The sequence below is a fragment of the Crocosphaera sp. XPORK-15E genome, from assembly GCF_034931425.1.
Classification (GTDB): Bacteria; Cyanobacteriota; Cyanobacteriia; order Cyanobacteriales; family Microcystaceae; genus UHCC-0190.
The window spans coordinates 1-230,686 of the sequence record NZ_JAYGHQ010000001.1 but is presented as its reverse complement, the minus strand read 5'-3'; the positions used below and the strand labels follow the sequence as shown (position 1 = coordinate 230,686).

217 protein-coding genes and 6 pseudogenes are annotated in these 230,686 nt (G+C 38.4%); 97 read left to right on the top strand and 126 right to left on the bottom strand.

The window, feature by feature from the left end; translation table 11 throughout:
* Positions 1–105: 105 nt before the first annotated feature.
* Positions 106–1,104, bottom strand: a complete 999-nt coding sequence (locus tag VB691_RS01120) for a phosphoribulokinase (RefSeq protein ID WP_323289613.1) — start codon at positions 1,102–1,104, stop codon at positions 106–108.
* A 793-nt stretch (positions 1,105–1,897) separates the two neighbouring features.
* On the opposite strand from VB691_RS01120, the gene petH reads away from it, so the two are divergent.
* A complete protein-coding gene (gene petH, locus VB691_RS01115; RefSeq protein WP_323289612.1) occupies positions 1,898–3,118 on the top strand; it encodes a ferredoxin--NADP reductase in 1,221 nt (406 codons plus the stop codon).
* A 98-nt stretch (positions 3,119–3,216) separates the two neighbouring features.
* Positions 3,217–4,596 carry a carotenoid oxygenase family protein gene (locus tag VB691_RS01110; protein WP_323289611.1) on the top strand — a complete coding sequence of 460 codons (1,380 nt, stop codon included), beginning with the start codon at positions 3,217–3,219 and terminating at the stop codon, positions 4,594–4,596.
* Between the two features lie 174 nt (positions 4,597–4,770).
* Here VB691_RS01110 and dapB read toward each other — a convergent pair whose 3' ends face one another.
* Positions 4,771–5,604, bottom strand: a complete 834-nt coding sequence (gene dapB, locus VB691_RS01105) for a 4-hydroxy-tetrahydrodipicolinate reductase (protein WP_323289610.1) — start codon at positions 5,602–5,604, stop codon at positions 4,771–4,773.
* Between the two features lie 110 nt (positions 5,605–5,714).
* Here dapB and VB691_RS01100 point away from each other — a divergent pair, with 110 nt between their 5' ends.
* Positions 5,715–6,101 carry a hypothetical protein gene (locus tag VB691_RS01100; protein WP_323289609.1) on the top strand — a complete coding sequence of 129 codons (387 nt, stop codon included), beginning with the start codon at positions 5,715–5,717 and terminating at the stop codon, positions 6,099–6,101.
* A gap of 36 nt (positions 6,102–6,137) precedes the next feature.
* Here the strand turns inward: VB691_RS01100 and pckA are convergent, their stop codons facing one another.
* A complete protein-coding gene (gene pckA / locus VB691_RS01095) occupies positions 6,138–7,853 on the bottom strand; it encodes a phosphoenolpyruvate carboxykinase (ATP) (RefSeq protein WP_323289608.1) in 1,716 nt (571 codons plus the stop codon).
* Positions 7,854–8,317: 464 nt separating this feature from the next.
* Between pckA and VB691_RS01090 the strand changes: the two genes are divergently transcribed.
* Positions 8,318–8,779 (top strand): SRPBCC family protein, encoded by a 462-nt coding sequence (locus VB691_RS01090; protein ID WP_323289607.1) that lies wholly within the window; start codon positions 8,318–8,320, stop codon positions 8,777–8,779.
* On the opposite strand, the gene VB691_RS01085 is transcribed toward VB691_RS01090, so the two are convergent.
* The 7 genes from VB691_RS01085 to VB691_RS01055 form a co-directional block, all read right to left on the bottom strand.
* The gene (locus tag VB691_RS01085) at positions 8,776–11,517 is read right to left on the bottom strand and encodes a hybrid sensor histidine kinase/response regulator (RefSeq protein ID WP_323289606.1); all 2,742 of its coding nucleotides are present in this window, start codon (positions 11,515–11,517) and stop codon (positions 8,776–8,778) included. The two genes, VB691_RS01090 and VB691_RS01085, sit on opposite strands and share 4 nt — an antisense overlap.
* 41 nt (positions 11,518–11,558) lie before the next feature.
* Positions 11,559–14,123, bottom strand: coding sequence for a methyl-accepting chemotaxis protein (locus VB691_RS01080; protein WP_323289605.1), 2,565 nt, complete (start codon positions 14,121–14,123; stop codon positions 11,559–11,561).
* 77 nt (positions 14,124–14,200) lie between these two features.
* Positions 14,201–14,668: a chemotaxis protein CheW gene (locus VB691_RS01075; protein WP_323289604.1), complete on the bottom strand. Its 468-nt coding sequence runs from the start codon at positions 14,666–14,668 to the stop codon at positions 14,201–14,203.
* A gap of 8 nt (positions 14,669–14,676) precedes the next feature.
* Positions 14,677–15,045, bottom strand: coding sequence for a response regulator (locus VB691_RS01070; protein ID WP_323289603.1), 369 nt, complete (start codon positions 15,043–15,045; stop codon positions 14,677–14,679).
* A 54-nt stretch (positions 15,046–15,099) separates the two neighbouring features.
* The gene (locus VB691_RS01065) at positions 15,100–16,314 is read right to left on the bottom strand and encodes a response regulator (protein WP_323289602.1); all 1,215 of its coding nucleotides are present in this window, start codon (positions 16,312–16,314) and stop codon (positions 15,100–15,102) included.
* Positions 16,315–16,592: 278 nt separating this feature from the next.
* A complete protein-coding gene (gene hppD, locus VB691_RS01060) occupies positions 16,593–17,693 on the bottom strand; it encodes a 4-hydroxyphenylpyruvate dioxygenase (RefSeq protein WP_323289601.1) in 1,101 nt (366 codons plus the stop codon).
* A 111-nt stretch (positions 17,694–17,804) separates the two neighbouring features.
* On the bottom strand, positions 17,805–18,941 hold the full coding sequence (locus tag VB691_RS01055; RefSeq protein ID WP_323289600.1) for a peptidylprolyl isomerase: 1,137 nt from the start codon (positions 18,939–18,941) through the stop codon (positions 17,805–17,807).
* Between the two features lie 387 nt (positions 18,942–19,328).
* Between VB691_RS01055 and psaA the strand changes: the two genes are divergently transcribed.
* Together psaA and psaB are read left to right on the top strand one after the other, a co-directional pair.
* The gene (psaA, locus tag VB691_RS01050) at positions 19,329–21,575 is read left to right on the top strand and encodes a photosystem I core protein PsaA (RefSeq protein WP_323289599.1); all 2,247 of its coding nucleotides are present in this window, start codon (positions 19,329–19,331) and stop codon (positions 21,573–21,575) included.
* A gap of 180 nt (positions 21,576–21,755) precedes the next feature.
* Positions 21,756–23,969, top strand: coding sequence for a photosystem I core protein PsaB (gene psaB, locus VB691_RS01045; RefSeq protein ID WP_323289598.1), 2,214 nt, complete (start codon positions 21,756–21,758; stop codon positions 23,967–23,969).
* A 101-nt stretch (positions 23,970–24,070) separates the two neighbouring features.
* Here the strand turns inward: psaB and VB691_RS01040 are convergent, their stop codons facing one another.
* From VB691_RS01040 to VB691_RS00985, 12 genes are all read right to left on the bottom strand, one after another.
* Positions 24,071–26,053 carry a hypothetical protein gene (locus VB691_RS01040; RefSeq protein ID WP_323289597.1) on the bottom strand — a complete coding sequence of 661 codons (1,983 nt, stop codon included), beginning with the start codon at positions 26,051–26,053 and terminating at the stop codon, positions 24,071–24,073.
* 176 nt (positions 26,054–26,229) lie between these two features.
* Complete coding sequence (locus VB691_RS01035) at positions 26,230–27,573, bottom strand: DUF1254 domain-containing protein (protein WP_323289596.1); 1,344 nt, start codon at positions 27,571–27,573, stop codon at positions 26,230–26,232.
* Positions 27,574–27,814: 241 nt separating this feature from the next.
* Positions 27,815–28,336 (bottom strand): type IV pilin-like G/H family protein, encoded by a 522-nt coding sequence (locus VB691_RS01030; protein WP_323289595.1) that lies wholly within the window; start codon positions 28,334–28,336, stop codon positions 27,815–27,817.
* Between the two features lie 44 nt (positions 28,337–28,380).
* Positions 28,381–28,800, bottom strand: coding sequence for a YidH family protein (locus VB691_RS01025; RefSeq protein WP_323289594.1), 420 nt, complete (start codon positions 28,798–28,800; stop codon positions 28,381–28,383).
* Positions 28,801–29,226: 426 nt separating this feature from the next.
* A complete protein-coding gene (locus VB691_RS01020) occupies positions 29,227–29,463 on the bottom strand; it encodes a DUF433 domain-containing protein (protein ID WP_002788903.1) in 237 nt (78 codons plus the stop codon).
* Complete coding sequence (locus VB691_RS01015) at positions 29,460–29,594, bottom strand: hypothetical protein (protein WP_323289593.1); 135 nt, start codon at positions 29,592–29,594, stop codon at positions 29,460–29,462. Before VB691_RS01015 ends, VB691_RS01020 begins: the two co-directional genes overlap by 4 nt.
* Positions 29,595–29,689: 95 nt before the next feature.
* Entirely contained in the window at positions 29,690–30,244 is a 555-nt protein-coding gene (locus VB691_RS01010) for a DUF2808 domain-containing protein (RefSeq protein ID WP_323289592.1), read from the bottom strand.
* Between the two features lie 57 nt (positions 30,245–30,301).
* A complete protein-coding gene (locus VB691_RS01005) occupies positions 30,302–31,153 on the bottom strand; it encodes a sodium dependent transporter (protein ID WP_323289591.1) in 852 nt (283 codons plus the stop codon).
* A 155-nt stretch (positions 31,154–31,308) separates the two neighbouring features.
* A complete protein-coding gene (locus VB691_RS01000; RefSeq protein ID WP_323289590.1) occupies positions 31,309–32,799 on the bottom strand; it encodes an arylsulfatase in 1,491 nt (496 codons plus the stop codon).
* Positions 32,756–32,908 carry a hypothetical protein gene (locus VB691_RS00995; RefSeq protein ID WP_323289589.1) on the bottom strand — a complete coding sequence of 51 codons (153 nt, stop codon included), beginning with the start codon at positions 32,906–32,908 and terminating at the stop codon, positions 32,756–32,758. Before VB691_RS00995 ends, VB691_RS01000 begins: the two co-directional genes overlap by 44 nt.
* A 33-nt stretch (positions 32,909–32,941) precedes the next feature.
* Positions 32,942–33,217 (bottom strand): hypothetical protein, encoded by a 276-nt coding sequence (locus VB691_RS00990; protein ID WP_323289588.1) that lies wholly within the window; start codon positions 33,215–33,217, stop codon positions 32,942–32,944.
* Positions 33,207–33,482 (bottom strand): BrnT family toxin, encoded by a 276-nt coding sequence (locus VB691_RS00985; protein ID WP_323289587.1) that lies wholly within the window; start codon positions 33,480–33,482, stop codon positions 33,207–33,209. Before VB691_RS00985 ends, VB691_RS00990 begins: the two co-directional genes overlap by 11 nt.
* 349 nt (positions 33,483–33,831) lie before the next feature.
* On the opposite strand from VB691_RS00985, the gene VB691_RS00980 reads away from it, so the two are divergent.
* Both VB691_RS00980 and VB691_RS00975 read left to right on the top strand, forming a co-directional pair.
* Positions 33,832–34,068: a BrnT family toxin gene (locus VB691_RS00980; RefSeq protein ID WP_416244529.1), complete on the top strand. Its 237-nt coding sequence runs from the start codon at positions 33,832–33,834 to the stop codon at positions 34,066–34,068.
* Positions 34,049–34,333 carry a BrnA antitoxin family protein gene (locus VB691_RS00975; protein ID WP_323289585.1) on the top strand — a complete coding sequence of 95 codons (285 nt, stop codon included), beginning with the start codon at positions 34,049–34,051 and terminating at the stop codon, positions 34,331–34,333. Before VB691_RS00980 ends, VB691_RS00975 begins: the two co-directional genes overlap by 20 nt.
* 112 nt (positions 34,334–34,445) lie before the next feature.
* Here VB691_RS00975 and VB691_RS00970 read toward each other — a convergent pair whose 3' ends face one another.
* The 15 genes from VB691_RS00970 to VB691_RS00900 all read right to left on the bottom strand — a co-directional run bounded on the left by VB691_RS00970 (position 34,446) and on the right by VB691_RS00900 (position 46,966).
* Positions 34,446–34,676: a DUF4926 domain-containing protein gene (locus VB691_RS00970; protein ID WP_323289584.1), complete on the bottom strand. Its 231-nt coding sequence runs from the start codon at positions 34,674–34,676 to the stop codon at positions 34,446–34,448.
* 46 nt (positions 34,677–34,722) lie between these two features.
* Positions 34,723–35,058: a DUF6883 domain-containing protein gene (locus tag VB691_RS00965; RefSeq protein ID WP_323289583.1), complete on the bottom strand. Its 336-nt coding sequence runs from the start codon at positions 35,056–35,058 to the stop codon at positions 34,723–34,725.
* A 496-nt stretch (positions 35,059–35,554) separates the two neighbouring features.
* A complete protein-coding gene (locus tag VB691_RS00960; RefSeq protein ID WP_323289582.1) occupies positions 35,555–37,909 on the bottom strand; it encodes an arylsulfatase in 2,355 nt (784 codons plus the stop codon).
* A gap of 280 nt (positions 37,910–38,189) precedes the next feature.
* The gene (locus tag VB691_RS00955) at positions 38,190–38,516 is read right to left on the bottom strand and encodes a nucleotidyltransferase domain-containing protein (protein ID WP_323289581.1); all 327 of its coding nucleotides are present in this window, start codon (positions 38,514–38,516) and stop codon (positions 38,190–38,192) included.
* A gap of 56 nt (positions 38,517–38,572) precedes the next feature.
* On the bottom strand, positions 38,573–39,121 hold the full coding sequence (locus VB691_RS00950; RefSeq protein ID WP_323289580.1) for a Uma2 family endonuclease: 549 nt from the start codon (positions 39,119–39,121) through the stop codon (positions 38,573–38,575).
* Positions 39,122–39,213: 92 nt separating this feature from the next.
* Positions 39,214–39,867 (bottom strand): Uma2 family endonuclease, encoded by a 654-nt coding sequence (locus tag VB691_RS00945; RefSeq protein WP_323289579.1) that lies wholly within the window; start codon positions 39,865–39,867, stop codon positions 39,214–39,216.
* Between the two features lie 212 nt (positions 39,868–40,079).
* Positions 40,080–42,977: a calcium-binding protein gene (locus VB691_RS00940; RefSeq protein WP_323289578.1), complete on the bottom strand. Its 2,898-nt coding sequence runs from the start codon at positions 42,975–42,977 to the stop codon at positions 40,080–40,082.
* A 95-nt stretch (positions 42,978–43,072) separates the two neighbouring features.
* On the bottom strand, positions 43,073–43,726 hold the full coding sequence (locus VB691_RS00935) for a Uma2 family endonuclease (protein ID WP_323289577.1): 654 nt from the start codon (positions 43,724–43,726) through the stop codon (positions 43,073–43,075).
* A 49-nt stretch (positions 43,727–43,775) separates the two neighbouring features.
* Positions 43,776–44,378, bottom strand: coding sequence for a hypothetical protein (locus VB691_RS00930; RefSeq protein WP_323289576.1), 603 nt, complete (start codon positions 44,376–44,378; stop codon positions 43,776–43,778).
* A 12-nt stretch (positions 44,379–44,390) separates the two neighbouring features.
* Positions 44,391–44,918 carry a hypothetical protein gene (locus tag VB691_RS00925; protein ID WP_323289575.1) on the bottom strand — a complete coding sequence of 176 codons (528 nt, stop codon included), beginning with the start codon at positions 44,916–44,918 and terminating at the stop codon, positions 44,391–44,393.
* A gap of 13 nt (positions 44,919–44,931) precedes the next feature.
* Positions 44,932–45,159, bottom strand: a complete 228-nt coding sequence (locus tag VB691_RS00920; RefSeq protein WP_323289574.1) for a hypothetical protein — start codon at positions 45,157–45,159, stop codon at positions 44,932–44,934.
* A 162-nt stretch (positions 45,160–45,321) separates the two neighbouring features.
* A complete protein-coding gene (locus tag VB691_RS00915) occupies positions 45,322–45,543 on the bottom strand; it encodes a YidH family protein (protein ID WP_416244525.1) in 222 nt (73 codons plus the stop codon).
* Between the two features lie 158 nt (positions 45,544–45,701).
* On the bottom strand, positions 45,702–45,899 hold the full coding sequence (locus VB691_RS00910) for a hypothetical protein (protein ID WP_323289573.1): 198 nt from the start codon (positions 45,897–45,899) through the stop codon (positions 45,702–45,704).
* On the bottom strand, positions 45,871–46,269 hold the full coding sequence (locus tag VB691_RS00905; RefSeq protein ID WP_323289572.1) for a hypothetical protein: 399 nt from the start codon (positions 46,267–46,269) through the stop codon (positions 45,871–45,873). Before VB691_RS00905 ends, VB691_RS00910 begins: the two co-directional genes overlap by 29 nt.
* Before the next feature lie 211 nt (positions 46,270–46,480).
* On the bottom strand, positions 46,481–46,966 hold the full coding sequence (locus tag VB691_RS00900; RefSeq protein WP_323289571.1) for a glycine zipper family protein: 486 nt from the start codon (positions 46,964–46,966) through the stop codon (positions 46,481–46,483).
* 388 nt (positions 46,967–47,354) lie between these two features.
* Here VB691_RS00900 and clcA point away from each other — a divergent pair, with 388 nt between their 5' ends.
* Complete coding sequence (clcA, locus tag VB691_RS00895) at positions 47,355–48,740, top strand: H(+)/Cl(-) exchange transporter ClcA (RefSeq protein WP_323289570.1); 1,386 nt, start codon at positions 47,355–47,357, stop codon at positions 48,738–48,740.
* 21 nt (positions 48,741–48,761) lie between these two features.
* On the opposite strand, the gene VB691_RS00890 is transcribed toward clcA, so the two are convergent.
* From VB691_RS00890 to VB691_RS00865, 6 genes are all read right to left on the bottom strand, one after another.
* Positions 48,762–49,433, bottom strand: a complete 672-nt coding sequence (locus VB691_RS00890) for a potassium channel family protein (RefSeq protein ID WP_323289569.1) — start codon at positions 49,431–49,433, stop codon at positions 48,762–48,764.
* Positions 49,434–49,587: 154 nt separating this feature from the next.
* Positions 49,588–51,204, bottom strand: coding sequence for an alpha/beta hydrolase (locus VB691_RS00885; protein ID WP_323289568.1), 1,617 nt, complete (start codon positions 51,202–51,204; stop codon positions 49,588–49,590).
* An 81-nt stretch (positions 51,205–51,285) separates the two neighbouring features.
* Positions 51,286–51,762, bottom strand: a complete 477-nt coding sequence (locus tag VB691_RS00880; RefSeq protein ID WP_323289567.1) for a single-stranded DNA-binding protein — start codon at positions 51,760–51,762, stop codon at positions 51,286–51,288.
* 69 nt (positions 51,763–51,831) lie between these two features.
* Entirely contained in the window at positions 51,832–54,357 is a 2,526-nt protein-coding gene (locus VB691_RS00875) for a mannose-1-phosphate guanyltransferase (RefSeq protein WP_323289566.1), read from the bottom strand.
* Between the two features lie 537 nt (positions 54,358–54,894).
* The gene (locus VB691_RS00870; protein ID WP_323289565.1) at positions 54,895–56,421 is read right to left on the bottom strand and encodes a GAF domain-containing sensor histidine kinase; all 1,527 of its coding nucleotides are present in this window, start codon (positions 56,419–56,421) and stop codon (positions 54,895–54,897) included.
* 378 nt (positions 56,422–56,799) lie between these two features.
* Positions 56,800–57,726 (bottom strand): DUF1517 domain-containing protein, encoded by a 927-nt coding sequence (locus VB691_RS00865; RefSeq protein ID WP_323289564.1) that lies wholly within the window; start codon positions 57,724–57,726, stop codon positions 56,800–56,802.
* 136 nt (positions 57,727–57,862) lie between these two features.
* Here VB691_RS00865 and VB691_RS00860 point away from each other — a divergent pair, with 136 nt between their 5' ends.
* Entirely contained in the window at positions 57,863–58,678 is an 816-nt protein-coding gene (locus VB691_RS00860; RefSeq protein ID WP_323289563.1) for a Cof-type HAD-IIB family hydrolase, read from the top strand.
* Positions 58,679–59,089: 411 nt separating this feature from the next.
* Here the strand turns inward: VB691_RS00860 and VB691_RS00855 are convergent, their stop codons facing one another.
* Positions 59,090–60,235 carry an AAA family ATPase gene (locus VB691_RS00855; protein ID WP_323289562.1) on the bottom strand — a complete coding sequence of 382 codons (1,146 nt, stop codon included), beginning with the start codon at positions 60,233–60,235 and terminating at the stop codon, positions 59,090–59,092.
* A gap of 90 nt (positions 60,236–60,325) precedes the next feature.
* On the opposite strand from VB691_RS00855, the pseudogene VB691_RS00850 reads away from it, so the two are divergent.
* The 3 genes and pseudogenes from VB691_RS00850 to VB691_RS00840 all read left to right on the top strand — a co-directional run.
* Positions 60,326–60,406 (top strand): annotated as a pseudogene (locus VB691_RS00850) (DUF433 domain-containing protein); the annotation flags it as partial.
* Between the two features lie 71 nt (positions 60,407–60,477).
* Complete coding sequence (locus VB691_RS00845) at positions 60,478–60,741, top strand: type II toxin-antitoxin system HicB family antitoxin (RefSeq protein ID WP_323289561.1); 264 nt, start codon at positions 60,478–60,480, stop codon at positions 60,739–60,741.
* Positions 60,734–60,970: pseudogene (locus VB691_RS00840) on the top strand (type II toxin-antitoxin system HicA family toxin); the annotation flags it as partial. The gene VB691_RS00845 and the pseudogene VB691_RS00840, both read left to right, overlap by 8 nt.
* A 21-nt stretch (positions 60,971–60,991) precedes the next feature.
* On the opposite strand, the gene panB reads toward VB691_RS00840, so the two are convergent.
* Complete coding sequence (gene panB / locus VB691_RS00835; RefSeq protein ID WP_323289560.1) at positions 60,992–61,771, bottom strand: 3-methyl-2-oxobutanoate hydroxymethyltransferase; 780 nt, start codon at positions 61,769–61,771, stop codon at positions 60,992–60,994.
* 68 nt (positions 61,772–61,839) lie between these two features.
* Positions 61,840–62,529 carry a magnesium protoporphyrin IX methyltransferase gene (bchM, locus tag VB691_RS00830; protein WP_323289559.1) on the bottom strand — a complete coding sequence of 230 codons (690 nt, stop codon included), beginning with the start codon at positions 62,527–62,529 and terminating at the stop codon, positions 61,840–61,842.
* Positions 62,530–62,668: 139 nt separating this feature from the next.
* Here bchM and hslO point away from each other — a divergent pair, with 139 nt between their 5' ends.
* Positions 62,669–63,568, top strand: a complete 900-nt coding sequence (hslO, locus tag VB691_RS00825; RefSeq protein WP_323289558.1) for an Hsp33 family molecular chaperone HslO — start codon at positions 62,669–62,671, stop codon at positions 63,566–63,568.
* 181 nt (positions 63,569–63,749) lie between these two features.
* On the opposite strand, the gene VB691_RS00820 is transcribed toward hslO, so the two are convergent.
* Positions 63,750–65,387: a DUF655 domain-containing protein gene (locus tag VB691_RS00820; protein ID WP_323289557.1), complete on the bottom strand. Its 1,638-nt coding sequence runs from the start codon at positions 65,385–65,387 to the stop codon at positions 63,750–63,752.
* A 276-nt stretch (positions 65,388–65,663) separates the two neighbouring features.
* Between VB691_RS00820 and VB691_RS00815 the strand changes: the two genes are divergently transcribed.
* Positions 65,664–66,533, top strand: coding sequence for an energy-coupling factor transporter transmembrane component T family protein (locus VB691_RS00815; protein ID WP_323289556.1), 870 nt, complete (start codon positions 65,664–65,666; stop codon positions 66,531–66,533).
* Positions 66,534–66,573: 40 nt separating this feature from the next.
* Here the strand turns inward: VB691_RS00815 and VB691_RS00810 are convergent, their stop codons facing one another.
* The gene (locus VB691_RS00810; RefSeq protein ID WP_323289555.1) at positions 66,574–67,509 is read right to left on the bottom strand and encodes a cation diffusion facilitator family transporter; all 936 of its coding nucleotides are present in this window, start codon (positions 67,507–67,509) and stop codon (positions 66,574–66,576) included.
* Positions 67,510–67,659: 150 nt separating this feature from the next.
* Between VB691_RS00810 and VB691_RS00805 the strand changes: the two genes are divergently transcribed.
* Complete coding sequence (locus VB691_RS00805; protein WP_323289554.1) at positions 67,660–69,048, top strand: anthranilate synthase component I; 1,389 nt, start codon at positions 67,660–67,662, stop codon at positions 69,046–69,048.
* Positions 69,049–69,087: 39 nt separating this feature from the next.
* Positions 69,088–70,068, top strand: coding sequence for a DNA cytosine methyltransferase (locus VB691_RS00800; protein ID WP_323289553.1), 981 nt, complete (start codon positions 69,088–69,090; stop codon positions 70,066–70,068).
* Here VB691_RS00800 and VB691_RS00795 read toward each other — a convergent pair.
* From VB691_RS00795 to VB691_RS00780, 4 genes are all read right to left on the bottom strand, one after another.
* Positions 70,065–70,580: a GNAT family N-acetyltransferase gene (locus VB691_RS00795; protein ID WP_323289552.1), complete on the bottom strand. Its 516-nt coding sequence runs from the start codon at positions 70,578–70,580 to the stop codon at positions 70,065–70,067. The two genes, VB691_RS00800 and VB691_RS00795, sit on opposite strands and share 4 nt — an antisense overlap.
* An 11-nt stretch (positions 70,581–70,591) precedes the next feature.
* Positions 70,592–71,197: a DUF3611 family protein gene (locus VB691_RS00790; protein WP_323289551.1), complete on the bottom strand. Its 606-nt coding sequence runs from the start codon at positions 71,195–71,197 to the stop codon at positions 70,592–70,594.
* A 194-nt stretch (positions 71,198–71,391) separates the two neighbouring features.
* Entirely contained in the window at positions 71,392–72,177 is a 786-nt protein-coding gene (locus tag VB691_RS00785) for an endonuclease I family protein (protein WP_323289550.1), read from the bottom strand.
* Positions 72,178–72,387: 210 nt separating this feature from the next.
* Positions 72,388–73,350 (bottom strand): undecaprenyl-diphosphate phosphatase, encoded by a 963-nt coding sequence (locus tag VB691_RS00780; RefSeq protein WP_323289549.1) that lies wholly within the window; start codon positions 73,348–73,350, stop codon positions 72,388–72,390.
* A 274-nt stretch (positions 73,351–73,624) separates the two neighbouring features.
* Between VB691_RS00780 and VB691_RS00775 the strand changes: the two genes are divergently transcribed.
* On the top strand, positions 73,625–74,749 hold the full coding sequence (locus VB691_RS00775; protein WP_323289548.1) for an SUMF1/EgtB/PvdO family nonheme iron enzyme: 1,125 nt from the start codon (positions 73,625–73,627) through the stop codon (positions 74,747–74,749).
* A 298-nt stretch (positions 74,750–75,047) separates the two neighbouring features.
* Here VB691_RS00775 and VB691_RS00770 read toward each other — a convergent pair whose 3' ends face one another.
* On the bottom strand, positions 75,048–75,413 hold the full coding sequence (locus VB691_RS00770) for a hypothetical protein (protein WP_323289547.1): 366 nt from the start codon (positions 75,411–75,413) through the stop codon (positions 75,048–75,050).
* Between the two features lie 36 nt (positions 75,414–75,449).
* Positions 75,450–75,590: a hypothetical protein gene (locus VB691_RS00765; RefSeq protein ID WP_323289546.1), complete on the bottom strand. Its 141-nt coding sequence runs from the start codon at positions 75,588–75,590 to the stop codon at positions 75,450–75,452.
* Positions 75,591–75,598: 8 nt separating this feature from the next.
* On the opposite strand from VB691_RS00765, the gene VB691_RS00760 reads away from it, so the two are divergent.
* Complete coding sequence (locus VB691_RS00760; protein WP_323289653.1) at positions 75,599–75,751, top strand: CopG family antitoxin; 153 nt, start codon at positions 75,599–75,601, stop codon at positions 75,749–75,751.
* Positions 75,752–75,823: 72 nt separating this feature from the next.
* On the opposite strand, the gene VB691_RS00755 is transcribed toward VB691_RS00760, so the two are convergent.
* The gene (locus VB691_RS00755; protein WP_323289545.1) at positions 75,824–77,797 is read right to left on the bottom strand and encodes a hypothetical protein; all 1,974 of its coding nucleotides are present in this window, start codon (positions 77,795–77,797) and stop codon (positions 75,824–75,826) included.
* Positions 77,798–77,806: 9 nt separating this feature from the next.
* The gene (locus VB691_RS00750; RefSeq protein ID WP_323289544.1) at positions 77,807–79,249 is read right to left on the bottom strand and encodes an ABC transporter substrate-binding protein; all 1,443 of its coding nucleotides are present in this window, start codon (positions 79,247–79,249) and stop codon (positions 77,807–77,809) included.
* 240 nt (positions 79,250–79,489) lie between these two features.
* On the opposite strand from VB691_RS00750, the gene VB691_RS00745 reads away from it, so the two are divergent.
* Positions 79,490–80,629, top strand: a complete 1,140-nt coding sequence (locus tag VB691_RS00745; protein ID WP_323289543.1) for a DUF3747 domain-containing protein — start codon at positions 79,490–79,492, stop codon at positions 80,627–80,629.
* A 21-nt stretch (positions 80,630–80,650) separates the two neighbouring features.
* Here the strand turns inward: VB691_RS00745 and VB691_RS00740 are convergent, their stop codons facing one another.
* Positions 80,651–81,127 (bottom strand): hypothetical protein, encoded by a 477-nt coding sequence (locus VB691_RS00740; protein ID WP_323289542.1) that lies wholly within the window; start codon positions 81,125–81,127, stop codon positions 80,651–80,653.
* On the bottom strand, positions 81,114–81,746 hold the full coding sequence (locus VB691_RS00735; RefSeq protein ID WP_323289541.1) for a GNAT family N-acetyltransferase: 633 nt from the start codon (positions 81,744–81,746) through the stop codon (positions 81,114–81,116). The genes VB691_RS00740 and VB691_RS00735 overlap by 14 nt, the downstream gene beginning before the upstream one ends.
* Before the next feature lie 273 nt (positions 81,747–82,019).
* Between VB691_RS00735 and grxC the strand changes: the two genes are divergently transcribed.
* Positions 82,020–82,334: a glutaredoxin 3 gene (grxC, locus tag VB691_RS00730; RefSeq protein WP_323289540.1), complete on the top strand. Its 315-nt coding sequence runs from the start codon at positions 82,020–82,022 to the stop codon at positions 82,332–82,334.
* On the opposite strand, the gene VB691_RS00725 is transcribed toward grxC, so the two are convergent.
* Entirely contained in the window at positions 82,327–82,866 is a 540-nt protein-coding gene (locus tag VB691_RS00725; RefSeq protein WP_323289539.1) for a DNA-binding protein, read from the bottom strand. The genes grxC and VB691_RS00725 overlap by 8 nt on opposite strands.
* A 120-nt stretch (positions 82,867–82,986) precedes the next feature.
* The gene (locus VB691_RS00720; protein WP_323289652.1) at positions 82,987–85,221 is read right to left on the bottom strand and encodes a putative PEP-binding protein; all 2,235 of its coding nucleotides are present in this window, start codon (positions 85,219–85,221) and stop codon (positions 82,987–82,989) included.
* Positions 85,222–85,439: 218 nt separating this feature from the next.
* Here VB691_RS00720 and VB691_RS00715 point away from each other — a divergent pair, with 218 nt between their 5' ends.
* The 3 genes from VB691_RS00715 (at position 85,440) to VB691_RS00705 (ending at position 86,528) form a co-directional block, all read left to right on the top strand.
* Positions 85,440–85,817: a DUF952 domain-containing protein gene (locus VB691_RS00715; protein ID WP_323289538.1), complete on the top strand. Its 378-nt coding sequence runs from the start codon at positions 85,440–85,442 to the stop codon at positions 85,815–85,817.
* Positions 85,818–85,897: 80 nt separating this feature from the next.
* Complete coding sequence (locus VB691_RS00710) at positions 85,898–86,005, top strand: nucleoside transporter C-terminal domain-containing protein (RefSeq protein WP_323289651.1); 108 nt, start codon at positions 85,898–85,900, stop codon at positions 86,003–86,005.
* 103 nt (positions 86,006–86,108) lie between these two features.
* A complete protein-coding gene (locus VB691_RS00705; RefSeq protein ID WP_323289537.1) occupies positions 86,109–86,528 on the top strand; it encodes a phosphomannose isomerase type II C-terminal cupin domain in 420 nt (139 codons plus the stop codon).
* 161 nt (positions 86,529–86,689) lie between these two features.
* On the opposite strand, the gene VB691_RS00700 is transcribed toward VB691_RS00705, so the two are convergent.
* On the bottom strand, positions 86,690–88,270 hold the full coding sequence (locus tag VB691_RS00700; protein ID WP_323289536.1) for a glucose-6-phosphate isomerase: 1,581 nt from the start codon (positions 88,268–88,270) through the stop codon (positions 86,690–86,692).
* Positions 88,271–88,491: 221 nt separating this feature from the next.
* On the bottom strand, positions 88,492–89,940 hold the full coding sequence (cysS, locus tag VB691_RS00695; protein ID WP_323289535.1) for a cysteine--tRNA ligase: 1,449 nt from the start codon (positions 89,938–89,940) through the stop codon (positions 88,492–88,494).
* 77 nt (positions 89,941–90,017) lie between these two features.
* Between cysS and VB691_RS00690 the strand changes: the two genes are divergently transcribed.
* On the top strand, positions 90,018–90,476 hold the full coding sequence (locus VB691_RS00690) for a DUF29 domain-containing protein (protein WP_323289534.1): 459 nt from the start codon (positions 90,018–90,020) through the stop codon (positions 90,474–90,476).
* A 327-nt stretch (positions 90,477–90,803) separates the two neighbouring features.
* Here VB691_RS00690 and VB691_RS00685 read toward each other — a convergent pair whose 3' ends face one another.
* The 5 genes from VB691_RS00685 to VB691_RS00665 form a co-directional block, all read right to left on the bottom strand.
* A complete protein-coding gene (locus tag VB691_RS00685; RefSeq protein ID WP_323289533.1) occupies positions 90,804–91,064 on the bottom strand; it encodes an antitoxin in 261 nt (86 codons plus the stop codon).
* Complete coding sequence (locus VB691_RS00680) at positions 91,051–91,344, bottom strand: BrnT family toxin (protein WP_323289532.1); 294 nt, start codon at positions 91,342–91,344, stop codon at positions 91,051–91,053. The genes VB691_RS00685 and VB691_RS00680 overlap by 14 nt, the downstream gene beginning before the upstream one ends.
* Positions 91,345–91,379: 35 nt before the next feature.
* A complete protein-coding gene (wecB, locus tag VB691_RS00675; RefSeq protein WP_323289531.1) occupies positions 91,380–92,492 on the bottom strand; it encodes a non-hydrolyzing UDP-N-acetylglucosamine 2-epimerase in 1,113 nt (370 codons plus the stop codon).
* Positions 92,493–92,582: 90 nt separating this feature from the next.
* Positions 92,583–92,984, bottom strand: coding sequence for a helix-turn-helix domain-containing protein (locus VB691_RS00670; RefSeq protein ID WP_323289530.1), 402 nt, complete (start codon positions 92,982–92,984; stop codon positions 92,583–92,585).
* Between the two features lie 63 nt (positions 92,985–93,047).
* The gene (locus tag VB691_RS00665) at positions 93,048–93,206 is read right to left on the bottom strand and encodes a hypothetical protein (protein WP_323289529.1); all 159 of its coding nucleotides are present in this window, start codon (positions 93,204–93,206) and stop codon (positions 93,048–93,050) included.
* Positions 93,207–93,470: 264 nt separating this feature from the next.
* On the opposite strand from VB691_RS00665, the gene VB691_RS00660 reads away from it, so the two are divergent.
* Positions 93,471–94,370: a lipid kinase gene (locus VB691_RS00660; protein ID WP_323289528.1), complete on the top strand. Its 900-nt coding sequence runs from the start codon at positions 93,471–93,473 to the stop codon at positions 94,368–94,370.
* A 302-nt stretch (positions 94,371–94,672) separates the two neighbouring features.
* Here VB691_RS00660 and VB691_RS00655 read toward each other — a convergent pair whose 3' ends face one another.
* The 6 genes from VB691_RS00655 to priA all read right to left on the bottom strand — a co-directional run bounded on the left by VB691_RS00655 (position 94,673) and on the right by priA (position 102,159).
* On the bottom strand, positions 94,673–94,972 hold the full coding sequence (locus tag VB691_RS00655) for a DUF3240 family protein (protein WP_323289527.1): 300 nt from the start codon (positions 94,970–94,972) through the stop codon (positions 94,673–94,675).
* A gap of 172 nt (positions 94,973–95,144) precedes the next feature.
* Positions 95,145–95,444, bottom strand: coding sequence for a photosystem II assembly protein Psb34 (psb34, locus tag VB691_RS00650; RefSeq protein WP_323289526.1), 300 nt, complete (start codon positions 95,442–95,444; stop codon positions 95,145–95,147).
* 85 nt (positions 95,445–95,529) lie between these two features.
* Positions 95,530–95,757 (bottom strand): hypothetical protein, encoded by a 228-nt coding sequence (locus tag VB691_RS00645; protein ID WP_323289525.1) that lies wholly within the window; start codon positions 95,755–95,757, stop codon positions 95,530–95,532.
* A 312-nt stretch (positions 95,758–96,069) separates the two neighbouring features.
* On the bottom strand, positions 96,070–98,691 hold the full coding sequence (locus VB691_RS00640; protein WP_323289524.1) for a DNA polymerase III subunit alpha: 2,622 nt from the start codon (positions 98,689–98,691) through the stop codon (positions 96,070–96,072).
* A 16-nt stretch (positions 98,692–98,707) separates the two neighbouring features.
* A complete protein-coding gene (locus VB691_RS00635) occupies positions 98,708–99,553 on the bottom strand; it encodes an amino acid ABC transporter substrate-binding protein (RefSeq protein ID WP_323289523.1) in 846 nt (281 codons plus the stop codon).
* A 107-nt stretch (positions 99,554–99,660) separates the two neighbouring features.
* Positions 99,661–102,159 carry a primosomal protein N' gene (gene priA, locus VB691_RS00630; RefSeq protein WP_323289522.1) on the bottom strand — a complete coding sequence of 833 codons (2,499 nt, stop codon included), beginning with the start codon at positions 102,157–102,159 and terminating at the stop codon, positions 99,661–99,663.
* An 85-nt stretch (positions 102,160–102,244) separates the two neighbouring features.
* Between priA and VB691_RS00625 the strand changes: the two genes are divergently transcribed.
* The 5 genes from VB691_RS00625 to VB691_RS00605 all read left to right on the top strand — a co-directional run bounded on the left by VB691_RS00625 (position 102,245) and on the right by VB691_RS00605 (position 106,967).
* Positions 102,245–103,000: a Uma2 family endonuclease gene (locus VB691_RS00625; protein WP_323289521.1), complete on the top strand. Its 756-nt coding sequence runs from the start codon at positions 102,245–102,247 to the stop codon at positions 102,998–103,000.
* Between the two features lie 751 nt (positions 103,001–103,751).
* Entirely contained in the window at positions 103,752–104,879 is a 1,128-nt protein-coding gene (locus VB691_RS00620) for an RNA polymerase sigma factor, RpoD/SigA family (RefSeq protein WP_323289520.1), read from the top strand.
* A 125-nt stretch (positions 104,880–105,004) separates the two neighbouring features.
* Complete coding sequence (locus VB691_RS00615) at positions 105,005–105,508, top strand: GNAT family N-acetyltransferase (protein WP_323289519.1); 504 nt, start codon at positions 105,005–105,007, stop codon at positions 105,506–105,508.
* 19 nt (positions 105,509–105,527) lie between these two features.
* Entirely contained in the window at positions 105,528–106,361 is an 834-nt protein-coding gene (menB, locus tag VB691_RS00610) for a 1,4-dihydroxy-2-naphthoyl-CoA synthase (RefSeq protein WP_323289518.1), read from the top strand.
* A gap of 63 nt (positions 106,362–106,424) precedes the next feature.
* Positions 106,425–106,967 carry a peroxiredoxin gene (locus VB691_RS00605; protein ID WP_323289517.1) on the top strand — a complete coding sequence of 181 codons (543 nt, stop codon included), beginning with the start codon at positions 106,425–106,427 and terminating at the stop codon, positions 106,965–106,967.
* A 45-nt stretch (positions 106,968–107,012) separates the two neighbouring features.
* Here the strand turns inward: VB691_RS00605 and VB691_RS00600 are convergent, their stop codons facing one another.
* The 3 genes from VB691_RS00600 to VB691_RS00590 form a co-directional block, all read right to left on the bottom strand.
* On the bottom strand, positions 107,013–107,762 hold the full coding sequence (locus VB691_RS00600) for a HEPN domain-containing protein (protein WP_323289516.1): 750 nt from the start codon (positions 107,760–107,762) through the stop codon (positions 107,013–107,015).
* A complete protein-coding gene (locus VB691_RS00595) occupies positions 107,746–108,807 on the bottom strand; it encodes a ParA family protein (protein ID WP_323289515.1) in 1,062 nt (353 codons plus the stop codon). The genes VB691_RS00600 and VB691_RS00595 overlap by 17 nt, the downstream gene beginning before the upstream one ends.
* Before the next feature lie 109 nt (positions 108,808–108,916).
* A complete protein-coding gene (locus VB691_RS00590; RefSeq protein ID WP_323289514.1) occupies positions 108,917–110,254 on the bottom strand; it encodes a transposase in 1,338 nt (445 codons plus the stop codon).
* A 273-nt stretch (positions 110,255–110,527) separates the two neighbouring features.
* Between VB691_RS00590 and VB691_RS00585 the strand changes: the two genes are divergently transcribed.
* Positions 110,528–112,300 carry a S8 family peptidase gene (locus VB691_RS00585; RefSeq protein ID WP_323289513.1) on the top strand — a complete coding sequence of 591 codons (1,773 nt, stop codon included), beginning with the start codon at positions 110,528–110,530 and terminating at the stop codon, positions 112,298–112,300.
* A gap of 284 nt (positions 112,301–112,584) precedes the next feature.
* Here VB691_RS00585 and VB691_RS00580 read toward each other — a convergent pair whose 3' ends face one another.
* Positions 112,585–112,941: a hypothetical protein gene (locus VB691_RS00580; protein WP_323289512.1), complete on the bottom strand. Its 357-nt coding sequence runs from the start codon at positions 112,939–112,941 to the stop codon at positions 112,585–112,587.
* A gap of 256 nt (positions 112,942–113,197) precedes the next feature.
* Between VB691_RS00580 and VB691_RS00575 the strand changes: the two genes are divergently transcribed.
* Genes VB691_RS00575 through VB691_RS00565 form a run of 3 tightly spaced genes read left to right on the top strand, consistent with a single transcriptional unit; the run spans position 113,198 to position 115,511 of the window.
* The gene (locus tag VB691_RS00575) at positions 113,198–114,217 is read left to right on the top strand and encodes an ABC transporter ATP-binding protein (protein WP_323289511.1); all 1,020 of its coding nucleotides are present in this window, start codon (positions 113,198–113,200) and stop codon (positions 114,215–114,217) included.
* An 18-nt stretch (positions 114,218–114,235) separates the two neighbouring features.
* The gene (locus tag VB691_RS00570; RefSeq protein ID WP_323289510.1) at positions 114,236–115,126 is read left to right on the top strand and encodes an ABC transporter permease; all 891 of its coding nucleotides are present in this window, start codon (positions 114,236–114,238) and stop codon (positions 115,124–115,126) included.
* A 40-nt stretch (positions 115,127–115,166) separates the two neighbouring features.
* Entirely contained in the window at positions 115,167–115,511 is a 345-nt protein-coding gene (locus tag VB691_RS00565; RefSeq protein ID WP_323289509.1) for a hypothetical protein, read from the top strand.
* A gap of 208 nt (positions 115,512–115,719) precedes the next feature.
* Here VB691_RS00565 and VB691_RS00560 read toward each other — a convergent pair whose 3' ends face one another.
* Together VB691_RS00560 and VB691_RS00555 are read right to left on the bottom strand one after the other, a co-directional pair.
* Positions 115,720–115,944 carry a DUF2283 domain-containing protein gene (locus VB691_RS00560; RefSeq protein WP_323289508.1) on the bottom strand — a complete coding sequence of 75 codons (225 nt, stop codon included), beginning with the start codon at positions 115,942–115,944 and terminating at the stop codon, positions 115,720–115,722.
* On the bottom strand, positions 115,941–116,159 hold the full coding sequence (locus tag VB691_RS00555) for a hypothetical protein (protein WP_323289507.1): 219 nt from the start codon (positions 116,157–116,159) through the stop codon (positions 115,941–115,943). Before VB691_RS00555 ends, VB691_RS00560 begins: the two co-directional genes overlap by 4 nt.
* Before the next feature lie 201 nt (positions 116,160–116,360).
* Between VB691_RS00555 and VB691_RS00550 the strand changes: the two genes are divergently transcribed.
* Entirely contained in the window at positions 116,361–117,557 is a 1,197-nt protein-coding gene (locus tag VB691_RS00550; RefSeq protein WP_323289506.1) for a DNA double-strand break repair nuclease NurA, read from the top strand.
* Between the two features lie 339 nt (positions 117,558–117,896).
* Here VB691_RS00550 and VB691_RS00545 read toward each other — a convergent pair whose 3' ends face one another.
* Both VB691_RS00545 and VB691_RS00540 read right to left on the bottom strand, forming a co-directional pair.
* Entirely contained in the window at positions 117,897–119,621 is a 1,725-nt protein-coding gene (locus VB691_RS00545) for a hypothetical protein (RefSeq protein ID WP_323289505.1), read from the bottom strand.
* Positions 119,622–119,663: 42 nt separating this feature from the next.
* Entirely contained in the window at positions 119,664–120,614 is a 951-nt protein-coding gene (locus tag VB691_RS00540) for an ABC transporter ATP-binding protein (RefSeq protein WP_323289504.1), read from the bottom strand.
* Positions 120,615–120,699: 85 nt separating this feature from the next.
* Here VB691_RS00540 and VB691_RS00535 point away from each other — a divergent pair, with 85 nt between their 5' ends.
* Both VB691_RS00535 and VB691_RS00530 read left to right on the top strand, forming a co-directional pair.
* Positions 120,700–121,872, top strand: a complete 1,173-nt coding sequence (locus VB691_RS00535) for an acyltransferase (RefSeq protein ID WP_323289503.1) — start codon at positions 120,700–120,702, stop codon at positions 121,870–121,872.
* Between the two features lie 107 nt (positions 121,873–121,979).
* Positions 121,980–123,998, top strand: coding sequence for a zinc metalloprotease HtpX (locus tag VB691_RS00530; RefSeq protein ID WP_323289502.1), 2,019 nt, complete (start codon positions 121,980–121,982; stop codon positions 123,996–123,998).
* A 41-nt stretch (positions 123,999–124,039) separates the two neighbouring features.
* On the opposite strand, the gene VB691_RS00525 is transcribed toward VB691_RS00530, so the two are convergent.
* From VB691_RS00525 to VB691_RS00515, 3 genes are all read right to left on the bottom strand, one after another.
* Positions 124,040–126,481, bottom strand: coding sequence for an NACHT domain-containing protein (locus VB691_RS00525; RefSeq protein WP_323289501.1), 2,442 nt, complete (start codon positions 126,479–126,481; stop codon positions 124,040–124,042).
* 82 nt (positions 126,482–126,563) lie between these two features.
* Positions 126,564–127,265, bottom strand: coding sequence for a hypothetical protein (locus tag VB691_RS00520; RefSeq protein WP_323289500.1), 702 nt, complete (start codon positions 127,263–127,265; stop codon positions 126,564–126,566).
* An 81-nt stretch (positions 127,266–127,346) separates the two neighbouring features.
* The gene (locus VB691_RS00515) at positions 127,347–128,525 is read right to left on the bottom strand and encodes a histidine kinase (protein ID WP_323289499.1); all 1,179 of its coding nucleotides are present in this window, start codon (positions 128,523–128,525) and stop codon (positions 127,347–127,349) included.
* A 241-nt stretch (positions 128,526–128,766) separates the two neighbouring features.
* Here VB691_RS00515 and VB691_RS00510 point away from each other — a divergent pair, with 241 nt between their 5' ends.
* Positions 128,767–130,356 carry a glycoside hydrolase family 57 protein gene (locus VB691_RS00510; RefSeq protein WP_323289498.1) on the top strand — a complete coding sequence of 530 codons (1,590 nt, stop codon included), beginning with the start codon at positions 128,767–128,769 and terminating at the stop codon, positions 130,354–130,356.
* 209 nt (positions 130,357–130,565) lie between these two features.
* On the opposite strand, the gene VB691_RS00505 is transcribed toward VB691_RS00510, so the two are convergent.
* On the bottom strand, positions 130,566–130,877 hold the full coding sequence (locus tag VB691_RS00505) for a 30S ribosomal protein PSRP-3 (protein WP_323289497.1): 312 nt from the start codon (positions 130,875–130,877) through the stop codon (positions 130,566–130,568).
* A gap of 59 nt (positions 130,878–130,936) precedes the next feature.
* The gene (pth, locus tag VB691_RS00500) at positions 130,937–131,551 is read right to left on the bottom strand and encodes an aminoacyl-tRNA hydrolase (protein WP_323289496.1); all 615 of its coding nucleotides are present in this window, start codon (positions 131,549–131,551) and stop codon (positions 130,937–130,939) included.
* Positions 131,552–131,886: 335 nt separating this feature from the next.
* Between pth and VB691_RS00495 the strand changes: the two genes are divergently transcribed.
* From VB691_RS00495 to VB691_RS00475, 5 genes are all read left to right on the top strand, one after another.
* Positions 131,887–132,585: a MotA/TolQ/ExbB proton channel family protein gene (locus VB691_RS00495; RefSeq protein ID WP_323289495.1), complete on the top strand. Its 699-nt coding sequence runs from the start codon at positions 131,887–131,889 to the stop codon at positions 132,583–132,585.
* Between the two features lie 9 nt (positions 132,586–132,594).
* Positions 132,595–133,017, top strand: coding sequence for a biopolymer transporter ExbD (locus tag VB691_RS00490; protein WP_323289494.1), 423 nt, complete (start codon positions 132,595–132,597; stop codon positions 133,015–133,017).
* An 8-nt stretch (positions 133,018–133,025) separates the two neighbouring features.
* Entirely contained in the window at positions 133,026–133,451 is a 426-nt protein-coding gene (locus tag VB691_RS00485; protein ID WP_323289493.1) for a biopolymer transporter ExbD, read from the top strand.
* Between the two features lie 159 nt (positions 133,452–133,610).
* Complete coding sequence (locus VB691_RS00480) at positions 133,611–133,922, top strand: BrnT family toxin (RefSeq protein WP_323289492.1); 312 nt, start codon at positions 133,611–133,613, stop codon at positions 133,920–133,922.
* Entirely contained in the window at positions 133,867–134,118 is a 252-nt protein-coding gene (locus VB691_RS00475; protein WP_323289491.1) for a BrnA antitoxin family protein, read from the top strand. The genes VB691_RS00480 and VB691_RS00475 overlap by 56 nt, the downstream gene beginning before the upstream one ends.
* Positions 134,119–134,233: 115 nt before the next feature.
* Here the strand turns inward: VB691_RS00475 and VB691_RS00470 are convergent, their stop codons facing one another.
* Positions 134,234–135,154 (bottom strand): hypothetical protein, encoded by a 921-nt coding sequence (locus VB691_RS00470; RefSeq protein ID WP_323289490.1) that lies wholly within the window; start codon positions 135,152–135,154, stop codon positions 134,234–134,236.
* 283 nt (positions 135,155–135,437) lie between these two features.
* On the opposite strand from VB691_RS00470, the gene VB691_RS00465 reads away from it, so the two are divergent.
* From VB691_RS00465 to pstB, 4 genes are read left to right on the top strand one after another with little or no spacing between them, the layout of a single operon-like run.
* Entirely contained in the window at positions 135,438–136,376 is a 939-nt protein-coding gene (locus tag VB691_RS00465; protein WP_323289489.1) for a PstS family phosphate ABC transporter substrate-binding protein, read from the top strand.
* A 3-nt stretch (positions 136,377–136,379) separates the two neighbouring features.
* Complete coding sequence (pstC, locus tag VB691_RS00460; RefSeq protein WP_323289488.1) at positions 136,380–137,309, top strand: phosphate ABC transporter permease subunit PstC; 930 nt, start codon at positions 136,380–136,382, stop codon at positions 137,307–137,309.
* A gap of 4 nt (positions 137,310–137,313) precedes the next feature.
* Positions 137,314–138,276 (top strand): phosphate ABC transporter permease PstA, encoded by a 963-nt coding sequence (gene pstA / locus VB691_RS00455; RefSeq protein WP_323289487.1) that lies wholly within the window; start codon positions 137,314–137,316, stop codon positions 138,274–138,276.
* Complete coding sequence (pstB, locus tag VB691_RS00450; RefSeq protein WP_323289486.1) at positions 138,270–139,067, top strand: phosphate ABC transporter ATP-binding protein PstB; 798 nt, start codon at positions 138,270–138,272, stop codon at positions 139,065–139,067. Before pstA ends, pstB begins: the two co-directional genes overlap by 7 nt.
* Before the next feature lie 58 nt (positions 139,068–139,125).
* Here the strand turns inward: pstB and VB691_RS00445 are convergent, their stop codons facing one another.
* Together VB691_RS00445 and VB691_RS00440 are read right to left on the bottom strand one after the other, a co-directional pair.
* On the bottom strand, positions 139,126–139,752 hold the full coding sequence (locus VB691_RS00445; protein ID WP_323289485.1) for a CBS domain-containing protein: 627 nt from the start codon (positions 139,750–139,752) through the stop codon (positions 139,126–139,128).
* A 112-nt stretch (positions 139,753–139,864) separates the two neighbouring features.
* Positions 139,865–140,005: a hypothetical protein gene (locus tag VB691_RS00440; protein ID WP_323289484.1), complete on the bottom strand. Its 141-nt coding sequence runs from the start codon at positions 140,003–140,005 to the stop codon at positions 139,865–139,867.
* Positions 140,006–140,159: 154 nt separating this feature from the next.
* Here VB691_RS00440 and VB691_RS00435 point away from each other — a divergent pair, with 154 nt between their 5' ends.
* Complete coding sequence (locus tag VB691_RS00435) at positions 140,160–140,636, top strand: hypothetical protein (RefSeq protein ID WP_323289483.1); 477 nt, start codon at positions 140,160–140,162, stop codon at positions 140,634–140,636.
* Positions 140,637–140,795: 159 nt separating this feature from the next.
* Here the strand turns inward: VB691_RS00435 and VB691_RS00430 are convergent, their stop codons facing one another.
* Together VB691_RS00430 and VB691_RS00425 are read right to left on the bottom strand one after the other, a co-directional pair.
* A complete protein-coding gene (locus tag VB691_RS00430) occupies positions 140,796–141,536 on the bottom strand; it encodes an SPOR domain-containing protein (protein ID WP_323289482.1) in 741 nt (246 codons plus the stop codon).
* A gap of 185 nt (positions 141,537–141,721) precedes the next feature.
* Positions 141,722–142,657: a tetratricopeptide repeat protein gene (locus tag VB691_RS00425; RefSeq protein WP_323289481.1), complete on the bottom strand. Its 936-nt coding sequence runs from the start codon at positions 142,655–142,657 to the stop codon at positions 141,722–141,724.
* Between the two features lie 367 nt (positions 142,658–143,024).
* Between VB691_RS00425 and VB691_RS00420 the strand changes: the two genes are divergently transcribed.
* The 7 genes from VB691_RS00420 (at position 143,025) to VB691_RS00390 (ending at position 148,928) form a co-directional block, all read left to right on the top strand.
* Positions 143,025–144,737 (top strand): hypothetical protein, encoded by a 1,713-nt coding sequence (locus VB691_RS00420; RefSeq protein WP_323289480.1) that lies wholly within the window; start codon positions 143,025–143,027, stop codon positions 144,735–144,737.
* Between the two features lie 138 nt (positions 144,738–144,875).
* Entirely contained in the window at positions 144,876–145,577 is a 702-nt protein-coding gene (locus tag VB691_RS00415; protein WP_323289479.1) for an SDR family oxidoreductase, read from the top strand.
* 31 nt (positions 145,578–145,608) lie between these two features.
* Positions 145,609–146,694 carry a glycosyltransferase family 4 protein gene (locus VB691_RS00410; protein WP_416244507.1) on the top strand — a complete coding sequence of 362 codons (1,086 nt, stop codon included), beginning with the start codon at positions 145,609–145,611 and terminating at the stop codon, positions 146,692–146,694.
* Between the two features lie 285 nt (positions 146,695–146,979).
* Positions 146,980–147,189 carry a hypothetical protein gene (locus VB691_RS00405; protein WP_323289478.1) on the top strand — a complete coding sequence of 70 codons (210 nt, stop codon included), beginning with the start codon at positions 146,980–146,982 and terminating at the stop codon, positions 147,187–147,189.
* A gap of 80 nt (positions 147,190–147,269) precedes the next feature.
* Positions 147,270–148,184: an alpha/beta fold hydrolase gene (locus VB691_RS00400; protein ID WP_323289477.1), complete on the top strand. Its 915-nt coding sequence runs from the start codon at positions 147,270–147,272 to the stop codon at positions 148,182–148,184.
* A gap of 112 nt (positions 148,185–148,296) precedes the next feature.
* The gene (locus tag VB691_RS00395; protein ID WP_323289476.1) at positions 148,297–148,590 is read left to right on the top strand and encodes a nucleotidyltransferase family protein; all 294 of its coding nucleotides are present in this window, start codon (positions 148,297–148,299) and stop codon (positions 148,588–148,590) included.
* Positions 148,587–148,928, top strand: coding sequence for a DUF86 domain-containing protein (locus VB691_RS00390; protein WP_323289475.1), 342 nt, complete (start codon positions 148,587–148,589; stop codon positions 148,926–148,928). The genes VB691_RS00395 and VB691_RS00390 overlap by 4 nt, the downstream gene beginning before the upstream one ends.
* Positions 148,929–148,960: 32 nt before the next feature.
* Here the strand turns inward: VB691_RS00390 and VB691_RS00385 are convergent, their stop codons facing one another.
* Positions 148,961–149,914, bottom strand: coding sequence for a LysR family transcriptional regulator (locus tag VB691_RS00385; RefSeq protein WP_323289474.1), 954 nt, complete (start codon positions 149,912–149,914; stop codon positions 148,961–148,963).
* A 134-nt stretch (positions 149,915–150,048) separates the two neighbouring features.
* A complete protein-coding gene (locus tag VB691_RS00380; RefSeq protein ID WP_323289473.1) occupies positions 150,049–150,777 on the bottom strand; it encodes a Bax inhibitor-1 family protein in 729 nt (242 codons plus the stop codon).
* Between the two features lie 328 nt (positions 150,778–151,105).
* Here VB691_RS00380 and VB691_RS00375 point away from each other — a divergent pair, with 328 nt between their 5' ends.
* Entirely contained in the window at positions 151,106–151,891 is a 786-nt protein-coding gene (locus VB691_RS00375; protein WP_323289472.1) for an RNA polymerase sigma factor SigF, read from the top strand.
* 1 nt (position 151,892) lies between these two features.
* Here VB691_RS00375 and VB691_RS00370 read toward each other — a convergent pair whose 3' ends face one another.
* The 3 genes from VB691_RS00370 to petN all read right to left on the bottom strand — a co-directional run bounded on the left by VB691_RS00370 (position 151,893) and on the right by petN (position 153,147).
* On the bottom strand, positions 151,893–152,846 hold the full coding sequence (locus VB691_RS00370; RefSeq protein WP_323289471.1) for a DUF362 domain-containing protein: 954 nt from the start codon (positions 152,844–152,846) through the stop codon (positions 151,893–151,895).
* A 63-nt stretch (positions 152,847–152,909) separates the two neighbouring features.
* Positions 152,910–153,053 carry a hypothetical protein gene (locus tag VB691_RS00365; protein ID WP_323289470.1) on the bottom strand — a complete coding sequence of 48 codons (144 nt, stop codon included), beginning with the start codon at positions 153,051–153,053 and terminating at the stop codon, positions 152,910–152,912.
* Between the two features lie 4 nt (positions 153,054–153,057).
* Complete coding sequence (gene petN / locus VB691_RS00360) at positions 153,058–153,147, bottom strand: cytochrome b6-f complex subunit PetN (RefSeq protein ID WP_323289469.1); 90 nt, start codon at positions 153,145–153,147, stop codon at positions 153,058–153,060.
* A gap of 95 nt (positions 153,148–153,242) precedes the next feature.
* Between petN and VB691_RS00355 the strand changes: the two genes are divergently transcribed.
* From VB691_RS00355 to mscL, 3 genes are all read left to right on the top strand, one after another.
* Positions 153,243–153,656, top strand: a complete 414-nt coding sequence (locus VB691_RS00355; RefSeq protein WP_323289468.1) for a hypothetical protein — start codon at positions 153,243–153,245, stop codon at positions 153,654–153,656.
* Between the two features lie 16 nt (positions 153,657–153,672).
* Entirely contained in the window at positions 153,673–154,500 is an 828-nt protein-coding gene (locus VB691_RS00350) for an alpha/beta hydrolase (protein WP_323289467.1), read from the top strand.
* Positions 154,501–154,630: 130 nt separating this feature from the next.
* Positions 154,631–155,056, top strand: a complete 426-nt coding sequence (gene mscL, locus VB691_RS00345; protein WP_323289466.1) for a large conductance mechanosensitive channel protein MscL — start codon at positions 154,631–154,633, stop codon at positions 155,054–155,056.
* Positions 155,057–155,081: 25 nt separating this feature from the next.
* Here the strand turns inward: mscL and VB691_RS25785 are convergent.
* The 5 genes and pseudogenes from VB691_RS25785 to VB691_RS00315 all read right to left on the bottom strand — a co-directional run bounded on the left by VB691_RS25785 (position 155,082) and on the right by VB691_RS00315 (position 161,160).
* Positions 155,082–155,682: pseudogene (locus VB691_RS25785) on the bottom strand (DUF29 domain-containing protein).
* A 125-nt stretch (positions 155,683–155,807) separates the two neighbouring features.
* Positions 155,808–156,203, bottom strand: coding sequence for a DNA sulfur modification protein DndE (gene dndE, locus VB691_RS00330; protein WP_323289464.1), 396 nt, complete (start codon positions 156,201–156,203; stop codon positions 155,808–155,810).
* 212 nt (positions 156,204–156,415) lie between these two features.
* Complete coding sequence (gene dndD / locus VB691_RS00325) at positions 156,416–158,401, bottom strand: DNA sulfur modification protein DndD (protein ID WP_323289463.1); 1,986 nt, start codon at positions 158,399–158,401, stop codon at positions 156,416–156,418.
* A 180-nt stretch (positions 158,402–158,581) separates the two neighbouring features.
* On the bottom strand, positions 158,582–160,180 hold the full coding sequence (dndC, locus tag VB691_RS00320) for a DNA phosphorothioation system sulfurtransferase DndC (RefSeq protein WP_323289462.1): 1,599 nt from the start codon (positions 160,178–160,180) through the stop codon (positions 158,582–158,584).
* A 32-nt stretch (positions 160,181–160,212) separates the two neighbouring features.
* Positions 160,213–161,160 carry an HNH endonuclease gene (locus VB691_RS00315; protein WP_323289461.1) on the bottom strand — a complete coding sequence of 316 codons (948 nt, stop codon included), beginning with the start codon at positions 161,158–161,160 and terminating at the stop codon, positions 160,213–160,215.
* A 180-nt stretch (positions 161,161–161,340) separates the two neighbouring features.
* Between VB691_RS00315 and VB691_RS00310 the strand changes: the two genes are divergently transcribed.
* On the top strand, positions 161,341–162,549 hold the full coding sequence (locus tag VB691_RS00310; protein WP_323289460.1) for a DNA sulfur modification protein DndB: 1,209 nt from the start codon (positions 161,341–161,343) through the stop codon (positions 162,547–162,549).
* Between the two features lie 71 nt (positions 162,550–162,620).
* Here the strand turns inward: VB691_RS00310 and VB691_RS00305 are convergent, their stop codons facing one another.
* A complete protein-coding gene (locus VB691_RS00305) occupies positions 162,621–163,553 on the bottom strand; it encodes a DNA sulfur modification protein DndB (RefSeq protein ID WP_323289459.1) in 933 nt (310 codons plus the stop codon).
* Positions 163,554–163,756: 203 nt separating this feature from the next.
* On the opposite strand from VB691_RS00305, the gene VB691_RS00300 reads away from it, so the two are divergent.
* Positions 163,757–164,863, top strand: coding sequence for a SpoIID/LytB domain-containing protein (locus VB691_RS00300; protein WP_323289458.1), 1,107 nt, complete (start codon positions 163,757–163,759; stop codon positions 164,861–164,863).
* 73 nt (positions 164,864–164,936) lie between these two features.
* Here the strand turns inward: VB691_RS00300 and VB691_RS00295 are convergent, their stop codons facing one another.
* Positions 164,937–165,617 carry an SAM-dependent methyltransferase gene (locus VB691_RS00295; protein WP_323289457.1) on the bottom strand — a complete coding sequence of 227 codons (681 nt, stop codon included), beginning with the start codon at positions 165,615–165,617 and terminating at the stop codon, positions 164,937–164,939.
* A gap of 193 nt (positions 165,618–165,810) precedes the next feature.
* On the opposite strand from VB691_RS00295, the gene minC reads away from it, so the two are divergent.
* From minC to minE, 3 genes are read left to right on the top strand one after another with little or no spacing between them, the layout of a single operon-like run.
* Positions 165,811–166,629 (top strand): septum site-determining protein MinC, encoded by an 819-nt coding sequence (gene minC / locus VB691_RS00290; protein ID WP_323289456.1) that lies wholly within the window; start codon positions 165,811–165,813, stop codon positions 166,627–166,629.
* A 35-nt stretch (positions 166,630–166,664) separates the two neighbouring features.
* Positions 166,665–167,465, top strand: coding sequence for a septum site-determining protein MinD (gene minD, locus VB691_RS00285; RefSeq protein WP_323289455.1), 801 nt, complete (start codon positions 166,665–166,667; stop codon positions 167,463–167,465).
* A gap of 26 nt (positions 167,466–167,491) precedes the next feature.
* Complete coding sequence (gene minE / locus VB691_RS00280; protein WP_323289454.1) at positions 167,492–167,782, top strand: cell division topological specificity factor MinE; 291 nt, start codon at positions 167,492–167,494, stop codon at positions 167,780–167,782.
* 6 nt (positions 167,783–167,788) lie between these two features.
* On the opposite strand, the gene VB691_RS00275 is transcribed toward minE, so the two are convergent.
* Entirely contained in the window at positions 167,789–168,208 is a 420-nt protein-coding gene (locus tag VB691_RS00275) for an acyl-CoA thioesterase (protein ID WP_323289453.1), read from the bottom strand.
* Between the two features lie 64 nt (positions 168,209–168,272).
* On the bottom strand, positions 168,273–169,277 hold the full coding sequence (locus tag VB691_RS00270) for a sulfite exporter TauE/SafE family protein (RefSeq protein WP_323289452.1): 1,005 nt from the start codon (positions 169,275–169,277) through the stop codon (positions 168,273–168,275).
* 58 nt (positions 169,278–169,335) lie between these two features.
* Here VB691_RS00270 and VB691_RS00265 point away from each other — a divergent pair, with 58 nt between their 5' ends.
* A complete protein-coding gene (locus VB691_RS00265; protein WP_323289451.1) occupies positions 169,336–169,728 on the top strand; it encodes a hypothetical protein in 393 nt (130 codons plus the stop codon).
* Positions 169,729–169,743: 15 nt separating this feature from the next.
* On the opposite strand, the gene VB691_RS00260 is transcribed toward VB691_RS00265, so the two are convergent.
* The 4 genes from VB691_RS00260 to VB691_RS00245 all read right to left on the bottom strand — a co-directional run bounded on the left by VB691_RS00260 (position 169,744) and on the right by VB691_RS00245 (position 177,857).
* On the bottom strand, positions 169,744–170,043 hold the full coding sequence (locus tag VB691_RS00260; RefSeq protein WP_323289450.1) for a nucleotidyltransferase family protein: 300 nt from the start codon (positions 170,041–170,043) through the stop codon (positions 169,744–169,746).
* A 163-nt stretch (positions 170,044–170,206) separates the two neighbouring features.
* On the bottom strand, positions 170,207–170,761 hold the full coding sequence (locus tag VB691_RS00255) for a hypothetical protein (RefSeq protein WP_323289449.1): 555 nt from the start codon (positions 170,759–170,761) through the stop codon (positions 170,207–170,209).
* Between the two features lie 95 nt (positions 170,762–170,856).
* On the bottom strand, positions 170,857–176,853 hold the full coding sequence (locus VB691_RS00250; RefSeq protein WP_323289448.1) for a type I polyketide synthase: 5,997 nt from the start codon (positions 176,851–176,853) through the stop codon (positions 170,857–170,859).
* Positions 176,854–176,897: 44 nt separating this feature from the next.
* Positions 176,898–177,857 (bottom strand): enediyne biosynthesis protein UnbU, encoded by a 960-nt coding sequence (locus VB691_RS00245; protein WP_323289447.1) that lies wholly within the window; start codon positions 177,855–177,857, stop codon positions 176,898–176,900.
* Between VB691_RS00245 and VB691_RS00240 the strand changes: the two genes are divergently transcribed.
* A complete protein-coding gene (locus VB691_RS00240) occupies positions 177,856–178,500 on the top strand; it encodes a Uma2 family endonuclease (protein WP_323289649.1) in 645 nt (214 codons plus the stop codon). The two genes, VB691_RS00245 and VB691_RS00240, sit on opposite strands and share 2 nt — an antisense overlap.
* 58 nt (positions 178,501–178,558) lie before the next feature.
* On the opposite strand, the gene VB691_RS00235 is transcribed toward VB691_RS00240, so the two are convergent.
* The 5 genes from VB691_RS00235 to VB691_RS00215 form a co-directional block, all read right to left on the bottom strand.
* Positions 178,559–179,569: a PEP-CTERM sorting domain-containing protein gene (locus tag VB691_RS00235; RefSeq protein WP_323289446.1), complete on the bottom strand. Its 1,011-nt coding sequence runs from the start codon at positions 179,567–179,569 to the stop codon at positions 178,559–178,561.
* Between the two features lie 135 nt (positions 179,570–179,704).
* Positions 179,705–180,442 (bottom strand): PEP-CTERM sorting domain-containing protein, encoded by a 738-nt coding sequence (locus tag VB691_RS00230; protein ID WP_323289445.1) that lies wholly within the window; start codon positions 180,440–180,442, stop codon positions 179,705–179,707.
* Positions 180,443–180,576: 134 nt separating this feature from the next.
* Positions 180,577–181,275 (bottom strand): PEP-CTERM sorting domain-containing protein, encoded by a 699-nt coding sequence (locus tag VB691_RS00225; RefSeq protein ID WP_323289444.1) that lies wholly within the window; start codon positions 181,273–181,275, stop codon positions 180,577–180,579.
* A gap of 74 nt (positions 181,276–181,349) precedes the next feature.
* Positions 181,350–183,317, bottom strand: coding sequence for a CRTAC1 family protein (locus tag VB691_RS00220; RefSeq protein ID WP_323289443.1), 1,968 nt, complete (start codon positions 183,315–183,317; stop codon positions 181,350–181,352).
* A gap of 15 nt (positions 183,318–183,332) precedes the next feature.
* Positions 183,333–184,379: a DUF1702 family protein gene (locus VB691_RS00215; protein WP_323289442.1), complete on the bottom strand. Its 1,047-nt coding sequence runs from the start codon at positions 184,377–184,379 to the stop codon at positions 183,333–183,335.
* A 746-nt stretch (positions 184,380–185,125) separates the two neighbouring features.
* Between VB691_RS00215 and VB691_RS00210 the strand changes: the two genes are divergently transcribed.
* Entirely contained in the window at positions 185,126–186,337 is a 1,212-nt protein-coding gene (locus VB691_RS00210; protein WP_323289441.1) for an ABC exporter membrane fusion protein, read from the top strand.
* 2 nt (positions 186,338–186,339) lie between these two features.
* The gene (gene devC / locus VB691_RS00205; protein ID WP_323289440.1) at positions 186,340–187,515 is read left to right on the top strand and encodes an ABC transporter permease DevC; all 1,176 of its coding nucleotides are present in this window, start codon (positions 186,340–186,342) and stop codon (positions 187,513–187,515) included.
* Positions 187,516–187,585: 70 nt separating this feature from the next.
* Here devC and secG read toward each other — a convergent pair whose 3' ends face one another.
* Together secG and gpmI are read right to left on the bottom strand one after the other, a co-directional pair.
* A complete protein-coding gene (gene secG / locus VB691_RS00200) occupies positions 187,586–187,825 on the bottom strand; it encodes a preprotein translocase subunit SecG (RefSeq protein WP_323289439.1) in 240 nt (79 codons plus the stop codon).
* 14 nt (positions 187,826–187,839) lie between these two features.
* Positions 187,840–189,438: a 2,3-bisphosphoglycerate-independent phosphoglycerate mutase gene (gene gpmI, locus VB691_RS00195; protein WP_323289438.1), complete on the bottom strand. Its 1,599-nt coding sequence runs from the start codon at positions 189,436–189,438 to the stop codon at positions 187,840–187,842.
* A 205-nt stretch (positions 189,439–189,643) separates the two neighbouring features.
* Here gpmI and recQ point away from each other — a divergent pair, with 205 nt between their 5' ends.
* The 7 genes from recQ to VB691_RS00160 all read left to right on the top strand — a co-directional run bounded on the left by recQ (position 189,644) and on the right by VB691_RS00160 (position 195,425).
* Positions 189,644–191,773 (top strand): DNA helicase RecQ, encoded by a 2,130-nt coding sequence (recQ, locus tag VB691_RS00190; RefSeq protein WP_323289437.1) that lies wholly within the window; start codon positions 189,644–189,646, stop codon positions 191,771–191,773.
* Between the two features lie 45 nt (positions 191,774–191,818).
* Positions 191,819–192,097, top strand: a complete 279-nt coding sequence (locus VB691_RS00185) for a hypothetical protein (protein ID WP_323289436.1) — start codon at positions 191,819–191,821, stop codon at positions 192,095–192,097.
* A gap of 29 nt (positions 192,098–192,126) precedes the next feature.
* The gene (locus VB691_RS00180; RefSeq protein ID WP_323289435.1) at positions 192,127–192,384 is read left to right on the top strand and encodes a hypothetical protein; all 258 of its coding nucleotides are present in this window, start codon (positions 192,127–192,129) and stop codon (positions 192,382–192,384) included.
* 28 nt (positions 192,385–192,412) lie between these two features.
* The gene (locus VB691_RS00175) at positions 192,413–192,661 is read left to right on the top strand and encodes a hypothetical protein (RefSeq protein ID WP_323289434.1); all 249 of its coding nucleotides are present in this window, start codon (positions 192,413–192,415) and stop codon (positions 192,659–192,661) included.
* 136 nt (positions 192,662–192,797) lie between these two features.
* Complete coding sequence (aroA, locus tag VB691_RS00170) at positions 192,798–194,150, top strand: 3-phosphoshikimate 1-carboxyvinyltransferase (protein ID WP_323289433.1); 1,353 nt, start codon at positions 192,798–192,800, stop codon at positions 194,148–194,150.
* Between the two features lie 69 nt (positions 194,151–194,219).
* A complete protein-coding gene (gene coaD, locus VB691_RS00165; protein WP_323289648.1) occupies positions 194,220–194,693 on the top strand; it encodes a pantetheine-phosphate adenylyltransferase in 474 nt (157 codons plus the stop codon).
* Between the two features lie 42 nt (positions 194,694–194,735).
* Positions 194,736–195,425 carry an ATP synthase F0 subunit B gene (locus tag VB691_RS00160; protein ID WP_323289432.1) on the top strand — a complete coding sequence of 230 codons (690 nt, stop codon included), beginning with the start codon at positions 194,736–194,738 and terminating at the stop codon, positions 195,423–195,425.
* Between the two features lie 7 nt (positions 195,426–195,432).
* Here VB691_RS00160 and VB691_RS00155 read toward each other — a convergent pair whose 3' ends face one another.
* The 3 genes from VB691_RS00155 to VB691_RS00145 all read right to left on the bottom strand — a co-directional run bounded on the left by VB691_RS00155 (position 195,433) and on the right by VB691_RS00145 (position 198,715).
* Positions 195,433–196,989 (bottom strand): energy transducer TonB, encoded by a 1,557-nt coding sequence (locus tag VB691_RS00155; protein ID WP_323289431.1) that lies wholly within the window; start codon positions 196,987–196,989, stop codon positions 195,433–195,435.
* Positions 196,990–197,127: 138 nt separating this feature from the next.
* Positions 197,128–197,403, bottom strand: a complete 276-nt coding sequence (locus tag VB691_RS00150; protein WP_323289430.1) for a hypothetical protein — start codon at positions 197,401–197,403, stop codon at positions 197,128–197,130.
* Between the two features lie 484 nt (positions 197,404–197,887).
* Positions 197,888–198,715, bottom strand: coding sequence for a photosystem II manganese-stabilizing polypeptide (locus VB691_RS00145; RefSeq protein ID WP_323289429.1), 828 nt, complete (start codon positions 198,713–198,715; stop codon positions 197,888–197,890).
* A gap of 429 nt (positions 198,716–199,144) precedes the next feature.
* Between VB691_RS00145 and VB691_RS00140 the strand changes: the two genes are divergently transcribed.
* The 13 genes and pseudogenes from VB691_RS00140 (at position 199,145) to VB691_RS00080 (ending at position 206,787) form a co-directional block, all read left to right on the top strand.
* Positions 199,145–199,495 carry a hypothetical protein gene (locus VB691_RS00140; protein ID WP_416244499.1) on the top strand — a complete coding sequence of 117 codons (351 nt, stop codon included), beginning with the start codon at positions 199,145–199,147 and terminating at the stop codon, positions 199,493–199,495.
* Between the two features lie 68 nt (positions 199,496–199,563).
* On the top strand, positions 199,564–200,190 hold the full coding sequence (locus VB691_RS00135; RefSeq protein WP_323289428.1) for a Uma2 family endonuclease: 627 nt from the start codon (positions 199,564–199,566) through the stop codon (positions 200,188–200,190).
* A 149-nt stretch (positions 200,191–200,339) separates the two neighbouring features.
* Positions 200,340–200,812: pseudogene (locus tag VB691_RS00130) on the top strand (RNA-guided endonuclease InsQ/TnpB family protein); the annotation flags it as partial.
* Positions 200,813–200,840: 28 nt separating this feature from the next.
* A pseudogene (locus tag VB691_RS00125) lies at positions 200,841–200,987 on the top strand (BrnT family toxin); the annotation flags it as partial.
* Entirely contained in the window at positions 200,950–201,225 is a 276-nt protein-coding gene (locus VB691_RS00120) for a BrnA antitoxin family protein (protein ID WP_323289427.1), read from the top strand. The pseudogene VB691_RS00125 and the gene VB691_RS00120, both read left to right, overlap by 38 nt.
* Before the next feature lie 740 nt (positions 201,226–201,965).
* Positions 201,966–202,277, top strand: coding sequence for a hypothetical protein (locus VB691_RS00115; protein WP_323289426.1), 312 nt, complete (start codon positions 201,966–201,968; stop codon positions 202,275–202,277).
* Between the two features lie 8 nt (positions 202,278–202,285).
* Positions 202,286–202,621, top strand: coding sequence for a hypothetical protein (locus VB691_RS00110; protein ID WP_323289425.1), 336 nt, complete (start codon positions 202,286–202,288; stop codon positions 202,619–202,621).
* Between the two features lie 155 nt (positions 202,622–202,776).
* Positions 202,777–203,574, top strand: a complete 798-nt coding sequence (locus VB691_RS00105; protein WP_323289424.1) for an abortive infection family protein — start codon at positions 202,777–202,779, stop codon at positions 203,572–203,574.
* 238 nt (positions 203,575–203,812) lie between these two features.
* Entirely contained in the window at positions 203,813–204,004 is a 192-nt protein-coding gene (locus VB691_RS00100) for a hypothetical protein (RefSeq protein ID WP_323289423.1), read from the top strand.
* Positions 203,997–204,122 carry a hypothetical protein gene (locus tag VB691_RS00095; RefSeq protein ID WP_323289422.1) on the top strand — a complete coding sequence of 42 codons (126 nt, stop codon included), beginning with the start codon at positions 203,997–203,999 and terminating at the stop codon, positions 204,120–204,122. The genes VB691_RS00100 and VB691_RS00095 overlap by 8 nt, the downstream gene beginning before the upstream one ends.
* Positions 204,123–204,131: 9 nt before the next feature.
* Positions 204,132–204,422 (top strand): addiction module antidote protein, encoded by a 291-nt coding sequence (locus VB691_RS00090; protein WP_323289421.1) that lies wholly within the window; start codon positions 204,132–204,134, stop codon positions 204,420–204,422.
* Positions 204,423–204,746: 324 nt separating this feature from the next.
* Entirely contained in the window at positions 204,747–205,460 is a 714-nt protein-coding gene (gene ubiE, locus VB691_RS00085) for a bifunctional demethylmenaquinone methyltransferase/2-methoxy-6-polyprenyl-1,4-benzoquinol methylase UbiE (protein WP_323289420.1), read from the top strand.
* Positions 205,461–205,533: 73 nt separating this feature from the next.
* Entirely contained in the window at positions 205,534–206,787 is a 1,254-nt protein-coding gene (locus tag VB691_RS00080) for a DUF445 domain-containing protein (protein WP_323289419.1), read from the top strand.
* A gap of 109 nt (positions 206,788–206,896) precedes the next feature.
* Here the strand turns inward: VB691_RS00080 and VB691_RS00075 are convergent, their stop codons facing one another.
* Positions 206,897–207,244, bottom strand: a complete 348-nt coding sequence (locus VB691_RS00075) for a hypothetical protein (protein WP_323289418.1) — start codon at positions 207,242–207,244, stop codon at positions 206,897–206,899.
* A 290-nt stretch (positions 207,245–207,534) separates the two neighbouring features.
* On the opposite strand from VB691_RS00075, the gene VB691_RS00070 reads away from it, so the two are divergent.
* From VB691_RS00070 to VB691_RS00055, 4 genes are all read left to right on the top strand, one after another.
* Positions 207,535–209,010 (top strand): BCD family MFS transporter, encoded by a 1,476-nt coding sequence (locus VB691_RS00070; protein WP_323289417.1) that lies wholly within the window; start codon positions 207,535–207,537, stop codon positions 209,008–209,010.
* A 58-nt stretch (positions 209,011–209,068) separates the two neighbouring features.
* The gene (locus tag VB691_RS00065) at positions 209,069–209,242 is read left to right on the top strand and encodes a hypothetical protein (RefSeq protein WP_323289416.1); all 174 of its coding nucleotides are present in this window, start codon (positions 209,069–209,071) and stop codon (positions 209,240–209,242) included.
* A gap of 17 nt (positions 209,243–209,259) precedes the next feature.
* Positions 209,260–210,027: a glucosamine-6-phosphate deaminase gene (locus VB691_RS00060; RefSeq protein WP_323289415.1), complete on the top strand. Its 768-nt coding sequence runs from the start codon at positions 209,260–209,262 to the stop codon at positions 210,025–210,027.
* 187 nt (positions 210,028–210,214) lie between these two features.
* A complete protein-coding gene (locus VB691_RS00055) occupies positions 210,215–211,351 on the top strand; it encodes a fatty acid desaturase family protein (RefSeq protein ID WP_323289414.1) in 1,137 nt (378 codons plus the stop codon).
* 161 nt (positions 211,352–211,512) lie between these two features.
* Here VB691_RS00055 and VB691_RS00050 read toward each other — a convergent pair whose 3' ends face one another.
* From VB691_RS00050 to VB691_RS00030, 5 genes are all read right to left on the bottom strand, one after another.
* On the bottom strand, positions 211,513–217,455 hold the full coding sequence (locus tag VB691_RS00050) for a translocation/assembly module TamB domain-containing protein (protein WP_323289413.1): 5,943 nt from the start codon (positions 217,453–217,455) through the stop codon (positions 211,513–211,515).
* Between the two features lie 269 nt (positions 217,456–217,724).
* Positions 217,725–218,885 (bottom strand): hypothetical protein, encoded by a 1,161-nt coding sequence (locus tag VB691_RS00045; protein ID WP_323289412.1) that lies wholly within the window; start codon positions 218,883–218,885, stop codon positions 217,725–217,727.
* Positions 218,882–219,613 (bottom strand): sulfotransferase family 2 domain-containing protein, encoded by a 732-nt coding sequence (locus tag VB691_RS00040; protein ID WP_323289411.1) that lies wholly within the window; start codon positions 219,611–219,613, stop codon positions 218,882–218,884. Before VB691_RS00040 ends, VB691_RS00045 begins: the two co-directional genes overlap by 4 nt.
* A 29-nt stretch (positions 219,614–219,642) precedes the next feature.
* Positions 219,643–221,406 (bottom strand): hypothetical protein, encoded by a 1,764-nt coding sequence (locus VB691_RS00035; RefSeq protein WP_323289410.1) that lies wholly within the window; start codon positions 221,404–221,406, stop codon positions 219,643–219,645.
* 330 nt (positions 221,407–221,736) lie between these two features.
* Positions 221,737–222,732, bottom strand: coding sequence for a LamG-like jellyroll fold domain-containing protein (locus VB691_RS00030; protein ID WP_323289409.1), 996 nt, complete (start codon positions 222,730–222,732; stop codon positions 221,737–221,739).
* Between the two features lie 781 nt (positions 222,733–223,513).
* Between VB691_RS00030 and VB691_RS00025 the strand changes: the two genes are divergently transcribed.
* The 4 genes and pseudogenes from VB691_RS00025 to VB691_RS00010 all read left to right on the top strand — a co-directional run.
* Positions 223,514–224,980: a hypothetical protein gene (locus VB691_RS00025; RefSeq protein ID WP_323289408.1), complete on the top strand. Its 1,467-nt coding sequence runs from the start codon at positions 223,514–223,516 to the stop codon at positions 224,978–224,980.
* A gap of 115 nt (positions 224,981–225,095) precedes the next feature.
* Positions 225,096–226,925, top strand: a complete 1,830-nt coding sequence (locus tag VB691_RS00020; protein ID WP_323289407.1) for a hypothetical protein — start codon at positions 225,096–225,098, stop codon at positions 226,923–226,925.
* A gap of 75 nt (positions 226,926–227,000) precedes the next feature.
* Positions 227,001–227,924 (top strand): putative Ig domain-containing protein, encoded by a 924-nt coding sequence (locus tag VB691_RS00015; protein WP_323289406.1) that lies wholly within the window; start codon positions 227,001–227,003, stop codon positions 227,922–227,924.
* Between the two features lie 11 nt (positions 227,925–227,935).
* Positions 227,936–228,334, top strand: a pseudogene (locus VB691_RS00010) (hypothetical protein); the annotation flags it as partial.
* A 174-nt stretch (positions 228,335–228,508) separates the two neighbouring features.
* Here the strand turns inward: VB691_RS00010 and VB691_RS00005 are convergent.
* Positions 228,509–230,296, bottom strand: a complete 1,788-nt coding sequence (locus VB691_RS00005; RefSeq protein ID WP_323289405.1) for a lipoxygenase family protein — start codon at positions 230,294–230,296, stop codon at positions 228,509–228,511.
* Positions 230,297–230,686: the final 390 nt, after the last annotated feature.

Genomic DNA, 230,686 nt, shown 5'->3' with positions numbered 1-230,686 from the left:
CACCAATAACGACTAAATTATAACGCAATCATTTATTTTTTTGACAAAAAAATCGTGAGAAAAACATGATTTTCCCACGGTTTTTAGATGAGTTCAAGTTGAGAACTAAACTTGAGCCGGAATTTTCTCAGATGCGATTAACTTTTCATAGGTTTCTCTCATTTTGAGGCCGACCAAAACTTGGAATAAACCAGTTCCATTCTCAGAACCTGGATAATCTTTATGGTGAAGTAAAAGTTCAGTCATTTCACCATAATATTTAGTTCCAGTTTTACTTAGATGACTTTCGATATAGATCATTTCTTCAAGATTATCGAATTGGCCATCCACTTCCAACATAGAGACTTCATTACCCATAAAATTGTCAGGGCCGTAGTACATCTTAATACCAGGATAGGCACAAGTTAACTTACGACCACAAGGCCGCCAATCAATGGTAGACCCTTCATCAAAGAGATAAGCTGGTTCAAAGTTAAGCACACCTTCTTTTTGAACTAAACGCACTCGTAAAAGCTTGCTTTCGTGATCTTCTATGAGTTGAGTGGGTAAGACCTGAATTACCACATCAGCGTATTGTTTTTGAGGTTCAATGTAGGCGGTAAAATCAGGTTTTCTAGCATTAATAGAGGCTAACACATCTTCATAGGTGTGACCTCTTTCTGCCATATCCCGTTGAATTTTCCAGTTAATTTTAACTTCATCGCTGATGTCAAGATAGACACTGAAGTCAGCTAAGGCACGAACCCGTTCATCAAATAAAGGATGTAACCCTTCAATGACCACAACTTTATTGGGTTCAATGCGTTCAGGAGGATCAATTTCTCCTGTTTCATGATTATAAATGGGTTTATCAATGGCTTGACCTGATTTAAGGGCTTTAATTTGCTCATACATCAGATCAAAATTATTCGCTTGAGGATTCAAAGCAGTAACCCCTGCTTGCTTTCTTCCCTTGCGATCTAAACTATGATAGTCATCTAGACAGATGACCGTCATAAATTCTTCACCAAATAAATCGGTTAAACGACGTAAAAAAGTTGATTTACCGCAACCGGAGTCTCCGGCAACCGCAATAAGAACCACGCGGTCTGACTGAGTGGTCATAGCTTCCCTCTAAATGCAAAACTGAATTGGTGACATACCCGCCGATAAATCGGGGGCTTCCTCTTTCAACCGCCGAAGCCTCCACAAAACAAGTCTTGTCTTGGTCTTACTCAGCGTCCGCAGGTTTTACTCACCGAAATGGTACTAACTGGCGAAACAGTTCCCTGTCTCCGAGGCAGACTCCCTGTGTCCCAAGGAGTGTAATTACTATCAGTCCCACTTACCATATCTTATTAGTCCGAGATAGGGGGTTTGGGGCTTCCTGTGAATCTGGCGAGTACATACTTTATGCCACACCATATCCTTAAAGTCTCCCACAAGTGGAGCATTAATTATGAGCTTGCAGGTTACTCCGGCTCTCATAAAACCATCTCCCCCGTGGGAAAAGACGGATTATTAAGCCAGAAACCTTGGGACTGACAAGAACCTAGCAAGATCCAAGTTAAGTATTTGATACTAAATACTGACAATGGATTTTACCAGAATGATATTCCCCTTCACAAGACTTCACACTAAAGTTGCCGATCTAACTCTTTAATGATCCTACAGGTTTTTGGTCACAACTATCCTTTGATTGGTTGAGAAAATTGAGGGAGATTTTTCCGAAAAAAATCTAAAACTGACGCAAGGTTAACAGATTTTTTCCTGGAAATTCGTTAAGCTCTATTCACATCCTGGTCTGAATTATGGTTTCTCTGCTCTCCCTGATGACTGTGTATGGAAGATTACCACCCGATGGTAGGCTAAATAAGGCGGTCATTATATTTAATGAGAGTTAGGAGATATATAAATCATGTACAGTCCAGGCGTAGCGACAACTTCAGGCAACACAACAGCTTATGGAAACCGTTTGTTTGTCTATGAAGTGGTGGGGTTAAGTCAGAGTACGGATAACGACAGTCTCGATTATCCAATTCGTCGCAGTGGGAGTGTTTTGCTCACAGTCCCTTACCAGCGAATGAATCAAGAAATGCGTCGAATTACGCGCATGGGAGGTCGAATTGTCAGTATTAAGCCCCTAGATGCTGATACACCGTTAAAAGTTGCCCCCACCCGTCAAAGTCAAGTTGAAGTCGCTCAACCACCGCAAAGCAACCCAACAGAAGAAAAACGTAAACCTATGACTCAAACTAAGGTAGAAGTCCCTGTCAATATTTACCGTCCCAAAGACCCTTATATTGGTAAATGTTTAGAAAATTATCCCTTGGTAGCCGAGGGCGGAAGCGGTATTGTTCAACATTTAACCTTTGACCTTTCTCAAGGGGATTTACACTATGTTGAAGGACAAAGTATCGGTATTGTTCCCCCTGGAACCGATGAAAATGGCAAACCTCATAAATTGAGACTTTACTCCATCGCTTCTACCCGTCATGGTGATAAAGGCGATGATAAGACTGTTTCTTTGTGTGTTCGTCAGTTAGAATATGAGCATCCTGAAACAAAAGAAACGGTTTATGGGGTTTGTTCTACCCATCTCTGTCATCTTGAAGTTGGGGCAGATGTTGCCATTACTGGGCCAGTGGGTAAAGAAATGTTACTCCCTGATGAAGAAGATGCTAACATCGTCATGCTGGCCACTGGAACAGGAATTGCCCCTTTCCGTGCTTTCTTATGGCGGATGTTCTTTGAAAAGCATGAAGATTACAAGTTCAAAGGGAAGTCTTGGTTAATTTTTGGTGTTCCTTTCACTGCTAATATTCTCTACAAAGAAAAGTTAGAACAGATTCAAAGTGATTATCCTGATAACTTTGAGTTAACCTATGCTATTAGTCGGGAACAAAACAACGCTGAAGGTGGCCGGATGTATATTCAACATCGGGTGGCTGAACAAGCGGAGAAGTTATGGAACTTATTACAAGATCCTAAGACACACCTCTATATGTGTGGACTCAAAGGTATGGAAAGCGGTATTGAGGAGGGCTTAAGTCCTTTTGCTGCTAAACAGGGTGTAGAATGGTCTGACTTCGTTAAGCAACTGAAAAAAGAACATCGTTGGCACGTTGAAGTTTACTAAATTTCAGCGTTATACCAAACTTATAGGGTGGGCTTTGCTCACCCTATTCTTTTACAAACTTATATAATATAAAATAGACCTAGAATTAAAATTTGATTATGACTGCAACTGTCGAAACAAATCCCTATCTTTCAGGAAACTTTGCCCCTGTTACTAACGAAATTAATGCCTATAATTTAAAAGTAATTGGCGAAATTCCTGAAAATTTAACCGGAATTTTTTTGCGAAATGGCCCTAATCCTCAATTTAAACCCATCGGCAATTATCATTGGTTTGATGGAGATGGAATGTTGCATGGAGTTCAGATTAAAGAGGGAAAAGCATCCTATCTAAACCGCTATGTTCGTACTCGTGGGTTTCAGTTAGAAAATGAAGCTAAAAAAACCCTGTGGACAGGACTATTAGAACCCCCACAAATGGATAATCCTTATGGCCCCTCAAAAAACACTGCTAACACGGCTTTAGTTTACCATGCAGAGCAACTCCTGGCACTTTGGGAAGGGGGTGAACCCCACGCTTTAACTATTCCCACCTTAGAAACCATTGGCCCTTATAACTATGATAATAAGTTAATTTCTCCCTTTACGGCTCATCCTAAAGTTGATCCGATCACCGGAGAAATGATCTTTTTTGGTTATTCTATTGCGGAACCTCCCTACTTACAGTATGGGTTAATTTCTCCTCAAGGAAAGTTATTATGGACGGTTCCCATTGATTTACCAATAGGAGTAATGATGCACGATTTTGCTATTACTTCTAACTATACAATTTTCCTAGATCTTCCTCTAACTTTTCGACCTGAAAGACTACAAAAAGGTCAACCTGCGTTACAATTTGAACCTGAAATTTCTGCTCGTTTTGGCATTCTTCCCAGACAAGGAAATAATCAAAATATTCGTTGGTTTGAAACTTCCCCTTGTTATATTTTTCATACTTTAAATGCTTATGAAGAAGGAGAAGAAATTGTCTTAATTGCTTGTCGAATGAATTCTACAACAGTCTTAGGACAACCAACAAATAAGGAGATTGAATCGGACATTCCTCGTCTTTATGAGTGGCGTTTTCATCTAGGAACAGGTAAAGTAAAAGAACAACTTTTATGTGATGTTCCCTCAGAATTTCCTCGCGTCAATGAACAGTATTTAGGACGTAAAACCCGTTACGGTTATTCAGGAAAAATGGCAGATTCTCCTTATCCTCTGTTTGATGGTATTATTAAGCATGATTTTGACAAAGGTGACTGGCAAATTCATGATTTTGGAACTCAAAAATATGGAGGAGAAGCAGTTTTTGCCCCTAACCCCAATGGAACAAACTCTGATGCAGGATGGTTGCTTACTTTTCTTCATGATGAAAAGTCTAATAGTTCAGAATTAGTAATTATTGATGCTCAAGATTTTACCTCATCACCTGTGGCCAGAATACTGATTCCACAAAGGGTTCCCTATGGGTTTCATGGGATGTGGTTAGCTCAATAATGGGAGAAATTTAGTTGATAATCAAAAACCTTTGATTATCACAAATAAGTTAAATAAACCCGCCTGAATATGTTTCTCCGATAAAAAACTAGCCCTAAAATTTAGATCTTGCACCAACACCAAAAAGCTAAAAAAATCCGATTTTTGGATCAGGTGCAAGATCTGAGTAAAAGCTTAAAAAGCCATAATTTTTTCTAACCCATAAACCAAAGATTGTAATTGAGTGACTTTACGAATTGATAAAAGCACACCCGCCATATAACAAGAGCGATCGCTCGTATCATGACGTAGGGTATAAATTTCTCCTTGGGCCCCAAAAATCACTTCTTGATGGGCAATTAATCCTGGTAAACGCACACTATGAATCCTAATATTATCTGCGACTAAACCCCCTCTGGCCCCCGTCACGGTTTCTGTTTCTTTCACAGAAGCAGGGTTATAGGTTTTCCCTAAACCTGATAACATTTGGGCGGTTTTAATCGCGGTTCCACTCGGTGCATCTGCTTTTTGATTATGATGGAGTTCAATAATTTCTACATGATCAAAGTATTGGGACGCTTGTACGGCTGCTTGTTGTAACAAAACCATACCAATAGAAAAATTAGGAATAATTAAACATCCGGTACTGGCTTTTTCGGCAAATTCGGCTAATTCTTGTAATTGCTTATCGCTTAAACCTGTGGTTCCTACCACCGGACGCACCCCATAGGCGATCGCACTTCTGACGTTTTCATAAACGCCGTCAGGATGGGTAAAATCTACCATAACACCCTGTACCTTTTCTTGGGTAGCGATGACTAAAATACTCTGGAGATCATCGACAATTGGAATCTCTAAAGGGCCACATCCGGCAATTTCTCCCACATCTTGACCGCGATACTTGGGGTTACGATCTACTGCCCCCACTAACATCATATCTTCTGCTTGGGAGACGGCTTTAATGACTTCACGGCCCATTTTACCACCGGCCCCATTAACAACCACCGGAATTGGAGATTCAACTGTCATCTGTTTACTTAATCCTGATAATACGCCCAAAATTAATTATATCAATAAAAGCTATCATAGAAGTAGAAAGATAATGAGCCAATCTATATATTATTTTTCTGGAGGTTGCAATGGAATTAATAATTGAACGAGTTGTTGCTAGTTTCTTGGTTGTAGTCGGCCTCTCCTACGCCATACAAAATACGATTTGGAAAGATTTGATAAAAGAACTTCTCAAACAACCAATCTGGCTAATATTCTGGTCAATTTTGTTCTTGCCTTTGGGTTTAATTGTGATTATGGGACATAATCTTTGGGTTCCTAATTGGCAGGTAATTATTACTATTTTGGGCTGGTTAGTTACTTTAAAATGTGTTCTTTATTTACTGTTTCCCCAATGGGTTAACTTTGTCCTAACATGGTCTGATGAATTCTTAGAACGCTATATTAGGGTAAGTGGAATTGTTGTTACCCTAATTGGCTGTGTTCTTGCCTTTTTAGCCTTTAAAACCCTGTAGAGACGTTGCAGAAAACGTCTCTAACTTAAGGAAAAGTCAGGGAAGAATAGGAACCGGCCCTGCGGCAATAATTTCGGGAGGAACTTCCTTAAATTGTTGGAAATTCTGTTCAAATAAGTGGGCTAATTCTAGGGCTTGTTGTTGATAAGCTTCTTGATCAGGCCAAGTATTTTCAGGGTCAAGAATTTTATCAGGAACCCCAACAATATGTTCAGGAATTAAGACTTTAAAAATGGGATGAGAATGATAGTTAACTGTATTTAATTGTCCATTCAAAGCAGCAGCTACCATAGCCCTTGTATGCTTAATAGAAATACGATGTCCTACCCCATAAGGGCCTCCTGACCAACCCGTATTAATTAAGAAGACTTGTGTATCCTCCTGTTGTTCTAAACGTTCCCCTAACATCTTGGCATAAACTAGCGGTGACAAGGGGAAGAAACATTGACCAAAACAAGCGGAAAAAGTCGCTTGAGGTGCATGAATATCCCGTTCAGTTCCTGCTAATTTACTGGTATATCCTGCTAGGAAATGATACATTGCTTGGTCTTTAGTTAACTTAGCAATGGGAGGTAAAACCCCAAAAGCATCTGCTGTTAAGAAAAAGATAGTTTTGGGATGACTACCCACTCCCCAGGTTGAACAATTAGGAATATAAAGTAAGGGATAAGCGGCCCTGGTATTTTCTGTTAAACGACCATCATCATAGTCAGGAATTTGAGTTTCTGGCTCAAAAATAACGTTTTCTAGTAAAGTTCCAAAGCGAATAGCTGCCCAAATTTGAGGTTCATTTTCTTGGGATAAACGAATAGTTTTGGCGTAACATCCGCCTTCAAAATTAAAAATTCCGTTAGTTGACCAACCATGTTCATCATCCCCAATTAAACTACAATCAGGGTCAGCAGAGAGGGTAGTTTTTCCCGTACCAGATAAACCAAAAAATAGGGTAGTATGGGCGTGTTTATCAATATTAGCGGCGCAGTGCATGGGTAAAACATTGCGCTTTGTCATGAAATAATTCATCATTAAAAAGACAGATTTTTTGATTTCTCCCGCATAGCGAGAACCCCCAATAATCACTAATTTTTTTTGTAGATGAACCACAATAAAGGCTTCGCTATGAATGCCATCTATTTCAGGATTTCCGTGTAATCCTGGAACAGAAATAACGGTAAAATCTGCTTGATGATTGTTTAATTCTTGGGGGGAAGGTCGGATAAATAATTGATGAGCAAATAAGTTTTGTGATGCTAATTCATTAATTATACGAACCCCGCAACGATAATTATTATCGGCCCCAACATATCCATCAAAAATATAGATATCTTTACCTTGAAGGTAGGCAATTACTTTGAGATAAAGTTGGTTAAATTTATCTTCATAAATTGGAACATTGTGTTGATTCCAGTCAATTTCATCTTGACTACTTGACTCTCGAACAATAAAACGATCTTTGGGAGAACGTCCCGTATATTTTCCAGTTTCAACAATTAATGCCCCATTATCAGCAAGGGTTCCTTCTCCTCGCATAATAGCGTGTTCAACTAATTGAGCAACGGACAAATTTCTATAGACCCAACCTACATTATAAATTCCCAAGCTTTCTAAACCATAGGTCGGACGAATTAAGGCTTCTTCACTCTCATTTGTTGTTCGATAATTTTCGAGAGCTTCTGTGTTATGAGTAAGGGGATAAGAACTTAGTAAATTATGGGAAGAAAAAGCACTTTTCGGGGAGCCAAGATTAACCATTCCTAAGACCTCCACAGTGAGTCAGTCTCACCTTATTTTTTGATTATTAATTATCAACTAAAATTCATCATTAATCCAGTAATTGGCTTTTTAGTTATCATAACTTTATGCACAATAACGGCTGAGAATATACTCTAAAACTAATCAGAAAACCCGCGCTAATCAAAAACCAAGGGAAATAATTTCTTTCATTTTAGCTCGGTCATGAGTTTGAATAGCTTCTCATTCTTTCAACATAGTTAGAAATTTTTAGAGTGTCTCCTTAGATGATTCTTTGTCTCACTATCAGTTTATTTGATTCTTTCAATAATTGACTAAATTCTTTACAAAAATTAATGTTTTTAAAGATATTATAGGTGATTTTATTATAATTATTTTCAAAGAATTATTGAAGCAATTGACAGTTAATGTTAAGCTATTGTTAAATATGTCCCCCTTTGTGATTCTCAACGACGTTATCATTTATGTCATCTTCCCAAGTATTTGAACAAACAATTATTATTAATGCAAGTGCCACAATTGTTGAACGTTGTATCATCGATCTAGATTTAATGCACCGCTGGTTAAACCCTGTATTAAAATGTGAACCGATCAGAGAATGGAGTACAGAAATTGGGGGGAGAAGTCGTTTTATTATTAAAATTCCTCTAATTAATCCTACTCTAATTAGTAATGTTATTGAACGTGAACCAGGTTTAATTGTTTGGCAATTTAATGGGTTTTTTAAAGGACGCGATCGCTGGGAATGTCAACCGACATCCCAGGGAACAAAATTAATTAATCGATTTCAATTTGAAATTCCTAATCCCTTAATTAGTTGGGGATTTAATCAATTTGCAGCCCCTTGGACAAAAAGCGATATGAAAGCACAATTAAGACGATTAAAACAGGTAGCTGAAGAACTTTATCAGCTAGAATGTTCCTAGTTATCTGAGGATGAAAGATTGAGTAAGGGTTCAATCGTATTAAGCAAAACTTTAGGAAGAATTGGCTTTCCTAAATACGCATTTGCGCCTAATTCTTGTCCTTTTTGTCGATGATGTTGGCCAGTACGAGACGTGGCCATAACAACAGGAATGTTTGACCAACTTTCATGAGAGCGAATTTTTTCTAGTAATTCAAACCCATTAAGTCGAGGCATTTCAATATCAGAAATAATCAAATCTATTCTACCTTGATGAAGTTGCAATTTTTCTAATGCTTCTTGTCCATCTCGACAAACAATAATATTAAACCCTAATTGATCGAGAATTCTTTCTAATAAACGTCGGGTAGCTACTGAGTCTTCAGCGATTAAAATTGTTTGATAATTTTTGGAAATTACTGGGGAGTTATTCTGTATTTCTAAGGGGTTTTTTAGACGAGATGAAACAGTAAATGCTTGAGGTAAAATTACTGGAACAATTTCCCCACCACCTAAAATTGTACAACCGACTAAATAGCTAGGAATAGCAACAGTATCATCAAAAGGTTTAACAATTAATTGCTCCTCACTAATTAAGGTATCTACTGTCACCATTAAAGGACTGCTAGAACTTTCTAAAACAAGACCTATTTGAGATTTAATAGAGCATTCATTAGCTTTATAATCCGATAATAATTCAGACAAATGAATGACTGGAATCGATTGATTACGCCATTTTATCATGGGAGAATCTGTATCTAACCAAAGGAAATCAGATACAGGAATTGTTTCTAAAACACTAGAAGTTGGAATGGCTAAAAGACGATGTTGCCACTGCACTAAAAATAAGGAAATAAAGCTTAAATTCAGGGGTATTTTTAAGGTAAATGTTGTTCCCTGTCCTGGATTATTTGTAACATCAATCGTTCCCCTTAGTCTTTGAATTTTATTGCGAACAAGATCTAAACCAACCCCTCGGCCTGATAACTCGCTAACTGTTTCTACTGTTGAAAAATTAGGCTGAAAAATCAACTTTAGGATAGTTTCTGCATCGAGTTGATCGAAGGTCATTTTTGAAGAAACTAAACCTTTATTTTTAGCTCTTTGATAAACTTTATAGACATCAATTCCTTGTCCATCATCACTCAAATTGATTTCCAATTGATGATTATCTATACTGGCTTTGAGAACAATTTTAGCTGTTTCTGACTTATGGTGAGATAATCGTTCTGATACAGATTCTATGCCATGATCAAAAGCATTATTAATTAAATGAGTTAAGGGGTTTTGTAATTGTTCTAATAAAACTTGATCAATTAAGACATTTTCGCCTTGAATTGAGAAGTCAACTAATTTATTATATCGACGATTAAGGGATTGAATTTGGGGAATAAATCTTTTGGCTATCAGTCCAAAGGGAACCAGTCTGGACTCTGTAAGATTGGTATAAAGAGCATCAAGATTACTGTCAACTGTATCTAAATTATCAGAAAAATCTTGATTAATTAAATTCAGATCTGCATGATTTTCTTGAACTTGAAGCATTAATTCTTGAAAGCTTTGTAAGCTGCTATGAATTTCTGTATAACTATCTAATTCTAATGAATCAAAATTTTGATCGGAACTTAATGAAATAGCAACAGGAGTGATAGCTAATTGATTATAAAAAGTTTGTACTTGCTCTTGAATGGGTTCAAGTTGACGAGAAATTTGTCTGATTTTTCGAGTAACTTGAGCTAACTGTTGTTGTCGAAGACGTAGCCTTTCTCTGGTGACTAATAATTCTTCAACTTGATTCGTCATTGTCTCCAATTTTCCCAAAGGAATTCGTAATTGAGAAGCAGAAATTGATTCTTCTTCAATGACATTTGTGGGCGTATTTTGCAAGAAGTTTATTTCATCTTGCAAACTTAATTCTTCTGATTTTAAAATCATTGTTTCTTTGACAAGAATATCATCAATTTCCTGATTAAAGTCAGACAATAAAGATATATTTTCATTTTCTAAAGACATTTCATCAAGGGGAACAACTTCTGAAAATAAATTATGATAATCCATTCGGAATTCAATGATTATCTGTTTGACAATTTCTAAAATGTAAAGGGAGGAAACTTTATCTAAAATGTGTTCTAATGGTTCAATTGTTTCTAAAAGCCAAGGAAGATCTAAGGTTTCTCCTAAGAGCAAACATTCATTATAGAAATTAATTAAACTCTCCTTAATTTCTTCTGGTGAATCTTGAGGAGATAATTGCTCAATTCGAGAAAAACAAGCCTCTAGATCCTGTTCTAAAGCTAATTTAAGAAAAGAGCTTTTATCAACAATTTGTTGAATATCTTGTGTCCCATTTATTTGAGCAGGTAAAGTCAAAAAATCCCCTAATCTTTGTAATAATTGAGGGTCAGTAAAAACTTCTTGAACAGTGCGGGCTTTATTTAATAAAAATGCCACTTCATTAACGATCCATTCTAACAACATCCAGCCTTCTTCATTGTTATAATTGGGTTGTCTTTTAAGCACTTCAAGTAGATCTTCTAACTGATGAGCTAATTCTCTTAAAGTTGACAATTGAGCAATTCCTGCACCTCCTTTTAAAGAATGAGCGGCTCTTAATAATTGGTCAAAATCAGCATTTTTATTGCCCTTTTTGATCTCTTGTTCTAAAATGTATAAATATTCAGAAGACTCTTCATCTAAAAAGCACTGACGGGCTTCTTGAGTCATAGCTGCAAGGGTGATTTCATCTAACTCAAAATTCATATTTTTTACCTATTTTAATGGGAATAATAACCAAAAATTAATTAAGACTGCAAACGAAACTGAGCAACAGAAGCTTGTAGAACTGTAATTTTTTCTACTAAACTCTGAAGAGAAGTCACCATATTTTCAGCTTGGATAGAAGTCTGTTGAGAAATCATAGCAACTCCTTTAATTTTGTGATTAATTTGTTGAGAAGCATGGGTTTGAGCCGTAGTATTACTGGTAATATTCTGCAAATATTCATCAATATGTTCGCTAGTAATTGCTAAACTTTGAAGAATTTCTTGAGTTTGGCGAATCAATTGGGTTCCAGTGACTACTTCGGCGGTACTATTTTCCATATCTTCTAACACTTTCGATGTGTCTTCTTGAATGGTTTCAACCAGATGTTGAATATCTTGAGTTGCATCTGTTACTTTCACTGCTAAACGACTTACTTCTTCAGCAACTGCACGAAATCCATCTCCATGTTCTCCAGCACGGGCCGCTTCAATAGACGCATTAAAAGCTAAGACATTTGTCTTTTCAGAAATTGAAGAAATAATGGTGACAATTTGGGAAATTTCTTGAGAAGATTCTGCTAATTGTTTCAGTTTTTTAGCTGTTCCTGCCACCGATGAACGAATTTTTTGAATACTATTAACTGTATGGAGCATAGCAATATCACCTTCTTGTGCTTGTTGGCGCACAACTTGAGCAATTTTGGCGGCTTCTTGGGTAGAATTTGCCACATTTTGAATCGAAGTATTAATATCAGCAACATCTTGAAAAACCTGATTAATTTCTTGTGCTTGATTAATAGCTGCCTGAGAAAGATTCTGAATTTCTGTTTCTTCTTCTAAGACAAGATAATTCACTTGAGAAGACACCATTTGCACTTGAGAAACTAATTGACGAAGACTGCGAATTGTGGTGTTAAAAGCATCAGCAACGGAACCGACAACCCCCTCAGTTACTTTAGCTTCAACAGTTAAATTTCCTTTCTGTGCTTCTTCAATATCTAAGAGCATTTGGATAACTTCTTGTTGAAGATTTTCTCTCGCTTTCCGTTGTTTTTCTGCCTCAGCTTCTTGTTGTTGAGCATAGTTAGCTAATTCTGCTTCAGAAGTAACAATACTATCAGCCATAGTATTAAAAGTATTGGCTAATTCTCCCATTTCGTCATTGGCAAAGTTTTCTGCTCTTATCTGACGATTACCTGAAGAAAATTCTGCGGTTATTTGTCTTAATTTTTTCAGGGGATTAAGAACGGCTTTTCCTAATAATTTAGCTAAAATAATACTAACACATATTGCCAATAATGCACTGATAGTTTGAAGTCCTAAACTCTGCATAATTAAACTATTTAAAGCATAATGAGAAGTTCCTCTTAGTAATACTCCAATCGGTTCACCCACTGCATTAAATAATGCTTTAGCTGCGATTGTATATTGTTGATTATCAATACTAATATTACCAGTTATCACTTTTCCTTGAGCATCAATTGCTTTTTGAAGTAACTTATTATTGGGTAAGATGGGATTTTCTCTGAGCTTTCCTTGAGGGCTGATCAATTGAGATGTTGCTAAACTAAAATTACCATTTTCTTTGTATAAATAAACCCCACTATAACCACTATTAAAAGCAGTTACTGTATTGTTAACAATTGGCGGTTTAACAATATCTCCAGAGATTAAAGCTCCAACAATCTCCGCTTTTCCATTCCTAACTGGAGTGATTGTATAACGAATTAAAAAATTAGGTTTACTGCTAGGATCTAGACCAAGATCTTGGGCAAGCATTTTGGCAAAATAATCATTTTCTTTGGCTAATTCGTCATAAGAAATACTTTCTGTTATTTTACTTTGTCTTCCTGATTTTAAAGCTTGAGTTACTAATCCTTGGGGGTCAAATGAACGTTGATTAACCTTAATATTTCCTGTTGCAATTGTCATCCCTTGGCGATTAACTAAGGTAGAAAATTCTATTTTTTGCTTCCAAATTTCATTGGCTAAAATATTAAGAACTGTCCCATCAGCTTTTCCTTTTTCTGCTGCTTCTATAATGGCAACATTATTAGCTTGACCATTAAATGAAAGCTCCATCTGATCTAATTTTAAGTTATAATTGATTTCAGCAACTTTTAATTCAGATTTAGCTTGGTTTATCAGTTGAAATTGCCCATTAGTAACAATTAAAATACTGCCAACTCCAACTAATCCAACAATTGCTACGATTTCTGATGTCAATAAAACAGCTAACTGTTTTGTTTGAATTGGTAGGTCATAAAATCTCTTTAATAGGCGTTGATAAAATGGGATAGTCTTGATTGTTTTTAAGGAACTATTTTCAGTAATATGCTCTGTATCACTAACTAAGCTTTTGCTTTCCTTCAGGGTTTCTAATGCCTTTTCTGCTATAGCTTTATAAGTGCCATTTTTATCGGTTTTAATGACTTCTTGATAAAGAGATATTGCCCCAATAATATCTCCTGATTTTTCTAAATTACTGGCAGATAAAATTTTATTAAGGCAGTCATCAGTATTGGTAATCTTAGATGAATCTAAAGTGTCAGCATTGAGGGATTCTTTGGAAGAAGAAGACGAAAATTTGTGAAAATCTAGCATAATTGGTATCCATTTTTTGCGATATATGTTGCTAAGAATTTAAGAAAAATAGCAAGATTAAAGTTTAAAAATTGCCATTATTGATTAATGGGTGTTTGCAGCACTTGAAACATCATGTCAGGATCTACAATACCAATTGGGGTATGATTTTCAACAATTATCTTTTTGAAAAAAGATTGACATTGCCAAAGTAAATGATCAGATGATAATGACTCTGATTTCGTCTTTAAAGTTAAAACTCCTTGCAATTTTTTGACCACTAAAGCAACTTTTTTACGAGTTCCTGTAATAGAGGATTTTAAAATGATTGCTGTTAAGGATTTTTGGAAACTACAAAAGTCAGATTCTAGGTTTAAAAACCGATGAGTATCTAATATCCATAGCAATGATCCTTGATGATTAATAACCCCTAATAAACTAGGAGAAACCCCAGGAACAAAACAGATATTATCTGGGTTAATTCGTATCACTGTGCCAATATTTTCTAAAGGTAGTGCTAACTGTACAGACTGGGATAATTCAACTCCAAAATAATCTTGTTTCATGATGTTACTTAAGCCTGAACATAATGGGAAACAGTATTAATTAAATGCTGAGGAGCAAAAGGTTTAGTAATATAGTCATTACCCCCTTGGCGTAAAGCCCAAAACCGATCAAATTCTTCTGATTTTGAGCTACAAAATACAATAGGAATATTCTTCCAATTGGGATTATTACGAATTTTTCGACAAAGTTCTAAACCTGTTTCTTCAGGCATAATAATGTCTAACAAAATTAAATCAGGAAAAGCATTATTTTCTAGCCATTCCCAAGCATATTTTGCATTGGAAGCGACGGCTGTTGTGAATCCTGCATGGGTTAATAATGCAGAAATTAATTTTCTTTCGGAATGAACATCTTCAACGACTAAAATGGTTTTCATGAAATTACCTCTTTAACAAAAAAACTCAGTAAAATACTAACTATCTTGATTACTCTAATTCCTTATTAAAGTATATTTATTCATATTTTGCCTCGGTATATTGACTGATTTTTGAGGTGCTAAACTCTGAATAACTTCAATTAATTCTTTGGGGTCACAGGGTTTCGTTAAGTAGTGATCGACTCCAATTAATTTAGCTCTAACTCGATCAATAATTCCTTCTCTCCCTGTTAACATTATGATAGGAATTTCTCGTAATTTACTTGATTTTTGCAAAATTTGGCAGAGTTCATAGCCATTAATTTGAGGCATATTAATATCCATTAAAATTAAAACAGGTTGATAACGTCCTAATGTTGTTAAACACAAGGTTGGATCTGTTAAACTCAAGGTTTTATAACCAGCAAACTCAAGAGTTTTTTGAATATGTCGCTGTACAGTACGACTATCATCAATACAAGCAACAATAGGAGTAGATGATGATTTTTTTTTGGTTTGAATTGATGAGGGTTGACTTTGATGATTTAAAGAATCATTGTCATTGCTAGAAAAGGGTAAAATATCAATAATATTTTCTTGCAAAAGCTCATGAAAATCTTCCAAAAAAGTCAACGGTAAAATCCCTCTTTCCTTTGCTAATTCATAAATACACTTCTTTTGTGCAAAATTAAGCAACCAAAAAGAAATTCGGGGAATTTGATGCTGTTTTGATATCTTCTGCTGTCTCCAAAACTGATAAAATTTACAAGTTTTATCAGGATGAAGATAAAGTCGATTAAAGGGAGTAATGGAATTAATCGATAATTGTTGCCAAGCTTGACTTCTGATATTAGCACTTTCTAAAATTGTCTCCCAAGAAAAATTAATCATGGGAGAGAGAATTTGATGATCTGGTAAAAATTCAATGATCGGTTTCTCGATAGTTAAAACTTGAGCTAAAGCTTCCTCAGTAAATTGAAAAAGAAGATGTTTTAATTGAGAGAAAGGTAATTGTTTTGACTGCCACCAATGGGTTATTCTTTCATAGTCTGCTACCTCAAATAATGAGGTTGGAGGTGTAAAATCTCGAATATAATAATGCCAAAGACAAACTAATCTCTCTTTTTGGCCAATTCTACTGGTTGCATAGTGTAAAGTATTTCCCTTAAAATACAATTCCCAGGTGATAGAATGATCTTCGGGATGAGTAACTCTTAAACAACCTGAATGATTACCTGATTTTATAAGTCTTTGTAACCATTCGGTTTTAGAAGGCAGACTCTTTATCATAAAATTTGAAAGAAAAGAAGAGAACAACTTATGGGTTAGTTATACTCTACAAAAATTAAGCGATAAGTTACATCATTATATTTCTGTAAATTTATCTAAGTGTATTTATCCTTTTCCTTAAATTTTCTGATTGACTAAATAAGATATTTATGCTGATAATAATAGATACTGAAATAAGAAAATAATTTAACTTAAAATTAACCTTTATTTAACTTATATTTAACATTTTTGTGCATAAAAATGCTGTATCTATTCATTACTTGATCAGGTTATTTTGCTCAATAAATTTTAAAAGTTCCTCGTTTCATTTGTTCTCTTTCAATAGCTTCAAATAAAGCTCTAAAATTACCTTCACCAAATCCTTTAGCTTGTTTTCTTCGTTCAATTATTTCAAAAAAGAAGGTCGGTTTTTCAAAAATTGGTTTTGTAAAAATTTGGAGTAATAGAGGAATCTCTAAGTTATTATTGCTCAAGTTTTTCTCTTGATCTAACAAGATATTTTGTTTAATTATATTGTGCCATTCATCGATAGAAAAATTCAAAATTAATTGTTTATTAAATAAACTATCATAATAAGTCTTTGGCACATTTAAAAATTTGAGTCCTGCTAAACGTAATTGAGCAGTTACTTGAATAATTTTATTAGTTCTTAAGGCAATATGTTGAATACCTGCGCCATTATTAACCTCTAAAAACTCTTGAATTTGAGAATTATTAGATAAGGGTTCATTAATGGGTATCTTCAGATCACTCATGGGGTGAACCATGACTTGAGAATATAAACCAGACTGTGGGGTTTCAATGGTAAAGGTCTGCTTTTTTTCAAATCCTAATACATTTTCATACCAATTAGCGGTAGTTTGTAACTCTCCAGATGCTACATTTAAAACGACATGATCAATGGCTAAAAAATCATTTTGCTGAGGTAATATGTCACAATTTTCTTTGAGAGAATAATCAGGGAGAATGGGGGTTTTTCCCTGACGTTCAATCAAGGTATGAACTAACCCAGAATGACTAATAATCTGACTCCATTTTAAAGCTCCTTGGGGTAACTTTTGCTCTTGAATTGGTTGTTGAATAATGCCACTATGACCCTTTACTCGTTCCATAATAGCAGCTAAATTATTCACCCTGAGAGCGACATCAGCAACCCCAGAAGGATGTTTTTGTAAAAATTGAGCGACGGGACTACTCTTTAATAAAGCAGAAGAAAGGATAAAAATGATTGAATTAGCCTTGTTGCAACTGCCCACAATTTCTGTATGAGTGTGTTCATTTTGCCCTGTTGCAATGGACTGAAACCCCATTACATTGATAAACCAATTTTTCCATTGATTCCCATCTTTGACGTAAAAATGAACATGGTCGATACGCATATAAATTATAGATTTACAGATTTGTTAAAGTTAAGTGTGAGAGGAGGGAAGCCCCAACTATACTGCTTGCAGTTAGTTGGGTAGGATGTCACAATTTTTGCTACTAGATAGCTAGACTAAATTATCTAACCCATCTATCACTTTAGCGGAAATGATTTTATCCTTGTCTGTGATAGTTTCCAACACCTCTTTACCATCAACCACATAGCCAAAGACAGAATAACGACCATCCATTAAGTTAAAGCCAGGAGGCGTTAATTCATTATCAAACTTAAAGAAGAAAAATTGTGATGATCCGCCATTGGGATCTAAACTGGGACGGGCTAAAGCAACGGCCCCATAAGCATTAAATGGCAGGACTAAATCAGGTAAATAAATGCCCAAATCTTCAAGGGTTGTGCCATAAATTGGTTCTTGCTCCCCTCTTACTAAAATTTCTAAAGGAATTGCTCGATATTCTCCCGTTTTCGGGTCAATAAATCCGGCATCTTCTCCTGGGGGATCGCCCGCTTGTACGACAAAATCATCCCCTGAGCGAATAAAGGGTAAATCATCGTAGAAACCCCGTTGAACTAAGTCCACAAAGTTTCCCGCATTAATAGGCGCACTGTAACCATCTAGCACTAGGGTAAGATTACCTTTGGTGGTTTCAATTTCTACGGTAGCCCGTCCTTTTAACTGAGGTAAGTCAGCATATTCCCCAGGCACTTCAAAGGGGAACCCTTCTACCATCAAATCTTCAAGATCAGTAATTTGGTTGAGGATAACCCGTCGTTTTGACCCAACCGCTTCCCTCTCTTTATTATCTACCGCCTCTTGAAGTTCTGTAACACCTGTTTTAATGTTTTCCAGGAGAATTTTTGCTTGGGGTTGGCGATCGCTCGGAACGCTTTCCAGAATTTGCCCAGTCCGTAAGGTTAATAAAAACGAAGCCGTCTTTACATCTTTTTCAATGGGTGGCCAACGCTTACCCCGAAGATGATTAGAAATATCTTCGATCGCCGCTTGTACTTTACGAATAGGTTCGTTATCAATGGGTAAGGCATAGCGCAAAATAGCATTGGGGTCAGTGATGGCGTTTCCCTGAGCTAAAACGCTAATTAACATCGAATTTGCGTTTTGTTGGCTCCAGGTTGCCCCACACAAACTAATAGATAGGGTCATGACGATGAGCATGACCATACTTCTTTTCCACAAATATTCAACTTTTGTGGAGATTTGGGACCAAAAACTTTGTTTTAGTTTCATTTTTACTCGATAACACTTTAACTGTATTTAAGTCTATGACGCAATTTTACCAGTCCCACCGTTAAGCTGACACTCTTGGCTTGATTTGTAACATTACTTTTTGTAAAGAAACTAAAGATTTACTTGACTTTTGGGACGAATTTGGTTCCTTCATAAGCCATAGTCGGTCAAGAATTGGCCTAATTTTAATTATTGTTAAGCGTCCCTAACAGAAAAGAAGATAAAGACTTATCATCTACTATTGATGCTTTGGCTTGGAACCGAATAAAAACCGGCAAATCAAGTGCAATCAAAAGAGAAGCAAAAGCTCCTATTTTTGCCCATCTTCTATTACAATGTCCTCAATAGGAAAACCCTAAAGTTTATTGTCCAGAGAGGAGAACCCTCATGACAAAAGGTCCTGAGGCGAAAGCTAAGGTTATGGTAGATAGTGATCCCGTCCCAACTTCCTTTGAGAAGTGGGGGCAACCCGGACACTTCGACAGAACCCTCGCTAGAGGCCCAAAAACCACCACCTGGATTTGGAACCTTCACGCCGACGCACACGATTTTGATAGTCAAACCAGTGATTTAGAAGATGTCTCGCGGAAAATTTTCAGCGCGCACTTCGGTCATTTAGCCGTTATCTTTGTCTGGCTGAGCGGCATGTATTATCATGGCGCAAAGTTTTCTAATTACGAATCTTGGTTAGCGAACCCCACCGCCATCAAACCCAGCGCACAAGTGGTTTGGCCCATTGTTGGTCAAGGCATTTTAAATGGGGATATGGGAGGTGGCTTCCACGGAATTCAGATCACCTCTGGTCTGTTTTATCTGTGGAGAGCTTCAGGCTTTACCAATAGCTACCAGCTATACTGCACTGCCATTGGTGGGTTAGTGATGGCTGGCCTGATGCTGTTTGCTGGATGGTTCCATTACCACAAAAAAGCTCCCAAGCTGGAATGGTTCCAAAATGTAGAATCCATGATGAACCACCATTTATCCGTTCTTCTGGGCTGTGGCTCATTAGGATGGGCTGGTCATCAAATTCACGTTTCTATGCCCATCAATAAACTCTTAGATGCGGGGATCGCTCCGAAAGACATCCCTTTGCCCCATGAGTTTATTCTGGAACCCAGCAAAATGGCAGAACTGTACCCCAGTTTTGCTCAAGGGCTGACCCCCTTCTTTACCCTAAATTGGGCAGCTTATTCTGACTTCCTGACCTTTAAGGGTGGCTTAAACCCCGTTACAGGAGGTCTGTGGCTATCCGACCAAGCGCATCACCATTTGGCGATCGCAGTCTTGTTCATCATTGCTGGTCATATGTACCGCACCAACTGGGGCATTGGCCATAGCATGAAGGAAATTCTAGAGGCACATAAGGGCCCCTTCACTGGAGAAGGTCACAAAGGATTATATGAAATCCTGACCACCTCTTGGCACGCTCAGTTAGCGATTAACTTGGCAATGTTAGGGTCATTAAGCATCATTGTGGCGCACCATATGTATGCTATGCCTCCCTATCCTTACCAGGCGATCGACTACGGAACCCAGTTATCTCTGTTTACTCACCATGTTTGGATTGGTGGCTTCTTGATCGTCGGTGCGGGAGCGCACGGGGCAATCTTTATGGTTCGGGATTATGATCCCGCCAAGAACGTCAACAACCTGCTGGATCGGATGCTTCGTCATCGAGATGCTATTATTTCCCATCTCAACTGGGTCTGTATTTTCCTCGGCTTCCATAGCTTCGGACTATACGTCCACAATGACACGATGCGAGCCTTCGGTCGTCCCCAAGATATGTTCTCGGACACGGGGATTCAATTGCAGCCTATCTTTGCTCAGTGGGTACAGAATATTCACACCCTGGCTCCTGGTGGCACTGCGCCCCATGCTCTAGCAACGACTAGTTATGCCTTTGGTGGCGAAACCATTGCGATAGCTGGCAAAGTAGCGATGATGCCTATTAGCCTGGGTACGGCTGATTTCATGGTTCACCATATCCATGCTTTCACCATCCACGTAACCGTCCTAATTCTCCTGAAAGGGGTACTTTACGCCCGTAACTCTCGTCTCGTTCCTGACAAGAGTGAACTAGGCTTCCGCTTCCCCTGTGATGGCCCTGGACGGGGTGGTACCTGTCAAGTTTCTGGTTGGGATCATGTCTTCCTAGGCTTGTTCTGGATGTACAATTCCCTATCCATTGTGATTTTCCACTTCAGTTGGAAGATGCAGTCTGATGTTTGGGGAACCGTTGACCCTGATGGTACGGTTAGTCACGTAACCGGGGGTAACTTTGCTCAAAGTGCCATTACCATTAACGGTTGGTTACGGGACTTCCTCTGGGCGCAAGCAGCCAATGTGATTAACTCCTATGGCTCGGCTTTATCGGCTTATGGCATCATGTTCTTAGCCGGTCACTTCATCTTCGCCTTCAGTTTGATGTTCCTGTTCAGCGGTCGCGGCTACTGGCAAGAACTGATCGAGTCTATTGTTTGGGCTCATAACAAGTTGAACGTTGCACCTGCTATTCAACCTCGCGCTCTGAGTATTATTCAGGGTCGGGCTGTGGGTGTCACTCACTACCTGTTAGGAGGAATTGTTACCACTTGGGCCTTCTTCCTGGCACGAAGCCTATCGATTGGCTAATCTAGGGGAAAAGGACAAATTTTCTTTGTCCTTTATCCTCTAGCTTTAAAATAAAGACGGCATCTTAGCCGTTTTTCCCCTCCTGTAGTCTGTTGGCTACAAGGAATAATGACATCAGGAAATGAGCAGCAATTCTGCATGAGCCTCATTGTTTTAGAGAGGAGAATTTCCTAAAAAGCTATGGCAACTAAATTTCCCAAATTTAGCCAGGACCTCGCTCAAGATCCCACTACCCGTCGGATCTGGTACGGGATAGCTACGGCCCACGATTTTGAAACCCATGATGGAATGACTGAGGAGAATCTTTATCAAAAGATTTTTGCTTCTCATTTCGGTCACATCGCCATCATCTTTCTGTGGACCTCCGGCACCCTCTTCCACGTAGCCTGGCAAGGTAACTTCGAGCAGTGGATTAAAGATCCCCTCAACATCCGTCCTATCGCCCATGCGATCTGGGACCCTCAATTTGGTCAAGGCGCAATTGATGCCTTTACTCAAGCAGGTGCTTCCTATCCAGTTAACATCTCCTATTCTGGGGTTTACCACTGGTTCTATACCATCGGCATGACAACCAATGGAGAACTTTATCAAGGGTCTATTTTCCTCTTGATTCTTTCTTCCTTGTTCCTGTTCGCTGGCTGGTTACACTTACAACCTAAGTTCCGTCCTAATTTAGCTTGGTTCAAAAATGCTGAATCTCGCCTCAATCACCACTTAGCTGGTTTGTTTGGGGTTAGCTCCTTAGCTTGGACTGGTCACTTGGTTCACGTTGCCATCCCCGAATCTCGCGGACAGCACGTCGGTTGGGATAACTTCCTGTCTACTCCCCCTCATCCTGCTGGGTTATTACCCTTCTTTACCGGAAATTGGGGAGTTTACGCTCAAAATCCTGATACGGCTGGTCATGTATTTGGCACGTCTCAAGGAGCAGGAACCGCTATCTTAACCTTCTTAGGTGGCTTCCATCCTCAAACCGAGTCCTTGTGGCTGACGGATATTGCCCATCACCATTTGGCGATCGCGGTAATCTTCATCATTGCGGGCCATATGTACCGCACCAACTGGGGCATTGGTCACAGCATCAAGGAAATCTTGAATGCTCACAGACCTCCCAGTGGCAAATTGGGTGACGGTCATAAGAATATGTATGACACCGTTAACAACTCTCTCCACTTCCAACTCGGTTTAGCGTTGGCTTGTTTAGGGGTTGTGACTTCCTTGGTGGCACAACATATGTATTCTTTGCCCTCCTACGCCTTTATTGCGAAGGATTACACCACCCAAGCGGCTCTTTATACCCATCACCAGTACATTGCTGGATTCTTGATGGTAGGGGCATTTGCTCACGGCGCAATCTTCTTTGTTCGTGATTATGACCCCGAAGCTAACAAAAATAATGTGTTAGCCCGGATGTTGGAGCATAAAGAAGCAATTATCTCCCATTTAAGTTGGGTGTCTTTGTTCCTTGGTTTCCACACCCTAGGGTTATATGTCCACAATGATGTGGTTGTGGCTTTCGGTACTCCTGAGAAGCAAATCTTAATTGAGCCTGTGTTTGCTCAATGGATTCAAGCGGCTCATGGTAAAGCGTTATATGGATTTGACGTACTTTTGTCTAATCCTGACAGTATCGCTACTACTGCCTATCCCAACTATGCCAATGTTTGGTTACCTGGCTGGTTAGATGCCATTAACAGTGGTGCTAACTCCCTGTTCTTAACCATTGGCCCTGGTGACTTCTTAGTTCACCATGCGATCGCCCTTGGTTTACATACCACTACCTTAATCTTGGTTAAGGGTGCTTTAGATGCACGGGGATCTAAATTGATGCCCGATAAGAAAGACTTCGGTTATGCCTTCCCTTGTGATGGCCCTGGCCGCGGTGGTACTTGTGATATTTCCGCTTGGGATTCTTTCTACCTGGCTATGTTCTGGATGCTCAACACTTTAGGATGGTTAACATTCTACTGGCACTGGAAACATCTAGGAGTTTGGTCTGGTAACGTTGCTCAGTTCAACGAAAACTCGACCTACTTAATGGGTTGGTTCCGGGATTATCTCTGGGCAAACTCTGCTCAGTTAATTAACGGTTATAACCCCTACGGTACTAATAACTTATCAGTCTGGGCCTGGATGTTCCTGTTTGGACACCTGGTTTGGGCAACTGGGTTTATGTTCCTCATCTCTTGGCGTGGTTATTGGCAAGAGTTGATCGAAACCATTGTATGGGCCCACGAACGCACACCTCTAGCTAACTTAGTTCGCTGGAAAGACAAACCTGTTGCTCTTTCTATCGTTCAAGCTCGTGTGGTTGGTTTAGCTCACTTTACGGTGGGTTATATCCTGACTTATGCGGCGTTCCTTATTGCTTCAACTGCGGGCAAGTTTGGTTAACTCTAAACCCCTCATGTTAGGTTAATAAAATAAATAAATCCCCTATCTTCCGGTAGGGGATTTTTGTTTGTATAAAGCCTATTCAAGAATTATTTTCTGTCCTAGAAATGGAAAGTTGCTGATAGGAATGGGCCATTAAGATTCTCCTCAAACCCAAAGTCACCATTATCGCTACTATTCCTATAATCAATCTCATAGAAACGATAACCTAATTGTAATGAAATTTGTCGATGAACCCACCAATCAACCCCAAACAATAAATTCCAACTAATATCTGTTTCTCCTGCTAGTCCAAACCCTGACGCATCTCCTCTTAACCAAAAAGTAACAGGATCAGATATTTGTACCCCGAATTTTCCTCCTAGTAATGGTTCAAACCACGTTCTATCTCTTGTAAAATTTTGTTGAACAGTTCCCTGAATATTAACTAAGGAACTCGATAGCTGAAAATTCGTAATTGTTTCAATATCAATGCTAATATCATTGAGACGAACTCCGGCGATCGGTTGAAACCAAATCAGAGGAAAATTGCGATTAGAAGGTTGATCCGGTAATTCATGGGAAGGAAGATCTCCAATATGATAACTAAGAGCAAAATCATAGATCCCTTGATCAAATTGTAAACTTGCTCTAGTGTCTGCATTAAGTTGTTGGGGTTCTTGATTTGCTTGAAATTCCTCAAATTTCTGAATAGCTTGAATTTCTCTGTCTAGTAAAGCTTTTGCTTCCTCAATTTTTGCTTCGAGATTTTGTAATTGCTCTTTATCTTGTTGTAATTTTTCTCTGTCTTGTTGTAATCTTTCCTTATCTTGTTGTAATTGTTCCTTTTTATCTCGAAGTTCCCTCACTTGCTGACCAAATTGTTCTAAATTGTCTCGCGTCTGAGTTAATTTTTCTCGTAATCCTCTTAAATCTGTTAGTCTATTTAATTCTTTAATTTTAGTATTTAATTCTTCTAAATCATCAAGTATAGGTAAGTCTTTAATTCTGAGAGAAATAATTCTTTTTAATTCTTCATTGTTGAGATTTAATTCTTGTAACTCGTCAATCTTTAGACCTATATCTTGTAAATCCTCAACCTTAAGAGCGATTACTTCTAATCTTTGACCATCTTTAACAATAATTTCTTTAAACGCCTGAAGATTCGATTCTAATTCCCGTAATCTCTGAACGTCTTCGGTGACAATTCCTCTAAAATCTTGAAGTCTTTGGTCTAAATTTTGGAATGTTCCATTATCTCGTAATTCTTCAATGTTTCTTGCTGCTTGAACTTCTCGATCAAGCACATTAACTACTTCTTGAACTTTACTATTAACACTTCTATTTAACAAAAAATTCAACGTATTAATAGGATTAGGAGTTCTTGAACGTTCTATTGAAAGATTCCCAATGTCTTGTAAACTAGCAAAATAACCATCAACAATAAATCCCCAACGGCCTTTCCAACCTTCAAAACGACCACTTGCGGTCACTCGTAAAGTGTCTAATAATTCTCCTAAACTGAGATGATAACTAACGGTTTTTCCCCTAGCTGAAACTGTTCCATAGGTATTGATAGGAACGGTTGCATAAGGTTGTAGTTTAAAATGCCATTGATCATCATCAGCAACCGTTTTAATAGAGATATTTGGTGATAATTCAGGGACAGTTTCTTGAACAATTAATGATGTTTCTGGTTCCTTTTTAACTGATTCTTGAGTATTCGGTACTCCCATTAAATCAGCCGCACAAGAACTGGTTGGTTCTATTTTAATTTCTTTATTATCATCAGAGGATATATTGGGTTTAGTAGTATTGGTTAAAGGAGTAAAATCAGGACAAGAAAAATTTGCTTGAACTTGTTGTAATTCAACTGTTTTATTAACTAACTTTTCTCCTGATATAGAATCAGGACTATTTGGATCTAGTTGATCAGTCAAACTTGAATTATCTTGAGAGTTTAAAACTGGTAAATCTGATAATTTATCAATTTCGGTTCCAGAAGGATTAGCTAATGCGTTTGGAGATAAAAAAGAAGCCCATAACATAAATCCCTGAAATACAATAACTAGAGGGGTAATTTGTGGTAATCGGTATTGAAGCATAATTTTTATGATGGTTGATTTTGTAATAATTAGGATAACAAAAAAAATGTGTGAGTACGGAAAGGTGAAAGAAGCAAATGTTTGATTTTTACTTAACTTAACTTATTGAATTTTCTTATTGCAATTCACCAATAACGAATGGGTAGATTCGGCTACCCACGCGATTCATTTCCCACTTATTTGACTATTTCTATGCTCGGTGGTTTCCATGTCCCTTTTCCAACTGGCAGAATCGAAGGGGGTGTTTCCTTCGGCCAGTAGAGACGCATCACCAGATAGATCTGTCCGTCTGGAGCAGGTAGCCAGTTAGATTCCTTATCTGCACCTGGCGAATCCTTCTGAATATACAACGTCAGTGAACCGTCGGCATTCTTTTTCATATTCGGCAACATGGGAGAATTGATCAGATAACGATTAATCGGGTTCTCGATCAATAATTGTGTCTTGCCGTCATACATTGTCACTGACCAAAAAGCATTGACAGGTGGATACGTCCCAGCAGGAAAGGTTAGTGTGTATTTGTGCTTGCTACCGTCGAGGGGCTGACCGTCAGCAAGTGTCCTTGTAAGGGGATAGGTTGCTTCAGCCGCCTCATTGCCGTAGATACCGCCCTGGGCCCCAGCAGCCCGTTTCAACCAATCACCATTAAAAAACCCTCGGTTACCAAAAAGATTTAACATTCCCCATCCATTAACGACTTCTTGCCCGTCCTCAAGGTATTGTTTGATCTTGGCTTCCCCTTCTTTCATGCCAAGAACGATTTGGGCTTTATGCTCAGGGGAAAGCTCCTTAAATTCAAATGTCTTATCGGGTCCAACGCCGATTTTTGCTAACTTTGCTCTAATTTCCTTCTCTTCGGGCCCGGGTGGGGCGAACTTTAAGGCGAAGTCGAGATATTCAAAGAAATTAGTTTTAGCTAACTCTTTATCAATTTTGGGGAAGTCAATCGTCGGTGCTGAGGGGGGTAGCGGTTGTTTAAGATAGGCCGAAAGAGGCTGTACTTTATAACCAGACTGAATTTTGACCACATTGGGCATATCTTCAGGGTTAAAAAGCTGAGTGCGATAACCCGCCAAGGAGAACTGGGTTGTAGATCGAAATACCTTTTTAATGCCAGGTGGTTTCTCCCCCTTCCAGTCGGGGCCAACAACCATGTAATCCCCCGCCTCATTGCCCGTGGCGCGATTACTGATATAACCATAAATGAACGTATTACCGTCTTCGAGTTGCACTGAGTGGTAACGATCTTTCTCAAAGGCGGGAACAGATAATACAATTGGCTCTGCTCGTAGGTCGAGCCAAGCAAAGGAATAGGGCGTATCGCTGTTGGCGGTGATGACAGCGGTGTCTTTGTAGGTAAAGACCCTCGCTTCATTCTTAATCTGGTTGAAAGGAGCTTTAAATTGCCCAGAGTTTTTGTCTACAGCGTATTCATACATCACAGCGTAATTCATCACGATGGGCAAGCCGTAGATAAATCCGGCTTCAGCGATCGCCTTAGTTTCTTCAAGACTGGGCATTTTAATATTCTCCATTTTTCGGTAAGTTTGTGATACTACCGTCTCAACTGTGGGAACTACAGAAATTGTCTGTGCTAGTACCAAGGAGGTTTGTCCGATTAGAGTACAAGCTAGAAGATAGGCTGTAGGTTTGATAGGATAATTCATCTCTAAATTTTAAGAGAATTTGTCCAGAAATAAACCATCATTATTACTTAATGAGGTGCATATTCATAACTTTTTGTTTTGCCTCCTTCTGACATCAAAATGTCACTTTAGAGTCAGGTACTCGAACCGAAAAATCACCGCATTGTAAGGCTAATTTAGTAGGGTTAGCTAAATCCGTTCCTCTGACTAATTGGGGATCAGCCGGACGGATTTGTCCGGGTTTTGTGCTTTCACAGATAATAGTAGTAATTTTGGGAGTTTGATTCGGGGTGATAAAAGCTCCTCCTACATAGGCTTTAAGCTGACCAGAAACCTTCGATTGAGCCGGAATAACATAACTGTAGGCTGCTTCTGAAGTCGTCCGAACGGCATAATCAAACGTAGGCGGTAAGGTCAGATCAAAATCTTTTTTTAGATCGTTAATGGGAGCGCGAAAATTACCATTTTTTTGATAATAAGTGCGCTGTGCTTCTGTCATTTTTGCAACAACTTGTAAGGCAACATTTTGATATTGATCAACTTCATCTTCCGCTTGAGTTGTTAAACTAAACCCCACTATGCTAGTCCCTAATAACAGAGTATAAATTAGCCCTTTTGTCTTAAAAAATTGAGTCATGTTTTGAATTAGACCTAAATTAATCATACTTCCTCACAATTTGTTTAAAAATTCAGTGATTTAACTATCACTCCAATAAAACTAACTAACCCAATTACTAACAATGCTACCCCAACAATTTCCGCACTGTAAGAAGTTTCGTAGGTATAGCGATCGCTTTCAATTTGTTTGAGTAACTTACGGTGTTCTCTTAACCCTAAAACCATCCCCAGCATTCCTGTACCAATAAAGGATAGTCCCACAATAACAGAAAATCTGACTGGGTTAAGATTATGACTAAGATGAGTATTTTCAATTGTCCTAACAATAGTGGGGATACCAAAACCAAAACCAATTAATGATAGAGATGTGCGTATCCAAGCCATTAAGGTGCGATCTGCGGCTGCGCGACTGCGATATTTAGCTAGTTCAGTACGATCTGCCGCTAAGTCATTGTTAGAAGGCTGTTTGGGAGTTTGACTCATAATCCATTACTTTTCCTGGAATAATTTGGCTAATTTGTGCTTATTAGACACCTCCAAAAACCTAGATTTGACGTTATTATTCAACAACAAGTATATTAACATTCGTTTGAGATTGTAAACAATTTGTTGGGTTTCGTCACCTCAACCCAACCTACAAGATCAGTGTTGCCGAAGGCACTGCGGAGCAGACTGTATTAATAAAAATCCCAAAAATCAGATAATTACGGTGAATAACAATCAACTTGGTGCGTTAATGAAATGTAACGCACCCTACAAGAGTATAGAGAAAGTTTAGCAATTTCTTGTAATGAAGGCAAAGAAGATTGAGCAATATTTTCATTAATAGTATCAATATTTAGCATTTTGATTACCCCTAAAATCTTCATTTACGCATTGTACAACAAATCTCGAACAAATAAATTTTCATCAAACAGTAATTTCATTGGGAATAATCATCAGATGGCGATCGCGGTCAGCAGCAAAAGCGAAACAGGCTTGTATATCTTCTAAGGTTAGATCGGGAAAATCGTCTAAAACTTCCTCAATAGTCATCCCTCCACCCAAATAGTCTAAAACATCATTAACGGTGATCCGAGTATTAATAATACAGGGCTTTCCGCTACGAATGGAGGGGTTAATTGTAATCCGTTGACGATAATTCATCGTTTTTTCCTCAATAAATTAACATAAGAAACTAATTTGCGATCGGCGGCTGCCCGACTACGATATTTAGCTAGTTCAGTACGATCTGAGGCTAAGTCATTGGTAGAAGGCTGTTTGGGAGTTTGACTCATAATCCATTAGTTTTTCTGCAATAATTCGGCTAATTTGCGCTTATTAGACACCTCCCAAAACCTAGATTTGACGTTATTATTCAACAACAAGTATATTAACGGTCCTCATAAATTCGGAAAGTCCCAACACCAAGATCTATCCCAGTTGGGTTATTGCCGGACGGAAAAGCTTTAACCGTAAACAGATAAGTCCCTGCTATAGAAGGATTCTGTGCTGCTATTAAGCTTATAGTAAAGTTGGTTCCTGGGGGAATGGGTGGCTCGAAAACAACTGAAATTGCCTTGGTTTGAGAATCCTGAGTCACACTTTTTAAGGTTAAGGCTTTACCACGATTATTTTCTGTTCCCTGAAACCCTTTAGTTTGATCAAGTTGAAAGTCAATGGCTGCGGAACTCTCGTTTGGCTCAACGGTCACTTTCCCCAGGGATTCAACCGAGTTCTTAGGTAAATTTATAGTAAACAAATAGGGAACATCAGGAACATTAATGTTGGTAAAAACTGAAGAGGCACTCGTTAAACTTGGCGGTTGTCCCGTAAAAAAAGTGTTATTTTCTGACAAAGGAAGATCTTGAGCGTGAATATCGGTAGCTAGGGAAATAGTGGACGAACCGAGAATCAAAGTTAGGCCAATTAAGGGGAAAATACGCATGATGACAAACCATTCATTATATTAATTGAAAGTAGTTATGGGACTAGATTAGTTTTCCTAGGATAATTCGGCTAATTTGCGCTTATGGTAGATGGAGTAGAGAACACCAAAAACAGCCCCCACCATCAAATAAACCACTATTGTCGGCATTACCTGCTTTTCTAGACCATTTAAAATGGCGATAAACAAAGCTAAACCAACATTACGAGCAATACAGGAAATCGCTAGGATCGACCTTTGATCTTCATCTGGACCCCCTAAAGCGTGTCCAATACCCAGAGAGACAATCACCATAATAGCGATCACAACTAATGGTAATCCCCAAAGTTTAGACAACAAAGGAACTCCCACAATACAGGCTAAAATAATTAATACTAAAAACAGACTATTAGCAATAAAAGTTAAAGGTTGGGCGATCACTACTGCATATTTAGCCCCAAATTTTTGCAGTAAAAGACCCAGACTAACGGGTAAAAATTGCACGATAGTAACTTGTTTAGCCACATCTAACATGGTTACTTTGTCGGGAATACTTTGAAATAGGATAGCAAAAATAGCTAAGGTCAGAGGGGTAATAACAACCGCAAGTAAAGCCAGAGTTAGCTGAAGACTAGCAGAGTTACGAAATCTGGCTCCCGCCATTTGGGTTCTTTTTGTGGTCAGAGGCGCACCTGGAGAGGCTGCTAACAAGACTAATCCTATCGTTACTCCCAAAGGTAAGTTAAACAGTTTCAGCAGTGCCACAACCACTAGGGGAACCAGCACAACAACTGCTAGAAGCGCACGAAATAGTAAAGCAGGTTTGCGCCAAAGGGAGAGCATTTTTTCTAAAGACAAATTGATCCCCATAGCTAACATCAGGGAAAAAATTGTAACTTTAACGATTATTACCAATAAAGGATGGTTCATGAGTTAAATGCGAAGATTTGCTTCCAATCATTCTTCATGCTGATTACGAACCAGCCTTGTTTTTTTTGGCTCAGTATTTTGGAATTGAGAGGAAAAGATTTCTATCCTTGGCGAATAGTTCCCTTTTCCTTTATTCTCTCTAGAAAAGTTGACTTTTAACGGCTTCCTGCACCGCTTTGCAGTTTCTCTAATACTTGGTCAATAGTGAAACTCGCTGCTTTTTGACGAGGGGGAAACTCTACAAATGTCTGCAAGAAATCTCCTACAATTTTCTGGGCAGGTAAAAACAGATAAATATGATCGAGAACCCAATCCCAATAAGTATTAGAAGTTATATCTGCCCGTTCGTAGGGGTCAGTGCGGAGGTTAAACAATTTGGGAAAACGCAGAGTAACTAAGGGTTCTTGCCAGATGCGGAGGGTTCCTTGTACTCGTTGCTCCATAAAGATAAATTTCCAGTTATCATAGCGCATTGCCATGAGGTCGCCATCATCAGAAAAGTAGAAAAATTCGACACGGGGACTCTTTTCCACTTCTCCCTTAAAGTAGGGTAAAAGGTTATAACCATCGAGATGAACTTTAAAGTTTTTTTCTCCTGTTTGATATCCTTTAAGCAATTTTTCTTTGATGTCTGGTTCCCCTGCTGCTGCCAATAATGTCGGCAACCAGTCCAAATTACTAACAATTTCATTAGATACCGTACCTGGTTTAATTACCCCAGGCCAACGAACAAAACAGGGAACCCTGAATGCACCTTCCCAGTTAGAATCTTTTTCATTACGAAAGGGAGTCATACCACCATCAGGCCAAGAGTTCATGTGAGGGCCATTGTCAGTGCCATAAATGACAATAGTATTGTCCGCAATGCCCATATCATCCAGCTTTTGGAGCAAAGCCCCGACAAGTTTATCATGGTCGATCATGACATCATGATATTCTGATTGCCAACGTCCCGACTGCCCTAAACTCTCAGGTTTAGCATGGGTGCGGAAGTGCATATGAGAAGTGTTGAACCAGAGGAAAAAAGGATTATCTTCTGCTGCTTTGCGGTCTAACCATTCCGATGTTGCCTCAAAGACCTCATCATCGATGGTTTCCATGCGCTTTTTAGTCAGGGGGCCGGTGTCTTCAATACGACCATCAGAATATGAATGCAGTACGCCACGAGGGGCAAAGTGTTCTCGGAAATTGGGGAAATCTTTTTCAGGGGGATAATCCCGTAATTCCGGCTCTTCACAAGCGTTCAGGTGATACAAAAAGCCAAAAAATTCATCAAAACCATGTTGGGTAGGCAGAAATTTATCCTTATCCCCGAAATGGTTTTTACCAAATTGACCCGTAGCATAACCCAAGGGTTTTAATAATTCTGCTATGGTAGGATCTGCTGCCTGTAGTCCGATATCTGCCCCCGGCATTCCTACCTTGCTCAAACCTGTGCGAAAAACCGATTGCCCCGTCATAAAAGCAGATCGCCCGGCGGTGCAACTCTGCTCGCCGTAGTAGTCAGTAAATAGCATTCCTTCTTCGGCAATGCGATCAATATTCGGCGTGCGGTAGCCCATCATCCCCTTAGTAAAAATACTCAGGTTGGCAGTACCGATATCATCGCCCCAAATTACTACAATGTTGGGTTTTGTCGTGGTCATTTTTGAGTTCTCCTGATTTAAAGCTTAAATAATCTTGATCTGCCATAGCATAGCATTTAAGGGGATTATCGACAATACATAAAGGTGCGTAAGGTGCGTTACATTTCATTAATGCACCCTACAAGATCGGCGATCAAACTAGCTATTGTTGAGGAATTAATTTAATTAAACTTCTTAAAGTAGCATTAACAGATTCCGAATTAGGAAAATATTTTTTGACATCAGGATCAAGAATGATTACATCATTTTGCGATGGAAAATGTTCGATAGTTTTTGTGCCATCTTCATAATGGATAGTAACACTATGACCTTCTCGATACTGTTGATAATATTTGCCGCGAACAGGATTTTTAAGTTGACTTAAATCATATTCTTCTCGTAAATTATCTTCTAATTCATCTTGGATTTTATCGCTCATAATATCTCTTTTCTTTTGGTGTAACTAATCTTGCACTAATTAAACGAATTTTATTATTACGATCTGTATAAGAAACAAATAGAAATTTACCTTGATCTGATAAACCTATTATAAGATAGCGATTCTCCCCTGTAGAATGGTCAGGATCATCGAAATTTATAGATAAGGGATCATCAAATACTGTGGATGCTTCTTCAAAAGAAATACCATGTTTTGTTTGATTTGCTTTAGCTTTCTTCTCATCCCATTCAAACTCTAGTTTCAAGTCATTTTCACTTGGCGAGATTTAACCACCTTACATTGTAGCATAAAAAATTCCCTATAATGATTCTAAAGCTCAAAGTTTTTTTACTTATCAAAGAAACCCATGACTAAACTGTTACTTCTATTCTCTCCTTATCAAATCCGCATTTAATGTTTGTTCTGAGGTGGTTGGGTTTCGTTACCTCAACCCAACCTACAAGATCCGCGATCGCACTACACTCGTCAGCGATCGTACTGGATGGTGTTGACAAAAAGTAACGTAGTTATGATAATGTAGCTACACTGGGAGGGTAAAATTGAAGTGGACATGGGACGATAAAAAGAATCGGACAAACAAACGCGATCACGGCTTGAGCTTTGAAGCCGCTCAATATGTTTTTGCTGATCCTCTCGCTGTCAGCCGTCCCGATTCATACCCAGACGAAGAACGCTGGCAGACTATCGGACTGATCGGTCAACTGACCGTATTTGTTGTGCATACTTGGCCGGAGTCTGATTCAGTGACAGGAGAAGAAATGGGACGAATTATTAGCGCACGTAGGGCAACAACTCATGAAAGGAGGGCTTATGAAGAAGGAACATTCTAATCCAGTGCCACCAGAGATACAGGCTGAAATTGACGATCTCGCAGCCTCACAAGAGCCGATCCGCACAGACCTGATCCCAGAAGCTATGGGAGATTGGAGCAAGGCAAAGCGTGGGCTATTTTATCGCCCGATCAAAAAGCAGATCACTCTCCGTCTTGATGCCGACCTTATAGACTGGTTCAAAACCCACGCCAAACAAGGGGAAGGGTATCAGACTAGCATTAATCGCGCTCTGCGGGAATACGTGACACAGAAGAATAAATAAGGTGCGTTACATTTCATTAACGCACCCTACACTCGTCAGCGATCGCACTGCTACATAAAAATGATAAAATTTAGAATATTGTTTATACTTTTTTAATAAACTTAACCATATTTCAAACCTTAATTTGACTCTTTTCTTGGCTATAAGAAGTCACTAATGTGATCTGTTCTCTTTTCAAAGATTCTAAGGCAATCATTTCTCCATTTTCATTAGAAAACTCAACTAAAAATACTCCCGTTTCAGAAATATCTACTACTGTTCCTGTTTCTCCTTTATTCAATCCTAATTCTGGTAAATCTTGAGTCAAAGCAACAAGATCAATTTCGTTAATGGTGTTATTCATCAGATAATAGCCTCGATTTTATAAAACATAATTATAACATAGATTTTTATTCATCAATATAACAAGTGACTAAACGAGGAAAATTTTCATCATTTCTAATAATCCAAACGCTTTTAATATTCTCAGTGTTATTATTCCTAGTCATAGGAAATATAATAATGTATAAATCACCATTAGCTGTTGTTTTTTGAAATTGTGCGTCATAATTAATTAAAGCATGGAGTAGTGCCTTTCTTAATTCATCTGAATTTTCAGCCGTTAATCCTAAAGCAGCACGAAATACACGGGCTTTATGTTTACCATCTTTATGCTCTAAATTTAAACAATATCCTGATAATTTAGCTTCAGAAATAATTGCTTTTTCTAAATTAGGTAGTTTCATGATTTAACTTATAAAATATGCGATTAAATTATAATAAATTTTACCTATAAGTTCTCACATATTCTCTAAAAATGGGAAAAAATTTAAACATAATTGTCTCCCTTCATACTTCGGAGAACACCACCCTACAAAACTAAGCAAATTATCATAAATAAGGTGCGTTAACGAAGTGTAACGCACCCTATAAGATCGGCGAAAGATACTGGTAATAGTTAATGCAGATAAAAAAAATAGTGAAGATTTCATTGATTTTAAGCTATCAAAGATTTACACACACTTAGTGTTCCCATTTTTTCAAAAAAAACTAGCTTTCAAAAAATAATTTGACCCCTACCTAAAATTTTAATCCCGACAAAATTTTTCTGGTATGTTTGACGGGGGTTTTTACCCGTGTTAGTGCGATCGCCGCTTTTGTAGGTTGGGTTGAGGTAACGAAACCCAACATTATCCCACCCTACCATACACAAAAGGGGAAGGGTGGGAAAGGTTTTAATGCCTACTGTCGCGCCATAATCATACGCATCTCTGCATCTTTGTCGTGAATCAAATCCCCACTGATATCGACGATCACACTATGAATTTTACCCGTAAACTTGAAAGGGGGTTCATAATCAGGCGTTACAGGTGAACCGATCGCAATACCACAACTTAACCCACTACTAACCCCGATATTGAGAGGAATGGTTACAGGAACGTCTATTTGTCCCACCAATTTACCATCAATATACAATTGAGCGCGACCAGGCGCACCTTTTCCCGTTGCTAAATCAGGCTGTCCCGTCACTTCAAACTCAAACCGTAACTGATGACTACCTTCTGAAACTAATTCCATTGATTCAACATGATAAAGCGATCGCCCGACATAGTTATGAACCCAGTGCAACTTGCCCCCTTTAACATAAAAGGAATAACCCCCATCATTGCCCCCATGAGCCAGTAAAATGCCTTCTGCGCCACCTTGGGGAATCTCTACATCGGCCGTAATACTATGGGGACGATTTAAGACTCTGACGGCACTATTTCCAGGAACATCCTGAGTATTGGGGTAATAAGTATAACGAGTGCGAGCAAGGGCGATTTGAGGGCGTTCTTCTGCTAATCGTTGCACACCCCGTCCATCAATAGGTAACACTTTATATTTACCCGCTTCCACATACCAAGTAGCAATCATTTCAATGAGTTTAGGCCGATTATCTGCCGCAATATCATGATTTTCAGCAAAATCCTCATCTATATGATAAAGTTCCCAATGATGACTGTCCAATTCGGTTAGGGTATCCTTGGAGATAGGAACGCCAAAGGGTTTCCCCGCTTCGGTAAAGGAAGGTCCCGGCCAAGGACAAACCGCCCGCCAACCCTCAAAATATAGGGAACGATGCCCCATCATCTCAAAATATTGGGTTAAATGCTTTGTCGGTGCATTAGCATCATCAAAGGTATGGGCAAAGCTGACACCTTCAATGGGAGATTGTGTTACCCCTTTAATTGTTTCTGGGGGGTCAATTTCGAGTAATTCTAGCACTGTTGGCACAAGATCAATGGCGTGGGCGTATTGGGTGCGAATTTCGCCTTTTGCCTTAATCCCGTTCGGCCAATGAATAACCAAAGGATCACTAATACCCCCCCGATAGGTTTCTCTTTTCCAACGACGGAAAGGGGTATTTCCTGCCCAAGTCCAACCCCAAGCATAATGATTAAAGGTTTCGGGTCCCCCTAGTTTATCCAATGCTTTAAGGTTTTCTTCGAGGGATTCGGGTACATTATTAAAAAAGAGGGTTTCATTAACTGAACCTTGGGGCCCCCCTTCCGAACTTGCCCCATTATCGGAAATCACCATAATAATCGTATTCTCAAACTCCCCAATACTTTTAAGAAAATCCACTAAACGACCGATATGATGGTCTGTATGGGTGAAAAATCCGGCAAAAACTTCCATCATACGCACATATAACTTCCTTTCATCATCGGAAAGGGAATCCCAGTGCGGAACATCGGGATCATGACGGGATAGTTCAGCATCAGGAGGAACAATACCCATTTCCTTCTGACGGGCAAAGGTTTCCTCGCGGTATGCTTCCCAACCCTTGTCAAACTGTCCCGCGTAAGCATCGGCCCATTCTTTGGGGACATGATGGGGGGCGTGCATTGCACCAGGGCAAAAATACATAAAAAATGGCTTATCTGGGGCAACTTGCTTAGAATCTGCAATAAAACCAATGGCTTTGTCGGTTATGTCTGCAGTAAAATGATAGCCTTCTTCGGGTGTTTTTTCAGGGCTGACGGTATGGTTATCATAAACAAGGGCGGGATAATATTGACTGGTATCTCCCCCTAAAAAGCCGTAAAATCGCTCAAAACCACGACCTAGTGGCCAACGATCATAGGGGCCGGCAGCAGAAAGTTGTTCTGAGGGGGTTAAATGCCATTTGCCCAGAGCATAAGTATTATACCCTTTTTGCAGTAATATTTCGGAAAGAAAGCCATTTTCAAAGGGAATATTGCCATTACTCCCAGGATAGCCCGTTGAGCCTTCTGTAATGCAGGCCATGGCGTTAGAATGATGGTTGCGTCCCGTCATAATACAGGAACGGGTGGGGGAACATAACGCTGTCGTGTGCAGATTGTTGTAGCGTAGTCCATTGGCTGCTAATGCGTCGAGGTTGGGGGTTTTGATGGGACTGCCATAACAGCCAAATTGACCAAAACCTGTGTCATCAAGTACGATAAATAAGACATTGGGTGTGCCTTGTTTTGCCCGCAAAGGTTCTGGCCAAGCAGGACTAGATTTATCAATGGTTCGTCCTATTACCCCAGGGAAAGTGGTTCCGGGTTTGTATTCATGCAGTGACATAAATTTGGCTTTTTTTCTAAATAGCTTTTGGTTCTAATTCTAAATCATTGAGAGAACATTTAATTAGCCTAATTTTTTGTTTAATTCGGCTCTCCCGTACCTGTGGTGATAAGTAAAGCTTATAATTCGTAGGGTGGGTTAGACGCGGCAACGATTTTGAGGAAAAACTAATAAGTTTTAATCCGCGTCGTAACCCACCATCTTAAGTATTGTATCTGATTATATATTTTATACCAAGATGTCGGGAGAGCCGCTTGATTGATATAGGACGAAATTTGGATCATAGGACAATCCCTTCTCGGCGAATATTGTCCATTAATGGGGTTTGTCGATGAACAAAGTCTTCATCTGCGATGGGAATTAAAGAAATGAAGGTATTATGTTTAAGGTCTAGTTGAGTAGCGATGTCTGCCATCCGAATAACTTCATCTCCGGGCGAAATGGGACTTTTTAACACGACCATAATATCAATATCTGAGTCCTCATTGGCGTTACCCCTCGCTTGTGAACCAAAAAGAATGAGTTTAACTAATCGTTTTCCATAAAACTTTTCTAATTCTTGGCGAAATTCTTGTAGTATAGGCATTAGGGTTTGTAATTGAGCCATTGTTTTCTTACTTAGAGATTCTTTTTTGCAATAAATTGTATTATAGAGACTAAAACTTAAGCCAACAATTGATCTACCGCAACTTGAAAACCTGGAAGAACTAATTGGGTATTAATAATTTCTCCTGTGGTAAACATAGCCCTTTTTTCTTGAGTAATCACTAAAATCCACTTATTTTCAGGCAATACTAACCAAATTTCCTGACCACTTGAGGCAAGATATTCGTTAACTTTCTCAAAAACTCCTTCCATTTCATCTGTAGGGGAGATAATTTCAGCAATTAAGGGAAAACTTTGGGGTAATACCTTCTCATTACCATACTTAGCTACTAATTCTGGTGTTAGATAGGCAACATCAGGAATTCTTCCTTGCTTGTAGGTACGACAGGGTACTTCTGTGTAAACCTCTCCTCCTTGTTGGGTAGATTCCAAGTAATTATGCCAATAAGTCGCAAGTTTGGCTTGAATACGACTATGTTTGAGGGTCATATTATTTTTTTCTACTAATTCTCCATTAATCCATTCTGTATGTTCAGGCGGATTTTGAAGCCAATCTTCTAAGGAAAAGCTTGAATTTTGTGTTAATACTAGGGTAGCAGTAGTCATTTTCAGACAACTCTCCAGACTCATTTTGAGTTCATTGAGATTAACGTAAATACTAACATAATTTTGGCATAATTACCCTATTTCCAAGGAATTTAACTATCTTTCGTCAGGGAAATACGAAGTTCGCGCAGCATTTGACTCGTTCCTTGATCAAAGGCTTTTTGTACGAGTTTAGGGATGATTGGCACGACATTAATATCAGGAAAAATCAGGCTGTTTGCTGTTTCCACATAACCTTCTTGCTGCAAAAGATGAATTGTAAGCCGATTATTATCATAAATCCAAACTTCAGGTACTCCTATCACTTGATATGCGTCCATCGTCGTCTTTGAGGTAACATCAGATTCAATGGCTAAATCAGGTGGTGGATTGATCGCCATATCCATACGAAGAAGGCTACGAACTTGTGGGGCATTCTCAATATAAAAACAGGTATCGGGTTCTAGTCCTGCTTTTTTAGGTTTCTTAAAGGTAGTTGAACCAAAATCCTCCCAATTCCTATTTTGGGCATCTAAAATCGCTGTCACAATATAGGCGATGATACGATGCGGACGTTCATGAGCGGGTAAAGGGGACATGAGTTCTAGGGTTTCATGACAGTAATTAAGACGAGGAATACGGCGATCTTCTCCCAATTCCTCTAATAATGCCTCATAGTCGTCCCAACTAACCTGTTCAATAAGGACATGACTGCCAGGGGATAAATTTAGGCTTTTGAGGGAGAATGTTACAGGGGAAGCAACCATATTAGTGAGATAGAATTAGTATTATCAATATTCTAGGCAAATCTAGTCATCACCTTGCTGGGCCACCGTAACCACCCGTAAGCCCAACCCCGCGAGTACCTGCCCCTACGCTAGTTGAGTTCGTTTTCTTCCCTTTTTTGTAAATTCCAAAGTAAAAATTGATCGCTCTCTTCCTGTGAGATAAAAAAGCGATCGCTAAGGTTCAACCCTTGTTAAATCACAAAAATATCCTCATAGGTTGGGGCTAAACCGATACTCAAGGTTGCAATTTGTTTGGCAGTTCCTAGTCCGTTTCCATCCGCATCAAATAATAAGGCTCCGTTGGTGGAGTTATAAATAAAACGCTGACTCGCGCTGGTCGCACTGGAACCAAGAATAAATTGGGTTTCAGTAAGGGGATTACCTGTTATTAAACCACTGCCGAAGCCTTGAGCAGAGATAAAAATTGTATCTTCGTTGGGGGTAAAGTCTGTGATGGTATCTATTCCGAGGTTGGCATTCGCGAAGAAAAAGGTATCGCCTCCGCTTCCTCCTGTGAGGGTATCGTTTCCTGCTCCCCCCGTGAGGTAATCACTGTTACCTGCACCATTGAGAATATCGTTACCTGTTCCTCCTGTGAGGTAGTCGCTATAATTTTTCCCTAATAAAATGTTGTTACCATCGGTTCCTTGTTGGTTACGAGTGTTGTCATCGTTAATGATAGTAGCGGTTTGGGCTGCTATTGTGTTGATCGTATAGCCTGTACCACTTGCGAGTTGTAGTATGACAGTTTCGTTGGGTTCAAGGGTGGTGTCAGCCGTTGGGTCAAGGGTCAGTGTGGCGGTGGCTGAACCTACTGCAAACGTGATGGTTTTGCCTGTGCCTGTTGTTGCGCCTGTATAGTCGGTACTAAGGGCGGTTCCTGCAATGCTGTAGTTAACGGTTAGGGCGTTGGTTGTGGCTCCTGTGCGGGTGAAGGTATAGATGAAGTTACTGAGACTGTCTTCGCTGATGGCACTATAGTTTAATCCCAAGCTAATGATGGGGCCATCGTCATTAGTAATTCTTCCTGTGACGGCGGTGGTTGTTCCTACTGTGTAGCCTGTTCCTGTAGCGAGGGTTAAAGCTACGGTTTCATCACTTTCAATGGTGATATCGGCCGTGGGGTCAATGGTTAAAACGGCTGTGGCTGAATTAGCTGCAAAGGTAATGGTCTTGCCTGTACCAGGAGTTGCGCCTGTATAGTCGGTTGTGTCGGCGGTTCCTGTAATGCTGTAGTTAACGGTGAGGGCGTTGGTTGTGGAACCAGTACGAGTTAAGGTATAAACCAGATTTGGGGTTCGGTCTTCGAGAACACTGGCGGGAGAAAGGTCTAGGGTAATAGATGGTATCAACTGATTATAGACAAAGTAGTTACCTGTAAGGCTTAAGCCTGTCCGATTGCGGATGATACCGATGAGTTCGTCGGGTTCGGTGCTGGGTTTATCAATTAAAAGTTGAGTATCGGTTCCGACTACGTTCAAAAGATAGGTAATACCGCCTTTAAGTTGAATGATGTCTCCCTCAGTGGGGTTGAAGTCGGCAATATCGGCATAGTTATTTATACCCGCATTGGTTGTTAGTCCGTCGTCGTAGCCGCTCCAAGTGAAGTCACCTAAGATAAAGAGATCGCCGCCTGCTCCACCAGAAAAAATGTCCTTTTCACCGATGCCAGGGTTGAGACTATTGGGATTAACACCCGTCAGAAGATCGTTACCCGCCCCACCGTCAATCGTGTCATTACCTGCCCCACCATTAATGGTATCGTTACCATCACCAGTAATAATGGAGTCGGCCCTTGAAGTACCTGTAATTTGGAACTGCTCGATATTGCTAAAAGTAACTTTGTCAGTGCCACCAAAAGTATAGTTTGCGGAATAGTTGCCATTAAATCCCCCGGAGCCATTACTGGCGATAGAAGAGACTAGACCATCATAAATATTGAGAGTGTAGTCTAAAATCAATACGTCAATCCCAGTACCGCCATCAACCACATCATTACCAAAGCCAGGATTGACCGTATCGTTGCCCCCCCCAAGAGTGAGAGTATCATTGAAACGTCCCTGTAGCTTGATGATATCGTTGCCACTGCCTGTTATTAAATCGAAGGCTTCGATATTGGTATAACTACTGCCAGAAGGTGCAATAGAGATGCCTTGGGGAACATCTAGGGTTAAATTACTGGTGCTACTGCTGAAATTGTAGAAGATTTTATCCGTACCATTACCGCCATCAACGATATTATTGCCAGCCCCAGGGGTAATCCAGTCATCACCCTCCCCGCCATTAATGGTGTCGTTACCATCACCAGTAACAATGGTGTCGCTTTTTGAAGTGCCTGTCAGTTGGAACTGCTCGATATTACTAAAAGTAACTTTGTCAGTGCCACCAAAAGTATAGTTTGCGGAATAGTTGCCATTAAATCCCCCGGAGCCATTACTGGCAATAGAAGAGACTAGACCATCATAAATATTGAGAGTGTAGTCTAAAATCAATACGTCAATCCCAGCACCACCATCAACCAGATCTTGGCCTCGGAGGGGGCGAATTGTATCATTGCCACTCGTCCCCGTAATCACGTCATTACCATTTGTGCCAGTAAAATCTTGTTTTTCTACCTGAATCACTTGGCCATTAACCGTAATTGTCCCGTGATCATCCTCAGCTTTCAAAGCCTGTAATGTCCCAACATTCAGACTTTCGCCTTGTACTAAAGCTGCAAAAATCGCCCCCTCATCCCCCGCACTATCAGAGGTATTAATCTGAGCATCTACAAAATGCCCAAACTCCTCCAAAATCACATTTACCAAAGACTGCTGACTCGCCCTACTCACAAACTGATCCGACAAATAAATCCTATTCGTACTAATCGCATAAGCCCCATTCGCACTTCCCAAAACATCGCTACTGACGATTTCAATCTGGGGAAACAAACTAAAATTTCCACTTTGCCATTGAGAACGAAAACTTGCCGCCGTTGCAAAATCATAACTTGACCCAAACGCCGTATCAAACAGACTCCAAAAATTGCTGAGATTAGCAAAATTCGTCAGTTGGCCATAAACAGAGGAAAGAGAAGGAACACTATTCATGGTAGTTTACTCAATAGAGACATAAGAATGGAAAGTCTAAGAGTAACTATAAACTAAAAATAGATTTTATAATAAAATAGAACCCAAAGTTGATTTTAACTATCTTGAGTCAGTGAAAGACGAAGTTCTCGCAGCATTTGACTGGTTCCTTTTTCAAAGGCTTGTTGTACGAGTTTAGGGATGATTTGCACGACATTGATATCAGGAAAAATCAGGCTGTTTGCTGTTTCAACATAGCCTTCTTGCTGCAAAAGATGAATTGTAAGCCGATTATTATCATAAATCCAAACCTCCGGTACGCCAATCACTTCGTATGCGTCCATCGTCGTCTTTGAGGTAACATCAGATTCAATGGCTAAATCCGGCGGTGGATCGATCGCCATATCCATACGAAGAAGGCTACGAACTTGTGGGGCATTCTCAATATAAAAACAGGTATCGGGTTCTAGTCCTGCTTTTTTAGGTTTCTTAAAGGTAGTTGAACCAAAATCCTCCCAATTCCTATTTTGGGCATCTAAAATCGCCGTCACAATATAGGCGATGATACGATGGGGACGTTCATGGGCGGGTAAAGGGGACATGAGTTCTATTGTTCCCTGACAGTAATTAACACGAGGAATCCGGCGATCTTCTCCCAATTCCTCTAGCAAGGCTTCATAGTCGTCCCAACTAACCTGTTCAATGAGGACATGACTGCCAGGGGATAAATTTAGGCTTTTGAGGGAGAATGTTACAGAGGAAGCAACCATATTAGTGAGATAGAAGTAGTATTATCAACATTCTAGGCAAATCTAGTCATCACCTTGCTGGGCCACCATAACCCCCCGTAAGGCCAACCCCGCGAGTACCTGCCCCTACACCGTGAAAACCAGGGCCTACACCGCCACCTGCACCGATCCAATCAATAAATAATGCGGTTGCCCCACCGTTTTTGGGCATCTCTCCCTCGATCAGCTTGTATTTGTAAATTAAATCTTTGCCCTCAATGACGGGATTACTGATCTCAACTACGGCAAGGGTGTTCTCTTTATTTCCTCCCTCATAAACCGAAAGGGTGGCATTAGGGGGATCATTGGCGAAGTTGTCGGGGCCTGCACCTGCTTTCCATTCATCCATATAGGCTGGCATTGTGAGGTTTCCGGCGATTCGTTGTGGCCGATCTGAGAAATATAATGTCTGGGGGGTCACGTTCACCAGTCGCAAGGTTTTCTTCGCAGTGTCTGCTTTAAAATCTTCTGCTGTTTGCACGAACATCAATTGTATTTTCTGGGAGGAAGACGCATCCTGTGCTGAAGAAACACTGGCAAACCCCCATCCTGCAACGGTTAGCACTGCTGTGGCACAGAGAGATGTAACATAAGCATTGGTCTGATTTTTTATCGCTGTCTTGGTGTTTTTCATTGTGATTATCCTTTAATTTTTGTCATTAGGAATGGTTGAGTTTTTTGATTTGAGTTGAGGAACATCAAAGAAAAATTTGCTGAGATTTCCCTTGCCGAAATAGCTGTCTATTTCTCTAAAGATATTGTGCATTAAAAAGACAATTGAGATACATAAAATAACGGCCAGAAATTGATAGAAATTTTCTGACTCAATAAAACTTTTGAATGCAGGAGCGATCGCTTTAGTTTCGTGGTAAGCATGAAGCAGATGTTCAACTAGGCCAAGGATTACAACAGCTAAGGTATAAACAAAGGTTTTATACAGAATACTGAGGTAACGGGGAGCTTTTTCAAAACGATTTATCAAGGGAGTGACATCCATAATAGCCACTGCTTTAGCGGCTACCAATGCCCCGATTATCGCTTTTGAGAGTATATAACTGTCAATGGAATACTCTTTTAAAAAGAGCTTCATTATGAGAAGAATATAACCAAATCCAATGAGAAAAAAGAGGGCAAGAGAGCCAATTTTTTTGATTTCATGCTTCAATGCTTGCATTATTTTTTTTCCCTTACTCTTGAGGAGGAACTAAACCACACTCAAACAACTTGGTTAAAACTGGGGGACAAGAAGAATTATTAAACTTAACTATGGTTTTTTGAGCAATGGCATTGACGACTTCTGCTGGTAAGGGATCTTGGTTCTGTGCTTGAGTAATGGGGAGATTTATTCCGACTATTGTGGTTATAACTACAATAGCATAGAGGATATTCTTGACTTTTAGTATGGTTCGTTTCATCGACGCTTTTGATCCCCAAAATTAGAGTGCTTTACATACACTACAATATCACAAGGTACTTGCATTTTTGTTTTTTCTGAAAAGAAACTTATTAAAGCATTGCACTTCCCAAAAAAAGGACAAAACTAAAAATTAAGGGATCTAATAATCACCCCAATAAAACTAACTAATCAAATGACTAAGATGGGTATTTTCAATTGTCCTGACGATGGTAGGAATACCAAAACCAAAACCAATTAATGATAGAGAAGTGCGTATCCAAGCCATTAAGGTGCGATCGGCGGCTGCCCGACTACGATATTTAGCCAGTTCGGTACGATCTGCTGCTAATTCATTATTAGAAGGCTGTTTAGGGGTTTCTGAGTTGACGGGTTGCTGACTCATAGTGTTAACATAATTACAACGGACAAGTAATGAAGGAAATATTGTTTGTGTGGAAATATTGGGTTTCATGAACGTCAAACCAACCTACAAGATCGCACTTTGAAAAGCCAAAGCGATCGCATTTTTAAAGTTTAATCAATAAGATGACAGTAATCGCACTACAAGATCGGTGCTTGTATTGATATACGGCGAAACTCATTTAATTCTTGTTGAGATAAGGGGAGACAGTCCGAATCTGCTTCGGCTGCTTTGTCAATTTCTTCCTCAGTCATTGCTTCAACTTTTTCCCAATCTGTCTTGCCATGACTAGCATTTTTGGGATCAAGTTTAACTCTGGTAATATTGTCGTCGTTCATTAATAAGCTCTAGAGATTTAAACCCATTTAGTTGAGTTGGCAGATACAACGCCACAAAAAATGGCAGGTCAATTGTTCGACTTGAAATTGAAGAAATAACACTATAAGTAATGCGCTCCTTTTGTCTAGGTTTTAACAAAATAAATCCGTAGTCATTGTCGATAGTTACTCCTACATAATGGATCACTGAAAAGTGAGCGAATGTTGCTTCTAATTCAGTGATGTTTTCAACTTCAACCGTTATTTTGTAACTATCATCATCAAGCTTTCTCTGTTCAATTAATTGCAATCCGACATTTCGTTCAGGAAAGACAAGAACGTCACATTGATTGAACTTAATTATTCTACTAGGTGCGTCTTCTTGATTCAAAAAGCGAGAAGTGCGATCGCCCCCATTGTGAGCGATCCAGTGACAATTAAAATCGGTTTAATCAAAGAAGTTATCAACGGCTTACTTAGGTGGTACAAACTGCGGAATGTGGGTAATAATATCAGTTATCCCCATTGCTGCGACCACTTGTTAAAAGTTGCGTGGTGAGGAATCCCCGCCGTTTTACGGCGAGGGAGGATGTCAAAACCACCTACTTAACCGTATAACCTCGTCCCTCCATACAAGCTGTCCAGGCGCGATAATAGGTTTGTAGTTTTTGCTGCTCCTGGGCCGCCGCTTGGTTAGTGGCTTGAGTAGCCTGTTGTTGTTCTTCTCGTCTTTTGAACAACCCCGCTAATGCTCCAACACCAGCACCGATCGCGGCTCCTTCTCCTACATTACCGCCAATTGCACCGCCAACAACCCCTAAGAGAGAAGCTTTTCCTGTTGTCCTGAGAACTGTTCCCTGTTGGGAAGATTGGGCCGTGGTTTGGGCTGATAATTGACTGGGATCAACTCCTGTTTGCTCTTTTGCCCAGGAATAACAGGCATAGTGATCCTGTTCTTGTTGTTGGGGTGTTTGTTCTTTGGTGGGGTAAGCAAAGGGTTCGGGAGGGAGAGATTGAGCAATTGTTAAGTCAGTAAACAAAACAGAACTAACAAGAGTTAAACTAAGCCCTTTAATAATGCGTTTCATAAGCTCTTTTCTTGATGATTATTGTGGATAAAATGGTTTTTAAGAGAGAGAAAGAAATCTATTAAAAACAACAAATTATCTTTCCCTTAACTTAAAACAAGAAGTTTGCAGGTCTTAATGACTGACAATACCCGCTAAAAGTTTCTCGATCACTTGATCAACCATAAAAATATAGCCTTTCTCGGACTCTGATGTTATAGTTATTTATTCAACAAACCCTGCTAACAAACCCATCAAAGCACCCTGTTCGGGCGTAGCTGAAGGGCTAGCCTGAGAGTAAGACAGTGTCGAATTGATTATGTGCGAAACACCATATAGACTAAAATATCGATGATCACAAAAAACAGATCATTCGCCATAAAAGTTATATTTAATTGGTAATTTCTCCATGGATGAATCGAAGGATTCTGCTACTCCTCAGCCAGAGGAAACATCACGATCGAAGCTCATGCCCAAAGCTTTATTGGAAGCCAAACAAAAGCTTAAGACTAGACTTCTCTTGTGGGCAGCATTAGTGGGTATTTTAACCGGAGGAGTTGGCACTTTATTTCAAGTAGCAGTCGGGCAAGTCATACTCGGACGAGAACATTTAATTGAGTTGGTAAAAGACTATGCTGTCCTGAATTGGTTAGTGCCAACAGTTCTTTCGGCAGTAATGGTCTATTTAGCGTTTCTGTTAATGCGTAATGTTGCCCCCGAAACCGGAGGCAGTGGTATTCCCCAAATTGAGGGGTTTCTCAATGGACTCTTTCCGATACGATGGCAGATAGTTCTCCCAGTTAAGTTTTTGGGTGGTTTATTGGCCCTGGGTAGCGGGATGGTATTAGGACGAGAAGGCCCGACAATACAAATGGGCGGTAGTATCGGTAAGATGGTGGGCAGTTATTTTAGGGTTTCGGGAGAGCAAGTCAAAACCTTAGTGGCTGCAGGGGCTGGAGCCGGATTAGCCAGTGCTTTCAATGCGCCTCTGGCCGGCATCTTATTTGTGAGCGAGGAGATGCGTCCTAATTTTGAAGACCGAATTAGTTCCTATCGGGCTGTAACACTTGCCTCAGTTATGGCAACCATTGTAGTTGGAATTTTTCTCGGTCAAGGTGCCGACATTAAGATTACTAAGTTTGAGGTCCCACCATTGGAATCACTTTTAGGCTTTGCAATTTTAGGCATCTGTTTGGGAATAATTGGTTATTTTTTCAATCTCTGTCTTTTCCGTACCCTTGACTGGTTTTCCAACCTACGGGGCTTGCCCTATGTTCTCACAGGGTTGTATGTTGGGGCCGCTATTGGTTTCCTAAGTTGGCTCTATCCTCCCATTACTGGAGGGGGTGATGAGACTATTTTTTGGGCTTTTAAGAATGAAGCATCAAGCTATGTCCTCTTGTCGCTGTTTTTGTTTCGTTTCGCATTAACGATGTTTAGCTATGGTTGCGGGGCCCCTGGCGGCATTTTTGCCCCCATGCTGGCCTTAGCGACGACTTTTAGTATGGGTGCCACTCAGCAAGTCCATGATTGGTTTGAGCTTCCCTTTTTACTTCCCGAACCAAATGCCTTTGCTGTGGCCGGAATGGGTGCTTTGGTGGCTGCTACTGTACGCGCCCCTTTGACGGCAATTGTACTCACCATTGAGATGACAGACAACTATTTGCTAATTCTGCCCCTATTAGTAACCTGTTTAACTTCTACCATTACAGCCCATGCCCTAGGGGGAGAACCAATTTACAGTGTGCTTCTGAAGCGAAACTTGAGCCGCGCTCAGATTAAGCCCCCAAATTAATCCTGGAAAGGTAATAAATCTTCACTCCGGGGTACTATACAAAGAGACTAATCTGGCAACAATAACCGTCAAATAAATTGCCCCTGCCATTGCTTCAAAGTTAGCCAAAACCATAACCCATTTTCCAATGGGAAAAATATCGCCATAACCAACAGTTGTTAAGGTGATTAAGCTGAAATACATTGCTAAATTCCAAGGCTTGAGTTCATATTCTCTTGGGACATTAATGTGAAATGCCTGGGGATCAATTTGCCAAATGGTAAAATAGATAAATGAACAGATAATTCCGATAAAAAGATAAGCAGTGATGGCTAAAATAATGGTTTGATTAGTTACTTTTGACCTGTGTGACAGTAGTTTAACTGTGGTGAGCCAACCGTATCCAAAAACGCCAATTTTAATCAGTCCAGTATAAACTAAGAAGAAAGTTTTCAAATTGGGAACCCAATTAAAATATAAAAACACATCAGAAATAAAAGCCGTTGAAATCAAGAAAAATATAATTTTAAGACTTCGGTGAGAATAAATATGATTGTGCTTATAAACCCCTCTTAAGCTAATTAACGACATGGTGAGGAGGAAAAGAATATTGACGCATAATAATTGCACCGTATTTTCGCCAACAATGGCAATTATAATACTGACCACAGTCAGGAGAAGAATCAAATAAGAGTCAGTCAATCTGTCCAGCATAAAATACCCTCGTCAAGTAGTTATTTATCAGTTTTATCAAGCAATAGTATTCTCATGAAAACACTAAAATTATTCAATTTTTAGGTTCCCTAATACTCATAGTTAACTTTATTTATGACCACTTGTCTAGAGGCATTGATCGGACTAATAAAATTCAATTGATTGGTTTAATAGCTTCATTTAGTTGCTCCTGTGTTAAGGACTTTATTAAATGGAGAGGAAGGGGATTTTGTCCCATTTTCTGTACAGCAGCATCCGTTAAATAAGGCTCAAATTCCTGTTGTTGATTCAAGTAAAGATTAAAGAAAGCGAGACTAAGACTTTTGAGATAATCATAAGCAAAATTTTGCCCTTCTCCCACTATAAAATCAGGTAATTTACTCGTTCCTTCTAAGAAAGATAAATGAGTCCCATTTTTAACTAAAACCAAATATTTATCGTCTTTATCAACATCAGCAAAAGGAGTAATTTGTTCTGGTAAAGAAGGGGCAAAAATATCCGCACTTCCAGCAATAAACATCATTGGAACAGATATTTTATTAATACCTTGATTGCCAAAAGCAGGATTTGTGACAGGGTTAATAGCAATGACTGCTTTGATTCTAGGATCTTGAAGATCGGCCACAGGAGGAGCATTTGTTATTCCTTTACATTGCCAAAGAAAAGCAGGATTTAAGTTAATTTGATTGGGCTTATTCAACTTAGCACATTCTTTGACTAAATACTCCCATTGAACATTAGCACCCCCCGTTGCTGTTGCTGTGTATCCCCCTAAAGATTGACCCATTATTCCCACATTTTTAAGGTCTAATTTACCTCTAAAATTAGGATCTGATTGCATTTTTTGTTCTAGGGTATCTAAAGCTAAAGTAACATCTTTGGGCTGCTCCATCCAAGCATTAGGAGTAGGAAATGTATCTAAACCTTCTAAGGCATCTTTCATTCTTTCGGCATCACTTTCAGGAAAGTTAATTCCCACAGTAGCAAAGCCATGAGACGCTAAATGTTCGGCAGCATAACGCAACCCTTGAAAATCAGAATTTAAGCCGGGTGTAATAACAATTGTGGGAGCAGGTTTAGACAAATTTTGAGGTAAATAAACAAAGATAGTTAAAGGATCTTTATTAGGACGAGGAATGGTTAATGTTTCTGATGTCCAAGTGGTTTTTCCGGCTTTAGATAAGTCAGATAAATCAAGGGAAGTAGGGGTTAAAGCTTCGATAGCAGCTTGGTTATCTAACCACTTAAAAATGCGATCTGTTGACTGATATAATTGATCTGCTTCCTGAATAGTATTACGAATGGTTTCTAAATTAACAGATAAAGTTGGACTATCATAATTTTTGATGACATCAATTATTTTAAAGCCATTAGGGTTGGCTGCGGACAAAATTATAGCACCTTCTAAAAAGGGTTGACTTTGATCTGCTGGACTATTAATTGCTCGACTCAGTTGTTTGATAACCTCTTTACCAAAATTGTTATTAAAAAACTCAAATGCTTCTACCTCATTTAAAGGGAAAGATTTATTGAGTAAAGCCCGGAATTTTGTCAATTCTTCAGGACTAAAATGTTTAGCGTAAAAGGCAAAGTCAGAGGTTATTGTTCCATCTTTAGCAAAAACCACTAAACTGTCCACAGAAACATCAAATTCTCCTAATGGGGCAATAGAAAATGTGATTTTTTCTGCTGCGACAATAGGAAAAGATGGCAAGAGTGAAAGTATTCCTAGTCCTAAAGTCAGTCCCAATTTTTGAGTGAAATTAATCATAATTTTAGCTTTTTGTCAATTCCTTATTTATTAGTAGATAAAACCTGTAGAGTGGGCATTACCCACCCTACAATTAATTTTTTAAAAAGGAATCGGATCTGAACCTTCGTTGCTAGAATCAGAATCAATCAATGTTGAACTGGTTTCTAGGCCTTCTTCTTCCTCAAAGTCGCTGGTATAAAAACTATCAGTCTTAGCCGAAGATTTTGAGGTATCAAACGGTATCACATTATCAACAGGAGCAGTGACTGAATGACTATCCAGAGGATGAATATGGGAAACCACTAATTCGGCGCGTTTTTCTTTAAATCCTTCCTTGCGTTCAAAGCTATTTATGGATAAACGGCCCTCAATAACGATGCGATCGCCTTCATGACAAGTCTCTTTCATTTGGGTGGCTAAACTTCCCCATCCCACGACTTTAAGGATGGCATTGGGATCTTCACTCCGTCTTCCCTCAAACTCTACCAACATTTGAGCCACTTCCGTTTGACTATCTTGGGTATAACGTAATTCAGGATTACGAATCACCTTGGCCATTAATACACAACTATTCATCAATTCAACTCCCAATATTTCTAAAAAATGAACTTTTAACAGAGCTTTCCTCACCCTCAATACCCATTTTTACATACTAACCATGTCCCCTTGTTCTTGTTCAATAAACTTTTGTACTTTTTGACGATAAGCTTTGAGACTGCGATCAACCCATTCCCGATCATCACTGTTGGCCACAATATGAACCAAGGGTTCTCCCGCATCAGGTAAAATCAAGACCCAGTTATCATTTTGGGGATTAACAATTTTCACCCCATCAATTAACTCTAATTGTTCGGGACTATGGGTTTCCACCAAATAGCGCATTAAAGCCCCTTTAACCTTCCAGGGACAGCGTAGGGAATAGGATTTATGACAAACACGGGGTAATTCGGCTTGAATTTGTACCAGCGATCGCCCTTGAGAGGTGAGCATTTCCAACAATTTAGCAATACTAAACATTGCATCAAATCCGGGGTGTAGCTGCGGGAAAATAAACCCTATATCCCCACTACCCCCTAGGGAGACATTAGGATTCATTTGGGCCGCTTCCATCAAGGCCGTAGGATTAGCTTTGGTGCGGATCACCTGGCCATCATGACGACGGGCAATTTGTTCCACCGCGCTAGATGCTTCTACGGGAACAACTACGGTACTTCTGGGATAGGCCGTAAAAATTGTATTAACCATCAATGCGGTTAACCATTCTCCCCTGATTGACAATCCTGATTCATCCACCAAAATAAACTGTTCCCCGTTGGCGGAAACTTGCACCCCTAAATTAGCTTTCACTGCTTCAACCACCTGGCCTAGTTGACGTAACAAGGATTCTCGTTCTTCAGTGGATATGGTTGTTTGTCGTAAACTGGCATTAAGCACAATGGCATCACAACCAAATTTAGTCAGAAGTTGCGGTAAAATTGCACCAGACACCCCATAAACATAGTCAATGACAATTTTTGACTCGCTATTGTGAATCGCCTCCACATCTAATTGGGTTTCAAAAGTTTGACGATAGGTTTCGATAATTTGGGCCGGATAGGACATATTACCAATATCAGGAATGCCCACCCGTCGTAAATCTTCCTTAAAATAGGCCCCTTCGATTTTCTTCTCTTGAGATTTGGAGATATTAATCCCTTGTTCATCCAAAAATTCAATCAAAATGTGATCAGGGCGATCGGGATGGGCCCTTAAATGTACCCCACCGGAAACCCCTAATTTGGGGGTCATAGTGCGGGCGATGGGAATAGCGGTGGCTTCAAGATTTTGAATATTGACCCCCACAGACATCAATCCGGCAATCAAAGAACGGCTGATCATGCGAGAAAATCCCCGTTGATCCCGTGAGACAACGACTTGTGACCCTGCTTTTAAGGTTGAACCATAGGCCGCCCCTAATTTAACCGCAAATTCTGGGGTAATATCAATATTGGCCAGGCCTGTGACCCCCCGTTGACCAAACAAATTGCGATGGGCCGTATTTCCCCAAATCAAATTGATGTTCAAAATTGCCCCCGATTCAATGCGTTTGCTAGGCCAGACGCGGACATTAGGGCTAATTTGGGCTTCTTCTCCAACGGTAGATAAGGGGCCGATTACTGCCCCTTCTAGGACTTGGGCCCTGCGATCTACCCTAGTGCCTCTAGAAATGACACAGGCCGCTAGATAACACTCATCCCCAATGGTTGCCCCATTCCAAATAATGGGACGCTTTAAATCGGCACCAGTTCCAATGGTGACATTATCCCCGATCACTGTTCCTTTTTCGATGATTACGCCCGGGCCAATACGACAGTTATCCCCAATGAGGATCGGTGGTTCAATTTTTGCACTGGGATCAATATAGGTGTTTTGTCCTAACCACAGACCAGGGGATTTTTCTTCGTAGGCAAAGTCTAATTTAACTTTACCGTCTAATCCGTCATATTGGGCTTCTCGGTAAGCATCTAAGTGGCCGACATCACACCAGTAACCCTCGGCAATATAGCCGTACATGGGTTCTCCTTTGGCCAGGAGTAGGGGAAATAAATCTTTGGAAAAGTCGCTTTCTTCGTTTTCAGGGAGATATTGCAGAACTTCGGGTTCGAGAATGTAGGTTCCGGTGTTGACGGTATCGGAGAAAATTTCACTGGTGGAGGGTTTTTCTAAAAAACGGCTGATCCTTTGGTCTTTATCTGTAATAACGACCCCAAAATCTACCGGGTTGGGGACACGGTTAAGAACGAGGGTTGCTTTCGATTTTTTTTGTTTATGGAAGGCGATCGCTGCTTGTAAATCAAAGTCTGTAATACTATCCCCACTGATCACCACAAAAGTATCATCAAGGAGTTCTTCGATATTTTTAACACAACCTGCGGTTCCTAGGGGTTGTTCATCTTCGACAGCATAGGTCATTTCTACCCCAAAATCCCGCCCATCTTGGAAGTAGTCCCGCATAACATCGGGAAGATAGTATAATGTGGCAATAATTTCCGTAATATTATGTCGTTTGAGTAAATTTATGATATGTTCTGCAATGGGCCGATTTAATATGGGAACCATTGGCTTAGGTAAATCGCAGGTTAATGGGCGTAACCGAGTTCCAGATCCTCCAGCCATTAGCACTGCACGCATAAATCCTCCTTAATGCCTTTTTGTAATTATTTATTATTGATCTTAATTAAAGCATTGAATTGGTGATTTTTTTGATTTTTCTAGCCCTCTCATGAATCAAGCAACTAACCTATCTGTTGTTTAACTGAGATCTTCACCATGATTTGAAAATCACAAAAACCCAATTTTAAAAGACTGAAATCAAGCATTAATTCGTTACTATTTGACAAAAAATCGAGTTTTGCAAGCTAGGTGCAAGCTCTCAGTTTGACCCAAGTACGAAAGGCTTTCATTGTCTTGATTTAGTAGAAAGAGAAAAAGCACGTCCTTATATTTTAGATAAAATTCATCAGGGCGTTGAATTATGACTGATTTATCGATGGAATAGAGGCGGGTTTGTGAGAGAATTTTCTGAGGCCAACTAATAGATTCAATTAACCCGCCCTTCCTATTAGCAAAATCATAATAATTTGTTCGGCAAAATCACAAGCTAACCATGTTTTTTCCATAGATGCTCTCACAGTATTGCTCAGATTATTGAGATTATTTAATACCTGCTCAAATTTTTTCTTCTGTTGAAATTTTTGGCAACATTAAAACATAGCGATAGCCCGATTCAGGAGACCCTTGAACAATGATTTTACCGCCATGACTCTCGGTTAAGTAACAACTCAATAATAAACCGAGTAACTCTTGAGAATTCTTAGTAGGAAGTTGGTTAGCTTGTTCTCCATAAATCATTTTTTCGAGAGATGAGGCACTTAAAACATGGTCTCCTAAAGCGGTTGTCATCCTATCATCTTGATGCAAAGCAGCCAAAGAATTATGGAGTTGAGTTAATTGATGCTGGTTAGATGAAGGATATAAATTAACTTGGGGTAAACCATCACCCAACCAGGGATGAGACACCCAAACCGCAATATTAAGGGTTTTGCTGCGACGGGAAACATGAATGCGAATTTCTCCACCCACTTCCGAAGATTCTAAGACACTAATCATCAAATAATATAAGGCTTGTCGTAGTATTTCTTTATCTAACAACCAAATCCGCTTTCCTGGTTCTACAGATAAACGCAGGGTTTGCCTTTTTTGATTAGCCACTTCGCAAAGACCATTAATCGCTTGCTGAGAGAGCATTTCAATATTAACGGGATTGAGATGTAGTTGGGACAGGTTATCATTTGTCATCCCTAATTTGAGAATTTCCTTGACCAACGAATTCATCTGTTGACCACTATTATGAATAATCTCTAGGTATTCTTTTTGTTTGGAACTGACGACACCAAATACACCCCCCTGCAACACACTAGACATTCCAATCACAGAGGTTAAAGGGGTTCGCAGTTCTTGTATTAACTCCTGTAATAATTTTAGTTTAATACTACTAATAGAGGCTGCGGCCATTGATGATGACAGGGCCTCCTCGTCGGGAACTACTTTGAGGTTTGGTTGCGCTAAGGTTAGCCATTCATCGTCTTTGGGGGACTCATTTTTGAGAAGATGATTCCGCTCAAATTCCCGTAAACACCAACGGGCCGTTAAGGTTAAAAATTCTAAGTCTCTGGGGGTAAACTGACGAGGAACTAAATCCATCACTGCTAAAGCCCCTATACATTCCCCTTCTGCCGTGATTAAGGGAGTTCCTAAAAATGCCCGAATTCCATAATGTTGCACTAGGGTACTACGAGCAAAAACCGGGTCTTTTAGGGTATCGTTGATCACTAATGGCTGTTCACTGTCAACAATATAGGTACTAAAGGCTTCTTGACGGGGAATGCGTCGAGATGAAGCTAACTGATTCATCAAGCCTAATCTTGATAATCCGACGGCTGACTTGAGCCAGAGGTCATCCTTAACCATTGTCCCTAAAATACAGATGGGGGCTTCTATGAAGCGAGCAGCAGTTTGGGTGGCTTCATCAAATATGGGAATGGTTTCAGTGTCTAACAATCCTAACTGTTTTAAGATGTTGACTCGCTGTTGTTCTCGCACTGCTGGACTCAAGCCATCCAAACGACAAAAAAGACGATTGGTTGCGCTGAGCATACTGACATTTACCCCTAAATTTACTGCTTGCACTTGCATCACAAAATCCCACTTAATCGAGGTTTAGAGAAACTACTGAAATATAATCTGAACGGGAGGCAAATCATAATTTACCCCTTGCTCAGAGCAGATTGAGAGCGTTATCTTGTCTTTTTCTCTGCTAGTTTTAAAGTTCCCCAAAATCTTCCTTAACAAACATATTGGTGAAAAATTTCCCCAAATAATCCATAAATTCGTAAAAATACGGCGGGTTATTTCAGGGAAATAGATGATTTGATTCGCTTAACAGCTAGATTTACTTAAGTAATTTGCGGAGTTCACACAATCTTTAATAAGAATTGCGGATAATACCTTATTTCCTCCTCTCCACCAGTAATATAGAGGCAATTCATGAATTGCCTCTACAGTGTTTTGTCTCTAAACTAATCTCAAATTTGGATAATGGGCCAAAATATCATCCGTGGTTAAGGTGTCGCCCTCTGCTTGGGGAGTCCACAGAATTTCCATGGCTAATAGACTATCGCCTCCCATACCCGCAATTTTTTGCAGTGCTAAGCGTAAATCTTCCGCTTCATTAATGGTCGGAAGTTCTAATTTTCCGGTAACTCCCACAATTAAAGACACTACAATATATTCACGGGACTCCGCTAACATAGATGATTCTTCTTTCCCTTCTAATAGGTTACTTGCTACACTCTGTCTGATTTGGTTATTGACGTTAGATAGGGTTTCTGCGGTGAATTTGCTCCTTTCTGTCAAGGCCATTTGATTAAATTTGCTTTCTGCTGCATTCATGGAAGCTGCTTGAGCTTCGCTTAACCCATAAACCCAGTATTCGGGATGACGCAACAAGGCAAGACTTGCTTCTTGAAGTACCATAGCGCGTCCCGCTGCGGTATCGGTGTCCGCTGTTTCGGCCATTTCATTCAGTTCTTTTTGAAGATAACGCCCACTGGCTAATAATCCAACTTGAACTTTAGCCACAGAAACTTGAAGATAGTTATCATCGTTCCCGTTTCCTTGTCCACTGAAGTTGCCTACAGTTTTAATTAAAAAGTTAGCCAGAGCGATGAAAATGAGAATGGTGAATAAACTGCCAAAACCGCCAAACCCAAAGAAGGGGATTAAGAAGGGAAAGCCAAACCCTCCCCCATAACCATAACCGCCACCACGATAACCCCCACCAGGAGAGCTATAGCTACGACTAGGACTTCTAAACGACCCCCCGCCTATTCTTCCCCCGCTACGGGCGGCTAAGGCACTGCTAATGTCCCCTAGAGACAAGATTAGGACTAGGCTAAGAATGAGTAAGGATTTCAAAAAAGGCTTGAGTTTGTTAAACATACAACAATAGAGATGATTTCATTGGCAATGGGTTACAATTCCCATGAACCCTATTTATAGTGTAACGAGATTCTTAGGGTTAAGGGCCAAGCTGCCTAAACTGCAATTGTTCCATATTTACCTAAAAATGTGAAAGATGACGATTCGTTTATTAGTTCTTGATATTGATGGAACCATTGCTGGCAAATCTAACACTGTCAGTCAATCGGTTAAAGATGCGATTAAACTGGCTCAAACTCAAGGAATTCAAGTGGCTTTGGCAACGGGGAGAATGTATTATTCTGCTCTACGGTTTCATGGGTTAATTGCCTCTGGATTACCGATTATTGCTTATAATGGGGCCTGGATTCAGTGTCCTTTGACGGGTATTCGTCATCATCATTTTCCCGTTTCTCCTGATATTGCTTTACAGTTATTGGACTATTTTGAACAACCTCATTGGCTGAAAAAATTAGAGGTTCATTGTTATATTGATGACCGTTTATATGTTCGAGAGTTTACGGCGAGAACGGAAGTTTATCAGAAACGCTCAGGCATTGAGCCAATTGTAGTAGAAGATTTACGCTCCATTGTTGCTTTAGAAACCACAAAGGTTTTAGCTATTGGGAAGTCTCAATTAATGGGTAAATTATTATCTGATTTACGACAGCGTTATTCCCGTGATCAGCTTTATGTCACTCAATCAACCCCAATTTATTTTGAAGCGACTCATCCCAACGCAAATAAGGGGTTTGGTGTGAAGTTTTTGGCTGAAGAATTATTACAATTAACATCCGATCAAGTGATGGCGATCGGTGATAATTTTAATGATTTGGAAATGTTACAATATGTGGGGCTAGGTGTTGCTATGGGTGATGCACCGAAAGAGGTGAAACAGGTTGCTAAATGGGTTGCTCCTGATGTTGAATCCGATGGCGTGGCTAAGGCTATTCATAAATTTTTATTAAGTTGAAAAAAATCTTAAATTTTTCGTTTCAATGATCCACAGGGTTGCGGTTTGTGGTATTATGTTTCATAATGGGGAGTGTTTGCTTCTATCAGCATATCTAAATATTCCCATTGTGAAGCATTAAACTTAATTATCTCACACTTTTTTTGATAATGCAACCCCTTTTCAAGAATTTTGTTCAGATAAATTGTTTTTGATTGTTTGGCAGAATTCAATGAAATTCTGGAATGTTTGTAAATGGTTAGACTCATTTTCTATTCTTTTCAATAACTGCTCGAAATAATATTTTTCTTGTGTTTCACCTGGGAATTTTTTTGAATAACTTAGATTTTTTGCGAATATAATAGTTAAGCCATTTAGGATACAGTTTTTTTTCGGTACTTCTTCCTTCAACAAGAAAGTAAATATTATTCATTAATCCTCTAAATCTTCAGGATAATCTTCAAGCACATTAATTAAGTCAATAAAAGCTTTTTGTCTAGATGAAGATATATGAAAATCTTCCGCAGTTTTAACATTGACTATCCCACCTTTACGAGTTACTATTTTCCAATATTCAGGACTTATATTATTAATAATATAAGGATGATGGCTAGTAATGATAAATTGTAAGTGTTTGTTCTCACAAATTAAATCAGTAACGCTATCAATACAGTTAATCCCTAAACTATTTTCAAATTCATCTATAAGTATCACACTATCATCAGGTGCTAGATACAATTCGCTAATATACATTAATGTCTTTAGCATTCCTAAAGAAATATACTGTTGTCTAATCCAAGTATCTACATTTTTTTCTTTGATCTTAACTAGAATTGCTTCTTTGAAAACATCAGCTAAAGAAAGGGGTAATTCATCTTGGTTAAAAGGTTCAATTTTAACATCTTCAATAGTATTAAATATTTCTCTAAAAACACTCTTTATCTTATTAAAGACTTGAGTATCATACCGATAAACTAAAGCTAATTTAATTAAGATCGGTAATTCACTATTTTTGATTTCTAGTAAAGAACAATTTTCATATCTTTTTAAAATCTGAGCAGGTAGCCTTAGTATATCATCAAAAACTGTAGTATTTTCAATTTTAAAAATTTTATCAAATGCTTGTTGAACTGGACTTATATCTTCTTCTTGATTAAGCAATTCAACAATACTCTTAAAAGGAGATAATTTTGGTGTTTTATTTCCTTTAAAAAATATTCCTTCTTTTTCAGTTCGCTCAATAAGATTTTGATTATTTTTATCTAAATATTCATATAAAATTTTAAATTCATCTTCTTCCTCGGAATCACTGGCGATAAGTTTATTTGATAATTTTGTTTCAAATTGACCTCGCCAATTATATACTATATTATCTTTATTAGAAAAAGTTATATCCCAGCACACTCCATTCAAAGATCCTCCATTTGCCACTCTTTTAAGTGTATTAATTGAACGAAGTATTTGAGTTTTTCCTGCTCCAGAAATACCCACAAGTAAATTTATATTAGGTAAAAATTCAACAGTGTTAAGTTTCCATTGATACTCTCGATCTTCATACTTTAGTCGTTCTATTTTCATGATACTTATGACTATAATTATTAATATATTAGAAATATTATACCATTAAATGTGATTATGGCACATTTCTTCAAGAATTGCCTATAATATATAGAATCTGCAAAACGTAGCGGAAAACCTTGCATTAGAGGGATGAGAATTACCGTTTATGATGTTCTTTCCTATCTGGCATAAAGAAACCTTAAAGATTATTCAATCTTTAGAAAAATGATTAAATATTGAAAATTTAAAAGAAAAATAAAATGAACTTTTACACAGTAATTCTCAGAAAAAGCGCAGGGTATTGGGTTTCATTCTGTCTCGAAAATGGATTAGTAGGGCAAGGAGAAACCTCAGAACAAGCTATTGATAAACTTAAAGAAGCGATAGAATCTTTTTTAGAAATTTATCACAGCGAAGACAATGTTTATTCCAGTCCAATTCATATTGATGAACTTCATGAATTTTTGACCATCGAAGATCCTGAATCTTCTGAAACCTACGAACTCAGAAAAGTTTATGCCTAAAAATATTCCTTCTCTCAAACCTAAAGCACTAATTAAAATTCTAGAAAAAGGAGGCTGTAAATTTTATCGAGAAGGAAAAGGAGATCATCGTTTATATCTTCGAGAAGTTGATCAAAAGCGTCGAATTTTTACCATAGATATAGGTGCAAAAGAAATGTCTCCTGCTTATGTTTTGCGTATTTTTAGACAATTTGGTTTTACAGATGAAGAAATTGAAAATTTGTTAAAATCATTGATTTATAAACACTCTCTAAGACTCAGGAAATTGACCCTCTCGGACTTCTTTGGCAAATTCCCCAACCGCCTCAGTAATAATCTCTCTTAAATTAACATAAGACTTAGCAAAAGGAGGTTTTTTAGGGGACAATCCTAATAAATCTGCGGTAACTAATACTTGACCATCACAGTCGGGCCCGGCCCCAATCCCAATGGTAGGAATAGGAATTTTTGCGGTAATTGCTCTTGACAATTGAGACGGAATATGCTCCAATACTAAAGCAAAGGCTCCCGCTTCAGATAATGCGATCGCCTCTGAAAGAATGCGCTCGGCTTCTGCTTCAGTTTTGCCCTGTTGACGATAGCCCAAACGATGGACAGATTGAGGGGTTAAACCCACATGGGCCATGACAGGAATACCAATATCAGTTAATCGGGCCACGGTTTCCACGGCGGCAGGGTGTCCCCCTTCTAATTTAACCGCTTGTACCCCTGTTTCTTTCAAAACCCTTCCTGCGGCATGAATGGCTTGACTGACGCTTTCCTGATAGCTTAAAAAGGGTAAATCGCAGACAACTAAAGCCCGTTTGACCCCACGACGCACAGCCGCAGCATGGTGTAACATTTCATCAAGAGTAACGGGTAAAGTTGTGTCATGGCCGAGGGCAACCATGGCCAAAGAATCCCCTACTAAAATAATATCAACCCCTGCCATATCTAACAGTTGAGCAAAGGCATAATCCCAGGCCGTTAAAACTACCAGGGGACGGCTTTGCTGTTTCCATTCAATCAGTTGTTGCGTTGTAAGTGGCATGGAATTAAGTACCGTGACAACAATATTTTAACAGAAGGTTAGGGGTCAACGGCCGTTGACCCCTACATTTATTCTTTAACGGCTTCGAGAATTCGAGAATAATAAAAATTGGTGCTTGTCATACCTTCACGTTTAATTTTAAAGCCATTACTTTCTAAGATTGCAATGATATCTTTTTCTTTGTGTTGATAGGCGCGAGTGGTTTTACTAGGGCCAGGAAAAAATTCACCAATCTTTTTAAGAAGGGTTAAACAAAGGGTTTTGGGTGCAAAACTTAGGATTAAACGAGATTCAGCTAAAGAGGCTAAATGAGTGATCATTTTAGCTGCATCTTCTTGAGGATAATGAATTAAAACATCTAAACAAATAACGGTGTGATATTTACCTGTTAACCCTTCTAAATCCTGCACCGAAAAAGTTACATTATCCACATTTTCTAAGGTGCTTTTTGCTCTTTCTGTGGCCTCTTGTACCATTTTTTCGGAAATATCACTAGCAAAAATTTTCGCCCCAGATTTTGCTAGAGGAATACTTAAACTTCCTACCCCACATCCAGCATCACAAATCGATAAATCTGCCAAGTTTCCATCAGTTTCTAACCAGTCTATTACTGTATCAATGGTTTGTTGATGTCCTAGGCGAATATTTTTTTGAACTTTGTTAACTTCCCCATCTCCATAAATTCTGCGCCAACGGTCGAATCCTGTGGCGTTAAAGTAGTCTTTGACAATGGTTTTGTCGTCGGTGGTGGTATTCATAGATGTAAAAGTAGTTGAGATAATTTAGGACAACTTTCTATTGTATCGTTCCTTCGTCCTCACCTAAGTAATGGCACAAATTCGCGCCAAACTTTGTTATGTTAGATCAAAAAAGACATTAAGAAATGTAAGGATTTTCATGGCGGATCAACTGATACGAGCAATGGCAGCAGATGGCGGTATTCGGGCAGTCGGTATCATTTCTACCCGACTCACAGAAGACGCAAGACAACGACACAAGCTTTCCTATGTGGCGACGGCTGCTTTGGGACGGGCGATGACTGCGGGCCTCTTATTAGCGTCTAATATGAAACGAGAAGGCTCCCGTGTCAACCTCAGAATCAAAGGTAATGGCCCCTTGGGGGGTTTATTAGTTGATGCGGGGTTAGATGGGACGGTAAGGGGTTATGTAGCTCATCCTGATGTGGAATTACCTCCTAACCCTTTGGGTAAACTAGATGTGGGAGGGGCGATCGGCAACGAGGGTTTTCTTTATGTAGTGCGAGATATTGGTTATGGTTATCCCTATTCCAGTACAGTTGAATTAGTATCTGGGGAAGTGGGGGACGATGTGACTCATTATTTAGCGACTTCTGAGCAGACTCCTTCGGCCTTATTATTAGGGGTATTTGTGGGGTCAGAAGGGGTGACAGCAGCCGGGGGTTTACTATTACAAATTATGCCTAAAGCGGCTAGAGATGAAGAATTAGTTACTATCTTGGAGTCCCGTGTGGGAAAACTTTCAGGGTTTACACCACTGTTAAGAGCAGGGAAAACTTTACCGGATATTTTTGAGGAATTATTGGGGGATTTAGGGTTAGTTATTTTCCCAGAAGTTCAGATGTTGCGCTTTGATTGTCGTTGTTCTTTTAGTCGGGTTTTAGGGGCTTTAAAATTACTGGGAGAAGTGGAATTACAGGATATGATTGAAAAGGATGATGGGGCCGAGGCAACTTGTGAATTCTGTGGGGAAATTTATCAGGCTAATAGTCATCATTTAGCCCAATTAATTGAGGATTTACAGACGGAATCTGTTTGATTAATTAGGTTTTGCTGAACCTAGAATGTTAAACTATTGGCAATTATACACTTGAACCCTAAAGGGTTAAGCTATATAGACAAAGCCCGTCTGCACGGGCTTATAATTAGGCTGTTTACACAGCCTTTGTTCTTTCTTGTAGAATCAGCCTTGAGGCTGTATTGCAGTGTTAATTTTAGACTTACCAACTAACTTTTCCTTCTAGTTTTTTACTCTTGTTTTCACCAATTCCTTTGACTCTTTTTAAGTCTTCTAGAGAAGTAAATTTTTGAGTTTGACGGGCTTCAATAATTCTAATTGCTAATTGTTTTCCAACCCCTGGTAAGGTTTCTAATTCTGCTTGTGTGGCTGTGTTTAAATTGATAATTTTTGTTTCATTATCTTGTTTTTCTGTTTCTAATAGATTAGGGCAGTTTTGATCATCTTTTTTGATTTTATTATTGATGAATTCAGGAATTCCCAAGGTGGAATTATTATATAATCTTTCAAATTCTTGTAAATAATGAGCCGTGATGGTGGAGTTTTTAATTATTATTAATGTCTCATCATTTTGAAAGTTAGCTGAAGCTGACCAATTATGAGAACCTGTAATTATCAGATTATTATCAATAATACCAAATTTATGATGGAGTTTATCGCCTTTCGGAAGGTTAGAAATGCCAACGGTATTAATGTTTTGTGTCCAAGGTTTATTATCTTTTTCATATTGACAGTTATTACTGACAGCAACCCCTAACATATCTAACCCTTCGCTGTAACTCCGAAAGGCAAATTCTGGATCAATTAATGCTTTAATTTCTACAGCTTGATTATGTTTGTTTTCGAGAATATTAGCAAGTTGTTGTTCACTAAATACAAATAGGGCTAAATTAACTGAGTTTTGTGCCTTATTTAAGGTTTCGCCAATTAATCCATTGGTTGTAATTTCCCAATTGTCTTTTGATGAATTTGGGGAAAATTTAACCGTAACTTGTGATGTGCCAATGGTTAATTTTTTGGGTGATCGTGGGGGTTTATTGATGCCAAACTTACTATCTTTTTTTTCTCCCATTCCATCGCCCCACATCAGATTAAATTCTTCGGTAAAAATTTGAGCTAATTCTGAGGATTGAATCTTAAGTAAATTGTTAGCATTGCCTCTGGTTTCTGGGGCATCAAAATCACCATGAACCCCGCTTAAGGTAAAATTAGCAGAACTTACCATCACTATTTTTCCATCAATAATCATAAATTTATGGTGCATTAAACCAGTTCCTTTTGAACCATCTTCTGTATCATCAATAATTGGTATATTGCCTTGATTTAAAATAGTTAAGGCATCCCGTTTATTCAGTTCTTCATCAGTAATTATTTTGTTGTTATCAAGGTCAATAAATTCAAAATATTGGTCATATCTTTGTTTCTCCCTTGCTTCCATTTGAGCAACTATTTCTGGAGTAAACTGACTAATAGACTGGTTATAGCTATTTTCTAAAATAACACGAACTTTAACCCCTTTTTTAGCTTGTTTAACTAGGGCTTTTGCTAGGTTTGGCAACCGAAATTCTTGAACGGCCATATCAACGGTTGACTGGGCAGAATTCAGAGTATTAATGAGAATATCTTCTAAATTATCACCAGGACGGTTAATTTGACGATAGGGATCGGTATAATCAGCCCCTTTAGCTTGATTTTGGTTAAAATAAACTTGAATTAAGGAATCTTGGGGTAAAGGTTGAGGTCGCTCAATTTTAAGGGAAGGATTACACGCAATTAATCCCCAGAATCCCAAGATAAATGATAAGATAAATAGGACTGTTTTTTGATAAAATCGTTTCATTATCCCTTTCTTCCTGAGTAAATTAACTCATCTCATGAACTAAAAAAAGTAATAAATGCTAATCCCTTTACCTATTGTATCAATCATTGTGAGATAATGAGATTACTTAAGACTAAAAATAATTCTTAAGTTTCTAAGCCCAACTAATTGAAGATAAGGGCGGGTTAATTTGACTTATTTTGTAGAAATCATAGATTTTAACAAAAACCGCCCCCACCAACAAAACCCAGGTTTATCAATTTTCAATTGTCAGAAAAATCGACTCAATAAGTAATTATGGATTTACTGCGATCGCTTCCCATTGGACTGTATCTCGAAAAACCCCTAACTTGGTTACATAAACTCGATCCTAGGGTCAAATTAATTTGGTTAATGTCCTTTTTACTTGCCCCTATTTTATGCAATTCTGAGTGGCGATTAGTATTAGTAGGATTATTGATAATATTAACCTTAATGGCGCGAATTCCCTTAAGAGTTTGGCGACAACAAATGGGCTGGTTAATCATGTTATCTATCCTAGTTTTTCTGATTACAGCTTTAACCCCTGATGGCTTAGCTGTTACGTCTCAACCCAGACTTTTAGAGAGTGATTTATCTCTGCCTCAACCCACCTCATATAGTTATGTTTTATTAGATAAAAAACCCTTATTTATTACCCGCCATTCCCTCGATTTAGGCATTAGAATTAGCACCTTAATTTTTCTTCTAATTTATAGCACAAATCTTTATTTATTAACCACAGCACCGGAAGAAATTACCGCCGGATTAGAAGATTTACTCGAACCTTTGCGCCGTTTTAAAATTCCCATTACAGAAATTACATTAACCTTAACCCTTTCCTTGCGATTTATTCCCCTAGTCTTAGAAGAAGTGCAAAATCTCATTAGATCGATTCGTACTAGGGCAATTAATTGGCAAAAATTAGGCATAAAACGCAGTTTACAAGTTTGGTTAGTCGTCGTTGAAAAACTCTTAGAAAACTTATTAATGAGGGCCGAAGAAATTGCGATCGCCATGGAAGTTCGGGGGTTTACAAGTCCCAATGAACATCGAGTACAATGGCATCAATTAAGCTTAATTCAAGGAGATTGGATCGCATTAGGAATGTTAATTCCTTTTTGGTATGCGCGGTTTATTTTGGGATAAATGATTTATGAAGTTGTGTATTTTCCCCGAAATTAAGCAATCAAACTCGATGATCAGGGGCAAGAGTACAAGGATAATTAGGATCGCCTGTTTCAATTTGTAAGGTAGGATGTTCAATGCCGAACAAATCATGTAATTGATGACAAGTTTCGGTTAAAAAACCATCCCCAGGAACGCCATTAGGCATCACTAAATGAACCGTTAATGCTGTTTCACGGGTACTCATGGCCCAGATGTGAAGATCATGAATTTGAGTCACTCCAGGAAGTTCCATTAAATAAGTACGGACAGCTAGGGGTTCAATGGCCACAGGAACAGCATCTAAGGCTAAATTGACAGAATCTTTTAATAATTGCCAAGTTCCGATGACAATAACGGCAACAATAATCAAACTTACAACAGGATCAAACCATAGCCAACCCGTCAATAAGATCGCTAAACCCGTCAAAATAACTCCAAAGGAAACTACCGCATCTGCGGCCATGTGTAAAAATGCCCCACGAATGTTTAAATCTTGATGACGGCCTGACATAAATAACAAAGCGGTGATCGTGTTGATAACAACCCCAACCAAAGCGACAATCATGATAGTGATACCAGGAATTGGACTAGGATTAAATATTCGTTGCATGGCTTCCCAGGCAATACCTCCCATGACTAAAAGTAAGACTAAGGCGTTGAATAAGGCTGCTAAAATTGAAGAACGACGTAGGCCATAGGTATAGCGTTGGGTGGGGGGACGTTGGGACAAAAAGTTACCAATCCAAGCTAAAAGCAACCCGAATACGTCACTTAAATTATGACCAGCATCGGCCAATAGGGAAAGGGAATTAGTCCAAAACCCAAAGAAAAACTCGATCGCAACAAAACCGACATTTAAAAGGGTTCCGATGATAAATGCGCGAGTGTAGTTAGAAATGGGATGATGATGATGGTGGTGATCGTGATGATGGTCATGGGTGTGAGAATCAGGCATAATTATGATCTGGTTTGTGAAGTTCGTAGTGAGGGCTTTAGCCCTGAAAATAAGCCCTAAAGGACTTAATATTAACCTAAATACGAACGAAGACTACTTAATATCTTATGGATAAACCATCTTTAAAGGACAATTAATTTTTAGCTTAACATGAAGCAAATATTACCTTGGTACTGGCGATCGCTTCCTCTCAAACAGTTGACGGGTTCAGCCGTTTTTGAAAGGTTATTTGCTTCAACTGCAACGGTTGCGACTCTCTTAGAAAGTCCTTATCCAACTCCTACTGATTATCCTTTTCTTTCACGTTATTCTATTTGTGCCGGAGAACCCCGAATTATTCAAGGTAAACCGCAATTATGGACTCCTAAAGTTGGGGAAATTTTGCCTTTTTTACAGCAATTATTATCCCAGGATCATCTAAAAGGTCAACAACCGGATCATCTTCCCTTTATTGGGGGTTGGTTGGGATGGTTAGGTTATGATTTAGCTTGGGAAATTGAAAAATTACCTCAATATAATCAGGATAATCTTTCCTTTCCTGTTGCTTATTGGTATGAACCTGAATCTTTTGCTATTTTAGATCATTTAGAACAAACTTTGTGGTTAGCGAGTACCACCTTAAAGGAATTAGATAACTTACAATCTAAATTAGAAACAAAAACTTATTCACCCCCTCACCCCTTCACCTCCTCACCTCATAACCTGTCTTTTTATACCAGCAAACAAGAGTATGAAAATGCTGTCCGTCAGGCAAAAAAATATATTCAAGCGGGGGATATTTTTCAAGCTAATTTATCCTTAAGATTTCAGACTACAACTCAATTAGATAGTTGGACATTGTACCGAACGTTACAGAAAATTAATCCTTCTCCCTTTGCTAGTTATTGGCGATCACCTTGGGGAGATATTATTAGTTGTTCTCCTGAAAGATTAGTGAGTTTATCTAATAATATTGCTCAAACTCGTCCTATTGCTGGAACTCGTCCCCGTGGCCGTAATTTTCAACAAGAAACAGCGATGTTACAGGAACTTTCTTCTGATATTAAAGAAAGGGCAGAACATATTATGTTAGTTGATTTAGAGCGTAATGATTTAGGTAGAGTTTGTCAATGGGGAACGGTAGAAGTTGATGAATTGTTAACCATAGAAAGATATAGTCATGTCATACATTTGGTGAGTAATGTTAAAGGAAAATTGCGTCAAGATAAAACATCAATTGATCTGATTAAAGCCTTATTTCCTGGGGGAACTATTACCGGATGTCCTAAAGTGAGATGTCTGGAAATTATTGAAGAATTAGAACCTGTTAGACGGAGTTTATTTTATGGATCATGTGGTTATTTAGATCAGAGGGGAAATCTTGACTTAAATATATTAATTCGTACTTTATTATATACGCCTTTATCAGCTAATTTATCCAGTGTTTGGGGACAAGTTGGGGCAGGTATTGTGGCTGATAGTTATCCAGAAAAAGAGTGGTTTGAGTCGCTACAAAAAGCCAAAGCACAATTAACAGCTTTAAACTGTAATTTAGAATGATTTCATGTATAATTAAAACTGTAAAGGATAACTAAGCTTTTGAAATTTATTGAGTTATTTGCTGGTATTGGTGGATTTAGACTTGCTTTTGAGCCAGTGGGATATCAATGTGTTTATTCTTGTGAAATTAATGAAGCTTGTCAAAAAGTTTATTATCATAATTTTGGGGAATTGCCTGATAATGATATTACAAAAATTATTTCTAGTAATCTCCCAGATTTTGATGTTTTAACAGCAGGATTTCCTTGTCAACCTTTTAGTATATCTGGCAAAAAAGAAGGATTTAAAGACACTAGAGGAACTTTGTTTTTTTATATTTGTGAAATCATAGAAGTCAAAAAACCATCTGTAATTATCCTGGAAAATGTCAAGCATTTAATTCATCATCAAGAGGGAAAAACCTTAGAAACAATTATTTATGCTTTAGAAGATTTAGGTTATTTAGTGGATTATAAACTTTTGAATGCTAAAGATTTTGGACTTCCCCAACATAGAGAAAGAATTATTATTGTTGGTACTCGTCACAAAAAATTTAATTTTAACCTTCTCAAATCTCAAAAACCTGTTCCTAAGCTTAGAGATTTCTTATGTAAAACTGGCGAGTTTGAATATTTGAAACCTCAAGAATATACATTAATAGAAAATCCTAAAGAACAGTTATCAGGTTTGATTTTTGTAGGATATCGTAATAAAAATATTTGGAAAACAGGAATTAGACCAAATACCGAACATCTTTCTAGAGTCCATCGTCAACCTAATAGAATTTATTCAATTGATGGTGTTCATCCAACCATTCCCTCTCAGGAAACATCAGGTATATTTTTTATCTATATTCCTGAAGAAAATGCAGTCCGTAAACTGACCATTCAAGAATGTTACAGAATTATGGGATTTCCTCATAATTTTATCATTCATCAAAGTCTTTCAGAGGCTTATAAGCAAATCGGAAATTCTATTTGTATTCCCTTGTTTAAAGAATTAGCAATTCAAGTAAAAGAACAGATATTTGTTTATTATTAATCTGCGATCGCAGGTTCTAATCCCATAATCCAACATCTCCCATAAGTCGGACTATCAAATTGAAACATACAATTAAATCCTGCTTTTTGATAAGCTTTAATGGCAAAATGATTATTAACTGAGGTACTCATTATAATTACGGGAATAGTGAGATCTTTTAATAACTTATCGACTAAAATTTTTAACACAATTGGCCCAATTCCACACCCAAGATAATCAACTTCTCCGATAAAAATATCAATATCTACCGATCCATCAGGAATAGTTTTAATTCCTACTAAATTTAATTCTTCTTGATTCACTTTTTGCCAGCGAATATAACCAACAGAAACATCATCAGCGACAATAATTGCATGATTATCACTAGAAAGGTTTAACGCCTGTTGAAGATTATTTTCAGGATGAATCCACCATTGATAAACATGGGTACGATATAACCATTTTTCTAGAATTTCTCGATGCTTTTCTGGTAAAAAAGGAGTAAGATTAATAGTCTTAATTTGTTTGGACATACATAATACGATCAATCAACTGTGTTTCGATGTTGTCCGACTTGATAAAGTAGCAGTAAAGCGACAATAACGCCTACTAATCCAGCAGCAATCACATTGAGCATCGCTTGAATAGCAATCATATTTGATGGGGTAATTAATGCCCCTGGGGCTGCTAAAGTTGTGCCAATTTGATTAGGGGCAATCACTGTTGCACCTTGGGGCAAGGTTAACAATTTAAAGGTTAATTCACCAACCCGCAAGAGAGCAATTAGCACAGCGAAAACCATGATCCCAATATTAGCAAATAATCCTAACTGGAGATCTCGGATAATCTGAGATTTAGAGGGTCTTGTTTCTGAATTTTTGAGTTTTTTGGCGAGTTGAGTGTAACGAAAACACCAATAAATACTGAAAATAAGAATAATTAAACAGGCGATCGCCAGCCATAAACCCAAGGAAAATCCGCCCGTCTGTTTTTGTCCCGATTGGGATAAAACATAAGTAACCACAACGAGAAGGGGAATAAATCCTAGTAACACTTGTAAGATTAAACCAATTCGCCCCAACCAGAGAAGGGAACGGCCAATCTGTTGGGGAGTTGGACTACTTGTTTCAGACTTCAAGAAATTAAACATCGTGACTATTCATGCCTATATCAAACTTATTATATAAAACAATTAGACATTATCAGCTTAAATCCTTAAGGATTAAGCTATAAAGACAAAACCCGCCTACGCGGGTTAAATTTAGCTGCCGAAGGGCGGCTTTGTTTGTATAGTATCAGGCTTTAGTCTGTCATTAGGTATTGATTGAGCTAGTATTTTAACCTTTAAGGATTATTTGAACAATAGAGTCGCTCCGCCAAAGTTGCATCAACAATAAATGGGTTTTCATTGCCTTGAAATTCAGCAATTTTTTGACTTCTTTCAAGCTCTATTGTATCCACAGGATCAAGTTTATGCCATTGACATAAATCCTCTTGTTGTTCTCGAAAAAACTCAGGTGATTCTTGATTAGCTTGCTCACGATAAATGGTGTAAAAATAGAAAACAGCGCGAGCAATATCTCCTTTTTTTGCTTCCCTGGGTTCAAAGTTTTGTGAATTAGATTCACTGTACTCATCAATATCATTCCTTGGGATAAATTCTAGTCTTTCAGTGTTACGATACCAGTCGTTAGTTCTGGGATCAGGAATTTCTGCAAAGGCTTTATTTCCTCTGGCACTATTAACATTATCTCTGGCCGGAAGTAGATGATGTAAATCACTTCTTCCAGGTTCTTCTCTTGCTCCTCTTGACTGTGGCCAAATATGTTCTGCATTAATATTCTTAGAAAACGCATCAGAACTAGGATCTTTAGTAGGATCAAGAGTAATTTGATAATTGGTATAAACCCCAGTAACTACCCCATTATCATTGTCAATTTGACCATACATAATATCTCTGGCCCGATCATAACCAAGGGTTTTATCTGGGGTATAATCTTCAATGACTTGATTTAATAAAGTCTCTCCTGTTAGCTCAGGAAATATCATATTAGTTTGGGCAAAGCTATTCCTTTGAGGATAGTAAAATAAGCAGAGAACGGTGATTAAAAATACGATAATCTTGTTCATGGTTGTTGAGAAACCCCTTTAATTCTTTTCTTACTATCAACGACATTAGGGGAATTTCCTGATTTTTTTTGTAAAACTTTATATAATTTTACATGGATTAATTTAAAGGGTTTTAAATTAAGTTTTCTCTCAAATTGGGTTAAGTATTGATTAAGGATATTTTAAATTATATAATCAGTAAAATAAGGTGGGCAATGCCCACCTACGGTCTTATTTTGAGGAAAATAAAAGGGAACCCAAAATTAATACACCAAACCCCAAACGATACCAAACAAAAATCCAAGTATCCCGTTTTTGTAAATAACGAATTAACCAAGCGATCGCCAAATAAGAAAACACTGCCGAAGAAATTACCCCAACAATTACAGGAAAAATAATATCGCTAGAAAGTCCCATATCAGCAACATCTTTTAATTCTACAATACCCGCTAAAGTAATAGCTGGAATGCCCAATAAAAAAGAAAATCTCGCCGCAGTTGCTCGTTCTAAATTAATAAATAATCCCGATGTAATAGTTGAACCAGAACGAGATACCCCAGGAATTAAAGCTAAAGATTGAGCAAACCCCATCACCACTCCATCTCGCCAACCTAACTGATTAAAATTACGTTTATGAGTTCCTAATTTTTCCGATAATGCTAATAATAATGCCATCACAATAGACGCGATTGCAATCACATTAAGACTTCGCATGGGTGAATTATCTAAATCAGGAATTAACACTTTCATTAATAGTCCAAAAAACAGAATAGGTAAAGTTCCTAAAGCAATTCCTAACCCTAGCCGAAAGTCATGGGATTTATAATCAGATTGACGAATGGCTTTGATCATTCCTCTAATAATTTGACTTAAATCTGACCAAAAATACCACAAAACAGCAGCAATACTTCCCAATTGAATAACAGCAGTAAAAGCCACCCCTGGATCACCCCATCCTAAAGCTACCGGAACCACCTTTAAATGGGCTGTACTGCTAATAGGTAAGAATTCCGTTAACCCCTGTACCATCCCTAAAATAATCGCTTGAAACCAGTTAAATTTAGCAATGGTATGATCGGAAGTGGTTGGGGTTGCTGCTTGAGCAAACATTAAGGGGGACAAAGCAAAAATTAACCCGCTACTGAAAGCAAACAGACTAATTAAGCTTAGTTTTGGGTGTTTAAGTTGACTCATAGAGGTTGGAATATTTGGGTTAAAGTTTTCAGAATTTTATCCTAAAATTGGCCCTTTGACTGTAACTTGTGCTAAAAATGCTTAATTGACTCGGTTAAAACAGTCCAAAATCTTCGGAAAATCCACCAGTTTTCCTAAGACTGTTTCTGAGATATTTTACATAATAGCCTTGATTCTTGGCTAGGAAATAATTAAAAGTATTGTGAGGGATTTTATGCTACAATTCTTACCAATACTGATAACTGTTAACAACCGACTATTTGCATTCATCGTCATGAGTAATATTCAAGTTAGTGTGAGAATTCCGCCCCATTTGTATGAAAAATTATTAGCTCATACTAACAGCCTTGGTCTTTCTAAGTCTAAGGTGATAGCCCTTGCTTTATCGAACTATTTAGAGACGGATGAGCCTAAACCCTCATCCCTCGAAGATAGGATGATTCAACTGGAACAACGTCTTAACAGTCTAGAGTTTACCTCTCCAGAAACAGAACCCATTAAAAAAGTTGATGGGATCTCACCGCAACCCTTACCCTCATTTAAGATACCTCCCCTCCAACTATTAACCGTAGAAGTCCCAACAGTTAATGAAACAGGAGAAATTATTGAACAGGTTTCCCATCAAGTTAAATCCTTTAAAGAAGAATTAGGTGATGGGGTTACATTAGATATGATCTATATTCCTGGGGGAACCTTTTTGATGGGATCACCAGAAACAGAAAAAGGTTCTCAAGTCTGTGAACAACCTCAACATTCTGTTACCGTTGAAGGGTTCTTTTTGGGACAATTTCCTATTACCCAGGCTCAATGGCAAGTGGTGGCCCATTATCCTAAAGTTAAACGAGATCTTAACCTCGATCCCGCTTTTTTTAAAGGATGCGATCGCCCCGTAGAACGAATTTCTTGGGAAGATGCAATGGAATTCTGCGATCGCCTTTCTCAACATAGTCAACGCCCCTATCAACTGCCGAGTGAGGCAGAATGGGAATATGCTTGTCGTGGAGGCACAACCACAGCCTTTAGTTTTGGGGCCACCTTAACGGGAGATCTTGCTAATTATATGGCGAAGCGTCTTTATGGGGGGGAAGGGTTTGGGGTTTATCGTCAAGAAACAACAGAGGTTGGCACGTTTTATCCCAATGCCTTTGGATTATATGATCTTCATGGTAATGTCTGGGAATGGTGCGCTGATGCTTGGCACTCTAATTATGAAAATGCACCCAGAGCAGGGAAATCTTGGTTATCGTCTCAGACGGATACTCGTCGCGTGTTAAGAGGGGGTTCGTGGGATGAAGATGCTCATCGTTGTCGTTGTGCTTCCCGTTATGCTTATCATCCTCAAGCCGTTAGGGTTAATCAATTTGGGTTTCGGGTTATCTGTAATTTCTTAAAAATATAGGAAAGGGAACAAAAAACAGTGAAATTAATGATTTTGGAGACATTTACTAGAACTGAAAATAAAAGGTTTTTTCAGCAATATTTCTCTAGGGTTATTAATGCTGTGATCTGTATCGATTCTATTTACCTGAGATCTTGAACCTAGCTTGAAAAACCCGATTTTTTAGCAAATAGTAACGAAGTTATGCTTGATTTACTGTCTTTTAAAATCGGAGTTGTGTGATTTTTAAATCATGGTACAAGATCTCAGTTTACGATACCAAACAGCATAAAGTGGTTTTTAAATGGGAAAATTTGTATTAATCATCAGAACTGAATACGTCTTTAATTTCACGAAAAAATCCCGTAATATCTCCCCAAGAAATTTTAAGCAAAGATAAAATTCCCACCGTAATTAATAGTAGTCCTAACCAGAAATTATCTTCATAAAGCACTAAACCAACAACCACAATAAAATAAGGGGAAACAATACTACTTATTTTTTCAACAATATTAACCACTTCAGGATTATTTAATTCCCGTTGAGGTTGAAAATTAACTTGGATTTTACTTAATTCAGTATCTTCTTGAGCCGCATCTTCTATTTCTGATTCTGAAGGAAATATAATATCAGGAATTTCTGTGTTTTCTGTGGGTTTGTCGTCTTTGGGTTGTCTACCAAACATATTTAATCTCTCCATTTTCAACGAATAAATTCTTTTCTATGGTAGCCAAAAATTGGGCAAAAATTCATTAAAAAATGTACGGAAATTTTGATTGAGGAGTCTCCCAATCTGAATAGGGGGTTCATCGGGTTCCACAGGAATAATTGTAGCAGGTTTTCCTCCCAGTTGTTCAATCACTAAATTCGCTGGATCTTTCTGAATACCTGACCCCTGAAAACTTTAAGGTAAACTTCACGCCAGTACCCTTTGAGTTTACCCCTAAAGACAAAACGATAAGCAGACAACTCTCCCTTGAGTTGCTTGAAGCTGTAAAAGCAGCTTCAGCACACAAGCGATAATTAAAGCGGGACGAAGTTTTCCTGATTTCAAGTCTGCTTGAGGAAAACGAATTAGAACAATATCATCTGGTTTCATGGTTGATAAATTTCTAAAGTCGGCGATCGCCTTAGCCATCTATCATCATTAACTTGAGTCATAAACTCATATCCTCCTGCTTTGACTTTTAATTTTCCTTCTTTATATCCTAAAAAGATGGGTGATTTATCTTTTGTTTGACTATTATAAAGGGCAAAATTTTCTGACCATTGATGTAAGTCTCCATTGCGAATAATCATCGGTAAAAGATTGAGTGTATTATAAATTAATTGTAATGTTTGTTTGTTACTTCCTTGATAAGTAACAATTCCTTGGTTTAGTTTTTGTAAATTAAGCTGACTATTTTTTTTGACATTATTTTTAAATTTTTCATAACTACCATGAGATTCTTTTTCCCCAACTTCTAAAGCAAACCCATAAACATTCTTATCTTTCATTGCTGCGGTCAAAAATATTTCTTCTAAATACTTTTCTTTAGTTCTTTTATGATCATTAATTACTTCTTGATAGTTTTGTAAGTTAATAGGATGAACTGCTAACCAAGTTTTCTCCAACTTAAAAAACCAAATATCATCTTCTATTTCTGCTTGAGCAGTTTTCGGTATTTGAAAATTAAAAGGTGCTTGAGAGGGAGGCCGTAACCAAATTAAAAGATTGCGATATTGTCCAATTTCATCTCCTGGTTTTTTACCCGCATTTACTATTTTCCCCCCTGTATTAACCACAAAATAATCAACCCCTCTTTGAGTATTATAAGCCATTAATTTAAACGGTGCAACATCCCCATCTGCAAAAGTTCCTGCTAAACTTCCCATCTGATAACTATTGCCAATAAATTGAGTTTCCCAGTAACCAGGTTCAAGATCATTGCCAGGTTTCCAGTTTTCATATAAAGGTTTGCTGCTGAGAATTTCTACTGGTTTATTAAAGTTTTTATGTGCTAAATTCATTACTGCTAATGGGGGACGATAGGTACTGGTAACGAAAAATAAAGTATCTTCTTCCGGGTGATTATTTGGTAAGGGAGTATCCCCAAAATATAACCAAAAAGTTCGCGCAGAAGATGAGGCCATGGCAACATTTCCTCCTCCATAATCTCGTTTTACAGGGCCACCCCAACCTCCCCGATAATATTTAATCGCGGCAGCAGTAGATAACCAATCTAATGCCTCTTTTGCTAATAGTTTAACTTCGGGATCTTTGGCGAAATCATAGAGGTTTAAATAGGGTGCAAAGGTATGTCCATGATATATTTCTGAGTCCCATTCTCCCATACCAATATTATACAAGGCCGAGACATATCTTTGGATTTTTTCTTTATAAATTAGGCGTGTTTTTTCATTCCCTGTTTCTTCGGCCATTAAGTATACAGATGTCTCTCTCATTGCTCTTAAATTGTCTGTATTTCGTCCATCTACCCACCTCCCTCTGCGACTAATATCCCAGTCTCTTCCCTCATTATTTCCTAACCCATAAACAGGGTGGGGACGAGTTAAAGGATCTTCTGATGTCCATTTTTTTGCTCCCTCAAACATCCGTTTTTTATAAGCAGGATCAAGATATTTTCCGTATAGAAAATATTTGCGAATTTGTCCTTTTAATGTAAAACAATAATAGTAATCAATGCCTTCTGTATGTTGATGTTTGTTTGCTTCGGGATCTTCTTTTTCTAAAAAGGCGATCGCTTTCTGTTCATTTCCTGCTAAAAAATCAAACATTGCACGGGGATAAGAACGTTTTTCATTCTCTCCATAACCACTCCCATAACTCTCCCAATTAGCATAAAAATTGATGATTGTCTTTGCTCTTTCTTGAAAGCTTTTTTCTAATTCTTTTGTCCATTGATTACGAAATTTTGGCTCTACTTGAGGCAAATTAAGGGAAGATATATGACTAGGATAATTAGTTTCTTGTGCTATTATTAAGGGATTACTAGCAAGACAACTGATTAAGAAACTGCCAAATAGTAATAATAGAATTAATTGATAGTATGTTTTTTTGTTTTTCATTTTAATCACTTATTTGTTGATGATTTCAAAGGAATAGTTTGAGCCTTCAGGTGCATTTTTGCCGCCTTTAATTACTTTAACTAAAATTGGATCAGTGTTGCGATCGCCATTACTCAAAAATTGTAAGGTTTCTCCTGATGTTTCTGTGGATAATAAGTTAGTTTGCTTGAGTTTATTTAATACTGTGTTTCTAGTAGCATCGGTCGATAAAGCATTAATTAATGCTTGGGTGGCATCATAACTGCTTGCTGTACGCCAACTTACCCTTCCTCCCCATCTTTTTGCTGCTGTATTTGTATAGGAATAAGTGTCTTTAGCAAACCAGGGAACAGCTAATACTAAACCCTCTACTGCATCACCGCCAAAAGTTAAAGTGGCAGGGTTATATAAGGCATCACCTCCTAATAGTTTCATGGGGGTAGATAACTGATGATTTGTCTTGGCAACTTGCAAAGAAAGATTAGTTATTTCTTGCTCTGTATTAGGTAATAAAACAAAGGCATCAAATTGATTTTGTAACACTTCTACTGTACTTTTAGCATTAAAATTCGTTAAACTTAGATCAAAAATACTAACCTTGCCTAACTGCTCAAAATACTTAACAAAAGCATCTTTAAGACTCTGACTATAATTGCTGGCTGAAGTATAAAAAATAGCGACTTTATTGATATTATTATCAATCGCATATCTGGCTAAAATTTCTCCTCCTTTAGCATCAGAAGGAACAGTTCTAAAAAATACATTACTAAATAAACTGGTGCTGGTACTGGTAGGAGAAATCATGGCAATTCCTGCTTTTTCATATTCCTTTAATGCGCTGGCACTAGCACTACTAGAATTATGGCCAATCACTCCTAAAATGGCAGTATTATTCGCTATTTTTTTGGCTACTTGTTGGGCAATATTTGGTTCATTACTATCATTAACTATCATGATTTCTAGTAATCGATTATTTGAGCTTTGTTGATTAAATTTTGTCTGTGCATCAGCCACACCCCGTAACATTTCTTCTGCATTAGTTGCTTTTGTATCTACAGGGACGACGGTAGCTAAAATAAACGGATTTCCTTTTTTTCTTGCTTTTGAATTGTTTAAATATATTTCTATTTCTGGATCTCTTGGATCAGATGTTTTTCCTTCCATAAACAATTGTTTAGCTTCCTCATAATTTCCTGCTTTAAATGCTGCTATTCCTTGCTCAACCTGGGGGTTTGGTTTATTAATAAATAAACGGCGATCGCCACTACTAAATCTATCTTCTAGGGAGATGGTAGGATTAATAGGTGGTGATGTGGTAGGGGATTGAGTTATCGTAGGGGTAGGAATAGGATTATTATTTGAGTTGTCACGGATAAAAATGTGTTTAAAAATAACTTCCCAGAGGACAATAATAATAGTAACTGTTCCTATGGTACTGAGAATGGCAAAGATGATTTTTAATGTTTTGTTCATAAATAATCTTAACTAACTGTAAATCTAGTTGATTTTTTAGATCCTAATGATAGCTTAATTATTAAATAAGTATCTGTAAATTATTATCTCAGTAAAACCTGTTCCCTACAAACAGTAGACAGACAATACTCTGTCCCGAAGCAGCAACATTCTCACTATCAGCTACGTCAAGATCCCAGACATTAACGCGCTTTCCTCGCGCTAAACTTTTAATGTTTTTAAGTTGTCACCGTAGGGACTATGAAACTCACACTCATTGACAAATTAGCCACTGTCACCACTTTTGCACTCATTAATATTATTCCTCATTTGCCCGTTCTGGCATCCCCCTTTGAGCAACAAGAAGTAAAGCAAGATGAATTTATTGCCATCACTAGACCTTATGGGGAAAATAAATACGATCTACTGATTGTGCGACAAATTCCAGGACAACGAGACTGTTGGAGTGAAAGTGGTTCTAACCCTGTTACCATCGAGCCATTACTCCTCAACTTTAACTTTACCGGAAGTTGTGAACGCAGTACCGATAGCAACGGCTATTCAATCCGAGTCGATGGGGAAGATTACGGATTAGACTATCTTTTAAGAATTGTAGAACGTAACGGAGAATTAGTCTTAGTCGGAACTCATCGCACCAACTTGAGTCAACCCGAAATAGTGATTGGGAGAACCCACGGCATAGCATCAGGATTTCTGAAAATAGATCTTGATCCTAGCTGGAGATTTACCAAACGCGCTTATGGTGGTCAAGTCTTAGGTCATGTCTACCTAACTGGAGATAATGCCGCGCTTCAATCTCAACCCCCTTCAATCGCTAATAATAACCCCTCATCGACCATTACGGAAACGGAAACTGAATCCACTCAACCCATTCAAGAATTAACCTTTACCGCAGAAAACGACCCCCCCACCTCATCTTTGTCAACCCAACCCCTTCCCCCTGCCGTCCCCTCCCGTAATACCTTACCGCCTCCACCCAAACCCCAAGCTTCCAGTGAACCCCCTCCCTTACCCGCTTTCTCCGATCTTCCTCCCCTCGCTCCTCCTCCTGTCAAAAGTACCAGTGGGGTTGTGCCACCACCCCCAGCCAACGCCACAAATTCAGGACGCAATAACCTGTCTGATGTGGTGGGTTCCCTCTCTCGTCCTACCCCAACCGGAACCCCAAAAACTGTCACATCTCAAGGGTATCGGGTCATTGTTGCGGCCAAGAATAGCAGCGAGCAGTCTCGCGTGCGATCGCTTTATCCTGATTCTTTTGCCACCTCTTACAAGGGACGTTCAATGTTACAAGTTGGCCTGTTTAGTAGTCGAGATAATGCAGAAAAAGCCTATCAAAGTTTAGAAAATGTGGGATTAAACCCGATTATTATCCCTTAATCTTCAGAAAATCTGATATTTTCACAACAAATCGCTTTCACTGCGTACCTTTTTCATGGTTTGGGGAAGTACCCCCACCAATAACCCAAAGGCCCGATCTGGTAGTTGACTGGCCGTATCCGCATCAAACCAATGTTCAAATTGGTTGAGAATGACTTGCGCCCGTTGTTGCGGGATGGCATTGTCACTAATTTGCTTGGCTAATTTAATCCACTGTCGCCGAATTAAGTAACTATTGATCCGTTCTTGGGAAGTTTTGGCCATGATTAAAGAGAGTTTACCCACAGGCAGCACATCAATAACATCCCCATCAAATTCCGCGCCGATCGCTGCTCCTGGCCCAGCAAATTCAGCATGATAGGGTTTATAAAGAATCAAGCCATTTTTGCGACGGGGGTTAATCACCAATAACTCTTGATTATGCAGACGAGATAAGATCTCGTTCACCTGTTGTTCTCCTTTCTGTTGCGCTTCAAGCTTGATCTCATGGTCTGACATCGGAGGTTTCCTCCTCATGAATGGTTAGGGTTTTTTGCAATAATAACCGTCGCGGACTTTGAAAGAGCCAATTTTGCCAACTGAGTTCCTTTTCTAGCAATTGATAACCACTGCTGAGATAAAGTTGTTTGGCGGCATCGTTATTGTCTAAAACATGGAGATTTAGGGTTTTATATCCCCATTCCCAGGCAATTTGTTCACATTTGAACAGTAAATGACGGGCCACTCCCTGTCGTCGATGACTCTGAAGTATGGCTAAATTACTGATGTAAGGGTAATGGCCATTGAATCCTGTTCTTACGGTTAACTCTATGGTACCAATGACCTTTTCTGGTTCTCCTGTTGCTGTTGGCATAATGTAAATAGCCACTAAACAGCAATAATGAGGAGCAGCAGTGCGTAAGCGCGATCGCAGATCTTCAGAGACGCTTAATTGTAATAAGGGTTGTAACACAGACAACCACCCTGAATGGGGATGAAAACTTTGGGTTAACACCTCAGCAAGTTTTTTCACATCCTGTAATTGGGCTTTTCTGATAGTGGTTTGACACCCCTTGGGGGCGGTTTCCCCTAACTGAGAAGCATTAGACAAAAAAGATGATAACCCACACAAATTCACAAACTCTCCCCAAGGAATTTTAAAATATGCGATTCTGTTTTTATTATCGCTCAGGCCCATTAGAATCATTACCCAGTCAAAATAATTAAATTATATCAAGGATTAAAGGCCATTGGGACGGATGGGGAGATAAGCTAAGACGCATTTTAAATGCGTCTTAGTAAGTCATTCGTAATAAGGGTTTTCCTTATGTTAATAAATTTTTAAAAATAGTTAATAATTTTGTTATGTTATAATCAATTATAAAAAAACAGATAAATATGAGGTGAGATTATGTTGAATTTTCTGGATTCTCTGTTGGGTCGTCATCCCGAAAAGATTAAAGCTAAGGTAGAAATATATACTTGGCAAACCTGTCCTTTTTGTATTCGCGCTAAATTTTTACTCTGGTGGAAAGGGGTTAATTTTACTGAATATAAAATAGATGGGGATGAAGTTGCTAGGGAAAAAATGGCACAACGAGCTAAGGGAAAACGTACCGTTCCGCAAATTTTTATTAATGATCAACATATTGGAGGATGTGATGATATTTATCGTCTTAATGACGAGGCAAAGTTAGATTCTCTTTTCTTTCAATCATCTATTTAGGAACTGCCATGTCGCTTCTGACGATATCAACAGAAGACAGGGTTTCAATCCAAACCGTCGCGCCAAAACATTTAGGGGCATCGGGACGATAAGTAATGCGACAGGGGCCATTAATCGCTATTTCATGACCATACATATTTTGTTGACAATGCTTAACCGCAATCACGGGATACAGATCTGTTCTGTCTTTATCTTGTTTGAGCAGATCACCATTTTGTCTAATTAGATCGCGGTTGACATGGATAATGCTCTTAGCTGGAACTCGTTTGGTTTTCCATCGGGGTTTAGGGCCGCGAGCGCGTTTCGCAATGACAGGCACCGCATTATATAAGGGAATAATCCAAATTTTCCCTGATTTATAGGCTCCTTGGACTCGTCCTTCCTTGAGTAGTACCCGCAGTCTGGTACCAGAAATTCCCAGGCATTCCGCTGCTTCAGTTGTCCCAACAAACATAATGATAGCTTCTAACTCTTTACTATTGCGATAATTTAATATTAAGGTAATTATAATCGTTAAACCGAATTTAAGCACCTTTCCCCAGCTATGTAGTATAAGGGGTTGACACAATAATATAAGTTTAATTATTAATCGAAAACTTTATACAGTACCGAAAATTTATGTCCGACTACTTAAAGGTAAAGCCTTTCCGACCTAAGGCTTTTTCCGCAATGATCTCTCTCTGGCCCATTCTAAAATTAACCGATGTTCAGCACGGGCGATCGCCTGATAAGTAACAGCTACTGCTTCGGGTTCCACAGAAATTGTTGTAATTCCCCACTGTACCAACTGTTCAATAATTTGGGGAGATTGGACAATCAGTTGACCACAAATCGAACAAGGAATATTAAGGGCTTTTGCTTGCTGAATTAAGGCTTTTAGGGCCCCTAATATAGCCGATGAACAAGGAAAAGAAGTCTCATTAAACAGGGGATGATCTCGCTCAATGCCTAACAATAAAGGTACTAAATCATTAGTACCAATAGCCACCCCTTGCACCCCAGCTTGTACATAATCAGATAGTTGAAAAATGACCCCAGGAACTTCTGCCATAATCCACAGTTGAAAAGAATCTGAAGGAATTAAGTTAAATTCTTCAACAAGATGACGACAAAAACGAAATTCTTCAACGGTTCGCACAAAAGGCAAAATCAAATTAAGATTAGGAAATACTTGCTGATAAACTTCAGCTAAAGCCTGTAATTCTAAGCGAAATAGAGTTGAATCAAGCTGATAGCCTAAAGTACCTCGACGATCTTGATCCGTAGAAAATTTATCATCAAAGGTTCGATAAAAAATGGGATGAGGAGCAAAAAATTCAGCAAATTGGCTTATCCTTTGTTTGAGCTTTTCGACAATTTCTGATGGTTTAGAATCCTGTAGCCATTCTGTTAGGGAAGCGGGGGAACATAAATCCAACAGCATTAATTCTGAACGGACTAACCCTAGTCCATCAATGGGTAAATCAATCACTTTCAGCAAAGAACTAGGCTGACTCAAATTTACCATCAATTTTGTGCCAAGAGGATAATTATAGGTTATTTTTTCTGGTAACAATAAGGGCTTTTCCTGGCTCATATTTGACTCATCAATAGTATTCAAAGAAATACTTCCTTTGTTGCCATCAAGTAAAATTTCATCCCCTGTTTGTAACCAAGTGGTAACACCAGACACCCCCACCACTGCCGGAATACCTAATTCCCTGGCTAAAATCGCTGCATGGCTTGTCATTCCTCCATCTTCGGTAATAACCCCGGCAGCTTGCTTGAGCCAAGATAGTTGAAAAGGGTGAATTTTTTGAGTAACAATAATACTGCCAGTTAATTGAGTCGTCTCAGGGATACTCTCTTGGGTTAATAGATAGATTTTCCCATGAATGCGACCAGGAGCAGCCCCAATGCCCATTAATTGAGATTGAGAGGGGTTGATCGAACTGTGTTGGGTTATCAATGATGTCCTTTGAGTGGAGAGGGAGGGCAGTAATTGCGCGATCGCCCATGAAGATGATAAGCGATCGCCCGATTCCAGTTTGATCCATTCTAAAGACTCCCAATAAATTTGATGGTCTTGTAACCTCTTAATTAATTGCCATAACTCTGTCAGGGACTCTAGATCTAAACAGTATTGTCCTTGTTCTTCATTACTCAATAAATAGGGTTCTAAACAACTATCTGTACTGTCTGGATTTTCTGGAGAGACTTTTAGACGATAGGCGCGGATTTTATTGCCAATTTCTTGTTTAATAATTGCTCCGGTTAATGGCTCAATTTCCCAATGATCCGGTAAAATTTCCCCTTGTAATAAGCTATAACCTAACCCCCAATTCCCCTGAATTTCCCAATAATTTTCATAATTAGTCCCTGTCCCTGAGGCGATCGCCTGAACCATAGGCTGTACTAAAATGGCGAAGTTTAACTGGTCAATTCTAATCCCTAAACGTTGCCAATAAAATAAGCTTTTGGCACTTAATAATTGGGCCCACAGTTGTTTAATAGCCAATTCCAAATTTTGGGGAGAATTGTCACATAGTTGGGCCGGGGTTAACCCAGAAAAGTCTTGTTGAGGGGGAAATGGCCCACTCAAAGACGCTCGTAAAATTAAGGATGAGGCTTGGAGAGCGGCGGTTGCTTCTCCTAAACTCTCATGCCATTCCATCGGAAAAGCTGCACTTAAAATGGCTTGGCGACTCTGTTGGGCCACCAATTGCAAAGCGCGAGGATTATCAACATCTAAATACAGAGAAGATGTGGGAAAATCAGCTAGAAGTGAACTAACATCGTTTAAATTCTCAAGAAATTGCCGAAAAACTGTAGAACTAATCACAAAACCAGGAAACACAGGATGGCCACTCTGGGCGAGTTGGCTCAGCATCCACGCTTTTTCCCCCACAATGGTATGATCCTGGGATTCAATCTGAGAGAGCCAATAAAGCTTAATCACTGATGAAATAAAGTCTAAACCCTAACCCAATACCGAAAAACCCTTGACAGGGCTTTGTCTAAATTTTGGTAACTTTTGAAAAATCTGCCTCAATTGTTAAGATAACATAACAAAATTCAACACTAATGTCAATCTTTGCTAACCCCTTGTCATTGAGACGTTAAACTTTGTTTATTGTTCACGACGGATTAACCATGATTTATCATATTACAACCATAGGAGATTGGGAAAAAGCACAAAAATTAGGGGAATATCTAACCCCATCTTTAGAAAAAGAGGGATTTATTCATTGTTCAACTATTGATCAAGTCATGACTATTGCTAATAGTTTTTATCGGGATTATAATGAATTGATTATTTTAAAGATTAATCCCAATCAATTATCATCTACAATTCAATGGGAAGCCCCGATTCATCCTAATACTAATCTTGCTCATAATATTGATAATAATGAAAAATTTCCTCATGTATATGGAACAATTAATCTTGACGCAGTTGTCGAAATAATTACCTTAAATAAAAATCATAAAAATGTTTTTTTATGAGTTATTCAATAATTTATTTTAAAATTGAATTATTGGGGTGAAAACTTTCAAGAGCATTTTATCGCATTTAAAGTTCTGCCATTGCGACTTATGCCCTATGTGGCTTTTCCAATTTAGGATCAATTGGGATTTTAATTGGAGGCATGACAGCGATCGCTCCTAAATTTTCTGCAAAATTCAAGCCATGACTGACTCCAGATCACAGCCATTTCTGCTAATGTGTGCTATTCTATTCAAGAATCAAGTTAACTACTTAAAAATTTCGCTTTTACTCCTTTGAGGATTAATAATATGGTTCAAGCTAAAGAAAACACCAAAAATGATATTGTCTCCATTCCTTTTACCGTTTCTCATGGTGGAGTCTCTGCGACAGAAATCCGTCCTTGGGGGTCATTTACTACCCTAGAAGAAGGGCCCGGATATAAGATCAAACGTATTGAAGTAAATCCTGGCCATCGTCTCAGCTTACAAATGCACCATCACCGTAGTGAACATTGGATCGTGGTATCAGGAACGGCCAAAGTGACTTGTGGGGATACAGAAGAAATCCTCGGTGCTAATGAATCTACCTATGTCCCCCAGTGTACAAACCACCGTTTAGAAAATCCAGGGGTGATTAAGCTAATTTTGATTGAAGTACAAAATGGCGAATATTTAGGGGAAGATGATATTATTCGCTTCCAAGATGATTATTCCCGTCATCAAGCTTAAAAAGCAAAATTAACAACTATATACAGTCTAAAGCCTAATACTATACAACAAAGGTTGTCTGCACAGCCTAATGATAAGCCCGCGAAGGCGGGCTTTGTCTGTATAGCTTAACCCTTAAGGGTTTGAGTTCATAGTTAATAATTAACTATCCCCATCACTCATTAATTACCAGAAACTTTAAGACTAGAAAGGTGACTAAGATTTCCATGTAAAGTCACACCGCGCCCATTTGCGGCTAAATGACGGACAATTTTATACACAGCTTCAACAGCATCGGGCGATCCTGCTTTTTGGGCCAAACTCATCATATCTAAGGCTTCATTCGTTTCTTTAATCACCTTTTGCACTTGTGTTTGTAAGTCCAAAATAGAAGCGGCCATCTTCTTCCCTGCTTCTACTCCAGGTTGATGATAAGCATTAACATTAACTAAAGAGCCATAGAAACTGACTGTCCGTTCATACAGCGCAATTAAAGCCCCAACAATGCGAGGATTAACTTGAGGAATGGTAAGGGTAATAGAGTCGCGGTTATTCTCATATAATGCTTGTCTAGTTCCCTGAATAAACCCTGATAAATAGTCCCCCGAAGTCACACCAGGCTCTAATTCAAACGGAATTGCACGGCCATCTTCTAACACTTCAATAAAGGTAGCAAAAAAGTTAGGAACCCCTTCTCTTAATTGTTGAACATAAGCGTGTTGATCTGTCGATCCTTTATTACCATAAACCGCAATGCCTTGATAGACAGTATTGCCATCAAGATCTTTTTCTTTTCCTAATGATTCCATCACCAACTGTTGTAAATAACGACTAAACAACAGCAAACTATCTTTATAGGGAAGGATCACCATATCTTTTTCCCCTTTACCATTGCCTGAATAATACCAAGCGAGGGCTAATAAAGCTGAGGGGTTAGTTTTGAGATCTTTCACCCTGGTAGCTTGATCCATTTCCTTGGCCCCTGCTAACATGGCTTTAATATCAATACCTTGCAATGCAGCAGGTAATAAACCAACGGCCGAAAGTTCAGAAGTTCGTCCCCCTACCCAGTCTTGCATAGGAAACCTAGCTAACCAGTTTGTGGCTAACTTATCCATGTTACTGCCTGGCATGGTAACAGCCACCGCATGGGGTTCAAAAGCTAACCCTTTCACTTCATAAGCGTGTTTAATTTCTAACATCCCGTTACGGGTTTCGGGAGTCCCACCAGACTTGGTGGTGATCAGAACTAGGGTACTCTTAAGGCGATCGCCAATACGGGTTAGGAGGCGATCTATGCCCGCAGGATCAGTATTATCAATAAAATGAATGGCCATGGGGGGGAAGTCTGGGGAGAGAGCTTCGGCCACAAATTGGGGCCCTAAGGCGGAACCTCCAATACCAATGGAGAGGACATCAGTAAACTTATCAGCAGTGGGGGGTTTAATGGTTCCCTGATGTACCTTTTTCACAAAATCAGCAATTTGTGCGAGGGGTTGGGTAATTTCTTGTCTAACCGCCTCATTGGGGGCTAATTCTGGGGCCCTTAACCAATAATGTCCCACCATGCGTCCTTCATCGGGGTTAGCGATCGCCCCACTTTCTAAGGCTTCCATATCTTGAAAGGCTTTCTCAAATTTGGGTTTGAGACTATTAACGAAGGCATCATCGAAGCGCATCCGGCTAATATCAAGATATAGTCCTAATCCTTCGTGATAATAAAGCCAGTCTTGGTAACGTTGCCAGAGTTGTTGCTTATCCATAAGAATTATCGAAAATTTGAGTTTAAAACTCCGTCACTTCGGCAAGCTCAGTGCAAGCCTTCTAGGACGGCTTTTGATATAATAGCTTTTTTGACACTCTCACCGCTAATTGCTAAGGCAATGTAGCGGGAGATTCTTGATTCACAGAAACCTGCTTTTTAATACAAGTATTAACGAGTCTTACAGTCTCTCCACAAGCATAGTCTTTGGATAATGAAAGATTAACCCCGATGCCAAGTCGTCACACTTCCAGGCTGATCCACTAATATAATACCTTGATCTTTTAACTGATCTCGAATGCGATCGCCTTCTGCAAAATTCTTCGCTTTTCTAGCAGCTTTGCGTTGTGCAATTAAATCATCAATTTCAGCATCACTTAACCCGTCAATTGGTTCAGTTTTAATTTGAGTTTGATCAGCTTCTAACCCTAAAACATGAGCTAAACTAACTAAAGTATGCCATTGTTTTTCTAACAATTCAGGGGCGGTTTCTGTTTGTCCTTGATGGGTTAATAAATTACCTTCTTTCCGTAACTCTTTAGCTATTTCAAACAAAACTGCTAAGCCACCCGTAAAGTTAAAATCATCATCAACTGTGTCTTGAAACCGTTGGATAAACTCAGGTAATAACTCAGAATTATCCCCTTTAAACCCTAATTCTTGACCGTATTGATAGCCAAATAATAACCCTTCTGATAGAGTATGCCAGCCATTAGTTGCTGCTTCTAACGCCTCATCCGTAAAGTCTACAGGTTTGCGATAATGAGCTTGTAGAATAAATAACCGTACCGCCATTGGGTCAATTTTAGCGAGTAAGTCCCGAATAGTGGTAAAATTACCCAAAGATTTGGACATTTTTTCCCCACCCACCTTAACCATGCCATTGTGTAACCAATAACGGGCCAAAGGTTTACCCGTCGCTGCTTCTGACTGGGCGATCTCATTTTCATGGTGAGGAAAAATCAAATCACTGCCCCCCACATGAAGGTCAATAGTTTCCCCTAATCTCTCCCTTACCATAGCAGAACATTCAATATGCCATCCTGGCCGGCCTTTTCCCCAAGGAGAGTCCCAAGCTGGTTCCCCAGGTTTCGCTCCCTTCCACACCGCAAAATCTGCGGGGTCTTTTTTCTTACTTGCTTCGGGGTCTTCTATTGCTACTCTACCACTGGCCCCCGCTTGTAAATCTTCTAATTTGCGGCCAGAAAGCTTACCATAGCCTTTAAACTGATGCACATTATAATAAACATCTCCCTCCGAAGCGTAAGCATATCCTTTCGCTTCTAATTCTGCAACTAACCGTTGAATACCATTAAGGCAATGGGTAGCACGAGGGTAAGCATCTGCTTTTTTTACCTGGAGACGTTCCATATCTTCAAAATACGCCTCAATAAACCGTTCTGAAACCGCTTCCATTGTGCTGTTTTCTTTTCTCGCACGGTTCAATATTTTGTCATCAATATCCGTAAAATTCTGAATATAAGTGACATCATAACCACGCCATTGTAAATAACGCCTTACCACGTCCCAAACAATACAAGTTCTGGCATGACCTAAGTGACAATAATCATAGACCGTAATGCCACAGCAATACATCCTCACTTTGCCATCTTCAATGGTGGTGAAGGGTTCTTTTTTACGGGTAATGGTGTTGTATACGGTTAGTGTCATTTGGGTTTAGTTGGTTATCGGTCAATGATAAAATAAAAGCAGATCGGGTATTAAGTAACTTATTAGGAGTTTAACTCATGAGTGCTATTGATGGGACAACAGAAACCCATGAGATAACTAAAATGACTAATCTCTATGAAACTGACTTTGTGGAGTGGACGATTCAACAAGCTCAAGCCTTAAATGATCATAATATAAAAGCTCTTGATTGGGATAATTTAAAAGAGGAGATAGAGGACTTGGGAAAGGAACAACTCCATGCTGTCAGTAGTTGGGTAAAAAGATTAATTGAACACAAACTAAAACTAGACTATTCTCCTGAGAGTTATCCTCGCAATCACTGGAAAACTGAAATTAATAACTTTCAAGATGAAATCGAAAGAAGATTAACAAAAACTCTCTTAAATAAAATAGATATAGACAAAGAATACGAGAGGGCAAAAAGATTAGTTTTGAGTGAATATAAGTTAAACCTTCCTGAGCAATGTCCTTATAGGTTTGAAGATTTGATGACAAGATTAAAAGACAATCAATAATTGATTTAGCTAAACTCTTAAGAGTTTTAGTCTCTTTTTTTTATAATACCCATATCTTACAGTAGGGGTCAACGGCCGTTGACCCCTACAACATCCATATTTTGGCTCTCCCGACATCTTGGTATAAAATGTATAATCAGCTACAATACTTAAGATGGTGGGTTACGACGCGCCTTAAAACTTATTAGTTTTTCCTCAAAATCATAGCCGCGTCTAACCCACCCTACGAATTATAAGCTTTACTTATCACCACAGGTACGGGAGAGCCAAGCTTAAATTGATTATTTTTTCTACAGGGATAATTCATGAATTATCCCTACTTAATCTTTACTTTTCTATCAGTTTTCCCGTAAGATATTTATGAAGGATACTAGACATCAGTTTTTCACAAGAAATTCCTTGTTCTTTTGCCTGAGTTTCTATAGATTTTAGGTCTTGAGTAGCAATAGTTAATGTGATTTGTTGCTCATCTGTATTTTTTGCATAAAACTGTAATTGTTTTAATCTTTCTGGTGTTCCTTGGGATATCCATTCACCTGCTTCAAAGGATTGAATAATATCTTGTTCTTCTGGGCTAAATTGATTCATTTTTGTTGTCTCCTATTAAATACTGTTTGGTTGCTTTGCGAGAGGGAATGATTGTTTTAAGGAAGATTTCTGATGAGTTTTCTACATAAGGAACAAGATAAGCATAGTTATTAAGTTTAACAATCATTATTCTTTGATTAGAATATTTAGACTGATTAGGGTGAATTAAATCATCGAGAAGATCACCTCTTTCTACTGCTTTCACAATCATTTCAAATGAAACCCCTCTATCTATCTGCAATGTTTCATTTTTCTCCTCATTCCATCTAATTTGTTTCATAAATTAGGCTATCACTTAAGGATTAACTGCTTATTTTAATGAAGGTAACGTTGTACAATCTCTAAAATGCGATCGCTTGCTTTACCATCACCAAAGGGGTTAACTGCATTAGCCATCTGTTCATAAGCTGTTTTATTGCTCAACAATTCACTACTATTAGTAACAATATTGTGATAATCTGTGCCGACTAATTTAGCTGTCCCTGCGTCCACAGCTTCGGGTCTTTCTGTTGTCTCTCGTAAGACTAACACAGGTTTACCTAAACTGGGGGCTTCTTCTTGTAAACCCCCAGAATCGGTTAATAATAAATAACAACGTTGAATGGCCCCGACTAACTCTCCATAGTCCAAGGGTTCAGTTAAAAAGACTCTGGGATGGTTGCCTAATGCTGCTTGTATAGGTTCTCTTACTGTGGGGTTACGGTGCATGGGCAATAAGAGGGCTGTATCGGGAAATTTGTCTAAAATGAGGTTAAAACCTTTTAAGATGTCTTGTAGAGGCTCTCCCCAGTTCTCTCGTCGATGTACGGTAGCGAGTAACACCCGATATTGAGTCCAATCTAACCCTTTAATAGCACATTGAGGCTGTTTTTGAGCAACGGTTAACAAAGCATCTATGACGGTATTTCCCGTTAAATGTACTTCTCCCGTAACACCGGAACGCCCTAAATTTTCAACAGCTAACTGGGTGGGGGCAAAATGTAACTGGGTGAGTTGGGAAATTAAGCGACGGTTAGCTTCTTCTGGGTAAGGGTTATATATATTATCGGTTCTTAACCCTGCTTCTACATGACCAATGGGAATTTGTTGATAAAATGCCGCTAAGGTGGCAGCAAAGGCGGTTGTGGTGTCTCCTTGAACTATGACACATTGGGGCTGTATCTTTTGAAAAATGCCCTCTAACCCTTGTAAACTGCGATAGGTGATGTCTGTCAGGGTTTGACGAGGCTGCATAATATTTAAGTCTTCATCTGCTGTTATATCAAAAAGCTGCATGACCTGTTCTACCATTTCCCGATGTTGTCCCGTTAAGATAACATGGGTATCAAATGCCTCTGAGTGACGAAACTTTTTGATCACAGGGGCGAGTTTTATGGCTTCGGGACGGGTTCCAAGGGTGATACAAACTTTGTAAGGGGCTGAAGTCATAAGTAGAACATTTGAAGACTTCATTTATTGTACTAGGTTAGGGCTTATATGAAATCCCTTAATATTTGCTCTACAAATGATAGGCTAAATTTAATTAAATCTAGGAAAAAAAACAGCAGGAGATAGATTAAAAAAATTAGCTAATTTTTGAATATGTTTCTTATTTAATTCTCGTTTGCCATTGAGAACATCAGAAACAATAGATTCAGTGTTAAAAACAGGAACAAGGTCTTTTTGTTTTAGTCCCCTTTCTTCAATCAAAACCCTCAGCAATTCTACTCCATAAATATCAGGAATTAGATTTTGAGTTTGTTCATATTGATAAATTAAAGTCCCTAATAGATCCAAGTAGTCCTGTTCATCTGCCATCAATTCAGATTTATCTAAAAGAGAATTTACTCTTTCTTGCATGATCTCCAATTCTTCATCTGACTTAATAGTACGAGGTGGAAATTGCTGTAATAGTTCTCTATAGTAGTCTTGAGTCAGCATAGCTTTAAAGAAATCAGAAAAATCTAGAGGAAGTAAAATTGGACAAGTTTGAATTTAATTAAGTTAATCGTTTAAATTAAGATTTAATAATGTATTTTTTACATCCTCTTTGTGTTGCCACTGATGTTGTACAGTAAGCTTATACCAGTAGCGTAACCCGACTTCTGCTTCTGGGTGAATCTTCCAGAATTTTTTCAGGGTGGACTGTGTAATGATGTGCATAAACCGTTATTTTTTCCTTTTTGATAAATCATCGTCTTACTTCCTCTAGATTATTAAACATTAATATCCTAGCAACTTGCGAAGTTACTTGTCAAGCCTTTTGAACAGACAACTATCACCATAAAATACCGGAAAGAACTAATTGACACTCCACTGCCTAAAAAAGTAATAAAGTTTAAGATAAAATCTAAGCATTCCTTCCGTCTATCAGTCGGGGGTTTCAGGTTAAAAAACCGATGATCACCAGTCATTGTTAAGGCAATTATGACAAAAAAGGCCCTCCTCTTAGTTAACCGTCATTCTCGCAAAGGTCAACATAACTTTGCTCAAGCGGTAGATATTCTCAATGATTTGGGATTTGAACTGATCATTCTTCCCATTCAATCTGCTGAAGAATTACCAAAATTGGTACGTCAACACGGGTCAAAGATTGATTTAGTTATTGTCGGTGGGGGTGATGGAACCCTCAATGCGGTGGTGGATAGTTTGGTTGAAATGAGTCTTCCTTTAGGTATTTTACCCTTGGGAACGGCTAATGATTTGGCCCGTACTCTCAATATTCCCCTGGCCATTCCCCAAGCTTGTCGGGTGATTGCTGAGGGGAAATTAAAATATATTGATTTGGGTTGGGTTAATGGCAAACACTTTTTTAATGTGGCTAGTTTGGGGTTAAGTGTTCATATTACGGAAAAATTATCCAAAGGGGCCAAACGTCGTTGGGGTATTTTAGCCTATGGGTTTACAGCATTACAAGTGATTAGTCAAACCCGTCCTTTTCATGCTTCTATTGTCATTAATGGGGAAACTATTCATGTAAAAACTATTCAAATTGCAGTAGGAAATGGACGCTTTTACGGGGGAGGAATGGCTGTTGCAGCAGATGCAACCATTGATGATCAACGTTTAGATTTATATAGTTTAGAATTACAACATTGGTGGCAAATTTTCCCCCTTTTATGGAAACTTCCTCAAGGACAACAGGGAAATTTAGATTGGGTGAGAACATTAGAAGGGGAACATATAGAAATTCACACTCACAAGCGATTGGATATTAATACCGATGGAGAAATCACCGCCGAAACTCCAGCAACTTTTCGGGTTATTCCTCAGAGTTTAGGGGTCTTAGTCCCTGGAAATTCCGGGTCTACCGAATCTAGTATGTAAAACTATTAAAATTATCTACTCAAACCCTTAAGGGTTAAGCTATACAGACAAAGCCCGCCTTCGCGGGCTGATCATTGGGCTGTATAGACAGCCTTTAGACTTTATATAGTTGTTGATTTTGCTGAGGGGCAAAAGTATTAATCATCATATCTTTTCGGGTCTTTTTTCGGCTTCTGAATACCCTCAAGGTTTTGTTTGGGTTTTTTTGATTCTTTGTTACCTTTTTTGTCTTTTGACATAATCATTCTCCAAGTTTAATTAATTTGATTTGAGTTAAAGTGTTGATCAGAGATTTTGAAAATTTAATCAAACAAACCGTCTACTTTTTGCCGGAAAGCAATCAAGGCACGATCAATTTCAAAGTGATCTAGTTCGTCCAATAATTGATCGGATTTCTCCTCTGTCACAATGGTTTTGACTTCAATATTCGTGTTGTAGCCGGCAATATCTCCCATGCGTCTACCATGACTACCTGCACCCTGGGCGGGAATAATCGTGTAGCCAGAAACACCAACTGTTTGTAGTAGGTGTATCAGACGATCCTGTAAATAGGTTTCACAGATGATAGTAAAAAGAATACCCTGGCTGATTCTTGAGGACATAAATACTCCCTCATGTTGATAATGTTATTCTGTCAATAAAAAAAAACTTCTGACTGGTTGGTGAGCTTGTCGAACCACTGACTTCTGACTGGTTGGTGAGCCTGTCGAACCACTGACTTCATTAACCTAGGGTATCTAAATCGACTTAAACACACCAGGGATTTGTTCTATTTTAGCTAACAGCAAACGCAACCCAAACAATGAAGGCAACGAATACCATAGCGATCGCCCCCTGAAATAGATAACGTCTTTGTTGATAGGGTGCGGGATAATCTGCGGCCTGCAGATCGGGTTCAATAGCGTAGTTATTGATGATTCCTTCATCGCTCACTGTATATCCCTCTGCCAACGGTTTTTCAAGAGATATATTACCGCTATCGCTAAGATTTTTTTTAACTTCAGCAGGAATTAACTCACTGCCATCACTGGGATGACGTGGAACTGCCCTTGTTTCTGTACTGTTATTCGGCATGATTTTTTAACCTCGTCTTAAAATTATATTATAACACAAATTCAGGAAGAATATCTATCTTAAAAAATCTTCAAAAATAGCAAGATCATCTTATTTTGTGGTTTTTAGGCAAGATAACGGATAAATTAAGCAGAAAATTACTGAGAGTGGGTAACTCAACCTTTTGATGAGGAAGAAAAATTAAGCGTTGTCCATAGTCAAAGTTTCCTGTCAATTTCTGATAAGGTTTACTGTAGCTTTCTCGTTGTTGATCAGCAAGATTAATTATCCAATAATGATCAATATTTCCTTCTGCATATAAGGGTAGTTTCACCCATTTCAATAATATTTCCACCCATTTTCAACAGTATCCTAACAATAATCCTTCAACCTCCATTCTTCGAGTTAACATAAGAAAACATGATGTTTAAAGCTTTTTTATTTTAAATTACTGATGTGTAGCAAAACCCTTCGACTTAGGGGTTTCGAGGCCAAATTTCCCAAATATCCTCTGACGTATTTGCCAGCTTTGAGGCACCTATGATAATATAACAATGCAAAGTCTCAGGCTTGCTTTGACCAAAACTGGATTTAAGAGCATATTGTTGAGTTTTGTTACAAAATTAGCCACTTAACTTTAACCCCTTTAAACAACCATTTTTTGTAGTTCTAATTCCTGTGTAAAAATCTCATCAATGGGCAACATTTTACCCTCAACGGTCATAAATTTATGGTCTTTGGTTGCGCGAATGATTGACCCATCATCGAGATGATATTCAAAGATTTCTTGTTCTCCCCGATGATGCCATTGTCGGATCGGTTGAGTATAAACAAAGCCATTTTTATCCACAGAATAAACCGTACAATTGATGCTTTCATCAACAATTTTACCAATAGGCATGGGGCCATATTCAACCGTAAGAATTTCTGTGTCATAACTAAGACAATATTCCGCAAACTTAATCATCTGCTCAAATAAATTTTCTGCAATAGCTTGGGGAACTCCATTTTTAGTCGCGCCATCAATAAAAATCTCCCGATGCTTTGCCATTTCTGAGGCTTTTTTCTTCCCCATGGCCCGACGTAATAAGTCTGCTTCTCCTAAAGAATATCCGGCCAAATCTTGGGCCATTTTCATAATTTGTTCTTGATAAACAAGAACAGCATAGGTTTCTTTTAAAATCGGTTCTAACAAAGGGTGTTCGTATATAATCGGTTCTCTACCATGTTTGCGATCGATAAATTTAGGAATTAATCCTGCATCTAAAGGCCCAGGACGATACAAAGCTAAAATAGAAGAAATATCTTCTATTCCTGATGGTTTTAAGTTTCTAACAATATCTTTCATCCCTGATGATTCTAACTGAAAGATTCCTTCTAAGTCACCTTTTTCTAGTAATTTATGGGTATTTTCAATATCTTCCGGCAGTTTTTTGATGTTGCCTTTGGCAATAATTTGTAAGGCTTTTCGTTCATCTAAAGGCAGTTGCTCTACATCTATTTCTTTGTTTAGATTTTGTTTGATTAAATCTGCTGTTCTTTGAATAGTGGTTAAATTTCTTAACCCCAAAAAGTCCATTTTCAATAATCCCAGTGATTCTAAATCTTCCATAAAATACTGGGTAATGACGGCCCCATCATTATTCTTTTGTAAAGGAACAATTTCATCTAAAGGCTCAGAAGAAATAACCACCCCCGCAGCATGAACCCCAAAGTTTTTGTTTGTCCCTTCAATACGAATAGCCATATCTAACCAGCGATGAACAATGGGATCATGATCATATCTTTCTTTAAAGTCTGGGGAAGGGGTTTCTTCAGAAATCATGACCTTTAATTTGGTGGGTTTGCCTCGTGAAACCGGAATCATTTTGGCCATTTTATCTGAGTCAGCATAGGGAATATTTAACACCCTGGCCACATCTTTTAACACGGCTTTGGAAGTCAGGCGGTTAAAAGTAATAATTTGAGCAACATTAGCTTCCCCATATTTTGTCGTGACATATTTAATCATTTCATCCCGTCTTTCAATACAAAAATCTGTATCAACATCAGGCATTGATTTACGTTCAGGGTTCAAAAATCTTTCAAATAAAAGACCATGATGGACGGGATCTATATTGGTAATTTTTAAGGAATAAGCAACTAAAGAGCCGGCCGCTGATCCTCTGCCTGGCCCCACAGGAATTTTTTGTTCTCTAGCATACTTAATATAGTCCCAAACTACCAAAAAATAGCTAGAAAATCCCATTCGTTGCAGCATTTTTAATTCATATTCTAACCGCTCTTTATAAACGGGGGGAATTTCTGAACGAGAGCGACATTTTAAGCGTTCTAATAACCCTTGCCAGGAAATTTCTTCTACATAGCTATCATGGGTATGACCGGGATTAACTGGATAATCAGGAATGCGGGGTTCTCCTAAAATTTTATAGGGTTCAATTTTTTCGGCTACTTCTAAGGTATTTTTGATGGCTTCTTCTATGACATCATCTGATAAATGATCGCGGAATAATAAGCGCATTTCTTCAGCAGATTTTAAATATTCTGTCCCGCTATATCTGAGGCGTTTTTCATCTGTAATTAATTTACCTGTTTGAATACATAATAAGGCATCATGGGCTTCTACATCGTAACAAGAAATGAAATGGGAGTCATTAGTCGCTATGATTTTTATGTCTAAGTCACGGGCAATTTTAACAATGGCTATATTGACCAGTCTATCTTCTACTGAGCCATGATCTTGAATCTCTAAATAGAAATTATCCTTAAACAGTTTTTGATACCATTTAGCAACTTTTTTCGCTTCTTTAAAGTCTCCTTTCAAAATATTTTGGGGTATTTCTCCCCCTAAACAAGCACTGGTAACGATTAGTCCCTCATGATATTCTTGTAATAACTCTTTATTGATACAGGGACGGGCAATAATACCTTTTCCTTGAATTCCTTTGAGATGGGAAATAGTGGTTAATTTAACTAAATTTTTATAGCCTTGAGTATTTTTGGCCAAGACTACTTGATGATAACGTTTATAACGTTGTTTAACTTCAATATCTCCATTAATGACATACATTTCATTGCCAATAATGGGTTTAATTCCTTTATTTCGACAAACTTTAATTAATTCGATCGCCCCATACATTACCCCATGATCTGTTAAGGCGATCGCTGGCATTTCTAATTCTACGGCTCGCTCAACTAAGGCATTTAATTGAGAGGCCCCATCTAACAAACTATAATCACTGTGTATGTGTAAACCAACAAAAGACATAGTAACAAATTTAATTTTAATCGAATCCAGGTTCGGGATTACTGGGAATCAGGTAAGGGAATTTACCTGTCTTAATACTAAACCATTTTTCTTGTAATGTGCGATTTCCTGGGGCAACAATAGTGAGATCGACAAATTGTTTCCAGTCTGGGTTATTTTGCGGTAAGATACAGCCATAAAGTTCTGTGGTCATGGGTTGACGAGGCATTAAAGCAAAGTCTTTGAGATTGTTGCCTTGTTGAACGATTTCTCCCAGTAATAAGATGCCATCACTCACTACTGCTTTAACTTCTCTTTTTTTCAATTTTTCGACTCCTTCTCGACGACTTTTAATATTTTTCCATTGAGCAAAAGGATAGATTTGGGGAATAATTTCTTGAGTTGTTGTTCCTGGAATAAACGCGATAGGAATATTCTTTAAAGTGCCATTGTAATCAAATGCTCTTGCATCTTCTATCTTAACTAAAAATTGCGCTCCTGTCATAAAAAAAGGAACGGAAAAATCCACTGATTTTAAGCGAGTTTGGGTAATGGTTGTTGCACCACACATAATATCAACTGTTCCTTTTTGCACCAGAGGGAAACGACTATCAATGGTGGCCTCTCTTAAATTTAATTGAATGGGTTTTTTGAGTTCTTTTTCAACTTGCTGATGAATCAAACGAATTAAATCAATAGAATACCCTGTCCATTCTCCTCTCTCATCGACATAACCAAAAGGAATGGCATCTTTTCTCACCCCTGCATTCATTTCTCCCGTGCGTTTAATCTTTTCTAAGACTGTTTCTGCTAAAACAGGCCTAGAAAAGCAATTCGTCAAGATGAGACTAATTAAGACTATAACAATTTTTTTTGATGTCATTATTTTGCTAGTTACTAAGTAATTGAATCAAATTAACTGTGAGAAAGAGTCAAAAGTCAATAGGTAAGAGGTAAATAATCAATAATTATTTACCTTCGTCATTATATCTAATCAATGCGTAACGGATCAATATCTAGACTCAAACTAACTGACTGGGAACATAATTGATATAATGCTTTTATCTCAGGAATTATCACCTCAGTATCAGGTTCAAACTTTAATAAAATATGCCACCTATAACGTCTCGCAATTCTCATTATATTAGCAGGAGCAGGCCCTAAAATTTCACAACCTGGGCTAATATTTTGCAGCAAAAACTCTCCTAATACCTCTGCATTTTGCTGAACTTCTATTGCATCTAAACTACTTAATTTAATTAAAATCAACCGGCCATAAGGGGGAAAATTCAACTCCTCCCGTCTCGGTAATTCTTCCTCAATAAACCGTTGATAATCATGATTTCTCACAGCTTGAATAACTGAATGTTCCGGGGTATAAGTTTGGATAATAACTTGTCCTGGTTCATTACCTCTTCCTGCTCTCCCTGCTACCTGTGTTAACGTTTGAAAAGCCCTCTCAGCGGCCCGATAATCAGATAAGTGTAATAAACCATCAGCAGAGACAACTCCTACCAATGTAACTTGTTCTAAATCTAACCCTTTTGTTAGCATTTGTGTCCCTACTAAAATATCAGCTTCACCCCGCGCAAATTGGGTTAATAAGCGACGATGGGAACCTTTAGTGCTAGTGGTATCACTATCAAATCTTAAGGGGCGTAAATCGGGAAATTCTCTCATTAATTCTTGGGTTACTTTTTGAGTTCCACTGCCAAAAAATTTCAGATAAGGAGAACTACATTCAGGACATTTTGGGGGTTGAAGTTGAGTATGATTACAATAATGACAACGTAATAATTCTGTCGCTCCTTCATGGGTATAATGATAGGATAAAGAGACATCACAATGGGGACATTCCATCACATAACCACAGCTACGACAAGAGACAAAGGTGCTGTGTCCCCGACGGTTAATAAATAAGATTCCTTGTTGTTTTCGTTGTTTTAAATTACTGAGTGCTTTTTGTAAAGAACGACTAAAAATTGAACGGTTTCCCTGTTTTAATTCCTGTCTCATATCCACAATTTCTACAGGAGGTAAAGGACGAGATTGAATTCTTTCAGGTAAGGATAAATAATGAGAGTTAGGGTTAGAAGATAGTTGAGGATTTTTGATAGAAATCCAGGTTTCTAATGATGGTGTTGCTGAGCCTAAAATTACGGGACAATTTTCTAATTCTCCGCGCCATTGAGCGACATTTCTTGCATTATAAGTCGGGGCAATTTGGCTTTGTTTGAAACTCGAATCATGTTCTTCATCTAAGATAATTAATCCTAACTTTGGTAAAGGTGCAAAAACGGCTGATCGAGTTCCAATAATAACTTGGGGTTCTCCCGTTAACATTTGTCGCCAAGTATCATATCTTTCTCCATCAGATAAAGCACTATGATAGACACATACTTTATTCCCAAATCTTGCCCGAAAACGATCTGTTAATTGTGGAGTCAACCCAATTTCAGGTACTAAGACTAAAGCTGATTTTCCTAGTTCTAATAAAGGGGCGATCGCCTGTAAATAAACTTCTGTTTTTCCCGAACCTGTTACTCCATGTAAGAGAATTTCAGCATAACCATTTAAACTATTAATAATATTTAATGCTTCTCTCTGAGCAATAGTTAAACCTTTAGCTTGATCTCGTTTTTCATCAGGATGCTGTAATAATCTTAAGCGTTCCCGATCTTCGATAATCACATATTCTTTGTCGGCCAATGCTTGCACAACTGAAGAACTGGAATGAGATAATTTTAATAAATCATTTAACCATAATTCTCCCCCTTCATGACGTAATACCTGTAATACTTCTAACTGTCTAGGAGTTAAATCTATAGGAAAATTATCCACCAATAAAGTAACTGCTTTTTGTTGTTTTACTTTAGTAGTTTTGGGAGGTTCTAGATAACTTTCAATCCATCCGCGCTTACTGAGTTCCCTAATTCCTCGACTTGCACCTCTGATTTGACGCTGTAAATATTTAACACTATAGTCTCCCTCTTTTTGCGATCGCAATAAACTCAAAATTCTCGTAGCAACGGGACTACAAAAATTTTCAGCCCCAGGAGGAATACTATTTATTTTTAGTCTAATCCGACGCTGAGATCTACCTAATAATCCTGGGGGTAATGCGCCTTTAATTACCGTGATTAATTGAGTACAATAATATTGAGAAACTAGATTTAATAATTGCCAATAAGTGTGAGGAAAAAACCCTGATGTAATCACCTCATCAACTTCTTTGATTTGACTAATATCAAGCTCATCAGGCACAGAATAAATGGTTCTGATGGCAATTCCTCCAATAATTTGTGTCCCAAAAGGAACACTAACAATGTCTCCTGGTTGTACCGTAAGATTTTGGGGAATTTTATAAGTATATAATCCTTGTACCCCTGGACAATCAACTAAAACCTCAATCCATAGGGGTGATGATGTTTCAAGTTGATAAAAAGATCTCGGTTCAGCCACAATGAAGCTTTTAGGTGTAACAGACATATTTTTTAAGACTTTTAGGACAATCAATCACTTATTAGTTATCTTAATAGATCATAGGTAATGTGCGATAATTTCTGACTGCATCATGACTCAAACCCCTATCTCTTTAGACATTCCCCCTGCATTTCCTGACCATACTCAATTGCCAGAGTCAGATGGTACATTTGTGAAAAACTTCCAAGAACATCCTCAAAGCATCTTATTAACCGACTCATTGGGTTCTCTCCTGCAAAAACTACATCCTGATGGAAATTATGCCATAGGACAAGACTGCGGGATTTATTGGCGAGAAACAGAACCCCCTGAACAGGGTGCGATCGCCCCCGACTGGTTTTATGTACCGAATGTTCCTGCACTTTTAGAGGGTCAAATTCGTCGTTCTTATGTGTTGTGGCGAGAATTTATGGCCCCATTAATTGCTTTAGAATTTGCCAGTGGAGATGGTGCAGAAGAACGGGATAAAACCCCTTTATCTGTCTCTAATAGCGGGGAAGTCACAAAACCGGGTAAATTTTGGGTTTATGAACGAATTATTCGCATTCCCTACTATGGAATTTATGAAATTAGAAGCCATAAATTGGAAGTTTATCACCTCCAAGATTTTTCTTATCATCCCATAGAACCCAATGAAAGAGGTCATTTTCCTATATCGATGTTAGGGATAGAATTAGGCATCTGGCAAGGAAATTATCAAAATCAAGATCAATTATGGTTACGTTGGTGGGATAACCAAGGCAACTTATTATTAATTGGTGATGAACGAGCAGAACAAGAACGCCAAAGACGAGAAGTTTTAGAAGCAAAATTAAAAGAATATCAAGCGCGTTTTGGGGAGTTATAGCATTCGTCCTAGGGGCTTAATATTATTAAGCCCCTACAGAAGTCGGCAGTTCGGACGTTCGACGCTCGCGCTCACGTCGAAAGCTTCATCGAACGTCCCCAAAACTTTTCCAGGCACAACCCCACTACTGTTAAAAAACTGTTAAGAACTATGATCCCTCCCTACACAAATCCGAGGCAGATCAGTTAAAGTATAAACGTATACGAATATTATTTTTTTTTCCGATTTCACCCTAACTTGTCTGAGACTTTTTTGTAACAAAACTTTATCTACCCCAGGATGAAAAAGCCCCCCAAAATCAGATAAGTTATTTGATAGAAGATAAACAAATCGCATCGCTCGTGTGGAGGAGACAACGAAATGTTAAAGAATTTCTATAGTTTACCGCAGCAAATACCCTCACTTCTTTATAAACTTGTCTTTTTGTAATTAGATAGACAAAAACTCAAAATAGTTCTGGTAGCGTGATAAGCAGTCAGTCTTTTTAATCATTGATTCCTTAAGGCTGAAGGCGATAGTCTCAAAACTCGATAACCCAATTAAGTTTTGTTCTTTACTGAATCTCCCTTTTGGTTCTTTTTCGCCTTATGGATCATGAAAAAAAGCTAAACAAATTATTAAGGTAATCTTAAAATCTTAGCTGACTTTACATCCAATAAGCAACGACTTTACAACATACCAGACCTCGTCTCCTCGCTCATTGTTCCCCGAATTAAATTTGCCCTGTTTTACTCCTCGGAATTATCAGCTTATGAACACGACACAGATGACACAAACCGACTCCTTAACTGACCAATTTAATCCAACGGAAATCGAAGCAGCAGAACTGGAACAAACCGAAAAAGATCTTCAGGCAGTAGAAGTCGAATTTACCAGTTTATCGGATGAGTTAGGGAATCAATATCCGGTTGGATATCGCAAAACCATCTCAGATGACACCGTTGGGGCATTTTTCAAAGAAATGGCCCGTTATCCCCTCCTGAGTGCAGAAGAAGAGATCGAATTAGCCTATAGTGTCCAATTTTTAGCCGAAGCTGAGGAAAAACGCCAACAACTCCAGGAAGAATTACAACGCCCCCTCAGTAAAGCAGAATGGGCCAAGGCCATGGACTTTGAGAACCAACGGCAATTTGAAAATCGACTGTATCGGGGACGTACTGCCAAACGGAAGATGATTCGCTCGAATTTGCGCCTAGTAGTCTCCATTGCCAAACGCTATCTTAATCGTGGCGTGCCTTTCTTAGATTTAATTCAAGAAGGAGCAATTGGCCTCAACCGTGCGGCTGAAAAATTTGATCCCAATAAGGGTTATAAATTTTCCACCTATGCTTATTGGTGGATTCGTCAGGCGATCACCCGTACCATTGCCAATGATGCGCGAACCATTCGTCTGCCCATTCATATTGTAGAAAAACTCAACAAACTGAAAAAAGCGCAACGGATACTGAAGCAACAATTACAGCGCAACCCCAGTGAAAAGGAAATGGCCGACGAATTAGAGGTTACTCAGCCTCAACTGCGTCAATTATTACAATTGCGGCGACAGTCTTTATCCTTAAATCATCGCGTTGGTAAAGGAGAGGACACCGAATTAGTTGATTTACTCGAAGATCAAGAGTTACAACTGCCCGAAGAACGCATGAATGAAGGAATGTTGCGTAATGAAATTTCCGCCGTCTTGAGTGATGTTCTCACAGAACGGGAAAAAGATGTCATTTCTTTGCGTTATGGGTTATGTACTTCTCAACCCCATACCTTAGAAGAAGTTGGCGGAATGTTCAACTTATCACGGGAACGGGTGCGTCAAATTCAAAGTAAGGCCATGCGGAAGTTACGTCGTCCCCAAGTTGCCCGTCGTCTTAAAGGATGGCTTAATTGAAGTCAGTGGTTCGACAGGCTCACCAACCAGTCGGAAGTCAGTGGTTCGACAGGCTCACCAACCAGTCGGAAGTCAAATTTTGATTTCTGACTTTTCCCTTTTTGATCAATCCTAATCTGTTCACTTTGGAAAATTTAATCATTCGTTCTGCAAACCCTGCTGATGTTTCCGATATTTTCAGCTTAATTCAAGCATTAGCTGATTATGAAAAACTCTCCCATCAAGTCACAGGAACCCCTGAAGCCTTAGAAAAGCATCTTTTTGGTGAAAAACCATTCGCAGAGGCGATCATCGCCCAATGGGAAGGAAATACGGTAGGGTTTGCCCTGTTTTTCAGCAACTATTCAACCTTCCTAACCAAACCTGGTTTATATCTGGAAGACATCTTTATCTTACCGTCCTATCGTCGTCTTGGTATTGGGAAGGCCCTATTAAAATATGTGGCACAATTGGCGGTAGAACGAGATGCAGGTAGACTAGAATGGAGTGTTTTAGACTGGAATGATCCCGCCATCCAATTTTATCAAGGTATTGGAGCAGATGTGTTACCTGACTGGCGAATCTGTCGGGTAACAGGAGATAATTTATTAAAGTTAGCGATCGCTTCCCAAGGTAAGATAGAAAGTTGACATTATTTTGCCCTAACCGATGGAAATTGCCTGGCAAAATGCCAAAACCTACGAAGATATCCTATATCATAAATTAGGTGGCATAGCTAAAATCACGATTAACCGTCCCCACAAACGCAATGCTTTTCGCCCCAAAACAGTCTTTGAACTTTATGACGCATTTTGTGATGCCCGTGAAGATAGTAAAATTGGGGTAGTTTTATTAACAGGGGCCGGCCCGCATACTGATGGAAAATATGCCTTTTGTTCCGGTGGCGATCAAAGCGTGAGGGGACAAGCAGGTTATATTGATGATGCAGGGGTTCCCCGTTTAAATGTCCTTGACTTACAACGTCTCATCCGTTCCATGCCTAAAGTGGTTATTGCTTTAGTTGCGGGTTATGCTATTGGTGGGGGTCATGTTTTACATCTCATCTGTGATCTGACCATTGCTGCTGATAACGCAATTTTTGGGCAAACAGGGCCGAAAGTAGGCAGTTTTGATGGAGGGTTTGGGGCTAGTTATTTGGCCCGTGTTGTGGGGCAGAAAAAAGCTAGAGAAATTTGGTTTCTTTGTCGTCAGTATACTGCTCAACAAGCATTAGATATGGGTTTAGTTAATTCTGTGGTTCCCGTTGAACAGTTGGAAGCAGAAGGGGTTCAATGGGCCGGTGAGATACTAGAAAAGAGTCCTATTGCTATTCGTTGTCTAAAAGCCGCCTTTAATGCTGACTGTGACGGACAGGCCGGTTTACAGGAGTTAGCGGGCAATGCAACCTTACTTTATTATATGACGGAAGAAGGAGCAGAGGGAAAACAGGCATTTTTGGAGAAACGTCCCCCTAATTTTCGTCAATATCCTTGGTTGCCTTAAGTTTAGGCTGGAAAAATAATTGTAAACTTATATTAAGTAGATCTTTAATCATCATTAGTAATTATGTCTCGTCGTACTTTTTTGAGTGTCATTTTAGCGATCGCATTGACAATTTTTGGGGTTCATTCGCCTGTTTTAGCGTTAGGAGGGCCACAACTTTCCTTAAATGAACCTGCGCCTGATTTTATTTTACCAACGAATACAGGAGATGGGGAAATTTCCTTATCAGATTATCGAGGTCAATGGGTGGTATTGTATTTTTATCCCCAAGATTTTACCCCTGGTTGTACCTTAGAAGCGCGTCGTTTTCAACAAGATTTACCGAAATATCAAGCACAAAATACCCAAATTTTAGGGGTTAGTGTCGATGATGTTGACTCTCATCGAGAGTTTTGTGATGCGGAGGGTTTAAAGTTTCCTTTGTTAGCAGATACAACGGGAAAAGTTAGTAAACTTTATGGCTCTTTTTTGACTGGAATGTCTTTACGTCATACCTATTTAATTGATCCCAATGGTATCTTAAGGGAACGATTTTTAGGAGTAAGGCCAGCTATTCATAGTGCTGAAGTTTTAGCCCGCATTGATGAATTAAAAGATGCAGTTTGATTAATATGTAGAGGCGTTTCATTAAACGTCTCTAGTTCAATAATTTCATAAAACTTGATGAATTGTTTCAACAATTTGTTCAATAAAGTTAACAGCATCATTGACTAAGAATTCATTAATCGGCCAACGGTTGCCTAAGTTATAAGTAGGATCAATATCAGCTTCATGAGCAATTTTATTCCTACGATCAACTATGAAAGTTAGCTGTTGTTTAATATCTTTAGCCTCCTTATTCATGCTAGTAGCAACTTCCTCCCATAATTTCTTATCCGAAATTAATTTAATGGCCTCAGCAATTTTATCAGGTTGCTGAAAGCTTTTATATCCGAGATTTTCTCGAATTTCATCTTCTAACCAAGCAGTATTATTGAGTCTGTTCAAAATACTGTTAGATATAATAGGAAGTAAATCAGAAACTAAATAAGATTTCTCTAAAAATTGATATCCCTCTTTTTCTTGAATTTCATTTTCTAACCAAGAAGAAATATCTAAGACTATTTGTCTCTCTTGACGCGCTCCTCCTAATGAAACGTTAAAGCGAGAAAAGGCTGATTTAGAGGTATTACGAGATGATTTAGGTTCAGCACGTTGTCCTCGATGAATTTCTAACATTCCTGATGTTACTACCTCATGAATATAGTAATCTAAAGCACTAACAGATAGGACTAAAGCTGCTCTTAATATATCAGATAAATCTAAGGCAGGAGTAGACTGAGCTTTAATAGAATTATGCAAAGCAATGAGATCTCTAACTCGTTTTATACTAACTTGAAATTGTTCAATTGCTGACTGCATAAGCTGAAGTTAAATTAATCACTTTATCTGCTAAATCTGAAAATGTTTCTCTAAATTTGTCTTGCGTTTTTTGACTGTTTTGCAAAACGACTCCCGTTTGTCCTAACTGTTCAGAAGTTAAATCATAAATTGGAGTTCGATGATCTTGAGATAAAGCAATTAAACTATTGAAATTTGCAATCTTGGTTAAACAATAACTATGATTCATTCCTTGCTCTGTATAAACTACATTAGGCAACATCATATTGTGATGATCCAAAACAGGAACTAATTTAGTAGAAACATCCTCTTGAATTTTGTTTATCCACTTTTCAAAAGCGGCTGTTTCTTTACCACGAATAATGCGAAAATTTTGAACAATAATACCTAGAAATTTTAAACTTACATCAGGAAATGGATAATTTGCTTCTTTTAAAATTGGTAATGAACTTGCCATCTTAGCCCAGTTATACCATTTTGGTAAAATCTTAGATAAAGAATCAATTGCCATTAAAGAAAAGAAGTCAGCAGTGGTAGGAACAATAAAAAAATCACTGGTCATTAATAAATTTTGATTGATCGCTCCTAGACTGGGACTCATATCAATTAAAATATAATCAGCATTAAATTTAGTAGCTGTTTTATTTAATAAATCAGTAATAGCACCTGGTAAATTTTTAAGAGCTTGAATAGAACCCGTTAACTCTTGAGCAATACCTAATGTTACTTCATATTCAGCAAATCCCACATGACCAGGTAATAAAAATAATCCTTCTTTATCCCCTATGGTAATACAATCTACTGCTTCAATTGCTCTTGGTTGAGACTCAAAAGCAGGAGCTAAACCTGTCTTAATATTTGATCTTGTATTATAAATTTCTTCAATTCTATCTTCATCTTCCTCAGTTGCTTCTCCTAAAGCCATTCCAGTTAAATTACATTGAGGATCAGTATCTACTAAAATGACTTTATATCCTTTACAAGCAAGCATCCAACCTAAATTAAAGGTTGTGGTTGTTTTGCTCACACCACCTTTATGATTAAATAGAGCAATTTTTTTGACCATTTTACTATGCCTTCTTAATTATTGAATCTGATTATTACTAACTATCTGTTAGCCAATCATTTTGATTGTACTTGATCTTAAGATGTAGTCATGTGACATCCTCCCGACGCTAACTGCTAAGAGCAGTTAGCGGGGAACCTCCCAATTCGCATTGAGATATTTCTGCCCACAGAGGTATAGAACACGCCACTTGCTCTACTTGGGGAGACCCCAAGACCGCAGTGGCTCCTCTACGCCAGTTATCTAGGCTCATCACCCCCGACACCTCGACTTGACAGACGGTTTCCTTTCCCCTGAGTCCCAGGGTAGTAGTTTCTATGCCTCGATTACAGATTTCCTGGGCAGAAGCGACATCTCTATCACATTGATATTGGCATTCTGGACAATTATGAATCCTATCAGCTAGGGTTTTTCTTACTTCTGCTCGACAATTAGGGCAGGTTTGGCTAGTTCCTTTGTGATTGACTAATCCAAAATATTTGCCCCTAATCTTACAGACGTATTTCAGAATATCCCTGAATTGTCCAAAACCTGCGTCAAGAGTATGCTTGCCCAAAAAGCCCTTAGCCATAGTACGGAAGTCAATATCTTCCATGAAGATACTATCTCCCATATCACAGACTTGATGGGCTAATTTGAAATGGTAATCTTTGCGTTTGAAAGCAATATGATTATGTTGTTTTTCTACTTTTTTTCTGGCTTTATCGTAATTATTAGAACGTTTATTTTTTCTAGCTAAGCGACGTTGCAGCAATTTCAGCTTACGTTGTTCACCTTTGAAGAATTTACGCCCTTTTTCGACAAAGCCATCAGAAGTAGCAATGATTTTAGTTATCCCGACATCCAAACCTAACGGATGTCCAAAAGGAGTCTCAACTTCAGGTAAAGACATATCAGATTGAATGCTAATAACAGCAAACCACCCGATCGCTTTTTTGAGAACTCTTACCTGTTTGATAACAAATCCATCAGGAATAGGACGATGAAGATTTATCTGGACTTTTCTCAATTTGGGTAAATTTATTTGCCACCCAGTCAACGGATTGCTTCTAAATTGAGGAAATAGTAAAGACTTCATCTGTCCGTATTTCTTGAACCTCGGAAAACCAAACCCTCTATTACGAAAAAAATCCCAAGCATCGTGCAATCTTCTAACTATAGTTTGTAAGACTTGACTGGGAACTTTACCCAATAAGGGAAATGCTTTCTTCGCTTGGGGTAATTGGTTTTGTTGCTGATGATAACTTGGAAATGGGTAATCAGCAGCCATAATGTATTCCGACTCTAAACTACATCGATCTATTGGACACTTCCTAGAAGCAATCCAGTCTTTTAGTTCTCGCAAAGCATAGTTATAAGAACGGCGACAAATTTCTAGCCATTCATCTAACATTGTTTCTTGATTGCTATCAGGGTAGATTCGGTACGAGTAGTTTAGAGTTAGCATGAATCCATGTTACCATGTAATAACCGATGTGGCAACATATATTTATCGGACGAGATTGTGCTGCCGCACGTTAATATATTGGTCGGGCTGTATCCCGACGCTAAAACATTGCGGGTACTCACCGTTCGGCTGAGCTCACGGCCGAAGCCTGCGGTTCGATGCGTCCCGCTCGTTTATAGCGCGGGACTTAGCCCGACATTTAAGTTAACTTTTAACTTCTCATTTTGCGCTATCCTAAAAGACACAAGACCACATTACGGAGGGTCATCAACCGTGAAAAAACTTTTATTCCTCATTCTATGTATCGTTGGCCTTTGGGTTGCCCTAGCCAATTTTAAAGGTTTGGCCACCCAAGGCAAATATGATTCTGTGATTGTTAATTTCCGTGAAAATTTGCCCACAGCAGTTTTAAGCGAAGAAATAAATGCGATCGCAACAAGCTACAAAACCACTGCCAGTCTCAATAGTATTTATGCCATTGACCAACATATTTACACCCTATCAGGGGATGAAAAAACCCTCAACCAACTCAAAAAATCGCCCTTGAAACAATATGTTGAATATATTGAACCTAACTATATTTATCAAGCCTTAGAAACCCCCAATGACCCCGAATATAGCAAACAATGGAACCTACAGAATATCCATGTTGAACGGGCCTGGGAAGAAACTAAAGGGGAAGGCATAACTGTTGCAGTTATTGACACCGGAGTTAGTCGAGTTCCCGACTTAAGACAAACCGAATTTGTGCAAGGATACGACTTTGTTAATGATCGCAATGATGCTTCTGATGATAATGGTCACGGAACCCATGTGGCCGGAACTATTGCCCAATCTACCAATAATAATTATGGCGTAGCTGGGATTGCATATCAAGCCAAAATTATGCCCTTAAAAGTCCTTGCGGCCCAAGGTGGGGGAACCGTCTCAGATATTGCTGATGCCATCCGTTTTGCGGCAGATAATGGGGCTGATATCATTAATATGAGTCTTGGGGGCGGTGGCGAAAGTCAGGTCATGAAAGATGCGATCGACTATGCTTATGCAAAAGGTGTGGTTATTATTGCTGCGGCAGGTAATTCTAATCAAAATGCTGCCTCTTATCCGGCCCGCTATCCCAAAGTTATTAGTGTTTCTGCCTTAGATGCGGCGGGTAAAAAAGCCCCTTATTCTAATTATGGCGCAGGGGTTGATATTTCTGCTCCTGGTGGCAGTGATAGCGGTAAGATTATCCAAGAAACCATTGACCCCAACACCGGAGAAGCCGTATTTTCAGGTTTGCAAGGAACCAGTATGGCGGCCCCTCATGTGGCCGGTGTTGCAGCTTTAGTTAAAGCTGCTGGTATTAAGCAACCAGAGGAAATATTTGCAGTTCTTACCCAGTCTTCTCGCAAAGTTCAAGAAGATCCCTTTAATCATTATGGCGCAGGTCAATTAGATGCAGGAGAAGCGGTTAAATTAGCTCTGAAAGGCAAAATTACCTTCCGTGACTTCTTCCGGTGGTTACGGGATAGCGGCTATTTAAACCCCCGTTTTTGGGTAGATGGTGGGGTTGTGGCTATCTTACCTAAACTGTTGATGGTGTTGGGTTCATATCTTCTTGCTTTCTTATTACGCAACTATTTCCCTTTTGCTTGGGGAATGCCGTTTAACTGGGGTTTAGTGTTAGGAAGTTCCGGTTTATTCTTCTTACAAGGAATTTATCTCTTTGACTTACCTCAATGGCCGTTTCGTGTCATGGGGAGTTCTTTACCCGAATTAGCCAATTCTATCCAAGGTACTGCCCTACTTAACCCCTTCTTAGGCAGTGTTTTACTACCTTTTGGGTTAATTGCCATTTTACTCGGCCATCGTAGCTGGAAATGGTTTGCGGTGGGGACTGCTTTGGGTGTTGCTTCCTGTTTAACGGTTCATGCTGCGATCGCCCCTGCGGTTTGGGGAATGCCTTCCGTTGACATTTCACGGGCATTTTTAGGGGTGAATGTCTTACTTTGTATTGGGTTAGCTTGTTTAGCGAGTAAGGGGGAAAGAGTTAGAAAAGTTTAGATTTGTCGGTATTTAGGAGGAGAATTTACAAATCTCTACCTCCTAAATCCCTCATTGTAAAAGCTATTATATAAGGCCCAATAATAGATAAATAAAGTCCTGATTTTTATAAATCATAATCATTCATAATTATCAATCACTCGCCCTTGGAAAAAGTTCCAAGTCATTGAATAAAATTAAAGTCAACTGTGAAAACCAGGAAATAGGGAACAACAAGATTTTTGAGATTTTTCACTGGTTTTAACACAGATACAAAAATTGATGTTCAAGGACTTATCTTAAGTTTAACTAGCTTCAGCAATATATTCCCACTGTTCAGTTTTTTGTCTAATTTCTTCTAACTTATTGGTCATTAAATCCCGAATTGCTTCGTGATTTTCGAGTTCAGTAAAACTTGGTTCACCTTGCAATAATTGACGTTGTTGTTCAAGATTTTCTAGTCTTTGCGTGACCTGAATAACTAGGCGGTTAGCTAAGGTAACTTTGTCCAATAACTCCTCATCCTGACTAGGTGGTGTTACAGGGGTATCTAAAAGGTTAATCACTGTCTTAATCTCTGATAATGATAGAGTAAGTTGCCGTTGGTACTCATGGAGAAGATTTGACTCTTTTTGGTATTCTTGAGAGGCTATATTTTTCATGAATTTTATCATCAATTCCGGTAAATTATTGAATCAGATGATAACATCCTTTTTCTTGAAACTCAGATTAATTTTAGACAATTTTAAGAATTATAGGAAAAATTTTGTGACCAATTTCTTAAAAAAAACAAAATTAATTAGCATATTACCCTCTTTGAACTATGTCAGGCCATAAGATAGGAATCAATTGCTTACAATAGAGACAGAGAAAATTTCTTTAAGAATTTGTATCCTAATAGGCGAAGATAGACCCATTATGACGAATGCGATTGTAATCGAGTCCCTAAAAAAAAGTTATGGTGCAGTAGAAGCTGTCAAAGACATCTCCTTTACCGTTCAACAGGGAGAGATTTTTGGCTTACTGGGGCCCAATGGGGCCGGAAAAACCACCATCATTCGCTGTTTATGTACCTTAGCCAAACCTGACAGTGGCCGTCTAGAAGTTGGGGGAATTTCTGTCTTAGACGCGCCAAAAGCTGCCCGTCGTCGTTTAGGTTATGTGGCCCAAGAAGTCGCCTTAGATAAGATGCTAACGGGGCGAGAATTGTTAGAATTACAAGCAGCCCTGTATCATCTCCCCAAACCTCAAGGGAAAGAACGCATTGAACAATTATTGACCTTATTAGATCTCCAGGAATATTGCGATCGCAAAACGGGAACCTATTCCGGGGGTATTCGCAAACGCCTCGACTTAGCTGCGGGATTACTTCATCAGCCCACTGTGTTAGTCTTAGATGAACCCACCGTAGGCTTAGATATCGAAAGCCGTGTTATTGTTTGGGACTTCCTCAGACAACTAAAAGCCGCAGGGACAACGGTTTTGATCACCAGTCATTATCTCGAAGAAATTGACGCATTAGCCGATCGCTTAGTTATTATTGATCAGGGAAAAGTGATCGCCCAAGGAACCTCCACAGAGTTAAAAAACCGTTTAGGAGGCGATCGCGTCACCCTCCGCATTCGAGAATTTTCGCCCTTTCCAGAAGCACAACAGGCCGAAACAATGCTGCAAGGACTCCCTTTTGTCGAAGAAATTATTATCAATACGGCCCAAGGAAATTCTTTAAACTTGATAGTAACACCAGGGAGCAACCCCTTAAGCAAAATTGAAAAAACCTTAGAAACCGTTAACTTACCCATTTTCAGCTTAGCCCAATCTCGGCCTAGTCTTGATGATGTTTACCTGGCCGCCACAGGAAAAACCCTGATGGACGCTGAATTAGCAGCCGCAGGAAGTCGAGATCTCAAAGCCGAGAAAAAACAACAAATGAAGTAAATTTACGAATTAGGAATTATGAGTCAAACCATTACCCCTTCTAAATTTCCAGCCAGTTTATCTCCCAATATTGTCCCCTCTGTGGATGATCAGGAAAACTTTTTGGCAGATTTTGTCCAAGAAACCTTGGCCATGACTAAACGTCTCTTTATTCAACTACAGCGTCGTCCCTCAACCTTAATAGCAGGAATTATCCAACCGTTTATGTGGTTAATTCTGTTTGGGGCCTTGTTTTATAATGCCCCTCAAGGATTATTTGGGCAAGATCTCAACTATGCTAAATTTTTATCCCCCGGCATTATTGTTTTTACCGCCTTTTCTGGGGCCTTAAATGCGGGACTTCCCGTCATGTTTGATCGAGAATTTGGCTTTCTCAACCGTTTATTAGTCGCCCCTTTAGCCTCCCGTTACTCCATTGTGGCTGCTTCTACCCTCTATATTATGGTTCTCAGCTTCATTCAAACGGCGGTTATTGTCGGGGCCAGTGCTATTTTAGGGGCCGGTTTACCCAATTTAGCAGGATTAGGAGCGATCGCGTTAATTGTTTTTCTCATCGTCTTTGGAGTCACAGGATTAAGTTTAGGCTTAGCTTTTGCCTTACCGGGCCATATTGAATTAATTGCCGTGATTTTTGTCACTAATTTACCCCTACTTTTTGCTAGTACCGCCTTGGCCCCCTTATCTTTTATGGCCCAATGGTTACAGGTGGTGGCTAGTTTAAACCCCTTAACCTATGCTATTGAACCCATCCGTTATATTTATCTTAATGGGGAATGGGCTTTCAATAGTGTCGTATTGCAGACCCCTTGGACAGAGGTTAATTTCGCCGGAGTTCTCTTGTTATTACTGGGCTTTGATGCGTTAATATTGTTAGTAATTCAACCGTTACTCCGTCGCCGTTTTGCTTAAGGTAACGCTTTGTAATTGTGTATAGGAGTGAACTTCCATCATGCTGAATAAATCTACTCAAAAACTCGCTTTCGTTTTTACCCTAGTTGGTAGTCTCACAGGACTCGCACCCATGATGGTAGCGCAATCTGTGGATTTCGGTAATACAAATCAAGATCCCTATCAAAGCAATGAAGCTAAACCTAATGGGGAAATGGGCAATTTTATGAATCCTTTGGGATTAATGCACCGTGCTAATTTAGAAAGGAGTCGTGGTGGGGGCGAATTTGCTGAAGATACCATAAATGGACTCAATGAAGCCGCTAAATCTTTTAAAGAAATACAACGGCAACGACTAGAACAACAACTTTCTGGTACTTCCAATCAAGTTAAACCTGAAAATTAAAAATAACTCAAAATCCTGACTAATAATTATCCCTCGCTTGCAATACGGGGGATTTTGTTTTATTATCTGGTATAATTGTATTGATTTATTTCTTATTTAATAATTGATACCGTAGGGGTAATTCATGAATTACCCCTACAAGAGAACAAATCAAGGAGTAAAATAATTAGATAATTGGCAATTAACAGTTAAAAATATTTTTGATTGGTTAATGATTTAGGTGATTAGAGGGAGATTTTAACTTGATGGTTTTATATTCAATTTCAGGAATTCCTACTCTCTCTTTTGCCTGTTCAATTGTCATACTACAAAGTTGACCATTTTCATCTAAATCTATCAATGTATTTTCATCTAAATCTCTTGTTTCTATCGGTGAATTCTTCGAGAAGATGATATATAGTGTGTCTGTATCTTCAAAGTATTGAATTTTCATGATTTTTCCTCTTTAAAATTTCTATCAAAAAAAGCATTATGAACTGTTTCTCCATCCTCCAACAAGATAACTCGTAAATACTTTCCCTCTTTTTCTTCAATTTTCGACCAACAACGAATTCGACCATCATCTTGAATTTGTTTTTTGAGCGGAGATTCAATCGTTCTCTCAATCCACTCTAGCTTAATATCTGCTCTATCGGGGCGAAGTCGCATTACTTTAAAATACTCTGTAAATTTCACTTAATGTTAAGAATAATAATTCTTGTCTATCTTCTTCATTAATTATAGCTATACACAGAAAAAAAAAGATAAAATAAAAATATATTTCAACTTCAATTATCTTTTAAGATAGATAAGATAGATCCACTTACAAGACGTTTGATTAGAGACAGATAAGTAGGGACAGAAAAACTTATGCTTGATATTGCTAAACTTGCCGGAAAAATTCCAGGAATTAGTCAACATTTTAAACAAGAAATGACCGCCAGTTATCAACGGTTAGAACAGGCCCAAATTATTTTACAAGAAACCCAACAAAGACAACAAGAATTAATTGAACAATACAAAACTTGGCGCGATCGCCTTATTTTTTCGGCTGCCATTCCCATCGAACCTTTAGACACTTGTTTAACCATTCCTACCCCTCCCTACAGTCATAGTGTCTTTGCAACAGATGGCTCACAAATTTCCCCTTCTCACCATGAAATTGCCTATTGTTATTTAATTAATGTGGGGCGAGTTATGCTCCATTATGGACAAAATTTACACCCATTACTTGATAGTTTACCAGAAGTTTATTATCGTCCCGAAGATCTTTATGTTTCCAAAAAATGGGGTATTAGGACAGAAGAATGGTTAGGCTATCGTCGTACAGTCTTAGAAGCGCAATTATTATCAGAAATGGGTTGCGGTTGGGTAAACCCTCCAGGGGCCCATTATCAACCAAATTTAGCCATGGTAGATGGTTCTTTAGTGTACTGGTTTTTGGACGGGTTAGCCCATGATGCCCGTGATCTTATTTTACCTCCTATTCAAGAAGCTTGGGAACAATTACGGGCTGCTCGTATTCCTTTGATGGGTTATCTCAGCGCGTCTCGTAGTGTGGAAGGGGTGAACTTTTTACGGTTACATAGTTGTACTTTTGACACCCCAAATTGTGTAGTTAACTGCATGAACTTGGGAGAAAAAAAGGCCCCTTGTCAAATTATTGAACCGTTGCGAGATACTAACCTTTGGGGACAAAATCTTGAACCTGGAGAAAGGGGGCCATTATGGCAAAGTTCGGCCCGTATTTTAGACTTGTATTCTGAACCACAACGCATCTATTTTTGTTATGTAAATGTAGGGACAGAAATTGCACGGGTGGAATTTCCTGCATGGGTAGTGGAAGATGAGGCATTATTGAATCAAGCATTAGGAATTATGTTAGCTCAAGTTAGTAAAGGTTATGGTTATCCTGTTGCTTTGGCCGAGTCTCATAACCAAGCTGTGATAAGAGGTGGAGATAGAGTGCGGTTTTTTGCATTATTGGAACAACAAATGATTCAGGTTGGTTTACAAAATGTGGGAACTTCTTATAAAGAAGCAAGAAAAAGAGGAAGTATTGCATAGTATTTTTAATATATATACCGTCATTTGTTGCAATTACTCGATGTTCTTTCATATTAACTGTTGCCTTTATTGATTTTTTTGCCAATCTTCCAATGCAGTGATAAAAAAACTAGCCGCAGGATGATTTAGGAAAGATTCTAAGGCCGAGATACTTCCTGCTTGCAACGCACTAACAATTTTTTGAGTTAACGTAAAATCATTATTTTCTTTTTAATTATAAAAATAAAAAGATTAAGGTTAATTGTCATAGATTTTGTAAAGGTTGTTTTGTTGATTTATTCTATCATACTTCAATATTATGTTTTTTGTAGGGGTAATTCATGAATTACCCCTACATTATTAAACTGACTTTAGCAAAACTTTTGTTTCAGATTCTCCGACTTTTTTCAATCGCTTACTCATCTCAAATCCTGCTAAACCGATGATTCCCCATTGACTTAATAAGGAGAACAAAACTGACATAATTTGTAAAGATTTTAGGTGATTATTGAGAAACGCTATGCTAAAAAAAGTAAATAACCAAGGGGTAAAAGATTGATGCGGTAGTCCCCCTAATATGCTAAAACAAATGGGCGGAAAAAACATTAAAATTCCCACCACTGCACCAGCGACTAAAGTTTGTTTAGGGATTTTCAGTAATAGAATTCTTTGACCAATTACCGCGTAAATTAAGATCACATTCATGCTTAAAAATAAACCGACGAAAACCCCCAAAGAATTGTTAATCGGAGCCATAATAATTCCAGGAATTAAATACAGAAACATAATCCCTAGATTAAAGGCGATCGCAAGAGTTGAGGGGCTTTTTTCTCCTAAGATTAACTCTTGTAGGAGAGAGCGACGATTTGGTTGATTTTGATGGCGATATCTAGCCCAATCATGTAAAGTTTGACGATTCGGACTGAGGGCAACCATTAAGAAACAAGCAAAGAAAACAATGAATATTTGTAAGACAGCAAAGTTCTCAAAAATATGACGCTCAAAATTGCCATTACGTCCCGATTGAAATACAAAACCTGATACAACAATGATGAAACTTGCTGACAAATAGTAACTATTTAATTTACTAAACCAAGTGGCATTAGGATTACGAAAACGTCGATCTAAGGATTGATTGATCCAATAAGTCCATAAACTATAATTGCCCAAAATGAAGCCAATTCCCAGGATAGGATTTTCCCACAATTGTTGTCCATACCAAGCTAGATTATAAAAACTTTCGTATTGCAAATTTGCTGTATCAGGAGGAAGATAGGTAGACTCAACTAAGTAGGATAATAGATTGCCTGGATAAAACAAGATTATCCAATCTAAGGGAGTATGAGAAACTAATTCACTAGAAGAAAAGGTGATACTTGTCATCATAAATAGGAAGAATAAAATCACCCCACTACCCAGAAAAGACTGAAATCCTCCTAACCCTGAACTGACTGATCCAAATAGTAAAGCTAGACTATAAAAGAAGGCACAACTAGCGATTATTCCCCCATAATAAGCTAAGATTAAGCTAGGAGAAATATGAGCTTGAAATCCTGCAATTAAATGCAAGGGAAATAAGAGCAAACAGAGAAAATAAATAACACAGGGAACCCCTAATATTTTACCCAACAAAATATTATTAGCAGAACGGGGACTTAAACGAATAAAATTAAAAGTCCCTCGATTTTCTTCTCGTGATAAATCTGCAATCAGTAAAAATATGCCAGTAGTCAACAGGATAAATAAACCAACTACGCTTAAGGTGTTAAAAATATCTAACCACCAAAGTTGCCAATTAATGACCCAATTACCAAATAAATCCTGAATACAATATAATTGTTTATAAGGTGCATAAGATCCTGTTGGTGGGGTTGCTGTACAATAACGACTATATTGAAATGGAGGATCATTCAAAGCATCAAGATCTGTGGGAAGTTGTCCACTAAAGGTTAATAAAAGTAAGATTTGACCGAGTATAGCAATTGCTCCTGCAATGCCTAAATTTCGGAAGTTTAACCTACCTTTGACTTCCCGAAATAATTGAGGGTTCCAATCTCCTAATCGATCTAAATAACTGATAAACATTGATAATTCCTCTTAGAATATTGTGTGAGTATTGCTTATTATTTAAGAAACCTGTTTATGTCCTAATTTCAAGAAAATAGACTCTAAATCTTCTTGAGTACAATGAAATTCACAGATAGGAATTCCCGCATTAATCAGCGATCGCAATAATTCTGCACTGTCTTCATCACCTCCTGAAAAATTCACCCGTAAACTATTTTGATGGGGAATAATTTCCCATTCTTCGACTTGAGGAAATGGCTTGATTTCTCGTTTTAATGTCTCTAAATCTCCTAAAGTTTTAATAATAATTTGCTGATGGGATAACCTTTGATACAGTTCTTTAAGAGAGGTACTTTCTACTAAACATCCTAATTCCATGATACCAACTGATGTACATAATTCAGCTAAATCACTGAGAACATGGGACGAAATTAAAATTGTCATCCCAATGGTTTGCAGTACCCGAATAATCTCTCTAAACTGCATTCTCGCAATGGGATCTAAACCAGAAACAGGTTCATCTAATAATAACAAAAGGGGATCATGTAAAATAGTTCTGGCTAAACTTAGCCTCTGTTTCATGCCCCGTGATAAAGTATTAATGCGACTGTCTCGTTTACTGGTTAATTGGACTAATTCTAGGACTTCTTGAACCCGACGACGACGATTAAGGGATTTAAGATGATATAGTCGAGCAAAATAATCTAAATAGTCCCAAACATTGAGATCTTCATATAAGGGAAAATCATCAGGAAGATAGCCTAATTTTTGTTTGAGACGGGGATGACTATTATCTCGTAATAAGCGATCGCCATAGATATAAATTTCCCCAGTGGTGGGTTCTTCTGCTGCGGCTAACATTCGGATTAAGGTGGTTTTCCCTGCACCATTCGGGCCAATTAGCCCATAAACTTCGCCGCTTTCTACCTGTAATTCTACCTTATTAATGGCAACTTGACGCTCAAATTGCTTAGTGAGGTTAGAGGTAGCGATCGCTAGGGTTTCGATCATAGATTAAAACCGTGACTGTACTGTTTTTATTATACAATTTTCTGATAGGGTTGATCATGCCTGTTCTCGTAAACTTTACAAAAATATGACCTTACCTAATCCTAATTCTAATCTTAATGAACCGACTCCAAGGGTTATTCGGACTCGCTCTTTAGAGTTCGACATTCTGAAAACCATTGGTATATTCTGTATTATACTGGCTCATACTTTACCAAAAACAGAGGTTTTTATTTATCAACTGAGAAACTTTGATGTTCCTTTAATGGTCATGGTTTCTGGTGCTTTATTCTGGATAACTTCTGCTAATGCTAATTATTCATACATTCAATATTTAAAGAAAAGGGTAAGTCGCTTAATTCTTCCGATTTGGTGCTTTTGGGTCTTCTTTTTTACTATTAGTATTTTGATCACTGGGGTTCAAGGAGTCCCTTATCCTTTTAGTCTTAAAGAAATCTTTTACTCGTTTACACTGTTAATTGGTGGTGTTGGTTATGTTTGGATTATTAGAGTATTTCTTTTAATTGCATTAATTTCTCCGTTTATATTAACTTTTAAAAAACAGGTTAAAAATAACTGGATTTTTTTATTGTTGATCTCAGTAATTTATGGAGGATACGAAATCTTAGTCAATTGGTTTAATAGTTTACCTCTCATTTCAATATCAAGTTTTAGCGATTTTTTGTATCAAAGAATTTTTATAAGTTTGTTGATGTCTCAAATAATTCTGTTACTGATTCCCTATAGTTTGTTATTTGCTTTAGGCATTGTCATGACTCAAATTCCTCAGAAGAAATTATTGGCAATCGCTTTAGGCTTTGCCATAATATTCGTAACTCTAGCCATCAATTATAGTCAAGATGCTGGCTCTTTTGTTTTAACTCAAAACTATAAATATCCCCCTAGACTTTATTATATTTCTTACAGTATTTTGATGACAATTGTTTCATATTTAATTGCTAGTTATGTCAGTAAGAATCATTCTAAATTTCTCAAAAAAACTTATCTAGAACAAGCATTTATTTATCTGAGTAGTTCATCATTATGGATTTATCTTTGGCATATTTTCTTTTTATACTATTGGAAACCTCTGGTGAGAATATTTGCAATTGATCCTAAAGTTATACCCGAATTTTGGGTAGTTGCTAGTTTATCAATTTTGATGGTTTATTTACAAAAGACAATTGTATCAAGCCTATGTTTAAAATTGCCTTTAGGTGAAAAAGGACTAAAATGGCTAAAAATTGCTTTGCTTCAATAAAATATCAGCATTAATTTCTTATTGTTTTGTTAAGGGTGTTAATTCTTCGGTAAAAATTGGGTACTGCTAAGGATAGATGCCTCTCTTTTGAATGCTAGAGACAACCTATGTCACTAAATTTACTGAACGACGGACAAAAGGCCCTGCAAAAACAACAATATCCCGAAGCAGTTGCCCTATTAGCTAATTTTTGCCAGAATTATGAAGATCGGCAATCACCCTTTTATCTGCAAGGGTTAATCGCTTTGGCCAGAGCATATCGCGGTAATGGCCAACAAGAGAAAGCGATCACCTTAGCCCAAACCTTGGTTAAACATTCTAATACAGAAATTCGGGAATGGGCCCAAACTTTTCTGTCTGTGGTTAGTAAGGATACTATTGCTAGTCGTCAAGAAGATAATTCTCACCAGTTTCACCAGATAGCAGGAAGGGCGAAACAAACGGGTATTAAGTTAATGATGCCAAAAATCGCCGATAGTCTCAAATTCGCCTCTGGTTTCACGATTATTCTCCTATTGGGGATGGTTTTAGCCCTCTGTTTCGGTCTATTTTTTATTGTCGATAGCAAAAACCCTGGTCTGGGATTAATGATCTCGATTGCTGTTACTTTAGTGTTTAATGGGGTAACATTTTTCCTTTCTCCCTTGATTATGGATCTTACCCAACAATGGCTTTACAAAACCCGTTGGGTCAATTTAGCAGAAATTAAACGTCAGAGTCCCGAAGCAGCAGAAGTGATTTTGCGTATCTGTCGAGAGAGAAAATTATCTCATCCCCGTTTAGGAATTATTGACGATCAAAACCCCACTGCATTCACCTATGGTTCCTTTCCTAGTAATGCGCGTGTAGTGGTGAGTCAAGGATTATTTACTTATCTTGATGATGATGAAATTGCCGCAGTTTATGCTCATGAATTAGGGCATATTGTTCATTGGGATTTTGCGATTATGACCTTGGCTTCTACTTTAGTACAGATTACTTATTTGATCTATTTATTTGTCAGGGAATTAGGCAGAAAAGGCGATGATGATAATAAGTTAAAAGATGGGATAAAATTTGCATCAATCGCGGCTTATATATTCTATGTTATTGGCACTTATTTGATGCTTTATTTATCGAGAACCAGAGAATATTATGCGGATCATTTTGCAGCAGAAATTACCGGAAACCCTAATGGACTGTCACGGGCCTTGATTAAAATTGCTTATGGTATCACAGAAGAATCCAGCAAAAATCCAGAACCAAGTAGATTAATGGAAGGAACCCGCGCCCTAGGAATTTGTGATGTAAAAGGAGCAGCATCTGCGGGAACAATTTATCAAATTACCTCAGATTCTCAACGGTTAGGAAAAGTATTTATTTGGGATTTATTTAACCCTTGGGCTAAATTAACTGAGTTAAATTCTACCCATCCTTTAACGGGAAAACGGATTCAAGCATTATGTACTTATGCTGAGCAAATGGGCATCGATTCTCAGTTTAATATGTCGAGTATTATTAAAGAAGGAAATAAACTTAACAGAAATAAACTTTTAAATAATTTTATTTTTGAATTAATTCTAAGTAACAGTCATATTATTGGGGGATTATTAGGATTAATTTTCGGCATTATTTTGACAAATACTACTAATAATATATTCCTTTTATTTAGTTTTCTTGCCTTTGGTTTTGGCTTAGGATTAATCCTGAAAACTATCTTTATCTATCCTGATTTTCAAAAGTCTCCTGACTCAGATATTTTTACTTTAATGTGTGATCCCTACAGTAGTCCTGTCAGGGGTAAACCTGTCCGACTTAAAGGTAAATTAATTGGTCGCGGTGACGCAGGTTATGCCTTTGGTTCGGACTTAAAATTACAAGATAGAACGGGAATGATTTTTGTCCGTTATGCCTCTCGTTTTGGTGCCATTGGTAACTTCTTTTTTGGCGCAACTCAAGTTAAAGATTTAATTGATAATTCTGTCGGAACGGTGGGATGGTTTCGCAGAGGTGTTGCCCCTTGGCTAGATTTAATTGAGTTATCAACTGGCGAAAAAACTGTCAAGAGCTATCATAGATTTGGTTCTTTAGTAACGGGAGCAATTATTATTATCATAGGTCTTATCTTACCCTTAATATTTCACTGATTTTAGATTGAGTTTCTTAAACAATTATTAATTATCAATTATTAATTATTCATTGATAAGTTCACCTTTTCTAAAAATTGCCCCACAATAATTCTAAATTTATCCTTACCTAAACACTCACTATAACCCATGATTTTTAGTAAGCGATTTTCATCAAATTCCGTTTTAATTTCTGGATTTCCGCAGGGATAAAAACTAATCTTATCTTTTAATGTTTCGTTGCTTTGTGCATGGCGATTAATTTCTAAGAGTAAAATTAAAACATTTAATCCAGTATAAATATCTACCTGTCGCTGCCCTCTTTTTAGATCATATTTCTGTAATTGCCTTGCTTTTTTCAAGGGTAACATATCATCAGCACTATCAAAAGATTCGATAAATTCTCCGTCACTCCAACTTAAATAAAACTCATACAATCTTTCATATAATGTAACCCAATTAAGATCGCGCTGTCTTAATAATGGCATCAAATAACTCATCACTTCATGGGTTAAATTTCCCCCTCCAAATAAGTCATAAACTTGCCATCTAAATTCTCTATCTTTAACAAAATAAGTCTTTTTACTACTACCTCCTTTTTGTGTCCATTCTTCCATACTTTCGGCTAAACATTCGGCTCCCAAAAATTCCCCAAAACTCTTATGAAAGAATTCTATAAAATTATTAACATCGGTTGATTTTTTAAAATGAAAAACAGCTAAAGTATTTTTAAGAGGATTTTTTTCTTTACTTTCTCTCGCCTTTTCAATTAATTCTTTGGCACTTTCATCACCTTTGTCTAATAAGCGATCTTCAACCATTTGTAATAAAGCACTTTCTTGTCCTGATTGTAATACACAAAATCCCGCTTCTGCTAAAACACTATGTAAATCTTCAATTTCTAAGGAAGAAAGCTGTTCATTAAAGTGTTTATTCCGTTGTTTTGTTAATACCCAAGCAACAGCTTTTTGATAAATATTGACCTTGATTTGTTCTTCTTCTCCTCTGATAAAATTGTCTAAACTTACCTGTTTATCTCGGTGCATTGCTCCTAATAAATACAACATTAAAGGTTCTCTTGATAAGTTTTTAATAGTTTCAGGACAACGCTGATTAAATAAAAATTGACGGAATTCTTGTGCTTCTTCTCGACCAACTATTTGCCCCCATTTTTCTAACCATTTGCTTTGGGTTTCATCATCCATTAACGCCAAATTAACCCATTCTAAATTATTCGACATTAATTGTTGAATGATTTCAAAGGATAAAGGTCTTCCTGTTATAATAATGCGATGACCTTGATCTGGATTTTCTTGACATTGTTGTTGGAAATGGGCCACCTGCTCTAAAAAATATTGTAAACTGTCTTTTTTTTCTGATTCTAAAATTAGTTCGTCAAGTCCATCTAAAATGAAAAGAAAGCGAGTATTTTTATCAGTTAACCAATTGTGATCACCTGTGGCAAATTCCCAATTAATGGCAGATGATAAGGTTTTTTCAAAGTCGCTTTTAAGAATTTTAAGATCTCGTAATCTAATTAAAATAGGTGTATAAATGGGATGTAAATATTGCCGTACTCGTCCAGCAAACATTCGACAAAAGACGCTTTTTCCTCGTCCTGATCCACCTTGAATAAATAAAACTTTGCCCGCTTGATGAGGATTCAATAAATGATTAATTGCCCAAGTTTCAATATTCTCAGAAGGATTATTATCAGCAACAATTCCCTCAATTACTGCTTGAATTTTCAAGGGAATATAAAGATTATTAAAACTAAAGAATTCATCAAAAACTTTCCCTAAAGGCTCTTGATCAATTTTCTCTTTAAGATATTTTTCTATTCCATAATTAAAGGTTAGTTCTTGTTGCCAATCTTTCCCATAAATAGGAGATAAATTGGGAATTTTATCTTTAATTTTAGCAAAATTTGGTTTAAGATAACGATGAGTTTTTCGAGAAACCCTTTCAACAATTATTTGAGCCTTATTTTCAGAAATTCCTGATTCTTCTAACCGTTGTTTTAGTACGTCATTAAATTGTTTAGATAACTGGGATTCATGAAAACAAATTAAGGCTTGTTCAGCATCTTCTCGTTCTAAATTAAGGGTTTGACCCAACTGTTTGATTTTTTGAGATGTGGCTGCTGAGGCAGGATCTTTGCTTAGGGTTTGTGTTAAGTCAAAATTACTTCTAAAAAAACTTTGAATACTTTCTAAATAAGCGGTTTGTGCAACTAATCCAATACTTTGTTCTAGGGTTACTTCTTGTTGATTTTTCTCAAAAATATAAGTTATAATACCAGTAGCCATAGAAACAAAAGGCAAGGAAGCTGCTGCCACTTGACCCAAGGGAGCATTTAAAATATCCAGAAAAGAAGAAACTTGATTCGCTACTTCTTTAAAAGTTTCGTTATCCTTATTTTCTTTGAGAACTCTGGCTAATTCAAAGACCTGTTTACTAGCTTCAACCCCATCTTTAACCGACTCACTCCATTTAATTAACATATCAATATTAACGATTACAAAAGAATAGGGAACGAGCAACAAGATTTTTTTGTTTACTTTCTTGATGCCAGTTCCCCGGAAATTAGACAGGAGTTCCTGTTAGATTAGCAATGGGTTGATGGGTTAAACAATGCCAATAGCAGGTAAACAAATTAGGTTGTTGAGATCTTACAGAGGCGATAGTGGGGGCAGCAGGAAACGGCCATAAACGATCAAACACAATAGTTTGGCCTTTTAAACGAAATTGCAGCAGATAAACAGAAGGAGGCGCATCTAGGGATTCCAATAATCCTTGGGCCAAATCGTACAAAGGACGACGCAAACCCCGATCAAGGTTGATAGGTTGCTCATAAGAATTAGGAAATGCCCCTTCCCCAATCACTTCCCCATAGACCAATTCCGTTGGGGTTAAGGCCACAGGTAACCATAAATCTCCTAACCAAGCATCGCCAATACTGGTTTTGTGGCCCAGTTTTTTTTCAACCCATTGTCGTCTGGCCTTAACATCCTTACAATCTTGATAAATTTTTTGTCCAGGAAAAGGCAACCAAGCTGGAATATCAATCGTCAAGGGACAATAGATCAAATTAGCATCAGGCCTTTGGGGCTTGAAGTTTTTTGACCACAGGGTAGCGGCCGCCATTACTTCAACTTGAGTAGTCGGGGAATCGGCGGCGATCGCGGCTTCAAGGGCCATCACCATTTTTTCCGTTGCAGGGGAGGCCAAATAGATTGTGCCTTCTGCTTTTACTTCAGCATTGACGATAATTAAAGCTTTACGCATATCCGTTAAATTAGTGAGCGAATATTGTCTTGTCAGTCAGGGGAACGAACTTACCACACCTCATAAATAGATTACCCATCATTACCGTTGACGATACACAGGCAAAGTAAAATGAAAACAACTGCCTTCTCCGAGAACACTATCAACCCAAATTTGGCCATAATGGACACGAATAATTTTACGGCATAGAGAAAGGCCTAATCCATACCCTTCTTTTTCTTGATCTCGTTTCAACCGGAAATGACCTTCAAAAATTCGCTCCCGCTTTTCTTCGGGAATGCCTGGCCCGGTATCACAAACACTAACTTGTATTTTTTGGGTAGTACGGTGGAGAATTGAGACAGTCACTTCTCCACCCCCTGGTGTATATTTAATCGCATTCTCAAGCAAATTGACAATCACCTGACGAATTAATTCTTCGTCTGCGTAGACTTCGGGTACATCCTGGGGGATGTCCTTACTTAATTTTAAGGTTTTTTCGGCCAATAAAGTTTGATATTGCCCTAAAATTTCTTCAGACAAAGCAGGTAAGTTAACTTGAGTGCGGTGTACCTCCAACTGAGCATTCATGCTTTTCGAGGCCTGTAAAATGTCTGTAATCAGACGGTTCATCACCCGAAACTGTTTACGGGCCTGTTGATGAAGTTGTTCTTTGAGTTTATGATGACGGGCCGTATTTTCTTGATTCTGAACCAGTTCTAGGGTTTCAACAGCAATAGAAACAGCAGTGAGAGGGCTGCGTAAGTCATGGGCTAACATTGCTAAAACCTGGTCTTTAAATTTTAGCTGTTCTAATAATTCTTCTTTATCTTTTTTGAGGCGAAAAATCTCATCAGAGAGGCGCATTAATTCGGCTGAATAGCCCACGGAGTTGATTGTACCAGAGGAATGATTCTCGTCTTGATGATTGAGGTTGATGGCCTTTTGCTGTTCTAGGGCCCCTTGCCATTTCGGATACCATTTCCTGAGTTGATTCACCAAATTGCTGCCCGCGAGGGTTTGTTTTGGTGCTGGTGCTACTTTCACTAAGGCCGGGGTAGCCACTAGACGAAAATGCTCCACAAGATGAGGTTGTTCGTGAATTTCGATGACTTCTAGCTCACAAGGATAATCTTGGGTGACTGTTTTGATATAATCTCGGATTTGCTTAATATGTTCATGAGAACTGGGACGCTCATCGACAAACAACAGTAGCTGAATCGATGGGGGCGCAGGCTGAGAGAATTCAATGGTTGTTTGGAGGTTGGGAGGTTCTAGCACTGCAACTCAATACTATATACTTACAATTAGGTTAGACTCTATTTCGAGCCGACAGCAAGCAGGAATTGGATTGATTCTAATGTTTATTGGAACCATTGGACAATTTTTTTGCAAGGCTCGGTCAGAAAAAGCTTTTTTTCTTATCCATTCTATTCTAGAATCTTAAGATAGTATAAAATCAACTAGACTTAATCTTAAAGTTTAACCGTAAAAACGTAAATCGTCACGATTGGGAATTACTATGGCTCTTGGCTACGTCGCCCTTGTCCTTCATGCTCACTTACCTTTTGTTCGACACCCGGAAAGTGACTATGTTTTAGAAGAAGAATGGCTTTATGAAGCCATCACAGAAACCTATATTCCTCTCCTTCATGTGTTTGAAGGACTTAAGCGGGATGGCATAGATTTCAAGATCACCATGAGTATGACACCGCCTTTGGTGTCGATGTTGCGCGATCCTTTATTACAAGAACGCTACGACGAGCATTTAGCGAAATTACAAGAACTTATTGAAAAGGAAATTGAGCATAACGAACATAACGGCCATATTCGCTATTTGGCTGAGTTTTATCACAAGGAGTTTGCTCAAGTTCGGGAAACCTGGGAACGCTATGACGGGGATTTGATTTTAGCGTTTAAACAGTTTCTGGATAGTAATAATCTGGAAATTATTACCTGTGGGGCGACTCATGGCTATTTCCCCCTGATGAAAATGTATCCCCAAGCGGTTTGGGCCCAAATTAAGGTCGCTTGTGAGCATTATGAGGAAACTTTTGGCCGTCCTCCCAAGGGGATCTGGTTGCCGGAATGTGCTTATTATGAAGGGGTAGAACGGATGCTGGCGGATGCTGGTTTACGTTACTTCTTGGTAGATGGTCATGGGATTTTATATGCTCGTCCTCGCCCTCGTTATGGCACTTATGCCCCCATCTTTACGGAAGCAGGGGTGGCGGCCTTTGGACGAGATCATGAATCTTCTCAACAGGTTTGGTCTTCTAAGGTGGGTTATCCTGGTGATCCTGAATATCGGGAATTTTACAAAGATTTAGGCTGGGAAGCCGAATACGAGTATATTAAACCCTATATCATGCCCAATGGTCAGCGCAAAAATATTGGGATTAAATATCATAAGATTACCAATCGTCAGGGCGCGATGTCTGATAAAGCTCTTTATGACCCCTATTGGGCGAAGGAAAAGGCTGCCGAACACGCGGCTAATTTTATGTACAACCGCGAGCAACAGGTGGGGAATTTGGCGGGAATTATGCAACGTCCCCCTCTGGTGGTATCTCCCTATGATGCTGAGTTATTTGGTCACTGGTGGTATGAGGGCCCTTGGTTTATTGATTACCTGTTCCGTAAGTCCTGGTATGACCAAAATACCTTTGATATGACTCATTTAGCGGACTATTTACGGGATAATCCTACTCAACAGGTTTGTCGTCCTTCTCAGTCGAGTTGGGGTTATAAAGGGTTCCATGAATATTGGTTAAACCATACTAATACCTGGGTTTATCCTCATCTCCATAAAGCAGCAGAACGGATGATTGAATTGAGTTATCGGGAACCTGCTGATGAGTTGGAATGGAGGGCTTTAAATCAGGCCGCCAGGGAGTTATTATTAGCTCAATCTTCTGACTGGGCCTTTATTATGCGGACGGGAACGATGGTTCCCTATGCAATACGTCGGACGCGCTCGCATTTACTGCGACTCAATAAGATTTATGATGATCTCAGAGAAGGTAAGGTTGATTCTGGTTGGTTAGAAAAGGTGGAAGAAATTGATAATATCTTCCCCAATATTAATTATCGAGTTTATCGACCTTTATAGTCTGAGGAAATTAGGAAGATGGATGATTCCTTCTTCCTAGGGGTTTGGAAAGCAAAAAAGGAAGTTGCTACCCAAAGCAAACTCCCTTTTTCTGTTAGTTAATTAGATTATACCAATTCCCTAAAGTCTAGCCACACATTCTCGTAGGGGTCAACGGCCTTTGACCCCTACAACATCCACATCTGTAGTCCAAGTTGATGAAAATGGTATTAATTACTACCACTAAAAACGACTTCGGGAAACTTAGATTGAGCTTCTTTCATGGTAACGTTTTTGTTTTGGTTACGAAGATCTTGCCAATAATTAATAACTTCCGTTGCTTGATTAAGAACTTCAATTCTTTCATTTTCAGAAATCCAATGTTTGGCTTCTAATTCATCTTTCAATTGTTGCCAAGCATCATTACGTGGCCAGAAGAAATAAGCGGTTAAGGGACTGGTTCCTTTTCCAACCACTTGATCAACTGCGATCGCTACGTTAGCATCTAACCAAAGAACTTTTAAAATAAATCTAGGCTCCAATGACCCCTCCCGTGAATAGACTACACGAATATCATTAACATACAATACTCCATTATACCCTATTTAGTGACGGTTTGACTATTAAAGAGACTCATGGCTTTTTCAACCCCTTGTTTAAGACTCATTTCCACCGCGTCTACCACTAAGGGAAAGATCTTATCGATAATAACTTTTTCGTCGGGAGAAAATCGCCCTAAAACATGGGAAATCGTTTGATCAGTATGATTAGACTTGCCGATACCAATGCGTAAACGGGGAAAATTTTGGTTGCCGAGATGGGCAATAATTGATTTCATCCCATTATGTCCTCCTGCTGAACCCGATAGTCGCATTCGCATTCGTCCGATGGGCAAATCCATATCATCATAAATGGTTAAAACATCGGCTGAATTTAGTTTATACCAATCCGTAACCGCCCGCACAGATTGTCCTGAACGGTTCATATAGGTTAAGGGTTTAAGCAAGTAAACTTTTTGATTATTGCGACTGTTTCCTTCGGCGATCATTCCTTGAAAACGGCGGTTTTCTTTCCAAGATAATTGCCAAGCATCGGCTAACTTATCCACTACTTCAAAACCAATATTATGACGAGTTTTATCATATTTTGCTTCTGGGTTGCCTAACCCGACAATGAGTTGAGGAATCATTAATGAAGGTGAGTTTTCTTGAGACATTCAGTTTGGTGTTAGGTTTGTTTATCAATGGACAATTGACAATGGACAATTGACAATTGGTTAATTTGGTTTAAAACCTCCTCTTTTAAGGGGAGAAATTAAAAAATTTTTCCTTATTTTCAATCCTCTACCTTTTAGGTAGAGGTAATTGTCAATTGTCCATTGTTCATTGTCAATTGTTGAAGCCAGTCAAAATCTTATCCTAGGGGCTTAATAATATCAAGCCCTAAGAACTCAACTATAACAAAAAAGCAACAAGGTTAACGTGATTTTAACCTTCCTGTTAAATAATGATAACAGTCAATTTCTAGAAATAAAAGCAATTTTTTAGGTTCATGACCCACGTTTACGACTTATTGTTGAAAGGGGGCCTAGTGATGTGGCCCTTATTAGGTTTATCTGTCTTTACCATCACCATTGCCTTAGAGAGAACTTGGTTTTGGATACGTCTTTTGAGTCAAGAAAATCGCATTGTTCATGATGTTTTAGAAACGGCTCGTTACGATCTCGATGAAGCTCAAAAAATTGCTCAACACGCCCGTTTTTTGCCCATTGGACGCTTTTTATTGGCTCCTTTACAATTAAAACAACCCACACCGGAAACCTTTCGTTTAGCGATGGAAGCAAGGGGAGATAAGGAGTTTATTGAAATGCGAAAAGGGGATAAATTTTTAGAAACAGTGATTGCTGTTGCTCCTTTATTGGGATTATTAGGAACGGTAACAGGTTTGATGACAACTTTTAGTAATTTAAAAATTGGAGAAGGAGGAAGTGCAGCAGAAACATCGCAAGCTGCAGCAGGTATTTCTGAAGCTTTAATTACCACAGCAGCAGGTATGATTGTTGCTATTCTAGCTTTATTAATTTATCGAGTTTCTGTTACTTTTCAAGCCGGCCAAGTTGATTATTTTGCAGAAGTAGGAACAGAATTAGAACTAATTTATCGTCAATTTTGGTATGAACCTTCTGTTGAAAATAAGCAAAGAACAACTGTTTTACCGCCCTCTAGTTCCATTACTGTTGAAAATTATTAAAGGAAATATATGCGGTTTAAACAACAGCGAGGCTCATCAATTCCTGAAGTAAATTTAGTGCCAATGATTGACGTTATGATGTCAGTTTTAATCTTTTTTATTATCACATCAATGACATTAACGGGGCAGAATTTAGGGAATATTAATCTTCCTAATAGCAGTATTAAAGGGGAATCTAGTCAGAATAAAGAAAACCCCAAAACTCTGATTGTTGGCTTGAATAATCAGGGTAAAATTTTAATGGCTAATCAAACTATTACGGAACCTAAATTAATTACAAAAATAACAGAATTTTTGTCTAAAAATCCATCAGGACAAGTGATTATAAAAGCTGACAAAGAACTTTCTTATCAGCAGATTTCTAGCTTCTTAAAAAAGATGGGAACCGTTAGTGATCGCTCAGTATTTTTAGCAATTGATGAGAAAAAATAAGGAGTAATATGCGCTTTAAAAGTCAACGTTATAGTTCTTCAATGCCAAATATTGATATTATACCGATGCTCAATGTTATAATTGCTGTGTTAGCTTTTTTTGTGGTTGTTTCTATGGAATTAACCCCCAGTCCCCAAGGGGTTAATATTCAGTTACCCAGTGAGCAAAAAGCTGAAGATGAACCCATTGAAAAACAACCTAATTACTTATTAATTACCATTCAATCTAATGAGAAGTTTAAAATAAATGAAAATAATTTAGATAATTTAGAGCAAGTTATGTTACCAGTCCAATATTATTTGAATCGAGAGAAACAGGGAATAATATTATTAGTAGCAGAACCTAATGTTTCCTATGAAAAAGTGATTCAAGTATTAACTAAATTGCGAAATGTGGGAGGGGAGCGAGTTTCTTTAGGATTTGAAGGAGAATAAAAAAATGGTTTGTAAGGAAATTAAAACAATTTCCGTGAGGTATTGTTATAAAGTATGTCGGATTCGGTAATAGTGTTCAAAATTTCGTTAACATTGTTAGGTAGTTATTTATTTGCGATCGCAGTATAATTTATTATTTTATGGAGTTAGAGTCAAAAGATGGAGTTCGAGTGGGATGACCAAAAGAACAACATCAATATCAAAAAACACGGGATCGACTTTAATTTTGCTAAGGAAATTTTTTCAGGAGTCTGGATCTCAAAACCTGATAATCGCAGAGACTACGGCGAAGAAAGATTAATCGCTTTGGGACTTTTAGGAGAATTTATCTTAGTTACGGTGTATACTCTACGAGGGCAGAAAATACGGCTTATATCTACAAGACGCGCTAATGCAGAGGAAAGGAGGATTTATTATGAGTATGTCGAGAGAGGAACAATTAAAGATCCTTGGTCAGATAAAAGATTCTGATATAGATTATTCAGATATACCTGCTACTGATGCCAAATTTTGGCAAGAAGCTACTGTTAATCCTCCGATAAAAGTTCCCGTAACTCTACAGCTTGATCCCTCGGTTGTTGCTTGGTATAAACAGCAATCTTCCCAAGAATATCAGACTTTAATTAATGCCGTACTAGAAAAATATATGCTAGAACATAATTGTTAAGTGTGATCGCTACAATTTAATAATTCTTTATACTGCTCTCTCTGACCAGCGATTCAGATTTTGGTTTTTTTCATTGTATTGATAGCGATCGCCTTGAACCTTAAGTAATATTTTATTATTGAGGTTTATTAGGGTTATCTGGCCATAAAACTAAGAAAGCACCACTTCCTTTTAATTTTACAATACTCATATAAAAAACCACATTAGATGAATTTTTTGCTTGATATAATATGGAGTTTCCATAGTCAGGTTGTAATTGAGTAATTTCAAATCCTAGTTCATTTTTTACGACGGGTTCTATATAGTCAAAATAAGCATTAGTAGGATTAGTTTGTGGAATATTTAATGAGCCTAATATCCCTGATTTTAGTTGTTCTTGTTCAGTTAAAAAGAAAGAAATTTGTTCATCTTTAATAAATTGTATGGGCAAAGTATCTAGGTACTTTTCCATTTCCGCTAAATCATTGGTACTTTGTTCTAAGCGTTTTAAAATTCTGGGACGTAATTCTTCAAGTAAACTAGAACCTGCTTCATTAGCAACGGCAGAATTATCAATTTTTGCCTCTGGTAAAGGTTGAGAAGGGGAAGGTTTTGGACTAGGTTGACTACTCGGAGACGCTTTTGGGGTTGGGGTTGGTTTTGTTTCTTTTTTGGGCGGTTGTGAGGAACTTTTAGGGGCAGAATTTTGAGGCTTGGGGGTTATTTTGGGCTGAGGAGAAGGTGATGAAATTTGTGGTATTTGTTGGCGTGGTGCTGTAATTTTAGGAAGACTAGGTGTAGGTTTAATTCTAGGAGGAGACTTGACAGGGGTAGGAGTTGGTTTAGTTTGAGAAGTGCTTTGAGAAGAAGGCGGTATTAACCGAGTAATTTGCACTTTTTCTTTAATTTCTTCTGGTTTCTTGGACTCTGGTTTAGAAGCAGAAGGAAGGGGTAAATTAAGCAGCCAGCCATGCAAAACCAGAGAAATAACGAACATAGGCCGAAATAAGAACCGTAAGCTTAAAAACAAGTTTTTCGTCTGCTTAATCAATTTCATCTGACTCAATATCAATGTTCTCAACGCTAAGGTACAAAGTTTTTGGGGTAAACATTCCCTTTTAGATGATAGTCATAAATTTACCCATTTGTTGCCCTCAATAGAGAAACTTTTTTAGATAAAAATTAACAAGAGATTAAGAAAAAATTAATAAATATTTATTTCCCAAAATTTAATCATTTATTTACTTATTATTAACCCAGTTAGACCATTTATTTGAAATAATAGATCGGGCTTAAATCTAGCCAATAAGTTCAATCTCAAAGCAGAGGATAGTCAAGCAATGAACTTTAGAATCAATCGTTGGCTTTTCGCTAGTGCATTTGCCCTAGGTTTAGCCTTAGTTAGTTTGACCAATATTCCGGTTAATTCTCAAGGTCGTGCAGTCATTAAAATTGATGGTTCGAGTACAGTTTATCCCATTACTGAAGCTGTCGCTGAGGAGTTTCAAAACAAAAAACGGGGTTCGGTTCAAGTAACAGTTGGTATCTCTGGAACAGGGGGCGGGTTTAAGAAATTCTGTTCTGATAATAATGCTGTTAAGACCGACATTTCTAATGCTTCTCGACCCATTAAAGATAAAGAGAAGGAAATGTGTAAAGCAGCAGGAGTTAAATATTTAGAAATTCCTGTAGCTTATGACGCAATTACCGTTGTGGTTAAAAAAGATAACCCTTTAACTAATATTACAACGGCGGAACTTAAAAAAATGTGGGAACCCGCAGCTACAAAAAAAATCATGAAATGGAATCAGGTAAATTCCAGTTGGCCTGATGCTCCTTTAAAGCTTTATGGCCCTGGTGCTGACTCAGGAACCTTTGATTATTTCACGGAAGAAATTATGGGTAAATCAGGAGAAAGTCGTACTGATTATACGCCTAGTGAAGATGATAATGTGTTAGTTCAAGGGGTTGGTAATGATAACAAAGCCTTGGCTTATTTTGGGTTTACTTACTACGAAGAAAATGAAAATAAACTCAAAGCGTTAAAGATTGATGGGGTCGCTCCTTCATCTAAAACAGTCAGTGATGGGACTTATAAACCTTTAGGTCGTCCTATTTTTATTTACGTTAATCTTGAAGCTGCAAAAAGCAAACCTGCTGTTAAAGAATTCGTACAATACTATTTAGACAATGCGCCTAAATTAGTCAAAGAAGTACGTTCTATTCCTCGTACAGACTATCAAGCTCATAAGCAGAAGTTTACTCAAGCTATTCGCTAAATTATGACACAACCTTTGTCTAAGGAAATTCATCAAGGGCAAATTTATTCTCGTTTTGTCCGCAATTTGCGGGAGAAAGTGATAGAGTTTGCCCTTTTTATCGCAGCTTTTTCTTCTGTTGCTACAACCTTCGGAATTCTGGATATTTTAGTAACAGAATCTTGGCAATTTTTCCAACAAGTTCCCATCATTCAGTTTCTCACAGATACGGAATGGACTCCTCTATTTAGTGACAAACATTATGGAATTTTGCCATTACTATCAGGAACGTTAGTCACCTCAACAGTCGCGCTTTTACTGGCAATTCCTTGCGGAACGATTGTGGCAATTTATTTGAGTGAATTTGCCTCACCTAAATTAAGAGAATGGGTTAAGCCAAGTTTAGAATTGTTAGCATCTATTCCCACAGTTGTTTACGGCTATTTTGCCTTATTAGTTGTCACTCCTTTGTTACAAAAAGTATTACCAGATTTGCCTACATTTAATATGTTAAGTGGTGGTTTGGTGATGGGATTAATGATTCTTCCCCTAATAAGTTCAATTAGTGAAGATGCCATGCGATCAGTCCCAACTTTTTTACGGGAAGGCTCCTATGCAATGGGTGCAACCCGTCTTCAAACAGCATTAAAAGTGGTTTTTCCCGCCGCTATTTCTGGTATTGGGGCTGCTTATATTTTAGGGGCTTCCCGTGCAGTTGGTGAAACAATGATTGTGGCGATCGCTGCGGGTTTATTACCTCAATTTACCTTAAATCCTCTCGATCAAGGCGCAACAATTACTGCTTATATTGTACAGGTAAGTTTAGGAGATTTACCCTACGGAACCCTGGAATATCAAACAATTTTTGCTGCTGGATTAACCTTAGTATTGATGACGTTACTGTTAAATATAATCGGTTATTTCTTGGCTAAACGTTATCGAGAAAATTATTAATTTTATGGCTCAAACAAAGTCAAATCAAGTTCGTTCTGAAATTTCCCGTCGTAAACTCATTGATAGTTTATTTGCTATTCTTGGGTTATTGATGATTTTTGTGGCCACCTTCATTTTGTTGGGGTTAATTTTACAAATTGTCATTGAAGGAATTCCCCGTTTAAACCCTCAATTTTTTACCTCTTTTCCTAGTCGAAAAGCGGAAAATGCAGGTATCCTTTCTGCTTGGGTAGGAAGTAGTTTAGTCATGTTAGTAACTGCAGTTGCTGCAATTCCTATCGGGGTAGCATCTGGTATTTATTTAGAAGAGTATGCCCGCAAAAATTGGTTAGCTGCTATCATTGAAATTAATGTCACTAACTTAGCTGGTATTCCTTCCATTATTTACGGTTTATTAGCATTAGGATTATTTGTTTATCGCTTAGAATTAGGTCAGAGTATTTTAACTGCAGGATTAACATTAGCTTTGTTAATTTTACCTATTGTTATTGTTACTACTCGTGAGGCAATTCGGTCAATTCCTACTAGCTTAAGAGAGGCAGCCTTTGCGGTAGGAGCAACAAAATGGCAAACTGTATGGGATCACATTTTACCCTATTCTTTAGGCAGCATTCTAACAGGAATTATCATCGGATTAGCCCGCGCTATTGGTGAAACTGCCCCAGTTATTACCATTGGTGCATTAACATTTATTGCCTTTTTGCCCGATTCACCTTTTAATAGCACTTTCCCTTATTTTCCCCTGCAAAATACCTTTCCTTTCTTTAATTTTCAACAATTTTTTGCTTGGTTAAACGCACCTTTTACTATTTTACCCATTCAAATGTTTGCTTGGGTATCTCGTCCTGAACAAGAGTTTCAAATCAATGCTGCTGCTGCGGGAACAGTTTTATTAATGATGACTCTTGGTATTAATGGGTTAGCAATTTATTTACGTTATCGTCTACGTCAAGGAATTAAATGGTAGAACAACTTTCTGACAATTCAGCTAATTTAGAGAGCGTTAATTCTAAAGCAGAAGTCAAAAATTTTAATTTTTATTATGGTAATTTTCATGCCATTAAAAATGTTAATTTAACGATACCTGAGCAAAAAATTACTGCTTTAATTGGCCCATCTGGTTGCGGAAAAACAACTTTACTGCGGTGTTTTAATCGCTTACATGATCTCTACCCAGGAAATCGTTATGATGGGGAAATTAGAGTTGATTCTTTAAATATTTTAAGCCCTACTGTTGACCCTATTGAAGTGAGAATGCGAGTCAGTATGGTCTTTCAAAAACCTAACCCTTTTCCTAAGTCAATTTATGAAAATGTTGTCTATGGACTGCGGGTAAGGGGTGAAAGAAATCGCACTATTCTTGATGAAAAGGTAGAAAAAGCATTACAAGATGCTGCTTTATGGGATGAGGTAAAAGATCGCTTAAATAACTCTGCTTATGAGTTATCTGGAGGTCAACAACAAAGGTTATGTATCGCCAGAGCATTAGTAACAGAACCGGAAATTGTTCTCTTTGATGAACCGACATCAGCACTTGATCCTATTGCCACTAATAGTATTGAAAAATTAATGAGTGGACTACAACAAAAAGTTACTATGATTATTGTCACTCACAGTATGCAGCAAGCGGCGAGAATTTCTGATTATATTGCTTTTATGTATTTAGGAGAAATGGTAGAATCTGGACTAACTGAGGAGATTTTTGATAGTCCTTCTCAAGATAGAACGAAAGATTATATTAGTGGGAGAATTGGTTGATTTTAGGTTAGTAATTACCTTATTGTAGGGGTTAACGGCCGTTGACCCCTAGCACTTTTTAGCCACTACACCAATTATCTAAGGATAACGCTTCTGTGGCTTCAGGATATTCTTCTAAATATTCTTCTAAGGCAGTTTTGTTAGGCTTTTTACCCTCTTTAAATGCTACTTCTGCTTGCAATTCTTCGACTAAAAGCCAGGCTTCTTGACATCTTTGAGAATCATGAGAAAATTCTTGACAAATATGACGTGCTTCTTTTGTTTTTTGTTGAATTTGTTGGATTAATATTTTCTCTCTAGGGTTTTCTAAAAAATCACTCTTACTTAAAATATCGGTGACAGAAATAATTCCTATAAGTTCATCTTTGATGACGGGAGCGCAACGAATTCCTGTATTTTTAAAGAGTCTGGCTACATAATTAATGTCTAAGTTAGGATTAACGACAATACAGGGTTTAGTCATAATTTCATAAACTCTGATTTTTTGTGGATCTTTGCCATAAGCTATAACTTCATTAATAATATCAGTTTCCGTGATAATTCCATAGGCATCTTCAGGATAACGACGATCTACAATTAAGGTACGAATCGCTTTTTCTCGCATTAGTTTAACAGCTTGTAGCACGGTGGCTGAACTGCGAATTTTAATAACTTTTTGGGTCATAATATCGACAACTTTAAGCATTTAAAAACCTCATTTATTTAATAATTAGCTATTTCCAGAGTCTAGAATTGTTTGGACAGTTAATGATAATTCATTAAAGATTTTTGATTGAAGTTGTTGTTGATATGTAAAGCTATTTGAGTAAATGTCGAAAGGTAGGTGAGTTCATTAGATCTAATTTTCCCTCAACTAATTCATAGCGGTTGTCTGTGCCATCATCATAGGTACAATAGTCTTCAAAGCTGTACAGTTTTTCTGTGGTTTGTAGGGACATTTTAATTAATAGATTTTTTAACTATATATAACTATTATGACATTAATTTTCTGAAAAAGTTAAGAATTTTACATTTATTAAATAATTTAAGTTAAATATTGGTTGATCTTTTATCATGAACATAGAGACAAATAAATTTATTAATTGTGAAAAAATGTCTAGATTTATCAAAGCACAAGTATTTAGTGCATTATGCGTTCCCACGGAAGATATTATTAATTGGGCAATTTCCCTGTTAATAATGGGTTATGATAGCCCGAATCTTCGCATTTTAGCAGGGCTTACCCATCTTAATAATCGCTCAGAAGTTGCTCATTATGTAGACAAAACCCTTGAAGAATTAAAGATTCCTAAATTGGAGGGAAAAGCGGCAGTTATTGCTTATACTTCTGTCATTTTAAGAGACTTTCTAGATGGACATATTTCCCAAAATAAAGCCATTGGAGAAATTTATCAATTATGTTTATCCTGGGACTATTTAGAAGAAATTTATGATTTTTATTTGCTTTGGAATGCTTTAGATGATTTCAGATATGATGATATACAGTTTTACTGGCCAAATGCTACAAAGGAAAACATTTCTAGTATTATTAGAGAACAAGCTCAAAAATGGCTAGAAAAACATAAGTAGATACATAAAATTAATCCCCCAAAATTCTTATGGGCAGGTTTTGTAGGGGCGGGTTTTTTATAAAAGTCCATGATTCTAACAAAAATGTTATATTAACCAGCCCTGCCTTCGGTAATTAATTTTGTTTAAATTAACATCAAATACTCTATTTATAAAACCTCAATTTTGACATTCTTCATAACCGTTTTTAGAAATTCGTTTATCTTGTGGACACCAACTTTCTAAATCAACGATATAAGAACTTCCACGAATTTGTTTTTGTATTTCGTCTAGTTTATTTTTAGCATCATCTTTAGTTTTAAAATTAGTAATTACTGTTCTAAACCATCCTCCTCTTTTAAAGATTATTATTTGTTTATTTTGTTTATTTTTTAGAGATTTACCAATATTAGTATTTTGGGATTCTTGAACTTCCCATTGAGCAGATTCTAAACTATTATCTGCACCAATTACTATTGCCCAATTTTGTAAGATAGTGGGAGTGGGAGTAGTAGTGGTAGTGAGAGGTGAAGTAGGAAATTTTTCATCTAAAATGTTCAATAATTCTTCGGCTATTTTATTAAAATTACTATTAGTTAGATCTTCTGTTACAATTCTAAATTCTCCTTTCCAATTTTTCTGAATTACAAGTTGTTTTTTTTGCATCATATTCTGAATAGCGGCTTTTGCATCGTCTTTCCATTTTTTATCTTGCTCAACTATCTCTAATAAAGCTTTGAGTATTTTTAATTTAATTTCTTCAGAAGCATTATGAAAGCCAATATCAGCTAAAGCTTTTATTCCACTTTTAGTAGGCTCTATCCTAACAAGATCTATAGCTAAATCTTTATTATCTAATGAAGAAATAGTCAAGATAGCGGTTTGTTTTTCGATTTCTTTGATTTGTTCATTATCGTTCATGGTGACTCCTAAAAATTTATAAATATCGTTTGAGCATTATTTTTTTTCTTAAACTATTTCTATTATTACATTTTTTTGTCAAGAAACAATGATAATTTAATATTTTAAAAATAAACAATAAAAATATTGTTAAACTCTCAAAATTTAATAATGTTCTGAGAGTATTGGCAGAATTGGCTAATAATTTAAGAAATTAGGGTTTCATGAGATTGAGCAATAATCCGTTTTAGCTGCTGAATTAAATTCAGGGCTTGCTCATAAGCCATCATTTTTTCCTGTTGTTTATATTGTTCAAGAGCTATTTTAAAATCATGAAAAGCTGCCTTTTTAAATCCCAAATTTTGCTCAACAATTCCTCGGTTGACATAAGCTGATGTTGACTGAGGATTTAATTTGATGACTTCATTAAAATCTTGGAAAGCTAATCGATAATTTCCACTTTTTTGATAGGCATAAGCTCGATTATAATAAGCTCTATCATTGTATTTATCTAAAATAATAGCGTGGGTTAAGTCAGCGATCGCCAATGAAAAATCTCCTAGTTGTAAATGTACTAATCCTCGATCATAATAAATCATTGCTTTAGGAGAAGCCTCTTTTAATTGATGAGACTGTAAAGCCTTCTCATAACCTTCCAAAGCTCGCTCATAGTCCTTTAATTGAAAATAAACTAATGCTTGATTATAATAAGCACGATAATCATTTTGATCTCGTTTAATCACTTCTTTATAAGCGGCTAAAGAATCTGAAAAATTACCTAAGCGATAATTAGCCATTCCTTGATTCAAATAAGCTTCTATATTCTCTGAATTTAAGCTTAACGCTTCTGTACAATCTTGTTTAGCTGACTGATTATTATTTAATTGTAAATGAGCTAAACAGCGATTAGTATAAGCAGCAGCTATTAAGGGATTATCTTCATCAATAACTTTGGTAAAATTCAAAATAGCTTGTTGATAATTTTCCTGGTTGAGATGAATAACGCCTTGGTAAAATAGTTGAGAAGATTGAGAGGTTTGAGATAAATCTGAATTAGCTTGTGATGAAAATCCCACACAAAATAAAACAGTGACTAGCAAGATAATAAACTTCAGGAAGTCATTAGAGTAATTTTTCATCATTTTAGCCTCAACTTGATTTGGCAATGAATAATTATTATCCTAGGAAATTTATTCATCTATTACCAACTGTCAAAGATTGAAAAAAAATTAAGGATAGGACTTATGCACAAGCATCTGGGTAGGGGAAATTCATGAATTTACCCGACAAGAAACGCAATTTAGAGAGCATTGTATAAGTTCTGAACAATAAAAATATGTTAATATTTCTTGATTTTTAAAGCAAAAAAGACTATTATATAAAAAGATAAAATCAATTAAATTTATCTAAAATTATCTAATGCTGGCTATAGACAAAGAAAATTATTCATCATTTTTTGCTATTTTCAGGCATAATAAAAAGCAATTGAGTCGCCCCTAAGTAATCCTAATGTCATCTTCTGATCATAGTCCCTATAAAAGTAGACTCTTTAACTTTCTTAACCGTCAATCTCTACGATTGCGCGATCGCCTATTTCAGTCTGCCCAACATCTCAAAATAGCAGTGGAATGGGGAACACAAATCCTCATTTACCCCATCTATCTCATGGTACAAGCGGGACGCAGCACCAAAAAAAGGCTAGGAAACACCTTTAAACAAGCCGTCTTACCCCATCAAACTGCCGAGACACCCTCAAATACCCTAACGGTAGATCGTCCCCTCAAACGAGTCTTAAATGAAGCGGAACGATGCTTAGAAGAAACGGTCATATTAGATGAACAAAATCAGCAAAATTCTCCACCCTTAACGAATTTAGCCCAAAAAATTCAAGAATCTCTCTTAGATCCCGATTCTATTCTTAAAAGTTTAGACAACAACTCGACTAACCTACCCCTTCTCATCCAAGGAATGGCCAGTCATATAGACAATCATCATTTAGTCTTAGTCACTGAAGATAACACAACCCTGGATATTTTGTCTGAGTCCCAACAAACCTATTTACAAAGACAAATTCGCCTAGAAACTGCTAATTATTGGTATGATTTAAAACAAGGCCAAACCCAAAAAAAATTAGGATTAATCCCTACATTTTCCCAAGGAAAAGAGCAGCAAGTTTTGCCTCCTATTCGTTGGTTTTGGCAGATTATGCGTTGGGTGCAAACCAGTCCCGTTGCGATCGCAATTGATCTATTTGGAGAATCATCTCTCGTCTCCTCTCCTCAAGTCATCCCTTCAAACTCAAGTGAAACTTTCCCCCTATTGACGCAACTTGATCATCAATTAGCTAACTGGGAAAATACAGTTCCAGACGCATCTTTAGACAAGTTAGGACAACTAAAAAAGATTATTCAAGAGGCGATAACTTACTTTTTGGGGAAAACTTCTAAGCATAAATTATCTTCTTCCTTAGATAATAACCATTTATTAATCGAGGGTTCTGAGTCCCTTCACGTATTAGAAAATAAAACTCAAAACCAACTGCTACAACCGTTAAAAAATTGGGGAGAAAAGTTAGAAAAAAAAGCTAATTCATCCCTGAATGCTAATAATTATGATCCGTTTCGTCTGCAACTTTTGATTTATGCAGCAATTGATTACTTTTTTGGTCAAAAATCTAAAAATAGTAAATTAAAACAAAATAAATCCGACAAAATGTTAACATCATCTAAGGCTTCTCAAAAGGTATTTAATAGTGAAAAGGTAGAAGATCCTTGGTTATCTTGGGATGATTTATATGGGGAAACTCCTCCGATTTCTGCTGATGGCACTAACCCGATTTCTCCTGTATTTTTACCCCAGTCTGAAAAGTTACCAAACAATCCGATAAAATCTCTAAAAAAACAGATTAAACGTCAATTAAACCCCCAAGAATCTGCTCAATCTTTAAGCAAAAGCAAACCAACTCCCAAAGCGATTATTACTCCTAAAAAAGTCAATAAATCTATCATTAAAACTTCTCCTAATCCTTCATCAATTAGTCAACCTTCCCCTAACAATAAAATAGATCAACTCACACCAGACTGGGTAGAAACAGAAGCGAAATCAACCGGATATGTCAAACATCCATTAGTCAAGGTGTTAGAATGGCTTGATTTAATTATTGATCGGTTAGAAAAATGGGTAGTTAAATTATGGCGATGGTTACGCAAATTGAAACCATAGAAAGTATATTGTTTGAATTATTCTCATCACTTAACTCTCCCAAAACTTATCATTGATTCATTAATTATTAATTATTCATTGTTCATTGTTCATCTTTACCCTATACTATAGTAAGAATTAAATAGCAGGAGCTATCAAGTGGAAAAAAAAGCAATTGTAATTACAGGTGGTAGTAAAGGAATTGGTCGAGCAATTTTAGAAAAATTTGTCAGTGAGGGTTTTATTCCCTTAATTTGCTCTCGAAATCCTGAGCATTTAGAAACCCTTAAAACCCAATATCCTCAGATAAAGTTACATTGTTTTTTGGCTGACTTATCCCAAAAAAGTGAAGTTAAACGGTTTGCCCAATTTATTCGGGATACAGGTTTAACAATTGATGTACTGGTGAATAATGTGGGCTTATTTATTCCAGGACAAATCTGTGATGAACCCGAAGGAAATCTGGAATTAATGATGCAAACTAACCTTTATAGTGCTTATTATCTCACCAGGGAATTGATAGACCCATTTATTAAGCAAAAACAAGGACATATCTTTAATATGTGTTCAGTTGCCAGTATCATACCCTATCCTAAAGGTAGCTCTTACACTATTACTAAATTTGCTCTCTTGGGCTTCTCCAAAGTGCTACGAGAAGAACTAAAACCCCATAATATTAAAGTAACCGCTATTTTACCTAGTGCCACCATAACCGATAGTTGGCAAGGGACAGATTTACCGCTTGAACGCTTTATTCAACCCGAAGATGTAGCGGATCTCGTATATGCTTGTTATGGTCTATCTCCCTATTGTGTACCAGAAGAAATCTTGTTGCGTCCCCAAGCAGGGGATATAATTTAATTTTGAAAATTTTCTAGGTTAATCTCGAATTATGGTTAAAATTCTCTTTGCAGCTACCTCAGTCGGCTTCTTAGGATCTGGTTTTGGTGGAGGGGCAGAACTAACATTATATAATATTGCCACAGCATTGCAGCGACGGGGTTATGAAGTAGAAGTAATGGCCGCTGCGGGATCTAAATTGCCAGATATTCCTGTGATTGAAATTGAAGGTAATGTACAAATTTCCGCCCAAACCCAAGATCGAAATACCCCAATAATTTTGCCTCCTAATTCCTTACTGGCTAATATGTGGGAATATGCGCGATCGCAACAAAATCGCTATGATTTGATTTTTAATTTAGCCTACGATTGGCTTCCGATCTATCTTACTCCCTTTTTTCAATGTCCCGTAGCTCATATTATTGTCATGAGTTCGATTTCTCAATTTATGGATGAGGCCGTGATAAAACTGGCCCATGAATATCCTCTACAGGTGGCTTTTTATACTCATGCCCAAATCGAGACATTTGGCTTAAAGAATGTGCGCCTTTTATCTAATGCCATTGATGTAGAAGCTTATAGCTTTTCTCCTACTGCCAAAAATCAATTGGCTTGGGTGTCGAGAATTTCTCCCGAAAAAGGCTTAGAAGATGCGATCGCTGCCGCCCAACAGGTTAAAATGCCCTTGAAAGTGATGGGGATGATGCAAGATCCTGATTATTGGCAAGCTATCTGCAATAAATATCCTGATGTTGATGTAGAATACTTAGGATTTCTCTCTCAACCAGCTTTACAGGAGGCGTTAGGTAGTTGTAAGGGGATGTTGATGACCCAAAAATGGGTAGAGGCTTTTGGTAAAGTGGTAATTGAAGCTTTAGCCTGTGGTGTTCCTGTTATTGCTTATCGACGGGGAGGCCCCGCAGAGATCATTCAGGACGGAAAAACAGGATTTTTGATTGAACCAGACAGTATTCCTGACTTAGTGGCTAAGATTCCCCGTTTAGATGAGATTAACCGTCAAACTTGTCGTCTTCAAGCAGAAGATGAGTTTTCTTTAACCGCTATGGGCGATCGCGTTGAACGTTGGATTCAAGATATACTGTCAGTTAGAGGGAAAAATCAATCAAAGTTTAATTAAAAAACTTTTTTGATTAAAAATAAAAATTAAAACTTCAATCATTTGGTGTTTATTGATACTTTTTGGGGTAATTATTTAAGTTTTGTATCAATTTCTTCGAGATTTAGTCGGAAAAAATCTGAGAATTGCCTGGGAAATAAGAAGTTTTTTGTAGTTATAATAAATTTCTTCCCAAACGGATGTAAAATCGCCTGTAAATTGTTTAGTATTTTCAAAGAAAGTCTAATCAGACATTCGTTCAATCTCTGGAATCAACAAGACAAATTTGATGTGAGGACAACAGACATGAATGCTACAATAATCCGACAACTTTGGTCTATTGTCGAAGAAAGCTCTGATAAAACTGTCATGAGTTTAGATGACTCTGACTTAGTTAACCAGTTACTCGGTAAGCTCAATGCAAGGCAAAACCTCTCTCCCGAAGATTGGTATGTTATGAGTGATTACCTCAGTGCTAGAACCCTTCTAATTCGGGAAATTGCCGAATCTCTTTAAGGTTACGGAAGAAGATGGGAGCCGAATAATTGAGAAAATGTTACATAATGTAAAGAGATAAACCCGGTTAACCAAATCCTATGGCCCAATCTTCCTTAATAAATTCCCTGTCCTTAAAGGATGAAAAAACCTGGATCTGGCGAGGTTTTCCCATTACTTATCAAAGTTGCGGCGAAACGGGGCCAGCCGTTATTCTGGTACATGGGTTTGGTGCATCTTGGCAACATTGGCGCAAAAATATCCCCGTTTTAGGGCAAACTTGTCGTTGTTATGCCCTTGACTTAATTGGGTTTGGGGGTTCGGCCAAACCTACTCCTAAACAAGAAATTGACTACACTTTTGAAACCTGGGGACAACAGGTTGCTGATTTTTGTCAAGAAGTGGTAGGAAGTCCCGCTTTTTTAGTTGGTAACTCTATTGGTTGTGTCGTGGTGATGCAAACGGCTGTGAGTTATCCTCAATGGGTGTTAGGGGTTGCTGCACTCAATTGCTCCTTAAGATTACTCCATGAGCGAAAAAGGGCGACTTTACCCTGGTATCGTCGGGTTGGGGCGGCTTTTGCTCAACGAATATTAACTAATCAAGCGATCGGTACATTATTTTTTCAACAAATAGCGAAACCGCGAACAGTTCGCAAGATCCTTTTACAAGCCTATAATCGCCCAGAAGCCGTCACGGATGAGTTGATTGATATTTTACTCAAACCAGCCCAAGATAAGGGGGCCGCGGCGGTATTTTTAGCCTTTACAGGCTATTCTCAAGGGCCACTACCAGAGGATTTATTACCGATTTTGCCCTGTCCTACCATTTTATTATGGGGAACAGAAGATCCTTGGGAAAACATTGAATTAGCAAGGGAATGGGCCAATTATCCAAATGTTGAACAATTTATTCCTTTAGAGGGAGTGGGCCATTGTCCTCAAGATGAAGCCCCAGAATTGGTTAATCCGATTTTACAGGAATGGATTTCAATTAAGCATAAAGAGACTTTATAGGCTAATTCATATATTTTGAGGAAAACTAAGAAGCTTTTAGTTTTTCATCTGTTTTTTTATTTATGCTAACAACTTTTTTTGTCCAAAGTCCAAAATTTACGGGGGTTGGGTTATGAAGCTTAAACAATTATTATTAGAAAAACGAGAGGAAATTCTCAAGATTGCGGCGAAACATGGGGCGTACAATGTACGAATTTTTGGTTCGGTTGCAAGGGGAGAGGATGATGAAAATAGCGATGTTGATTTTTTAATTGATTATGATTTATCTAAAACCAGTTCTTGGTTTCCTATGGGGTTAATTTTAGATTTAGAAGCTTTGTTAAATCATAAGGTTGATGTGGCGACGGATGATTCTTTACATTATTTTATCCGTGATAAGGTACTTGAGGAGGCGATGAAATTATGAGAGATAATCGTATTTATTTAATTCATATTCGAGATTGTTTAGCTAGAATTAAAGACTATACATCTGAAGGAAAACAGGTATTTTTTGAGGATTTGAAAACTCAGGATGCTGTGATTAGAAATCTTGAGATAATGAGTGAATCTGTGAATAAGTTACCATCTCAATGGACAGATGCTTATCCTCAAACAGAATGGGAAAAAATTAGAGGGCTTCGTAATCGTTTAGCCCATGAATATCTTAATGTTAGTCTTAATGTAATTTGGGATATTATTGAAAATGATTTAGCCGATTTTGAGGCAACAATTGAGGCTATAGCACAACAATTTTGGAATACTTAGTTATGATTTTACTACCACTTTTAAAGCTGAATTTATAGGGTTTTGTTTATGATTGGACTTTTTTTGTCCAAAGTCCAATGACGAACCAGATTACAAAAATGAGCAATGGGAGGAATGGTTAAGCGATCGCTAGTAGTAACTAATACCACTTGACGGGTTAAATTAACTGTAGGTTTTTCAGTTGAAACATCAAGAATAGGACTTAAAGAACGGACTGCCAAACTATTATCTTGACGGGTTTCTATTAAGGCAGTTTCTGGCAATAACGCAATAATTTCTCCTTGTCTTACTACCCCGCGAAAGGCATCTAAGGTATTTAATTCCATCACCGCATTAATTGTTAAATTATGATAAGTAAACCATTCTTGTAAGAGTCTTGGCATTCCATAGCCATCTTTAAAAACTACTTGAGGATATTTAATTAATTCTGTGTGAGGGATACTTTTATAGGCCGTTAAAGGATGATTTGCTGCCATTAAAACTTCTATTTTTTCCTCATATAATAAAGTGACACTCATTTCGGGGCTAGTAGTCAAGAAACGATTATTCATGACAATAGCAATATCAACCAACCCATCCCGTAAAACTTTTAAAGCGCGATCACTTCCTAGGGCAGTTACACGCAACTGTACATTAGGATAATCTTGACAAAATTGTTGTAAAACTGGGGGCAGAAAATGAGAACAGACAGAATGAATGGCCGCAACACATAAATCTGGTTGTCTTCCGGCTTGTAAATTAATAATTTCTTGAGTAACCGTAGCCCATTCTTGGCAAATCTTTCGGGCCCGTGGCAGCAATTTGTCCCCTGCAACCGTTAGTTTCGCTTGAGTTGAGCGATGAAACAATAATGTCCCTAAAGCAGCTTCTAGGGCTTGAATTTGTCGGCTGATGGTAGATTGGGTAATCCCACACTGATTCGCTGCCTGTCCAAAATTTCCCGTTTCTGCGATCGCTAAAAATGCCTGTAACTGCTCAATTCGCATTGATGGGGCTGTTTAAATCCTATATCTTCAACCATAACGGATTTTGTTGCCAACTTTGGTAGAAATTTATACAGCAAAAGAAAACCCCAACTTCTGCTTAACAAGTTGGGGTAGTAGAGCAATTAATCAATTAATTAATCACGACCATTAATCGCAATCAGCAATCTTAAAATAAAGATAAATAGATTGATGTAAGTAAGATACATCGACAAAGCAGCGGAAAGATACTGATCATTACGGTAAGTACGGGGAAGAATGTAAAAATCTACCACTGCTGCACCCGCAAACAGAAAGACACCTAACCCAGAAATAGCAATTTCTAACCAAGTGGGGGTAAAAACACCAAACAGAGAAAATAACAACTGTCCCACCATCACCACCAAAAGGGCAATAATCCCTAGGCCGATAGTTTTGGTTAGGGCCATGCCATCTTTATCAGACAGATTTGAGCCTATATTGCGGGCCACAATAAAAGTGATACCACAACCCAGGGCTGCAAATCCAATCCCTTGAATACCAACGTTTTGAGTCCCTAGGGCCACATAAACAATACCCGTGAGGGTATATCCTGTCAGTAGGCTATACAGTGTGAGTAGGGGTAATGCGGTGCTGTTATTGCCATTGTTAGCAACATTTTGGGCCACAAAGAAAAGAACTAATTGTAAAACCATGGCCGCGAAGAAAGTGGGAAAAAACAGACCAGGATTAGATTGAATAACTCCTAATCCCCCATAGGTTCCCACAGCAGTTAAAACTAATCCACCCCCGACAAAGGGTAAGGCATTAGCGATGACGTTTGGGCCAACTAATTGTTGCCCTTGGACTTCACGCATCGCTTTACGAAAGTTGCTAGTATTACTCATTCTCTACTGATTCGATAAATCACGTGAAGCATTACTTAAGTTTTATAGCTGAAATTGGGAGCAAATAGCTAGTGAAGAATACCGAATAAGTAGGGGTGAACGGACGTTCGCCCCTAGCTTTTCCTTTGGTTCGTGAATCAACCCAAATTTTCGGTAAAGTACCCTGGCCCAATTTGCGTATTTACCCAGAGTCAAAAATTTGAGGTCTGAAAGATTTCCGTATAATGCCGATAGTAAGGAATTTCTCTGAGAAGGACAATAAGGAGATGTAGAGAACATTCCTTAGTTACCTGGCGACTGAATAAAACCTCATTACGGATGTAAGATCATGACGACTCAGTATAGTAAATCTTCTCAGAAAAATAACCTACATAATATAGAGCTTCTCAGTGCTTATGCGCGTAATCCTTCTCTAGAAATGCGTAACCGTTTGGTAGAGCATAATTTAGGTTTAGTTCGTCAAGTAGCCCATCGTATCAGTCGTCAGTGTTCCGAACCCTACGAAGATTTAGAACAGATTGGCTATTTAGGACTAATTCGCGCCATTGAACGGTTTAATCCTCAACAGGGATGCGCTTTTAGCTCCTTTGCCATTCCTTATATTCGGGGTGAAATGCTCCACTATCTCCGTGATAAAGGTAGTGTGATGAGAATTCCTAGACGTTGGCAGGAACTTTACAATCGTGGCAAGAAACTACGCAAACAGTTAACCGCTAGTTTAGGTAGACCCCCAGTAGATCTCGAATTAGCTGAGGCCTTAGGTGTCCCCTTAGCGGAATGGAATGAATGTCAAATGGCTTTACAAAACCGTCTCCTAGTCAGTTTAGATGCTACGGTTAGCCAAAATCTGGATTGTTCGATCAGTTTTGGGGAAACCTTACCCGATCATGAATATCAAGCCAAACAAAAACTGGAAGAAGATCGCTTACAATTACAACGAGCCATGAGCCAACTAGAAGAAAAAACCAAAGCTGCCATTGAATGTGTGTTTTTACGGGAGTTACCCCGCAAAGAAGCCGCCAAACAAATTGGCATGAGTCCCATGACAGTCACCCGTCATTTACAAAAGGGCATTCAACAGCTAAGTGTTTTATTAGAACCTCAAGTGGCTTAAGCTATTTATTACTTAATAAAGGTTCCCGAATAAGACGGATGTAAAAATGCTTGAAAGTAGAACGCAATACCCTAGGCAAGCCGAAATCAATGGGCATTTGGCGATCAGGTAATTGCCAATCATCGATCGCTAATTCCCTAGGATGATTTAAAGGAAATTCAATTTGTGCCAGACTATCAGTTAATCCTAAACGGGTTTGGGCGACAATAGTTGGGATAGCATCGGGGGCCACTTGTAACACCTCAACCATGGCCCGATCTAGGGCAAATACGTCAGCAGATGCCCCTAAAATGCCTAAATCTCTGGGAGTTCCCCCACTTGGCCCATTGCCTTGATGTCCGATAATACCGTCAATAATAGTCAAATCTGGGGCGATCGCTTTGGCTGTCTCTACTAACATTTCCCCGAAGCGGTTGGCATCCTTGCCAGCTTCCATGTGCCACCATGCCTTCATCTTACCAGGAACGCAGCCAAACAGATTTTTTACCCCCAAGGTCAAGGTTAACTGTACATGGGATTTAACTTTCGGTAGATTGATAATAACATCAGCTTCCATAGCTTCTTTGGAAAGACGCAAGGAGTTAAAGTTATCACTGGTATGGGTGTATCTTTGTCCGTGAAATTCTACAATCGGTAAATCTAATTCTTCCATGATCATCCCATACCCATTAGCTAAGGCAACCCCTCGGGCCGTACCAAAGGCGGGACTATCCCCTAAAAATGGCTTTCCCCCTGCTTCTTTAACTAACTGTGCCACACAATAAACAATTTCAGGACGGGTAATACATTCTTTGGTGGGACGACTCCCCGTCAGAAGGTTGGGTTTCAATAATACCCGTTGTCCTTCCTTAACATAAGCTTTTATCCCTCCTAGGGGTTCTAGAAGTTGTTCTAAGGAGGTTTTTAACGTCGGTAGGTTGTATGAATGAGCAGAGAGTAAACTGACACTAGACATAAGAGCTTATTAAAGTATGTTAATAAAGATCGAGGGACGAAGTTTCGTCCCTCAGTCAAAGCTTTAGGGTTCGCCTTTTTTATCTCGGTCTTGACGACGGCGATCGCGCCATTCTACAGTTGTTAGATACAGAATACCGCCACTCACGAAAATGAGCAACACGAAGGCAGTGAGAAAGAGGATATTGATGATAGTTGATGTTTCCACGAATCTAAAAGCCGTTCCGTCCCCAAACAACCATAGCAATAGACCAAGTGAATAAGGCTAAAATGCTAACCCAACCAAGAGCTAAAATATCCATAGCGATTTATGTCTAAAAAATGACGTGAGTGTTGAAAACTACAGAATCTATGATACTTCTATTTGGTGAGCTTGTGGATAGTTGGGTTAATTGTTGTGTCAGATTTAGAACGCCTTGAATCGGTAAAAGCTGGATGTTTAGGGGCGATCGCCTTTACTGTCTCCTATCTTATCACTTGGGGACTGAATTACGCTTTTTGGGCCAATCATTGCTTTGATCTCCTTTCTTTGGGGTTAAAGATGGCGATCGCTTTAATTAGTGGCTTTTTGTTTGCTGTTACTTATCGTTACATTATTCGCAATGATAATAATAGTCATCTTAAGGATGGCGCGGTGTTTGCTTTTGGCTTAGTACGGGGTTTAGTTCCAGTAGAAATGTCTCCTAATTTTCTCGATAGTTTAGGGCAATTAAGTCTCTTAGGGATTGAAAGTATTCTCTGTTTTACTATTGCCCGTTTAACTCTAGATTTCGCCTTTCATCGTCGTTGGATTAAACCTTTTAATAGTTAAAACTTATTACTTAATTATGAATCTTCACGTTACTATTCAAGGTCAAGGTTATCCGATTCTTTGTTTACATGGTCATCCTGGTGCGGGACATAGTTTATCTGTGTTTACAGACCATCTTTCTCAACGTTTTTTAACCATATCACCTGATTTACGGGGTTATGGAAAAAGTCGTTATCATGGTCAATTTGAAATGTTAGATCATCTTACTGATTTAATCAATTTATTAGATAATCAAAAAATTGATCAATGTTTATTATTGGGTTGGTCTTTGGGAGGAATTTTAGCTTTAGAATTGATTTTACGTTACCCTGAAAGGTTTACAGGTTTAATTTTAATTGCTTCTGCTGCTCGTCCTTGGAGTAATCATCCTAGGGTAAGTTCTCAAGAGTTAATTTATTCTGGAATTGCTGGTATTTTAAACTATTTTAACCCAGGTTGGCAGTGGAATATTAATACCTTTGGTAAGCGATCTCTGTTTCGTTATTTAATTGGTCAACAAACATCTTTAGCTTATCAATATTTAGCTAAGTATGGCGTTAAAGCTTATTTACAAACCTCCAAACAAGCAAATCAAGCTTTATCTAACGCCCTAAAATCTGGTTATAATCGTCTTGAAGATTTGCATCAAATTGAGATTCCTTGTCTGGTTTTAGCTGGTTCAGAAGATCGCCATATTACGGCAATATCTAGTCAAGAGACTGCTCAAAAACTTAGCAATTCTAATTATATTTGTTATCCTGATACTGCCCATCTTTTTCCTTGGGAAATTCCTCAACAAGTTCTTACTGATATTGATGATTGGTTGGTTAATAATTTTATTATCTCTCATCTAAGTTTAAACTGATAAATTGTTGACATAATTTAAGTTAGTTGAATAATTGTTAAAATTTAACGGAATAAACCATTGAAAATTTTTGGGTTATCCCCCTTCGATTATATAATTTTAACAAACAGGATTTAAAGGCAGAAAAATCATGACGAGAAGAAACAGAAGTTTGTTAACTGACTTTCAAGACTTTATTATGCGGGGTAATGTTATTGACTTAGCAGTAGCTGTTATTATTGGAGGAGCTTTTGGAAAAATCATAAATTCTTTCGTAGAGGATATTATTACACCTGCTATTCTAAATCCAGCGATGAAAGCTAGTGGAGTAGACAAATTAAGTGAATTATCAATTAGTGGTATTCAATATGGCTTATTTATCGCATCTGTCCTCAATTTTTTAGTTATTGCTTTTTGTTTGTTTCTGATAGTTCGATTTTTTGAAATAGCAAAAAAAAGATTGATTTTTCAAGAAGAAGCTATGGCAGAAAAACAGGTAGATCAAACAATAATTGCCCAAGAAAGATTAACAACAGCGATGGAAAGATTAGCTGATATAATAGAAAGACAAAATTAATCTTCTTAAAACTCAACAAAATTGACTACCAATTATTGGGTAAATAGTTTGTATCGATTACATTTTCTAGGCTAAAAGGTGAAGTTTCTGGAAAAATTTCTATTGATAACCCTGTTTCATCAGCAGCTAATTCTCTTGCATCTTGATAACATTCTGAAAAGATTTCAGCATAATATTGTTTTAAACTAGGACTTGTTTTAAATGCTTCTTTGAGTCTTTTTCTATGTTCTCTAATAAGTGGTCGGACATAATTAAACGAATACAACTTGTAGGGTGGGCATTGCCCACAATAACCTCTAGATCAGCGTTTTAGCCTTTTGGTGGGCAATGCCCACCCTACGCTTATTTATGTCCGACCACTTAGTAAATAACCAGCTATTAGTTCGTTTTTCTGGTTGATATTTATATTTAAGAAGGTGCATTAAAAGAATCCTTAAATTACTGGTGACAGCTTTTTTTTCACTTCTTCCCATGTCTTCCATTTCTTCAATTAAATTATCTAAATCAATTTCATTAAACTTTTTATGCTGCAATAATTTAATGGTTTGTTTCACCCATAAATAATAATCTTTATCATATAAATTACTGATTTTTTTTTGTTCTGATTTTATTATATCTGATGTCATTGTTTCTCCTAGACTACGGTAAATTTTTATATATAATGAGTGCCTAAATAAACACAAAATAGGGCGGGTTTACATAACATATTTATTAGAATTATATGCTTTTACGACAAACCAACCTCTACAATTTAATTATTCTTTTGTTGACAAGCAAGTTCAATTAAATTCTCAATTTTCTTAATATTTATATCTCCTGCAAGATACCCAATACCCCGATGTAAATGTAGTCTAAATTGCTGAATTAAGGTGTCTTTATCTGTCCCTAAACCATCTTGATAACAGCGTTGTTTTAAAGCAATTAATAAAATATCTGTCATTTCTCCCCCAAATACTCGCCAAGTCATTTCTACATTACTATCCATAATAATAGGAACGGGAGAAGGAATACTTGGTTCCGCTAAGGAACGACAAAACCCCCAACGACACAAAATATTCCACTGTTCTATTTTAGTATATCTTTTGAGTTTAATTAGTTGGTCTTTTGCTGTCTGTGAAAGTCCAATTTGTTTGATGGGAGATTCCATTTTAGTTAATAGTTTTTGGAGGGTTAAAGAAAGGGGTTGCTAATTTGGGAAGTTTGTGAGAAAATAAAACAAATGCTTCACAATGGGAATATTAGCACTTAGATATAGATAGCAATATTTCCCATTATGAAGCATAATATCATAAATTTTGCCATTGTGGATCATTGAAGCGAAAAATTTAGGATTTTTTTAAGATTTAGTTAATCATAAAATTACCAAAAATAGCGATCAGGGTGAATAGTTGTCTGACGCTGATTAGAATCATATTCTAACAGATATTGATGAGCGATCGCGTCTTGTTCTTGGAGTTGTTGTAACTCATGTTGTCGAATTTCCGTATCAGTAGAAAGCAGAATAACTTGATGGGAAGCGGTGGGAAAATAGCGTTCAACTAAATTATTGCGGTGAGACGAATCTAGTCTACCTAAAGGAGTATCGATCGCAATAGGTAAATTACGTCCTGAAACCCTAGCTAAACCCCACAAAAAAGCAATAGATAAGAGTTGTTTTTCTCCTGCGGATAAGCGATGTTTGGGGACAGAATTACCGTTAGGATCATAAAGAGAGAGACTAAAATTATAAGTATCGATCGCAACACGATGAACGAGATCAGATTTATGTAATAAATAGCGGAAACATTCAGTCACTTCTCCTTCTAATTTATTAAGCTTTTTCAGGGTTAATCTCTCCTTAAATAATTGTAGCGTATTTTGCACCCTAGCCGCAGATTGAATAAGATGTTCATTATTTTGTTGATCTATCGCTTCATCTGTATAATTTTTTAGTTCTTTTCTCGTCATTTGAATGGCTTTTTCTGCTTCTCTTACTCGTCTTTCTGCGGTTTCATAGTCTGCTTGAGATTTTCCCATTTCTTTTTGTGCAGATGTTAGTGCATCACTAAGTTTTTGGTAATCTTCAGGAGAAGCAGCAACCTGTAATTTTCGTTCAGTATTATCTAAATTAATTTCCAAGTCTTGGAGATTTTTGAGGTATTTTTGAGCATGATCTAATTGTAGTGGTAACTGATGATCTAATAAGCTGTTTAGTTGAGTTAATTCATCTTCAGTAATTCCCAATAAAAAAGGAACATTGAGTTGAGATGCTTGGTTAATGGTGTCATATTCTTGATCTAAAAATGTTTGAATTTTTAGTAATTTATCTTGAGTAAGTGTTAAGGTTTCCAAATAAGCAAGAAGTTTTTGATCTCGTTGTTGTAAAACAGTTTTTGCTACTGTTGCTTGTTGCTGTTTAATTTCAGCATCAGCTTGATCTTTTGCATTGGTTAGTAAAGGAGAAATTAAGGCTAAGGGTAAGCTAGTTGCTGCTAAACTTACCATCTCATCTCGTTGTTGTTGTAATTTATCTTTTAAATCATCAATAGTTGTTTTTAATGAACTGCTTTCTGATGCTATTTTCCCCCCTTCTATACGAAATCTTTCTGACGCTTCTTTAAACTTAGTTTGTGCGCGTTTTAACTGATTATTTATAGAACCAAAATCTTGTGTAGCTTTTTCCTTTTTTTGGTTATAATGATTTAATTTATTTTCAATGTCTTCAATAGTTTTTAATTGAGATTGACTAGCTATTTTTTTGCGTTTACGACCAACCAAAACCTCTAAATCTACCGCTAATCTTTCCACTAATTCTAATCCTAATAAAGATTGAATTGCCTCAATAACAGAGGGAGGTGGGGTTTCTTGTTCTGCTAATTCTTTGACTTGTTCCCCATCAAATAAAAATAGGTTAGAAATGCCTAAAGGTAATAAGGTTTCAATATATTCATCCCAAGTATCAGCTAAGGCAGTATCTGGCCAGTCAGTATCAAGAATTCCCAAGATATCTTTACCGTCTTTGGGTTGTTTGTTCCAACGACGAACAATTCTTAATTCCTTCCATTGATCATCAATAAAATGTTCAAAAGCTAATTCAATGCGGGTTTCTTCACCTAATGGGGTTTGGTTATTAATTGCTTGAACTAAAAAGTCAGTATAACTTAAATTATTACGAGTCGAACATTGAGCCCGTTGTCCATATAATGCGAGACGAATAGCATCCATAATGGTTGTTTTTCCTCCTCCATTCATTCCCCCAATGAGGATAATAGGACGAGAGGTTTCCTCAGTGTCAGTGCGGAGGTTAATAATATTTTTCCCTGCGTAGGGGCCAAAATTGATTAGGACTAATTCAGTGAATAACATAAATAGGTAACAAATTAATCTAGGTATTTTTTTGATGAATTAAATGCTCGTTTAGAAGCAGATATTTGTCAAAGTTCCCTGAATGCTTATCGACTAGATAAAACCCAAAAAGTCATAAGTGAGGAATAAAAAATCAGGGAACCTGTGGAATAGAAGAACTAAAAAATTAAGGTCTGACTACTAAACATTATCAGGTTGCTGACCAAATTTAATTTTTCCCCAAGATAGCTGTTTATTGGAGGGGGTTTCTTCGGGGTTTAAGGACTTTTTGAGTTCTTCTTTCACTTGAGTAATATTTCCTTCGAGTGCAGCATTTTTTAGATTACGTTTAAGGTGTGCATTATCAATAGCATCATCTTGGGAACGGGAACTGGTATCAAAGCATTTTTCCAGGTCATTATAGATACCAATACGGCGAGATTTAGTATAGAATTGTCTTTCAGTATCAAGGAGTTTAGCCATTAATTCTAAGTGCATAGCATCTTCTCCACATAAGTCAGATAAAATGTCCCATTCATCGCTACCTAATAAACTGTGTCCAACCCCTGGACGACTATCAATAAAAGGTTCCCCTGTAACTTCTTCATAAATGCGGGGTAAACTATCATCAAATTCGTGCTTTTCTTCTAACCATATCCGTCGAATTTCGCTTAATTCTTCTTGGGTAATAAGGGTGATATCTTTCATGTCTTCAGGTGCATTTTGACGTACTTTAACCTGTGCTTCTAAGACTCGTCTTAACCAATGTTCTCGCCAATATTTAGTATAGGGGCCAGGCACAGGTTCAATAGAAGTTTGACCATCAAGGTTACGTTCAAAAAGGTGAACATTGCCCCAAATACGTCTAAAGTCTCTTTTATCTCGATCATTTTCTATATCTAATTCCTGACGAACATCAATTAAAGGCTGTAACCATTCTTTTTCTTCATCATTGCGGATCATTGCAGCTAAAGATTTGTCACTATCAACTAATGTACAAACCCAACAACCAAAGCGAGAACTACCACAACTAGGGGTAGAAGTATCAACTACTAAAGGACATTCATTATCAGCAGTTGCCCCCCGATACATAGTAAATAAGTCTTGGTTACTATGTCCCCAAGGGTTTTCCCATTGCATTAAATACAGCCAAACTTCATCAGTTCGCCATTCTTCAATAGGGGTATAAAGTAGAGAACTAGGTAAATGAGGATGCTTACAAAGGCGATCACGTAATCTTCCTTGTTCTCGTTTTTTCATGATCGCTTCACGGTTTTGACTTTCAGTTTTACGAGTTCCTAAAACCACAATAGCCTCACCATTTGCTCTGACAATATTACGAATAAAACGGTTAGAAGGATCAATTTTTAAGCGGGGTGTACACCAACGAAATGTATGACGAGGTGCAGGATATCCTTTACCTATTAAACCTGTCCAATAGGTTTGTGAAACTTCTGGGGTAAGTAAATGAGGTTCTATCGGTAGTTGTTGGTCTTTAGCTCGTTTTTTCATCCTCTCAATAGACTTATTTACCCATGCTGAAACGAAAGGGTTTTCAACTAATGTATCAGTGGTAATAATATATATTTTTTTGTGTCTTTTATTTAACGGTAATTCTAAAATAGCATTCCAAATTAACTGGACAATAGCACTACTATCTTTTCCCCCTGAATAGCCAATAACTAAGGGAATGTCATCAGCACAATATAACTCTTGTATTTCCTCTGTTAATCTTTTGATATCTTTGATTAATTCAGGAACGGTGCGCGGGGGAAATAATGATGTTTGAATACCTGTCATGTCTGTTCATCTCCTCTAAAACTGGTTAATAACTATGGTCTAAAGATATTTTCACGATGCCATTGAATAGCTTCTAAATTAGGAAAATATCTCTCTGAGTTTGGCAGTAAAATGTTTTCTCCTTGAAAATCTCGAATGGGTTTCATATTGGGTGAGTCTTCAGAGAAGTTATCAGCAATAATAACTTGATAATTATCATCAAGGCTAAAAATTCCTTTATCAAACGCCCAATGATGATTTTTACATAATGAAATACCATTATTTATCTTGTTATCATAAAATTGTGCAAATGGTTTAATATGCGCCCCATCAACAATACTTTGCGTGAATGATTTAATGACTCTTAGCTGACATAAGGAGCAACGATAATCATAAGCATGAATAACCGCTTTACGAAAAAAGGAATCTCTAACTAAAGATTTTCTGAGATAAGTTTTTCTTGTTGTTTCTACCGTTTCTATATCTTCTAATTCCTGTTCTCCTTCTTCTTCAAATGATTGGTTGATTTGTAATATTTCTTCTAATTCTTTTTGAGCAGAGGAAAACCAAACTTCGATAAGGGTATCAATAAGTTCTTTTCTAGTTACTGAGTCTTGAATTAATTCAAATAATTCTTCGTCTAAAGAAGCATATTCAACTGCTTGTTTTAACTTTTTAATAGACTTATTGATAGTTGTCAATTCTTTTTCTGTAACACCCTGCTTAAACTCTAAATGTAGAATTTTTTGATTGTCTAGAGCAATAAAAGGATACTGTAGCCCAGGTTTTTTGTTAGATTCAGAATTGAGTATATTCAAATATTTTTTAAATTTATTAAGTAACTCATCAGATATTAATATCTTATTTTCTTCTATTATGTTTTGTGATATTAAATCTATGATTGTCAACAAAAGAATAGGTTGATATTTAGTCTGAACCTTTAGATTAGCAAAACTTTCACAATAATAGCCTAAATTTTTTCGCGCTTTATTTTCAACCATAAGACTTAATTTAACTCCCAATTGTAACTAATTTTAAACCAACTCCGTAATAATACGAACAAAATAGAAATTTACCTGTGTATCCATTATAGCAAAAAGTCCGTAATTTCCTGGATTCTATTATTTTAACGTAAGATTATGATAGAAAGGTAAGTATTTACCGAAAAATCAATAATTATCATGTTTGATCTGACTCCTGACAGTAGTGAACTAAATCAAAATCTTAACACCGTTTTAGAATCTTACTTATCTAAGTTTTACCGTGAAAAGTGTTATATTGGGTTACGGTTTAGTCAGGGCAAACGAACTATGATCCAAATTAATGTACCAGCCCACGACTTACCTATTTTACTACAAACAAAACATTCTGAAAATAATGATCCTGATTCTGGCAAAAATCGCCCAGAAGTTCAAGGCCATGCAACAGAAGTCAAGCAATATATTTTAAAGCGTGTTAAACAGAATAAACCTTGGATTTTAGGCACTCTTACAGCTAATATTGACCCCGATAGAATTCAATTAATGGACTTAGCGAGAGGACTCTGTTTAGTTGTTATTCCCCGTGGTGTAAAATTAGATATTACTGATGGACAACATAGAAAGCGGGCTATTCATGAATTGGTTGAAAGTCCTGACGGTGAATTAATTGGAGATAATGACTTTCCCATCACTTTAGTCCTAGAAAAAGATTTTAATCAGTGTCAAATGGACTTTCGAGATATGGCCCAAAGTCGGGCATTAGATAAGTCATTATTGTTATCTTTTGGAGAATTTGAAGGACGTATTGGCATTATGAAAACTGTACAAGAACAAGTACAAATTTTTAGAGACAAAACTGAAAAAATCAAAAATTCTCCTTCGACAAAACACAAACTAATTTACACTAGCAATTATATCGCAAAAATGGTTAGTTGTGCTTTTGCTAATGACTTAAACGCAGAATTAGAGGACTGGGACGTAGAAAAATCATCAGCAGCTTTAATCAATTGTTTAAATCAATTTTTCTCAGAATGCAAACAAACACAACATATTTTTGAAACAGAAGCATCCGACTTAACCATTGAACAGGTAGATAATTTTAAAGAAGATTGTCTGTTAGGGCGTTATGTTGGCTTAGAAGTTTTAGGAAGGTTACTTTATTCAATATATGATCGAGATAATAACAATTTTGATAGTATTAAGGTGTCTCAATTGAGTCAATTAGATTGGTCAAGAAGTGGTCATTTATGGAGTAGTAATATTGTTACTATTGATCCAAATTCTAAAAATCCTGCTAAACCTTATAGAATTTCTGTTAGTATGAGTACCGTTAAAATTGCGGTTGATAAAGTTAAACTCCATTTAGGATGGATACAACCTCCTCCTACTCAATATCAATTGTATTCCTAACTTTATTAACTATGTCACCTAAGAAGCCAAGCTATATAATAAAACTTGGCTTTTTATTATGAAAAAGTAAATTATTTAGTCATTACTATCCCCCACTCTCTTAATAAACCCTCTAACCTATCCTCTGTAATACAAGATAAATTTAATTCTTGTAACTTATCTTGCCAATTGTGAGAATAATGTGTTAACAATAATCTCCCAACTTTCCCAAACGTCAACAATAATTTATCTATTGGTTGATCGTATTTCCCAAACTCTAAATATTGACTTACCTGCTGCCAATAAGACAAGGCAAAACCTGATTTATCTTCTTGCTTTTCAATAGGAAAATCCTTCAATAATTCAACAGTTGCCTGATATAAATGGTATAAGGTAAATAACTTATCAGATGTCTTAGGAATTCTATCCCCTTCTAAATAAGTATAAGTGTTAAAAAAAGCTACCTCTTTAACGACTGTTTGAACAATTAATGAGATCCCATCTCGACTATCATAGAGAATGGTTAAGGTAGCGGGTAAATGTACTCCCCAAAGGTTGAGATCAATAAACATTTGTTGAGATCGCTTTAACCCTGTTTCAATATACAAAATGACGGGAATTGTTTCATAACTCAACTGAGGATTTTCCCTCATGGCCATTTCTAAGGCAACCCGTCGGTGTAACCCGTCATGAATAGTTAATTTCCCCTCCATAGGAATACGCAACCGCCCTAATTTTCGTGACTCGGCCACATCTCCCACCGCTTCAAAAGTCGTATCAGCGTCAATACTGGCAGTAATGGCAGAAAACACATAATCTTGCGGATTTTCCATTATATAACGGGCAATTTTTTTGATTCGTCCCTTATTAAGTCGCCGTTGACTGAGAGTTTGCAGGGTTAAACCCTCCTCAGCTAAGGGAAACAGCTTAGGAAGAATACCCAAGGGACACATAGACACATAATACTCTCGTTTCCCCTGAATACCCCGAATAACGGGCAATATATACTCAAAACCGACCATCATACCTAATTCAGATTTAAGACATGGATATTGTAATATAAAACTGCTATGTAGTTTTTAAAAACTTAGGTATGGTTTGATTTTCGTATTTTTGCCAAGGGAACGGGCAACAGGGAACAGAAAATTTTGGTAAAATGCCATGAGTGATTATTCAAGTCCTTATATTCAATCGTAAAATTGGCTAATTAGCCGAAGTTGCTAACTATATGAAAAAGTTTCCGATAGGCCCACTTCTTAACCGTTGGGGAATTTGGGGGTTTCCCCTGATTTCTGCGATCGCCGTTCCCATTGCCTTTATCCATTGGCAACCCTCAGACTCCTCAGCAGATGTAGAAACCAAGGCCCCGCCATTACCGGCCTTAAGTCAACTGCAACCCCCTCCCGTCCCCAAACCGCCGATCAATGACCCCTCATTGACCATAAAAAAGCCCCATTCTAAGCTTCAGTCTCCCCAACCTCAAACATCTCCTAAACCCTCCTCACCGCAGCCTAAAGCCTCTCCTAAACCCCCCTCACCCAAACCGAAAGCGGCGGCCAAACCTCCATCTCCGCCCAAACCTCTGGCCGCGGCCCCCGTTGACTATCAACCCCCACCGTTAGAAATTCGTGTGGCAATTTTACGGGATGAACCCATGACGACTCTGGGGACTTCTGGACAGGCTATTATTACTGATAGGAATGGGAGACAAGTCAAAACCCTTGCAGGTAGTCAAGGATGGACGGTACAACCCGACGGGGCCGCTTTATCCGTGGGGGGAAATTCTGTCCCTGGGGTGGTGTGGGTACAACCAACCCAAGGCAGTTTAATCTATGTGGGCGATCGCTGGTATCGGGGAAAAATTTTGCTAGTTTCTCAGGGAAATAGCCTGTTAGTGGTAAATTATGTGGATTTAGAGCATTATTTGTATAGTGTAGTGGGGAGTGAAATGCACGCCAACGCTCCCACAGAAGCGTTAAAGGCCCAGGCGATCGCCGCCCGTTCCTATGCCTTAGTTCATATGATCCGTCCTGCTAGTTCTTGGTACGATTTAGGGAATACCCAACGGTGGCAGGTATATAAGGGGTTAAATAGTGAATATAATACGGGTCATCAGGCGGTACAAGCGACCATGGGGCAAATTTTGAGCCATCAAGGGGGTGTTGTCGAGTCCCTTTATGCGTCAACAGATGAGATTGTAGCGCGGGCTCATAAGGGAAGGGGAATGAGTCAGACAGGGGCCTATGAATTAGCCAAACAAGGCTATGATTATCAACAAATTTTAGAGAATTATTATCCAGGGGTAGGGTTAGCAAGATTGGTGTTACAAAATTGATATTCTTTAGTCTTTTTTTACAAACAATATCGTTATTACAATAATAATAACGATAAGATCTACATGAACAACATCATTGTCTAATCACTAACATTTGATTGCCTCCTTTTTGTAATTGATATTCAACCGGAATAATAGAAACATTATATCCCATTTTTTGAAAGTAATTAATAATGGGTTGAAGATGAGGAGAAATCTCTAACATTAAGGTTAATAAAGGGAAGATTCTAACCTCTGAACTTACCCGAAGCATTTCTTTAATTGATTCAAAATGAAACTTAAAATCATAATGATCTGAATATAAAAATAGAAAATGAGAACATAACGCCAAGTCAAAATTATGATCATTAAATGATAAATTTGGCAAGATATCTAAACAATATCTTTGACTTTTTTTACCTAATTCATAATCCGCTAAAAATTCCTGAAGTACCTTAACCCGATTTTCCCGTAAACGTTCAGGAGATTGATGATAAGACCAAACCCAATTATTCGGAGTAGCTTTTACCTGGTCAATAATATTATCGATAACAGTATTAAATTGCTGTTCAATTTCCTCTCCTGTAAACTGATAAATCGGATCAATCGAAGTAATAGAGATGCCTTGTTTTGTGCCTTCCGCATTAAAACTTGCTGGGCCATCAGCCACCCCCAAAATTGTTTTTTTCAGATCGGTAGCCGAAAGATTAAACATTTTGCTATATTCATCAAACGACCGACCAAACGGAACCACATTTTTAAATTGCATCACCATAACAAATCTACTCCATAATTGATTTTGACGATGTAGTTAAGTGTTAATCTTAGTGTTAAGCTTAAGCTTAAGATTCTCAAAATATTTGAGCGCTTTATTGGTTCTTGGCCTTATCGGCATTTAAAAACCAATTTCCCACAAGGGAAATGTCAAGCCGTGCTGCAAGCACGGGGTTTCAAACCCAAAATTTCCCATGAATCCTGAGTCAACGACTTCCCCCCCTAATGTCAGCCCGTCGCCACCGAAACCCTACTCCCAAGTTCACTTAAAACGGGCCGGAAAGAAACTCCTGTTAATCTTGCCCGACACAGAACCCAAGGATGTCAATAAAGACTGGGTAGAACTGCTGCAAGACTTAAAATACTGCTTAAACCATCATAAAGGAACCTGGACACCAGGCACAGCAGTTCATCTGTTGGTAGAAAACCGCCTACTAGATAACCGACAATTTCATGATATTGGAGAAGCCTTAGAGTCTGCTGAATTAAAATTAATCCGTGTTTTTACCAGTCGTCGTCAAACTGCCATCACCGCAGCAACGGCCGGCTATTCTGTGGAACAAGAAGCCCCCAAACGGGAACTTTTATTTATAGAACAACCCACCCCAAGCAACTTAACCGAACCCTTACACCTCAAAACGACTGTCCGTTCTGGGGTAGCCATTCGTCATCCAGGAACTATTATTATTCAAGGAGATGTCAACCCAGGGGGTGAAATTATCGCCGATGGGGATATTATAATTTGGGGATGTTTACGGGGAATTGCCCATGCCGGGGCCAAAGGCAACCGAGAATGTTGTATTATGGCTCTCCGAATGCAGCCCACCCAGTTACGCATTGCGGATGCTGTAGCTCGGGCCCCGTCAGAAAACCCAGACATGATTGGGCCAGAAGTGGCTTATATTACGTCTGAAGGAATTCGTCTCAAGTCTGCCCTGAATTTTAGTAAAACTCATACTTTTACCCCAAGCGAAAAAGGATGGACAGAAAAATTAACGGCGAATCTTGGTTAAGATTAAATTCTAGTTTGATAATTGAGTTTTGAATTATGAGTCGTGTTATTGTAATTACCTCCGGTAAAGGAGGGGTCGGAAAAACTACTATTACTGCCAATTTAGGCTCGGCCATTGCCCGTTTAGGGTTCAAAATTGCCTTGATTGATGCTGACTTTGGTTTAAGAAATTTAGATTTACTTCTGGGACTAGAACAACGAGTTGTTTATACGGCCATCGATGTTTTATCAGGAGAATGTACCATTGAAAAGGCTTTAGTGAAGGATAAACGGCAACCCAATTTAGTGCTGTTACCTGCGGCCCAAAATCGCACTAAAGAAGCTATTAGTCCTGAAGAAATGAAGCAATTGGTGTCCCAATTGGATAAACAGTTTGATTTTATCTTTATTGATTGTCCTGCGGGGATTGAAATGGGGTTCCGTAATGCCATTGCTCCGGCCCAAGAAGCAATTATTGTGACGACTCCTGAAATGGCCGCTGTTAGGGATGCGGATCGGATTGTGGGGTTATTAGAAAGCGAAGATATTAAAAAAATTCACTTAATTGTTAATCGCATTAAACCTAAAATGATTCAGCTAAATCAGATGATTAGTGTGGAAGATATTTTAGATTTATTGGTAGTGCCTTTAATTGGTATTGTTCCCGATGATGAACGGATTATTGTTTCGACTAACCGAGGGGAACCTTTAGTGTTAGAAGAAACTCCTTCTCTCCCAGGGATCGCCTTTAATAATATTGCCCAACGATTAGACGGCAAAAAAATTCCCTTTTTAGATTTAATGGCCGCTGATGATAACTTATTTAATCGTTTTCGTCGCCGCTTTTTCGGTAATTAACCCCTTTTTTTGATTGAGTTAACGTAATGATTCTTGAATTACTTGAAAAATTATTCCCTTGGAAAAGTACCCCAAAAAGTGGGGAAGATGCGAAACGCCGTCTTAAGTTTATTATCGCTCATGATCGAGTGGGACTTGACCCTGAAATGGTGGAAGCAATGCGTCAAGACATCCTAGCGGTAGTTAGTCGTTATGTGGATATTGATCCGGAGGAGATGGAATTTTCTTTAGAAAGTGATCAACGAATGACAGCTTTAATTGCTAATTTACCTATTCGTCGAGTCAAGCAAGAAAAAGTCACTCCTCCCCCAACTTGAGGACTATTATTGATACTTTTCTAAGGCTTTTTTTAATGATTCAGGAATGGGAATGGGAACGGTTTTTTCTCCTTGTCGTTTCATACAAGCAGCTTCTTGTTTTCCTTTAGCGACTAATTCTTCTCCTTGCTCTGTCACTCGCAAATATTCAAATAACATGGTAATTCTATTTTGTTTCACTTCTGCTAAAGTCATTCTAATGATTACTTGATCAAAGGCAAATAATTCTGATAGATAATCACAGGAAACGGAAACCGTAACTAAGGCTAATCCTTTAGCAAATTCTGTGATAATATCAGGAGCATTGTCTTTGAGAAACATTTCTCGACAACGGCCCTGCCATCGTACATAATTAGCATAATAAACATTACCAACTAAGTTAGTTTCTTCAAAGCTGACAATGTGATGATATTCGTAACATTTCATAGTATTTAAAACTTTTCTATCTTGATAAGATTAGTTGACTCTACAGATATATAATATCATTAAACTATTTAGTTTGGGGTTGAGAAACTTTTAAGGAAGGTAGACGATACAACCAATAATTAATGCCAGAAAAAAGCATCATAGATAGAACACTAGAGATAATAATAGCAGGACGTAGGGGGATTATCAAAAGAGAAGTGATCATTTCAATTAAAATAAGTATAATCAAAATATTGGCAATGGTTGAGCGATGAAGTTTGCTGCATAAAACTGTACCTAATGGCGCACCAACTACCACAATAGGAATTGCTGCAAACCAATAATATTGTACATTTATAGGAAAATCATGGAAAATATTTACTTGACAAAATAACCCAACTATGGCATTAATAGCCATTAAAATAACTGAGGTAGGGGTCGCTATTTTTTCGCTTAAATGCCAGACTAAAACCATCACGGAAAAGACCACAATATCAATACCATTACCCACTAAACCACTCATTATTCCCCCGACAATACCAGCAAAAAAACAGGCTATTTTTTCTGATTTTGTCCAAATAAATAAGGATTTTTTCTTATGTTTATTGTTTTGATTTAAAATAAACAAAGTGACAGAAAAGCTGGTTAACATGATAGTGAAAGACATTTTAAGAATATCGGGAGGTAGTAAAGGAGCAAAGCATTTTAAACCCAGGAAAATGCCGAAAATTCCCCCTAAACTTGCCCAGCGAATCACTCGCCATTCTACGGGTATTTTGGTTAAATAAATAGTAAGAGAAGCTGCTGTCATTCCCACACTTTGAATAGCTAAAGAAAAGATTTTGGCATCATGGGGAGGAATATGCAGTAATTTGGTAAAGACAGGAAAAGCAACCGCACCACCACCAATACTTGTTCCACCTGCTATCATAGAACCAAATAACATGGTTAGGGCAATTTGCCAATGGTTAATGAGGTGAGAAAATGCGTCTTTTGTACCGAGAAGGGTTAACCAAAGTATCCAAGTGGTAAGGGCGATCGCAATAATAACGGTGCGTTTTGATGTTAAAGAAAATTGCCAAAGTTTCATAAACGTTTTATCCTTGTTTTAAAGACAACTATTTTAGTTAGATGAGAGGTTTTTATTGATGACTCAAGATACATCAAATATTATTCGGTTTTCAAAAGATTGGTGGTTATTATATCAGCAAGCATGGAATGAGCAAACAGAATTTAAACATAAATTTAAAAAATTGGGTAAAGTTATTTTTTGTTTAACTGATGGGATAGAGATTTCTGTTTGTTTACATTGGGATGAGCAAGGAGATATTATTGAGGTAGATGTGATAGAAACTATTGATGATAGTTTGCCTATTTTTTCTGCACCAGAGGAAAATTGGGAGCGATTTCTGAATAAAGAAATTGGGGCAGCTAAAGCGGTTATGACAGGTGTTATTGATTATCAAGGCTCATTTTCTATTATTATAAAATATGGAAAGCATTTTGATTATTTAGCTGATGTAGCTCAAAAGATTACCTGATTTTTGAATTTTTAATCATAAATAAATAACTTCTGAAAGAATTTGCTGGCCAATTTTAGGTTTAAGACTATCTTTCATCACCAAATCAACATTAACACCTAATAAATCACTGAGATAGTTTTCTAGGTGACAAAAGGTTAATAAACCAAAGCGATATTCTGATTCAAATTCAACTAAGATATCAAGATCGCTGTTTAGTGTTTCTTCTCCTCTAACATAAGAACCAAAGATTCCCAATGTCTTAATATTATATTGTTCTCTTAAATATGACTTTTGCTCTCTTAAGCAAGTTTTAATATTTTCTATGTTGGTCATTGATAACTCTCCTACTTTTATCATTTAGTATAGAGGTAGATCAACTAAAAACTATAGTTTTCATTGATTTAATTCTGCATCACACAATAATTTTAACAGTGCCGTTATTTTCTAGACCGACAAATATCGCAGTAGGGTGGGCATTGCTCACCCTACATTAAGTTTAGACAGCTTTTGAAGAATAGGGGGGAAAACGATGATAATACATCGCAATAAGCATGGGAACTAAAACCATCAAATTATAAAACAAATGTAACTCTAAACGAGGGAACCAAATTTGACCGATACTAATAGGAATAGGAGAGTCAAATAAGTTTTGATGAATAATAACTTGACCTAAGAGTAAGGCGTGTTCAAAATGATGATAAAACTGTAAAACAAAAGCCATATCCCACCAAAAACGGGCTTTTCCTGTAAAGGAAGGACGAAATACTGCTAAACCAACTAACATAAAAATAGCGTGGCCATAGTGTAACCATTCAGAGCGCATTAACCAAGGACAAACTAGGCCAAGTAACCCTAAACATTCGGGGCGTTGCCATCCTAAAACCCAAAGTTGATAAGTTTGGATAATATGTTCTAGAAGATGGGAAAAAATAACTAACAGATAGATTTGCATGGCTGGTTTATGCCACCGTCCATTAAGTAAATAAATCAGAGAACGTAAACTATTAGAAATAGGATTAGATTGGATGATTCTTTTGGTAGCAGTAGTCATGATTTATGGCTCCTTAGTAAGAGGATTTATGGAAAAAATTGTAGTAGTAAGGTGTTGTGCATTTAAACTGCTTATTGGTTAAATTACAGGCAAAATTAAACACCTTGATAATCAAGCGATCGCACTTCTTCTAAAGCTTGCTCATTTTCTTTCACCTCCTCAACTAAAACAGCAAAAACTAACGGAGTCTCAAACCCTTTTACACTTACTAAAAACGTGCCAATAACTGTCTCTCCTACGGTTAACCAAACTACCTGAGAATTGGTATTTTTGCGTTTAGAGGCTGCATTTTGAGTCATTAACATTAAGGGTGTATCCACCATCATTCCCGCTTTCTTTAAGCACTCAGAAGCCGTCCAAATGCGGGTAGCTGACACATTGAGAGATTCCCCCTTATAAGCCGCAATAATGTCTGCTAAGGCTAATTTGTGGGTTCCTAAGAGATCGTGCCAAACCGTCCCAGAACGCTCTGTAACAGGTTCAACATCACAGCCAGGAGAACCCTTAACTACTAGGGTTAAAGCCCCCGTATGAGACACAGAAATCTCCTCTCCGTTGATTTCTGGCTTACCATCAACCCGCCGTGTTACTTTTTGCCCTTTGCCTGGTTGGTGAGCTTGTCGAACCATTGCCTTTTGCTTTCCCGACAGGGCGCGATCGCTTCTTACCCGACGCTCGACTGTGGCATCTTCATCGATAATTAGGGTTAGGTTAGCATCAGGGACAACTGTTTTAATGTTGCGATCTAAATAGGGCGGTAATAGGTTAGAAATCCAAGGATCATCAGCTTCTTTATGCTTAATTATTTGCAATTCTAACCCTTCCCAAACCTCTAAGATATTGCCTTCATCATCAAACACAGTTAAGTCATAGATGAAAGTATCATCAAAGTGTTGTCTTTCCTTGGCTGAGACAAATTGATTTTCTGTTAGATTAACCGAATAAATGGTTAATTTTTCGATGCCTGTGGGTAAAATTGTGGCATGGGGAACACAAGCTTGTAAGGCATGAATTACAGCATCTCTTGCCCCTGGATCACCTAATAGTAATGACTGGGGTAAATAGCGACTAAACCATTCATTTGCGGTTTTGGTTTCAATTTCTGCCACACATTCCGTTGCGGTAAGATGTTCATAATTTTTTATCCTTTGAAAACGTCCTTTATGAAACAATAATTCACCATATAAATGTTGTTGTGGATTAATATTTTTGATGACTGATGACTCATGATTGATGACTGATGACTGATGACTGATGACTGATGACTGATAACTGATAACTGAAGAAAAATGATCTACCGTAAATCCTGTTTGCTGACTACGAATTACAGTTTTAATCTTTCCTGACGGGTAGATTAAAGCAGCAATACGAATCTTTAAGGGTTCATCAGCAGAGACAACAATGGGGCGATTAAATTTAACAGATTCAAAGATTATTTGATCCCCCCTAACCCCCCTTAGTAATGGGGGTAACTTTTCCCCTAATAATGCAGTAGCAACCTGTGTCATTGCTTCTAAACCCATCACCCCAGGAAAGATATATTCCCCTTCATAAACATGATCTTTGAGGTAAGGATCATTATCGAGAGATAACTCAACATCTACAATTAATTCAATTCCAGGATAGGATACTTTTTGCTGTTCTATAAAACGTAAAAAAGGCAACTCTAAGGGTTCTATTTGTAGGGTTGCTGGTTCCCCAAATCTTCCTGAAATTATAACAGTGGTAGCATCAAAAGATTGAGTCATTAGACTGCGTAACATATAGATCCCAGTATCAGGAGGAATAGGTGTAATACCCTGCTGCATTAAACTATCAATGCGTCCTAATTTTTCTCCCATGCCTACCCCAGACCAAACTGACCATGCTAAATTAAAACAGTGACAATGGGGATATTTTTCTTTAAATTCTGCTACACAACGCCCTAACCATTCATTTCCTAACCCATAGTCTGCTTCCCCAGGTAATCCAGTTTCAGCAATAATAGAACCAAAGGTTATTAGGTGTTTCAAGGTATCAGGGTTAATAGCAGCAAGTACATTTTTAAATCCTTGTACTTTGGGGGCTAATGTTTGTAAAACGTCCTCTTTTTCTAGGTTTTTGATTAATTTAGGATTGTTTATTCCTGCACCATGAATAATGGCAGTAATAGTTCCTAACTCCCCTTCTATTTGAGCGAGAGACTCTTTAACCTGGTTAGCATTAGTGACATCTAAAGAAACATAAATTACCTTAATTCCTAGAGACTGCATACGCACTAAATTATGGGTTAATTCTTCATCATTTTCCGGTTTAGATCGTCCTAATAAAACAAGACTTACCCCCGTATCTTTTGCTATAGATAAAGCACATTCAGCAGCAATACCTTTACCTCCTCCCGTGACACATAAGACATCTTTGGGAGTGAGAGGTTTGGGGAGTATGGGGAGACTGGGAGACAAGGAAGACTTCTGTAGGGGCGAACGGCCGTTCGCCCCTACTAATTTGAGAAGACGCGATCGCCTGATTCCATCTGTGTCATAATATGCTTCAGTGTAGCCTTCCCCTGACAAGGCTTCTGTGATGATCCAATTCACAGCATGGGGATGATTAATAGGGACATCTACAACACAAATTTTAAGCTGAGAGTTCTCTAAATAAAGAGTTCTGGCGAAAGATGCTGCACCGCCGCTATGTTGCACCAAAATGAAACAATTTGACTCATTAATAGCAAGTTTTGCCCCTTCTAACAAACTCTCAATCATCTGTTGATCAGGTTTAGGAGGAAGACAGACAACCACCCCATTACCCTCATACTGTGACAATGCTGCTTCGAGGGGAGTCTTTAAAGCATAATCTATGGGTGCAATAATACGCCAGTTAGAAGCAGTGGGGTTAGGGGTAGGAAGGGAGGCTATTAAGGGAGATTCGACGAAATCTATAGTAAAACAACGAATCCAAGAATCTACCCCCATAGGAAGGGTTTCTATGGGTTTTATTTCCTTCGTTTGCCCTAAATCTGTTAATGCTTGGGCAATATCTCCCACCGTTGCGTTAGCGTAGTCTGTGGGTGATACTGGTGCAGATAACCCTAAACGACGGGCCGCTTCAGCAACTAATTGACCAACACTGATAGAATTAAGGTGTAAATCACTTAATAAGCGATGATATTCTTCTATTGTTGCAATAGGTAACTCTGTTTTTTCTGCAATTAGTTGACGAACACAGTTTAAGGGAGAATCATCATTATTCTCTGATGGAGTAATTTTGTCTGTAACCTCTTTACTGTCTAGGTGAGTGACTATTTTTTCTGTTGTTTTTTCCTGCTTATTGTCTGTAACCGGATCAATCATAGTTTGAGGTGCTAACTCACAAGGGTTAACAAAAAACTTGGGTTTCCAGTCAAGATTAAAGTCTCTTGTAAACCGTCCATTAAATAAGGCCTCATGGTTAATATCAACTCCTAAGACAAAAGCAGCACCTACCGCCTTTAATAACCCTTTTAGAGAGTCACCACCACTGTCTAAAGAGATAACAGGAACTTGAGAAAAACTAGAGACAATACGCCCTAAAATCTGACCAGGCCCCACTTCTATAAATAAGTCTACATTTTGTTGAGCTAAGGAAACAGCATCAAGAAAACGTACAGGAGAAGTCACCTGTTGTATTAACAGCGATCGCAGATCATCTTCTGGGGTTAATAGTTGTCCCGTGACAGTAGATATGACTGACTTTTGTATGGTAGATAAATCTTGATTTTTGAGATAATCTTCTAAAGGTTTAACCGCTTGAGAGACTAAGGGAGAATGGAAAGCATGGGAAACAGGTAAAAGAATTGTTTTGATGCTTTTCTTGGCAGCTTTTTCGATTATATCTTGGACTCCTAAATCTTCCCCAGATATAATGGTTTGCTGAGGTGAATTAATTCCTGCAATGACGACAACGCGACCATTTAACAACCCTTTAACTGTCTCTTCATTCGTGCCAATACTCGCCATTTTTCCGGTAGAGTCCCCTAATTCTGCCATAGCTTTACCCCGCACTTTAGCCAGACGAATTACAGCAGCTTCATCAAAAACACCCGCCCAATGTAAGGCGCATAATTCCCCTAAGCTATTACCCACAGAAACATCAGCCTTAATACCAAATGAGTCTAAGATGTTTAAACCAGCAACAGTAGAGGTAACAATGGCAGGTTGAGCAATTTTAGTAGATATTTTGTCTTCAGTATGAGACAAATTTGCTGTCTCATATAACATCTTTAATTGAGAGAAGCGATCTTCCCAAAGTCCACCATGAACATAAACAGGGGCAGATTGTCCAGGGAATAAAAAACCAATTTTAGGCTGATCATGTTTAATTCCAACAAAGACATGATCTGGATTTTTGTTGTTTTCTAATTCTCCATCTATGAGCAAGATTAATTCATGTAAGTGACTGGTTAATTCATCAGGTTTACTGGCAATTACAGCAGCACGAATAGGCAAATCAAAATCAATCTTTTTATTGACTTTTGCTGCTAAATCTGCTATCTCAGCAGAGGATAACTTAGAACTAAACTCTAATAATTGAGAAACTTGAGTCCTTAACTCCTCCTTGGTTTCTGCTGTCAAAAGAAGCAACTCAGCATCTTGATAACTGGTAATTAAGTTTTGTTCCTTTGCTGTTAACTTTTGACGACGAATATTTCCTAAACCTTCTAAGACAATATGGGTATTAATTCCACCAAAACCCATCGCACTAACCGCAGCACGAAGACAGCGATCGCTAGGCCATAACTTACCCACATTATTAACTTGCAAAACAGGACTATTTTTAGTTAACTGATCATGGGGAATGTCACATCCTGTTGTTGGGGGAATGATTTGGCTATAAACTGCCATTGTTGCCTTAATTAAACCCCCTATTCCAGCAGCAGCTTTAGTATGTCCAATATTGGCTTTAAGTGAACCAATATAAGCAGGTTCAAAGACCATATTTGTATTGTTACTGGTTTCTTTTATAGCGCGAGAAAGCACTTGTAATTCCACCCCGTCACCGACAGGAGTACCCGTACCGTGTCCCTCAAAATAACTAACCGTATCAACTCCCAAACCTGCACGACGATAAGCACGTTTTACAGCCAATAATTGTCCTTCAACTTCAGGCCTTGTCATCCCTCCATTACCATCAGAAGAAATACCCCAACCTCGGATAACACCATAGATCCGTTTTTGTTGTTCTAAAGCATCCTCATAACGCATTAATACGACAAAACCGCAACCCTCACCAGGGATAAAACCAGCAGATTTCTTGTCATAAACTTTCATCTCTTTTTCTGCTAATGCACCCACTTTAGCAAAACCTACTAATTCAAAGGGATCAATGCTTAAATCGACTCCTCCAGCTAAAGCAAGATCGAGATCACCTGTTAACAACTGAGTGCAAGCATTTGCTACTGCTAATAAAGAAGAACTACAAGCACCATCAATAATATAACCGCCCCCTTTTAAGTTAAAATGATTACAGATTCTTCCGGCAATTGTATTAGATAAATTTCCGGCTAAAGATTCCTCCCCAATAGGTTCAAAAGGTTCCTTATATTTGATTTCTAATTTATTAATAAATATCTGAATTTCTTCAAGAGAAAATTCTTGATTAATTAACTGAGATTCAACTACACGACGGACATAAGGCCAACGTAAACGTAATGTATTAGCGCGAGAAAATTCACCTGTTAAAGTATTACCTAATAACACCCCTGTGGTTTCATTCGGTAAATTTTTACCATCGATAAAACCTGCATCATTTAATGCTTGAGATGCCATATCTAAGGCTAACCAATGCACTAAATCTGCTGCTCTAAAGGTACTACCAACTACCCGAAAAGCGATACGATCAAAGTCATATCCTTCTATGACTGCTGCTGACTGAGAATAGATAGCATCAGGGGTAGATTTATCAGCCGAAAAATAGTCATTTAAGGATAATCTTTCATCAGGAAAGCGACGAAAAGCACGACGTTTTGATAAGACATTTTCCCATAATTCTTGAGGATTTTTAGCATCAGGATATTGACAAGACATCCCAACAATAGCGATTTGAGGATTACAGTTAGAGAACATAGTATTCATTATTTTATCTCCTTAGTAGGGTGGGCAATGCCCACCATGATCACTTAAACTTGTGTAATTAGAGGAAGCTCATTGAGATAAGCTTGTAATCTTTCAATCAAGGGTTTAAAGTAATAAATCAAACCTCGAACTAAACAAATAAATGTGAGTCCAAAGAACATCCCAAACACTACATGAAACATCATTAAAACTCCATAAGCAGCAGCAACAGACAACCCAAAAATTACTTGATTTTTCGGTTGAATTGGTGTAGTACCTGGATCACTTATCATATAGAAAGTAAAGAGAACAAAAGCAACCCCTGTCATCGGTAATAAGGCTGGAACTAAAGGCGTTTCAAACCAATAACTTCTGATAGCTGCTTGTAAGAAAAATCCCCCAACCCAAGCCATAATTAATGGTAATTTACGGGTAAAACGCGCATTAAGAAAGGTTCCTGTACAAATAATAATTGCTGGAAAAATCCAATCAGCCCATCCATATAAATTCTCAGTAAATTGATAAGGTGGGGAAATTCCAATCCAAGGAAATAGAATTAAAGTAACACTAATTCCAAAATTTGAAGGGTTTAAAAAATGCCGTAATTTATTACCCATAGAAACCCGAAATAGATATTTTGAGGCAATAGCAACCGCCGCTGCAAATGCAATGGAAAATAATCGCTCATTAGCATATAAAAGCATTGCTACTGCTAACCCTGTAATATGAGCAGGTAAAAGAAAGTCAATAAATGTGGTGATATTTCCCAAGAAACGAGGTTCTTTACCATTGCTCAAACTCTCAAAAGTTTCTAACAATAATTCCATGCTATAAGCTGCTATTAAAGACACAAAAGGTTGGGCCCAAGATTGCTCAAAACCGAGGAAAGTATGACCTAAGATATTGAGGAATGTAATTGCGATCGCAAAACGACGTAAACCTGCAAGACGTGGGTTTTCAGTAGAAGTCTTTTTCTGGGTAATTGGGGTAATATTGGAAGTAGAAATGAATTGGGTAATTGTCATGGCTTTAATTCAAGATATAACAGAGGATGTGATCGTTCCTTCTAGTGATTTACTGAGTGATGAACCGCAAATGGAAACTTATTTACACCTCCAACAGATGATTTTGCTGCTGAAATGTTTAGAATGGCGGTGGCGAGATCAACAAAACTTCTTTGCTGCGGGAAATTTGACCATTTATTACAGTCCCCGTCAACGGAAATCTGAACATTTTCGAGGCCCTGATTTTTTTGTTGTTTTAGATGTAGAAAGAAAACCTCGTAAGAGTTGGGTAGTTTGGGAAGAAGGGGGCAAATATCCTAATGTAATTGTAGAAATTTTATCAACCACAACGGCAGAAACTGATCGAGGTTTAAAGAAACAGATTTATCAAGATATTTTCCGCACTCCTGATTATTTTTGGTTTGATCCAGAAACCTTGGAGTTTCAAGGATTTCAGTTAATGTCAGGTCAATATCAAGCAATAGAACCTAATGAGAAAGGATGGTTATGGAGTCAACAGTTAGGGCTATATTTAGGGCTTGATCATGATAAATTGCGGTTTTTTACTCCTGAAGAAAAGTTAGTGTTAACGCCAGAAGAAACAGCAGAACGTTTAGCCGAGAAACTGCAAGAACTGGGAATTAATCCTGATGACATAGATTAGTCAGTTTGGGGTGTTGGGTTGGGTTAAACCAGGGTTAACCCAACGGACTAAAAGATGATTATTCCTGAGTGTTTCCCTTGCGTTTAATACCAGCAATTGACCCTAAACCAAATAAGAGAAGGCCAAGGGTTGTGGAGGGTTCAGGGATAGATGCAGCCGCAGCATCTCTGGGATCAGCAGGGATACCCTTAGATTGAGCGAGTCGAAACTGAAATTCAGCAACATCGTCTTGATTGTCTCCAGTATCATTACCATTAAAACCAATACCATGACCAGCTAAAGTCAAACTTCCCAGTACATTGTTTTCGCTGATCTCCCCTGGAGTACAACCAATACCCGCTTCACAATTTTTAAAGTAAACGCGGACGGGTTCTGAACCTTCATGGAGATAGACAACTCTGGGGGGAAACGTCGTTAAATTATCATCTCCTCTCAAAAAGAGTGGATTAGGATTAAAGACCGTTCCCAAACCAGGAATATCAACCTCAGCAAAAACATTGAAAAAGCTCGTAGCTGGGAAGTCTAGGTTAGAATCTCCACTGTTACCTGAGTTGGACACAACTTCCCCTGGACTAATGGGTTGATCCGGTGCTTTATTACCAACCCGAACATTAAATCCTGCGCCATTGGTCAGCAATAAAGACTCAACATTAGTATGGACTTCTCTGGCACCAGGAACGTCAAATTCAGGGGGCATGATCGAGAAATCACTATCAGAGATGATTCTTCCTGCTATCCCAACTATTGCTCCTCCTGTGTCAATAGCATCCCCATCAATATGAGGATCACTCCGCCCAATGACGGTGTTGGGATCGGACAGCAGAGGACTGGTAAAGGTGAAAGTCACAGGATCGTATAAAGAGAGAGGAAGGCTCTCAAACAGTGGGCGAAAGTGCGGATTAATCACAACCTCGAAACCCCCTAGAGAAAAGGTGTTGTCGTCTGCTGGCCCTCCAGGAAACATTTGTGCTTTGGCTTCTGGGGACACACCTAAAAAGGCGATCGCACTTAAACCAACAACACCAATTAAACTACGGGTAACAAACTTGGATGGATTCAAAATAGTCATGGTTTCATACTCCTTGTCTAACAGTTAAATTTGGTTAATTTTTAAGTTAGGTAGGTTGAGTTATCAAATACCCAACCTCAATACAGTTAAGATGTTCGGTTAAAACAGGGTTAACCCAACGGACTTAAGAAATGATTATTCAAGACTGTTTCCCTTGCGTTTTAGACCAGCAACTGAACCTAAACCGAATAAGAGAAGGCCAAGGGTTGTGGAGGGTTCAGGAACAGAAGGTAAATCTACTGCATCTACCCGGCCAGGTGCAATAGGATCTATCCAATTTTGTCCGCCATCAAGGCTAATTTGACCATAAATATCAAAGAAGCTCATAATTTCAAACTTCCCGTTGGCTAACTCCGTAACCATAGTCATTCCAGTGGAGGCCGTATCAGGATCTTCACGAAACATTAATCCATCAGGTAATCCCAAAAGATCAAGTTGCAACATTTCATTGTCGAAAGTCTTTTTCACTAGACCATCATTAAGAGTCTCTATGTTTATCAGGGTGATCTTTGTTGTTACTGCAGCGGGTATACCTTTAAGATCGAGTTTTCGTCCATCAGGAAGCGTCACAACCATATCCACATCGGAGTTAAACATTTCTGTCTGCATATCACCGATGTTCATCGGTTCATCCCCCGTGAATTTAATATCACGGAAACGAGAGTGGAAAGGGTTACTAAAATCAATGCCATTGGGATACTGGAGATGTTGTTGGGCAGCGTAGGCACAATCAACGGGTGGCAAAGAACTACCACTGCTAGTACACATTTGTGCTTTGGCTGACTCTGGAAAACCTAAAAAGGCGATCGCACTTAAACCAACAGCCCCGATTAAACTACGGGTAATAAACTTCGGTGGATTCAAAAAAGTCATGGTTTCATACTCCTTGTCTAACAGTTAAATTTGGTTAATTTTTAAGTTAGGTAGGTTGAGTTATCAAATACCCAACCTAAATACAGTTAAGGTGTTGGGTTAACCCTCGTTTAACCCAACAGACTAAGAGATTATTATTTCTCAGTGCTTCCTTTGCGTTTAATACCAGCAACTGACCCTAAACCGAGTAAGAGAAGGCCAAGGGTTGTAGAGGGTTCGGGAATTTTTTTGTCTGTATGGCGGGCCCATGCTGCTGAATCATCATAGGTCTTAACGATAAAGCCACCATTACTATCGTAAGTTCCCAGTCCTGAGCCGATAAAAGATTCAAAGCCAGTCTGGAGGATATTATTCTGTGAATCAACCAGTTTCCAGTAAAAATCTAATGTATTCGTCCAACTGGCCATATTGCCCATGTCCATAAGAGTCATAGATGACACAGGTTGAGTTTGAGTATCATCAAGCATTAAGAAGACGTTTTGATTGCCAAACTCAGCTACAGGGGTAACGCTCATTAAATTGAGACTAACAAATTGAAGATCAATCGTACACTTACCCGTTGCGTCGAAATCACAATCATTGAGTCGCTCTACAGCCGTATCAGCACCCCCTGGCAAAACGGGAACTCCTTTAAAGTAAACACGCCCCATAGGTCCGCTTTGGTCAAAATCTACCCATGTGTCTGAACCAAGAGGAGTAAAAAGATAATCAATTCCTGCGTTAATATCTGCTGCTTTCACAGACTCTGTCACCCCAAAAAAGGCGATCGCACTTAACCCCACAGCCCCAATTAAACTACGGGTAACAAACTTCGGTGGATTCAAAATAGTCATGGTTTAATTCTCCATTAGTTAACATTTACATTTGCTTGAAATACGCTCCTTAACAGAAGCTGGTTTTAAAACTTCTAGCTCATACTAGAAGCGGTTTTTGTCGTTTCTCCCAGTCGCACAGTATGGCTACCTGGTGCTAACAACAAACTTGTGTGTTGGGGTTGTCCCTCTGTATCGCGCCATTGCACCTCAACGGGTAAAGCAGCATCTGCACTCACTTTCCCTAAGCCAAAATGCAACCGAGAACTCCTCACCCCAGAATGTCCATTTCCTCCGTCTACCTGAGCAACTAATTTCTGTCCATCAGGTAAACTCACTGTTACTGAAGCACCGATCGCCTCAGAAATAGAAGCGTTACTATAGCGCAATAGTTTTAAATCTAAAAATGCCCCTGTGTCATGACTATCGTTGCGGTAGAAATAGGAATCTTCCCATTGGTTGGCAAAAATGAAGTCTAAATCTCCATCTCCATCAACATCTGCGGTAGCAATACCCCGCGTTACATAGGCTTCATCTAACCTTAATTCCTTAGCTAAATCGTAATAACGACCATCAGCACCACGGACAAAGAATGGGTTATGTTGATGCCCACTTAAATCATCGCCGTCTTGGAATTTAAACCAACTATTAGATACCTTTAATAATTGATCATTGCTTAATGCTAATTCCTGTAATTCTGGCCAACGATACACATCCCCTTTACGAAAACCAGTTGCTTGTAATGCTTCTAATTCTCCATCATTATCGAAGTCGGCAAATTTGGTTTCCCAACCCCAACCACCGCGAGATAATCCTAATGATTCACTCTCATCTTTATAAGGGGCAATTCCTTGATTCATCTTAGCAACTTTTCCCGTACTTGTAAAGAGAAAATGACTTTCTTCTAAAGCATATTCATCAGCAATATTGCTCACATAAATATCTAACAAGCCATCATGATTAATGTCTCCAAAATCTACCCCCATTCCCTTAAAAGAATCATGACCCAATACTTTAGAATTAGGAGTCGTAAACCCTTTCTCTCCTTCAAGTACAGCAAATTTAAGCTTGCCAGGAACTGACCTATTATGTAAGAGATGATCTGGCCCAAAATCATTGGCAAAGTAGATTTCTGGTAATAAATCTCCATCTAAATCAGCCGTTCCTACCCCTAATGTCCAGCCATGAGTTGTCTTTTCATCAAAGACATTTGCAACTTCTTGATAAGCAACTTTATCTGAATCTTTTTCCCACAATAAAACCCGATTTGTTCCCCCATTATAAGCACGGGTCATAGAATCTTGCATTTGTTCTATTTTAGTGCTATTTGGGTCAATAATTTCTGAGTTATCAGGGAAATAATTGCCGATAATTAAATCATTGTGTCCATCTCCATCTAAATCAGAAAAAGCAGCAGCATTGGTGTACCATTTATCACCCGTTGACACAATATCTTGAGCAACATAACTATCACTATTAAGACTCAATAAAGTAGAAAAATTTTCACCTTCTGCCTCCTGCCTGGTTATCGAGCGGAGTCGAGATATGCCTCCTGCCTTCAGAAAAGCAACAGGAGTGCGTCCCCAATAATAAACCAAAAGATCTATGCTTCCATCTTCATTAATATCCCCAGGTAAACATCCCATAGGTGCCATAGTTACAGCATCATAAGACAAATTTACAGGAGACAAAGTAAAGGGTGAATAGCGATCGCCACTCCCTGGTATGGGTGCAACAATTACCTGATCATTACGGGGTTCGACATAACAAACATCATTATCTAACCCGTCCCCGTCAAGATCATTCATGGCAACAGCAGCCCCTACAGCCGATATCCAGCCAGAATGACGCTTTAAACTCGGATTAACTTCACGAATCTGATGATAAGGCTCTCCTGCTACTTCTGGCAAAGGAAAACGGGTAAATTCAAACCGAGAAGCGATCGCGTCTCTTTCACTAGCCGAGAGAACAGGAAGACGAGAAAAAGCAAATAAGACAATAATAACGGTAAAAGCTAAGATATGCTTGCCATAGCGTCGTATAGCGCGTTTTAAGTTTCTCATGATGCTAATTTCTACTTAGACAAAGTGCTTTTGAATCCGTTGCCGCCACTGTTCATAAGCCGGAACAGTTTCGCTGTAGGATAATCCTGTTAAGGTGTCATCGGTAATATCTGCTGCAAGTTGTGCTGACATTCCACACAAGATCTCAGCCGCTATCTCCGTATGTTCCGTTAAATTTCCGGCTCTAATGCGGGTTTTAGCAGCAAAAGCCACCCCTTGAGCTAATTCTGGATAATATGGTTTAGAAGCCTCTTTTAAGCTGGCTATAGCCGCTTTTTCTGCCCTCCCTGCATAAGCACAAGCTAAACCGATACCACTCCATAAGTCAGCCCGTCTACTGGGTTGAAATTGGGCGATCGCCTGTTGAATAGCCTGAATATCTGCCCCTTTGACAAACCAGAGACTTCTACCTAAACCTTGATCAAAGACACGACTGCTATACCCTGACAAGTTGTTCGGTGGTTTAATGCCTTGTATATATTCACGCCATTGAAAATATCCTTGATGAAACCCATACCCGTCTATAGTTAACCAACCCAGTAAAGGATCAGGTTTCTGTAGGGACGAAAGGCCTTTCGCCCCGAATTGCTGTAATCTTGTTAAATAGGCTTGAATGCCCCCAGGAAGTCGCGCTAATAGCCATCCGATGCCCACATAAGTCATATAAATGTGGTTTTGTCCTTCTGATGCTAAAAATTCCGTAATCCTGGTTTTATTCCAAGGAGTAAGGTGATCTAGTAAGGTTAACCCCATAGCGGCCCCCTCAAAGGCAAATCCTCTGTATTCTGCCTCAATTTGATTAAGTTGGGCAATGACATGATTAGGAGAATTAAAGGCGATCGCTGTTTGATATCCTTGTAAAAAGGTCTTACCAATGGCTTCTAAGTGCTGTTGTGTCTTGGCATTCTTCCCCTGAAACCCGCGTTTAGCAAAGGTTGCTTCTTCTAGGGAAATGCCTAATAGGGTTTGTCGTAATTTATTAAAAAATGATGGGGCAAATGTAGACGTATCCGCACTTTTCCCCTGGGAAAATGGCGTTGCAATTGTTACAATGATGAACATAATGGTTTGTCAGCCTCCACCCTGGCAGGGGTGGGTAGGTGTGGAAAAACTATTTTTTTGAGATTTTTAGCTTGAGTTGGGGCTTTTCTGCTTCAACTCGGTTTTTTTTGGGAAAGGGCGATCGCAGTAATTGTCACCTGGTTTTCTAATATTCTTTGTCTCATCAATATCTCCTGGCTATAAACAGTAAATTTATCAACACCAACTAATTTAAAGCAAGTTCACCAATTTGAGTGTTGTTTTTCCGCAAATATGTTCGTTTTCGTTACATTTATTTACACACCTTCAAACAACTTAAAATATAGAGGGTTTTTTGTTAACTTTAAATTACGCTTTGTCCAATTTTGTACAAGTTTGTCCAAGTTTGTCTAACTTTATCCCTTGATTTTAAGTTTGATTACAAAAAGTAAATTGATTGTAAACTTGAAAACTCAAGAATCAATTAAAATTTAGGAGTCTAATCTTAGCTTTGTCTTGTCCCAACTGTTCCCAAAGATAGGCCCTAACTTGATTTGATCCTCTAGAGGTATTTTCCCTAATTTTTAACCAGTAATTTACCCCAATTCTATCCATTAATACCACAAAACCAAGGGATCAGTAAGGAATAAATAATTAAAATTTTCAAACTTAACAAATCTTCAAAAAATAGTCAAGAATAGGAAGGGTAAAAAAGTTAGGATATCTTTGACAATTAAAAGCTAATTTAAGCCGAAAACTTTCAAAATAAAATAACCGAAGAATGAAAAATGACTCAGATAAAAATGCAAAATCAATGGTTAAGCCCCCTTATTATGGTTTTTTTCGCCATAATTGGCTCATCCGTCATCACCTTAGCGATAGTTGCTCAAATACGACCTTCCCCTTCCAATCAGTCCATAAATGTTAATAGATTACCCACAGAAAAAACGCGCCTAAAAACCGTAGCAGCTTTAGGCAGATTAGAACCCCAAGGAGAAGTTATCCAGATCTCAGTTCCCACGGTACTAGAAGGGGCTAAGGTCGAACAATTATTCTTAAAACAAGGAGAAACCGTCAAAAAAGGGCAAGTAATCGCCATTCTGCATAACCGCGATCGCCTTCAAGCTGCCCTCGACCAAACTATGTCTCAAGTAGCCATTGCCCAAGCCAATTTAGCCAAAGTGAACGCAGGGGCAAAAATTGGGGAGATTCGCGCCCAAAAAGCTGATATTGCCCGCATTGAAGCGGAATTACAAGGACAAAAAGCCAGCCAACAAGCCAGCATTAACCGCATTAAGGCAGAACTCAACAACGCTAAAACCGACTGTCACCGCTACCAAACCCTTTATCAAGATGGGGCCATTTCCGCCTCAGAAAAAGATAATATCTGTGTCAAAGCTGAGACATATCAAGAACAATTGATTGAAACACAGACCAACCGCGATCGCACCATTGCTACTCTAGCGCAACAGTTAGCAGAAGCCCAAGCAACCTTAGAACAGATCGCAGAAATACGCCCCGTAGATGTGGCGATCGCTCAAGCAGAACTAAATAAGGCAAAAACCGAGGTTAAGCAAGCCCAAGCTAACCTAGACTTAGCCTATGTTTACGCGCCTCAAGATGGTCAAATTCTCAAAATTCAGACTTTTGCCGGGGAAATGGTCGGTCAACAGGGTATTGTAGACTTAGGACAAACTCAACAGATGTATGCGATCGCCGAAGTTTATGAAACCGACATTCACCAGATCCGCAATGGTCAAACTGCCACCATTAGCAGTCAAGGGTTTGAGGGAAAATTAACCGGAACTGTTGACGAAATTGGCTTACAAATTGGCAAAAAAGACAGTTTAGGAACTGATCCTGCTGCTGATGTTGATGCGAGAGTGGTGGAAGTTAAAATTCGCCTCTCTCCAACTTCGAGTCAACAGGTTAGAGGTTTAACCAACTTACAAGTTAAGATTATCATCAATACTCAATCCTTACCTGCGGCTAATTCTTAATTATGGGTTTGGCTAAAATTTCTCTTGCTTGGTTACAACTAAAACATCAAAGAATGCGCCTACTCACAGCTATTGCTGGCATTAGTTTTGCGGTGATTTTGATGTTTATGCAGTTAGGTTTTCAAGCAGCTTTATTTGATAGCGCGGTCTTACTTCATCATAGTTTACGGGGGGATATTTTTTTATTAAGTCCTCGTTCAACGGCATTAATTGCCATGAGAAGCTTTTCTGAGAGACGATTATATCAAGCATTAGCACTTAATAATGTGGAATTTATTACCCCCATTTATTTAGGGTTTGCTCAATGGAAAAATCCGACTAATCCTTTAGCATGGCGTAATATTCATATTATCGGTTTTGATACAGAATATCCAGTTTTTGATTTACCTGGAGTCAAGTCTAATGTGGATAAGTTAAATGAACCTGATGTGGTGTTATTTGATGAAGCATCTCGCCCTGAATTTGGCCCAGTAACAAGGCTTTTTCAACAAGGAAATTATATCACAACCGAAATTGATAATATGAGCAATGCCACCCGTCAGGTTAAGGTTGTGGGGTTGTTTAAATTGGGAACAACTTTTGGTATTGATGGCAATTTGATTACCAGTCATGTTAATTTTTTACGAATTTTTTCCCGACGACAAAAAGGATTAATTGAAGTAGGAGTTATTAAACTAAAATCAGGGATTAATTCTCAGCAATTCAAACAAGAATTACAACAACTTATTCCCAATGATGTCAAGATTTTTACAAAACAAGAATGGATTGATTTTGAGAAACAATATTGGATGACAAGTACCGCCATTGGTTTTATTTTTACCTTGGGGGTTGGGATGGGTTTAATTGTTGGTATTGTAGTCGTTTATCAGATTCTTTATACTGATGTTTCTGATCACTTAAAAGAGTATGCAACCCTAACGACAATGGGTTACAAACATCGCTATTTTCTCACTGTTATCTTACAAGAATCGATCATTCTAGCTTGTCTTGGTTATATTCCTGGTTTTCTTATTTCTTCAGGGCTTTATATCATCGCTTATCAAAAAACTCTCTTACCGATCGCCATGACTCATAATCGAACTTGGTTCGTCTTTTTATTAACAGTTTTTATGTGTTTTATCGCGGGAATAATCGCTATTCGTAAACTACAAGATGTTGATCCTGCTGATATTTTTTAACTAGAAAATATGTAGGGGTAATTGATGAATTACCCCTATAGATAGGTTTTGTGCGTAAGTCCGGAGCAACTTATCCTTGAGGGTTTAACCAGCCCGCACTTAAGACGATAGTCAAAGCAATAAAAACAGTGCTGAGTGTCCAGGTAACTTGGTTTAAGGTTTTCTCAGCACTCTTGGCCGACGTAAATAACTGTGCTTGTCCCCCAATACCCCCTAACCCGTCTCCTTTGGGACTGTGTAAGAGAATGAGAATGATTAACAAAGCGGCGGTGACTGTCCAAATAGTTTGAATAAGTTGCGGTAAGGTCATTAGTTTCTTATGGGTTAACGAGAAAGGTGAACAGGTGTACGATTCGTTTTGATTTCCACCTCGGCCGGTTGAATCAGCGATCGCCCTGTCATTTCTACTGGCTGTGGTAATTGTAGAATCTGGAGGATGGTTGGGGCAACATCAGCCAATTTGCCATCGTCCCTTAATTCAACCATACCGCCATGGCCAGGAATTTTGCGCCCTTCTCCTTCGACTAAAATAAAGGGGACGGGATTAGTTGTATGGGCTGTCCAGACGTTCCCATCTTCATCTCTCATGGTTTCTGCATTGCCATGATCAGCAGTAATAAGGGCAGTTCCCCCCATTTTACTAATACTCGACAATAACCGTCCTAAACAATTATCGACGGTTTCAATGGCTTGTATAGCCGCTTCTGTATTGCCTGTATGCCCCACCATGTCAGGGTTGGCATAATTCATCACTATCAGGCCATAAACACCTTTGTCGATGGCTTTACAGGCAGTATCTGTCACCGCTTCTGCTGACATGGCCGGGGCTTGATCATAAGTTGCTACCATGGGACTTTGAATGAGTTCCCGATCTTCTCCTTCCAGGGGTTTTTCTAACCCACCATTGAAGAAATAGGTGACATGGGGATATTTTTCGGTTTCGGCGGTGCGAAATTGTTTTAAACCATGACGAGAGACGACTTCCCCTAAAATATTGTCGAGGTTTTGGGGTGCAAAGGCGACTTTAACGGGTAGACGAGGATCGTATTGAGTAAAGGTGACAAAATTTAAAGGTTGGATTAATTCTCGCGGAAATCCCTCAAAACTGGGCATGGTAAGGGCTGAACAGATTTCTCTGGCCCGATCAGGTCGAAAATTGAAGAAAATGACTCCATCTCCCGCTTCTATGGCCCCTGGTGCAATGCGGGTGGGGGGAATAAATTCATCGGTTTTATCTTGAGTATAAAAATCTTTTATAACTTCAATGGCGGAACGTCCATCACCAACGCCGTTTTGGGTGATCAGATCATAAGCTTTTTGCACCCGATCCCAACGGTTATCCCGATCCATTGCATAATAACGGCCACTGATGGTGGCAATGCGTCCGATCCCTATTTTTTCAATGTGGTCAGCAATTTTGGCGATCGCCTTCACCCCATCGGTGGTATTGGTATCCCGGCCATCAGTAATAACATGAACACAAACATCTGTAATATTTTGTTGTTTAGCTAAATTGAGGAGTCCTAATAGGTGGTCGATGTGAGAATGCACCCCACCTTCTGAACATAAGCCAATGAGATGCAGTTTACCCTTGCCAGAACGCACTTCATCACAAATTTCGACTAATGCGGGGTTTTCGTAAATTGACCCATCTTCAACAGCATCGGAAATTCTGACTAATTCTTGGGGGACAATACGACCAGCACCTAGGTTAAGGTGTCCCACTTCTGAGTTGCCCATTTGACCTTGAGGAAGCCCTACATCTTTGCCTGATGTCCGAATAAGGGTTCTGGGATAGGTCGTCCAAAGGCAGTCCACCACCGGAGTTTGGGCCATGGCAATGGCGTTATCTTCGGTTGATTTACGATAACCCCAGCCATCTAGAATTACTAGCACCACTGGAGATACAGGTGCTTGTGCCATGATTGTTCACCTATTAGTTCAATTGTCATGCACAGTAATCATAACACTTCTGTCTCCAAAGTACCTAATTTTTGCTGGTTTCTCAAATCTTTTTTTGTAAATATACTTATGACGGTGATAATTATCATTGATTGTTGATAAAATTATAAATCATCTTCTGATATTTCATCCCTTAAGTCTCACGAGTCGCAATATAAACGTTAAAATGCCCCAATTCACGTCTCTTGAACAAGCTCTTAAGCACTTTTTTGGTTACGATCAGTTTCGCCCTGGTCAGTCTAAAATTATTACGGAAGCCCTTGATAATCGGGATTTATTAGTGATTATGCCCACCGGAGGGGGCAAATCTCTATGTTTTCAGCTTCCGGCTTTGTTGAAACCTGGGTTAACTGTGGTAGTTTCCCCTTTAATTGCCTTGATGCAAGATCAGGTTGATTCTTTATTAGATAATGGCATTGGGGCTACTTTCTTGAATAGTACCTTAACTTGGGAAGAATTGCAATCAAGAGAAAAAGCCATTGTCAGTGGCAAAATCAAGTTACTTTATGTGGCACCGGAACGCTTATTAAATGAAAAGTTTATGCCTTTCCTAGATTTTTTGTCCACTAAAATCGGGATTTCTGCTTTTGCTATTGATGAGGCCCATTGTGTATCAGAATGGGGTCATGATTTTCGTCCTGAATATCGACAATTAAAGCAACTAAGAAACCGTTATCCTCAAGTTTCTATGTTGGCCTTAACTGCTACGGCAACTAAACGGGTGAGAGAGGATATTATTAAACAGTTAGGACTGCAAAAACCGACCGTACATCTAGCTAGTTTTGATCGACCTAATTTATATTATGAAGTTCAACCAAAATCTAGACAAAGTTATACACAATTATTGAGTTATATTCGCACTCAAAAAGGCTCTGGAATTATTTATTGTTTAAGCCGTAAAAATGTTGATATGATTGCCTCGCGTTTACAACAAGATGGCATTGAGGCCTTACCTTATCATGCAGGGATGTATGATGATGAAAGGTCAATTAATCAAACCAGATTTATTCGAGATGATGTCAGAATTATTGTAGCAACGATTGCCTTTGGTATGGGTATTAATAAACCCGATGTTCGCTTTGTTATTCATTATGATTTACCCCGTAATTTAGAAGGTTACTATCAAGAATCTGGTCGAGCAGGAAGGGATGGAGAACCAGCAAATTGTGTCTTATTTATGGGTTTTGGTGATCTCAAAAAGATTGAATTTATGATTGATCAAAAATCAGAACCCCAAGAACAAAAAGTCGCTCGTCAACAGTTACGTCAAGTCGTAGATTATGCGGAGGGAACTGAGTGTAGAAGAAGCATTGTTTTAAGATATTTTGGTCAACAATTTAGAGGTAATTGTGATAATTGTGATAATTGTAAAAACCCTAAACCTGTAGAAGATTGGACAATTGAAGCGCAAAAATTTCTCTCCTGTGTGGCCCGTTGTCAAGAAAGATTTGGGATGACCCATATTATTGATGTTTTACGGGGTTCTAAAAAGAAAAAAATTGAACAGTATGGACACCATTTACTGTCAACTTATGGCATTGGTGAAGGTAGAAGTGTGGCAGAATGGAAGATGTTAGGACGCTCTTTAATTCATCAAGGTTTAGTGAGTGAAACAACAGATGGATTTTCTGTGTTAAAATTAAATAAAAAGAGTTGGGAAATCTTTAGAAATGAACGAAAAGTTGAAATTGCAATCACTGAATCATTAACCACTAAAATCCTAGATGAATATAATCCTAGACAAGCTGAAAGTGATTTATTGTTGGATAAATTAAGACAGTTGAGAAAACATTTAGCCGATGTGCATAAAATTCCTCCTTATGTTATTTTCGCTGATTCTAGTTTACGTTTAATGACACAAATTAAACCCCAAACATTAGAAGCATTTAAAAAGATTTCTGGAGTAACTGCATATAAAGCAGAGCAATATGGGGATAGTTTTGTCTCGGAAATTAGGGAATTTTGTCAACAACAAAGTTTACCCACACCCTTACCAAATCAGAGTAATATGATTACCTTACAATTGTATCAACAAGGGTTAACTATTCCAGAAATTGCTAAAAGTAGAAACTTAAAAGAATCAACCATCTATACCCATATTTCTGAATTAATAGAAATGCAGCAACCTATTGATATTGATCAGTTTATTTCAGAAGCGAAAAAAGCTATGATTATTAAATGTATAGAAACTATTGGAGATGGTGCATTGACTCCAATAAAAAATCATTTAGGAGATGATTATAGTTATAATGAAATAAAGTTAGTGAGAGGTTGGTATCGACGACAAAATAAATAGTTTAAGGGAAATCTTGCACAATCTAACTAATTAGGAGTTTAACCCATGAGCGACCCTATAACAGTCACCTACTCACTAGAAGAAGTCCTTAAGCGTATGGACGACAAACTAGATAAAATGAATGAACGTTTTGATAAGATAGATGAACGCTTGAATAAGATTGAGATAGAAGTAACGGAAGTTAAGACGGAATTAAAGGGAATGAATAAACGGTTAGATTCTCAAGAGTTTATCAATCGTTCCGTTGCTATTGGGGTTATTATCGCTTTAACCAGTGGGGTAATTAAGTTATTTTTCCCCAACTTCCCTAACCTACCCCATTAACTATTATAACTAATTACGGAGTTTAACCCATGAGCGACCCTGTTACAGTCACCTACTCACTCGAAGAAGTCCTTAAGCGTATAGAGGACAAACTAGACAAGATGGATGGACGTTTGAATAAGATTGAGATAGAAGTAACAGAAGTTAAGACAGAACTAAAAGGAATTAATAAACGGTTAGATTCTCAAGAGTTTATTAATCGTTCCATTGCTATCGGGGTTATCGTTGCTTTAACCAGTGGTGTGATTAAGTTATTTTTCCCCAACTTCCCTAACCTACCCCATTAACTATTATAACTAATTAGGAGTTTAACCCATGAACGACCCTGTTACAGTCACCTACTCCTTAGAAGAAGTCCTTAAGCGCATTGAGGGTAAGCTAGACACCCTCCAAGAAGACGTAACGGATTTAAAAATAGGACAAGCTAGATTAGAGGAAAAAGTCGATGGTTTAGGGAAACGATTAGATAATCAAGAGTTTATTAATCGTGGTGTTTTGATTGGCTTAATCGTGGCTTTATTAGGAGGATTAGCTAAAATGTTGGGATTTATAGGAAATCCTTAATAAAATAGCCATGATAAACTTTTTCTGTCCCTAATTAGGAGTTTAACCCATGAAAGAATAAGCTCAAAAATGCCTAGACAAATATCCTTGACTGTAATTATTATTAAAAGATTACTCGGTAACTTCCCCCTAACTTATGTCTAATTCTATTATTAATCTCCAAACCGCCGAAAACCAGCAAATATTAACTATTAACCCCCCAAAAACAGGACTATCCTTACAAGGAACCCTAAAAATACCTGGGGATAAGTCCATTTCTCATCGTGCTTTAATGTTAGGGGCGATCGCACAGGGACAAACCACCATCGAAGGATTATTATTAGGGGAAGATCCCCGCAGTACCGCCGAATGTTTTCGCGCTATGGGGGCAGAAATATCCCCCTTAAACAGCCAAAAAGTCACTGTACAAGGAATTGGCTTAGGTAAGCTACAAGAACCCCTAGACGTGCTAAATGCGGGCAATTCTGGCACCACCATCAGGCTAATGTTAGGCTTGTTAGCATCCCACCGAGATCGCTTTTTCTCTGTCACGGGTGATGCTTCCTTGCGATCGCGTCCCATGTCCCGTGTCATCAAACCATTACAACAAATGGGGGCGCAAATATGGGGGCGCAATAACAACAGTTTAGCCCCTTTAGCTATTCAAGGACAACCCCTTAAACCCATTCATTATCAGTCTCCTATTGCTTCGGCCCAGGTAAAATCCTGTATATTATTAGCAGGACTGATGACAGAAGGCAAAACCACTGTTACCGAACCCGCCTTATCCCGTGACCATAGCGAACGGATGTTACAGGCATTTGGGGCAACCTTAGAAATTGATTCTCAAACCAACAGTGTTAGTATTATCGGTGGGCCAAACCTAACAGGTCAAACCGTGATTGTACCTGGGGATATTAGTTCTGCTGCTTTTTGGTTAGTAGCGGCCTCTATTGTTCCTGGGTCAGAATTATTAATAGAAAATGTCGGCATAAATCCCACAAGAATCGGTGTTTTAGAAGCCTTAGAAATGATGGGGGCTGATATTAAATTAGAAAATAAACGGATAGTAACAGGGGAACCTGTGGCCGATTTAAGGGTCAAATCTTGTCAATTAAAAGGCTGTACCATTGAAGGAGATATTATTCCCCGTCTCATTGATGAGGTTCCTATTTTAGCAGTTGCAGCGATTTTTGCTGAGGGAACAACTATCATTAAAGATGCAGCAGAATTGCGGGTTAAAGAAAGCGATCGCCTGGCAGTTATGGCCTCAGAATTAAGCAAAATGGGAGCCAAAATTACCGAGTTACCTGATGGCTTAGAAATTACCGGAGGAACGGGTTTAAAAGGGGCTGAAGTTGATAGCTATACCGATCATCGTATTGCGATGAGTTTAGCGATCGCCAGTTTAAATACCCAAGAAAAAACTATCATTCATCGAGCAGAAGCTGCGGCTATTTCTTATCCTGAATTTGTCGGAACATTGCAGCAAATATGTGATTCTTTGTGAACTACCCTACCGTATCCTTCATATTTGACTATACTAAGGAAATCAATTTAGTTTTTGACATCAATAATCGTGATTGCCATTTATCCAGGAAGTTTCGATCCCGTTACACTCGGCCATCTTGATATTATTGAACGAGGGGTAATTTTATTTGAGAAGGTAATTGTAGCAGTTTTGTGCAACCCGAACAAGCAACCTCTATTCACAGCAGAAAAACGGGTAGAACAAATTCGCCACTGTACTCAACATTTAGCGAAAGTAGAGGTTGATAGCTTTACCGGATTAACTGTAGACTATGCTAAGTTACACAAAGCTAGGGTGTTGCTCAGGGGGTTACGGGTGTTATCAGACTTTGAAAAAGAACTACAAATGGCTCACACCAATAAAACCCTCTCGAAAGAAGTAGAAACGGTGTTTCTGGCCACCAATAAGGAATATAGCTTTCTCAGCAGCAGCACTGTTAAGGAAATTGCCCAATTTGGCGGTGCCATTTCCCATTTAGTCCCTGAAAACGTCGCTAGAGACATCCGTATACATTACAGTTAATTAACAAAGGATCTATCGTTTTTATTATTTTTATTGATACTTATGGTACGCCGAAACTCATCTTCCCCCAATGCTTCAGTAAACCGTCAAGGCAATGGTACGACGGATCGCCGAGAGGTTGATTTTGATATTCAACAAGAGTTGGCCCGTCTTCAGGAAATGATCTATGAAAGCTTTCATATCCCTGTATCTCGATGGACGATTGTAGATGAAGATAAGTTGCTTGAGCAATTAGATCTGATTGGAACGAAAATTCCTGAAGCTATTAGAAAGGCTTTATCAGTGCTGGAGCAAGAGCAAGATCTTATTGCTGAGGCCGAAGCTTATGCAGAGCGAATTGTCCAGTCTGCTCAACAACGGGCTGCCCAAATTTTAGATGAATCAGGGATTATTCAACAAGCACAACGAGAAGCTAACCAAATTCGTCAGCAGGTACAGCAGGAATGTGAGGCCATTCAAAGGCAAACCATGGGCGAAATTGAGCAATTACGCCAAGTCACCACCAGCGAAATGCAGCAGTTGCGTCAACAAAGTATGGTCGAGAGCCAAAATGTTCAAGACGGGGCTGATGAATATGCAGATGCAGTATTAACACGCCTAGAACAGCAACTGAGCGAGATGTTAGGGGTGGTTCGCAATGGTCGTCAGCAATTATATGGTAATTCGCCTCAACGCAATGCTACACCCCCAGGAAAGTCCCTTCCTGGAACTGTGAAGAAACGCCCCCAGTAAGGGTTAATTAATTAGAAGTTGGGGACCCTTCCTCTTTACGGGCAGTCGGGGGGGCAGGTACCGTCGATTGAGGTTCAGGAGTAGTCTTCCTACCTGTCGGTGGTGCAGGAGTTTCAGACGGTTTGATCTCAGGAGAGGGTACAGGTTGAGGAGGGGGATATCTTCTCACCTCGACGGGAGCAGGTTCGACTGGGGGTTTGACTTCAGGGGAAGGTATCGGTTTGACGGGAGGCTCTCTTCTCACCTCAATGGGAGCAGGTTCGACTGGGGGTTTGACTTCAGGAGAAGGTATCGGTTTGACGGGAGGATCTCTCCTCACCTCAATGGGAACAGGTTCAATCGGGGGTTTGACTTCAGGGGAAGGTATCGGTTTGACAGGGGGATCTCTTCTCACCTCGATGGGAGCAGGTTCAATCGGGGGTTTGACTTCAGGGGAAGGTATCGGTTTGACAGGGGGATCTCTTCTCACCTCGATGGGAATAGGAGTAACAGGGGATTTTTCCGTATCATTGCCAGGAAGGGCCGGGGTTTGGGGAGGTTCAGTACGAGCAATAGAGGGACAAATATTAGAGTCCGGTTGAAAAGTTACCGTTACCCTAGTGGGTTGGGAAAAACTCTGCGATCGCACATCTTGAAGCCCTTGATTATTCAAGATCGGATAGCCTGAACTTTTGGTCATGAAGGGAGGTTGGGCCAATTGTCCTTGGGCATTAACTTGAACATTATAAACAGCCGATCCCTCTAATTTGGCGTTGCAAGCGGCTCTGGGATAAGTCCCGCGAATGGTCATCATTTGGCCTGGTTTCAGGGTCACGCCTGTTTGCTGCATCCATTCGAGATCTTTGCGTCTCGCTTCTTGCCGTTCGGTTCCTTGGGGATTATAAGCCAGGTTTTCTGTTCCATTTTGGAGATTTTCCGCAATGTTATTTCGTCCTGTTGAAGATGAGGTATTAGTGGCAATTTCTCCTGTTCCATTGGGATTACCAAAAAAGTCATCTTGAGGCCCTTGTCCGAGGGAGGGTCGATCAAACGGAATTGAGGCCCGAGGATCATTGGTCTGGGGATCTATGCCTGATAGCTCAGTTTTGGGGGTTGGGGGTCTAAGAATACTAGGGTTGGGTGGCGGTGTGATGGGAATTGAACGCGGTGGCAGTGCCATGGGAATTCTACTGTAATTACCATAGGAAGATAGGGGAGGTAAGGCCGGTAAACTTGGTGGCGCAGGTAAATTACTTAAGGGTGCTGGAAGGGAAGGCGCGAAGTTAGGAGAATCTAAGACCGGAACATCCCCTAAAGCGGTATTGGGAAATTCTGGCATATCCAGGGACCCAGAAGATTGATCCGGTAGACGATTTTGCTCAGCAGGACTCAATTCAATGACATTGACATTTTTGGGTTTCGCGGCTGAGTCTGAGCCATTACCCGTCGGTAAATTGGTAAGGTAGGGAACAACAAGAAAGAGTGCCAGGCCATGAAGGCCGACAGAGGTAAAGGTCGAGAGGAGATTGGAATTAAAGACCCGAATGGGTAGAGGTTGAATGAGGGAAGGGGAGGACATAGCCATGACGCTGAAATCTTCTAGGCAATTCTGTTTAGTTATTTATAACAAAACTCATGCCCCTATGACACAGCGATCGCTATGATTCTTTTCTGGACAGGGGCCCCCTTACCTTATGAATCCTCATTTTGTGGCAACCTTTACTTAATCAATTTTCTCTAGTTGCCAAAGAATTTGGTTTCCTTCTCGGCGAACTCGTGAGACAACCCAATTACGCCAAGACCAATGATCGCCGCGACTGGTGACAGCACTGGCATTGATATCCATTAAATCGGCCAATTCTGAGCTAGTAATTAAGTAACCCCTAGTGGCGATTTCATCAGCAATGCGTAGGGTTTCAATCAGGTTTTGAATTTCAATTACTCTCTCTTCACGGGAGAGATCTAGTTCTTCAAGCGCACTGACAGATGAGTCAATCATAGTGGTATCGATGTTCAATTTGTAAGAGGTTGTCTTGCGTAAACGGTAAAGGAAGTTGCTAAGATTTCACGAATCTTGCTATCATTTATCTTAGCGACTTTTGGCTGAAATATCAGTTTAACAATTTTTTTTATCAAGAATAACTGACTTTATCTCTCCTTGATCAATCTCTTTGTCAGCGTCATAGCAATAAGGTGAGATAGGCGTTTCTGTAGATTTAATTATTAAAATCATCGTCAATCAAATAATCAAAAAAATCATAGTTTAGTCCTCCGCAAGACGCTATAAAACAACTATAATTTAAAAAGTGGGGTTGGGTATCGCCTCACTTAAAAATGCTCGAAAGAAGTAATTCCTAGAGAAGCCCACGTTGAAATCTTTGATTCAACGATGGGAGTATATCACACAGTGATTAAAAAAAGGGGCAGATGGCCCCTTAAATCTCTCAAAGTAATTGTACTCAAGAAAAGTCAGTATCTAATCTTTATACTAAAGGTGTGACACGACCATAGAAAATACCGCGAATTTTAACATCAACGGCTTCTTTAGCTCCTAAATCCGTATCAGAAGGCTGTTCACTTTCAAATACGCCAGCGATTTCTCCGGTTTCCTTGTCAACTTTAGTGACTCTCAGAGAGATAGAACCCTTACCAATGGGAGTTTGTTTCACATTGGCGTATTCTTCACTATCAGCACCCGCAGGTAAAGCGACAGCATTGTCATACCCAGTGGCCAAACCACGACCTTTAGGATCTAAGAAAGTGGCACCCCGATAGGAAGGAACTTTAAAATCTCCTTCAAAATCAACAGAACTGTTAATGGAAGTAAATCCAGGCTCAGTTTTACCGACTAAATTTTTAATGGTAAAGAAGAAAGGAACCTGTTCGCCACCAGGTAATTGAACCGTTACAGGTTGGAAGTCCATACCGCCTTCTTCAATGAAGGTTAAGACTCCATCTTTACTCACACTAATTTTGCCAGTAATCTGCTCTAAACTGGTGGTGAAACGAGTTAATAACTTGCCAGACACATATTCTGCTTCTTGGCGTTTATTAACGGGTTCTTCCTTGACAAAATATTCTGTGGGTTCGAGACAGAAATCGTCGACTTGATAAGTTTTACCAAGTTCAATGGGAAGAGAACCCCGTGTAAATTCAGAAATTTGGGGACACTTATTCGCCAACCCTGTATTTAAAATCTCTTCGTAGGTTAAATCCTGGGGATTAACCGCATTGGCTGGGCCTTCGCTACAAGCGGTAATTAAACCTAAGCACAAGGCCAGAAAAGCAATAATTAATGAACGAAATCTCATGATCATCCTCGCTTTGTCAATCTCAATGTGACATAATCCCGCGCACTCCGCGCTTTACTTTGTGCGGGGTTTCCCTAACTCACGATAGGGCATTCCTGGTTATTTCCATCACTGGGATTTCGCCACTTATCTCAAACCCATTGGTACATATCTATGAAATACGAACCGATGTTGGTTTCCCGACAGAACGACTAATCAGGCGTTTTCGTTTTCCAGAGTCCCTGGATACATATAGTCTTTTGGACAAGTTAGGCAATTGTATCGGGATCTACTTTACCAAAATTCGTCCCCCCCTTCCCCTAAACGGAGTAATTCTTTATCGAACAACACGGGATCTTCAAAACTCCTGTTTTTAAACAGGAGATTTAGAACGTCAACACCAAAATCTTCTATCATGGGGTTGGCTAGGGAAAGGATTTAGGATTCACGATGGAGCAACCAACAAGATCAACCCCAATAGAACAGTCCCTGAACTCCCCAGATAGTTCTTTTTCGGATTCCCTGCAAGAGATTATGGTGAGGGTGGAGACAGTCGCTGAGCAATGTGATGGCGATTCTCAGGCATTGCTAGACTTGCTCCGTACCTTAGAAACGTTACACCGAGAAATCCGCTCTAATCTATTTGAGCCTTCTTTACCTAATACCCGCAATGCTTTATATGAGTTTCTTAAAGAAATTGATGAAAGTGGAGGATGGCCATATATTGAACGGATGAAGCTTCAAGCATTCCTCAAAATGGTTTCTCCCAAAGATGAGACTTCCACCAATACTCAATCTTGAACTAGATTAAGTTTGAACAAGATTACAAATCCGCTAAACTAAAGGCATTGATTGGGCTAAATTGACCTATGACCATTGCGATCGGCCAACCAATACAACAGAAACCGCTTAATTTTGATGAGTTTCTCGCTTGTTATGGTGGTGATAACCGTTATGAACTGATCGATGGGGAAGTATTCGACTTGGAACCAACCGGCCAACATGAGGAAGTTGCCGCTTTCATTATTGCAAAGATCTGTGTTCAGATTGACGGAATAGGTTTACCTTGGTTTGTGCTTCAGAGGGGACTATTGCGCCCTTCTAACATGGATATGACAGCATTTAGACCTGATGTTGCTGTTGTTGATCGAAATGAACTTACTAAAGAACTGCTTTGGTCTGACCAGTCGATCCTAACTCTGGGTAATTCAATTAAATTTGTGGCGGAAGTTGTTAGTAGTAACTGGCAAAATGATTATGCGCGAAAGGTTGAAGATTACGCGGTTTTAGGCATCCCCGAATATTGGATTGCAGACTACCCCCGATTAGGGGGTACTCAACACATTGGCAAACCTAAACAACCTACTCTGTCTATCTGTACCCTAGTTAATGGGGAGTATGAAATTCAGCAGTTTCGGGGCAATCAGAGCATTCTTTCTCTAACCTTCCCAGATTTAAAATTGACGGCTGAACAGGTTTTGCGGGCTGGTAGATGAAATATAGAAAATGTGGGTAGCTGTAACGACAATTTGTAACTACAAGAGGATGATCGTTACAGTTATGGAGAGCATTCCTTTAGTGCTTGATTTGTAGTAGAACGCGGAACTTTACGATAAAATGAGACTTAAGACTTGATGCTATCGCTAAAGCCAGAATTAAACTAGCCAAACAACATCAAAAAATAGCTAATTTAAGACGGGATTATCTGCATAAAATCACTTGTTACTTAGCTAAAAACTTCTCGGAAATTGTCATAGAAGACCTGAATGTATCAGGAATGTTAGCTAATAGAAAATTGGCTAAAGCTATTTCTGAACTAGGCTTTTATGAGTTTAGAAGACAGCTAGAGTATAAATGTGAGCTTTATGGGTCAAAATTGACCATAGTTGACCGATGGTTTCCCAGTTCTAAAACTTGTTCAGGCTGTGGCGCGATTAAAGTCGATTTATCTTTATCAGACCGGATTTATAGCTGTGAATGCGGGTTAGAAATAGATAGAGACTTAAATGCGGCTAAAGTTTTAGCGAGTAAAGCGGTAGGCTATACCGTGTTAGCCTGTGGACAGAGTGCCGCCGACGGTTCTGGTTGAAGCAGGAAGTAAACCTCAATGTGGCGTAATATACCACGTTGTATCAGTTTTATGTAGCAGCAACGTTTTGTCACATTCGGTTTATTGCAAGGGCGCGTGATTGCCGTTGTCCATACAGAACGTGAGGATTACATCCGTATTATTTCTGCAAGAAAAGCGACGAAATATGAACAACGAACCTACTTCGAGCAACTCTCAAACTGATTGGCAACGATTGGATGCGATGAGTGATGAAGATATTGATTTATCAGATTGTCCAGAGATTACGCCGGAAATGTTTGCTAAGGCGATTGTGCGACGGGGTTTACCTGTTACCAAAGCCAAGGCTCAAGTTACACTCCGCATCGATAGCGATGTATTAGAGTGGTTTAAGTCTCAAGGGCGGGGCTATCAAACACAGATCAATCAATTGCTACGAGCGTATATGGAGGCACATCATTGACACTCCCTCGCCGTAGAACGGCGGGGATTCTTGGTTCAACGAGTCCACTTAGCCTAGATTCCTTGCGTTGTCTAAGCCAGAGGTGGTTCTCTCCTCAAGCGTTAACGTCTCGACTCCGCTCGACGTTAAATCTGAGCGAAGCCGAAGATTTAACTTTGGGTATGCCCTACCCTAGTTGCCGTCACGGCAAATTTTGATTGAGTTTCAATGCTGTTCGTTTAGTTCCTGCGAAGATTTTACCTATTCCAAGGGGAAGAACTAAAACTAAGGAATAGAACCCCATATCTTCGATTGTCAAGGCTTCGGCCGTGAGCTCAGCCGAACGGTACAGCGTCTACTTATTAGGTAGCAATCGGGTTTTTAAAGTGGTTGATTACCCTTCCACAAAGTCCATTATATCAAAAGCCGCTCCTTTTAGGACGGGGTTTAAAACCCAAATTTTCGATAACAGGCAGTGCGATCTCGCTGACGAGTGTAGGTAATCAGAGCATTCTTTCTCTAATATTTCCAGATTTAAAATTGACGGCTGAACAGGTTTTGTGGGCTGGTAGATGAAATATAGAAAATGTGGGGAATTTGTTGATATTTATCTGTAATCTTGGCTATTGTTATCTTATGCAGGGAAGAAGGTTTTGTTGCTATGTACAGAGTTGAGGGCGGGTCGTAACATGGAAGTTCTAATTGAGTCAACTAAGGGTTTTGAGAAGGATCTCGACAAGCTGAATAACGAGGGGAAATCCATGACAGTTAAAAAGATCAACGATTGTGCTGGTCTTTTCCCAACTCAAAAAGTTGACGTTTATCGAAAGCTTGGCCGTCTCCCCCTATTGTTAGGGTTGAATGGATACGAATCTTCTCTTTACACCTTAAAGATTTCGCAACAGTTAAGGGTAATTTTGGCAGTTGACGAAGATCCTATTTTTGGACAAGTTATTTTTACTCTTTTCCGAGTAGTCAAACATGATGATCTTGATCAAGCATATCAAAGTATAGCGGAATCCTTGTATCAAGAAATACTCCATGATAATCGAGAAACTTCTGGGATCTCGTAAATTGATTTATGGCACAAACGCTTATTCTTTTTGATGAATACGGAATTATCTACCAAGCAATGAAAATTTTGCCAGATGACCAATTGAAAATTGCTTTTCTTGAAGCTTTGGCAGAGCTTGAGGACAACGAGTGTCATAGAACAAGAAAATTTCCAAAAACGAGGTTACACAAAGTAAAAGGTGTCAAGCAAGCTATCTATCGTGCTGATATTGATAAGGTTTCAGGTTGGCGCATTCACATTCAATATATTGATGGACAAATTCATCTTAAGGACATTATTGAAGGGCAAAAACATGATGATGTACTTGATGTAATCAAATCCAAGAAAGTACGCTACGAGTAATTCTTTGTTCTCACTGCTTTATTAGTTAGGCATCTCCTGAACAGGTTTTGCAGGCTGATAGATGAAATATAGGAAATGTGGGAAATTTGTTGATATTTATCTGTAATATGTGGTACTATTTTAGTGGTGTATTGTGTCAATCTTAAGACTCAATTATGGCAGGTTTAACAAGTACAGAAATAAGGAAAGTTGTTAACCGATATATTGGTGTATCTGGTGGTTATCTCGGTGATTTCAGTTATCGAACTCATGCTGATTTTTATCCTGAGTATTGTGAGCTTGATATAGATCCCAATCAGTATGAAGGGACTACCCGCGAAAGATTTATTGCCATCTTAAGTGGAGCATTGCCACAGGCGCAAGCAAAGATAGTGCATGGTGTTTTAGCAAGGTTTCAATTAAATGCACCATCTTGCCCAGAAACAAGAACAGAAGAACTTTATGTAGAGTTATTAGAAATAGCCAAAAGATTGGAAGGTTCATCACCAGTCGTAAGTCCTGATCTCAAGATTAATAGCGCAATTGTAGAACGTACGATTAGAGATGTAGAAGCTCTAATTCAAACCAGTGATGCAGTTAGCGGAGTTGATCGAATTCATACTACTTTACATGGTTATCTACGTGCTGCTTGTAAGGTTGAAAATATTGTTTACTGTAAGGACGATAGTATGACCAAGTTATTCAAATTACTCCGTCAACATCATCCTGCACTCCAGGACTTAGGTCCACGTTCGCAAGATATTGAGCGTATTCTTAAATCATCTGCCAGCATTATGGATGTACTGAACCCAATAAGAAATAATGCAAGTGTGGCGCACCCTAATGAGGATTTACTGAACAAGGAGGAGGCAATGCTTGTAATAAATATAGTGCGTTCACTACTGCATTATCTCGATGCGAAGTTCGTAGTGGAGCAACAGCAGCCTAACAACGCGGTTGGAGCGGACTTTTGAGAGATCTTGGTGATGTGACAAAGGTTATTTGCAGCCGCTCAACTGGAACGTTATCCCCCCAACACCTCAGTGCGATCGCGGATCTTGTAGGTTGGGTTGAGGCGGTGTCCTGAGCGATAGTCGAAGGAAACGAAACCCAACATCAACTGCTCCCACCCCCTATGATGATTTGTTGGGTTTCACTTGGGTTTTCTCTATATAATATGGATATATGAGTTAGACCTGATGGATTAAGAGAATGGCCGCTTTGGTACAAGAAATTTTGAGTAACTTTGATAAGTTACCTAATGCAGAGCAAATTGAGGTGGCACAAGAGATATTAAAACGGCTTATCTATTGTGAATTTCCACCCTTGACCGATGAGGATCTCATTTTAAATGCTGAATCATTATTCTTGGTATTAGACCAGCAAGAAGCTGATTATGAGTAGTCCTAAACGTGGGGAAGTATGGCTAATAGATTTAGGTTACGTCGCCAAAATTAGACCATGTTTAATCATTAGTATTCCTACTCTAAAACAAGATCGAGCCTTAGCTCAGGACTTATAGGAGGTCTTCATGGCTACTATTCAAACCTATCCTTGGGATGCAGCAGAGCATCTGGAAACAAAAGAAGATATAGCCGCCTATCTTGAAGCTGCCCTTGAAGATGGCGATCCAAGCTTAGTGGTAGCTGCATTAGGTGATATTGCTCGATCTAAAGGAATGACACATATTGCCAGTGAAACAGGGTTAGAGCGTGAAAGTCTCGACAAAGCTTTGTTGATCGAAGGCAACCCAGAGTTTGCCACAGTTCTCAAATCTTTACAGACACTTGGATTACGCTTACAGGTTGTACCCATTGCCTAACACTGCGTTGGTGCGGACGGACGAGAGATCTCGGTGTTTCCAGTGCGATCTTGTAGGGTGCGAAAACGTGCGTGTAACGCACCTTAATCTTGGATGAATTAAAACAGCGTTAAGATGGAGATGTTAGAGTGTTTAAATGTTTGAGTCAGGATAATAGGTATTATAGTGAAAATTATCCTTGGGGATATGACGATTGTTGCTGTTAATTATTGGCTCTTGTGGTGTTTCTATTTATTTTTTGTTCTTTTTGTTCTTTAAATATTTATCAGCCCAACTTATTAGATAATAGTTATAGTCCTATGTTCATTTTATAAGCAATTAATAATGAGTGATAATTCTTGGCATTCTGCTACGGAAATTCAAGGTATTTTTGATCGCATTGCCCCAGTTTACGATCAACTCAATCAAAGGTTAAGTCTGGGACAACATCGTATATGGAAGCAAATGACTGTTAAATGGTGCGAACCCCAACCAGGAGATGTGGGGTTAGATGTTTGCTGTGGTAGCGGTGATTTAGCTCAATTATTAGCCCGTCAGGTGGGAAAAACTGGCCGGGTAGTGGGGTTAGATTTCTCCCCAGAACAATTGGCGATCGCAGATCTACGGGCCCAACATAATTATCCCTCCTTACCCCTCAAATGGGTCGAAGGAGATGCCCTTAAGTTACCTTTTGAGGATAACACCTTTGACTGTGCCACGATGGGTTATGGACTGCGTAACGTTGTGGATATTCCGCGCTGTCTGCAAGAATTACATCGTGTCCTCAAACCTACTGCAAAAGTTGCTATCCTAGACTTTCATCGTCCGACTCAACCCTGGATGCGTATCCTTCAACAATGGTATCTCGATAACTTTGTAGTTCCCACTGCTAAAGGTTTCGGGTTAACGGATGAATATGCTTATATTATGCCCAGTTTGGAGAGATTTCCCCTGGGAACAGAACAAGTAAAATTAGCTAATGAGGCAGGATTTAGCCATGTTGTTCATTATCCCATTGCAGGAGGAATGATGGGGGTGTTAGTAGGGACTAAAGATTAGTCATAATGGAATCAGTCCCATTTGTCTTATAAGCGATCGCCTTTGATCGTATTTGTTCACGTCTGACTTGATTATGACTTTCTTAGATTTTTCTTCCCTAGATTTATCTCTAATTTCCACTATTATTGTACCGCCGATCGCCGGAGCAATTATTGGTTATTTTACCAATGATATTGCTATTAATATGTTATTTCGTCCTTACCAGGCGATTTATGTTGGCAAACGTCGTTTACCCTTTACCCCTGGCTTAATTCCCCGTAACCAAGAGCGACTGGCTAAAAAAGTTTCTGATACGATTATGGGGTCATTATTAACCCCAGAAGAATTACAAAAGTTGGCCCAACGGTTATTAAAAACGGAACGGGTACAAACAGCAATTTTATGGTTATTAAACCTGGCAATTAAACAAGTTAAAACGGATAAGGAACAAAAAACAGCTAAAATTTTATCTGAGATTCTTCGAGATTTATTTAGCGAATCTTTACCCAGACTTTTGAAAGCTTTGGCCCGTCGCACTGATTTTTTAGAACACCAAATAAATCAAATTTTTGACCAAATTATCTTAGATTTTCGTCTGACTGATACCCAGGCCAGACAGTTGGCAAACTGGTTACTTGAAGGGGTTATTCCCCCTGATATTTTGCGTCAAACTTTAGTTGATTTTCTCACGGAAAGAAATATTCAAGTTATTGATGAAGGGGTTCGAGAAAAAACCAGTGGCACTTATTGGGTTGTGGCCAATTTATTTGGGGTGCGTAATACTTTATTACGGTTACGCAGTTTTTGTTTAGAAGAACAAGAAATGGCCAATACAAGACTTAAAGAATTATTATTATCTTTAGAAGTACGGAGTCGTTTACGGGAATGGTTACAGAGTATTTCCTTACAAAATTTACCCGTTTCTACTGTGAGACAATTACGCAAAACAACCCGTGAAACTGTTCAAAATTATGTTCAAGAAAGTGGAAGCCAATTTATTCAAGATTTTGCTCAAACTGTTGACTGGGAGCAGTTATCTATTATTATTATTAATCGTCTGCAAAATTCAGCAGCTTTAACTACTTCTCTGGAAACAATTAGTCAGGAATTAGCTTTAATTTTAGACAAATATTTAGAGGAAGATTTAGAAAAAATTGTGGCTCAAGCAATTCCCATTTTATCTATTGATCAAGTGATTATTGATCGAGTAACTGCTACTTCTCCTCAAAATTTAGAAGCCGCAGTTCAAGGAATTGTTAAAAGTGAATTACAAGCAATTGTTAATCTAGGGGGAGTTTTAGGCTTTCTGGTGGGGATTTTTCAAACAATTTTATTATTATTTAGATAACCACCTAAAAAGTTCTCCTACCGTTCTACTTATTTTAATGGAAAAGAAGCAAAAAAAACAGGAGGAAATCTATCTCAAACTTTCCTCCTGCTCTATTAAGGTTGGAAACTTAGTTAAATAATTGGCTTTCTAATTCTATATTCACAATGTCTAAATAATATTGATTCTGGAGAGCATTACTAGATAATCTACCTTTAGCGATCGCACTTCTCACTAGGATTTCTGCATTAATTTTGTTAGAAATTAATGCACTTTTGAACCCGCCATGACTGGGAATCCCTAAATCAGAAAAATACCCCTTATAAGCTAATTGAACAAGATGAACAGGAGATAATTCAGAGGTAACATTTCTACTGCCATTCAGGTTAACTGCTGCGACTTCTTCGGATGCCATCGCAGGAGCGACAATACTAGACAAAAGAGCCACTGATAAACTAGCAAAGATGAGGTTTTTCATGGTAAAAAGTTGCCTAATGAATTGCATAAACTTCAGGGTAATCATAGACAACCCTCATTGTCATCAAATCTTGAAATTAGCAAATTAAATTTTGCTTAAGATCACAGAAAGTTTGACAGGGAGAAAGTTGCTATGACCCTCATTATAAGATGAGGTATTATATATTATCTTCCCCTTTGTAGTTCACCCAATAGGATGAGTATCATGAAAAATTTACATCTGATTAATTCTATAATTGCCTAAAGAGAAAAAACTATTTAAAATAAAAAAGACCAAATAACCACCTAAAAATGACCAAAGAAAATTTTTCGCCTACTTCTCCACCCCATAGCCATAAACCTTTACCCAAACTTAAACTATTGACGATGTTTCGGTTAGGATTATTCCAAATGGGACTGGGGATCATGTCTCTTTTGACCTTGGGAGTCCTCAATCGGATTATGATTGATGAGTTGACTGTACTGCCTTGGATCGCAGCAACGGCGATCGCCATGTATCAATTTGTCAGTCCCGCGCGGGTTTGGTTTGGGCAAATGTCCGATAGTAAACCGATCAAGGGCTATCATCGTACAGGTTATGTGTGGATTGGAACAGTCTTATTCACCGTACTCTCATTCATCGCGTTACAAGTAGTTTGGCAACTGGGAACCAGTATTCAGACAACGGGGTGGAGTTTGATGTCCTATGGTTGGGCCGCCTTTTTAGGGTTCGTTTTTGCTGGTTATGGGTTGGCCCTGAGTATTAGTTCTACCCCTTTTGCAGCCTTATTAGTCGATGTTTCCGATGATGATAACCGATCGCAGGTTGTGGGAATAGTTTGGTCAATGTTGATGGTGGGTATTGTAATAGGGGCTATTGTTAGCTCAAAATTACTGAATACCCCAGAAATTTGCGGCGAAGCGATCCTTTCCTATGATCCAACGGCAACCACAAAAATTGTCAATATTGCCACACTCCAAGCAACGGTTAACCCTGTTTTTATCATTATGCCTGGGATTGTTTTGGCAATGTGTTTTTTGGCAACTTGGGGAGTAGAGTCCCGTTATTCTCGTTTTACTATGCGTTCTCGTAGCGTTCAACGGGAAGATCAAATTACCCTGAAAAATGCCTTAGAAGTCTTAACCGCAAGTCGTCAAACTGGACTCTTTTTCAGCTTTATTTTGGTACTAACCCTCAGCTTATTTATGCAAGATGCGGTGATGGAACCTTATGGGGGGGAAGTATTTGGAATGTGTATTGCTGAAACTACTCAATTAAACGCATTTTTTGGCACCGGAACCCTTTTCGGGATCGCCTCAACCGGGTTTTTAGTCATACCCCGTTTAGGAAAACAAAGAACCACAAAAATTGGTTGTCTGCTCGCATCTGCTTGTTTTAGTTTAATTATTTTGGCCGGCGTAATGGAGAGTCCAAGTTTACTTAAGTCGGGGTTACTATTTTTTGGCTTAGCATCAGGAATGATCACGGCCGGGGCCACCAGTTTAATGTTAGATTTAACGGTAGCAGAAACTGCCGGAACCTTCATCGGAGCCTGGGGTTTAGCTCAATCTATGGCCAGAGGAATATCTACGGTTTTGGGTGGGGCAGTTTTGAATGTGGGGAAGGAGATCTTTTCGATTCCTGTTTTGTCCTATGGGTTAGTTTTTGTGATCCAAGCGATCGGTCTGTTAGTCGCTATTTGGTTATTGGGACGAGTGGACGTGAAAGAATTTAGGGATAATGCGAAAATGGCTATTACTACGGTGATGGAAGGTGACTTGGATTAAGGTGGTGAAGGGGTGAGGAGATAAACGCTATAATAATGTACAGTAGAAAACTAAAACTATGGGACGTAAAGCTAAGTTAAAAAAAGAGAGAAAATCTCTGCCAAATGAGAATAATGGCTCTCAATCTAACCCTGATAAATTTGTTCAACATCTTGAAAGACAAGGTTACTCATTGAAACAGGTAAAAATGGCTCCAGATATGCCAGATAAACGTATCGATCCTCAAGTTTAATTTGGGATGATTTTTTCATGATATCTCATCAATTATTAATGGTTGATTCCCTTAACACTCAGATCTATGAAACTGAGGAAGACTTATCAATAGGAGCAGCAAAAATTGGACAAGAATATTTAGAGAACATTTTACAGAATAAAAGTGAAGCAACTATATTATTGGCCACAGGAAACTCTCAACTTAAGTTTTTAGATAAATTAATTGCTTCTCAAAAAATTGATTGGTCACGAATTAATTTATTTCATTTAGATGAATATTTGGGTATTGATGGAAAAGATGCGGCAAGTTTTCGGTTTTATCTCCATGAAAGGGTTGAAAAACGCATTAATCCCAAGGCGTTTCATTATTTAATTGGGGATACTTTAGAACCTTTAGATGAATGCGATCGCTACACAGAATTACTGAAAAAACATCCGATTGATCTCTGTTGTTTAGGGGTAGGAGTTAATGGACATTTAGCATTTAATGAACCCCAAGTAGCTAATTTTAATGATCCTCGTTGGGTCAAAATAGTCCGTCTTGATCAACAAACTCGTTGGGTTCAAGTACATCAAGGACATTTCCAAGACTTTGAAAGAGTGCCAAAATATGCCGTTACTGTCACTATTCCTACTATTTTATCAGCCCAAAAAATTATCTGTTTAGCCACAGGAGAAAACAAAGCAGAAATCATCAAAGAAATACTACAAGGGGGAATTTCTAAGCATTGTCCTGCTTCGGTTTTACGTCAACATTCTGACGCGACTTTATTCTTAGATAAAGAATCAGCAGCGTTGTTATAAAAGGCGATTTTAGCTATGAAACAATAGGTATTGATCGTTACCTAGAATCTCACCTTCACCAATGAATAATGAATAATGAATAATGAATAATTAATTATTCATTATTCATTGATAATAGATCATGGTATAATATAAATACAAATGGTTACTTTAATCGCCATAAAAAATAGTAAAAGTCAACATTTTTATGCAATTCACTAACTCTCAAGCATTGATTCCCCAGGGAACCTATGCGAAAAAGTTGCGCCCCCTTCTTCCGGCTGAAGCGTTTCTTCCCGATCCGACAAAATTAGTCATTCTATTCATTAATTTGACAATTTTAGTCTTGGGTTGGATGATAGCAAGTCACTTAGATTCTTGGTCAATATATCTTTTATGGCTGTATTTACCCATAGCTATCATCATGGGCAATAGCGTCATGAGCTTGGCCGTTAGCTGTCATGATCTAATGCACGGCACTGTAATTAGAAACTCTAGGCTGATTCATTGGATTACCTTGCTAGGGCTAACAATGTTGTGGATGCCGCCGACGTTGTGGAAAGTCGTTCATAACCGAGTACATCATAATAAAACAAATTCCTTGGATGATCCTGACCGCAATTACTTATACGAGCAACCTAATACCTGGAGTAAATGGTTTTATCATCAATTTCTTCCCTCTTTTGATGTTAATCCCATAAGGTTAGTTGTGGGAATGGGGACAGTATGGGGGTATTATGCCTTCCGAAATCTGACCTCTGTGCTGTTTTTTAACGGGCAATCTGTCGATTATCTCCCTGCCTCTTTTCGGGTCAGTGCTAAGGAGCGTTGGGCGATCGCAGGGGAATTTTTTGTTATGTTAATGATTCATCTGAGTATCTTGGTCTATCTGCAATTCGATCCCTTAAAACTCATCCTTAGCTACTTTTTACCTATAGGAATTGGTTATGCTGTATTGATATTTTATATTTATACACATCACCTGATTTCCCCAATGACTAGCGTTAATGATCCACTGCTCAATAGTGTTTCTATTCGGGTTCCTAAAATAGTTGATCTGTTGCATTTAAACTTTTCCTATCATACTGAACATCATATTTTTCCTGGAATGAACTCTGACTATTATCCCATGGTTCAAGAGTTGTTAAAAATCCACTATCCTGATCGCTTTAATTTATTGAGCGCGGGGGAGGCGTGGCATTTGCTGTTAACTACTCCTCGGAGTTACAAAGATGAAAATACCTTGACAGACTGGTCAGGAAAAATGTCTGTTCCTTGCCCTGTTAAGATGCCCAATGACAAAGAATCTGTCAAAACAAGCAGCAGTATGACAGTTGAGATTTAGTCATTAAGAGACGATGAAAAATTGAAAATTTGAGTTAAATTGAGATCTTGTACTTAGCTTGAAAACCCCGATTTTTTACCAAATAGTAACGAAGTTATGCTTGGTTTAAGTATTTTAAAATCGGGGTTTTGTGATTTTTTGATCATGGTGCAAGATCTCAGTTAAAACCGTTTTTCATATCTTACGCGAAACTCATTAAAACCATAATCATAGGATAAACGGACATAACCTTTATCTTCCACTTCATAAATGGTTTCTAAGAAAGGAACAATGCGAAAATCTGTGCTACCAATGGTATCACTAACAGAAGTTTCTATATCATAAACTAAACTTTGGAAAAGCATCGGCAAGGCCAATTGAACAATACCAAATTGAATTAATTGTTCTGTATTTTGTCCTTGGAATGCTTCTGCTAAAACTAAGAATTGTTGCCCTAATAAACGAACAATTTCCCCCTGACTTCGTGAGGGACTACTGGTTAATTTGATTGCTGGATTACTTAATAATTGTTGATCGCTTGTCCCTTTTTCTGCTAATAGTTGTAAACAATTACTAACTTTTTCTAATTCTTCATCGGATAGGGTAGCTGTTGTGGTAATAGGTTGCAAAGCATCATGAATTTGACACACTTCTGATTCATTTTTTCCTAAACTGGGAACTAATTGAGCGAGGGAACCATTGAGGGCTAAATTAATATCAACCCGTTGCACTTTATTGAGACTATCATCAGGAATTTCGGTGGTTCCTTCTGTGCGAAATCCTCTTATTGTCCCAGAAACATCGGAAACAATAGTTCTTAATTGAATATTTAATATCGGATTTAATAATCCTTGTTTGGGGTCAAAAACGATTTGATTTTGATTACGACGTTCAACAAAAAAGCGAGTATCTAAGAAGTTAAACTGTCCACGATTAACATTAATTGCTCCTTGAGGTTGTAATGCGTTAAAGTCTCCCAAGGAACCATTAACTAATAAATCACCGCCGAATTCAAATCGAAATAAGGGCAAAGATTCAACAAATAAATTTTGTAAACTCACCTTAAAATTTTGGAGTTGAGGGTTAAAAAGAACTGGTTTATTATTACTTGCTACTCTCCTCGCACGTGGGTCAACCCATTGATTAATGGTTGCGACTTTTTCTCCTTGACTATCATTAGAAATTTCAGGGATCAAAATTTGTCCATTAGCTAAGATAACTTGTCCCCCAATAATTGGTTGAATGGCCACACCAGTAACAATTACTTTACCATCAACTTCACCCCTATATAATCCTTCTAAATTAATTTCTCCTTGTTCAATGACAACGGTGAGAGGGGTTTCAAGATTATTTTGAGGGGTAAATAGGGGTAAAATTCCGGCGATATTTAATTTACTATCGGCAAAGGTTCCTTGGAGTTGTTGTACATCAATTACTTTGTCATCCATAGCAATTTTTCCACTTACTGTTAAGGGTTGCGGTAGGGCTGAACTTTGGAAAACAGTTTCGTTTAAAGTTACCAGTCCTTTAGCATCTAAGCGAGAAAGAAGTAACCCTTGAGAAAAGTCAAGTTTTCCTTTAATTTCTGCTATAACTTCTCCTTCTCCACTGGTTAATAAGACTTGTTCACGGGTGAAAATATTCACTAATTTAAGTGCGTCAGTATCTAGGCGAATATTAATATCAAATTCATTATTATCTGAATTAGGAGGAAAGGGAATATTAACAGAAGCATAAATAATTGATTGTTCATTCGTTAATAATTTAAACCTTTCATCTTGATAACTAAATTGTCCCTCAACAGTTTTATTTAAAGGCTTTCCTTGAAATGCTGCATCAACTAAGGCAAATTGTCCCTGTAATTGGAGAGCAATTAGGGTTCCGTTGATATTTCCTGAAGCATTGAGGGCCCCTGATGTATCTAAGGGAATTTTGATGAAGTTACCAATAGTATCAAGGGATAAGTAATTAATTTGCCAATTAAGGTCAATTTGTTGGGGAGAAAGTTTACCATCTAAGGCCAGAATTGTATCTTTAATTTGAATTTTAGCGGGTTTAATGGTGATGGCATTATCAACAAAACTGGCTGCAATTTTGATTTCATTAACTGGAATAACTTGTTGATCTACAATGACTAACCCCAAGGGTTCTATAATATCAGGATAGGATGCTTGAGGATGCCATTCCCAATTTTGACCCGTGAATTCAACATTTATGGTAGGCTTAATTAGGGTTCCTCCTAGGGCAATTTCTGTATCAAAACGGCCACGAATATCTAATTCTGTGGGAATACCTCCCGCTTCTCTTTTTCTCGCTAATTCTCGAATTTGTTGATCGATTACCGCTAATAAGTTAACTTGTTCAGCGATGGTAGCATTAGCATTTCCCACAGACTGGGAAGGAATATTTTGGGCATTAGTATAGTCAATGGGTTGAATTTTTAATAAGTCTAAAAGTCGTTCTACATTGGAGAGTTTTAAAGCAATTAATAAGTCCTCAACTCGTCCTTGATTTACATTTAAGTTACCTTGAATTGCCCCAGATTTAAAGTTAAGTGATCCTTGCATTGCATATAGGCTTTGTCCTAAACTTAGGGTGGCATTTTTTAACTGGGCGAAGTTATCTCGATAGAGAATATTTGCGGTTATTTGGTTGCCTTGAATAAATCCCAAACTGGGTTGATCTATAGTTATAGTTCCTTTTCCTTCTAAAGTAAAGAAGTTAATGGCAATTTCAGTATTAACAACCCCTGAAATAAATCCAGGAATTCCAAACTCTTTTCCTGGGGCAATTTTGAATATGTCTAAGGGGAATTCTTTAACGGTAGCTACGAATTCATCACCTCTGAGTTTTCCTGTTGCAATGATGGGTGGTTTGTCCCCTGAAGTTTGACGTAATTCAAAGGATGTAGGAAGATAGGGGGCGGGACAATTTTCACGAGTACAAGGTTGCAGGGAAGCAGAGATAATATCTTCATTTCCCCGTAAATTCAAAGCAATAGTTTCCCCAATAGTTGCGTTAAGTTTTCCAGTTAATTTAGGTTCAAATATGCGATCATTAAAGGCAAGATTAAGAAGTTTTAGATCGCCTAAAAGTTGGATATTACCTGGGTTTGTGGGGGCAGTTAGTAAATTTTGACCGACTAAAGTTCCCTTAAATTCTCCCATTCCTCTTAATTTTAGTTCTTCGGGTAGGAATTTTTGATCGACGGGAATTAGGGAAATTAATTGAGCTAAAGGTAAGCTGGCAAAGTTCGAGTTTGCTGCAATTTTTAGGTTAATTTGAGCATCAGGATTTGTTAAGATGTTAGAAATCAGTAAATTTCCACTAGCTTCTAACTTTTGTCCATCGATTTGAAGGGCAATCTTATTGGCTATAATTGGTAATGTTTCGCCCCCTTCAAAAATGCTTTTAAGGCTACCGGAAAGGGTTGCTTGGGCATTCAAGTCATTAATTTCGATTTGGGGGGCATTGGGAACAAGCTGGCTTAAAATTAGAGCAGAATTGAGGTTGGATGCAGCTATTTGTGTATTCCATTGATTATTTTGTAGGCGAGTTAAGGTGTTAATTGTTCCTTGGGCAGTAGCAAGTCTTAAATTAACAGTTGCTAAAGCACTGCTTAAGTCAGGAGTGCTTGATAGGAGTGGCTTGACTCGACTTGAAAGAGTTACTTCAGCCCCAGTTAATTGAGCAGTAATTGGTAAATTAGGTATAAACTTATTAAGAGGTAATTGAGAAAAATCGACGACTCCGCTAATTATGTCACTGCCTAATCTTCCAGTTGCATTGACTAGACTTCCTTCTACAATTAATTGTAGGTTAGCTGTGCCGCGAAAGCTACTAATATCTGGGGTATTTCCTAGAGAAGCAATGAGAGAATTGAGGTTGCCTGTTACTGCAATATTACTCCTAACTAAACTTGATTGTACAGGTAAATTAGGAATGAGGGAATTAAGGGGAATTTTACCTACATTAGCTACGGCTGCTAAGATACCATTACCTATTTCTAGATTAGCATTAATGGGATTTCCTGCAACCGTTAATTGAACATTACCATCTATATTAAGACGGTTAAGATTAAAGGTTGAATTGGCAAAAAGTTGGTCAAGGGAACCGGATAAATTAATTTTGGTGTTTCTGACTTGTACGGGAATAGAAATATTAGGAAGATAGGGGTCAAGAATTAACCCTGAAACAATGGCAGTCGTGTTAAGATTACCTTGAGAAAGATTAGTATTAAGGGCGATCACACCCTGATCAATATTTAAGGTGAGATTTCCTCGACTATTAATAGTATTGAGGGCAAAATTATCGAGTTTTCCTGATAGGTTAATATTGGCATTACTCAGAGTAATTTTTTGATTTAAAATGGCTGCGGGACAACTAATTAAGGAACAGGTAAATTGTACAAAAGGGGTTAAGGAAAAACGGTTTGCAGTCACTAAGGTTTGCCATTGTTTCCGTTTAATATTACCCACAGCATTTAAGGTAATATTCCCACTGTTAGAAGTTAAAACAGTGTCTTGTAATAAAACATTTTCTCCCGCTAACAAAATTGCGCCTTTTCCTGATACTTTTTGACCGGAAACTGTTACAATATTGGGCGCAAGCCATTCTATTTTACCTTTAGGTTGTCCTAGGTTTCCCCCAATTTTACCTTGGGCAGTTAGGGAACCTAAACTAACATTTAGAGGAGATTTATAGTAAGGTTCAATTAATTTTTGATTAGGTAATTGAACTTGAAAACCCAAAGCAATAGGCATTTTTTGCCAATTAATCTGTTTATTTTCTTTAATAGATTTTAAAATTCCTGTATCTATTTTTCCTGTTGCTGTAATTACTCCCCCTGCTGTTGGTTTGATTTGAAATTGTTTGAGATTAACTTGATTTAAGTTAGCTTGAAAAACAGTTTTAAGAGCTTGAATTTGTGTTTTTTCAATCAACAATGGTTTAGTATTATTAATAGTTCCCGTTAAAATAGGATTTTTAATTTCACCACTTAAGCGAATTTTTCCTTGAATTTCTCCAGCAAGTTTAAGAGGTATTTGGTTGGGAAAAAGTTTTAATACATTCTCTACAATAAACGGTTTAAGATCAACATCAATATTATAGCCTTCTTGCCAATTAACCGAGCCTTTAACTTCTGTAATAACATCCCCTAAACTAATTTTAGTATTCTTAAATTTAACGGTTTTTCCTTGTAATTCAATACCTAAATTAAGCTTAAGAGGAACTTTTAACGGCTTAATATTTGCTTCAATCTTAGAAATATCAAAAGTTCCTACCCCTTTAGTTCCTTCTATCCCTTCTAAAGAGGGCAAAGAAATACTTAAATTACTATCAACTAATCCACTTTTTACAGTAACAGGTAAATTGGGAATTAAAGCAACTAATTTAGGTAATGACAATTGATTTATTCTCAATTCTGCCTCAGTTTCCCACGTTTTAATCTGAGTTTCTCCCTTAATTTCTATATCACTACTTAAAAGCTGAACCCCTAAATCATAACTAACTTGTTGATCATCATTAGATTTATAAGTATAGCCACCTTTCCCTGTTGCCTCAATTTTAACTATATCCTTTAACCCATTAGCAAGCACAGAAACATCCGCATTATTTAAGCGAATATTCGCCTTGATATCAATCGGTAAATTAAGCTCTCCTTCCCCTTTCATTTCTGGTAAATTTACCCATTTACCTGTTTTATCTTGTTCTATATAAACATTAGGATCATCAATAGTTACATCAAGCTCTAAAGGTTGACCAATAAGCAGAGGTAAGGGACTAAAATTAACAGTAATTCCCTTAATATCTGCTCTATCTCGATCATTTTCTTGGGTAGGAATTGCAGAATTTCCAATACGAATATGATTGAAAGAAAAACTTTCAACCTCTCCCACTCTTACCTCTCTTTCTAACAGTTTACTCAATTCTGATGAGAGGAGAGGAGACAACTTTTCATAGACAAAATAATTGATACCCCCGTACCCAGCAACTCCTAGGGATAACAATACCCCTCCAACGAGCAAAGTTGAGGGTTTCTTGACAAAATTAACCAGTCGTCCTAATAATGATGTACCGCTTTCAGACGGTTCTGGTGGAGGGTTAGGGGGGGTATTAGTCATGATTACCTAGCCAGGGGTCTGCAAATCTACTGACTAACTTAACACAAGTTGCCCTGATCCTTCAGAGAGTAGTCATTATTGATGCTTCAAAACACTAAAAAAAATTCATCTGAGGCTTTTATCAGACTAAAAGATTTGGGGAATTATTGTCAAAAAAGCGGTATGAGTTTCCGAAAATTGGCATCAAAACTTTCAAAAAAGCAATCAAAAAACAACAGAAGAAGTTAAGATTAAGCCATTGTTAAATATTTATGATCCAGATTATAACACTACATCAATTTGATTAAACTTTTGATACCATTCCACAACCAGTTTAATGATTTTCTAGCATAAGCAGGAATAGTAAAGTTTCCTTTCTTTAATTGATACTCATTAAATAATCCATTAAGAGAATCTTTATTGAAAATCATCATACCAATGTGACTATCTCCCTGGCCATAAAAAGCGTATAACCCATCTTCTTGGTTAACTGTTGCGCTAGTGTAATGAACCCCTGGATGTCTTCCCTTTTCGTCCCCTCCCATTTGTAGGGGTCTAGGAATGATGCTAGTGGGTAATAAGGTCTTTTTGCTGATCAAAGTCCCATATTGCAGATAGGTGCGGTTTCTTGGTTCCTGTTTTGGGTCTAAAAAATCATGAATAAACAGAATATAATGATCTTGATCCCAGGACACCATATTGCTGCTATTACCGATAAATTTTCCTTTATCATACCATTGATAATTAAGTTCAGATTCTAAGACTTTTTTTGTTGTTCCTCGTTCTAGATCAATTTCTAAAATGATATAAGGTTGAAAGGAATAAAGACACATTAATGACCCTTCATGGACAAAAAAACTCCAGTTCTTTTCTTCATTAAAAGCTTCAAAAGGGGGTTCGAGTAGACAGCGTAAATTTATCGTTTTGTTTTGTAGATCAATTTGAGAAATTCCTGGACGAGAGCGAATAATCCATTTTTGGGAATCAAGCAGTTGATAAACACTGTGATTACTATAAAGTTTACCCTGATATTCAAACAAACGCCAATCTTCAGGCCGACTATTAGGGGGTAAGGTTGGATAAGTGAGCGCAAAGCTTTCTTTGATGGTTAAATCTTGATTTAAAATACACCAAAAAGGAGTCCCTTGATGGGCCAAAAAATCCCCATACCAGACTGCATCATTAGACTCTCCACGACAAAGCAGATGAAATTCATTATCCTTGTATAAAGCTCCTGGATTAATGATACTACAAGCACTATTTGTCCCTAATTGACCTGCTGTAATAAGAGTTTTTTTAGCCCTAATTAAACCTGGATAGGTGTAACATAAGGCTAATTGTTTCATCTGTTCGTAGAGTGCATCATCATCTACTTGAGCGTTTGAAACAGATAGGGGTGATATTGGCCTGCGACCATGATACCCATGATAACCTCCTTCAATTATGCTCATATTGGTTTTACCTTTGACTCGACATAACCAAAACGCTCCATATCTAAAGAAGAATGATTATAGACAATTTCTTTCATCTTGTTTGTATATAATCTGTAGTAAGGTCGATGAATGGTAACACCATGATGAATTAAATCAAGCTTAGGTAAACCGATTTTCTCACACACTGTATGGAAGTCCTCTCTTAAATTTTCGTATCTTCCCACAAAATCAACTAAAATTTCCCCTTCCCCTTCTTCTTTTCCCTTCCAGCTATTAGTTAGATAACTGGTTTGGTGGTTTTCTAGGTCATACCATATATCCATCGTCTGCTTTACCCCGATTTCGTCAAGTTGCGATCGCCACTCCTCATCGGGTTCATGTCTACATTCCCCCATACTTAGAATAAAGTCTTCAAAATCTTTATATTGATTCCAAGGATGATACAATTCTGGGTATTCTTCTCTGTTAGTATATTCTGGATATTGGGTATACATGGAATACAAAGACAAAATCATGTCTAAGGGGTTACGAACAAAAGCAAAAGTAAAGTAATCATTCCATATTTTTTCCCCGACGTATTCCTTCATATATTTTGCCCAGATATGTTTCCACCATTCCCCTTCTGGACTTATTTCTGTTGCCTCAAAATCCATCCCTAAATAGTCACAAAGAACTTTCTCAATACTGGTTCCTCCTGTTTTACCAATATGAATGAAAATAAATTTGTATTCGTGGGAAATAATCATGATTGCTTACTTTTAATTCTCCTTGGTTTTTAGCGTAAGTATCTATTAATTAAATCTCCATAATTTTTGGAGAAAAATTCATCAATGGCCTTAATAATTTCTGGATCAGCCTCATTTTGATGGAAACTAAAATCATAGATATTATTTTGAGTATGGGATGTGTGTTGAGTGTCATAGATTTTGATAGACTGCTGACGATGGTATTCTAAATCAAAATTGCTTAAATCATAGGGCAATTCTAAGAAATCTAAAATCTTGGTAATTCCAGAAAGATCACTAACAATCTCAGGATAATAGACAAGCAGTTTTTTCCCCGAAAATTCATCATAAGCTTTGAGATTTTCAAAATATTCCTCAAACTCGAATACATCACCACTTCTGATCTTTTCTACGCTGAGATCCGTTATATCTTTTCCTTTCGCAGCACGAATAAATGATTCTCTATAATCCCTTAAAATTAACACAACTTTGCGATGTAATGGTTTCCCTTGGTCATCATAAAAAGGACAAAAACAGGAATCAACCTCAGCTGCATATTTAACATAATGGGTTCGGTAAACTGCTAACTCTCCATCTTCGATCAGTTTAGTCTTTCCTGCGGTGCGTAGTCCGGTAAAATATTCGATACAATAACGTACCCAGTTAAACCCACTTGCAGGGTAAGAAACAATAATACCTTTTCTAGAGTCTAATCCTTTCATAATTCCCAATTGTTTGTTTTTGTTCTTGTTTAGTTGATACTGGTCAAATAACCCATTCAGGTAATCTTTATTAAACACCACAATTCCCGTATGGGTGTCTCCCTGTCCATAAAATCCATATAACCCGTCTTCTCGGTTAACTAATGCGCTGGTGTAATGCACTCCTGGATGTCTCCCTGGTTCATCTCCCCCTATAATTAAGGGTCGGGGGATAATGCTTGTGGGGAGTAAGGTGCGTTTACTTATCAGAGTTCCGTATTGCATATAAGCGCGGTTTCTCTGTTCATGTTTGGGTTCTAAGAAATCATGGACAAACATAATATAATGATCCTCATTCCAAGAGACTAAATTGGTGCTATTCCCCACAAATTTTCCCTTATCATACCATTGATAATTAGGTTCAGCTTCTAATATTTTGTAAGTTCTTCCCCGTTCTAGATCAATCTCTAAAATAACATAAGGTTTAAAGGAATAAACACACATCAATGAATCTTCATGAACAAAGAAACTCCAGTTTTTTTCTTCTGATGAAGCTTCAAAAGGGGGTTCTAGTATCCAGCGCAATGTTAGGGTTCGGTTTTGTAGATCAATTTCCGAAATTCCTGGACGAGAACGCACAATCCATTGTTCACGATCAAGCATCATATAAATGCTATGATTTGTGTAAAGTTTGCCCTGATATTCAAACAAACGCCAATCTTCTGGCCGACTATTAGGAGGTAATTCTGGATAATGCAGTAAAAAGCTTTCTTTGATGTTTAGGTTATCATCTAAAATACACCACAAAGGACTCGCTTGATGAACTAAAAAATCCCCAAACCAGACGGTTTCATCAGGTTCTCCTCGACACAGTAATTGAAACTTCTGGTCTTGATATAATGCTCCTGGATTAATAATACTATAAGTGCTATGAGTTCCTAATTGACCGGCCCCAATGATTTGTTTTTTTGTCTGAATTAACCCATCATCTGGATGACATAGGGACAAATATCTCATTTGTTTGTATATCCCATCGTTTTCTGCTTGATAGTTTGATAGGGATAAATGTGGAATTGCTCCGCGACTGCGATGACCGTTAAACTCACCATTCATTCTGTGTATGTTTGATTTACATTCTGTCATTTAACCTTCGATAATATTATCATTTAACTAATAATTATTATATATTTATTATCCCTTTTTTTTCATAAATAAATATAAAAAAATGTTGTATTTTTGTGAATTTTTACAAAAACAGGGGAAAGCCTTAATGTAACAAAAGGATCAATTTCTTTTCCTGTTGCGTCTGATAAGGTGCCATGATTTCGGTTTCTCCGTTAATGAATGATTGCTGACAAAATTCCCCTTGACCATCTGTGTGAATTACGAAATTCAGTAGGAGTCAATAGACGTTAACTCCTACTTGTTTTGATTACTTATTTTTTAAGGAATACTGAAAGTAGACACTTCATTACCCTTTGAATCTAATAACGTAGCGGTATCTCCTTTGTTTTTCCAAACTCCCCATTCAGAGAAGAAAAGAAAACCGCCTGATTCGGGATGATATTCATTATTATAGACTTTAATACTTTGCCCTGGGTTTAATTTAATTCCCACTGGAAAAATATATTTTAGACTCTTGGCTAAAGATTTAATTTTCCAACCTGATAAATCGGCTACTGCGGTACCATTATTCGTAATTTCCACATATTGATCAGCTTTTTTATCTGCTTTTGCCTTATAGAATAGATCACTAATTTCTACTGTAGCAACAGCCGGTTCTACTGATAATTGACCAGGTAACTGTGCATTTTGGAAAACGGCTCCATAAATCTTACCGTTATTGTTGCTTGAAGTTTTATCAACAGCAACATTATTAGCAGCCGTTGTCAGCGGCCAATATCCCACTAACCCGTTTTCATTACCTGTTAAACGATGATACATATCGGCTTTTATTTCATCAGCAGAACGAGCTTTATTCCACAAACGAATTTCTGTCAGATATCCTTTATAGTATTGGCCTTTTTCTCCTGTCAGACCGGCTCCTATTATTAACTCTGTATTGTCTGCTACTAATGAGCCATCTACAGAACTTTTGGTAATTAATTCACCATTAATAAATATTTTGGCAACTTTCCCATCATTGGTAATAGCAATATGTTGCCATTGATCCCATTTAACAATGTTTTCAGAGGTGTTAGATATAGCTTTAGCTGATTGTGTTGTATGCCAATTATGTCCAATCTGTCCTAAATAACATAACCATAAATTATAGTTGAAATTAACCTTACCAAAAACCCCTACCCAACCGTTAGGAATACCATCGGTTTTCAGCCAAAGTTCTACAGTATAATTTAATATCCGTAGGGAAGGACTATCAGGAATTTTGATGTAATCTTCGTCACCATCAAAATATAATACGGGGACTACATTTGCCATGATTTTGTTTCCTCTGTGACTATTATTTGTCAAGTAGTTTTTTCCTAACTCAGTATACCATTATTATTGTCAATTACTGAAAGAATTTAGATTAAAATTCATAAAAAAAACTTGACAAATTAAGATATTTGATTAGAAAATCGGGCGTTGCTGAATCAGGGTATGAAACAGCCATTCTTTGCGTCTTTGCACGGCAGTCGCTCTACTTGGGGAGACCCCAAGACCGCGCTGCCTCGTCTTTGCGCGAGATAAAAATCATACCATCAATCAGCAACGCCAGAATTTCACTTAAATAACCATATCATTGTTTTTGACTCAAACTTAAAATTTAATTTTATTAAGATTAACTTGACAAAAAGTTTCATTTACATTCCGTTTTTTGACCTTCGATAATACTCCCATATTTTATCATAACTTAATCTTAAAGAAATGTTAAAATAGAGAGTATAGATAGTATAGAGAGTATAGATAGTATAGAGAGTATAGATAGTATAGATAGTATAGATAGTATAGATAGAGCTTGTTACGAATCTTGATTTTGTAGGGTTTTAATCCAAGAGATGCTATGATGTTTTTGTCTTAAAATTAAGCGAACAAAAAAATCTCTATTGCTCTTTGTTTTAGGGTTAACTATCGCTTGTCCACAATCTAAAAATTTTGGCAATAGCTTTCTTATTCAGAAAAGTGATCGCACTTTCTTTCATTAGTTAATAATGAAGAATGAATAATTAATAATGAATAATTATTCATTATTAACTCAACAACTTTGGAGAAAACAATCGTGAAACAAACAATGCTCAAAAGCCTTCAGGTAATGCTGATGGCAGTTTTATTGCTGTTGACGATGGTGGGACGACCGGCGATCGCCCAAACCAGTCCCGAACTGACTTATGGGAAAGAATACTATCTCCCTAATCTTTGGAACGGAGACGGAGGCTACTTAGACACGAACGGTCGAGGATGTGAAGGTAATGACCTTTGTGTCTCAACGTCTCATGCTCCAGACGAAAGAGGTTACAATACCTCAACTTGGACAATGGTTTCTGCAACTGGTAAACAAGTGGACACCCCTGTTTTATACAATGAGAAAGTCTACCTACAGAATGGATTTAATGGTAGCTATTTGGACACAAATAGTCGAGGATGTGAAGGTAATGACCTTTGTGTATCAACTTCTCGTGGTGCAAACGAAAGAGGTTACAATACCTCGACTTGGACTATCCTTTCAGCAAGTGGCAAACAGTCTGGGACTCCTGTGTTGTCAAATGATGAGATTTACCTACAGAATGTCTATGATAATAGCTATTTAGATACCAGAGGTGCAGGTTGTGAAAACAATTACCTTTGTGTCTCCACATCGAGTACCAAAGAACGCGATCCGAAAACCACTCATTGGCGTATTGTCTATAAAAAACCACCAGTAGCCATTACGCCACCAGGAGAACTCAAACCAGGGTTTCCTGAACCACCTGTAACTGTTAATCCCTGTGACCCCAATAAACCCATTCCTGGGGCATTTAGTACCATTCGTATTGGTGATTTTGATGGTTTTGGCTTTAAGGATGGGACAGGGCTAAAATCTACCTCTGGTAGTGCCATTAACCTTGATGGTAACGGTATTCTTTCTACCAAAGACTATCTCCCTGACTTCAATGGGGATAATAAGATCAGTAACCGCGATGCGGGAGATCCCTTTGATAATCGTTCCGATGCCGAAGTCGCTGGAACCTTACTCACGGGTGACGGTTTTGAAGATATGGGAAGTAAAGGATCTGATTATACCGATCTTTCTTTAGGTAAAGCGTTCGGTTATAAGACTTCTTCGACTTATGGCCATTCCTTCCCCGATGGTGATCCCAATACTTTACCCAATACCCCCAGTTTCCAATTCCGCTTTAAGGTGGCTAAAGATAAATTACCCCAAGGCACACCCTTATTCTTCAATGTCATCTTTGGAGACTATGATGTTGAACCCGTGGTAGTGATTCTCAAGAATAGTCAGGGTAAAACTGTCAGACAAGAATTAACCGCCTCTGCTAAGGGAGAAAACGATGGCATCATTCAATCGGCCTTTGGTACCTTAGACTTCTCCCAAGTCTTTGCCGATGGTGATACCAGTGGAGAAACAGGATATTGGGTAGGTTCTTTGGATGTAGATTTTGATGCACCGACAGAACCCTATTTATCCTTCGATTTTGCGGAAATTGGTACTCAGCAAATTCCTTTGACCTCTTGTCCACAATCTTAAATTTTAGGCGATCGCTTTTCTGAAAAAGAAGGCGATCGCACTTTTTTTCAATTAGTGAATAATTCATGATGAATAATTATTCATTGATAACTCAACAACTTTGGAGAAAACAATCGTGAAACGAACAATGCTCAAAAGCCTTCAGGTAATGCTGATGGCAGTTTTATTGCTGTTGATGATGGTGGGACAACCTGCGATCGCCCAAGGTGGGACATCTATTAACACCCTGTTAAATGATTACACTGTGGCGGTAGCTACTGCAACAGTTAAGACTCAAAAGAGCAATTATGCTGCCAATGAGCAGATTATTGTGGAATATTCCGGTTTTCCTGGTAACAAAAACGATTGGATCACCATTTCTTCCTCTGATAAGCCAGACAATAGCTATGGTCCATACTTTTACACTCAGGGTAAACAGAATGGGACTTACACCTTTAACGGTCTTCCGGCTGGTAATTATCAGGTGCGTAGCTATTTTAACTGGCCTGCTGGCGGCTATACCGTTCAAACTCGTTCTAGCTTTACCGTTGGTGACACAGCAGTGGCTCCTCCCACAACAAAACCAGGGACTTGTTTAGAAGGGGATCAGGCTACCTTAATTGATTTCAACAAAGAAGAAACAGTAAATGGCAAGGCCGCGCCTATTTCCAGTGGTGGCGTAACCATTTCTTTTGAAGGACTCAACGTCATTGAAGTAGGTCAGTCTCAAGGGGGATTTGGTGGTCAAGCAGGGCCGAACCAAGTCATTGCCTCAGACCAAGGCAATTTTAATGGTCGCTTTTTGACAGAACCTGGTAACCGGGCTGCTTATCGTCCTATTAACTATCGCCGAGCGATCACGTTCAGTGAACCAGTTAATCATCTCTGCTTGTACATGGCTGACATTGATAGTGGTCAAGGCATTAATCTCAAAGTCTTAAATGCTCAAGGAGAAAGTCTCTACACCAAAGCCTTTCCCAGTTCTACTGGTGCAGACGCATCCCTGACGAAATTGGACTTGAGTCAACTCAAAGGCATTAAAACTATTGAGATGATTGGAGATGATCCCATTGGAATTGACAATTTAACTTTTTCCTCTGTCGCAACTGAACCCAAACCAGAACCTACACCTATAGCTAAACCTGAACCTACACCAGAACCTACACCTATAGCTAAACCTGAACCTACACCAGAACCTAATCCCTGTGACCCCAATAAACCGATTCCTGGGGCGTTTAGTTCCATTCGTCTTGGTGATTTCGATGGTTTTGGCTTCAAAGAGGGACAAGGCTTAAAAGCCGCTTATGGTGGGACTATTAACGTTGATGGCACTGGTACTCTCTCAACAGGAGATTTTCTGCCTGATTTCAATGGAGATGGTAAATTTAGCAACCGTGATGCGGGTGATCCCTTTGATAATCGTTCTGATGCAGAAGTAGTCGGGACTTCCCTCACGGGTGACGGTTTTGAGGATATGGGTAGCAAAGGCTCTGATTATACGGATGTTTTCTTAGGTAAGGCCTTCGGTTATAAGAGTTCTTCGACTTATGGCCATTCCTTCCCCGATGGTGATCCCAATACTTTACCTAATACCCCTGGGTTTAAGTTTCACTTTAAGGTAGCTAAGGCTAAACTACCCCAAGGCACACCTTTGTTTTTAAATGTGATGCTTGGGGACTACGATGTTGAACCCGTACAAGTCATTTTCAAGGGTGCGGATGGTCAGACTGTCACCAAAGATGTGATAGCCTCTGCTAAAGGGGACAAAGATGGCATAATTCAAGCTTCTTATGTCCCTCTGGAGTTTGATCAAGTGTTTAGTGATGGTGATGTTAGTGGTGAAGCTGGTTATTGGGTTGGTTATTTTGATGTAGATTTTGATGCCCCCAATGAACCGACTCTAGCCTTCGATTTTGCCGAAATTGGCACTAAACAGATTCCTTTGACTCCTTGTCCACAATCTTAAAATTTTAGCGATCGCTTTTCTGAAAAAGAAGGCGATCGCACAAATTTTGCTCAAAAGTCCAAAAATTTAGCATATGTGTACAGGCTTACAAAACTTGAAAAAGATGAAAAAGACATCTTAACTACAAGAGATTTTCTGCCAGACTTTAATAAAGATGGCAAAATCAGTAACCGTGATGCGGGTGATCCTTTTGATAACCGTTCCGATGCAGAAATTGCTAACACCTATATTACTGGGTTAGGATTTACTGATACAGGCAGCAAAGGCTCTGAATATACAGATCTCTCCTTAGCCAGAGCTTTTGGTTATAAAGATGCTTCTAGCTACGGAAAACCCTTTCCTGGGGGCAAACCCGACGCACTCCCCTATAAACCCGTCTTTACGTTTAACTTCAAGGTAGAAAAAGACAAACTACCCAAAGATACACCTTTGTTTTTAAACGTCATGGTAGGGGATTATGATGTAGAACCCGCAGAAGTTATCTTAACCAGTGCTGATGGCTCAACTGTGACCACAGAGTTAAACGCTTCTGCCAAAGGAACAAAAGATGGGCGGATTCAAGCCACATTTGTTCCCCTCAACTTCTCTCAGGTATTTACAGACAAAGGGGACTTTTGGCAAGGGTCATTAATCGCTGAATTTAATGCCCCCGAAGAACCCTATTTAGCCTTTGATTTTGCTGAGATCGGAACGGATCAAATTCCTCTAGTTCCCTGTCCCAGTAATAAACCCCCTGTGGTAGATAAATCCATTCCTGACCAAGCTATTAACCCTTGTAATGGCTTCAGTTTCACCATTCCCAAGGGAACATTTAGTGATCCTGATGGTGATTCATTGAGTTACACTGCAACCTTAGAGAATGGCAGTGCTTTACCCAGTTGGTTAAACTTTGAGGGAACAACGGGCAAGTTTTCTGGCGTGCCAGGGGATAAAGAAGTTAACAGTTTGCTGGTGTTCGTCCTAATAATGGAGATGCTGTTCTTGATGGTAATGGTTTAGGAGAAGATTATCCTTCTGTTGCTCAAGTTAAAGCGGCAGTGGAAAAAGCCAATATTGTGCCGATTTTCCTGGTCACTCAGAACTATGTCCCGACTTATCAACAGCTAGTTAGTCAGTTGGGTGTGGGAACCGTTATCCCTTTAAGTCCTAATAGTTCTAATTTGGTTTCTGCCATTGAACAGGGCTTAGAACAAGTCAACAAGGACTTTACTATTGTTGCGGTTGATGACAACTTTAACTATGTCTATCGCATTGATCCGAGTCAGTTTAAAGGGGTTGCCCCAGGATCTGACTTGACCTTCAATGTGGTGTTAAAGTATTCCGGTCAAGGTAGTGGTGATCAGATCACTATCCGAGCCTTGGGAACGGGTGATTTGGTTATTGATACACAAGTTGGGGTGTCTTTCTAGGGTGTTCAATTTGTGAGCATTTGCCCCAAAATCTTTCGCTTTACTTGTGTTCTGTCGGAACGGCTTGAAAAGTCGATTCCCACAGGACACAGACTTTTTAACCAGGTACTAAAAAGGGGGCGATCGCACAGTATCGCCCCCTTTTTCTCCTGCTATAGCAATCGTAAATGATTCCTAAATAGCAATACTTTGGGGAATATGAGAAGGCAGCAAATAAACATAGGGAATTTTGCCTTCTTTAACCAATTTTTTGTTACGTTCTTGTAGTTGAACTTCAATTTCTTTCAACCGTTTACGAAAATCCTTAAATGCCTGTCTGTCCGAGTCATTTTTTAAAGGATTAGGCAAGGTTAAAAGACTCTTACTGGTGTAGGGAGGAAGTATGGTTAAGACCTTAACTAAGACGATTTGCTTGATGGTTTGTTTGCGATCAGGTAGCCAATCTAATAAGATTTTTTCTCTGTCTTCTTCGGTCTTCACATCTTCACCATAAAGAGAAGAAAAAGGCTTATACAAGGCAAAGGGCATATTAGAAACCCAAGAACCATAATCGTATTGTCCAAAATTAACAGCAGCGTGTTGCGTAGTTGCCAGAAAAATCATGGTAGTGACAATCTCAATTAGATCATCCAAATTATTAAGTTTTCCTGTCAATTGATCGGCTTTTTCTTCTGGCAATAACCCTTGAATTGTTCCCGCATTAGGGTCAATTAATTCATTTTTCCAGGCTTGTAGTTGAGCATCACTTTCTACTGCGCTGTTGTCTTTATAGTGGTTTTTCAGAACATCACTGACATACTTTCTCGTAGCATCCCACATGAGGAGTGCATCATCTTTATAGTGATAGTTAGGCAAGTCACTTACTCCACGGACTTCTAAACGCTGAGGTAAGGCTTTTTTGTAGAACAGCCAAGGTTCACCTTCATAGTCGGTTACTAACCCTTTGCCCCAATAAGCTCGGCTTAATAATTCATTAGAGCCAGTGTAACCTAATGCCCCTGTGCTATCAAAGAAATTGCCTCGCCCTAAAAAGGTGGAACGAGCCATATAATTAATAGCTAAGGTGTTAAAAAAGTGGGGTTTGAGTAGTTGATAAAGAATATGATCTGGTGATAAAGTTCGATAGGTACTAACGGTACAAACTTCAATCACTAAATGGGTATCAAGTAAGTGAGCAATAATGCCTTGATAAGCGATATCCGTCGCGGCAACTGCTAATTTAGCCGCTTTCCATTCTGTAGGAGAAGATTTAGGCGTTAAAATCTCTGGATAAGGATCAGTTTTTGGATTATATTTTTGCTTGACTTTGATAGCAACAGGGAGCAACTGTTCTTGATCATTGAGATAAAATAAACACAGAGGAGAAGCGGAATATCGTCCCAGTTGATCTTCTTGTTTTGGCTCAACGATGTCACCAAAAACTTGATAATCTAGTAAGTATAATTTCCCTTTTTCAAAAGCTGAAGCCAAGGAAAAACTATCGCCTAAATAGGGTTTAAGATGGTCATCTGTTACGGGAAATCTACCATCTGTTACAAGATCTTCTGGATTAGCTTTTCTCATTAAAACAGGGTTTAGTCCCCCTAAGAATTGATTGCCAAATTCGGCATCTTCTTCCCATCTATCAGCAATTAAAGGTTTCGGTAATAATGTCCAAGGTTTGAAAAATTGAGCCAAATCTTTCAGTTTTTCCCATTTATTAGCAGGAGCTAATGCTACCCCTAAGCCTAAATCAGCAACTCCTTTAAATTCAATTTTGTTTCTAGTAGAAAAACCCAAGACATGAAGAAGTTGAGCAAGAATTAAACTTAAAGCAGAAATAAGCGCAGTAAAATCAAATAAGAAAACCTTGAAAGGACTCATTCCTTCCCCCTTCGGAAGTCCAACTACATAGGGAGGTGCGCCAGGATAACGCACTTTAGGATCAACCCAGGTAAAGGTATCTTTAGGATTACTTGACATATTGTTGATTTATCCTCTAAAAGTGATGAAGAAATAGTTAACAAAGAAGCTAAAACCCTCTGGCAAAAGTCCTCAAAAGCTGATACAAGAGCAACCATAAACAAGACAAAAAGTCAATGAGTTTTATTACCTTTTTTTTTGTTTTTACCCCTCTTTTTTCGCTCTATCAGAACCGATGAAAGGTGGATTAGATCAATTAACTTAAAAACGAAAGCTTATAAAAAAGCCCTTTTGGGTTTTATATTACAAGACAAATCTACCCAAATCTCTAAAATCAACTTTTGCTTAAAAATTCTTGATACTGAAGTTTGGACTATAGTGTATTAGGATCAATGCGTGACGACTCCCAACGCCGAGCAAGCTACGGCGTGGGCTTCTCCAAGTCTCGAA

Excerpts from the sequence above, each read along its gene's own strand:
- VB691_RS01085 (WP_323289606.1), bottom strand. The coding sequence starts at position 11,517 with ATGAATTTTGAGTTAGATGAAATCACCCTTGCAGCTATGACTCAAGAA.
- VB691_RS00235 (WP_323289446.1), bottom strand. The coding sequence starts at position 179,569 with ATGACTATTTTGAATCCATCCAAGTTTGTTACCCGTAGTTTAATTGGT.
- VB691_RS00410 (WP_416244507.1), top strand. The coding sequence starts at position 145,609 with ATGGTTAAAATTCTCTTTGCAGCTACCTCAGTCGGCTTCTTAGGATCT.
- VB691_RS00155 (WP_323289431.1), bottom strand. The coding sequence starts at position 196,989 with ATGGCTATGTCCTCCCCTTCCCTCATTCAACCTCTACCCATTCGGGTC.
- VB691_RS01010 (WP_323289592.1), bottom strand. The coding sequence starts at position 30,244 with ATGCGTATTTTCCCCTTAATTGGCCTAACTTTGATTCTCGGTTCGTCC.
- VB691_RS00375 (WP_323289472.1), top strand. The coding sequence starts at position 151,106 with ATGACGACTCAGTATAGTAAATCTTCTCAGAAAAATAACCTACATAAT.
- VB691_RS00960 (WP_323289582.1), bottom strand. The coding sequence starts at position 37,909 with ATGTCACTGCATGAATACAAACCCGGAACCACTTTCCCTGGGGTAATA.
- VB691_RS00535 (WP_323289503.1), top strand. The coding sequence starts at position 120,700 with ATGACCTTACCTAATCCTAATTCTAATCTTAATGAACCGACTCCAAGG.
- VB691_RS00595 (WP_323289515.1), bottom strand. The coding sequence starts at position 108,807 with ATGGTCAAAAAAATTGCTCTATTTAATCATAAAGGTGGTGTGAGCAAA.
- dapB (WP_323289610.1), bottom strand. The coding sequence starts at position 5,604 with ATGACAGTTGAATCTCCAATTCCGGTGGTTGTTAATGGGGCCGGTGGT.
- VB691_RS00070 (WP_323289417.1), top strand. The coding sequence starts at position 207,535 with ATGACCAAAGAAAATTTTTCGCCTACTTCTCCACCCCATAGCCATAAA.
- VB691_RS00920 (WP_323289574.1), bottom strand. The coding sequence starts at position 45,159 with ATGAAACGAACCATACTAAAAGTCAAGAATATCCTCTATGCTATTGTA.
- VB691_RS01035 (WP_323289596.1), bottom strand. The coding sequence starts at position 27,573 with ATGCCCAGTCTTGAAGAAACTAAGGCGATCGCTGAAGCCGGATTTATC.
- VB691_RS00555 (WP_323289507.1), bottom strand. The coding sequence starts at position 116,159 with ATGCGACTTCGCCCCGATAGAGCAGATATTAAGCTAGAGTGGATTGAG.
- VB691_RS00185 (WP_323289436.1), top strand. The coding sequence starts at position 191,819 with ATGAGCGACCCTATAACAGTCACCTACTCACTAGAAGAAGTCCTTAAG.
- VB691_RS00225 (WP_323289444.1), bottom strand. The coding sequence starts at position 181,275 with ATGACTATTTTGAATCCACCGAAGTTTGTTACCCGTAGTTTAATTGGG.
- VB691_RS00635 (WP_323289523.1), bottom strand. The coding sequence starts at position 99,553 with ATGACATCAAAAAAAATTGTTATAGTCTTAATTAGTCTCATCTTGACG.
- VB691_RS01025 (WP_323289594.1), bottom strand. The coding sequence starts at position 28,800 with ATGAGTCAAACTCCCAAACAGCCTTCTAACAATGACTTAGCGGCAGAT.
- VB691_RS00295 (WP_323289457.1), bottom strand. The coding sequence starts at position 165,617 with ATGGTGATGCAATTTAAAAATGTGGTTCCGTTTGGTCGGTCGTTTGAT.
- VB691_RS00990 (WP_323289588.1), bottom strand. The coding sequence starts at position 33,217 with ATGAGCGATAAAATCCAAGATGAATTAGAAGATAATTTACGAGAAGAA.
- priA (WP_323289522.1), bottom strand. The coding sequence starts at position 102,159 with ATGTCTGTTACACCTAAAAGCTTCATTGTGGCTGAACCGAGATCTTTT.
- VB691_RS00870 (WP_323289565.1), bottom strand. The coding sequence starts at position 56,421 with ATGCAAGTGCAAGCAGTAAATTTAGGGGTAAATGTCAGTATGCTCAGC.
- ubiE (WP_323289420.1), top strand. The coding sequence starts at position 204,747 with ATGAGTGATAATTCTTGGCATTCTGCTACGGAAATTCAAGGTATTTTT.
- VB691_RS00560 (WP_323289508.1), bottom strand. The coding sequence starts at position 115,944 with ATGAAAATTCAATACTTTGAAGATACAGACACACTATATATCATCTTC.
- VB691_RS00685 (WP_323289533.1), bottom strand. The coding sequence starts at position 91,064 with ATGAATCAATTTAGCCCAGAAGAACAAGATATTATTCAATCCTTTGAA.
- VB691_RS00845 (WP_323289561.1), top strand. The coding sequence starts at position 60,478 with ATGAACTTTTACACAGTAATTCTCAGAAAAAGCGCAGGGTATTGGGTT.
- VB691_RS00380 (WP_323289473.1), bottom strand. The coding sequence starts at position 150,777 with ATGAGTAATACTAGCAACTTTCGTAAAGCGATGCGTGAAGTCCAAGGG.
- minC (WP_323289456.1), top strand. The coding sequence starts at position 165,811 with ATGAATCCTGAGTCAACGACTTCCCCCCCTAATGTCAGCCCGTCGCCA.
- VB691_RS00775 (WP_323289548.1), top strand. The coding sequence starts at position 73,625 with ATGAGTAATATTCAAGTTAGTGTGAGAATTCCGCCCCATTTGTATGAA.
- psb34 (WP_323289526.1), bottom strand. The coding sequence starts at position 95,444 with ATGCCGAATAACAGTACAGAAACAAGGGCAGTTCCACGTCATCCCAGT.
- VB691_RS00655 (WP_323289527.1), bottom strand. The coding sequence starts at position 94,972 with ATGTCCTCAAGAATCAGCCAGGGTATTCTTTTTACTATCATCTGTGAA.
- VB691_RS00575 (WP_323289511.1), top strand. The coding sequence starts at position 113,198 with ATGACGAATGCGATTGTAATCGAGTCCCTAAAAAAAAGTTATGGTGCA.
- VB691_RS00995 (WP_323289589.1), bottom strand. The coding sequence starts at position 32,908 with ATGAAATGTAACGCACCTTACGCACCTTTATGTATTGTCGATAATCCC.
- VB691_RS00215 (WP_323289442.1), bottom strand. The coding sequence starts at position 184,379 with ATGTTCATCATTGTAACAATTGCAACGCCATTTTCCCAGGGGAAAAGT.
- VB691_RS00430 (WP_323289482.1), bottom strand. The coding sequence starts at position 141,536 with ATGAACGATAATGAACAAATCAAAGAAATCGAAAAACAAACCGCTATC.
- VB691_RS00475 (WP_323289491.1), top strand. The coding sequence starts at position 133,867 with ATGAGTATGTCGAGAGAGGAACAATTAAAGATCCTTGGTCAGATAAAA.
- VB691_RS01040 (WP_323289597.1), bottom strand. The coding sequence starts at position 26,053 with ATGCTTCAATACCGATTACCACAAATTACCCCTCTAGTTATTGTATTT.
- VB691_RS01055 (WP_323289600.1), bottom strand. The coding sequence starts at position 18,941 with ATGAAACTAAAACAAAGTTTTTGGTCCCAAATCTCCACAAAAGTTGAA.
- VB691_RS00160 (WP_323289432.1), top strand. The coding sequence starts at position 194,736 with ATGGTACGCCGAAACTCATCTTCCCCCAATGCTTCAGTAAACCGTCAA.
- VB691_RS00860 (WP_323289563.1), top strand. The coding sequence starts at position 57,863 with ATGACGATTCGTTTATTAGTTCTTGATATTGATGGAACCATTGCTGGC.
- gpmI (WP_323289438.1), bottom strand. The coding sequence starts at position 189,438 with ATGGCACAAGCACCTGTATCTCCAGTGGTGCTAGTAATTCTAGATGGC.
- VB691_RS00605 (WP_323289517.1), top strand. The coding sequence starts at position 106,425 with ATGTCTCGTCGTACTTTTTTGAGTGTCATTTTAGCGATCGCATTGACA.
- pstA (WP_323289487.1), top strand. The coding sequence starts at position 137,314 with ATGGCTCAAACAAAGTCAAATCAAGTTCGTTCTGAAATTTCCCGTCGT.
- VB691_RS00210 (WP_323289441.1), top strand. The coding sequence starts at position 185,126 with ATGACTCAGATAAAAATGCAAAATCAATGGTTAAGCCCCCTTATTATG.
- VB691_RS00040 (WP_323289411.1), bottom strand. The coding sequence starts at position 219,613 with ATGATTATTTCCCACGAATACAAATTTATTTTCATTCATATTGGTAAA.
- VB691_RS00050 (WP_323289413.1), bottom strand. The coding sequence starts at position 217,455 with ATGACTAATACCCCCCCTAACCCTCCACCAGAACCGTCTGAAAGCGGT.
- VB691_RS00370 (WP_323289471.1), bottom strand. The coding sequence starts at position 152,846 with ATGTCTAGTGTCAGTTTACTCTCTGCTCATTCATACAACCTACCGACG.
- VB691_RS00525 (WP_323289501.1), bottom strand. The coding sequence starts at position 126,481 with ATGTTAATTAAATGGAGTGAGTCGGTTAAAGATGGGGTTGAAGCTAGT.
- VB691_RS00090 (WP_323289421.1), top strand. The coding sequence starts at position 204,132 with ATGGCTACTATTCAAACCTATCCTTGGGATGCAGCAGAGCATCTGGAA.
- VB691_RS00915 (WP_416244525.1), bottom strand. The coding sequence starts at position 45,543 with ATGAGTCAGCAACCCGTCAACTCAGAAACCCCTAAACAGCCTTCTAAT.
- VB691_RS00600 (WP_323289516.1), bottom strand. The coding sequence starts at position 107,762 with ATGCAGTCAGCAATTGAACAATTTCAAGTTAGTATAAAACGAGTTAGA.
- VB691_RS00930 (WP_323289576.1), bottom strand. The coding sequence starts at position 44,378 with ATGAAAAACACCAAGACAGCGATAAAAAATCAGACCAATGCTTATGTT.
- VB691_RS00795 (WP_323289552.1), bottom strand. The coding sequence starts at position 70,580 with ATGTCCAAACAAATTAAGACTATTAATCTTACTCCTTTTTTACCAGAA.
- bchM (WP_323289559.1), bottom strand. The coding sequence starts at position 62,529 with ATGAATACCACCACCGACGACAAAACCATTGTCAAAGACTACTTTAAC.
- VB691_RS00220 (WP_323289443.1), bottom strand. The coding sequence starts at position 183,317 with ATGAGAAACTTAAAACGCGCTATACGACGCTATGGCAAGCATATCTTA.
- VB691_RS00465 (WP_323289489.1), top strand. The coding sequence starts at position 135,438 with ATGAACTTTAGAATCAATCGTTGGCTTTTCGCTAGTGCATTTGCCCTA.
- VB691_RS00385 (WP_323289474.1), bottom strand. The coding sequence starts at position 149,914 with ATGCGAATTGAGCAGTTACAGGCATTTTTAGCGATCGCAGAAACGGGA.
- VB691_RS00750 (WP_323289544.1), bottom strand. The coding sequence starts at position 79,249 with ATGAACAAAACATTAAAAATCATCTTTGCCATTCTCAGTACCATAGGA.
- VB691_RS00030 (WP_323289409.1), bottom strand. The coding sequence starts at position 222,732 with ATGGCAAATGTAGTCCCCGTATTATATTTTGATGGTGACGAAGATTAC.
- VB691_RS00305 (WP_323289459.1), bottom strand. The coding sequence starts at position 163,553 with ATGATGGTCGGTTTTGAGTATATATTGCCCGTTATTCGGGGTATTCAG.
- VB691_RS00815 (WP_323289556.1), top strand. The coding sequence starts at position 65,664 with ATGGATTTACTGCGATCGCTTCCCATTGGACTGTATCTCGAAAAACCC.
- VB691_RS00150 (WP_323289430.1), bottom strand. The coding sequence starts at position 197,403 with ATGATTGACTCATCTGTCAGTGCGCTTGAAGAACTAGATCTCTCCCGT.
- VB691_RS00620 (WP_323289520.1), top strand. The coding sequence starts at position 103,752 with ATGAACACGACACAGATGACACAAACCGACTCCTTAACTGACCAATTT.
- VB691_RS00660 (WP_323289528.1), top strand. The coding sequence starts at position 93,471 with ATGACAAAAAAGGCCCTCCTCTTAGTTAACCGTCATTCTCGCAAAGGT.
- VB691_RS00890 (WP_323289569.1), bottom strand. The coding sequence starts at position 49,433 with ATGCTGGACAGATTGACTGACTCTTATTTGATTCTTCTCCTGACTGTG.
- VB691_RS00260 (WP_323289450.1), bottom strand. The coding sequence starts at position 170,043 with ATGACCAACATAGAAAATATTAAAACTTGCTTAAGAGAGCAAAAGTCA.
- clcA (WP_323289570.1), top strand. The coding sequence starts at position 47,355 with ATGGATGAATCGAAGGATTCTGCTACTCCTCAGCCAGAGGAAACATCA.
- VB691_RS00055 (WP_323289414.1), top strand. The coding sequence starts at position 210,215 with ATGCAATTCACTAACTCTCAAGCATTGATTCCCCAGGGAACCTATGCG.
- VB691_RS01075 (WP_323289604.1), bottom strand. The coding sequence starts at position 14,668 with ATGAAACAAGATTATTTTGGAGTTGAATTATCCCAGTCTGTACAGTTA.
- VB691_RS00035 (WP_323289410.1), bottom strand. The coding sequence starts at position 221,406 with ATGAATGGTGAGTTTAACGGTCATCGCAGTCGCGGAGCAATTCCACAT.
- VB691_RS00255 (WP_323289449.1), bottom strand. The coding sequence starts at position 170,761 with ATGACTACTGCTACCAAAAGAATCATCCAATCTAATCCTATTTCTAAT.
- VB691_RS00570 (WP_323289510.1), top strand. The coding sequence starts at position 114,236 with ATGAGTCAAACCATTACCCCTTCTAAATTTCCAGCCAGTTTATCTCCC.
- minD (WP_323289455.1), top strand. The coding sequence starts at position 166,665 with ATGAGTCGTGTTATTGTAATTACCTCCGGTAAAGGAGGGGTCGGAAAA.
- minE (WP_323289454.1), top strand. The coding sequence starts at position 167,492 with ATGATTCTTGAATTACTTGAAAAATTATTCCCTTGGAAAAGTACCCCA.
- VB691_RS01090 (WP_323289607.1), top strand. The coding sequence starts at position 8,318 with ATGTCATCTTCCCAAGTATTTGAACAAACAATTATTATTAATGCAAGT.
- VB691_RS00935 (WP_323289577.1), bottom strand. The coding sequence starts at position 43,726 with ATGGTTGCTTCCTCTGTAACATTCTCCCTCAAAAGCCTAAATTTATCC.
- VB691_RS00065 (WP_323289416.1), top strand. The coding sequence starts at position 209,069 with ATGGGACGTAAAGCTAAGTTAAAAAAAGAGAGAAAATCTCTGCCAAAT.
- VB691_RS00405 (WP_323289478.1), top strand. The coding sequence starts at position 146,980 with ATGAATGCTACAATAATCCGACAACTTTGGTCTATTGTCGAAGAAAGC.
- petN (WP_323289469.1), bottom strand. The coding sequence starts at position 153,147 with ATGGATATTTTAGCTCTTGGTTGGGTTAGCATTTTAGCCTTATTCACT.
- VB691_RS00955 (WP_323289581.1), bottom strand. The coding sequence starts at position 38,516 with ATGGCTCAATTACAAACCCTAATGCCTATACTACAAGAATTTCGCCAA.
- VB691_RS00480 (WP_323289492.1), top strand. The coding sequence starts at position 133,611 with ATGGAGTTCGAGTGGGATGACCAAAAGAACAACATCAATATCAAAAAA.
- aroA (WP_323289433.1), top strand. The coding sequence starts at position 192,798 with ATGTCTAATTCTATTATTAATCTCCAAACCGCCGAAAACCAGCAAATA.
- VB691_RS00790 (WP_323289551.1), bottom strand. The coding sequence starts at position 71,197 with ATGTTTAATTTCTTGAAGTCTGAAACAAGTAGTCCAACTCCCCAACAG.
- VB691_RS01005 (WP_323289591.1), bottom strand. The coding sequence starts at position 31,153 with ATGAACCATCCTTTATTGGTAATAATCGTTAAAGTTACAATTTTTTCC.
- VB691_RS01000 (WP_323289590.1), bottom strand. The coding sequence starts at position 32,799 with ATGACCACGACAAAACCCAACATTGTAGTAATTTGGGGCGATGATATC.
- VB691_RS00810 (WP_323289555.1), bottom strand. The coding sequence starts at position 67,509 with ATGCCTGATTCTCACACCCATGACCATCATCACGATCACCACCATCAT.
- VB691_RS00075 (WP_323289418.1), bottom strand. The coding sequence starts at position 207,244 with ATGAAAAACCTCATCTTTGCTAGTTTATCAGTGGCTCTTTTGTCTAGT.
- VB691_RS00100 (WP_323289423.1), top strand. The coding sequence starts at position 203,813 with ATGGCCGCTTTGGTACAAGAAATTTTGAGTAACTTTGATAAGTTACCT.
- VB691_RS00680 (WP_323289532.1), bottom strand. The coding sequence starts at position 91,344 with ATGAAACAAATTAGATGGAATGAGGAGAAAAATGAAACATTGCAGATA.
- panB (WP_323289560.1), bottom strand. The coding sequence starts at position 61,771 with ATGCCACTTACAACGCAACAACTGATTGAATGGAAACAGCAAAGCCGT.
- VB691_RS00180 (WP_323289435.1), top strand. The coding sequence starts at position 192,127 with ATGAGCGACCCTGTTACAGTCACCTACTCACTCGAAGAAGTCCTTAAG.
- VB691_RS00060 (WP_323289415.1), top strand. The coding sequence starts at position 209,260 with ATGATATCTCATCAATTATTAATGGTTGATTCCCTTAACACTCAGATC.
- VB691_RS00875 (WP_323289566.1), bottom strand. The coding sequence starts at position 54,357 with ATGCGTGCAGTGCTAATGGCTGGAGGATCTGGAACTCGGTTACGCCCA.
- VB691_RS01080 (WP_323289605.1), bottom strand. The coding sequence starts at position 14,123 with ATGCTAGATTTTCACAAATTTTCGTCTTCTTCTTCCAAAGAATCCCTC.
- VB691_RS00395 (WP_323289476.1), top strand. The coding sequence starts at position 148,297 with ATGAAGCTTAAACAATTATTATTAGAAAAACGAGAGGAAATTCTCAAG.
- VB691_RS00350 (WP_323289467.1), top strand. The coding sequence starts at position 153,673 with ATGAATCTTCACGTTACTATTCAAGGTCAAGGTTATCCGATTCTTTGT.
- VB691_RS00495 (WP_323289495.1), top strand. The coding sequence starts at position 131,887 with ATGACCCACGTTTACGACTTATTGTTGAAAGGGGGCCTAGTGATGTGG.
- VB691_RS00855 (WP_323289562.1), bottom strand. The coding sequence starts at position 60,235 with ATGAAAATAGAACGACTAAAGTATGAAGATCGAGAGTATCAATGGAAA.
- VB691_RS00755 (WP_323289545.1), bottom strand. The coding sequence starts at position 77,797 with ATGAAAAACAAAAAAACATACTATCAATTAATTCTATTATTACTATTT.
- VB691_RS00970 (WP_323289584.1), bottom strand. The coding sequence starts at position 34,676 with ATGAATAACACCATTAACGAAATTGATCTTGTTGCTTTGACTCAAGAT.
- VB691_RS00670 (WP_323289530.1), bottom strand. The coding sequence starts at position 92,984 with ATGCTGACTCAAGACTACTATAGAGAACTATTACAGCAATTTCCACCT.
- VB691_RS00925 (WP_323289575.1), bottom strand. The coding sequence starts at position 44,918 with ATGCAAGCATTGAAGCATGAAATCAAAAAAATTGGCTCTCTTGCCCTC.
- VB691_RS00510 (WP_323289498.1), top strand. The coding sequence starts at position 128,767 with ATGGCTCTTGGCTACGTCGCCCTTGTCCTTCATGCTCACTTACCTTTT.
- recQ (WP_323289437.1), top strand. The coding sequence starts at position 189,644 with ATGCCCCAATTCACGTCTCTTGAACAAGCTCTTAAGCACTTTTTTGGT.
- VB691_RS00115 (WP_323289426.1), top strand. The coding sequence starts at position 201,966 with ATGACAGTTAAAAAGATCAACGATTGTGCTGGTCTTTTCCCAACTCAA.
- VB691_RS00045 (WP_323289412.1), bottom strand. The coding sequence starts at position 218,885 with ATGAGCATAATTGAAGGAGGTTATCATGGGTATCATGGTCGCAGGCCA.
- dndE (WP_323289464.1), bottom strand. The coding sequence starts at position 156,203 with ATGGAATCTCCCATCAAACAAATTGGACTTTCACAGACAGCAAAAGAC.
- VB691_RS00900 (WP_323289571.1), bottom strand. The coding sequence starts at position 46,966 with ATGAAACGCATTATTAAAGGGCTTAGTTTAACTCTTGTTAGTTCTGTT.
- VB691_RS00095 (WP_323289422.1), top strand. The coding sequence starts at position 203,997 with ATGAGTAGTCCTAAACGTGGGGAAGTATGGCTAATAGATTTAGGTTAC.
- VB691_RS00110 (WP_323289425.1), top strand. The coding sequence starts at position 202,286 with ATGGCACAAACGCTTATTCTTTTTGATGAATACGGAATTATCTACCAA.
- cysS (WP_323289535.1), bottom strand. The coding sequence starts at position 89,940 with ATGACACTAACCGTATACAACACCATTACCCGTAAAAAAGAACCCTTC.
- VB691_RS00425 (WP_323289481.1), bottom strand. The coding sequence starts at position 142,657 with ATGATGAAAAATTACTCTAATGACTTCCTGAAGTTTATTATCTTGCTA.
- VB691_RS00945 (WP_323289579.1), bottom strand. The coding sequence starts at position 39,867 with ATGGTTGCTTCCCCTGTAACATTCTCCCTCAAAAGCCTAAATTTATCC.
- VB691_RS00805 (WP_323289554.1), top strand. The coding sequence starts at position 67,660 with ATGAAGCAAATATTACCTTGGTACTGGCGATCGCTTCCTCTCAAACAG.
- VB691_RS01100 (WP_323289609.1), top strand. The coding sequence starts at position 5,715 with ATGGAATTAATAATTGAACGAGTTGTTGCTAGTTTCTTGGTTGTAGTC.
- VB691_RS01110 (WP_323289611.1), top strand. The coding sequence starts at position 3,217 with ATGACTGCAACTGTCGAAACAAATCCCTATCTTTCAGGAAACTTTGCC.
- VB691_RS00745 (WP_323289543.1), top strand. The coding sequence starts at position 79,490 with ATGAAACTCACACTCATTGACAAATTAGCCACTGTCACCACTTTTGCA.
- VB691_RS00690 (WP_323289534.1), top strand. The coding sequence starts at position 90,018 with ATGAGTGCTATTGATGGGACAACAGAAACCCATGAGATAACTAAAATG.
- VB691_RS00485 (WP_323289493.1), top strand. The coding sequence starts at position 133,026 with ATGCGCTTTAAAAGTCAACGTTATAGTTCTTCAATGCCAAATATTGAT.
- VB691_RS00580 (WP_323289512.1), bottom strand. The coding sequence starts at position 112,941 with ATGAAAAATATAGCCTCTCAAGAATACCAAAAAGAGTCAAATCTTCTC.
- VB691_RS00265 (WP_323289451.1), top strand. The coding sequence starts at position 169,336 with ATGACTCAAGATACATCAAATATTATTCGGTTTTCAAAAGATTGGTGG.
- VB691_RS00275 (WP_323289453.1), bottom strand. The coding sequence starts at position 168,208 with ATGAAATGTTACGAATATCATCACATTGTCAGCTTTGAAGAAACTAAC.
- menB (WP_323289518.1), top strand. The coding sequence starts at position 105,528 with ATGGAAATTGCCTGGCAAAATGCCAAAACCTACGAAGATATCCTATAT.
- petH (WP_323289612.1), top strand. The coding sequence starts at position 1,898 with ATGTACAGTCCAGGCGTAGCGACAACTTCAGGCAACACAACAGCTTAT.
- VB691_RS00540 (WP_323289504.1), bottom strand. The coding sequence starts at position 120,614 with ATGATCGAAACCCTAGCGATCGCTACCTCTAACCTCACTAAGCAATTT.
- VB691_RS01020 (WP_002788903.1), bottom strand. The coding sequence starts at position 29,463 with ATGAATTATCGTCAACGGATTACAATTAACCCCTCCATTCGTAGCGGA.
- VB691_RS00315 (WP_323289461.1), bottom strand. The coding sequence starts at position 161,160 with ATGGTTGAAAATAAAGCGCGAAAAAATTTAGGCTATTATTGTGAAAGT.
- pckA (WP_323289608.1), bottom strand. The coding sequence starts at position 7,853 with ATGGTTAATCTTGGCTCCCCGAAAAGTGCTTTTTCTTCCCATAATTTA.
- VB691_RS01015 (WP_323289593.1), bottom strand. The coding sequence starts at position 29,594 with ATGAGTCAAACTCCCAAACAGCCTTCTACCAATGACTTAGCCTCAGAT.
- VB691_RS00230 (WP_323289445.1), bottom strand. The coding sequence starts at position 180,442 with ATGACTTTTTTGAATCCACCGAAGTTTATTACCCGTAGTTTAATCGGG.
- VB691_RS00080 (WP_323289419.1), top strand. The coding sequence starts at position 205,534 with ATGACTTTCTTAGATTTTTCTTCCCTAGATTTATCTCTAATTTCCACT.
- VB691_RS00175 (WP_323289434.1), top strand. The coding sequence starts at position 192,413 with ATGAACGACCCTGTTACAGTCACCTACTCCTTAGAAGAAGTCCTTAAG.
- VB691_RS01030 (WP_323289595.1), bottom strand. The coding sequence starts at position 28,336 with ATGACTCAATTTTTTAAGACAAAAGGGCTAATTTATACTCTGTTATTA.
- VB691_RS01065 (WP_323289602.1), bottom strand. The coding sequence starts at position 16,314 with ATGATAAAGAGTCTGCCTTCTAAAACCGAATGGTTACAAAGACTTATA.
- VB691_RS00975 (WP_323289585.1), top strand. The coding sequence starts at position 34,049 with ATGAAGAAGGAACATTCTAATCCAGTGCCACCAGAGATACAGGCTGAA.
- VB691_RS00120 (WP_323289427.1), top strand. The coding sequence starts at position 200,950 with ATGAACAACGAACCTACTTCGAGCAACTCTCAAACTGATTGGCAACGA.
- VB691_RS00490 (WP_323289494.1), top strand. The coding sequence starts at position 132,595 with ATGCGGTTTAAACAACAGCGAGGCTCATCAATTCCTGAAGTAAATTTA.
- devC (WP_323289440.1), top strand. The coding sequence starts at position 186,340 with ATGGGTTTGGCTAAAATTTCTCTTGCTTGGTTACAACTAAAACATCAA.
- pstB (WP_323289486.1), top strand. The coding sequence starts at position 138,270 with ATGGTAGAACAACTTTCTGACAATTCAGCTAATTTAGAGAGCGTTAAT.
- VB691_RS00545 (WP_323289505.1), bottom strand. The coding sequence starts at position 119,621 with ATGTTTATCAGTTATTTAGATCGATTAGGAGATTGGAACCCTCAATTA.
- VB691_RS00245 (WP_323289447.1), bottom strand. The coding sequence starts at position 177,857 with ATGACAATTACCCAATTCATTTCTACTTCCAATATTACCCCAATTACC.
- VB691_RS00665 (WP_323289529.1), bottom strand. The coding sequence starts at position 93,206 with ATGCACATCATTACACAGTCCACCCTGAAAAAATTCTGGAAGATTCAC.
- VB691_RS00140 (WP_416244499.1), top strand. The coding sequence starts at position 199,145 with ATGGAGCAACCAACAAGATCAACCCCAATAGAACAGTCCCTGAACTCC.
- VB691_RS00300 (WP_323289458.1), top strand. The coding sequence starts at position 163,757 with ATGAAAAAGTTTCCGATAGGCCCACTTCTTAACCGTTGGGGAATTTGG.
- VB691_RS00625 (WP_323289521.1), top strand. The coding sequence starts at position 102,245 with ATGACTCAAACCCCTATCTCTTTAGACATTCCCCCTGCATTTCCTGAC.
- pth (WP_323289496.1), bottom strand. The coding sequence starts at position 131,551 with ATGTCTCAAGAAAACTCACCTTCATTAATGATTCCTCAACTCATTGTC.
- VB691_RS00270 (WP_323289452.1), bottom strand. The coding sequence starts at position 169,277 with ATGAAACTTTGGCAATTTTCTTTAACATCAAAACGCACCGTTATTATT.
- VB691_RS00865 (WP_323289564.1), bottom strand. The coding sequence starts at position 57,726 with ATGTTTAACAAACTCAAGCCTTTTTTGAAATCCTTACTCATTCTTAGC.
- dndD (WP_323289463.1), bottom strand. The coding sequence starts at position 158,401 with ATGTTATTCACTGAATTAGTCCTAATCAATTTTGGCCCCTACGCAGGG.
- VB691_RS01070 (WP_323289603.1), bottom strand. The coding sequence starts at position 15,045 with ATGAAAACCATTTTAGTCGTTGAAGATGTTCATTCCGAAAGAAAATTA.
- VB691_RS00390 (WP_323289475.1), top strand. The coding sequence starts at position 148,587 with ATGAGAGATAATCGTATTTATTTAATTCATATTCGAGATTGTTTAGCT.
- VB691_RS00310 (WP_323289460.1), top strand. The coding sequence starts at position 161,341 with ATGTTTGATCTGACTCCTGACAGTAGTGAACTAAATCAAAATCTTAAC.
- VB691_RS00820 (WP_323289557.1), bottom strand. The coding sequence starts at position 65,387 with ATGAAACGATTTTATCAAAAAACAGTCCTATTTATCTTATCATTTATC.
- VB691_RS00440 (WP_323289484.1), bottom strand. The coding sequence starts at position 140,005 with ATGTCCCTACAAACCACAGAAAAACTGTACAGCTTTGAAGACTATTGT.
- VB691_RS00700 (WP_323289536.1), bottom strand. The coding sequence starts at position 88,270 with ATGGATAAGCAACAACTCTGGCAACGTTACCAAGACTGGCTTTATTAT.
- VB691_RS00880 (WP_323289567.1), bottom strand. The coding sequence starts at position 51,762 with ATGAATAGTTGTGTATTAATGGCCAAGGTGATTCGTAATCCTGAATTA.
- VB691_RS00640 (WP_323289524.1), bottom strand. The coding sequence starts at position 98,691 with ATGTCTTTTGTTGGTTTACACATACACAGTGATTATAGTTTGTTAGAT.
- wecB (WP_323289531.1), bottom strand. The coding sequence starts at position 92,492 with ATGACTTCAGCCCCTTACAAAGTTTGTATCACCCTTGGAACCCGTCCC.
- VB691_RS00590 (WP_323289514.1), bottom strand. The coding sequence starts at position 110,254 with ATGCTAACTCTAAACTACTCGTACCGAATCTACCCTGATAGCAATCAA.
- VB691_RS00950 (WP_323289580.1), bottom strand. The coding sequence starts at position 39,121 with ATGACTACTGCTACCCTAGTATTAACACAAAATTCAAGCTTTTCCTTA.
- VB691_RS00400 (WP_323289477.1), top strand. The coding sequence starts at position 147,270 with ATGGCCCAATCTTCCTTAATAAATTCCCTGTCCTTAAAGGATGAAAAA.
- VB691_RS00885 (WP_323289568.1), bottom strand. The coding sequence starts at position 51,204 with ATGATTAATTTCACTCAAAAATTGGGACTGACTTTAGGACTAGGAATA.
- mscL (WP_323289466.1), top strand. The coding sequence starts at position 154,631 with ATGACGAGAAGAAACAGAAGTTTGTTAACTGACTTTCAAGACTTTATT.
- VB691_RS00420 (WP_323289480.1), top strand. The coding sequence starts at position 143,025 with ATGTCATCTTCTGATCATAGTCCCTATAAAAGTAGACTCTTTAACTTT.
- VB691_RS01120 (WP_323289613.1), bottom strand. The coding sequence starts at position 1,104 with ATGACCACTCAGTCAGACCGCGTGGTTCTTATTGCGGTTGCCGGAGAC.
- VB691_RS00565 (WP_323289509.1), top strand. The coding sequence starts at position 115,167 with ATGCTGAATAAATCTACTCAAAAACTCGCTTTCGTTTTTACCCTAGTT.
- VB691_RS00145 (WP_323289429.1), bottom strand. The coding sequence starts at position 198,715 with ATGAGATTTCGTTCATTAATTATTGCTTTTCTGGCCTTGTGCTTAGGT.
- VB691_RS00785 (WP_323289550.1), bottom strand. The coding sequence starts at position 72,177 with ATGAACAAGATTATCGTATTTTTAATCACCGTTCTCTGCTTATTTTAC.
- psaB (WP_323289598.1), top strand. The coding sequence starts at position 21,756 with ATGGCAACTAAATTTCCCAAATTTAGCCAGGACCTCGCTCAAGATCCC.
- VB691_RS00780 (WP_323289549.1), bottom strand. The coding sequence starts at position 73,350 with ATGAGTCAACTTAAACACCCAAAACTAAGCTTAATTAGTCTGTTTGCT.
- grxC (WP_323289540.1), top strand. The coding sequence starts at position 82,020 with ATGTTGAATTTTCTGGATTCTCTGTTGGGTCGTCATCCCGAAAAGATT.
- VB691_RS00135 (WP_323289428.1), top strand. The coding sequence starts at position 199,564 with ATGACCATTGCGATCGGCCAACCAATACAACAGAAACCGCTTAATTTT.
- VB691_RS00910 (WP_323289573.1), bottom strand. The coding sequence starts at position 45,899 with ATGAACGACGACAATATTACCAGAGTTAAACTTGATCCCAAAAATGCT.
- VB691_RS00470 (WP_323289490.1), bottom strand. The coding sequence starts at position 135,154 with ATGAAATTGATTAAGCAGACGAAAAACTTGTTTTTAAGCTTACGGTTC.
- VB691_RS00770 (WP_323289547.1), bottom strand. The coding sequence starts at position 75,413 with ATGTTTGGTAGACAACCCAAAGACGACAAACCCACAGAAAACACAGAA.
- VB691_RS00520 (WP_323289500.1), bottom strand. The coding sequence starts at position 127,265 with ATGCGTAAAGCTTTAATTATCGTCAATGCTGAAGTAAAAGCAGAAGGC.
- VB691_RS00105 (WP_323289424.1), top strand. The coding sequence starts at position 202,777 with ATGGCAGGTTTAACAAGTACAGAAATAAGGAAAGTTGTTAACCGATAT.
- dndC (WP_323289462.1), bottom strand. The coding sequence starts at position 160,180 with ATGACAGGTATTCAAACATCATTATTTCCCCCGCGCACCGTTCCTGAA.
- VB691_RS00550 (WP_323289506.1), top strand. The coding sequence starts at position 116,361 with ATGCTTGATATTGCTAAACTTGCCGGAAAAATTCCAGGAATTAGTCAA.
- VB691_RS00530 (WP_323289502.1), top strand. The coding sequence starts at position 121,980 with ATGTCACTAAATTTACTGAACGACGGACAAAAGGCCCTGCAAAAACAA.
- pstC (WP_323289488.1), top strand. The coding sequence starts at position 136,380 with ATGACACAACCTTTGTCTAAGGAAATTCATCAAGGGCAAATTTATTCT.
- VB691_RS00445 (WP_323289485.1), bottom strand. The coding sequence starts at position 139,752 with ATGCTTAAAGTTGTCGATATTATGACCCAAAAAGTTATTAAAATTCGC.
- VB691_RS00940 (WP_323289578.1), bottom strand. The coding sequence starts at position 42,977 with ATGAATAGTGTTCCTTCTCTTTCCTCTGTTTATGGCCAACTGACGAAT.
- VB691_RS00435 (WP_323289483.1), top strand. The coding sequence starts at position 140,160 with ATGTCTAGATTTATCAAAGCACAAGTATTTAGTGCATTATGCGTTCCC.
- VB691_RS00705 (WP_323289537.1), top strand. The coding sequence starts at position 86,109 with ATGGTTCAAGCTAAAGAAAACACCAAAAATGATATTGTCTCCATTCCT.
- psaA (WP_323289599.1), top strand. The coding sequence starts at position 19,329 with ATGACAAAAGGTCCTGAGGCGAAAGCTAAGGTTATGGTAGATAGTGAT.
- VB691_RS00250 (WP_323289448.1), bottom strand. The coding sequence starts at position 176,853 with ATGAATACTATGTTCTCTAACTGTAATCCTCAAATCGCTATTGTTGGG.
- VB691_RS00240 (WP_323289649.1), top strand. The coding sequence starts at position 177,856 with ATGGCTTTAATTCAAGATATAACAGAGGATGTGATCGTTCCTTCTAGT.
- VB691_RS00005 (WP_323289405.1), bottom strand. The coding sequence starts at position 230,296 with ATGTCAAGTAATCCTAAAGATACCTTTACCTGGGTTGATCCTAAAGTG.
- secG (WP_323289439.1), bottom strand. The coding sequence starts at position 187,825 with ATGACCTTACCGCAACTTATTCAAACTATTTGGACAGTCACCGCCGCT.
- VB691_RS00965 (WP_323289583.1), bottom strand. The coding sequence starts at position 35,058 with ATGAAACTACCTAATTTAGAAAAAGCAATTATTTCTGAAGCTAAATTA.
- hslO (WP_323289558.1), top strand. The coding sequence starts at position 62,669 with ATGGCGGATCAACTGATACGAGCAATGGCAGCAGATGGCGGTATTCGG.
- hppD (WP_323289601.1), bottom strand. The coding sequence starts at position 17,693 with ATGCGTATCGACCATGTTCATTTTTACGTCAAAGATGGGAATCAATGG.
- VB691_RS00740 (WP_323289542.1), bottom strand. The coding sequence starts at position 81,127 with ATGTCAGACCATGAGATCAAGCTTGAAGCGCAACAGAAAGGAGAACAA.